Here is a 227473-nt window from a genome sequence, read left to right as displayed (position 1 = left end):
AATGCGTAGAACTTTCGCGATGTCATGCTTGCGTCAGCGTCCAAAGGCAGCTGTACGCCCTTGAAGGGATGCTGTTCAAGCAGGAAATGAAATCGCCCCTGGTCCGCCAGCACGGCCCGCGATTTCACCAGCTTGTAGAACAGGTCGCCGCCCGCGAGTGATCCAAGCCCACCAACAATCCCGATCTTGTATGCGTGGGGTAGCTCCCCTGCTGCCTTCTTCGACTTCATCAGCAAATTCCTTAAACAAGCGATACAGGGCGGTCGAGGGTGGGCGCTTGAGCGACTATCTCATTGGCCTCTTCTGGCTCGGACTGTGGCTCGGACTTGGCAACTACCGCCGTGGCGATGCTGTTGCCAACGACATTGGTAGCCGTACGGGCCATGTCGAGGAACTGATCGATGCCGATGATCAGTAGCAGGCCAGCCTCTGGCAGGTTGAACATCGGCAAGGTCGCAGCGACCACTACCACCGAAGCACGCGCAACACCTGCCATGCCCTTGCTGGTGATCATCAACGTCAAGAGGATCAACACCTGCTGGGTAAAACTGAGATCGATGTTGTAGGCCTGGGCGATGAACATGATGGCGAATGCCTGGTACATCATCGAACCATCGAGGTTGAACGAGTAGCCCAATGGCAAGACGAAGCTGGACACTCGTTTGGGCGCGCCGAATTTTTCCAGCGCCTCCATTGTTTTCGGGTAGGCCGCCTCGCTGCTGGCGGTAGAGAACGCCAACAGGACCGGCTCGCGAATCAGTTTGCCAAGCGTGATGACCGACTTACCCAGAAACAGGTAGCCCACACCGAACAACACCGCCCACAGAAGCAGAATACCCAGGTAGAACTCGACAATCAGCTTACCGTAGTCAACCAACAAACCGAGGCCTTGGGTGGTGACGGCCGAGGCGATGGCCGCGAATACCCCGATGGGTGCAAAAGCCATCACATAGTCAGTGATGCGGAACATGACTTTCGACAATTCATCGATGCAGTCAACAATCTTTGTGTAGCCAGCACGGTTGACACCAGCCAGGGCGAATCCGAAGAACAATGAGAAGACCACGATCTGAAGTATTTCATTATTCGCCATCGCCTCTGCAATACTGCGCGGGAACACATGACTTATAAATACTTTCAGGCTGAAGTCACCCGTATTCACCGGAATTGCAGCGGCACCCGCATGCGGTGCGACTTGCATGTTTATACCCGCACCTGGCTCGAACAGGTTCACCAGCGCCATCCCGATGGCCAATGAAATGGCCGAAGCACAGACAAACCAGGCCATGGCACGGAAACCGATGCGACCGACCGAGCGCGAATTGCCCATGCTGGCAATCCCGCCCACCAGCGTGGCGAACACCAGCGGCGCAATAATCATTTTAATCAGGCGCAGAAAGATGTCCGTCACCATGCTGAAGTACGCAGCCATTTCCTTCGCGGCTTGCTCGCTGCCTGCGAAATGATGACATGCCCAACCGACCAATACGCCCAAGGCAATACCCATGGCGATGCGGCGCGGAAGCTTATTATTTTTCACGACAGTTTCCTCAAGTGATGTTCTATTTTTTCTACTTGGCAGGATTGAAATAGGGACAGGCACACCCACTTACCGAGTGGGTGTTGGGCAAGTTTATCGCCAGGCGAAAAGCAAGTTGATGAGTAATAGGGCTGACCCTATGCGTTTTCGGAATAGTTTTTCGTCATTGCTATCAGCGTTCGCGCGAACACGCTTACACTGTGCGCCTGGTGAAGGAGATTCGCGATGCAGATCAAGTGGCTGGACGACCTCCTGGCGATCGCCGAGTGGAAGAATTTCTCGCGCGCCGCCGAGGTGCGGTGCGTGACGCAGTCCGCGCTGTCCAGGCGAATTCGCTCTCTTGAAGAATGGGTGGGTGTCGAGCTGGTTGACCGTGCTACGTACCCGGTACAGCTCACCCCCGCTGGCCAGACCTTTTGCGATGAATCTCGCCAGGCACTCGCCGCACTGATGGCCTTACGGGCCAACCTTCGGGACGTCAAGCGCATGCCGGGGCGGTCTATCCAGATCACCGCAGCCCACAGCCTGTCCATGACCTTCCTGCCTAAATGGCTCAGCCAGTTCCAGCAGCACAACGAGCGCTTCAATGCCCGGGTTGTGGCAGCCAATATCAATGACGCCGTTATCGCCCTCGAAGAAGGCAGCTGTGACCTGATGATTGTCTACCATCACCCGCTGACACCCATCTCGCTGGACCCTGAACGCTTCGCCAGCCTGGCCTTGGGGCATGACGCGTTTATCCCCGTGTGCGCCCCCAATGCGCATGGCAAGCCGCTGTTCGCGCTTGCTGCAAACAACAAACCCATTCCACACCTGGCTTACACAGCCACCACATTCCTTGGCAAAGTCGCAGACGTGGTCATTCGCAACGCCCCTGAGCGTGCACCGCTGGAACGGTGCTATGAGGCAGATATGGCGATGCTGCTGGTGCGCATGGCGGTAGAGGGCTACGGGGTAGCCTGGCTGCCTTACAGCGCTGTGCAGGATGAACTGGAAAGAGGGTTGCTGGTGCAAGCCGGTGGCGCCGAATGGAGCACTCGGCTGGAAATCCGCTCGTACTGCTCGCTGTTGAACCAGAACCCCACCATGAGAAGCCTGTGGAATACCCTGGACAACGCTGCACACGCATCCGCCCAGGCTTGAGCACAGTTTTCACCTGACAAGCAGTTGCGATTTTACCTACAGTGAAATACTGTATGCGCATACAGCAAAAACAAGGAAATGCCTGTGCCCAGCACCGCCTCCGCCACTCCGAGCAGCTATGAACAGTTGGGTGTACGCATCCAGAAGATCATCAACGGGCCCACCGCTCAGCGCAGCCGTGCGGCGCTGATTTTCCGGCTGGAACAGGAAAGCCCCGAAGACTGGGAAAGCTTGCTGGAGGAAATCGCCGAAAACGACAACGTCACCGTCGCCCACCGCGACGATGGCGGTGTGCAGATTTTCTGGACTGTGCCCAAGGAAGACTGATCGCGTATGAGCGTTTCGTTTTTGGCGGCTGCCTGCCTGTCAACGCGTTTGTCGGGCCGGTCAACCTCAAGCCGTGCGGCTGAGCATCAGGCCAGCGCTTGCAAGTAGGCGCTGGCTTCCCGATAACGGACCAGCCGCGCCAGGTCAGCGGGGCCTGGGCAAGCAATGCGTGAAAGGTCACTGTTGTCGGCCAGGTCGGCCAACTTCACGGTGCGTGCCAACGGGTCATCGCCCAGGCGCACCACAAAGTCCTGGTAAGGCTCGCCCTCACGGCGGCTGAGCGCCAGCAAGGCGGCAAGAATTTTTAGCGCAAACCCCTCACGCGCCAGGTCGGACAGCGTCATCGGGGTGTCCTCGATCACATCGTGAAGCACAGCGACAATCCGTTGCTCGGGTGTGGACACCCGCATCATCACGCGGAGCGGGTGGAGAATGTACGCCACCCCACCCTTGTCGAATTGCCCTTCATGCGCCCTGGCGGCCACGGCAATGGCCCGCTCCAGTGTAGACATGAGGCCCCTCCCCGTTCGGCATCTTCCTCCCAAGCATAGCCAAACTTGTGTGAACAATGTCTAACACACGCCTGACAAAGCTTGCGCTACCCCTGCAGGAGAGGGTTTAGCGGGTTGCCCCGTGCTGGATGACCACCGAGTCGGTGCCCAGCTTGGCCATCACGTCGTCCTTGCGCGCCTGCGCTTCTTCACGGGTAGGGAACGGGCCCATCAGCACCACCGGCTTGCCGTTGCGGTATTCCACCGAAGACGGGATGCCCTTTTCGATCAGCCGTGCGGTCATGTCGCTCAGCGCGCCCATGTTGGCACCCTGGATCACTTCCACATCCCAGCCCTCGGGTGCCGGCTGGCCAGCCAGTGCATCGGCACGGCGCTGCAGGTCGGCGCCGCCGCACACCTCGCGGATGCGCAGGTTGTTGCCGCTGTCGTCGACGATGATGTCGTACTGGCCGTCGCGCTTGATCGCCACGTAGCTGCGGTAGGCTTCGTACTGCCCGGCATCGTCCTTGCCGCGGACCTGGCCGCAGATGGTGCCCTGGGTGTCGATCCGCACGTTGCCGAACTTGGCGGTCTTGGGGTTGTGCAGGTGTTCGGCCACCTGTTTGTGCACGCCTTCGACCTCGTTCTCACAGCCCGCCAGGGCGAGCACTGCCATTACCACAGCCAGTTTGCGCACGCGTGTACCTCCAGATTCGAAGGCGCGGATTCTAGCACGCCGGGGTATGCCCCGAACCGCGACCAAACGTTACACGCTGCTTCACGCGCACATGAAAAAAGGGCGATCATTTCTGATCGCCCTTTTTCGATTTGGTAGGCACAATTGGACTCGAACCAACGACCCCCACCATGTCAAGGTGGTGCTCTAACCAACTGAGCTATGTGCCTGTCGTGTGGTGCGCATATTAGTGATCCGATGCGTACCTGTAAAGCTTTTTTTTGAGAAAAATCAAAAACTTTCGGATGTAAGCCCTGTGTGCCCATGGCGCGGTTTGCGGCGCCCATGGAAAGGGACAATGAAAAAAGGGGTGACCCTTTCGGATCACCCCTTCTTCGATTTGGTAGGCACAATTGGACTCGAACCAACGACCCCCACCATGTCAAGGTGGTGCTCTAACCAACTGAGCTATGTGCCTGTCGTGTGGTGCGCATTCTACGCATTACAAAAACCCTGTCAACACTTTTTTTCGAGCTAACCTACTGAATCTTAAACTCTTTATATAGAGGCTGGCTGGCGGTTAGCCGTAAAGGATTTTCACCAGACGACTAGCGGGTGTTTATTATTATTGATAGCATCGGTACATTCGTTAAAAATATAAAACACGAGGTTCCCGCAGCATGGCTAACACCCCCTACCCCCAGTCCTACTACGCCGCCTCGGCCAACCCGGTGCCGCCACGTCCGGCGCTGCAGGGTGAGGTGGAAACCGATGTGTGCATCATCGGCGCCGGCTACACCGGCCTGTCCAGCGCCCTGTTCCTGCTGGAAAACGGCTTCAAGGTGAGCATCGTCGAAGCGGCCAAGGTCGGTTTCGGCGCGTCGGGCCGCAACGGCGGCCAGATCGTCAACAGCTACAGCCGCGACATCGACGTGATCGAACGCACCGTCGGCCCCCAGCAGGCGCAACTGCTGGGCCACATGGCCTTCGAAGGCGGCCGCATCATTCGTGAGCGCGTGGCCAAATACAACATCCAGTGCGACCTGAAAGACGGTGGCGTATTCGCTGCCATCACCAGCAAGCAGATGGGCCACCTGGAGTCGCAAAAGCGCCTGTGGGAACGCTATGGCCATAATCAGCTGGAGCTGATGGACCAGAAGCGCATACGCGAAGTGGTCGCGTGCGACAGCTACATTGGCGGCATGCTCGACATGAGTGGCGGCCACATTCACCCGCTGAACCTGGCCCTGGGCGAAGCGGCTGCGGTCGAGTCGCTGGGTGGCATCATTTATGAACAAACCCCGGCGGTACGCATCGAGCGCGGTGCCAACCCGGTCGTGCATACCCCACGAGGGAAGATCCGCGCCAAGTTCATCATCGTTGCCGGCAACGCCTACCTGGGCAACCTGGTGCCGGAACTGGCCTCCAAGTCCATGCCTTGCGGCACCCAGGTGATCACCACCGAGCCTTTGGGCGAAGAACTGGCACGCACCCTGCTGCCGCAGGATTACTGCGTCGAGGACTGCAACTACCTGCTCGACTACTACCGCCTGACCAGCGACAAGCGCCTGATCTTCGGCGGCGGCGTGGTGTACGGCGCGCGTGACCCGGCCAACATCGAGGCGATCATCCGTCCGAAGATGATCAAAGCCTTCCCGCAACTGAAGAATGTGAAGATCGACTACGCCTGGACCGGCAACTTCCTGCTGACCCTGTCGCGTCTGCCGCAGGTTGGCCGTATCGGCGACAACATCTACTATTCCCAGGGGTGCTCGGGCCACGGCGTGACCTACACCCACCTGGCGGGCAAAGTGCTGGCCGAGGCCCTGCGCGGCCAGGCTGAGCGTTTCGACGCCTTCGCCGGCCTGCCGCACTACCCGTTCCCGGGTGGCCAGATGCTGCGCGTACCGTTCAGCGCCCTCGGCGCCTGGTACTACAGCCTGCGCGATCGCCTGGGCTTCTGATGTAAACAGGCCTGACCTCTTCGCGGGCACGCCCGCTCCCACAGAATTTGTGCAGGTTGCACGGTTTTCTGTGGGAGCGGGCGTGCCCGCGAAAGGGCCAGTACAGGCAATATTATTTATTCAGGCTATTTACAGCCTGCTTCGCTGCTATCTCCTGCCCCGCCCGCGCCAACTCATCCGCTGCCTTCAACCAGCGCTGGCGATCCACCTGGGCCGGCAGTTGCCGCGGTGGCTGCACCAGTACCGCCCAACTCCCCTGCTTCGCCCACGCCGACGCAAAGTCATCAAATGCCATGACCTGCCGTCGATGCATGCCCGCGCGCAGCAGCACACGCTGCTTGTAGCGGTCGTAGCCGATCAGCACCGCATAACGCGGCTCACCCCACCAGGCCGAACCGTCCTCGTAACGCAGCAGCACCGGGTTGCCCGCCGCCACCTGGGCCAGCAGCGCGTCCAGTTGTTTGTCCAGCGGGTACACCACCATGCCATAGTCCCGCGCAACGCGAGGAATGCCGGTGTCCAGCGCTTCGGCGCCCTCGGGCAGGTTCAACGGTTTGTCCAGCAGCCCCGGAGTGATGGGCGCGCCCTGTTGCGAAAGCACCGCTGCCAGCGCCATGGCCCCGCTGTGGTTGGCGTTGCCACGGTAGAACGGCACGCTACTGATTTCGACCCGCTGCGGCAGGCCCTTGAGGTTGGCAGGCGGCGTGCCGGCACAACCGGCAAGGCTTGCTGCAACCAGGCAGGCAGCCAGCAGCCGACGGGGGGCGGTTTTGAAGGAATGTTGCTGCATGGACACTCGCTTGCTTCAACGCCAGGCAGGCAGCGCCCGGCTCTGGCCACCGATCATAGGTCTCACAGCGGCGCGGGTATAGTCCGACGGCGGCTTGGAGCGAATCGGACTCAGAGATAGACCTTTGTTCGATGGAACGTCACAGGCAAAAGGCTAGACTAAAGCAGTGTCTGGAAGGCAAGCGCTGACCAATCAAGCGTAGGCCGTAGAGATGGAGGCACAGATGAGCCTGACCATGGCAATTCTCTTGCTAGTAGGCATGTGGCTAAGCGTTGCGGCCGCCATGCTGTGGGGTGTAATGCGAATTGTGCGGCGTCATGCCCACCACCACCTGCCACCGCAGGCCGCTGCCAAGCCGCACCCTGTGCGCAGGGCACGGCGGCCAGCCGGGGCGCACTAAGGCTTCAGAACCCGCGAACGGGGCGCAATGCGCCCCGTCTGTTTACAGCTTACATCAGCCTTCAGCCGCCTCACGCTTCACCCGTGCCCGACGGGTCAGGATGTTGAGGATCTCGATCACCGTCGAGAACGCCATGGCCGCATACACATACCCTTTCGGCACATGAGCGCCAAAGCCTTCGGCGATCAGCGTCATGCCGATCATGATCAGGAAGCCCAAAGCCAGCATGACCACCGTCGGGTTGTCATTGATGAAGTTGGCCAGCGGGTCGGCGGCCACCATCATGACGATTACTGCGGCGATCACGGCGATGATCATGATCGGCAAGTGCTCGGTCATGCCCACTGCGGTGATGATGCTGTCGACCGAGAAGACGATGTCCAGCAGCAGGATCTGGAAGATTGCCGCCGCAAAGCCCAGGGTAACGGTAGAACCGACTTTGGCTTCTTCCTTGGCACCGTGCGGGTCGACGCTTTCGTGGATTTCCTTGGTCGCCTTCCACAGCAGGAACAGGCCACCGGCGATCAGGATCACATCCTTCCAGGAGAAGGCGTTTCCGAACACTTCGAACACCGGGTCGGTCAGCTGTACGATCCAGGCCACCGTGCTGAGCAAGGCCAGGCGCATCACCAACGCCATGCTGATACCGATACGGCGTGCCTTGGAGCGGTACTCCACAGGCAGTTTGTTGGTCAGGATGGAGATGAAGATCAGGTTGTCGATGCCCAGCACAACTTCCATGGCCACCAATGTAGCCAAGGCAACCCAGGCGGTAGGGCTAGCGGCGAGTTCCAGCAAGTATTCCATTGTTCAAATCCTGCAGCGGCGGTTTAGGGTCAGATTTCCTGAGTGTCTTTTTTCTTGTCGGCATCCTCAGGCTTTTGCCCTTCACTGCCGATGGCTTCGTTCAATGCCTGCTGGGCGGCCTTGTTGGTGTCGTCGATGGCCTGCTTGGCCGACTGCGCGGCCTGATCGAGCATCTGCTGGGCGGACTTCTCGGCCTGGTCGCAGCCTGCCAGGGTAAACAGGGCCAACGCCAGCACCAATGGGGTACCGATGGATTTGAGTTGCAGCATGGTGTCCTCGCTTGAAATATCCCGTCGGCGCATGGCGCCTGATGCGGTGCATTCTAGAGACGCCGATAGTTCAGGAAAATTCGTATTTTCATGGCGTATACTTCGGTTTTTACGAATCGGGACGACCGACGGTGCTCAACTATCGCCAGCTTCATTACTTCTGGGCCGTGGCCAAGACTGGCAGCATCACCCGCGCCAGCGAACAACTGAACCTCACACCGCAGACCATCAGCGGGCAGATTAGCCTGTTCGAGCAAACCTACGCCCTGGAACTGTTCCAGCGCGCCGGCCGGCAGTTGGAGCTGACCGAGACCGGCCGCCAGGCGCTGGTGTATGCAGAGCAGATGTTCCAGATCGGCGGCGAACTGGAAGCCATGCTCCGCGCCGGCCCGCAGGAGCAGATCCTGTTCCGCGTGGGGGTGGCCGACGTGGTGCCCAAATCCATCGTCTACCGCCTGCTGGCACCGACCATGGAGCTGGACGAAGTGCTGCGCATAAATTGCCGCGAAGACAAGCTTGAGCGGTTGCTGGCCGACCTGGCCATCCAGCGCCTGGACCTGGTGATTTCCGACAGCCCGATGCCCGGCAACCTGGACATCAAGGGCTATAGCCAGAAGCTGGGTGAATGCGGCCTGAGCTTCTTCGCCACGCCGGCGCTGGCACAACGCCTGGACGGCCCCTTCCCCGCCTGCCTGCAGGATGCTCCACTGCTGGTGCCTGGCCAGGAAACGGTGGTGCGCAGCCGCCTGCTGCGGTGGCTGGGTGAGCAACAGGTGCAGCCACGCATCGTCGGCGAGTTCGATGACAGCGCCCTGATGCAGGCGTTCGGCCAGTCGGGCAGCGGCATTTTCGTCGCCCCCAGCGTGATCGCCGAAGAAGTGTGCCGCCAGTATGGCGTGACGCTGATCGGCCAGACCGAGGCCGTGCACGAATCGTTCTATGCCATTTCGGTAGAGCGCAAGGTCAAGCACCCGGGGATCGTGGCGATTACCGAAGGCGCGCGGCGGGAGTTGTTTCATTGGTGATTGTGGTGGCTTCTTCGCGGGTGAACCCGCTCCCACAGCTACTCCGCAGGTTTTGAAACCCATGCAGTACCGTGGGAGCGGGTTTACCCGCGAAGAGGCCGGAACAGCCTTACAAGTGCCTTATGGTAAAGTCTCGCCCTTTCCAGATTCCGAGATACCGCAGCACATGACCCCTGTCTTCCGCCTCCTCAACCGCACCAGCCTGGTGACGCAGATCGTCATTGGCCTGCTCGCCGGCATTGCCCTCGCCCTGCTCGCCCCCGCCATCGCCCGTGACCTGGCCTTCCTCGGCAAGGTGTTCGTCAGTGCCCTCAAGGCAGTCGCGCCCGTGCTGGTGTTCGTGCTGGTCATGGCCTCTATCGCCAACCACCGGCACGGCCAGGAAACCCATATTCGCCCGATCCTGTGGCTGTACCTGCTGGGCACCTTCGCCGCAGCGGTTGTGGCCGTGGGCGCCAGCATGCTGTTCCCGTCCACACTGGTGCTGAGCACTGACGAGGCAACGTTGAGCGCGCCAGGCGGCATCACCGAGGTGATGCAGAACCTGCTGCTGAGTGCGGTCGACAACCCGGTCAATGCCCTGCTCAATGCCAACTTCATCGGCGTACTGACCTGGGCCATCGGCCTGGGCGTAGCCCTGCGCCATGCGGGCGAGACTACCCGCACTGTGGTCGACGATCTGTCCAATGGCGTGACATTGATCGTGCGTGTGGTCATCCGTTTCGCCCCACTGGGCATCTTTGGCCTGGTCAGCTCCACCCTGGCCCAGTCGGGCTTGCAGGCCCTGCTCGGCTACCTGCACCTGCTGGCAGTGCTGATCGGCTGCATGCTGTTCGTGGCGCTGGTGATGAACCCGCTGATCGTGTTCTGGAAAACCCGCCGCAACCCCTACCCGCTGACCCTGCTGTGCCTTCGCGAAAGCGGCATCACAGCGTTCTTCACCCGTAGTTCGGCGGCCAATATCCCGGTCAACCTGGCGCTGTCGGAGCGCCTTGGCCTGCATGAAGACACCTACTCGGTGTCGATCCCGCTGGGCGCAACCATCAACATGGCCGGGGCGGCCATCACCATTACCGTGCTCACGCTGGCCGCAGTGCATACCCTGGGTATCCCGGTGGACCTGCCGACGGCCGTGCTGCTCAGCGTGGTGGCGGCAGTGTGCGCCTGCGGCGCCTCGGGTGTGGCCGGGGGTTCGCTGCTGCTGATTCCGCTGGCGTGCAGCCTGTTTGGCATCCCCAGTGAAATTGCCATGCAGGTGGTGGCGGTGGGCTTCATCATCGGTGTGCTGCAGGATTCGGCCGAGACAGCGCTGAATTCGTCGACCGATGTACTGTTCACTGCGGCAGCATGCCAGGCTGAAGAGCGGCGTAACGCTTGAGGGCCAAGGGGCCGCTTTGCGGCCCATCGCCGGCAAGCCAGCTCCCACAAGGATCACACCGACCTGTCGGCTTGCGCAGTACCTGTGGAAGCTGGCTTGCCGGCGATGATGCCAGTGATTGCTTAAGCCAGGCGCATTACCTAGGCTAGTGGCCTTTCCCCAGTAATGAGACAGGGCCATGTCAGAACACGAAACCGCAGATGAAGGCCGCTTCAACAGCGTTGAGATCCGCATTCTCGGTTCGCTGATCGAAAAGCAGGCCACCAGCCCGGAAAGCTACCCGTTGACCCTCAATGCCCTGGTCCTGGCCTGCAACCAGAAGACCAGCCGCGAGCCGGTGATGAACCTTACCCAAGGCCAGGTTGGCCAGGCCTTGCGCGCCCTTGAGGGGCAGGACATGACCCGCCTGCAGATGGGCAGCCGTGCCGACCGCTGGGAGCAACGGGTAGACAAGGCACTGGAGCTGGTGCCAGCGCAGCTGATATTGATGGGCCTGATGTTCCTGCGGGGCCCGCAAACCCTCAACGAACTGCTGAGCCGCAGCAACCGCCTGCACGACTTCGACGACACCGACCAGATCCAGCATCAGCTCGAACGCCTGATTTCGCGCAACCTGGCCCTGCACCTGCCACGCCAGGCCGGCCAGCGTGAGGACCGTTACACCCACGCCTTGGGCGACCCGGCTGAAATCGAGGTAATCCTCGCTGCACGCCAGCAAGAAGGTGGCGCGCGCAGCAGTGGCGGCAGCATCTCGGAAGACCGCATCGAAGCCCTCGAAGCCCGCATTGCGGCGCTGGAGGCGCGCCTGGCCGAGCTGGAAGGCTGAGCCGTCACGGCTCGCGGTCGGGGAAGTTGCGGCAGCTTTTGCGTTCGGCCAGCTCCCGGTCACTGGGGCGCTGGTCGACGAACACAGTGCGGCCGTCGGCGTAGATTTCCAGGTAGCCCCAGTGCAGGTCCTGCTCTTTCTGCCCGGGCTTTGGGGGAACTAGCCACCAGGGTTCGCGGCTGATCAGGGTCATGGGTGTGATTCCTGAGGGGATCTGCAGTAATCATAGACACCCTCAGGTTCATCTCTGTCAGTTCTGACGCATTCGCGGGCTTGCCCGCTCCCACCAGGATCTTCGCAGTCAACAAGACCTGTGCAGTACCTGTGGGAGCGGGCAAGCCCGCGAATAGGCCGGTACAGGCTTACGCCGGTGCCGAAGTCCGGATCAGGTGGTCAAAGGCTGCCAGCGAAGCCTTGGCCCCCTCACCCACCGCAATCACGATCTGCTTGTACGGCACGGTCGTCACGTCACCGGCAGCAAACACACCCGGGATGCTGGTCTGGCCCTTGGCATCGACGATGATCTCGCCACGCGGCGACAGCTCGACAGTGCCCTTCAGCCAATCGGTGTTCGGCAGCAAGCCGATCTGCACAAAGATACCTTCCAACGCCACGTCGTGCTGCTGGTCGGTGGTACGGTCCTTGTAGCGCAGGCCGCTCACTTTCTCACCATTGCCCAACACTTCGGTGGTCAGCGCGCTGGTGATCACTTTCACGTTCGGCAGGCTGTGCAACTTGCGCTGCAATACCGCATCGGCGCGCAGCTGGCTGTCGAACTCGATCAGCGTCACCTGGGCGACAATACCGGCCAGGTCGATGGCGGCCTCCACGCCCGAGTTGCCACCGCCGATCACTGCCACGCGCTTGCCTTTGAACAGCGGGCCGTCACAGTGCGGGCAGTAGGCGACGCCACGGCCGCGGTATTCCTGCTCGCCCGGCACGTTCATTTCGCGCCAGCGGGCACCCGTGGCCAGGATCACGGCCTTGGCCTTGAGCGAAGCGCCGCCGGCCAGGCGTACTTTATGCAGGCCGCCATCGGTGGCCGGGATCAGCGCTTCGCCGCGTTGCAGGTTCATGATGTCCACGTCGTATTGTTTGACGTGTTCTTCCAGTGCCGTGGCCAGCTTCGGCCCTTCGGTTTCCTGCACTGAGATGAAGTTTTCGATGGCCAGGGTATCGAGCACCTGGCCGCCGAAACGTTCAGCGGCAACACCGGTGCGGATGCCTTTACGTGCAGCGTAGATAGCCGCTGCAGCGCCGGCGGGGCCACCGCCGACGACCAGCACATCGAAAGCGTCCTTGGCGTTGATCTTCTCGGCCTGGCGAGCGCCGGCATTGGTGTCGATCTTGCCGAGGATTTCTTCCAGGCCCATGCGGCCCTGGCCGAACACTTCGCCGTTCAGGTAAACGCTTGGCACCGCCATGATCTTGCGCGCTTCCACTTCTTCCTGGAACAGCGCACCGTCAATGGCCACATGGCGCACATTGGGGTTGAGTACCGCCATCAGGTTCAGCGCCTGGACCACGTCCGGGCAGTTCTGGCACGACAGCGAGAAGTAGGTTTCGAAGGTGAACTCGCCTTCCAGCGCCTGAATCTGCTCGATCACTTCGGCACTGGCCTTGGACGGGTGGCCGCCGACTTGCAGCAGCGCCAGCACCAGCGAGGTAAATTCGTGGCCCATGGGTATGCCGGCGAAGCGCAGGCTTATATCGCTACCCGGGCGGTTCAGCGAGAACGATGGGCGACGGGCATCGGTACCGTCCGCGCTGAAGGTAATCAGGTTCGACAAGCCGGCAATTTCCGCCAGCAGGTCGTGCAATTCGCGGGACTTCGCGCCGTCGTCAAGGGAGGCAACGATCTCGATCGGCTGGGTGACCCGCTCCAGGTAGGTTTTCAGTTGCGATTTAAGCGTGGCGTCCAACATACGGGCGATTCCTTTTTCAAAACTCGGATACAAAAACGCCCAGGCGAGGTCGCCCGGGCGTTTGACGGGGCGGTAACAACTTCAGCTTTGGCGGCTGCTTACCGCCCGCGTTAAGCGCATGACCTTAGATCTTGCCTACGAGGTCGAGCGATGGCGCCAGAGTGGCTTCGCCTTCTTTCCACTTGGCTGGGCAAACTTCGCCCGGGTGAGCGGCAACGTACTGGGCAGCTTTCACCTTACGCAGCAGCTCGGAAGCATCGCGGCCTACACCACCGTCGTTCAGTTCGACGATCTTGATCTGGCCTTCCGGGTTGATCACGAAGGTACCGCGATCGGCCAGGCCGGCTTCTTCGATCAGCACGTCGAAGTTGCGCGAAATGACGTGGGTCGGGTCACCGATCAGCGGGTATTCGATCTTGCCGATGGTGTCCGAGGTGTCGTGCCAGGCTTTGTGGGTGAAGTGGGTGTCGGTGGACACGCCGTAGATTTCCACGCCCAGCTTCTGGAACTCGGCGTAGTTATCGGCAAGGTCACCCAGCTCGGTCGGGCAAACGAAGGTGAAGTCGGCCGGGTAGAAGAACACGACAGACCACTTGCCTTTCAGGTCGGCTTCGCTGACCTGAACGAACTCGCCTTTGTGGTAGGCGGTGGCGTTGAACGGTTTGACCTGGCTGTTGATGATTGGCATGAGAGACGCTCCTTCATGGGGTTGGAATCAGTTGATGGATAGAATCCTAACTAATCATTGCGCGGAAGGCTCATTGGCAAAGCTCATGCTTGCGATTGGTTTTGGCTATAACCGGGGTTTATTAATAGAAGGGAATGGGCTGAGCAAAGGATTGCGCAGCATTTACGGGCCTCATCGCCGGCAAGCCGGCTCCCACAGGTACAGCACAGGCCCGTAGACATGTGCAATACCTGTGGGAGCTGGCTTGCCGGCGATGAGGCCAGTGGCGTCAGCGGGTGACGGTGCGCATCGTCACGAATTCTTCGGCTGCCGTCGGGTGCACGCCAATGGTTTCGTCGAACTGCTGCTTGGTCGCCCCGGCCTTCAGGGCAACGCCCAGGCCCTGGATGATCTCGCCAGCGTCAGGGCCAACCATGTGGCAACCCAGTACCTTGTCGGTCTCGGCATCCACCACCAGCTTCATCAGGGTCTTTTCCTGAATGTCGGTGAGGGTCAGCTTCATGGCGCGGAAGCGGCTTTCGAACACCTGCACCTTGTGCCCCGCTTCCAGCGCCTGCTCCTCGGTCAGGCCCACAGTCCCGATAGGTGGCTGGCTGAACACCGCTGTCGGGATGTTCTGGTAGTCCACCGGGCGGTACTGCTCCGGCTTGAACAGGCGCCGCGCCACGGCCATGCCTTCGGCCAGGGCCACTGGGGTCAGTTGCACACGGCCGATCACATCGCCAATGGCCAGGATCGATGGCGCGGTCGTCTGGTACTGCTCATCGACACGAATGTAGCCGCGTGCGTCCAGCTCGACGCCGGTGTTTTCCAGGCCCAGGTTGTCCAGCATCGGCCGGCGCCCTGTGGCGTAGAAGACACAGTCCGCAACCAGCTCGCGGCCGTCCTTCAGGGTGGCTTTGAGGCTGCCATCTTCCAGCTTGTCGATACGCTGGATGTCGGCATTGAACTGCAGGTCGAGGCCGCGCTTTTCCAGTTCTTCCTTCAGGTGGGTGCGCACCGAGCCATCGAAGCCGCGCAGGAACAGATCGCCACGGTACAGCAGCGTGGTTTGCGCCCCCAGCCCCTGGAAAATACCGGCGAACTCGACGGCAATGTAACCACCGCCCACCACCAGCACCCGGCGTGGCAGGTCCTTGAGGTAAAAGGCTTCGTTGGAGGTGATGGCCAGTTCCTTGCCCGGGATGTCCGGGACCTGCGGCCAGCCACCGGTAGCGATGAGGATGTGCTCGGCGGTGTAGCGCTGGCCTTCCACCTCCACCTCATTGGCACCGGTCAGGCGCGCGTGGCCCTGCAGCAGGGTGACGCCGCTGTTGAGCAGCAGGTTGCGGTAGATGCCGTTGAGGCGCTCGATCTCGCGGTTCTTGTTGGCAATCAGGGTGCCCCAGTCGAAATGCCCTTCTTCCAGGGTCCAGCCGAAACCTGCGGCCTGTTCCAGTTCGTCCGCGACATGCGCGCCGTACACCAGCAGTTTTTTTGGCACGCAGCCGACGTTGACGCAGGTACCACCCAGGTAGCGGCTTTCGGCCACTGCCACTTTCGCACCAAAGCCCGCGGCAAAGCGCGCTGCGCGCACACCGCCGGACCCGGCACCAATCACGAACAGATCAAAATCGTAGGCCATGTATTCAGTCTCCTAGGCAGGCGCCCAGCATAACGCCGTTGGCTGGCGCACACAAAAAAGCCACCCCGAAGGGTGGCTCCATGGAACCCGCGCTGGCGTATCAGTACGCCTTGCCGGCCTTGTAGAAGTTCTCGAAGCAGAAGTTGGTCGCCTCGATGTAGCCTTCGGCACCACCGCAGTCGAAACGCTTGCCCTTGAACTTGTAGGCGATCACGTTGCCTTCGGCAGCCTGTTTCATCAGCGCGTCGGTGATCTGGATCTCGCCACCTTTGCCCGGCTCGGTCTGTTCGATCTTTTCGAAGATGTCCGGGGTCAGGATGTAGCGACCGATGATCGCCAGGTTCGACGGAGCATCTTCCGGCTTCGGCTTCTCGACCATGGAGTCGACACGGAAGATGCCGTCCTTGATTTCCTCACCGGCGATGACGCCGTACTTGTTGGTTTCCTGCGGGTCGACTTCCTGGATGGCGACGATCGAGCAACGGTACTTCTTGTACAAAGCGACCATCTGCGCGAGCACGCCGTCGCCGTCGAGGTTGACGCACAGGTCGTCGGCCAGTACTACGGCGAATGGTTCGTCACCGATCAGCGGGCGGCCGGTCAGGATGGCGTGGCCCAAGCCTTTCATTTCGGTCTGGCGGGTGTAGGAGAACGAGCACTCGTCAAGCAGGCGACGGATACCGACCAGGTATTTTTCCTTGTCGGTGCCCTTAATCTGGTTTTCCAGCTCGTAACTGATGTCGAAGTGGTCTTCCAGTGCGCGCTTGCCACGACCGGTAACGATGGAGATCTCGCTCAGCCCAGCATCCAATGCTTCTTCAACGCCATACTGGATCAGTGGCTTGTTGACCACCGGCAGCATTTCCTTGGGCATGGCTTTGGTAGCAGGCAGGAAGCGAGTGCCGTAGCCGGCTGCCGGGAACAAGCATTTTTTGATCATATACATCCTTACAAAAAGGCTAGGCCTGTGGAATTCGGCGCAGTCTAATCAGGCGGCAGTCACCTTACAATGCCCCACCTGTGCCGGCCGATTGGAAGATAGAGATAACCCAGTGTAGATAGTTCCGGCGGAAGGTAAATATTACCGTCATACATGACAGCGAAATGACAGGCGGCCCGTACCCGCGAAAGGGCCGGCACGGGCCCGCCATCAGCTACCGGTACCCTGCCCGATCAGCACCCCATCCACTTTCTGACCATACAGGTTCACGCCGTCATTGGCATGGAACTTCACCCGCGTCTTCTCGATGGAGCCCTCCACCAACCGCGGGTCCTGCGGCCGTTCATGGCGGTTGATCCACGCCGCCACGTCCCAGGCCTGCTGATCGCTGAGGCTGCCCGGTTTGCCCAGCGGCATGTTGTACTTGATGAATGACGCCGCCGTGTTGATCCGGTGCATACCGGCGCCCCAGTTGTAGGAGTCCTTGCCCCACAGCGGCGGCATCACGTAGTCATCGGCCACCTTCTGCCCTTCGCCGTTGTCGCCATGGCAAATCGCGCATTGCTCGCGGTACACCTGCTGGCCGCGCTTGAAGTCATAGCCGCCCTCGGGCTGCGGCACCTCCGGGTAACCACGACCGGCAATCTCCACGCCAGTGGGCGCCTTGGTCGACAGCCAGTACGCGTAGGTCGCCAGCGCCGTCATCTGCGGGCTATCGGCGGCAGGTGGCTTGCCATTCATGCTGAACTGGAAGCACCCCTGGATACGCTCTGCGTAGGTATTCACCTTGTCGTTCTTTTTGCGGTACGCAGGGTACATCGGATAGGCGCCCCACATCGGTGCCGAGTGCGCCAGGCGCCCCTGGTCGAGGTGGCAATTACTGCAGTTCATGCCGTTGCCCACGGCTTCGGGCATCAGCCGGCGGGTATCGACGAACAGGGCATGGCCCTCGCGCACCATTTTGCCAAAAGCATTGTCGGGAAGTTCGGTTTCAGCGGGCGGCACAAACTGCGGCGCGGCCTGTACGCCAGGTACTTTCAACTGCGACTGGTCTTCCATGGCGACCGGGGCGGCCTGGGCATTACTGATGGCCAGCAGCAACATGGCTGGAATCAACGGTTTCATGGCGTGACCTCCTGGCTGGCGGAGCGGGAGAAGAACTCGGCAACAGCCTTGATCTCGTCATCGGTCATGGCCTTGGCCACGCCGACCATCAGCTGGTTTGGATCATTGCTGCGGCTGCCGTCGCGCCAGGCATTGAGTTGCGCCACCAGGTAACTGGCAGGCTGGCCGGCCAAAGGCGGAAAGTGTTCGCCAACCCCGCCGCCGCCTGGGCCATGGCACTGCACACAGCCGGGTATCTGCCGACTCCAGTCGCCGTACAGGGCCATGCGGGTGGTGGGGTCATCGGCAATCTGCTGGCGCCACAGGTTGCTGGCGGGGTCTGCCGGCAGGCTGGCCAGGTAGGCACTTACCGCCTTGATTTCATCCTCGGTCAGGGCCTTGGCCAACGGTTCCATCACCGGCTGCTTGCGGCTACCGCTGCGCCAGTCGTGCAATTGCTTGCTGAGGTAACCGGCCGGTAGCCCGGCTAAACGCGGAAAACCGGCGGCAGCTATGCCCTTGCCGTCTGGGCCATGGCACCCGAGGCAAGCCATGGCAGCGGGGTTGGCCCCGCCCTGGGTGAAAACTTTCTGGCCATCGGCGGCATGCGCCACGGGCCAGGCAAGGATCAGCAGGCTGCCGATCACGACGCGTCTCAACGGTGTCATCACGAATCTCCTTTTCTTTTGTTATATGTTTAGGCTTAAAACATATAAGCAAAGAGAAGTAGACCCGTTGCCTCAGATCAACTTCCGGAGATGCATTTCGTGGCTGCCGTGCGCACATCGCCCAGGCGCAGGGGGAAATTGTTCAGCCGCTCGTGCAGCTTGATGCTGCTGCCGCTGCCACGCTTGTCGATGTCCACCAGAGCCGCCGGGCCCACCCCCGAGCTGATCTTCTGCGGCACGATCAAACGCAGGCCGTCGCCACGCGCCTCTTCCACCAGTGGATCGCGGGTATCAGCCAGCTGCTGCTTGATGCAGTCGGCATATTCACGCGGGGTCTTGCCAGAGATCACATCCAGCGTTTCGTGCGATTGCTCCAGCTCCGAAACACTGACACACCCTCCCAGTGCCACAGCCACCACCGCTACCATCCACTTCATTTAGAGCACCTCAGCCTTCAAGAATCCTGTTCGACCGCAGCCAGGCGGTTTTGCTCCCTGCACTGGCAGATTTATCGGGGCCTGGCCATCGAGCGCGCCAGTGTAACGGCACATCGTGGTATCGTTTGCCATTACAGATCCAAACCTTGCGGAGCATCACATGAAATACGTACACCAGCGCGAGCACCTCAACGAGGACGACATCGTCGTCATCGAATGCTCCCAGCGCTGCAATATCCGCCTGATGAACGACGCCAACTTCCGCAGCTTCAAGAACGGCGGCCGTCACACCTACCATGGCGGCCAGTTCGTTGACTTCCCGGCCAAAATCACGGTACCCAGCACCGGTTTCTGGAACATCACCATCGACACCGTGACCACCCGCCCGATCTCGGTAACGCGCAAGCCAACCTTGAGCCACAAGATCAAGATCATCCGTCGCTCGTCGTCGAAACTCAGATAAGACTGCCATGACCCAGACCATCAAGTACGTCATCAAATACAAACTCGACGGCGAGCGCCGCTGGGATTTCGCGCTGATGCCCGATGCCTCCCAAGAGCAAGCACTGGAAGCGCTGCGCAAGATCCACGGCGACGACGCGGAGAAAATCAGCGACATCCAGGTCAGCAAGGCCCTGTAAAACCCGCAGCACCGCCCGCCCCGCGCAAGGAGAGTCGCATGAGTCACTGGCCCGACCGCCGCATCCTCGACCTGCTGGGCATCGGATTGCCCATCCTGCAGGCACCCATGGCGGGGGCAAGCGGTTCGCCCATGGCCATTGCCGTGGGCCTGGCAGGCGGGCTGGGTGCCCTGCCCTGCGCCATGCTCACTGCTGAGCAAGTGCGCGCCGAGATCGCCGCCTTTCGTGCTGGCTGCCCGGGCCGCCCGCTGAACCTGAACTTCTTCTGCCACCAGCCGCCAGCGCCCGATGCCGAGCGCGATGCACACTGGAAGCAGGCCTTGGCGCCTTATTACAGCGAAACGGGTGCCGATTTCACCGCCCCCACGCCAGTGTCCAACCGTGCGCCGTTCGACGAACAGATCTGCCAGTTGGTGGAGCAACTGCGCCCGGAGGTGGTGAGCTTCCACTTCGGCCTGCCCCCGGCTGACCTGCTGCAACGGGTGAAGGCCAGCGGTGCCAAGGTGCTGTCCAGCGCCACCACCGTCGAAGAGGCGGTCTGGCTGGAGCGCAATGGCTGCGATGCGATCATCGCCATGGGTTATGAAGCTGGCGGGCATCGGGGCATGTTCCTCAGCGCAGACATCACCAGCCAGATCGGCACGTTTGCCCTGGTGCCGCAGGTGGCAGACGCCGTCAGCGTGCCGGTGATTGCCGCAGGCGGTATCGGCGACCACCGCGGCCTGGTGGCAGCGCTGGCGCTGGGCGCTTCGGCAGTGCAGATCGGCACGGCTTACCTGTTCTGCCCCGAGGCCAAGGTGTCGCCGGCCCACCGCCAGGCGCTGGACAGCGCGCCCGCCAGCGACACGGCGTTGACCAACCTGTTTACCGGCCGCCCAGCGCGTGGCATCAACAACCGCATCATGCGCGAGCTTGGGCCGATGAGCGACCTTGCACCGCGCTTCCCGCTGGCGGGTGGGGCATTGATGCCTTTGCGGGCGATCACTGAGCCGCAAGGCAATAGTGACTTCAGTAACCTGTGGTCGGGGCAGGCTCTGCGGCTGGGGCGACACATGCCGGCAGGGGATTTGACCCGGGAGATTGCCGCCAAGGCGCTGACCCTGGTTAAGCGTTAGACATCTTCATATACGAGGCCGCCCTCTTCCCGGCAAATGGCCTATCGCTATATAGTTCAGGATATAACGATAACCCCAAGGAGCTGTCTTCATGCGTATCCGCCCATCCCACCTGGCCGTCACCGCTCTGGCCACCCTGTTCGCCTTCAACACTGCCTGGGCCGACGAAGTCCAGGTCGCGGTCGCAGCCAACTTCACAGCCCCTATCCAGGCCATCGCCAAAGACTTCGAAAAAGACACCGGCCACAAACTGGTCGCGGCCTACGGCGCCACTGGGCAGTTCTACGCACAGATCAAGAACGGCGCACCGTTTGAAGTGTTCCTCGCCGCAGACGACAGCACCCCGAAGAAGCTGGAAGAAGAAAAGGAAATCGTCCCTGGATCGCGCTTCACCTACGCCATCGGCACCCTGGCCCTGTGGTCGGCGAAAGAAGGCTACGTGGATGCCAAGGGGGACGTACTGAAGAAGAACGAATACAAGCACTTGTCCATCGCCAACCCGAAAGCGGCACCCTATGGCCTGGCCGCGACCCAGGTGCTGGACAAGCTGAAGCTCACCGACGCCACCAAAGGCAAGATTGTCGAAGGCCAGAACATCACCCAGGCCTTCCAGTTCGTCTCCACCGGCAATGCCGAGCTGGGCTTCGTTGCCCTGTCGCAGATCTACAAGGACGGTAAAGTAACCAATGGCTCGGCCTGGATCGTACCATCGAGCCTGCACGACCCGATCCGCCAGGACGCCGTGATCCTCAACAAAGGCAAGGACAATGCGGCCGCCAAGGCGCTGGTCGAATACCTGAAAGGCCCGAAAGCCGCTGCAGTGATCAAGTCCTACGGCTATGAACTCTGATGCCACTGGACGCCAGTGACCTGGGTGCAATCTGGCTGACCGTCAAACTGGCCAGCCTGACCACCCTGATCCTGCTGGTTATCGGCACCCCCATCGCCTGGTGGCTTGCGCGTACGCGCTCATGGCTGCGCGGGCCGGTGGGTGCGGTGGTGGCACTGCCACTGGTACTGCCACCGACGGTGATCGGCTTTTACCTGCTGATCGCCCTCGGGCCGCACGGCTGGCTCGGCCAGGCGACCCAGGCGCTGGGCCTGGGCAGCGTGGTGTTCAGCTTCACCGGGCTGGTGATCGGCTCGGTGATCTACTCCATGCCGTTTGTGGTCCAACCGCTGCAAAACGCCTTCGGCGCGATTGGCCAGCGCCCGCTGGAAGTGGCGGCTACGCTGCGCGCCAGCCCCTGGGACACCTTCGTCCACGTGGTGCTGCCACTGGCCCGCCCCGGTTTCGTCACTGCCAGCATCCTCGGCTTTGCCCATACCGTAGGTGAATTTGGCGTGGTGCTGATGATCGGTGGCAACATCCCCGACAAGACCCGCGTGGTCTCCGTGCAGATTTTCGATCACGTCGAGGCCATGGAATATTCGCAAGCCCACTGGCTGGCCGGTGCCATGCTGGTGTTCTCTTTCCTGGTGCTGCTCCTGCTGTATGCCGGGCGCCGCGGCAAAGCTGGCTGGAGCTGAAATGACCGCATCGATAGTGGCGCGCCTTAAATTGGCGCGCGACGACTTTACCCTGGACGTTGACCTGCACCTGCCCGGGCGCGGTATCAGCGCACTGTTCGGCCACTCGGGCTCGGGCAAGACCAGCTGCCTTCGCTGCCTGGCTGGCCTGGAACGGGCCGCCAGCGCCTACATAGAGGTTAATGGCGAAGTCTGGGAAGACAGCGCACGCGGCTACTTCCAGGCCCCGCATCTGCGCCCGGTGGGCTACGTGTTCCAGGAAGCCAGCCTGTTCCCGCACTTGTCGGTGCGCGGCAACCTGGAGTTCGGCTGGCGCCGGGTGGCGGCCGCTGAACGCAAGGTCAGTCTCGACCAGGCCTGCGAGCTGCTGGGCATCGGCCACTTGCTGGAACGCCGCCCCGCGACCTTGTCGGGTGGCGAGGCGCAGCGGGTGGGTATTGCCCGTGCCCTGCTCAGCAGCCCACGCCTGCTGCTGATGGACGAGCCGCTGGCGGCCCTCGATGGGCCGCGCAAACGTGAAATCCTGCCTTACCTGGAGCGCTTGCACGACGAGCTGGACATCCCGCTGGTGTATGTCAGCCACGCCCAGGATGAAGTGGCTCGGCTGGCAGACCATCTGGTGCTACTGGAGCAAGGCCAGGCGGTGGCCAGTGGCCCGATCGGCGACACCCTGGCGCGCCTCGACCTCTCACTGGCCCAGGGCGAGGATGCCGGCGTGGTGTTCGAGGGCATGGTAGTGGGGCATGACCCGCAGTACGACCTGCTCGACCTGCGCCTGTCCGGCAGCAGCGGCCCGCTGCTGCGCATCGCTCACCCGGCGCATGTGATGGGCAGCACCCTGCGGGTCAAGGTGCAGGCCCGGGATGTCAGCCTGGCGCTGACGGCCGACAGCACGTCGAGCATCCTCAACCGCGTGCCGGTGCGCGTGCGCGAAAGCCGCCCGGCCGACAACCCGGCGCATGTGCTGGTCAGCCTGGATGCCGGCGGCAATGCCCTGCTGGCGCGCATCACCCGTTTCTCGGCCGACCAGCTCGGCCTGCACGCGGGCCAGCTACTGTTCGCCCAGATCAAGTCGGTGGCCTTACTGGGCTGAGCATCCTTCGCGTGGGCGTTGTCCATTGATCAGTAACCTGATCGAGGCCAGCCAACCATGCTCGACTGCCCCCTGCCGCGCTCCCTGCACTACGTTGACGACAATCAGCCGGGCCTGACCCGGCGACGCTGGCGCGACCGTTTCATCTACCTGGATGCCGATGGCCAGCGGGTGCGTGACAGTGACACCCTTGCGCGCATCGCTTCACTGGTGATCCCGCCGGCCTACACCGATGTGTGGATCTGCGCCGACCCGCAGGGCCACCTGCAGGCTACCGGCCGTGATGCCCGTGGCCGCAAACAGTATCGCTACCACGCGCAATGGCGTGAATCGCGCGACGAGCACAAGTACGGGCGCATGCTCGCCTTCGCCCAAGCCCTGCCCAAGCTGCGCATGCAACTGGAGGCCCACCTGAGCCGGCCAGGCCTGGACCGGGAAAAGGTGATGGCACTGGTAGTGAGCCTGCTGGACCACACCTTGATTCGCATTGGCAACCAGCGCTACCTGCGGGATAACCAGTCGTATGGCCTGACCACCCTGCGCAACCGCCATGTCGAGGTGAAAGGCAGCACCATTCGCTTCCAGTTCCGCGGCAAGCGCGGCGTGGAGCACAACGTCACCCTCAACGACCGGCGCCTGGCCAACCTGCTCAAGCGCTGCATGGAGCTGCCTGGCCAGGCACTGTTCCAGTATCTGGATGCAGACGGCCAGCGGCACAGCATCGGCTCCAGCGAGGTCAACCAGTTCCTGCAGCAACTGACCGGTGCCGATTTCACGGCCAAGGACTACCGTACCTGGGCCGGCAGCAGCCTGGCACTGGACCTGCTCAGGCCCTTGGCCTGGGAGCCCGAAACCGAGGCCAAACGCCAGCTCGCCGCCATCGTTCGTCAGGTGGCTGCGCGCCTGGGCAACACACCGGCGGTGTGCAGGCGCTGCTACATCCACCCGGCGGTGCTTGAACATTATGCTCTGGGGCGCCTTGGCGAACTGCCAAAGCGCCGTGTGCGCAAGGGCCTGGACCCCGAGGAAGTGGCACTTCTGCTATTTCTTCAGGCACTTGAGGAACAGGATGCCCATTAAGCCTGTCTATTCAGGCCATGATACGAAGAAATTTCCCATTCGCCGCCAACCCCCCTATTCTTGCCATCGAGCACCTTTGCCGACAAACCGCTGACGGTTTGCAACGGCTCCTGTAACTGAAGACACGTAACAGAATTTGTTTGTCGGGGAATTACTATCCGCCGAAAGCGTCTTTAATGAGAAGGAAGAGGGACACGCTCCCGCCGCCGCGGCAACTGGCCCAGCGGTCATTTACATCACCAAGGAGAACTACATGCTGATACTCACCCGTAAGGTTGGCGAAAGCATCGTCATCAACGATGACATCAAAGTCACCATTCTGGGCGTCAAAGGGATGCAGGTGAGGATCGGTATCGATGCACCGAAAGATGTTCAGGTTCATCGCGAAGAGATCTTCAAACGTATCCAGGCCGGCAGCCCGGCCCCGGAAAAGCAGCACGACGACTCGCACTGAACCTACCCTCCCAGGGTGCATGGATGCGCTCAACCGCCAACTTCAGGTGCTCAGCAACTGATGCACCTTGGCGATCATCTCGTCCATGTCGAATGGCTTGTCGAATATGGCGGCGAATAGCGCCGGGCAGCCTTGGCTGGCCTGCGCGCCGCTCATCAAAATGACCGGCAACTCGCACAGCGTCGGGTCTTCGCGAATCGCACGTGCCAGCTCCTCACCGTTGAGCAGCGGCATCATGTAGTCGGTGATGACCAACTGAACGCGCTTCTCTTTCAATGCCTCCAGTGCCTTGCAGCCGTTGCTCGCCTTTTCCACCAGATAGCCTTCGTCCTCCAGCGCAAAACCGAGGATATCGGCAATCAGGTATTCGTCATCGACGATCAGGATGGTGTTCATCGGCACTCCGTCACCCGCTTCCTTGCGGCACCGGCGTCCCCGAGAGCACACCACAGGCGCCTTCGAACGCCTTGCGCAAGGTAATGCCCTGCGGCCCGATCAGCAGCTCGTGCAAGGCAGGATCATGGTGACTGTCACGCACCTTGAGAATCGACAGCATGCGCCGCAGCTGTGAATCCAGCTCGACGAAGCGCATCAGCATCAGGTTGTCGACAATGCTCGACAGGTCCGGGGCCGGGGCGCTGATTTCCGCGCCGAAGATGTCGCGCATTTCCCAGGTCAGCATCACGCTCACATCACGCGCACGCAGTTCGCCAGCGATGGCGCGGAAAAACGCATTGAGCCGCGCCGGGTCGACAGCCAGGCGGCTGAACGCCCCGAGGCTGTCAATCAGCACGCGCTTGCTGCCCTGCGCCTCGACACGTTCGAGCATGCGCGCGCCGATCTGGTCCAGCAGGCCCTCGGTAGTCGGTTGCCAGCACAGCTGCAGGCTACCGTCCTGTTCCATCGCTGCAAAGTCGTAACCCAGCGAGGCAGCCTTGCTGCGCAGGCGTTCGGGCGTTTCGTAGAAGCCGAAATGCAGCCCCGGCGCCTGCACGGTACTGGCGCCAAGGAAGGCCAGCCCCAATGACGTTTTGCCAATACCCGATGGCCCGATCAACAGGCTGACCGAGCCCATCGACAGGCCGCCATCGAGCATCTCGTCCAGGGTCGGCACACCGCTGCTGATCCGCGCAGGGGTAGCACTGCCCATCTGGCTGGGATAACTGAACAACGCCTCCAGGCGCGGGTAGACATGCATACCGCCTTCATCGATAACGCATTCGTGTCGGCCCGACAACGCTGCACTGCCGCGGGTCTTGCGCAACTGGATATGGCGCACGGCGCGGCTGCCCACCAGTTGCTCACCCAACTCGATCACCCCATCGACCATGGTGTGCTCCGGGCTGCCCTCGTCCAGCCGCGCGCTGGTGAGCAGCAGCACGGTGCAGCCGGCGAAGGCCGCATGGCCCTGTAGTTCGGAGACAAACTTTTTGGTGTCCAGCGCGGTTTCGGCACGCACCCGGGCATTGAGCACACCGTCGACGATCAGCAGGCTGGCCTGCTGCCGGGCGATTTCCTGGCGCAGCAGCCGCACCACGGCATCCAGCCCTTCCTGCTCAAGGGTGTCGAAGGCGCTGACAAACTGGATCTGATCGCCGACCAGCGTCGGGTCAAAAAAGTCCAGGGTGCCCAGGTACTGGAACAGCCGCTCATGCGACTCGCTCAGCAACGTGGCCACCAGTACCCGACCACCCGAGCGCACGTGTCCGCAGGCCAGTTGATTGGCCAAAATAGTCTTGCCGGCACCCGGCGGGCCTTGAATGATGTACGAGGCTCCAGCTACCAACCCACCCTTGAGCAGTGCATCGAGCCCTTCGATACCTGTCACCAACCGCCTGAGTGCCTGCGCCATGATGCTTACCTGTCGTGTGGGCTGTTGGTCTTGTCCTGATACGTTGGCAAGTAAAGCTGCATGGAAGTTCCATGACCGGGCTCACTGTCGACGTGAATGGCGCCACCGCTCTGCCTGGCAAAACCATACACCTGACTAAGGCCCAGACCAGTACCCTTGCCGAACGGCTTGGTGGTGAAGAATGGCTCGAAGATGCGCGGCAAGACGTCTGGCCCCATCCCTTCGCCGGTGTCTTGTACCACGAAGCGCACAAAGCTGCCGTGCAGCCCTTCCACCTCACCGGCCAAGTCGACCACCTCGGCCGTAAGGCCTATCCGGCCCTCCCCTGCGATGGCATCGCGGGCATTGAACAGCAGGTTCAGCAGCACCATCTGCAACTGCCCCGCATCCACCTCGATCAACGGCAAACCCGCTTGCAGCTGCACCTGTAGCTCAATCGAGCTGGGCAGTGCGTGCTCCAACAGACCGCGGGTAGCGGCTACAAGGTCTGCCGGTGCGACGCAAGCCACATCGAGCTGGCGGTGGCGGGCAAAGGTGAGCAACTGCTGGGTCAGTTCGGTGCCCCGCTGCCCGGCATCGAGAATGTGCTGCAGCATGCGCTGGATGCGTGTCGGGTCCTGACTGGCCTGCGCCAGGCGCGCCGAGCTGAGGATGATGGTCAGCATGTTGTTGAAGTCATGCGCCAACCCGCCAGTCAACTGACCGAGGGCTTCCAGCTTCTGCGCCTGGAACAGTTGGGCACGCACTGCATCCAGCTGCATTGCCGACTCGCGGCGGTCAGTGATGTCCCGCGTGACCTTGGCCAGGCCGATGATCTGGCCCTGGTCATCGCGGATCACGTCCAGCGCCGCCAAGGCCCAGAACTGTGTGCCATCCTTGCGCACGCGCCAGCCCTCATCCTGCGCCACACCCTGCTCCAGCGCCTGGCGCAGCAAGCGCTCGGGGCGGCCGTCGGCACAATCTTGCGGGGTGAAAAACAGCGAGAAATGCTGGCCGATCACTTCATCGGCGCGGTAGCCCTTGATCCGTTGCGCCCCGGCATTCCACGACACCACATGGCCGGACGGGTCGAGCATATAGATGGCGTAATCCACCACCGACTGAACCAGCTGTTCATAGCGGTGGGCAGGCATGACGGGGTGATCGAGGCAGTCTGCCAAAACCATGAAGACTCCACTGGCACAGCAGGAGGGACGATATGAGCTTAGCCGAGGGCGCCTGCCCGCGGCTACCGGTGGTCAGCGCTCAGGCTCGACCAGCACCGGGCTGATGCGCCGTGGCATGGCCACTTTCAGCAGCCACAGGCCAACCAGCATGATAACCCCGCCGCCAGCCAGCGCCATCCACCGCTGCGGCTGAGGGTGCTCGGCATCAAAACCCAGCATCAGCAAGTAACCACCCAGGCTGATCAGGCTGAGATACAGAAAAGCGCCCAGCACAATCACTTGCGCAAACAACAGCCGCCAGAACAGCCGTGGCCGCACGACACGCTCGCTGGCGTCGGACTGGGTCATCGCCGCATACTCTTGGATCCAATAAAGGGGGCAACAGTGGCTTAATGACAGCAAGGTGTCAATTGCCCAGTGGTTCGACCCTTCATTCTGTTGATCATAGGTGCTGCAGTTGACTCAACTATAACAATGGGTTATAAAGCGCGCTTGATTGCAAAGCCCTTCTGCTTAGAAGCGAGCTGGTCGTTGCGACCCTTTCAAGCGTGCGAGTGTGGTGGAATTGGTATACACAGCAGACTTAAAATCTGTCGGCGTGAGCCTTGCGGGTTCGAGTCCCGCCACTCGCACCAAACTCCCTCGAAAAGGCGCCCTTGCGGCGCCTTTTTGCTGCCTGCCAGCAATCCTTGGCGCAACTGCTAAAGTGGAGCTTGTCCCCGTCCACTGGAACGCCGCCATGCGCTACTCCCTGTTCGATGGCCAACGCGACATCATTATCCTGATTGCTCGCGTACTGCTGATGATCCTGTTCGTCTTGTCTGGCTGGGCCAAGCTCACCGGCTTTGATGGCACGGTTGGCTACATGACGTCGCTCGGCGCCCCTGCGCCCATGCTGGCGGCAGCCATTGCCGTGCTCATGGAGTTCGTCGTCGGCATCCTGCTGATCCTGGGTTTCTACACCCGGCCGCTGGCGTTTCTGTTCGCACTGTTCGTGCTGGGTACGGCGCTGCTGGGCCACCCGTTCTGGAACATGGTCGACCCCGAGCGCAGCGCCAACATGACCCAGTTCCTGAAAAACATGAGCATCATGGGTGGCCTGCTGTTGCTGGCCGTGAGCGGCCCAGGGCGTTTCTCGGTGGACGGGCGCTGAGTCAGTCGTCTTCGCAATCATCGAACCAGGCTGGGTGATCACGCTCCTCATCATCAAGGTCATCCAGCGTTTCCTCGTCTTCTTCCACTTCATCCTCGGCGCCTTGGGCATCCGCCTCGGGCTCCATGCCGTCGTAGAGAAATTCATGGTCAAGCAGGTGATCGTGCTCGGGCTCGTGCAGGTCGTCTTCGTCGTGCATGCTGGCTCCTGGGTTGATGGCAGGCCTATATAGGCTGATCAGGTTCCGAGGTCAATGCGTTGCGGTTAATCCTGGGTTAACCGGCCGGGTACAACCTACAGGCTCTCCCTTCAAACGTTTTTGCCCGCCGGTAATGGCGGGCTTTTTTATGGCCCGGGAAACATGACAGCGTCATGACTTGCGCTTCACGAAATACTGACAAACGGATTGGCACACTGGCCCCGCTCCGTACGTTCTTGCAGCCCGCCGCATCATTGCCGCGGGCTTTTCTTTTTCTGCCGTGTTCTTGAAACCCGTAGGCGCTACTGCTAACGCGTTGAAGCATGACCTGTAGCAGTTTTGCCTGCCGAGGTACGGGCTATGCTAACCCAGCGATAACCCAAGCTCACTCGGATAGACACGGAGGCTCTTATGAAAGCTGCTGTTGTTGCACCAGGCCGTCGCGTGGACGTGGTAGAGAAAACCCTGCGCCCCCTCGAACACGGCGAAGCGCTGCTGAAGATGCAATGCTGCGGTGTTTGCCACACCGACCTGCACGTGAAGAATGGCGACTTCGGTGACAAGACCGGAGTCGTGCTGGGCCACGAAGGTATCGGCGTGGTTCAGGAAGTCGGGCCGGGCGTTACCTCGCTCAAGCCGGGCGACCGCGCCAGCGTTGCCTGGTTCTACCAGGGTTGCGGCCATTGTGAGTATTGCAACAGCGGCAACGAAACCCTGTGCCGCGAAGTGAAAAACTCTGGCTACACCGTAGACGGCGGCATGGCCGAGGCGTGCATCGTCAAGGCCGACTACTCGGTCAAAGTACCCGACGGCCTCGACTCCGCTGCCGCCAGCAGCATTACCTGCGCCGGCGTGACCACCTACAAGGCGGTAAAAATCTCCAACATCCGCCCTGGCCAATGGATCGCCATCTACGGGCTCGGCGGTCTGGGCAACCTGGCCTTGCAATATGCCAAGAACGTCTTCAACGCCAAAGTGATCGCCATCGATGTCAATGAAGAGCAACTGCGCTTCGCCAACGAGATGGGCGCAGATTTGCTCGTCAACCCGCTCAAGGAAGACGCTGCGAAGGTCATCCAGGCCAAAACCGGTGGCGCCCACGCGGCCGTGGTGACTGCCGTCGCCAAAGGCGCGTTCAACTCCGCCGTCGATGCCCTGCGCGCTGGCGGACGACTGGTTGCTGTCGGGCTTCCGTCAGAGTCCATGGACCTGAATATTCCCCGCCTGGTGCTGGACGGGATCGAAGTGGTGGGCTCACTGGTAGGTACACGCCAGGACCTGCAGGAAGCCTTCCAGTTTGCCGCTGAAGGCAAAGTAGTGCCCAAGGTGACCCTGCGACCGATCGAAGATATCAATCAGATCTTTGACGAGATGCTGGAAGGCAAGATCAAAGGCCGCATGGTGATCCAGTTCGAAGGTTGATAGCCTGAAAGCACATCAATCAGAACGACCTCAAAGCCCGTAGATGATCGTCTACGGGCTTTGTGCCTTCTCACAGCCAAGGAACAGACCATGAACGTCGACTGGCACGCAGGGCCGATTACCCGCACGACTGCGCTGGACAAGCACTACCGCAACACGCCGAAGGTTCGTCAGTTTCTTCTCAGCGAGTGTGGCGCATCATTCAAGTTCGACCGTGCATTCATGGCATGGATCAAAAGCGGGGCACCACTCACCATGGGCGACATTGCGGATGAATGGCTGCGTATGCATCGGTGACCACCCGCATCGGGTATGAGCAAACAGGCTCGACCAGCCCAGCGGTCGCGCTCGATAGCCGCTTCTTTCAGCATCTTGTCCAATGATTCAACCATGCTGGAGTAATCCATTTCCTGACTCCTTCGTTGGTTAATTTCACTTACCTTCAACGATAGCCGGGAAACGTTGCAAAATTGCTTTAGGAAATGCCCAGGTACAAAGTGCAATACAAAGCTGGCCGTGACTGGCTCCGTAGAACTAGCGATTGGCCGTTGACCTTTCCAACCAGTCAGCACGCGTCATCTCCCAGATTTCGACCTCCATCAGCCCAGATACGAAATCGCCTGCCCGCACGTCTATCAGGCGCATCTCTTCATGTTCCGAGACCCTGCGAGAGGCCTCGTTGGCAACAGCTTTGGGAACCTGCATGACCGGACGCGACAGTGTCTCGAACCAATAGGCGTTGATAACCCGGCATGCCTCACGCATATAGCCCTTGCCCCACCATTGCGGTGCGAGCCAGAAGCCTCTGTTGTTTCCGGGCTGATCATACAAACTGATGCTGCCCAGGGTGCAACCGGCATCGTTGCGCATGCGGATCATCCAGTGCCATTCACGCCCCACTGCCATGGCGGGCAGGGCGATATCCCGGACATAGGTCAGCGCCCCGTCTTCCGGGTACGGCCAAGGGACACGACTATCCAGGTAGCGAACCACCTCCCAGCATGGGAACAGCTCCTGGATGATGGTTGAATCCTCCAACTGGAGGGGCGTGAGCACCAGCCGATCGGTGATCAGCGTCGGAAGACGATCCATGGCATTCGTTCCTGGGCATCCCTGTGAAGCATTGATTATCTGTACCGGGCTTGTTTGTGTCGACCATGCCTGGCAGTTCGAAGCTGGATAATCGCCAGTCCTTGCCCCTGCATCGTCTCTTGTGGGGCCTGGTTGTCGCAGCTAACGACCCAAAGCCGCCTGTCACGGTCCTGTTGGTCAGGAGGCTTGGCCGGAGTTCCGGCCAAGCAGGGTGGCACATCACAGCCGGGGATCGTTTTCCCACGTTGTGCCGTAGTAATCGTGGATACCTCTGCCCCAAGTCGGATCGCTCATGTTTGGCCAGTTATCCTTATCGAAGCCTGGTGCATTCTTCAGTCGGTCCTTGTCGGCATCAAGGACGAAGCGCTTGTTCACCGTATCCAGGCGCAAAGCACCCCACGGCACGGCGAACAGCTTTTCACCCATCCCCAGGAAGCCGCCGAACGACAGTACAGCGTACGCAACCTTGCCGCTGGCGGTGTCCAACATGATTTCCTTGATGTCACCCAGGTCTTCGTCTTGCGTGTTATACACGTCGTTGCCGATGAGGGTATCCGCCCCCATCAGCCGCGGCCCCGGGCCGCGGTCTCCCTCGGCAGTGAAATCGGTCCGTCCCTTGTACATACCGTACTTGTCGCGTTCTTCGAAGTTCATAGTGCACTCCTGGCCAGAGGCCACAGGCAGTAGAGCTGCTCGGATGACGCCGCATTTCTGCGGTGCTCAGAACAGGAGAGTGGTCAGCATAACCAGCCGTTCGTTATCTGCGACCAGCGGTGGGACTGGTAACCCGCTTTGGCGGCCAGCATCACGGGTATTTCTTGCCGGCTTAAGGGGCCAATATCGCCAGCTGAGCAAGTACTGCAGCCAAGCCGATAGCAGCCTCAACATTTGACTGTCCACAGCTGATCGATCCGCGTCGTATAGGACTGGCTCATCATTTCCCTCCTCATACCCCAGTCCGGTGCCGCCGGTACGCTAGCGGCCCGCATTGCCCCCTCCCCCAGCGTTCGTTGATGTCATCCATCACCTGCATCAGTCGGTCACATGCCACCGACTGCTTGAGCGCAAACAAGTCCTCTGAAAACTCACTTGGTTGCCGCAGGTCCATCAGCAACACCTCGGCTTTGCTGTATCTAAATCCAGGCCTGAAGATCCTACAAACCGCATCATTAGCCAACCGGGTCATAAGCAACGTGTCGCAGGTCGGGTAAGGCAGCTCTAGCAAAGCGCCCTGAGCATGGTGCGCCTCGTCCGGGTTGAATATCCCGGTACGGATGCTGACGCGTATGCGCTTGCAAACCGATCCCTGGGCACGAAGCTTCTCCGCAGCGCGCCCCACATACGTGGCCACTGCCTGCTTGATAGGCGCCAGCTCGGTAAGGCGCTTACCGAACATTCGGCTGCAACAGATCTCCTGCTTCGCAGGCTCGGCCTCGTCCAGCTCCAGGCATGGCGTGCCAGCCAGTTCCCGCGCAGTCTTTTCCACCACCACACTGAATTTTTGCCGAAGCGTTCGCGCGTCAGCTTTGGCCAGGTCCATCGCCGTGTGGATGCCCATCGCCTCCAGGTGGGCGGTCATGCGCCGGCCAACGCCCCACACCTCTTTCACCTTGGTGTTGCGCAGCACCCAATCGCGCTTGAACGGATCGGTGATGTCGATCACACCGCCAGTCTGGGATTGCAGACGCTTGGCCATGTGATTGGCCAGCTTGGCGAGGGTCTTTGTCCCGGCGATGCCAACTCCCACGGGTATACCGGTGCATTGGAAAACCCTGGATCGCAGCTTTCGCCCGAACTGCGTCAGGTTTTCCTGAATGCCGGAGAAATCAGCGAAGCATTCGTCGATGCTGTAGACCTCTGTCGCAGGCACCATCGACTCGATCAGCGTCATGACACGCTCGCTCATGTCGCCATACAGCGCGTAGTTACTGCTGAAGGCCATGATGCCGTGCCGGCGCAACGTGTCTTTCGCCTGAAAATACGGCTCGCCCATCTTCACGTATGGCTTCGCATCGTACGACCTGGCGATCACGCAGCCGTCGTTGTTGCTCAGCACAACGATCGGGGTCCTGGCCAGGTCGGGCCGGAATACCCGCTCGCAGCTCGCGTAGAACGCGTTGCAATCGATCAGCGCAAATACCGGGTCACTGCGCATGGTCGCGAACGCTGTATCGAACCACGCCCCAGATGACGAGCTCATCACCTTCCATGATGTACCGGGGTGGGTAGGCGGGATTTTCAGATTTCAGGATCACCACGCCGTCGCGACGATGCAGGCGCTTACAGACCGGCTCAGTGTTGACTGCTGCAATCACCACATCGCCGTGCTCGGCCTCGCGGCCGCGGTCTACGATGACGATATCACCCGAATAGATCCCTGCACCTTGCATGCTGTCGCCCTCCACTTTCACCAGATACACATGGGGCGCACGGAGGTCGAATAACTCATCGAGGGAAATATGGCCTTCCAGGTGGTCCGCTGCCGGGGATGGAAACCCGGCCGGAACGTGAAACGAATACAGCGGTAGTGGTTCGGTTCCGCCGGTTGGCGTACCCAGGATTGTGATGGTCATGACGGAAGGTCCAATGCAGGCTGTATGCATATACAGTAGATATGGCATCGGGCGCCCGGTCAATGCGGGGTGGTGATATTTCTGACAGACGAGAGGTGGGAGATGTGCGGACGGTACTCGATCTACGAGTCGATGGATCACTACCTGCGTCAGTTATCGCTGGACCTGGTTGTGATCAATGGCTACGACCATGAGCCGATCAACCGATTCAATGTAGCGCCTTCAACTCGCGTGGAAATCATCCGGCAGATCGGGGATGGGCTGAGCGTCGACAGGGTGAAGTGGGGATGGTCGCCATTCTGGGCGAAGGGGAAACGCCCGGACCCGATCAATGCCCGGGCCGAGACGGTGATGACAGGAAAGTTCTTCAAGGGCCTCTGGCCGAACGGCAGAGCCCTGGCACCTGCAAATGGCTGGTTTGAATGGCTTGTCGATCCTGCGGACCCAAAACGAAAGCAGCCCTACTACATCACGAGTGCCGACGGCGCCCCACTGTTCTTTGCGGCGCTGGCCGAGGTGCACCACAGCGTCGAGCCGGATGAGCGCGATGGGTTCGTAATCATCACTGCAGCGGCCGATCAAGGGCTGGTCGACATTCACGACAGAAAGCCCCTGGTGCTATCGCCGCAGATTGCCAGGGAATGGGTGGACCCGGCCACAACGCCCCGTCGCGCGGCGGAGATTGCCGAAGCGGGATGCCGGCCTGCTGAGGATTTCCGCTGGTTCCCGGTAGCAAGAGCAGTCGGCAACGTACGCAACCAAGGCCCGGAACTGATTGAACCTGTGAATGATGGGTGTCGCCAGGGCGACCTGGAGCTATGAGTTGGCTGACCTTGCCGACAGGGCCAGACGGGAAGTCAGGGTCTGTGGTGGTCCTCAACAGATATCGAGCGCTCAATCAATTTAATGATATCGATTCGCATTATCATATAGTGTAGACTTCGAGCATTCACGGAGGAGCAGCACTATGAAGACCACCCAGACCAGATCGGCAGCATTCATTACATGGCTGTCGCGGCACATGCGCAGACCCGTTCTCGATGAGGCTGGTTACGATCGGGCACTACTTGAGGCGGCGAACCTGGAGCATCGGAAGCAGGTCTCACATCTCGAGTGGGTCGAGATGGTTCGTACGGCGAACAGGGCTTTGATCCAGTGGTCCGTGTAGGTTCACGCGAGCAGCAAGATCGGGTAGGCGGCGGATTCACATCCGCCATCCACTCACACCACCGTGAATTCGGTTCCGTACACCCACGAAACAGGATGGATTGCGGAACACATGCTAGAAGTTTCGGAACTCATGATTTTTTGGGGCCCACAAAGAAAAACCCCGCAGACGTTAATCTGCGGGGCTTTCGAATGATGGAGGCCGAGCTCGGAATCGAACCGGCGTGGACGGGTTTGCAATCCGATACAAGAATTGCTGTCTCACGCGGGCTTGGATAGGAATCAACAATCCAGACAGGAAGTCCTCATGCCGCTTTATACCTATGTAGTTTCGTACAAAGGGTCGACACACGTGACCCAAGGTAGTCATAGCAATTTCAAAGGTTTCATTGATGCCTGGTGCACCAACCTCCCTGCTGGTGCGCTACCCGCGCTCACGCCCGCTCTGCACCGAGATCTAGCGAGAAAGGCGCATTTGGCAGAGTTCCCCGCCATTGCGAACATCAAGCACGCCTGGAGAAAGGCCATAGAACTAGAGGGAAGCGAGTTTGTTGTGGTTGCCGTGCAAACCCAGCCGTAACTGCCTTTCATAACCGCATCTCTGGGGCGGTCGTCAGTTGCTAGGCTCTGTACGAAAAGAGATGTCGCAAACACCGCATGGAACAAGCCAACGAGACCATGGCGGCATAACTTTTCGCGAGCTTGTCGAAGCGTGTCACGATTCTGCGGTTCTCTTTCAGCCAGCCAAACATGCGCTCGATGATGTTGCGCTGTCGGTACTTACGCCGATCGAACAGCCTGGGTAAGCCAGGCCTAGGTTTGCGCTTCATTGAGCGCAGGGGGATGACGGGCTGCATTCGATATTGATCGCAGTAGCGGCGTAGCGCTTCGGCGTCGTAGCCCTTGTCGGCCAGCAGCCATTTACAGCGTTTGCGCGGGCGACCACGTTGGCTTGAAGGAATGCTGACTTCGTCCAGGAGAGGCTGGGCGTAGCTTATATCACTGCCTTGACCACCAGAGAGAAGGAAGCGCAACAGTGTCCCGTTGGCGTCGCAGAGCATGTGGATTTTGATGGTCAGGCCACCGCGACTGCTAGCTAGAGCGTGATCGGCAGGTTCGTCAGGCACCCTTTTTCCCCGGCGCCAGATGAGGCTCGGGTTGCGCGTACTGCGGTTGAGTCGAGCATCCAGGTTTGCAGATCAATTAAGCCCAGCTCATTCAGTCTCAGGTGCAGACGTTTGAGCATCTGCTCGAAAATCCCTGGTTTCGCCAGCCTCGAAACCGTTGATACACCGTTGACCATGGGCCGAAGCGCTCAGGCAAATCTCGCCATGCAGCCCCCGAGCAGAGTACCCACAGCACGCCATCGAGCATCAGTCGGTCGCTCAGTCGCGGCCGGCCCCGGCCATGGGTTTCGATGAAGAGATCAGAGACCACATCCCAGTCCTCGTCCGTGAGTTCGTAGCGCCTTGCCATCACAGAATTCCTTTCCGTTAATGGCGCGGGACTCTACAAAATCTCAGCGCTGGAGGAGCGGCGATTAGGTTTCTCGGGATTTCGTACAGAGCCTAAAACAGCCCCTCGCCCGGAAACTCAGGCGGGGGCTAGTAAAGCTTAGCGAAGGATCCCGACACCACTGGCGAGATTCAAAAGCCGATGCAAAGGCCTCACGTAGTCCGAAAGTTTCTCAGCAAGTTCAGCCTGAGCTCTTGGATCGCTGTGCTCGCTGAGCTCAGTAAGGAGCAACCCCACCTCCTCGAAACTCAAGCGGACCGCATGATCATACACTCCAACCTGACTCGGATCTGAGGTGGACTTGAGCACGATTTCAACAACGCTGCCCGCCTTAGCACCTTCCTCGATAGAGAAAATCGGTGCTTTCTTCGATCGAATTATGCTCCAACCAGTCTTTCGGTTCGCACCCTGACGCCAAATTTCCATTGCATTCCCCTTGAGCGCGACCACGTGCCGCGTCAGCATCATGGACTCAGCAAAACGTAATTGCAACAACAACAAATCCATGTTGATTTCCATTAATACGGAATTAATTACGTTTTACGGATATTTCAGCATGAGATCTGCCCCTCCGGCGCTGCCCGCCAGCGCCTTCCCCTATTCAACGATAACGCCTCCCCCGCGAGGATCCACCATGTCCAATCGAATCGTCTGCCAGTTCAGTTGTGGCGCCGCTTCGGCAGTGGCCACCAAGCTGGCCTTGGCCGAGCACGGCAGCACGCACGACGTGCAGATAATTAACGCTTTCCTTGCCAACGAGGAAGCCGACAACCGCCAGTTCGCCCAGGACTGCGAGGCCTGATTCGGCCAGCCGATCACCGTCCTGCGCGATGAGAAGGACGGCGCCGACGCCCATGAGGTGTTCCGCCGGGAGCGCTACATGAAGGGTCGAACTGGTGCCCCGTGCACCAAGATCCTGAAACGCCGCTTGCTGAACACGTGGAAGCAGCCAGGCGATGTGATGATGTTCGGCTACACCGCCGAGAAAGCCGACCGCCTGGAAGACTTCAGGGAGCGAAATCCCGACCGCACAGTGATCGCCCCTCTGATCGACCGAGGCCTGGGCAAGGACGACCGCAAGGCAATCCTTTTGAGCACAGGCATCGAACTGCCGCTGATGTACTGGATGAACTGCGACAACACCAACTGCATCGGCTGCGTCAAGGGCGGCGAAGGCTACTTCTGGGCGATCCGCCAGGACTTCCCCGAGCAATTTGAAGCGCTGTGCGTGATCCAAGACGACTTGGGCGAAGGTTCCTACCTGTTCCGCAACCGGTCCGCCAACGTGCGCTTCTCTCTATGCGGACTTGGCGCTGGCCCGGTTCGCCGCAACGAAAAGCTACCAGCCTGCTCATTCTTCTGCGAGATGGCGGAAGCGGATCTCGTGGCGTCCTCGCCAGGCCGAAATCATTCCTGACTACTTTCTCGTAAACGACGATGCTCAATTCGATGACAATTTGCACACAGACACTGCAAATCCTCTAAAGCAGTTTTATGTCCTCCGCCCATATTCGCAATGTGTGTCGATGAGTGATGAACCTCTATGCAGGATGCACCGATTTCACCATAGACCTTGATGGGGTCGAGCTTGCAGATCTCACAGTAAAGTCGCCCAAAATTACGGACGAACCAGCTTTTCTTCGCTTTGGACAAACCTGGTGCACGCTCCCTGCGAAGGTGAGTAACGAGCTTTGGACTACCCTCGGACCACCGGAATTCTTCTGAACCCCCTACCTCCAATTGGGTGACTTCGCCTTTTTCGATAATTTTATAGCCGCACTCCTCCAACAGCTCGAAACAAAATGTTCCCAGGCCTCCAGCAAAGTGCGCCGGGGTAACTTCGAACCCAAAAGCAGATGTGGCAGCAATGCCAAAAACGTGCCTTGGTGCGAGACGGATACCCTCATCAACGATCAAGTCATAGTCGGTGGATGGGGCGAAACCCTCCGCTTTTACACCATTAAGTAAAGCCTGAACCGCCATCCAAACATGCTCAGGTGTCACGTTGCGAAGCTCACCTACAGGGATGCGACGAACAGCATTTGTTCCAGAGCGCTGGAAGACAGCGACTCCCAGCCGCCTCTTCGCCGAAACACACTTCCAGCCTGCCGCCGCCCATTGATGTGCCCAGGTGTGCGAATCACCAGGACTTGAGTTTGCCCACCAAGCATCATGATTCCATGCGCTAGCAGGAAGCCCTCCAACGAGGCTTCCCAACTGGTCGAACGAGATTTCAATGGTGTCGGCGGTCTGGCTCCGCAGAAAGTCTGCAAACGGTGAGTACTTACTCATCAGGCATCTCCGTATGATGGCCGTATGATGCCATACACAGAGCCCCCGGAGCTTAGTTTTCCCTAAACCGGACCACGGTGTCACTTCCAGCAGACACCATGCACCCGGACAACCACCGACTGACCATGCACATTGCTGGCAATGCGTCACCGCCGCTGGCTGGCCAACGGGCTATCGAAGCCCTCACCGAGGCCGCATGAAAATCATCAGAAGGCAAAAAGGTATCGAGCTGCAACGGTCAGCGAAATTAGACCAAGAATTATTGGCAATGCAACCTCGACTACCACCACTCTGAAACCTTGCAGACTCATCAAGCCTTTGTACCAAGAGTCGAAGCGTTCTAAAGACACTTCAATTCTTGGACTCAAAACAACCTCTCTGGCAGTCTGAATTTCGTTTCGAAGATTCATTAAATTAGTATTTACCTGCCCCATCAACTGAGAGGTGGCGATATCGTCCGGCGCGCCCTTGATTTCATCTGGGCTACCCAGTCTATGTTTAATCTCATCTAAATCGCTACTAAGTCTGTCTGTCAGCTCGTCTACTGAGTGGAGCCTGCGCGCGTACGACTTCCACCAATTTGCTAAGCTAGACTGCTTCGGATCATCCGGATAATCCACATGCGCGCTGCCTGCGCGCGCACCAGTCTGAAACGCAACCCTGGCGCCAGTCATACGTACCCGATACTCACCCAGAAGCTCCACAACATAAAAGACAAAGTGCGCGAGCGAATACGTTAGAACAATCATCCCGCCTATCACTATCTTCTCGGCAGTAACACCTTTGAAAGCCACCCCGAAAATAGTGAAAGTGTCACTTGGTTCAATCTTGGCTATTACCAAACACAACAGTGCGACCGACGCCGCCATGAGGCTTTTACGAACCCTTACGGCTGGCTCAGAGATATCAAATCCAGCAGGCTTTCCAAGCGCCTCCGCGACGGCAGCAATCTCCTTCTCTCGTTGATCCACCTTGCGCCCTCTTTTACTAGTAGCTCAAAACTTGTCATGCATTGGCTCCTTGCACTGATACCACGACCACTCACCAGCTGTAACCCCTCCCCCTCTATTCACTGCCGCGATATGGCGGCCAAGGAATCCATATGCCCAGCGCACAAATGGCGGCACGGTGGTGCCCGGACGAATGCCCGATAACAGGCCGCAAGTTCTTCATGTGGATTGAGCACCCCGACGGCGGGATGGTGCCGACATATGGCGGTCCTTTCGACAACTACACGATCCCGGCCCGCGACGGAGACGAAGGCTTCTGCTGCGAGCGGTACGACCACGATTACGGTGGTTAGCGCGACGACGAAATGGTGGGCCTCAAGCTGATCGGCTACCGCATGCAGGTGGCGTCATGATCCCGCCCCTGATGTACATCAACCACGCCAGTCGGCTGCCTGGGCACTCAAAAGAGGAAATCACCAAGCGCGTTTATCGCCGAGTCGGTGAGGTGGTTTCCCCCACCAAGTAAATCGCTGATGCGGAAACGATGCCTCAGGATGCGGAAACGATCCGGTTTTTCTACGCCCAAAGAAAAACCCCGCAGACGTTAATCTGCGGGGCTTTCGAATGATGGAGGCCGAGGTCGGAATCGAACCGGCGTAGACGGATTTGCAATCCGATACAAGAATTCCTATCTCATGCGGTCTTGGCGTGAAAACCAGTTCCAAAACGAAGCGGGATTTATCGAGCTGTAACCCGCATTCTACAAGGGTCATCGATTGAGTTTTGGAACCGAATTTTGCTGAAGGAAAGGCCGAGGGTACCTACAGTCGGTCCTCGCCTAACCTGCCGGAAGCTCGCTATGGAGCTGGACGATGAAGGTGGTGCCATAGACTGGGTTAGAGGTCATGGTTATACGTCCGTCGTGGGCTTCGGCAATCTGTTTGACGATGAACAAACCAAGTCCGATAGACCTCAGCGCGTCCTGCCGATCGCTGCCCCGAGTCATCGGCTCGAATAAGGTCGGAACCAGCTCTTCGGCGATGGAAGGACCATGATTGTGGACTCCGATGATCACGCCATCCACGCAGAACTCAGTTGTCACCGTGATTGGGTAACGCAGGTCTCCGTAGACGACGCTGTTTGCTACCAAGTTTCCGATCATCTGCTGCAGTCTGTCTTGGTCTACTTCAAACGCGCCCTGCCCGCGGGACAGATGACGGATGTTGGCGTTGCCGAAGGCGATCTTGAGCTCGTTCACACATTGATCCACCGCCCTCAACAGGTCGACCTGCTGGCGCCTTATGTTGATGCCTTGGCCTAGCCTGACCGAGGCGAAGTCCAGCAGGTCGACGATCATACGCTGCGCCCTCTCGGCCGACATACTGATGCTGCACAGTAGGCGACGCGCCCGTTCGCTTTGATCGTCACGATCGAGCAGCTCGGTCGCCATCCTGATAGCCGTCATGGGGTTTTTCAGGTCATGGCTGGCGACGGCGACCATCTGCTCGGCCAGTGCCGCACGCCGCTGGGCCTCGGCATATGCCGTGGCTAGCTCATCCTGGGCCCGCTGCAAGGCATGCTCAGCACTGATTTTCTGCGCCAGAAGCTCCTCAGCACGCTGCATTGCCTGAAACACCAACTGCTCGTTGCGATCGCGCTCGGTAGTGCTGAAAAGTGCTAGGTGATAACGCACCCCTTCGTCGGTTTCACGCCGAACGGCATTGAGCAGCATCGCAACCACATGGCCATCGCGGTGCCGCAGAGCGACTTTCACCTCTGACACGGAGCCCTGCATGTTCAGCAACGGGCCCCAGTGGGTAAGCTGAAACGTCCGTCCAACTACGGTCAGGAGCTGATCGAAACTACGTTGCTTCAAATGCTCAGTGTCATACCCCAGCCAGTTGCCAAGCGTTGCGTTGCAGCGAAGTAAGGTGCCATCTGCCTCCATGACTACCAACCCGCAGGGCGCGTGCTCGAAATATGATTCAGTGAACTGCAAGATCGGATCCTTCATGGCCAAGCCTCAAACTGGCTAAAAATCCGTCTATCGCCGCAGAGCAGGCGCTAGGCGCGCTAAGCTGCGGGTAATGGCCCATGTTGTCGACCAGCACAAGCCGGCTGTTGGGCAGCACACTGTGAAGGTATTCCCCCACGGCCACCGGGACCACTGGGTCTTCCGTGCATTGCAGGATCAGCGTCGGCAAGCGCAGGCCTACGACATCTTGCCGATGGTCAGACAAAAAGATGACCCGTGCGAAATGTCGGGCGATCTGAGCATCGGTACGACATAAACTGCTGAGTAGCTCCCCCTGTAGAGCTGGCTCCCCCGAACTCCCCATTAACACGGGCGCCATGGTACTGGACCAGCCAAGGTAGTTTTCATCAATGACGGATAGAAGTGTCAGCACTTCATCGCGCGAAAAGCCGCCGGTATAAGTGCTTGAGTCGACATAGCAAGGCGACCCACCGATCATGACCAGACCCGTAATTCGGCCGGGCCGCTGACGCTCGGCCAGCACCCCAATCATGGCGCTGACCGAATGACCAGCGATGATGACTGGGCCTTGGCCAAATTCGTCTATGATCTCGTTTAGATCCGCCGCATAGCCCCAAAGCGATGAGTACTTTTCCCGATCATAGGCAGCAAGGGCGGACTGTCCTGCGCCGACCAGGTCATAGGTAATGACTCGGATCTGCTTGGCGAAATGCGGCAGCAACAACTTCCACATCGACTGATCGCAGCCAAAGCCATGAGAGAGAATCAAGGTAGCATTGCCGCTTCCAGCGATATGTACGTTGCTTCGTTTCTGCAGAGTCATACATATCCTGATTTCGTTCGAAATTGTGCTGAAATTGCCAGCCCGTTTAATCTGTCAGAAAGAATAGTGGACCCCAGATAAAGCTGCTGTATTGGTTCCTGGGCGCGGTTGAACACGAGTCCGACGCCCATTTGATGCCTCAGCTCAGTACCATACCCTATGCAGATGGCTGAATATATAAACGGGTTTGCACAGCGAGCCGAGATTATCCGACAGGATCTGTTCGACGTGCGCAACTACCGGCAACGCACCAGCAGCGAAAAAGCGACGTCATGCCATGCCGTTCGCGACCAAAGCCTCCTCGGCAACCACGACAGCTCGGTCATCAGGATCAGCTCGTCTTTGACTCCACCCATTTCCGAACCTGAGAACAGCACCCCGAGCCAGGCAGCGACGGTCTGAACCCGACCGTCGCAATTCGGCATACCTATTTCGGCATCAGCACTGTATCAATCACGTGGATTACTCCATTGGATTGCATCACATCGACGATTGTAACCATTGCCTTGCCACCACTGGCATCCATCAACCAAAGCTTGCCGTCGTGTGCCATAACGGTTAAAGACTCTCCCTGGACAGTAGTCAACACTGTTTTGCCGCCATGCATCTTGGCGCCGTCCATGAGCTGTTTGGCAGTGTGAGTACCGGGAACTACGTGATAGGTCAGGATCTTCGTGAGATCAGCTTTGTGTTCAGGTTTCACCAGGTTGTCCACCGTGCCGGCCGGAAGCTTGGCAAAAGCTTCGTTGGTAGGGGCAAAGACGGTGAAGGGCCCCTTCCCATTGAGGGTGTCCACAAGCCCCGCGGCTTTGACTGCTGCTACCAGCGTCGTGTGGTCCTTAGAGTTAACGGCATTCTCCACAATGGTCTTATCGGGATACATCGGCGCTCCACCGACCATGGGTAAGCTAGCGGCGGAGCCATTCGATGCAACAAGGCAGAGGCCGACAAAGCAGGTTGCTGCGATGCGTTGAACAAAGGTAAGCATGATGCATCTCCTCAATTCTTCGATCCTTCAAATGAAGGTGAGGAATATACGGAGCAGCCCGGAAAACGGATGCATTACAACGACGATATTTTTCCTTGAGCAATAACTGGCCCAGTCGGCAGACCAGTAGGAGAGCCATTTTCCGGCTCCAGCGATACAGCTAGCACCGCACCATCGCTGAGTGACGCAGCCAATTCGGTGGGGATTGCAAGGGCCGCGGCCGCATTCGTTGGCAGCAGACCCAGTGAGTGGGGTCTGCCATCTTTTCCTATCAGCCACGCCTGAGCGCTCTGGTCTGTCCAGAACGAGGTACGTGTGGGAACGAACAACACCTCGCGACTTTCAGGCTGGACCGTAGCGGTGAACAGTACATTGCCGTCATTTTGTTCAAGGCGGGCAAGCATTGGTGTCGTGATAGTACGTTCAGGCACGGAGAGGATGAGAATGGCGGCAATCAGGGCGGCAGCTAGTCCTGCGCTGGACCAGCGCCAGAAACCGACTGAACTCCACCAATGCCAGCGCGGTTGGTCTACGGGGCGCGCATTGGAAAACAACTGCTGCTCGATCAATTGCCATACTGACGCTGGTGGTTGTACCTGAGGCATCTGAGCAAGCCATCCGGCAAACTGTCGCTGCCAAGCGGCCACTGCGCCTTGAACGGCAGCATCTCGAGCTGCTAGTGCCTCAACGTGAGCGTTCTCTTCGCGGGTCAGAACTCCCAACACATACTCTGCAATCAGGAGATCGCGATCATCGTTCGGAGGAAGTCCATACTCGTTCATAGGCCAAGGCACACCCGAAGTCTAAGTAGTCCACGGCGAATCCAACTCTTTACCGTACCCAGAGGGACGCTGTGGCGTTCAGCCAGTTCAGCGTATGAATAACCTTCGAAAAAAGCGACTCTGATATAGCGTTGCTGTTCTTCTTCCAGCGTGGAGAGACACCGCTCGAGCGCACTGCCTTGATGGTCACGCTCGACACTGTCCAACACCGACTCTTGCTCGGGCCATTGCGCGACAGTGTCGAGCGGCTCATGTGCATGTCGGGCGCGGCGCCTATCGATTGCCTTGTGGCGGGCTATCGAAGCCATCCAGGTGCCGGCACTGGAAAGGGCTGGGTCGAAGGTAGATGCCTTGAGCCAAACGCTGGTGTAGATCTCCTGAAGCACCTCCTCCGCCTCGGCATGATTGCTGAGGTAGTACAGGCATATGCCAAACAGCCTAGCTGACGTGGTGCGGTAAAGCGCTTCGAAAGCCAACCGATTACCTGTTCCGCAGGCCTGCAGAAGCACGTTCTGCACCGCAGAGTCGGGCTGCTCTGCGTGATCGCCTGCGACCTTCGCGCTAATGGCCAATGTGCAGTCTCCTGTAGTCGCTCCACAACCTTAGTCTGGATTCTCGACATTGAGGGCTCAGCAAGCGAAATGATTCTTGGCCCTTTGTATCCAGAGCCGCACTTAGAAGAGAAATTAGTCAGGCAGACTGTAGGGCGTCGAGGCGGGCCAATGCTATGGCCACGCTTTCTCGCGACTATGGCGATGGCCAGGAGAGCTGCAGTGCTAAAATTCCTGATGGGTGGCCTAGTGAAGAGGTGGTAGATCTTTCCCGCGAGCTTTAGCTATCACCCGAAGCTGGTAGTCGGACACCACCTGAAACAGCGACTCCGCCAGCAGGCGAAGACGCTCGACTTCTTCAGGGGACGCGCCGAAGTCTTGAGCTTCATGATAATCCCGAAAGGCATCAACGGCCTGCTGGATTAGCGGCTCGCCGGCCTCGACCATACCAATGAAGGTTCGCTTGTCCAAGTTACTGCTCCAGTTATTCAATTGACGCATTATAGGACGTTTCGAAAGCAAGCCTCGTTATTTGAGCGGTATTCATTCGCCGATAAACGTCCTGAAAGAGGACATACATGCGTTAATGGGACGACTTGCCGGCTTCTGCAGCGAGCAACATGCGATAACCGATTACGGAGCGGTAGAGATCGTCCGCGAGCACTTGAAGCCGCTGGATTTCCTCACCCGGTGCCTGTCCCGCTTCGGCATCCCTATGAGCTCTAATAGCCTCAAGTGCCTCTCGCAAATCTGGTACGCTACCTCGGTCTTCCTTCTTGAAATCTGGCTTCACCGCTTCCCCAACCTTTCAACATCGATGGCATTCAATTCACAGTTTCAGACGTCTTTTCACCAAGACAGTGCCGCAATAATGCTCTAGATCGTCGAGTCGCTGTATGGCTTCCTCACGTAGACCTGCCAAGCGTTCAAGTCGCTCACCACACTCAATAGCCGACAGGTAGCTCTCAATCGCATCGAGACACCTCTCCATGCTCTTCATAGCTTCCTCCACGCTGCTGGCACGTAACCGATGAAGTAAGGTTCTCATAGAGAGTCTCACGTGAACACGAGAAAATATGATGCGAGAAGCTTAGAATATTTCTAGCGGCAAGCATCTATCTCCGCTTCCAGTAGCTTCTCATACCCAATCCTCTGCCGGCGTTCGGCCAGAAGCGCCCTCACCTTCACCTCTAAGCTATCACTCTTTCGTAGGCCGGCGGCGGCCCATGGCGGCACCCCTACCTCCGGCGCGCGGCACGGAACCTGCACCGGCACCTCAACGCGCACGTACTGCACCTGCGGCGGCTTGGTCGCGCATCCCACCAGCGACATGCAAGTCAGCAGGAATAATTTGTAGCCGATCTTGTCGTTCACAGGCCCAGCTCCTTGTCGATGATCGATGTGGCAGCAGCGCACTGGTCTCCGCCGATACGCTCCTGCTGAAGCCGGCTCGCTGCGGCGTAGTCGACATCCGCGCTGGTCTTCGCTTCGGCAACTGCTTTCTCGGCGCCGGCTTGGCGCGTGTTTGCCGCCAGCACCAAGTCGCCGAGTGCCTTACCCTGCTCGGCGGCCAGGCCGGCGAGGTTGTCGCGAGCCGCCTCGCAGCTGGCCACCAGACCCTGCTCTGCGTCCAGCAACGGCCGGAAGTGCCGGGTGGTTGCCCAGCTCCCCAGGAGCACGCCCAGAATGACCAGCAGCCCGGCGCCAGCAGCACGCAGCGCCAAGGCTCTCATGCCAGCGCCCTCCGCACGCCCTCATCAATGATCACCTCCGGATACGGATTGCCGCCGTTCTCGTGGATGATTATGCTCAGCACCATCCCGCGCAGCGTCGCCGGGTCCTTGATGTTGATCGGGTCGGTGGTGCGCACACTCAGGCGCTTGGCCGCGGTCGAGGCGTAGGCCTGGGTGTCGTTCTCGCTGCTCGGCGCCCAGCGGTTGATGGTCTCAAGCACGGTATCGATGCCCTTCCCGCCCACGCCGGGCATGCCGTCCTTGCCGCGGTAGTTGATCAGCAGCTTGCCTAGGGCGCGAATGCCGTTTTCAGGATGGTCAAAGCGCGCGAAGCGCGGCTTGGATACACCCTCTTCCAGTCCGAGCTGGCCCTGCCAGGCGTTGCGGGGGTTGTAATCGATGTTGCCAGGGTTCTTGTTGCGGACTCCACGCGGTGTGGTCATTGGTTTCCTCCAGGCACAAAAAAGCCCGCACTGGGCGGGCAATGAGAAGCAAGAGCGCGGTCAGGCAGCGCACTCGAAAGAGTCGATCCAGTTACGAGCCATCAGTCCGTAACCGAACGGATCAGGGTGAAGGCCGTCATTGGCGGTCGCCCGTGGATTCAGGCGACACATGGCGGTGTAGTTGTCGATCATGTCCAAGTTTCGTGCTTTCGCCGCACGATAGATCACCCCCCTCACGTCCTGCATGGTGAAGCTGTATTTGGTCGGGGACTCATCCGACGATGGATTGGCAGCCATCAGGATTACATCGGCCAGCGGCTGAATGGCTGCCACCAGCAGGTCGTAGTTGGCAACGAATTCATTCACACCTGGTGGCCGGTTATTAGGGATGATCCGGTCATTGGTCCCGAGCTGGCAGAACACGTAATTGTCATCGGCACCCACGGCCACCCCGTCGCCGAAGTTGTTGCCCGCCAGGTTGTACAGCCGGTAGCTGATAGAAGTCGCACCGTTGATGCCCTGGTTCATGATGCGAACTTTCTTGTCGATAAGGATGGCTTCTGGCCGGAACGACAGCGTGCTGACCTGGCCGACGCGGCGCTTGGTTTTAAGCTCGATCTTCTTGTTACGCACGTACGGGAATGTGTGCAGGCGGCGCCGGTCATTGCCGTAGGTCAAACCATCCTCACCCACCGACGTTGTGAAGACGCCCCGGGAGACGCCATCCACGATCAATTCGTAATCCAGCCCCGCTTCAGGCGCTACACCAAACGAAAGCGTGAACGAGGTCCCAGTGAAATTGAACGACAAGGTATGACTACTGGTACCTGCCTGGTTGCCGTCTGCCAGATTCATCTGGTAGCCCAGCAGCGCCCCGCTCGTTGCCGACCGCGTTACGGTAACAGCGGCACCGGATGAGGTCGTGGTGAAGAAGCCATTTTGCGGGAACAGGATGTGCTGCCGGGTGTACTGGACGATAGATTCGCCACTGGGGCTTGCCGGCCAGTTCGATAGCTCGGGGGCAGCCCCAAAGAAATATTTTTCCCCGATATAGCGCTTGATGATGTTCACATAGGAAGACGTGCCGAAGTAATCGCGAGGGTCGGAAAGCGTACCGTCGCGCGGATCAGTGGGCGCCTGCTCCCCGGTATTGCCGCTTCCCCAGGTGATGGAGTCACCGAGGAATACGATACCGGTGAACTGCTCCAACGGATTGGTCAGCGATGCCTTGAGCCTGGACAACTGACCGCCAAAGGCATGAAAGCTGGGCGGCTTGGCGGCAAACGTGTCATTCCACGAGGCCGAGCGCTTGAAACCGTTAACCTTGAAAAAGCCATTGATGTAGGCGTTTCGGGTCGGGATGGTGCTGACCACGAACGTAGCCCCCAACAGATCGACCACTCGGCACTTGTAGGCGTTATCGAAGGCCGTCACTGCAACTTCATCGTTCGTGACCCCATCACCCACGGCCAAGTACGGGGCCATCTTTGGGCTGATCAAGGCGGCCTCCAAGGTCAGCCCATGTAAGCCAATTTCCTTGGTGCCAGCGGCAGCGGCAAGTTTACCGGCCAAACCGGACGTTGCCTCTTGGGAGATCCGCGCCTGCTTGGCAATACAGGGCACTGGGCCTGACTCAGTGGACACATCAGCCTGGCTGTTCCCATGGATGTATTGATGCTGCTTTTCCGCTGCGGCGCTGGAGCGCGCGGCCGCCTCCGACATCTGGCCGGCGTATGCCTCCAGCGCTGAAATATCGGTCATTCACTTTTCTCCGGGCACAAAAAAACCTGCCGAGGCAGGTTCATGAAAGGGGTAAGGTAGTAGCCCGAGGATTTACTCGGGGGATGGGGCAGTTTCGGTCTCATCCTCGGTATCTGGTAACGCTGGCCAGTTGATGCTCGCTGGATATCCGGCCTGCTCTGGAACTCGCGACAGCAGCACGCGGTAGGCGCACCAGGCATCGTATTCAGCCTGCTTGAGCGGCAAGGCGGCCTCTTCGGCATCGTTGGCCATGCCCAGGCGCTCGGCGTCCTGAAGAGTGGCCAGTACCGGCTGCAAAGCGCTGATAGTAGAAGTCGCTTCACCTGTAAGGCGGGTCAACATGAGTGCCGCAGCGCGCGCCATTACTGCATCGGAAGGCTCCAACACATCGCCAAAATCCAAGGCCACAGCCCTTTCGAACAGCTCGCGGCCGTAGGACTCACAGTCAACCGGTGAGGCGGTAAAGGGCATTTCGCCCAAGGTGTCAGCGGTTTCCGCGAAGGTCACCCATAGGTTCAGCGAAGTGTGCCCGGCATCATTCCACTGAGGGTCACGGGCATCGAGTACGGTCAACATCAGGACACCCTCAGACATAACGTGGCCGAGTCGGGTTGATTCCCGTCCCGATTGTACAGCGCCCCCATCACCTTCCAAGTGCCAGCAGGAGCCCCGGCGCTGGTTGATGCACCGCAGTTGGTATACAGACAGTTGCCACCCGCCACCAATGTGCCAGCCGCCACAGGCGCATAGTCTCCCGAGGCGCTGCCGCCAACTAGCAACAGCGCATAGGTACCGATTCCCCCGACTTCAGCCGACGCCTGCGCCACGATGGCTTTAGGGGTAGCGTTCAAGTCAGTCCAGATAGGATCCGTGATGCCGTAGCCTGCCAGCGTGGTGGCCTTGTTCGCTTTGGCAGCCAGCAGCCCGTCAACAGCGGTTTTGGTGTAGGCATCGCCGATGCCATATGAGCCCAAGGTAATGCCCCAATTCGCCTTGCTGGAGAGCAGCGAGTCTATCTGCGGCTTGGTGTAGGCATCGGTAATGCCGTAGGCCGCAAGAGTGGTGCCCCAGTTGGCCTTGGCTTGCAGCAGAGTATCGGCCTGCGACTTAGTGTAGGCGTCCCCGATCCCGTAGTCGGCCAGGGTGATACCCCAATTCGCCTTGCGCGACAGGAAGTCATCCACTCGGGGCTTGGTGTAAGCGTCGGTGATACCGTACCCGGCCAGCGTTGTCGCCTTTCCCGCCAAGTTGGAGATCATCTGCTGAGCCGCTTTCAGCAGCTGCTCATTGTCGTTGGCGTTGAGCGCGGGCAAGTAGGCCAGAATGAAGTTGGCCAATTCGGCCTGGATGACGTTCAGCCACTCGGCTTTGATCGGGGTCGGTGGCTTGCCACCCACCGCCGAGCCGTAGCGAAACCCGCCCTCCGGTGTTGTGTACGGGGTCCATTGGGAAATGAGCTGCATAGTTAGCCTTCCCCCGATATCGCGGCGGGGATCACGTAATGGACAGCGTTGAACAGCTGGTCCACCTTATTGAAAATGTCGGTCACTACCTCTTGACCAAATCCAAGCACCACATCGGTGTACTCTGGGGACTCTGTCTGGAGGCGGCAATTGAGCGTGTTGGCCGCCACTGTTCCGTAGGCTGCGACAGGCAAGTCTGCGAGCCAGGACCAAGGCCAGCCGTCGCCATAGAGAAATGAGCCTACGAGACCGTTGCTTACGGTAAGGGTCTCGTACTCATTAATTGTCATGCTCAGGCGTAACCGAGCGGCGATTTGGATGAAATAGGGTCGCTGGGGCCCGCCGGACGCCGATATCTTGTCGGCCACCGCCTCCTGACGCTCTACAAAGGTCTGCGAACCGGGTGCGGTACAAGCATCCGGCAGTCCCAAGGTCGCCTCCCACTCGGTCAGCAAGTCCGTGGTCGTACCCGGGAACGCATCGACGAGCAAGGCGACGGCAGTATCGCTGATGCGTTCAAAGGTGGGCGCATAACACCCTGAAGCCTGCGCCTGTACGCTGGTCAGCTCTTTGGGCCAGACCCGGCCACGCGGTAGCAGGCTAAGCAGCGCAGCGGTGAAATCGTCGCGAGCATACTTAGCCATATTCCACCGTACCCAGCACCGGCAGCTCGCCCAGCACGTTGACGATATTCTGCATCGGTGAAGTCATCACGAAACCGGCTGTACCGGTCACAGCCGCTATCGCTGAATCTATCGCCGACAGCTCAACAATCGATCCATTTTTGGGCGCCCCCTGTTCCGCCAGTACTTCGCGGATCGCGGCCTCGACCGCGGCGCGAGTTGTCGTCGATGCGGCTGCCAGGCCGGTGAACGTGAACGACTCGGCACGAGGTACCGGGCTGCACACGTACACCATGGCAGTGACCGGCTGGAGGTCGAACAAGTGATTGGCGATGATCAGTTGATCGCCTGTGGCAGTGTTGTCGGGCGTAGCGCGAGGGTCCGCAGCCGATACCCCGCTAGCACCTTGCGGGAACCCATCGTGCTCAGCGTTGGCATCATCGAGCATGGCGTACACAATTACCGTCCCGGCACCATATCCACCCGGAGCGCACCAGGCACGAGTAACACCGCTAACTTCCATTGCCCAGGATACGTAGTCGGCGCCAGCCCCCCCTCTAGGAGTGTTCTGGAATGCATCGAGCATCCGAGCAAACAGTGAGTCGTCTTTTTCTTGATCTGCACCACCGGTGATTACGCCACTGACCGCGCCGGTTGACTGTACGCCGGTGATAGACGAGCCCAAAGTCATGGCGCTCCCGACGGCCGTATTGCCATCGTCGCCCGCGCTGGCCGCCTGAACGGTGATGACGGCTTGACCGTTACCACTCACCGGTACCGTAACGCTGCTGATGAAAGCCGCACCATCGCTCCGCACGACCTCGGTGCCCGCATCGATCAATACGCCAGGAGTGCCGAACAGCGTGACCCGCCCTTGGGCTGCGGTCGCTTTTTTGCGGTAGATCTTTTTCAGGGCTGCCCACGACTCAAGGTATTCCGCCGAGGCGGTGAAGGGCACTGCTTGCTTGGCAATCCAATCCAGATAGCCATAGTTCAAATGGCCGAGGCCAGCGACGGCCGTGCCGAGAATGCCGAGGTTCGAAAAACGCAGGAGGCCATCCGCGGTGGGCAGTCCTGCAGTGATGTCGGCGGAAACCTGCGCTCGCAGGTCCGAGAGTGTCGGGCGCATGAAAGGCATATCGTTGCTCCAATAACGAAAAAACCCGCCAAGGCGGGTCTTCACTTAACTGTGCAGGGCGGAGCTATCGACATCCGCGCATTGCAAACTGAAAAATAGTCGCCTGTGCTGACGTAGAGTCCTTGGGGGCCACATAAACCCTGTCGCGCACTATTTCAGCCGTGTACCGGATCTGGCGCAGTTGATTCCGGCAGGTCCGGCGCTGAGATAACAGGCTTGGGCACGGACAGGCCGATCAACGCATTGACGTCCTCGGCCCGCTTGTTCAGCTTGAGTCCCATATGGAGCAACCCGCAGAGGGCTGCATAGGCATACACACGGCAGTCAAGCGCCTCGTTGGCGCGGCCGTTTGGAAGCTCCCACACGCGGTAATGCTGTCCACCTGAGGTCTTACGCACCGAGCGCTCAGCCGTCATCTGAGCGAAGTAGTTGATATCCCGCTCTACGGGGAAGTGCATGTAGCCAGCGCCCGGCGTCGTCAGGTGCAGCCTCGACCGAACCGAGTCCTTTGCAGCGTTCACCCCAATAATTACAGGTCTGAACGCTGACTTATTGCGCTTGCTCGGGACTTTGGTAGGCCACACAGGTGAACGCTTACCGCCCACTGCTGACTCGCCCTTGATCGCCCAGACACGCCTACCGATCCGGGATTTGGCAAACTCGTAGACCTTCTGGGTGTGGTGACCACCGGAGTCATGGCACACCGCCATGACTTCAAATCCGCGACCGTCGGATCGGTACCATATGCGCTGCAAATAGGCATCTAGGCGATTCCAAGGATCGGGTGTTTCCATGTCGCCATGGATGACCTCGAAGTCGATGGACCAACTTTCCTCGTTCATCCCCCAACCTACAACTTCGCATTCAAAACGATCATCCTGGGTGTCGACGCCTACAGTGATGACTGCAACGCCATCCGGCACCTCGGAGGGCCATACTTCACATCGCGCGACCAGGCGGTCTTCCTGCAGCGCATGTTCGCCGCGATCCTCATAGGTTTCGCCCAGCACAAGGTTGATGAAGGTCTGTCGCATCAGCGGATCGTCCTTCACCTCCAGCCATTCCTTCACCAGCAGGGCCCAGGCCGCGTTGACGAAAAGACTGTAGCCGGCCCAGATATGGAATCCGGCATGCCCATCGAATGGCTTGGTCGCTCGCCACTCTCCGCGACCGACCATGTCGTCCTTATGCTCTTCCTGGATCACGCAGCCGTTTGCCCGGCAGACATAAAACGCGCTGCTGGCTATGCCCACCCCGTTTTCGTCCTTGTCCCACTTGATCCCGTAAGGCGTATCAGGTCCGCCCCATTCAAGTACCTGGTACTCGCCGCAATGCGGGCAGGGCACGTAATACTTGCGCTGATCGCTATTGGCATAGCTTTTCTCGATCCGGCTGTCGCCTTTGACCGTGGGTGTGCTACCCAAGACGATTTTGCGGTTCCAGAAGCTCTCGGTTCGCTTGATGCCCAGCTTAATCTGATCGCCTTCCTTGCCGGCCCCCATGATGGGATAGCCGTCCACTTCGTCGAACAACACCACGCGAGCGGTGATCCGGCGAAAGCCACCAGGGCTGTTGGCACCGACAAAGCTGACTGATGAGCCATTACGAAAAACGCGCTTGGCGATCTTCTGCTTGGAGTCCTTACGCTTGAGGTCGCCTGCGATCTCCGCCAGTTCCGGCGTGTCGCGCAGCATCGGCTCGATCTCGGTGACGCTGTAGTCCTCGGCGTCTTCAACCCGGGGCTGGACCACCAACAAGGGCGACGGATCCTGGTGAATGAAGAATCCGACGACGTGATCGAGAATCTTGGTGTAGCCGACACGGGCCGACTTCTGCACAGTGATCATATTCACGGCCGGATCTGTGATCGCGTCCATGATGCCGTTCTGATAAGGGAATGCATGAAACTTGCCGGTCTGCGCACTTGTTTCTCGGGACAGTACCGCGTATCTCGCCGCCCACTGACTCAAGCTCAGCTTGGGCGGGGGCTGGATATTACGGCGCCGCGCTTCCAGCAGGCCTGCCTGCAGGGCCAAGAACCCCTCGGCATAGCGGCGCTCAGGCGCTAATCCCACCTCCATCACGGGTCAACTCCTCCAGCGCTTCAACAATGACACCGTGCAAGGCGTCTTGGACCTCCAGAACTGACCTGAAGCGAAAAATCCTAGGGGCATGCTCGGCAGGGATCGACAGCAAGCGACAACGCACCTTGGCGTATTCATCGCCGACGGCCCTCGCCACATCCTCGACAGCGACCACCAAGCGAGCATCCTGGTCGTACTCAAGCTGAGCCCGGAGGGCCAGGTAGTTCTCCTTGACCCGGCGCGCCTCATCAATATTCATGTCGGCGCCGGTCGCGATCATGATCCTGGCGACAGCCTGGTCAGGGGTCTCACCTGACTCGATTGTTACCCGCGCAGCAGCTCGGGTAACGCCGGTTTTCTGGAGGGAGGACTTGTTACCCGACCCCTGATGGGTAACAACATCGACCCCGTCGCGGCGGTACTTCGCGATCAGGGCATTTGAGGCGTCGACGTCCAAGGCACCATCGGCCGCAAACTCAAGCCAGCCGCGCTCTTTCCACTTGGTGACCGTCTTGCGACTGACGCCGTGGAGTGCTGCGAATTCGCTCTGATTCATGCGCCTCTGCCCTGTTACCTGTTACCCAAATTTGAAAACTGTTCAGCTAGGGACGCACCGAGCCGCGCAATGCCCTCGGTGCACAGGGTCTCAGGAGGGACCCGCGATAGGGGGCCTAAGAGGGTATTTATGCCCTTCCCTGCGCCCGCTGACGGCGAATCGACCCAAGGCCCGTCATTTTCAGGTCGACCTGTCGGCTATCTGGCTGTTGCCTGGGCTTTTGCCAGACCCTCCCTGAACGCAGAGGCTTGATGCCTGGCGATTTCTTCCTGAGCTGTGCGGCGGTAGTTGAGCGGTACCACAAGTCGATCGAGATCGTGCCGCAGGGCAACTATCGCGCCGATCACCTGACCGACGTGATCGAGACTACCTACATGGATCTGCGGGCCACCGCCAACCCCAACCACCTGGTGGCGGCCGGCTGGATCGCAATTCCCACTGACACAGCGCTGGACGAATCTGAGGCCGCAAAGGTCTTTGCCGCCGTCGGCGCCTGGAATCAGCAGAAAGCAGCATGAATCGAGTCAAGAGCCGAGCGCGACAAGGCCGGCGCCAGCAGCACATAAATTTGCCGCCCAGCGGCTTGGGAGGTTTCAGCAATGGCGAAGACACCAACCCAGCGCAAGAAAGAACAGCGCGAGCGGGACAAGCTGACGAATGAGGAGCGCGAAGCCCTTTTGCTGTCACGCCGCATTGTCACGGACCTATATCACAACACGGACAACGCGCTTAAACGCTCGATGGCCCGCGGCGGGATCGAGGAAGAGCAGGACCTGATTTCGCGCCTCATCCACGGCGCCGATCGCCTCACGGACAAGCAGCTCGAAAAGCTGATTCGCATAACGTGACATGTCGCCGTGACAGGCGATCCCGACAAAACAGACCCATTGCCACCATGCCGCATGCCGGCCACGGAGAATCACCCATGCCCATTCGCCACGCAGTGATGCACTTCATCGACAAGAAACCGGACGGCAGCCCAGCGGTTTTGCACATGGCCAGTGCCAGCCTTCCGGAAGGCGGCGCCATCGAAAACCTGGTGCACGATGTCAACGACGGCTACAACGCCAAGACCGGCAAAGCCTGGGGTTTCTTCCACGGCGAATCCGGCGCCTACCCCCTCAGCGGCTGGCTGGCTAAGGTCGTCAGCGGCGACATGCAGTTCATCGACTTCACGCGAACCGCGGTCGAACACCTGACCCGGCTCATGGAGGAGTCCAATCTGGCCGTTGGCGGCCATGTTCTGTTCGCCCTGTACCAGCAAGGTATGACCGACTACCTGACCATCGCAATCCTGCGCCAGGCTGAAACGATCTCGGTTGGGGATGACCTCACCGTGTCCGTGTCGCGCCACCTGGACACCAGCGCCCTGCACCTCGCAGCCCGGATCAACCTGAGCGAGTGGAAGAACAACCCGGCATCGCGGCAGTACATCTCGTTCATCAAGAGCAAGAACGGCAAGCGGATTTCCCATTACTTCCAGGACTTCATCGGCTGCCAGGAAGGGATCGACAGCCCAGGCGAAACGCGCACCCTGCTCAAGGCCTTCACCGACTTCGTGAATGCTGAAGAATTGCCGAGCGACACCGCCAGCGAGAAAAGCCAGAACTTGGTGGCATACGCCCAGGCGCAGGGCAAGCTGGGCGAGCCGATTAGCCTGGACGATCTTTCCGAAGCGCTGGATGAGGACAGGCCGAAGACCTTCGCCGACTTCATCAGGTCTGGCGACTACGGGATCGCCGAGAGCTTCGCCGCCGACAAGCGAACCCTCACGCAGTACCGGCGCTTCACCGGGCGCGCTGAGGGAATGTCGATCAGCTTTGAGGCCCATCTGCTGGGCGACAAGGTCGAGTTTGACCGAGAGGCCGGCACCCTGATGATCAAGGGGGTTCCGACCCAGTTGGTCGATCAACTGAAGCGCGCTTCGGACGCTTGATGCTCTGGCACTTAGCACCGGCCTAGCGAATGTCGAAGTACCGGCCGTTCTTGCTTCGCGCCTTCAACTGCTCCTGGATCTCCACGGCACGCTCCCGCGTGATCGGGGTGCTTGAGACCAGCAGAAGCTTGGCAAAGTCTTCGTCGGACGGCCCGTTCTGACGGTCGCTAATCGCCGCCCAAATCGGCAGTTCAATCCCGTCCTCCAGTGCCACCGCAATCACGTCGTAGAAGCCGAGCCATTGCTTATCCAGCAGCTCTATTTCGCATTCTTGTGTAGCCATAAGCCAACCCCTTACGCGCTTGCCAACCGTGGCCCGTACGCCATAACCCAACCAGTTTAACACGATGCCGCATCCGGCCACGGAGGGCGGCGCATGCATGGAGAAAGCCATGAACGACGAACAACGCCACCAAGAATGGATCGCCCATCGCAAAGCGGAAGAGGCCAAGCGCCGCGAACGTGCCGCCGAGTGCTTGAAGGACCACGAATACATAGTCCTGGCTGACACTGATCAGCTGAAGGCTTGGCGCTGTAAAGCCCCGCGCACCACCTGCTACGCCTTCGACATCCTGATCACCCGATTCGGCATCGCCACTGTCGGCGACATCGACGGCCTGACCTTCAACGTAGGTCTCTCCTACGGAATCGAGTTCCTGGCCGGGGACGACATCGGCTACTACATCCATTCGAAGCTCGAAGAGCATTGCCGCGAACGCGAGTTTGATGAGGATGCCTTCCGCGCCGCGATCGTGACCGGCGTCTGCAGCCAAATCTGCGAAAACACCAATGACGAAGAGCAGTACGGCTTATTACCAGAGTGGGCGCGAAACGACGGTGGCGTCGGTGAGGCCGGCCGGTGGGAGGAGCTGATCGACCTGGTGGATAGCAAATTCGCCGCAATCGCGTACGGCGAAGACGGCCACGACTTCTGGGAAAAGCTGGACGAGCTACTGAGCGAGGCGAGCGACATCAGCTATGTCGAGCAGGCCCATCTGTTCATGAGCGCCTACTACGAAAAGCTGGGGTTGGGCTGCGACTACTGGGAAATCAGCATCGATAAGCCGCGGGACAGCCTGATCAACCGGCTGTACCTGATCAACCATGCAGCCAAGGCCATTGTCGCCCAGCAGACAGAAGCGAAAGCCGCCTGACCAAGGAGTACTTCATGAGCAACTACAACCGCGACTACGTTCGCCGCACCTACGATGTGCCGGCCGAGGTTGGGCGACGCGTGATCGCCAATGGTGAGCCCGGCATCATCATGGCCGACCGCGGGAACTACATCGGCGTCATCCTCGACAGCGACCCCAAGAAGCGCATCCGCAACTACCACCCCACCTGGGAGATGCAGTACGGCGAAATGGCCGATAAGCTGCCGCTCAAGGAGTGGGAAGTGCTCACCAACTGCATGTACGACTGGGATGACGTCCGGTACATGCTGGGTGACGCCCGCCATTACGTGCAGCGCGTGTGGGCCGCTACTCGCAGCCAGGCAAAGTACCGGGTGTATCAAGAACTGGCTGAGTGCTTCAACGACGACGCCACCGCCATGCTGAGCTTCAAAGTTCGCGCTGCCTGACACGGCCCGAGGCGCTCTCTGAACTCATGCGACATATCCTCCGCTAAGAATTTGCTGAATAAGAACGGCGATGTGGTAGAGGGCCTCGAGGATATCGAGGATCAAGCGAAGGTATTTCATCGGGCGGATCTCCAAAAAGTGGACAGCTAGTTCTGTCACGGTATGCACCTTTAAAGATCCGCCTCTTCTGACCGCCCTTCCTCTTGTGGGCTTTCCGCCGCGCTGCCCGCCAGCGCCTTCCCCTATTCAACGATAACGCCTCCCCGGCGAGGGCGGCGCCTGCAATGGAGATTGCCATGAACCCCTACCAGATCACTGGGCCGGCGCAGATCGGCTTCAGTGGCGGACGCAGTTCCGGGTACATGCTGTACCACATACTCGAAGCGCACGGCGGCCAGTTGCCCGAAGGGGTTCACGTCACCTTCCAGAACACCGGAAAAGAGCGGGAGGAGACGCTCGACTTCATTCGGGAGTGCCAGCGCCACTGGAACGTGCCCATCACCTGGCTGGAGTTTGACGGGGTGTATGGCCAGGGCCTCAGCTGGAAAGTAGTCAGCCACGAGGCGGCCAGCCGAAACGGCGAGCCGTTCGACCTGATGCTGCAGTACTACACCGACTACCGGCGTGAAGAAAAGGGTGAGCCGCCCATCCTGCCGAACCCAGTGAACCGGATGTGCACGGATCGAATGAAGATCAAGGCCAGCACCTGGTACATGCGAGATGTGGTCGGCCTGACCTCATGGGACGCGATCATTGGTATCCGGGCGGATGAGCCTCGGCGTTACCACCGCATGATGGCGGCGAACGAGAAAGGCGGTAACCGGTGGGAGAACGTGACACCCATGTATCACGCGGGCGTGCTCAAGGCCGACGTGAACAGCTTCTGGGCGCGACAACTCTTCGACCTTGGCATCGACTCTGACCTGGGCAACTGCGATCTCTGCTTCCTCAAGTCACCCGAGAAGATCATCCGGGCAATCATCGAGAACCCTAAAACGGCCCGCTGGTGGATCGAGGCGGAAGAGCGCACCGGCCAGGTTTTCCGCCGCGACCGTCCCAACTACAAAGCGCTGGCCTGGATGGCTGACCAGCTCGGCCGCCAGATGCCGCTAGACCTGGACTTCGCCGAAAACGACGACCTCATCGACTGCATGTGCGGAGATTGAGTTTCGTACCAGGCCCAACGCTCTGCCACCGGTAACTATTTGAACCTCCGTAGATCCTGCAGCGTTCTCCCTACACCTAGACGGTCATCTATGCCAAAAATCGGCTCACCGTGCTCTCCTTGAACAACCGTTAGATAGCCAGCCAGCGCTGAGCCAGAGCCCGTGTTTATCAACGTATCAAACTTCGCCCCATTCAGAACTTTCTCAGCGACCCACGATGCGAGCTCGAACCGGTTGCCGCCTTCAATTGGGCTAGCCCCATATCCCGAGTAACTTGCGAGCTCGAAGTTCAACGGCCGGCCTGTGTCGTCGAACTGTACTGCCACTATCACGTCAGTTGCCATAGAGACCCCCTACCCAATAAGCATTTCAGGATAGCTGACAATGCGAGGTCCCCCATGCCCACAGAAAACCGATCCAGCAACACAGGGAAGGCTTCAACCCGAGGGCCTACCAGATCGTTACGCTACCAAGATCTCCCGAACTGCCAGCCATCCAGCCTTCAGGATTGGTCTGGCAGCGCATACTCAAATTTATAAGAGTGCTGCCCATCGGTGATCGTGATGACCATGCTACCGGTCAGCCCCGACAGCGCGTCAGTTCCGGAATCAGGTACCACAGTGATGGACTGGAAGGGTGTTCCTCGATTCATAGACGAACTGTGTTGAAGTACGAAGCTCCCGCTGCGACCGTGCAAGGTTCCATGCACAACTTCCATGGCAACGTAGCCGGCCGAATTTTGAACGCTGCTGCGGAAAGACAACATCTCTACTTGGCTGGTCGCTTCTAGATCACCTTGGAACTGCTTGTCCAAAGCCAATCGGCGGAGGCCAGGTTGTTCAGCGACGCTACTCAAAGGTTCCGGATTGAGCGTGATGTCGAACGGACCTATGGCGGTGTAATGCATTTCGAAAGCCTTTTGATAGCTGCTAGAAAATGACTACTCAATGTCAAAGAACCAGCCAATCTCGGTTCGAGCTTTGAGCTGTGCTTGGGCTTCCAGGGCGCACTGCCTGGTGATCGGCTTGGCTGACACTAAAAGCAGCTTGGCAGAATCAGCTTTCGTGTACTCAGCAGGCTGGTCGCGATCAACCGCCCAGATCGGCAATTCGCTTCCGTCTTCAAGAGCCACTGAAATAACGTCATAGAAACCAAGCCAGAGCTTCTCGAGCCGCTCGATTTCGCACTCCTGAGTGTTCATCAGTCAAACCCTAACGCGGCTTTGAGCCGCCAGTAATTAATGTACCACTGCCACGTAGCCGTCCGCTGCAAGCCGGCCACTCTGGACGAAAGGCTTGATCATACGCTCATGCGAAGAGTTGCTGTCGGAGCAGGTCAATCGGCACATCATGATCCTGCACACTCACCTCAGCCTCCCATCCTTTGGTGGCATTCCAGTAGGTGCAAGGCCCCATTGAGAAGCGATCCTGCCAGCAAATTACGTCGCCCTGCTCTATTAGCGCGGACGACTGGACTCTCACAACGGTGTAGCCGGCCTGCGCTTCAACCCAGATCGCAATACGATCTTGATTCATCTTTTCGACCACGCCAACGGTGAGCATTTCAGTTCTCTCCATAGAACGCCAGAACGGATCAAGCAGCTCCAACATCACAAAGCTACCACTCGAAAGGGCTCACCTAGTGGCCCTTTGATGGCTCAAGCACCACGATTCCAGTGGAATGCGACAGCTAGCACGGTGAACGCTATCACTGCTTCGGCCACCAGAAGCGCGCCGTGAAAATCTTCCGAAAACATTTCAGTTATTCCGCAGGAGGTCTTGAGGTCAGTGCGCAGTGTGTCTAGAACGCTTCACCAATCTCAGAGCCTCTACTGCTCCCTGAAGTTCAGAATCTGCTGAGAATCTAGGCATACCAGCAGTGAAGCCTCTAGGCCCAGTGCGGTGCGATAGTGGCACGCCTCACCGCTTAGTCCAGCGACCTCTCGTCAATTGCATCAAGAGGCTCCGCGACTATTGCCGTGAAGCTTCCGGTGAAGCTGTGCCGAAGCTCGCGCGGCATATCGAAGGAGAAGTGGACAAGCCAGGAGCCATCGCCGAGTTGCAGAGCTGAGTCGCGGTACTGCTTGACTTGGTCTACCTCGATTCCAACAACGTCTGCGACTTCCTGGTTGGTGGGTTCGCGATCCATCGGGCTTCAACTCGCTGAGTTAGAACCACAACAAATAGCTCAAATGACATCAAATTGCCACTACTGCGAACCTCGGCAGGATCTGCGCCTGCACGCATGGACCTGCGGCGTGCGCTAATGCTTCGTCCGCCGAGGCCGGCAATTTGGGTGTCACGGCTTGCGTCTCAAATAAAGAAACAAGGCCACCACATCAATTACCACCACGACTGCAATCGCAAGGAGCATCAAGTAGTGATCGCGCGGAAGCATGTCGGCATCCTCCAATTTTTGCAGTCAGCAATTTCTATTCCACCCGAGCAGAGTCTAAACACGCACTTGATACCGACGGACACGTACCGTTGGAGGCCCGGCGACAAAAAGCGGCATTGCACCATCACTCTCGGCTGAAATTTTTGGGATCAATCGGTATGGGCTTGAACTCTTCACCCTGTCCGGAAACCCACCACCGGACATCGGTTATTCCGTGGCTCTCTGCTATGGGCCTGCTGACCTTCTTGATTTTCTGCTGCCCAAATCGTGGAATCACACCAAGGCCCGCATCGCAACTCGCCCAATGCCAAGCCTCAGCGTTATCCATTCGCTCCAGACGAATTATGAAGGTCTTATAGATGCCATGCAGGCGGTACTCTACTACGTAAAGCTGCGGTCCATTCATCAGTGCCACTCCATGAACAAGTGCGGAATGGACAGCGGGGGCTCTTTGAAAATTCCGCAAGTGCCTACGCGGGGTTCGCCCGCGAAGAGTGCGCCTTCACGATCCCTCTTCTTACAGGCAAACAAGGTAATCAAGACCGAGTAGCCTCGGTTTCGACAAATTGCTGAGCCAGCGCCTTGCCGGCCAGAACGGCTTCCTCCGAAGAGGCGAACCCACTGCGCACCCTTAGCGCGCGCGTGATCCCACCAGGGCGACCGACTTCCACCAGCATCCCCGTGGGGCAATTGAAGTCTGGCTCCCAGAGAACATAGATGGATGCCTGGTATCCGAGATACGAGTGCACCTATAGGTCATGACTTGAAGACTGAAGGCTCATCACTCTCTCCGACTGGGCGCCTCAAATGCTCTGACTGAGATACGACTGATGCGTTCTTACGAGCGTTCCGTTGACCAGGATCGTTATCGGTTAAAACGCGAGCCTCTGCGAGGAAGCGGTTTGGGCAGTGGGGTGGTGGGCGCAGGCAGCATCTCACTAATCCAGTCGCAGGCACGCTGAAGGCCCCAGGCCATTGCGGTGGTCATGGTCTGGCCTTGGCAATCTGGATGGTTTTCCTCAAGCAGCAACAGGCCCTTCGCGCCGTAGATGCCGAAGAAAAGCTGAGTGACGTTGAGGGTGGATGTACGCACCTGGACGTTGATCAGGGTGCCGCAGGACAAGCGCTCATCGTAGTTGCGGAAATGCAACTCCGGGTTGGCCCAATCCCAGTAAACCTTACCGCGATTACGCATGGATGGGCCCAGAAGTGATGAATTGTCATTACAGGCTACAGCATGCCCACCCAATAGCTATCTATTTCCTAACCACTGAATCAATTAACTGCCGCGATATGGCGGCCAAGGAACGACCGTGCCTGTAGAAAAAACTGCTCTCGATTCCATCGATCTGGACGCTCTGCATGTCGCCGCCAAAGCTGCCGCCGAGGATGTGATCCGCTCCCACGGCTGGAAGGGAATGGTCGAAGATGCCGACCTGCTGGGAACCGATGAGCGTTACCTGGTCCTGCCCGACCCGGCCGTAGCTCTGGCCCTGATCGAAGAAGTACGACACTTGCGCCAAACGCTGCAGCAGCCCCGCGTGCCGGACGGCTTCGCTTTGGTGCCGCAAAGCATGCTGCTCAGCAAGGATGTCATCGGCGTCATCAACTTCCACTGCGGCGACACCGACCAGGAAGAAGGTGGCCAGTTCGGGCAGTACACCGATGGCCGGCTGTGGGTCGGCTACGTGCTGGACGATGATGGGAACAAAGTCCACGGGCTGCACATCGCGACCGATGAATACCCGGAGGAAGGAAGTACGACGCTGGTTGAGTTTCCGGAGGCCGGCGCTCAGCAGGAAGCCAAGAAATGCGGCGCCTGTGGTGGCTGCACCAACGGCTGCCAGCTGGACAACGACAGCCCGGTGGTTCAGCCATGACCCGCCTCGCCCTCTGCCTCCTGCTGCTGGCCACCGGCGCCAGCGCAGACCCACGCGAAACCCGGCCACTGCCTTACAGCGCCAAGGTCTATCACGACGATCAGCGCGCCGTGACCTGCTGGCAGTTCTCGAATGGGCTGAGCTGCATCCCGGACAGCCAGCTGCAGGCCGGCAACCAGCGCCAGCTCTCCCCGCACGAACAGCAGGGCAACGGACCTACACCCGCACTGGCGCCTGGGCGCTGGATTGATGAGAGGTATCAGCTGTGAGATTTCTGACCACCGAGGAAAAGAAGGACCTTTACGGCAAGGGCATCTGGACCGGAAAGCCTGGCTGGGATGAGCACGCTTGGCCGCAGGTTGTGCAGTCCGCCGATGGCCACTGGTATGGAGTGAAGGCCGGCTGGAAGATGAACATTCACCAGGACTTCAAGGAGGGCGACACCTTCTCTCTGCTGTCGAGCGACTGCGATTGGCTTGCCCGGGGGCCAACTGGTGACTGGCGAAACTCGCTCGAGGGTCGCCCACTGGACGTTCAGGCCAAGGTAAAGACATCGGTCGATTTCCTGCAGGCCGCCATCGACGTGCAGGCCGAGCGCGGCAAGCAGTACGACTCACCGGGCGGCGAGCGCCGCATGGGCCGCACTGTCCAGGCATTCAACGCCATAACCGGCCGCGACCTCACCGAGGCCGAAGGGTGGTTGCTGCTCCAGGTGCTGAAGGATGTGCGGCAGTGGCAGAATCCGGACAAGTTCCACGAGGACAGCGCGCTGGATGGCGTCGCGTATTCGTCTCTGAAGGCTGAAGCCCTGGCTGCCGGGGGTGCTGCATGATCCTGCCCCTGATGTACATGGCCTACCTGATCTACAGGGGGCCGCGATGAGCAAGCCGCACGCACGAACCAGCACCGGCGCAAAGGTCACTATCACCATCGAGATGACGAATCTCGGATCGTGGGGCCCCGACTGCACCCTGGACCAGGTCTACCGCCAAGCACGCGAAGCGGCGGTTGGGCGACTGAATAAGGTCCTCAAGGATCACGTCGCCACCACCCGCATCATGGGCTCGGTGATCGTCGAGGCCATCACCACCGACCTCCAAAAGCGTTAACCCCTCCCTCTACAACTCAAGCCCGCCGCCATGCGCGGGCATGGAGAGCTTTTTCCATGATCATCGACGACGTGATGACCGACAAAATCACGCTCCACGGCCTCGGCTTCGTCCAGGTTCAGTTGCAGGGCGATCAGCGCCTGCATGTTTGGCACCCCGAGCTGCCTCGCCGCGCCTGCTTCGAGCACTCGGCGATCCACGATCACCGCTTCAACTTCATCTCCCGGGTGCTGGTCGGCACGCAGATCAATCACTGCTACTGGCTGATGCATAACCCCGAAGGCGAATTCGTGCTGTACCTCCACGAAGGCAAGCGCACCGCCAACGGCGGCCGGCCCTGGACGCCAGACGGGCGCGCCGACCTGGTGCACGAAACCACCTTCAAGATCGAGGCCGGGAACGACTACAACACCCAGGCCTATGCGTACCACCGCACAGAGCCAGGCGGTGACGGCCGCGTGGCCACCATCATGCAGAAGCGCGGCGAGTACCCGGCCGGCGCTCATTCCACCTGCCGCCACGGCATCCAGCCAGACACGGACTTCGACCGCTACCAGTGGCCCGCCGCCCGACTCTGGGAAGTCGTGCGCGAAGTCCTGCTGGCCTGACCACCAACCTGCCGCCACGGGCGGCGTGGAGACCATCCCATGGAAACCGAGATCCTTTCGGACGAAGAGCTGGTGGCGATCACCGGCTACAAACCCCGGGCGTGGCAGCGCCGCTGGCTGACAGATAAAGGCTGGCACTTCGTAGAGAGTCGCGGCGGCCGTCCTCTTGTGGGCCGCCAGTACGCCCGCCAGAAGCTCAGCGGGGTAGTGATTGATACCGTGCCGGTCGCTGCGGCCCCTCCACCAGCACCCGCCTGGACCCCTGATTTTTCCCGAGTGAAGTAAAATGCGCCCAAGGAAGACCGAGAATCGCGACCTGCCACCAGGCATGTATCGACGTAAAAGAGCAAAAGCGAATGGCAAGGTGTGGGAGGCCCTGTACTACCGGGACAAGTCAGGAAAAGACATCTTCCTCGGTAATGACCTGGTGAAGGCCAAGCTGAAGTGGGCGGAACTCGAAGCAAAATCAGTTCCGAAGGAACTGACCATGATGAAGGGTATCTTCGACGAATACCTGCTGAAGATCATCCCAGGCAAAGCCGCCAGAACGCAGAAGGACAACATCTACGAGCTCAAGCAGCTGCGTACGGTGTTCGATTCGGCGCCGATCGACGCCATCACGCCCGCCATGATTGCTCAGTACCGCGACTCGCGATCGGCGAAGACGAGGGCGAACAGGGAGATCGCCCTTCTCTCCCACGTTTTTAACACGGCGAGGGAATGGGGACTGACCACCCGGGACAACCCGTGCCTGGGTGTGAGGAAGAACAAGGAGAAACCGCGCGACTTCTACGCCAACGAAGCGGTGTGGCAGGCGGTGTATGAGGAGGCTCCACCGGAGCTGAAGGACGCGATGGACCTGGCGTACCTGACAGGCCAACGGCCGTCGGACGTTCTGTCCATGCGGAAGGACGATATGGAAGGGATCTACCTGATGGTCAGCCAGGGCAAGACCGGCAAGCGACTGAGGATCATCTTGGAAGCGAATGGCGTGAAGAACAGCCTGGGCCTACTGCTCGATCGGATCATGCGATACACCAGCCAGCACCTTTCGCCGTTCTTCATCGTCAACGAGCACGGCAAGCGCATGAGCTGGCCAATGTTGCGAAACCGGTGGGCCGATGCTCGCGAGGCTGCGAGGGTGAAAGCTGAGCTGGAGAAGAAGCCGGACCTGGCCAATCGAATCGCCCAATTCCAGTTCCGAGATATTCGTCCGAAGGCCGCTTCGGAGATCACCGATCTGAGCGAGGCAAGCGTGCTTCTTGGTCACTCGAAAGAGGGTATCACCGAGCGCGTTTACCGGCGCGTCGGGGCCATTGCCAAGCCCTCCAAATGAGGAAGTTTTGGGACTGCCTGCAAATAGTTTTGGGACTTCGGTATTTTCTATCGCCCAAAGAAAAACCCCGCAGACGTTAATCTGCGGGGCTTTCGAATGATGGAGGCCGAGGTCGGAATCGAACCGGCGTAGACGGATTTGCAATCCGGAGCATAACCACTTTGCTACTCGGCCTCAAAGGTCGGATCTAGCTGCTTGCGCTTTGCTATCTCCTTGAAACGCTGAACCTTTTTCAAAGTTTGCTGCGTTTCGATGGGCGCCATTATGTCTTCATTCGTTTAACCTTGCAACCCCCTGAACGAAAAAAAATTCCAACGGGCTCAAGGTGTTAGCGCAGGCGGCTGAGTTTACTCCACAAGCCCACCACCGTGTTCTCCACCGTGCCGCTGGCGGCCATGCCGATTCGCTCTTGCAGGCTCTTGCGTTCGGCATAGTGCAGGTGGAACAGGTTGGCGTTGCGCGCGCGTTCGCTGAGGTATTCGTCGCTGGTCTGCAGTTCGTCCACCAGTTGGTGGTTGAGTGCGGCAACGCCCAGCCAGACTTCGCCAGTGGCCACTTCGTCCATGTGCAGCTGCGGGCGATAGCGGGCGACAAAATCCTTGAACAGCTGGTGGGTGATGTCCAGGTCTTCCTGGAACTTCTCCCGGCCCTTGTCGGTGTTCTCGCCAAACACGGTCAGGGTGCGCTTGTACTCGCCGGCAGTCAGCACTTCGAAGTCGATATCGTGCTTCTTCAACAGGCGGTTGACGTTGGGCAGCTGTGCCACCACGCCGATCGAACCCAGTACGGCGAATGGCGCACTGATGATCTTCTCGCCGATGCAGGCCATCATGTAACCACCGCTGGCGGCCACTTTGTCGATGCACACGGTCAGCGGGATACCCGCCTGGCGAATGCGCGCCAGTTGCGACGCCGCCAGGCCGTAGCTGTGCACCAGGCCGCCACCGCTTTCCAGGCGCAGCACCACTTCGTCACGCGGGGTGGCGAGGGTCAGTAGCGCAGTGATTTCGTTACGCAGGCTTTCGGTGGCAGACGCTTTGATATCGCCATCGAAGTCCAGCACGAAGACCCGGCCCTTTTCCTCGGCCTTGCCTTTCTTCTGCTGTTTTTGGGCCTTGGCCTGCTGCTTGCGCAAGGCCTTGAGCTGGGCCTTGTCGAACAGGCCGGACTCCAGGCGTTCGCGCAGGTCCTTGTAGAACTCGTTCAGGCGGGTGACTTGCAGCTGCCCACCCGGTTTGCGGCGCCCTTTGCTGCGCAACCCGGCGATGGCCGACAGCACCACGAGGATGGCGATGACCAGGGTGGCGGTTTTGGCGAGAAAGCTTGCGTATTCGGCAAGAAACTCCACGTTGACTCCTTAAATACCTGCGCCAAAGCGGCGCGTAACTGATGCAAGCATACCGCTGCGCCTTGGGTGCTGCCAGCCGGTGTAAACGCTGGCAACACCTTTCAAACAACCTTTTCAAACGCTTGTATGTTTTTTCGTTGACAGCCCGTGTGCTGCATCCTAACCTCGCAGCAACCTCCAAACAGGCCGGAACCTTTCGTGGGCAACCTCTACCTGATCCGACATGGCCAAGCCTCCTTCGGCGCCGAGGACTACGACGTCCTTTCGCCCGTGGGCGTACGCCAGAGCCAGGCCTTGGGTGAGCATCTGGCCCAGTTGGGTTTGCGGCTGGACCGCTGCGTGGCAGGTGACCTGCGCCGCCAGCAGGATACCGCGCGCCTGGCCCTGGAGGCTTTGCATGCCAGTGGTTGCCCGGTACCGGCTGTTGAGACCGACGCGGCGTTCAATGAGTTCGATGCCGATGGGGTGATACGCGCGCTGCTGCCCGGTTTGCTGCCAGAAGAGCCCGATGCCCTGCATATCCTGCGCAATGCTACGCAACACCGCAGCGAGTTCCAGCGCCTGTTCGCATTGATGGTGCAACGCTGGCACGCAGGCGAGCATGCAGACGACGGGCTGGAAAGCTGGCAGGCTTTCACCCGCCGTGTGCAAGGTGGCCTGCAGCGCGTGCTCGATGCCGCCGGCAGCGGCGACAATGTCGCCATCTTCACCTCGGGCGGCACCATTGCCGCCCTGCTCCACCTGGTTACCCGTATTACCCCCAGCCAGGCGTTCGCGCTGAACTGGCAAATCATCAACACGTCGCTCAGCCAACTGAAGTTTCGCGGCCGCGACGTGGCACTGGCCTCCTTCAACAGCCAGGCCCATGTGCAGCTGTTGAGGGTACCGGAGCTTGTCACCTATCGATGAGCCCGGTTTGTTGTGTCCCTGCGGGGACGTGTAAATAACTCTATAAGGAATGCGCCATGACCTCCGTAGCTGATGCCGTCAAAAAGATGCAAGAGAAGTTCAACCCATCCGCTGCCGCCGGCCTGGACCTGGTGTTCGGCTTCAACATCACCGACGAAGGCAAGCAATACGCGCTGATCGTCAAAGACGGCACCTGCGAACTGCAGGAAGGCGAAAACCCGGACGCCAACTGCACCCTGGTGATGGACAGCGAAACCCTGAAGGGCATCGTGAGTGGTGAAACCGACGGCATGCAGGCCTTCATGGGCGGCAAGCTGCGCGTTGAAGGCGACATGATGCTGTCGATGAAACTCAGCGAGCTGTTCCCGTCCTGAGGGCTGGGTACACCGGATGATCGAAAAACCGAAGCCTTGGCGGCTTCGGTTTTTTTTTGCCCTGCATTCGGTGCAGTGATCTACCAGCAACACCCTCACCTATAGGGTACCTGGCACGCTTGTTCCAGCGCCGGCAGGCCATTAGATTAGCCAATAGTCCTTGAGATCGAGAATAAGGAAAACGCATGACGCTCACCGACCAGTCCACCCAGGTACGCCCCGGCGAAGAACTCGACGCGGCCGTCATCGACCCTTACCTCAAGGCCAGTATTCCCGGGCTGGACGGCCTGCCGAGCATCAGCCAGTTCCCTGGGGGTGCCTCCAACCTCACCTACCTGGTCAGCTACCCGGGCCGGGACTTTGTGCTGCGCCGCCCGCCATTCGGGCACAAGGCCAAGTCGGCCCACGACATGGGCCGCGAGTTCCGCATCCTCAACCAGTTGAACAGCGGATTTCCCTTCTGCCCCAAAGCGTATGTGCACTGCACCGACAGCAGCCTGATCGGCGGCGAGTTCTACGTCATGGAACGGGTCAAGGGCATCATCCTGCGCTCGGACATCCCTGCCGAGCTGAACCTTGACGACGGCCGCACCGAGGCCCTGTGCAAAAGCTTTATCGACCGCCTGGTCGAGTTGCACCAGGTGGACTACAACGCCTGCGGCCTGGCCGACCTGGGCAAGCCGGAAGGCTACGTGCAGCGCCAGATCGAGGGCTGGACCAGCCGCTACGAAAAAGCCCTGACCCCGGACGCCCCGCGCTGGGAAAAGGTAACCGCCTGGTTGCACGATAAAATGCCCGCCGACCACCCGAAGCCCGCCATCGTGCACAACGATTACCGCTTCGACAACGTGATCCTCGACGCAGACAACCCCATGCGCATCATCGGTGTGCTTGACTGGGAAATGGCCACCCTGGGCGACCCGTTGATGGACCTGGGCAACAGCCTGGCCTACTGGATCGAGGCCGACGACCCGGCGCCGGTGCAACTGATGCGCCGCCAACCGAGCAACGCGCCGGGCATGCTCACCCGCCGCCAGTTCGTGGATTACTACGCCGAACGCGCGGGCATCCAGCTGGACAACTTCGATTACTACTACTGCTATGGCCTGTTCCGCCTGGCCGGCATCGTCCAGCAGATCTACTTCCGCTACTACCACGGCCAGACCCAGGACAAGCGTTTCGCCCAGTTCATCCACATGAACCGCTTGCTGGAGCAGATGACCTTGCAGGTCATTGCCAAGTCCAGCCTCTAACGCCCACGACGACGGATAACAAGGAAAACAGCATGTCCAAGACCCACCTGTTCGACCTCGACGGCAAGATTGCCTTCGTTTCCGGCGCCAGCCGTGGCATCGGCGAGGCCATCGCCCACCTGCTGGCCCAGCAAGGTGCGCATGTGATCGTTTCCAGCCGCAAGCTTGACGGTTGCCAGCAGGTGGCCGAGGCGATCATCGCGGCGGGTGGCAAGGCGACGGCGGTGGCCTGCCACATCGGTGAGCTGGAGCAGATCCAGCAGGTGTTTGCCGGTATCCGCGAACAATTCGGGCGCCTGGACATCCTGGTCAACAACGCCGCCACCAACCCGCAGTTCTGCAACGTGCTGGACACCGACCCGAATGCCTTCCAGAAAACCGTGGACGTGAACATCCGCGGTTACTTCTTCATGTCGGTGGAAGCCGGCAAGCTGATGCGCGAACAAGGTAGCGGTAGCATCATCAACGTGGCATCCATCAATGGCGTGTCCCCCGGCCACTTCCAGGGGATCTATTCGGTGACCAAGGCGGCAGTCATCAACATGACCAAAGTCTTCGCCAAGGAGTGCGCCCAATTCGGCATTCGCTGCAACGCCTTGCTACCGGGCCTGACCGACACCAAATTTGCCTCTGCACTGGTGAAGAACGACGCCATCCTCAACGCTGCCTTGCAGCAGATCCCGCTAAAGCGCGTAGCCGATCCCAAGGAAATGGCCGGCGCGGTGCTGTACTTGGCCAGCGATGCCTCCAGCTACACCACCGGCACGGCACTCAACGTCGACGGCGGCTACCTGTCGTGATCAGGCTTTGACCGCTACCAAGGTGTAGCTCAGGGGCAGGCGTGCAGGCTGCTCGCGCAAGCGATACTCACCGTCGCCGCCCTTGACCATCTGACCCGGCAGCGCCTCCCAGGGGATGCTCTGGTGCTCGACCAGGGCCGTCAGCTGCAGCCCATGGGCCAGCAAGGCCGTAACGACTTCACCCAGGCTGTGGTTCCATTCGTGGGTTTCGGTGTGGGCAAGGCGCTGGTCGGTCTCGACGTAGGTCTGGTCGTTGTGCCACACCGTCGGCGCTTCGTGCTCGAAATACGAGTATTCGAGCTGCAGGCGGTCCTGGTGGTCTTCATTGACAGCCATCAGCATCGGGTGCCCATCGCGCAGGAACAGCCGGCCGCCCGGCTTCAGAAGCGCTGCGACCGCACGTGCCCACGGCTCGATGCGGGGCAACCAGCAGAGTGCGCCGATACCGGTGTAGACCAGGTCGAACGTGCCTGCCGGCAGTACCTTGTCGGCGGCATGGACATCGGACTCGACATACTCGATGGGCGTCGCGCAACGCTCGGCCAGTGCCCGCGCCTCAGCCAGCGAAGCCGCGGAGTAATCCAGGCCGCAGACATGGGCGCCAAGGCGCGCCAGCGAGAGGGTGTCGGTGCCGATGTGGCACTGCAGGTGCACGGTGTTCAGCCCGGTGATATCGCCGAGCAAAGGCAGGTCGAAGCGGACGGTTTCAGAAAGGTGCCCGGGGCGTTGGACCAGAATCTCGACTTCGTAGTCCTTCGAGGCAGCGTGCAGCGGGGCGCGTTCGTCCCAACTGCTGCGGTTGAGTTGCAGTGAACGGTCCATGGTGTCTTCCTTGAGTGGTAACGGCTCATGCTAGCCGCCACCTGCCCAGCTACGACACCACTGCCTTGCTAAAAATTGTAAAGGCCGCTGCCGCAGGGTCAACTGCAGCCGTTACAAACAGGTCGCCGCCGCTGCCCGGCGCTGCAGCGCCACGCCATCATTCTTCTGCGCGTAGTAATCGACCCGCGCCCCGCCTGCCTGTGGGTATACATCCACAAACGCCTCGGCCTCACGGGTGTACACCGTAAACCCGCCCTGCTTGCGCGGCTCAAGGTAGCCGCTGGCATCGTCGCCAAACACCTTCTCTTCCTGCCAGCTGAACTGGATGCACTGCGCCACCAGCTCCGGCGCCTTGTGCGAATCAAGCTGCGCAGTGGGCTTGCCGCCGCGGGCCGTCTCCATGGTCGCAGAAGCACAACCGACCAGCATCAGCGCTGCGGCCATCGGCAGAATCGCACGCATGTTCCATCCTCAGGATTTTGAAAAAGAACGCGACTCTAGCACCAGCAGGTATCGCGAGTGAATTGTCGCGCACAAGTCGCTGTCGCAGTTAAGGCATGAGTCACAAGGAGACCGTCATGAAACTGCACTATCTGCTATTCGCCGCCATGTCCTGCCTCCCTCTGGCTGCAACCGCAGCCCCTTCGTCAGAAGAAAGCGTCACTGCGCCGGAAACGCACAACCGTGAGCTCAAGGTCGGCGACAAGGCGCCGGATCAGTACAAACGCGACGACGCGGCAATCCAGAACTGGAAAGCGAAGGGCCTGCCCGCCCCGGAAAAGGAAAGCCATTGGGTACGCATGGGCGATCACTACGTGCTGGTGCAGATCACCAATGGTGTGGTGCTGGCGATCCAGCCGGCGTCATGACTCAAACTGCCTGGACCAATGCCGCCATGTGCACCGTGTTGCGCCCGGCGGCCTTGGCCTGGTAAAGCGCAGCATCCGCCTGGGCCAGCAGGTTGGCGGTGCTGTCTTTGGGGCCCGGCACGCCACACCACAGGCCGACGCTGAAGCGCAGTTCTATCTGGTCACCGGCAAAACGCGCCGGGCTGCGCGCAATGGCCTCGCGCAGGCCTTGCAGCGCAGCCATCGCCCCGCTGCGGTCATTGCCCGGCAGTAACAGTAAAAACTCCTCTCCGCCATAACGGCCCAGACTGTCACCCTGGCGTAGGCGCTGCTGCAACTGGCGCACGCAATGGCACAACACCTCGTCACCGGCCAGGTGCCCATACAGGTCGTTGATACGCTTGAAATGGTCGATGTCGATCATTGCCACGGCCAGGCTGGCCTGCTGCTGGCGAGCACGGTCCAGCTCCACGGCAAACCGTTCGAGGATCGCCCTGCGGTTGAATGTGCCGGTCAGCACATCGTGCAGGGCCAGGTGCTGCAAGCGGGACTCACTGCGCTCCTTGGCCATCAGCACCAGCCCGATCGAGTACATCATGACCGTGGCCGTACCGATTGCCACGGAAATACTCTGCTTGAGGTTGCTGGTGTCATAACGCATTTCCACTGCGGTGCCATTCGCCACCGCCACCACCCGCATACCCAGGCCGACCAGGCTGATCAACGCACCGATTTGCAACAGCAAGTGGGCCCTGCCCGGCCGCTCGGCATGGCGCCAGGCCCAGTAAAGAATCATCGAGCACTGAAGCATCAATACCAGCGTCGCCAGCAGCATGCGCGGCTCCAGCGTATCGAGCAGCAGCATCAGCCCTACCAGCATGCAGGCGGGAATGACGAAAATGACACGCCAAGGCACCACCTGCTCACGCACCCGGAACAGGCTGGCGGTGTAGAACGCCAAGGCCAGCGACAGCAAACTGTTGCCCAGACCATAACTGACCCACAGCGGGGCCTGGGCGTAGACGGTGTAGCAGACATAAGCCAAGGCATGCACCAGCAGCCCGCAACCCGTGAGCAGCAGGTTGTCACGGCGATTGCTGCGCCCGACCAGCAACAGGCAGAAGGCCAGAATGGTAGCGACCAACGCAACGGCGGCGAACAACGTGGGGGTATGGGCGATCATCGTGATTCACCGTGTGGCAGATTGCCGTCTTGGCTGCGGCTTACCCCACAGTTTAGAGGGACATTGCGCACTCGACCATGACCGAATGGGACAGAACAACAGCCTGCAAGCACGCCGCTCACCACAGGCGCGACAAATTTTTGCCCGCCCGGGAAACCAAATGGATCATTCCCAGTCTCAGCAAGTGTCCCGTAAACCATTGCGGATCAAGGACCTATACCGTGAGAACGCGCTTTGCAAACCTTTCGCTGATTGCTGCAGTCCTGCTGACCGCAGGCTGCCACAGCCATCGCTACCATGACGACGACGATGGTTGGCGCGACCGCGACCGTGGCCATCGCCACCACGATCGGCATGACCGTGATGACGATGACAATCGTCAGTACCGCGGTGACCGCGAATACCGCTGAAGCGTCTTTGCACCCCTGACCTGCCGCCCATTATGCGGCAACTTAACCTGATGATTCCTTTGAGGTTCGTATCATGCGTCTGACTCTGCCTTCCCTTGCCTTTGGCCTGCTGCTGTGCCAGGGCGCTTTCGCCGGTGACGGTACTGCCGCCATTGGCGGTGGCCTGGGTGGTGTTCTGGGTAACGTTGTCGGCCAGCAACTCGGCGGCAAGACCGGCGCGGCCATCGGTGCCGGCGTAGGCGGCGCAGCCGGCAGTGCGGTAGGCGCACGCAAGGGCAACCGTACCGAAGCCGCCATCGGCGGTGGCCTGGGTTCGGCTGGCGGCTCGCTGCTGGGCGGCGCGGTGGGCGGCAAGACCGGCTCCACTGTGGGTGCCGGCCTGGGCGGCGCTGCCGGTGGCGCCATCGGCAACCACTTGGGCGACAACAACGGCAGCAGCAAGAAGCACCGCCGCCACCGTCACTGATCCGGTAACCCAAGGGGCCGCATTGCGGCCCCTTTTGATTTGCAAACCCTGCAGCACATCAACACCCCCTTCATCACAAGCTGGCACACTGACTGCTACTGTCTATCGTGCCCCCGTGTGAAGGAACACCCCCTCCCCATGAACCAAGAGCTGCTCTGGGTCATCGGCCTGCTGGCCATCGTCGTCGTTCTGTTCATCATCAATCGCCCACGCATGGACGTGGTCGCGCTGTTGGTGATTCTGGCCCTGCCGCTACTCGGCATCCTTAGCGTGGAGCAGGCCCTGGCCGGCTTCAGCGACCCCAACGTGGTCCTGATCGCCGCCTTGTTCGTGATCGGCGAAGGCCTGGTGCGTACCGGTATTGCCTACCGCATCGGCGAATGGATGAGCGAGCGGGCCGGCAATAGCGAGACACGCCTGCTGGTGCTGTTGATGGTGGCCGTAGCCGGGCTGGGCTCGATCATGAGCTCCACTGGCGTGGTGGCCATTTTCATTCCGGTGGTGCTGAGCATTGCCGCGCGCCTGAAGCTTTCGCCCAGCCGCCTGATGATGCCACTGGCGTTCGCCGGCCTGATCAGCGGCATGCTCAGCCTGGTGGCCACACCGCCCAACGTGGTGGTGCACAGCGAGTTGGTGCGCAACGGCGAGGCGGGGTTCAGCTTCTTCAGCTTCACCCCGTTCGGCCTGGTGGTACTGGTGCTTGGCATCGGCTACATGCTGCTGACGCGGCACTGGCTCAACGGCGAAGTCCGCAAGGACGGCCGCGTGGAAACCCGCCGCACACTGCTTGACCTGGTGCTGGACTACAAGCTCAACGGCCGTGAGCGGCGCTTGCGCATCCGCCCTCAGTCGCCGCTGATCGGCCACACCCTCGGTGAGCTGGAGCTGCGCACCCGGCACGGCGCCAACGTGATCGGCATCGAGCGCCAGCACAAGTTCACCACGCGGGTGATCGCCGCCGACTCCAACACCGTGCTGCACCAGGGCGACGTGCTGCTACTCGACCTGTTCGCCAACCGGGACGACCTGCGCAGCCTGTGCCAGACCATGCAACTGGAGCCGCTGCACTTCAAGGCAGCCTACTTCATTGACCAGTCCCAGGAACTGGGCATGGCCGAGGTGTCGCTGCCGCCAGGCTCGCAGCTGATCGGCAAGAGCATTCTCGAAATGGCGTTCCGAACCCGCTATGGCCTCAACGTGGTCGGCCTGCGCCGCGAGCAGGCGGCGATCGAAGCGCAACTGGTGGAAGAAAACCTGCGCCTTGGCGATACCTTGCTGGTGGTCGGCCCGTGGAAGGCCGTGCGCCAGCTGCAAAGCCAGCCCCGAGACTTTCTGGTATTGAGCCTGCCCGCCGAGATCGACCAGGTCGCGCCAGCCCGCACCCGCGCGCCCCAGGCGTTGCTTAGCCTGGCGGTGATGGTCGGGCTGATGGTCAGCGGTGCCGTACCCAATGTGATGGCGGCGCTGATCGGTTGCCTGCTGATGGGCGCCGGCCGCTGCATCGACATGAACAGCGCCTATCGGGCCATTCATTGGCAAAGCCTGGTGCTGATCGTCGGTATGCTGCCGTTCGCCCAGGCCCTGCAGAAAACCGGTGGTATCGACCTGGCGGTGGGCGGGCTGGTCAGCGTGCTGGGCGGGGCCGGCCCCAGTGCCATTCTCGCCTGCCTGTTCGCCGTCACGGCGGTGATTGGCCTGTTCATTTCCAATACGGCTACTGCGGTGCTGATGGCGCCGGTGGCTGTCAGTACCGCAGCACAATTGGGTATGTCACCCTACCCGTTTGCCATGACCGTCGCACTGGCCGCGTCGGCGGCGTTCATGACGCCAGTGTCATCGCCGGTCAACACACTGGTGCTGGGCCCGGGGCAATACCGCTTCGCAGACTTCGTCAAAATTGGCGTGCCGTTTACCTTGCTGGTGATGGTAGTCACTGTCGTGATGGTGCCGTGGTTCTTCGGGTTGTAGGAAAAAGCGGCAGAGAGTAGAAGCAATTTGACATTATCTCGACCGATCGCGGCAGATTGACATCAACTGGCCTGACGAAACACACTGCGGGTTATTGCCCCAGGTGCTTCAAGGCGTTTTCCTGGATTTCGTCTCCGCTTGCCGGTCGAGTTCATGGTTTTTCCAGCCCAATCGCGCTTGTTGCCTTACGTCGTTCTGCTTTGCCTGACCTTTGCCCTCACCTTGGCCGGCATCCTGGCACGCCCAATCGAATCGCTGTCGCTGTTCTGGCCGGTGAATGCTGTGCTGGCCGGGGTGCTTCTGCGTTACCCGCGCCAGGCCACGCTTACCGGCTTCAGCCTGGTCTGGTTGGCTATGGTCGGCGCCGACCTGTTGTGCGGCAGCGCCTGGGTGCCGGCCCTGTGGTTCAACCTGTGTAACCTGGGGGTGGTGGTTACCCTCTGGCAATTGCTGTCGCGCTTGCCGCGCCTGCACCGGCGCATGCGTACCCCGCACGGCGTACTCAGTGTATTCGGCGCCTGTGCCGTCGGTGCCATGGTGGCGGCCAGCATGGCTGCAGCCATGGCCGCACCGTGGTTCGAGCAATCCTTGCGTGCCACTTGGCTGGCCTGGTTCAGCGAACAGTTTTCGACCAGCGTGCTGGTGCTGCCGGTGCTGCTTACAGCCCCCTCAGCTCGGGCCTTGGTGCGTGGTGGAGCCCAGGCCATCCGCCTGGCGCCACTGTTGGTGCTGCTGGCCTCGCTGGCGTTCAGCATCGCCTTTGGCGGCCCGGGTGCCATTGCCTTCCCGATTGCCGCCTTGTTGTGGTGCGCCTGGACCTACTCGCCGTTCATGGTGGCGCTGCTGACACTCACCGCCGGCAGTACCTTGATTGTGGCGGTGGCGCAAAACCTCATGCACTTCAGCGTGCCGCAAAGCGAGCCCGGTGTGACCACGCTGATGTCGGCACGCCTGGGCATTGCCATGCTGGTGCTCGGCCCGCTGGTGGTGGCCTGCGTCAGCCAGGCCAACCGCAGCCTGATGGCTCGCCTGGCGCATCAGGCCACCATCGACCACCTGACCGGCGTGCTCACCCGCAGCGCCTTCACCCGCCGCGCCAACGCGCTGCTGGACAGCCGCCAACAGCATGCCCAGGCGCTGCCGCTGACCCTGATGATGCTGGACATCGACCACTTCAAGTCGATCAACGATGCCCACGGCCACGGGGTCGGTGACCAGGTGCTGCGCCAGTTCGCCAGCACCCTGCAAGACCAGTTGCACAACGATGAACTACTCGCCCGCCTGGGCGGCGAGGAATTCGTCGTCATCCTCCCGGGCCTTGCGCCAGAACGTGCCAAGTTCACCGCCGAGCGCCTGCGCCGCGCCGTACAAGACCTGCACGTGACGCAGGGCGACCAGCACCTGCAAATTACCGTGAGTATTGGGGTTGCCGGCTGCGACGCCAATATCCCGGCCCCGGGCCTTGACGCGTTGCTGGCAAGTGCCGACCAAGCGCTGTACCGGGCCAAGGCCCAGGGCCGCAACCGCGTCGAGCAGGCCGAAGCACAGCGCCAGGTGATCTGAGTCAGCCGGCCAGCAGGTCCCACGACAGCTTGGCGATCAGCACGCACAGCAGTATCAGGAACAGCCCGCGCACAAAGCCTGCGCCCTTGCGTACCGCCAGCCAGGTGCCGGTAAGCGCCCCGAGCACGTTGCACGCGGCCATGGGCAAAGCGATCGCGTACAGCACGTTGCCCGAGGGCACGAAGAACACCAGCGCCGCCAGATTGGTGGCAATGTTCACCACCTTGGCCGAGGCCGAGGCGTGCAGGAAATCCAGGGCGAAGAAGCGGATGAACAGGAAGATCAGGAAGCTGCCGGTGCCCGGGCCAAACAGGCCATCGTAAAAGCCGATTGCGCCACCAATCAGCACCGCCAGGCATTGCTCCTTGCGGCCGATCCGCGCAGGTTTGTGCAGGGTGCCGAAGTCTTTCTTGCAGAAGGTGTAGATGGCCATCAGCACGATCATCACCAGCACTGCCGGGCGCATCACACTGGGCGGCACCAGTGACACCGTGGCAGCGCCAGCGAACGACATGACGAAGGCGCTGAGCGCCGCCGGCACGATCAGCCCCCAGTCCAGCGTCACCTTGCGAATGAACGAGCGCGCCGCGAAGGCCGTGCCACACACCGATGCCAGCTTGTTGGTGCCGAGCAAAGCCGCTGGTTGCGCGGTGGGCAGCACGTTGAACAAGGCCGGGATCTGGATTAGCCCGCCGCCCCCCACTGCGGCGTCGATCAACCCAGCAGCAAAGGCAAACACAGAAAGCACAGCAATATCCATCATGACGCGGTTCCAGGCAGTGAATACCCTGCAAGGCTAATCAAAGTGCCGCGCTTGTGGTGAAATGCCATATTGCGAAAACTGCAACAAGGAGCAGGCAATGGCATTGGACATGCTGCGGGAAATCCAGGCGTTCGTCAGCGTGGCGCACAAGCGCAGCTTCGTCGCCGCTGCACGCGCGCTGGGGCGTTCGCCTAGTGCGGTAACCCGCGCGGTACAAACCCTGGAGGACAACGCCGGCAGCAAGCTGCTCAACCGCAACGCCAACGCAGTAACCCTTACCGAAGCCGGTGAGCGCCTGCTGCCCCATGCCGAACGCTTGCTTGATGTGCAACGTGATGCGGCCGACGAGTTGGCCGCACTAAGCGGCAGCGCCCAAGGCTGGATACGCTTTGCCGTGCCGCAACTGCTGGGTGAGCATGTGCTGCCACAGGTGCTCGCCGAGTTCTCCCGCTGCCACCCCAAGGTGACCCTGGACGTGCAGTACAGCGACGAACCCCTCGACCCGCTGCAGGGTAAATTCGATTTCGTAGTGCGTGGCGCTTTCCCGCAATCAAGCGAGCTGATCGGCTACCCGCTGTGGGCCTACCAGCGCCACCTGTATGCCAGCCCGGCTTACCTGGCCTGGGCCGGCACGCCACAGCAACCTGAAGACCTCGATGGGCATGCGCTGATCCTGCACACCGCTCCGCGCATTCTTAAAGCCTGGCATTTTTGCCGCGACGACCAGATCACCAGCCTGCGCCCCAGGCCCAGGCTGCGCCTGGACTCGGGTGACGCGGTGTACCACGGCACCCTGGCAGGCGCAGGCATCGCCCGCCTGGCGGCCTGGGTTGGCGAACCGCAGGTCAAGGCAGGGCGGCTGGTGCGGGTATGCCCGCACTACCGCCTGACTTCCAGCAGCGGCCAGGACCCGCAAATGCATGCCGTGTACCCTGCTGGCGAGCTGCCGGCGCGAGTCCGCGACTTGCTGGCGGCATTGCGCCGTGCCGGCCTCAGCTGATGAAACAGCCCCCTGAAATGGCTGTTCAATTTCTGCTCAATCTAACAGAGCCCGCAACCGGCCTGGCTTGCAGCACTTTATCCACAGACCTACCCACGTTTTTTGTGGACAGATTTCCCAACGCAAAGAATGACTTATCGCACAACCAGCAAGGCCGTATTGGCCAGCTTGACCAGCTCGATCCACTCCGACGTACTGATCACGCCAGCCTGCTCCAGCACCAAGGCATCGCGCAATGCCTGGTCATAAACCTGCTCATCAAGTATGCCTTCGGCAAGAAAACGGCTACGCCACTCCAGCATGGCTGAAGTGCCTTTCTTGTATTCCATTGATGTATCGACTCCAAGGCAAAAGGACCGGCCCGAATGAGCGGCGGCGGGAGACTACACGAGGCTTTTGCACTTGAGAATGACTTGCACCTACCGCTGGTCCAGCAGTGCAAGAGGGGAAATACTGGCCATATGGTCAGGGATTGGGCCCGTCAGTTGAAATAGACGGGCCGCGTAGGAAAAACACAGTTGAAGTCAGCTTGGCGGAATCGTGCCAAGAATACCAATCAGAATGGTCAGCAGCAGAAAACCACCCAGGAACAGCGCCAGCTTGCCCATTGGAACCTCTACAGTTGTGATGCGGGAATGGGCATATTGTCGGGCCTGGGCTGATACGGTTACAGATGCAGGTTTGTGGAAAAAAAGCGGATCAGATCAGCGTTTTCGAATTTTCAGCAACTTTTTCCAGCTACTCACGCTGTGCTAGTGTCAATCGCTCGAACCTGCCAAGGAATGCCGCCCCGCCATGACTGCCTTCGCCGCGAACGCCACCTTGCTGCTGATCGACCTTCAGGCCGGTATCCACCACCCGCGCCTAGGTCGACGCAATAACCCCGAAGCCGAACTGCGCATGGGCGAGCTGCTGGCTGTGTGGCGCAAGGAACGGCGCCCGGTGGTTCATGTGCGGCATTTGTCCCGCTCGGTGGACTCCGTGTTCTGGCCGGGGCAGTCCGGTTGCGAGTTCCAACCCGCGTTCACCCCGCTGGCAAGCGAAGCAGTATTCGACAAACATGTGCCCGATGCCTTCACCGATTCGGGCCTGGAGCGCTGGCTGCATGCGCGCGGCATCACCGAACTGGTGATCGCCGGGGTGTTACCAACAATTCCGTGGAATCCAGCGCACGCTCGGCGGGCAACCTCGGCTTCGAGGTAGTGGTCGTGGAAGACGCTTGTTTCACCTTTGACCAGCGCGACCTGCAAGGGCGCCTATGGCCCGCAGAGGACGTGCACGCGCTGTCGTTGAGCAACCTGGCAATGGATTACGCGCGCATCCTGCGCACGCAGCAAGTGCTCGCGGGCTGCGTACCTCAGGCCAGTTGCTGAAGTTTTTCCGCCGGTAACCAGCCTAGCCCGCCCTCGTAGCGCGGGCCGATTACCAACACCCTTGGCAGAGCGGATGGGCCGCAGGTATTCGCTGCGGTGGGGTTCAATGACAACGTAATGCATGGGCCTCTCCCTGGCCGGAAAACCTTCGATCGTAGCAGAGGTGGGCAAACCCGCCGCCGCGCTGTGTTTATATCGATATGTGTATAAATTGAGGTCTGCGGGGCGGCAATTGCTACATAAGGTTTCGAACAGCACGGCAGGCCTTGGGTGGGACCGCGTGGAGGGCCGGCATTGCCGAAAACCGATTGTGGCCCGCTATCACGCGGGGTTGAGCTTGATTTGAATGACACGATTTGAAATGCGGGATGTAGGATCTTTTACCGCACGATGTCGGAATCATCGAACCGAAAGGATTTTCCTGTATGAAACATCAGTTTCTACAGGAAATTCGAGCTGCTACGGTCCGCTTTTCCTACAACGGCACGGAAGCCCACAGCGTGAGAAAAGCATGGACCCGTACAATGCCTCGGCCCTGCAACTGCAGAAAAATTTGCTCAACCTGCGCCTTGAGCGTGATCGCCTGAATAGTGAGGGCAAAGACAAGGAGGCTGACCAGCTTGCCGGGCTGATCGAGCGGTTGGAAACAGCCATTGGGCAGTTGCCGGAAAGCATGAAGCCCGTGACCTTGCAGTGACGATCACGGCCTGCACGGGGCTACGCTGTCGTGCTGAAGCCCATCACTGACTGGCACCGGGCTTTATCCGCGTCCCCCGATAAAGCCGATGCCAGGCACCACGTTATTTCGTCCCGCTCAGGCTGCCTGTATCTGTAACCCCAGCAACTGCCGCGCTTGCTTCAGGTCATCCTGCAGGCTGTGGTTCCACAGCCAGTCGAACCGCTCTGCCAGCACCTTGCCCAACTGTTGGGCGTCATCCCGCACAGCCGGATCACGAAACTCATAAAGGTCACCCGCCTCCCGCGATGTGCACTGCACCCGGCATGCACGCGGGCGCCGTACAGCGTCATACGCCTGCAGTAGCGCTTGCGGGCTGCGTTGCAGCACTTGCGGGTCCGCCAACAGCCGCGCCAGCAGCCAGGCGTCCTCCAACCCCTGCCCGGCCCCCGCGCCCTGGTGCGGCAGCATGGCGTGGGCAGCGTCACCCATCAGCCCTACCCGGCCATGGGCATACCCCGGCAACTCGGCAAGGTCATGCAGCGCCCACAACGATGGCGTTGCGATACACGCCAGCAGTACCTGCGCCGCTTCCCCCCACCCATCAAACGCCTTGAGCATTTCGGCCTGCGTTGCCTGCCGCACCCAAGGCGCATCGGTTGGCCATACCGGGTTCGGCCGGGTACGATCCGACACAAACGCCACCACGTTGATCAGCCGCCCTTGTTTGACCGGGAAGGTCAGAATATGCCCGTCGAGCCCCAGGTACATCTGCGGCACATCTATCAGATGCTCGCCGAGGCCACGTGCCCAATAAGCCTCGCGCAACCGCTCGCTATCGATCAGCCCACGGTAGGCGCACGTGCCACTGAACCGCGGCGCAACCCGGGGCACGCCCAGCCCATCAAGCACATGGTCGCGGATGGTCGACTTGATGCCGTCGGCACCAATCAACAAGTCGCAGTGGTGTTCCGTACCATCGGTAAAGCACACCTGCACGCGGTCCCCCACTTGATCGACCCGCTGAGCACGCTTGCCGAACTTTGCGATGCCCGCCGGCAACTGGCTGGCGAGCGCATCGAGGAAGTCGGCCCGATGCACAGATGACTGCCCCACCCCTTGCGCCACACTGCTGCCCAGGTACTGCGCATCGCGCCCGTCACGCCACTCGAACCACACATCCTGCCAAGGTGCGGGCGTACTGTCGGCAATCCTGGCGTAGGGCTCGGCCATGCCCAGGCCGGCAATGGCCCGCACGGCATTGGCCCCAAAAGACACGCCTGCACCCACTTCACCCAATGCGGCGGCCGATTCGAACAGTTGAACCTTCAGGTGCGCATGCCGGCAAAGGTCGAGTGCAAGTGCAACACCTGCAATCCCACCACCAATAATCGAAACTTCAAGCGCTGTCGTTTTGTGCATTGCAAGGTACCTCGGGGCTGATTGTTATTGGAATACGCCAATCATTACGGCTGGCCAGCCATTGATAAATACTGCCAAACCCATAAACGGCATCACCGCCCTGAATATCGCTCAGCCGGTTACTTGCCGAGCGCGGCGAATGCCGGAGCAATAACCTGACGCCGGATAAAAAGCAGAATGGCCACTGCGCCAATGGCACCGGGTACGGCAAACGCCAGGAAACTGCTCTGATAAGGCAAGTTCGCGCCATGCAGTATCCCGCCCAACACCGGCCCCACAATTGCGCCAAGCCGCCCGATGCCCATCGCCCAGCCAAGGCCGGTGGCACGTATGTGCGGCGGGTAGTACTGCACCGCGCAGGCATTGGCCAGAATCTGTGTGCCGATGGTAGAGGCACCTGCCACTGCAATAAGCAGGTACAGCACCGCCACCGGCGCTTTGAACGCAAGCAGGCTGAGCGATAACGCCCCGCAGGCAAAAAAGCACAACAACACGTTGGCGATACCGATCCGGTCGCCCAACCAGCCACCCGCTACCGCACCCAGAATAGCGCCCGAGTTAAGCACCAATAAAAACGCCAGGCTTGAGTTCAGCCCGTAGCCGGCACTGCCCATCAACTTGGGCAACCAGGAACTCAATGCATACACCATCAGCAGGCAACAGAAGAATGCGACCCACAAAGCGAGCGTATGGAACGTCCGGCCTTCATTGAATATTTCGCGGACCGATACTTTTGCCCCACCGGCCGAGGCCTGGCTTAGTTGATCGGCGTTGTCCGGCAAATAACCCGGCGTTGCCTGAGCCAGCAACGCCCTGGCCCGTTCGGTTTGCCCGCTGCGCAATAAAAAGTCCATGGACTCTGGTAACTGGTTTATCAGCCAAGGCAACAGCAACAGCGGGATCACCGCCACGTAGAACACCGCTTGCCACCCCCACTGCGGGATGACCAGCATGCCCAGCCCCGCCGACAACATGCCACCCAGCGAGTACCCGCTGAACATGATTGCCACCAAGGTACTGCGCAACTTGCCGGGTGCGTATTCATTCATCAACGCGACCACGTTGGGCATGACGCCACCAATGCCAAGCCCGGCAATGAAGCGGCACAGTGCAAAGGTTTCAGGGGAAGTGGCCAGCCCGTTCAGCGCGGTAACCCCGCTGAACAGCAGCACGCAGGCCATGATGGTCTTGCGCCGCCCTATACGGTCCGAGAGCGAACCGAAAAACAGCGCCCCCACCAGCATCCCGACCAGCGCACAACTGCCCAAGGCACCGGCCTGCAGGGCGCTCAGGCCCCATTCGGCCATCAGCGAAGGCAACACCACGCCATAGATAACCAGGTCATAGCCGTCGAAGATGATGATGAGCGCGCACCAGAACAGTAAACGCGCGTGAAAGGTATTGAACCGGGCCCCGTCCAGCAGGGCCGCTGCATTGATGTTTCGCATGGCATCGCTCGTTCTTGTAGTTGTTATGGGTTGGGGGTATGCCCCAATGGGCTAGCGCGAACCATCATGAACAAGGCGCAACAGGCCTCACATGCAGCCACTCGCATAGTGGTTATTTCGGGTGTGAATAGTGTTCAGGCATACCCAGTGAGTCTGGTTTCGGGTAGCGTTGTATGCGGACGCCGATAAAGCCTGAAAACAATACCCATCGCGTCTCGATTAATACCTGAGAGGTATCATGGAATTACGCGATTTAGACCTGAACCTGCTATTGGTTTTCAACCAGTTACTGATCGACCGCAAAGTCTCGACCGCCGCCGAGAACCTGGACCTGACCCAACCGGCAATGAGCAATGCCCTGAAGCGCCTGCGCACCGTGCTACAGGACGCGTTGTTCGTGCGCACTTACCAGGGCATGGAGCCGACGCCTTACGCACTGCAATTGGCAGAGCCGATAACCACAGCCATCCAGACGCTACGCGATGCACTCGCCAGGCAAAACACCTTCGACCCGGCCACCAGCAACCGTCGCTTCACAATGGCCATGACCGACATTGGCGAAATCTACTTCATGCCCAAGTTGATGGACGCCTTCGCCGCGCTGGCACCCGGCTGCACGATCAGCACGTTGCGCAACTCGACCGACACACTCGCCGAAGGCTTGCAGAACGGCACTATCGATCTGGCGGTTGGCTTGTTACCGCACTTGCAGGCGGGGTTCTTCCAGCGACGACTGTTTCACCATCGCTATGTGTGCCTGTGCCGCAACGGGCACCCCGCTACGCTACAGCCGCTTACCGTGGAAGCGTTCATGGGCTTCGATCATGTAAATGTGGTGGCGGCCAATACCGGGCACGGCGAGGTCGACACGTATTACGCGCGGGCGGGCGTCGTGCGCAACATTCGCCTGGAAGTGCCGCACTTTGTGGCGGTGGGGCATATCTTGCAGCGCACGAATTTACTGGCGACGGTGCCGGAGCGGTTTGCCGCCAGTTGTGAAGTGCCGTTCGGGTTGAGCGCTCTGCCGCCGCCGGTGGATTTACCAAACATCGAGATCAACCTGTTCTGGCATGGGCGCTACAACAAGGACCCGGCTAACCGCTGGCTTCGGCAGTTGATGTTCGAACTGTTCTCGGACACTCCGGGCATTCTTCCGGCGTTGTAGCAGGCGGGCTGTGCTCAGCCAGAACGCGGGGCCGGTTGAAGATTAAGTAGAGCAAACCCGCCAAGACCAGCCCCGCAATCCAGCTGACATCCGCGCCGATCAACCGGGCGAAAAAACCCTCGAAAAACGAGAGCTTCATGAACGGCACAGTGCCGATGATCGAAACGCCATACACGATCATGGTCTTGCGATTCCATCGGCCATAGCGACCTTGCGCATCGTACAGGTCTCCAATGCTGTAGCTACCGCGCCGCACCACGTAATAATCCACCAGATTGATCGCGCTCCATGGAATCAACAGATACAGCTGCCCGATCAGGATGTCGGCAAAGAATGTGTCGAAGTGGTACTGGGTCTGGATGGCAATCACGCAGGCCAGCAGCGACAACACCGCCATCAGCAAAGCCTTGGTGCCGTGCCGCACCTGCTGCAGCCTGGCAAAGCCGCTGAAAATGGTGGTGGTGGACATGTAAGCGCTGTACAGGCACAACACGTTGTACTGGATAACACCCAATGCCACCACGATCAGCGCAGCCTTGGCCCAGGGCCCGAACAGGCTGGCGATAGCAGTGCCAGGGTCGACACCCAGGGCCGATGGCACGAAAGCGGCCAGCACTGCGCCTAGCGCCATCATGCCCAACGAACCCAGCGCGCAACCCGAATAGGTGGTCCAGAAGGTTCGCCGGGTGCTCACATCGGCCGGCAGGTAACGGGAGTAATCCGCCACATAAGGGCCATAGCCAAGCGTCCACGAAGCCGCCTGTGCGATCACCAGGTTGAAGATCGGCATCGAAAAACCACCTGCATCACCGTGCAGGCCTCCCGCTGCGCTCGCCCGCATCAGGATCAACACCAGGGCGGTACCGAACACCACGGCAGAAAGCCAACTCATCCACGCCCCCATACGGTGGATAAGCTCATACCCGACCACACCGATCAGGAAGGTGGTGATACCGACAATCAGGATCGCCTGATCGTCGCTGATGGCAAGCAGCGCCTTCAAGGGAGCGCGCATCAACACGCCACTGGCGGCCATGAACAGCACCGCGGCAGTCACCATTACCAGCAAGGGGATGGCTGCACCGAACACGCCGAATTGCGCGCGGCTCTGGATCATCTGCGGCACCCCCAGGTGCGGCCCCTGCGCCGAGTGCGCGGCCATGAAAATGGTGCCCAACAGGCAGCCGATGAGCAGCCCGGCCAGCGTCCACATCAGGCTCAGCCCCGAGGCCACGCCAAGGGTTCCGACCATCAAAGCGGTGACCTGCAAGTTTGAACTGAACCACACAGAGAACAGCCGCCGTGGCCTGCCATAGCGCTCGCTGTGAGGTACGAACTCGATACTGCGCTTCTCGACTTTCATATTATTGTCCTTGTCACCAAACGCGCGTTTGCACAGACAGGCATGAAGCACTTCACCGTTCCACCTCCGCTTTGACGCTATCCAGCCCAGGCTGGCCATCCCAGGTCGTCACGCCGGCCAACCAGCCATCAAGTACCTGAGGGTTCTGCTTCAACCAGGCCCTGGCGGCAGCTTCCGGCTCCATTTTCTGGTACAGGATGGCGCCCATGATGTGGTTCTCCATGTCCAGGCTAAAGCTCAGGTTCTTCAACAGCAGACCCACGTTCGGGCACTCATCCGCATAGCCTTTGCGGGTACTGGTGTAGACCGTGGCATCGCCGAAATCAGGGCCAAAATAGTTGTCGCCGCCGGTAAGGAACTTCATCTTGAATCGGGTATTCATAGGGTGCGGCTCCCACCCCAGGTACACGATCGCCTGATCGCGCCGCTGCGCCCGCTCTACCTGCGCCAGCATGCCCGACTCGCTCGATGCCACCACCGAGAAGCCGGCATCTTTCAGGCCAAACGCATTGTCGCCGATGGCTTTGAGCACGGCGTTGTTGCCGCCATCGCCGGGCTCCAGGCCATAAATCTTGCCGCCCAGTTCGGTTTTGAATTTCGTGATGTCGGCGAAGTCCTTCAGCCCGCGATCCCAGAGGGCCTGCGGTACTGCCAGCGTGTACTTGGCATGCTGCAGGTTGACCCGCACGATATCGATGCTGCCGGCATCACGGTGGGGTTTGAGATCCGGCTCCATGGTAGGTAACCAGGTACCCAGGAACACATCCATGTTCTTGCCATCGGACAAGGCCTTGAAGGTCAGAGGGACACCCACCAGTGTGGACTTGGTTTGATAGCCAAGGCTTTTCAGCAGCGTGGTGGCAATAGCGGTGGTGGTCTGGATATCGGTCCAGCCAGGGTCGGACATCCGTACCAGGCGACACTGAGGTGGCTCTGCTGCATATGTGTTTGCAGACAGCACCAAGGCGGAGCAGAACATAACGCGCAGTGCATGTTTCATGACGCAAATCCTCTCTGTGGCAGCTATGGGAAGCGGCAGTTTTTTTGTTATTCAGAGGCAACGCAGTCTTGTTGTTATCTATGCAAGGGCACGGCAAGTACTAGCGACGAATCCCGATCACCCGGCCGCAATAGCCGGAGCGCGGCAGTGAGCGCTGTTCGGCAAAGATCGCGCCGATCTTCGCTTCAACCGGCGCGGCAAATTTCGCCGCACGGCCCGCTTCAGCGGCGATGTTCATGAGCATCTGCTCGCTGGCAGCCAGCAGTTCTCCATTCTTGGGGCGATACAGGTGATGGACGATGTGCAGGCGTTTGCTGTCATGGTCGATCAGCTGGGTAAAGACCTGTACGTGTTCGCCCAGGCGGGTTTCGCTGAGGTAGTTGATGTGCGCTTCCAGGGTATAGAGCGTATGGCCGTATATGGCCCGGCCATCAGCGTCCAGGCCAATGTGATTCATCAAGGCATCGGTGGCGTGGCTGAACAGCAGGAAGTAGAAGGCATCGCGCAGGTGCCCGTTGTAGTCGATCCAGTCTTCGACGATGGTGGCCTGGTGAATCAGCAGCAGGTTATTCACGAGTAAGTCCTTCCAGAAGTCGGGGTTGCGGCTTAAAGATCGAGCACGAGGCTTGCTGACAATGACCGGGAAACGCAGATCATCATCACCTCGTTGCTCTTGCGTTCGGCCGCTGTCAGCACGCTGTCGCGATGGTCCGGGGTGCCTTCCAGCACGCAGATTTCGCATGAGGCGCATGTACCCTCCCGGCAAGAGCTCTCTACCCGCAGGCCGTTCGCCTCAAGCACCTGAAGAATGCTTTTGTCTGCAGGCACGTCGAATGACTTGCCGCTTCTGGCCAGCTGAACGGTGAAGGCTTTGTCGGTTACCGACGTTTGCGGCGCTTTCGGCGTGAACCATTCGAAATGCACCTGTTCTTCGGGAAAGCCACTTGCTGCGGCTTCAACGGCCAGCATCAATGGCGTGGGCCCACAGGTGTAGAAGTGGACATTGGGTGCCTGCCGGCTGATCGCGCCCGCAACATCGAACAAGCCCCCGGCCTCGTCGTCGGCGTGCAAGGTCACCCGATCGCCAAAGGCTCGGAGTTCCTCCAGAAAGGCCGCCCGCTGCCGGCTGCGCACCAGGTAGAACAGCTGCCAGGGACGCTTGTTGCTTTCACACCACTGGATCATCGACCACACCGGCGTAATGCCGATGCCACCGGCGAAAAACACAAAACCCGATGCGTCTTCTTCCAGCGGAAAATGATTGCGCGGCGGGCTGACCTTCAGCGTATCGCCCACGCGCAGGGCCTGGTGCACGTGCCGGGAACCACCGCGGCTGGTTGGCGACAGGCCGACCCCGACGCAATAACGGTGCTGCTCGCGCGCGTCGTTGCACAGGGAATACTGGCGCACGATATCCCCGGGCAGGTGCAACTCGATATGGGCGCCGGGTTTGAATGGCGGCAGCGCTTCGCCCGTGGGCGAGCGCAGCTCGATGACCATGACGCCTTTGGCTTCGGCAATCAGGTCGGTTATCTGCAGGGTCAGGGCTTCATCAGGCATGGCACACCTCACGCAACGGCAAACTGGCCCGGGGCGCCGTGCGCCACGGGCCCACACTCAACGGCGCCGCAGTGGCGCGGTTGCCTTCAACATGTGAGTGATCAATTGATCCCGGTTGGTCGCCAGTGATGCCCAGCTGTGGTCCCCGGCCTCTTGATGAACGCCTTCTACCAGCAACGAGGCCGTTTCAGCGTCCAGGCGCGGATCGCCCAGGTCATCCCACCAGCCGTGGAAGCTTTCGGTGTATTTTTGGCAGAACGAACCCAGGCCTTGCGAACCGCCGCCAAGGTGGAACAGCATGGTTGGCCCCATCGCCGCCCAGCGCAGGCCCGGCCCGGCCCATACCGCCTTGTCGACGTCTTCCACACTGGCCACGCCGCTCTTGACCAGGTGAATGGCTTCCCGCCACAGCGCGGCCTGCAGGCGGTTGGCGACATGCCCCTTCACTTCACGGTTGACCCGGATGGTCACTTTCCCGACCAGGTCATAAAACCGCTCGGCCTTCTCGACCACGCCAGCAGCGGTCTTTTCGTTGCCCATGACCTCGACCAGCGGGATCAGGTGGGGCGGGTTAAACGGATGGCCAAGGATAAAGTGTGACGGGTTTTGCCAGCCGGCCTGCATCTCACCCAGGCGCAAGCCGGAGGCAGAGGAAGCCACGATGGCACCGGGCTTGAGCGCTGCTTCCAGCTTGGCGAACAGATCGTGCTTGATGGCGATGCGCTCTGGCACGCTTTCCTGCACGAAGTCGGCCTGCTGAACAGCACTGGCCACATCGCCGTGAAAACTCAGTTGACCCGGCTGTGCGTCAGCCAGGCCCAGCTCGCGCAGCGTCGGCCAGGCATTGTCGATGTAACTGCGAACGTCGGCCTCCATGGTCGGTGACGGGTCGTAGACCGCAACGTTGCGCCCGGAAGCGAGGAACAGTGCGGCCCAGCTGGCACCGATCACACCTGCGCCAATTACCGCGACATTTTCGAATTCAGTCATCAGAAACAACCTCGATTGTAAGGAGAATGCTGCTCACTCATGTGCCAGCATGACGTGGCGAACACTGGTGTAGGCGTCCAGTGCAAACACCGACATGTCGCAACCGTGCCCCGAGCCTTTCATGGCCGCCCAGGGCATTTCCGGCGTGGCAATACCGTGCGTGTTGACCCAGGTGAAGCCGTAGCGAAGCCGGCTGCTGGCCGCCATTGCGCGGCCGCTGTCCCGCGTCCACAGCGAAGACGCCAGGCCATAGCGGGTAGCGTTGGCGATAGCGATAGGGTCCTGGTCCTCGGTGAACCGCGACACCGTGATGACTGGCCCGAACATTTCCTGTGTCGCGATCTCGGCATGGTGGTCGACATCTGCAACCACGGTAGGGCTGTAAAAGAAGCCGCCACCCGTTTCCACCCGCCCCCCGGTGACCACTTCGGCATAGGCCCGAGCGCGATCAACGAAGCCGGCCACGCGCTGACGATGCAGCTCAGTGACCAATGGGCCCATTTCTGTGCCATGCGCCCTGGGTGCGCCTACCTTGATGGACGAGGCGGCTTGCGCCAGGGCACTGACGACGCGGTCGTAGACCTTGCTGGCAACCAGCACCCGGCAAGGCTGGGCACAATCCTGCCCGGCGTTGAAGAAGGCCGTGGCGCGCAGGGTCGCCACCAGCTTTTCGAGGTCGGCATCCTCGTACACGATGACCGGCGCCTTCCCACCCAGCTCGACATGCACCTGGCGCATCTGCTGTGCTGCCGCACGCATGGCCGCACTGCCCGTGGCCGGCGAACCGGTGATGCTGACGGCTTCGATGCCATCTGCATTGATCAGCCGAGCCCCGATCGACGTGCCAACTCCATGCACAATATTGATGACGCCTTTGGGAACCACATCGGCCAACAGCTGCCCCAGGCGCAGGGTCGACAGCGGCGTCACTTCTGATGGTTTGAGCACCACGCTGCAACCGGCCGCCAGCGGCGCCGCCAGCTTCCAGGCGGCCATCATCAGCGGGTAGTTCCAGGGGGCGATGGCGGCCACCGGGCCGATCGGGTCGCGCCGGATCAGGCTGGTATGCCCCGTCACGTATTCGCCTGCGGCCACGCCTGCCAAGGTGCGAGCGGCCCCGGCAAAAAAGCGGAAGGTATCGAGGGTCAACGGCATTTCATCGTCGAGTGCCGATGGCCATGGCTTGCCCACATTCTGGCTTTCCAGCGCGGCCAGTTCTTCAGCGTGTTGTTCAATAACCCCGGCGATGTCCTGCAACAGCGCGGCACGCTGCGCCGGGGTCGTTCTGGAGTACGACTCGAACGCCTCATGCGCGCTTCGCACAGCGCTGTCGAGCTGGGCATCATCAGCCTGACCAACGCTGACGATCTCCTCACCCGTGGCGGGATCGATCACAGCCAGGGGCGCAGCGGCGCCTTCAACGAGTTCGCCGTTGATCAACATCTTGGTATGCATGGCATATCCCCAATCACGAATCACAGGGTGATCTTTTCGCGCCCTTTCAAACCAAGGCGTGCTCGTGCTTCTTCAGGCGTGGCCACCTTGAGCCCGAGGCTTTCGACAATCGAACGAATCTTCAGCACTTGCTCGGCATTGCTCTTGGCCTTTTCGCCGGCACCGATGAACAGGCTGTCTTCAAGGCCAACGCGCACGTTGCCGCCGAGCATCGCCGCCTGGGTGGCGAAGCTCATCTGGTTTTTGCCTGCGGCCAGTACCGACCACTCGTAATCCTTGCCGAACAGCTTCTGGGCCACGGTATGCATGTGCATCAGGTTGTCCAGGTCTGCCCCTACCCCGCCCAGCACGCCGAATACGATCTGAATCAGGAACGGTGGTTTGACCCAGCCCTGGTCGATCACCCAGGCCAGGTTGTACAGGTGGCCCAGGTCATAGCATTCGAATTCGAAGCGAGTGCCGTGGCCGTCGCCCAGTTCTTTGACGATGTATTCGATGTCGGCAAAGGTGTTGCGGAAAATGAAATCGCGGGTGCTGTCGAGGAAAGCCGGCTCCCAGTCATGCTTCCAGTTCGAATACTTGGCCTTCATCGGGAAGATGCCGAAGTTCATCGAGCCGACGTTCAGCGAGGCCATTTCCGGGCTTACCGCCAAGGCGGCGCGCAGGCGCTCTTCGCGGGACATGCCCAGGCCACCGCCAGTGGAAACGTTCAGCACGGCATCGCTCTGGCGATGGATCTGGCCCATGAAGTCCTGGAACAGTTCCGGGCGTGGGTCGGGCTTGCCGGTCTCGGGGTTGCGGGCATGCAGGTGGATGATCGAGGCGCCGGCATTGGCGGCGTCGATGGAGGAATCGGCAATTTCCTGCGGGGTGATTGGCAGGTATTGCGACATGGTCGGGGTGTGTACGCCACCGGTGGTGGCGCAAGTAATGATCACGGATTTTGGCATGGCAAGGCTCACAGTTTCATGTGTTGGGCTTGTAGCAGTCGGGGGCCTATCGCTTCACGCCGCGTGCGTAGGCGTCGAGCACCAGGCCGTGGAAATGGTGCAATGCATGCTCGGATTTGCCCGACCCGTCAGGGTCGGTGACGATACGGCCTTGCTGGAATGCCGGGGTCTGCATGCCGCGCTGGACGTTTTCCACCAGCGAGATGTCTTCCACCTGCAGCACCTCATCGAGGTAGCGGATGGCCTCTTTTTCCATGTCGTCCGGCTCGGGCGTTTCGAGGAAAAAGTCGTAGGTTTCCAGCGTGCGGTCAGGGCCCACCGGCACGATATTGAGCACGATCATCGAGCTACGGCCGGGGTAGCGCATCAGGCAGGTGGTCGGCCATAGCCACCACACTGCATGGGTCCGCACACTGGCCTTGGAGGTGTCGTAGGCCGAGTTCTGGCCGTTGCCGGCTTCGGCCATGTGGCTGGAGTAGATGCCGTGGGTCTGCACCTTGTAGGTGTCCATGTCGACCAGGGTGCAGAAGTCCTTGTGCGCGGTCGGGCAGTGGTAGCACTCAAGGAAGTTGTCGACCACGTTCTTCCAGTTCGACTTGATCTCGTAGGTCAGGCGATGGCCGAAGGTGAGCTTGTCGATGTCGGGCGCCCACTTCAGCACTTCCTTGGCCAGGTCACCTGACTGCTCGCGCAGTGGCGCCGCGTGCGGGTCGAGGTTGACGTAGATGAAGCCGCAGAATTCCTCGACCTGCACCGGGGTCAGGTGAATCTCTTCCTTGTTGAATTCTTTCAACCCGCCCACGTGCGGCGCAGCCACCAGGCCACCGTTGAGGCCATAACACCAGGAGTGGTACGGGCAAACGATACGGCGGGTCTTGCCTTCCCCTTGCAGCACCGGATGCGCGCGGTGTTTGCACACGTTATAGAAGGCCCGCAACACACCCTCCTGGTCACGCACCACTGCAATCGGGCGCCCGGCGATGTCTACGGTGGTGTAGCTACCCGGCTCGCGCACCTTCTCCACATGGCACACCCACTGCCAGCTTTTGGCGATGATTTCCTCCTGGTCTACGCGAAACCATTCAGGTTCCACATAGGCGTCAGCGCGCAGCGACTGGGAAATCAGCGGATCCGGATCATAGCCCTGCTTGATCGATTCGAATTGGCGAGGATGCAGCAACTCAGACATATCAACGGCCCTTTTATTGTCACGAGCATGGAGTTCTGCTCGTTCTGTGGGGCTGATAGTGGTCTGCCTGAAGCCTGGAAAATGTGCAGTATTCGCCGAGTTTTTTGCTTATCTCGCCAAGGTCGTTTTTAGGTATGTGCATGCAATGCGCGACAACGCTCAGCGCTCTCTACCCGCCTGATGCATGGGCCAGGCGCGGTAATCGAACGGCACGCGCCCTTCCTGGCGGTCCTGCCGAGGCGTAAGGCCAAAGCGCTCGCGGTAGATCCTGCAGAAGTGCGACTGGTTGGGAAAGCCCGAGGCCACGCCCACCTTTGTCAGCGCCAGGTTGGTCTGGGTCACTAGCCCACGCGCCCGGTCCAGACGGATATCGCGGTAGTAAAGCGCCGGGGTCTTGTGGGTGACCTGACGGAACAGGCGGTCGAGTTGACGCTGTGAAATACCCACCCGCTCACTGATGTCAGGAATGCTGATGACCTCTTCAAGGTGGGTTTCCATCAACTTGATCGCCTGCATGATTGCTGGCGCAATCGTGTGGCCCAACGGTTGATGGTCTTGCGGGTTCTGCTGCGTGCTACCCGGCCTGAACTGCTGATGAAACACGTACCGCGCGGCTTCGTTGGAGAGTGTTTCGCCGTGCATGTTGCGGATCAGCTGCAGCGCGGTATCGGTCGCCGCTGCACCACCACAACAGGTGATGCGGTTGTCGTCGAATACATACAGGTCTTCGACGATGTTAACGTCCGGGTACAGCTCGATCAGCGCGTCGATATGTTCGTAATGCCCGGTCGCCCGCCGCCCCGCCAGCAAGCCCGCCTCCGCCAGCAGGAACGTGCCGGTGTCGATCGCACCCAGCATGCAGCCTTTGCTGGCCCATGTTCTGAGCAGGCCTTGCAGGTGGGGGCTGTGGAACTTTTCGGGCGTCCAGCTGCAAGAAACCAACACCAGATCCCAGCTCTGGTCGCGCACGCTGGCGACGGATTGAGTGAACAGGTCCATGCCATTCGATGCCCGGATGCCACCGCCTTCGAGTGAGGCGAACTCCCAGTGGTAACGGGACTCGCCGCTCAGGTAATTGGCGGCCCGGAACGGGTCGACAAAGGCAGAGGTGGCGGCCGCATTGAAGTACGGGAACACAATGACCAGAAACCTGAACACGCTTGTCTCCAATGCAGCGGCTGTACTGCATCATACCCAGCCACTGCTCACCAGGCAGCCTTTCTGCGCACCCCCTTGCCTTGTGCGCCCAGGCAGGTGATGGCAAAGGCAATCACCAGTGCCCCCGTACCCAGCAGGAAGATCAACTGCGGGTTGGAGCCCTCCACCAACATGGCAATCAACGCTGGCGTGACCGCAGCAGCCCCCATCAAGGTGATGCTGACCAGCGGCGTGAGCTTGCCGGTCGGGTCGTTGGTAGTAATCAGCGCCATGTAATACGACAACGACAGCACCCAACCGAAGTTGATCAGCAGCAGCGCGACGAACAGCTGCATCGGCGTGCGGGTATGGCCGGTGAGCATGGCAATGGAGATGAACACCGCCACCAGCCCCACGCCGATCATCAACTGGCGATTGACCCGTGCGCCCAGCAGGCTCGGCAGCCCCGCTCCCGGCAGGCCGCCTAACGCGGACAAGCCGAACGCCCAGCCGATATCGACGCCGCCGATGCCTTGGTCGCGGGCCAACTGATCGATAAAGCCCCATACGCAATAAATCGCAATCTGCATGAACAGCATGCCCACCAGCGCAGTGCGCCCGGTGCGCGCCGACCCGCCCTGGGCGGGCGAGCCTTCGCCACTGGCCAGCGTTGCCGCCGGGCGCCGCGGCAGCACCAGGCTGGCGCCGCAGATCAGCAGGTACCACAGGCCGAACGCGCTCAAGGCAGTCACCGTGCCACTTTGCGCGGCAAGCAACGGCAATGCCGCGGAAAACAGCGAGTACTCGGGTGTTTGCAGCAACAGCATCAACCCGAACGAACGGTCCTGGTTGGGCAGGCGGCCCAGCGTGGACACCGCGTAGGCGTACACCAGCCCCGCACAGGTACCGGCCGCCAGGCGCACGATCAGCAGCAGGGTGTTGGTGGTGGCATAGGCGGTCGCGATGCTCAATGCCACGCACAGCGCACCTACCAACAGGCACAGGCTGCGCCCGCCATGTCGTTTCATCAGCGCCGGGCACAGCAACGTGCCCAGGGTCATGCCGATCATCTCGACCGACACCACCCAGCCCTGCTGGTCGAGTGACAGGTTCAGTTGTTCGGTGACCAACCCCATGAAGATGGGTTGTACGCCACAGACAATGAAGGAAGTACAGGCAATGAAAATCAGCGCGGCACGCAGCAGCTTGGAATCTTGCGTCATGGGGACTCCGACACGGCATTTGTTTTTATTGTGTGTTTGATGACCAGCGCTGGAGCGCGCTGTAGCCGGCGGCCGGGCTGGTCTCGTGGGCAATGCTGGGGCGAGATCGGAGGCTTGGAAAGTTAATTATCGGAATCGGGATCAGTGGAGTTTTTAATGCAGGCCAAGTGCCCGCGACTGTATCCAGAAATGCACTGAAGGCGATCCTGATAATTAATTGGAGACATACCCGCATCCCCCCTACCGTGGTACGTCACCCAAGCCTCAGTAGAAAAGGCCCGATCATGAACGACCGTGAGTTCATCAACGCCATCGACGCCGATGGCCTGCCGCTGCACATTGCCGTCAGCAACGGCCGCATCAGCCACATCGGCCCGCAACGCGCCAGCGCCCCGGCCCGCGAAACCATCGACCTTGAAGGCCTGCTGGCGCTGCCAGGCTTTGTCGACGGCCACATTCACCTGGACAAAAGCTTCGTCGGCGACCGCTGGCGACCGCACCAGCCTGTCGCCAGCCTGCGCGAGCGACTGGCCGTGGAAAAGCGCGAACTCGCCAGCGCCCCGCCCATCGTCGAACGCGCCGACGCGCTGATCCGGCAGGCTGCTTCCTACGGCACCCTGGCCATGCGCTGCCACGTGGACGTGGACGCCACCACCGGCCTCAGCAACCTGCACGCCATTCTCGAAGCCCGGGAGAAGTGGAAAGGCCTGCTCGACATCGAGCTGGTGGCCTTCCCTCAGGCCGGCGTGGTGAGCTGCCCCGGTACCGCTGAAGTAATGGATGCTGCCATCCGCGAAGGCGTGCAAGTGGTCGGCGGCATCGACCCGACCACCTTGGACGGCGACGCCGACGGCCAGCTGGACATCGTGTTTGGCATTGCCGAGCGATATGGTGTGAAGGTCGACATCCACCTGCACGAACCCGGTGATATCTGCATCGCCCAACTCGAACGCATCGCCGCGAGGACTCAGGCACTGGGCATGCAAGGCCTGGTCGCGGTCAGCCACGCCTACGGCCTGGGCGACGTCTCCGATGCCGTGGTCGACCGCACCGCTGAAGTGCTGGCCGGTGCTGGCATATCGATCATGACCAACGCCCCGGGCGAGCACGCCTTCCCGCCCGTGCTGCGCCTGCGGGCCGGTGGCGTGCGGGTGTTTACCGGCAACGACAACATCCAGGATGCATGGTGGCCTTATGGCAATGGCGACATGCTGCAGCGGGCGATGCTGATCAGCTACCGCTCGGGGTTCAATACTGACGAGGAACTGCGGGTGGCGCTGGAGATGGCGACCGAGGCCGGTGCCGGCGTAATGGGCAAGCAGGACTATGGCTTGAAGGTGGGTAACGAGGCCAGCTTCGTACTGTTCAAGGCGCCCAATGCGGCGGCAGCGGTGGCAGCGGCGATCCACGAACGGGTGATCGTGCGCCACGGCGCGTTCTGGGGCGGGCCTGCGCAGTTGCAGCTGCAGGCTGCGCAGTTTGCTGCCGAGCTGCGCCGCTGAGTTACCAACACGATCACCTTGTGTGGGCCTTGTGTCGCGATAGGGTCGCGAAGCGGCCCCAGTGTCTGTGCCCAAACCTGAAATTGCCGGGGCTGCTTCGCAGCCCTTTCGCGACACAAGGCCGCTCCCACATCTACGGCGTCAATTCAGAGTAAGCGCAATACCTGTGAGAGCGGGCAAGCCCGCGAAAAAGCAGCGCAGCAGATGTCACTGCGCGTCAGCCCGAAGAATGCCAATCAGAATTTCAGCCAGCTCCATGACCATCGGGTCTGCCGTAGGCCGATGGAAAATCGCCGCCTCAAACACCCTGATCGGTTTGAACCCCTCCTCCGCTCCCAGCACCCGATGCCCTGCCGCCACCACCCGCGACGGCAGCAGGCTGACACCCAACCCATTGGCCACCGCCTCCTGGATCCCTGCCAGGCTTGAACTGGTAAATGCAATCCGCCAGCTGCGCCCCATCGCCTCGACCGCGCTGATCATGTCATCCCGGTACAACCCGCGTGGCGGAAAGGTAACCAGCGCAATGGGGTCCTGGGCGAAACACGGGTACTGCGCACTGTCGATCCACTCGATACGCTCTGGCTGGCAGGCATTCGCCTCGCGGCTGTTCCGGCGCTGCTTGATCAATACCAGGTCCAGCTCGCCACGGTCGTAGGTACCCATCAAATCGCGGCTCAACCCACCGGTAATCTCCAGCTTTACCGTCGGGTTGCGCCGGTTGAACGCCGCCAACGCCTGCATCGTCTTGCCCGCCACAAAATCGTCCGGCAAGCCGATGCGTACGGTCACCGTCACCCCGCCAGACATGGCCTCGGTCAGTTGGCTGCTCACCGCCAGCAGGTGACGTGCGTAACCCAACAGGGTTTCACCGGCATCGGTCGGGTGCACCTCGCGGTTGCTGCGGTCGAGCAACTGCTGGCCGATCATTTCCTCCAGCCTGCGCACCTTCTGGCTGACCGTGGACTGGGTGGAATGCAGGCGTGCAGCGGCGGTGGTGAAGCTGCCGCAGTCGGCCACCATGACCACGGTGCGGAGCATGTCCAGGTCGTAGATGGCTCGGTTGGGGTTGGTGGATTCGGGCATTTACGGGGTCAGCTGTCTGGAGGGGCTGGATACATGATGCCTGAAGCTCAAGGGGATGCAGCATTGCCCTTGTGCGGGAAGGTCTTTGTACGCGTGCAAAGGTTCATTGCGCGCTAAATCCGAAGTGCGACAAATAGCGACCACAACTGCTCGCACATCGCACAACAGTTCGATAATCGCACAAATTCCGCTAAACCCCCTCTACTGTTGCCCTATCTTGCGGCACGCTATAGCGAAAGTCAGCAAGCAATTTCAAATGCTGACAGGCCCCTTCGCTTCACGCGCTCCGGCCAACCCGACAACCATAACTCCAGGAACAACCAGGAGCTCGCCTTGATCAATAAAACGTACGAGTCCATCGCCAGCGCGGTGGAAGGGATCACCGACGGTTCGACCATCATGGTCGGTGGCTTCGGCACTGCCGGCATGCCGTCCGAGCTGATCGATGGCCTGATCGCAACCGGTGCCCGCGACCTGACCATTATCAGCAACAATGCCGGCAACGGCGAAATCGGCCTGGCCGCCCTGCTCATGGCCGGCAGCGTGCGCAAGGTGGTCTGCTCGTTCCCGCGCCAGTCCGACTCCTACGTGTTCGACGAACTGTACCGCGCCGGCAAGATCGAGCTGGAAGTCGTACCGCAAGGCAACCTGGCCGAGCGTATCCGCGCAGCGGGTTCGGGCATCGGTGCGTTCTTTTCGCCAACCGGCTACGGCACCCTGCTGGCCGAAGGCAAGGAAACCCGTGAAATTGACGGCCGCATGTACGTGCTGGAAATGCCGCTGCACGCCGACTTCGCACTGATCAAGGCGCACAAGGGTGACCGTTGGGGCAACCTGACCTACCGCAAGGCCGCCCGCAACTTCGGCCCGATCATGGCCATGGCCGCCAAGACCGCCATCGCCCAGGTCGACCAGGTTGTCGAACTCGGTGAACTGGACCCGGAACACATCATCACCCCGGGTATCTTCGTCCAGCGCGTGGTCGCCGTTACCGGCGCTGCCGCTTCTTCGATCGCCAAAGCTGTCTGAGGCCTGCCATGACCATCACCAAAAAGCTCTCCCGTACCGAGATGGCCCAGCGCGTGGCCGCAGACATCCAGGAAGGCGCCTACGTAAACCTGGGCATCGGCGCACCGACCCTGGTGGCCAACTACCTGGGCGACAAGGAAGTGTTCCTGCACAGCGAAAACGGCCTGCTGGGCATGGGCCCAAGCCCGGCGCCGGGCGAGGAAGACGATGACCTGATCAACGCCGGCAAGCAGCACGTCACCCTGCTGACCGGTGGTGCCTTCTTCCACCATGCCGACTCGTTCTCGATGATGCGTGGCGGCCACCTGGACATCGCCGTACTGGGCGCCTTCCAGGTATCGGTCAAGGGTGACCTGGCCAACTGGCACACCGGCGCCGAAGGTTCGATCCCGGCCGTAGGCGGCGCGATGGACCTGGCCACCGGCGCCCGCCAGGTGTTCGTGATGATGGACCACCTGACCAAGACCGGTGAAAGCAAGCTGGTGCCCGAGTGCACCTACCCGCTGACTGGCATCGCTTGCGTCAGCCGCATCTACACCGATCTGGCGGTGCTGGAAGTGACGCCTGAAGGGTTGAAAGTGGTCGAGATCTGCGCGGATATCGACTTTGAGGAGTTGCAGAAGCTCAGTGGTGTGCCGCTGATCAAGTGATCCCCGGGCTTACGCTCTTACAGGTTGGATGCACCACTCGAAAGCGATGCAAATACCTGTGGGAGCTGGCTCGCCTGAGATGGGCTGCGTAGCAGCCCCATGGCCCCAACCAACAGCCGAAATCCCAAGCCCCACCCCATCCAAAATGATGTCCATTTGATTCGAAAAATCAGAATTTTTCGCTTGATTGGCGCACGCACTACCGTGTGCCGTGACCAGGACCTCGCCCGGCTTGCTGATGGGCTTCGCCTGGCCGGCCTGCCGGAATAGCACGTTGAGCTAGCCGACGAGCGGGTACCTAGAGTACGGCCATAGTTACTTGCATAATGAAAGTTACAGGCAGATAGTAACGCCATACGCAAATGACACCCAAGGCCAATGCCATGAAAAAAGCCAGCTTCCAACCCATGCCCTGCCCGGTGGCCCGTGCGCTCGAACACATTGGTGATGGCTGGAGCCTGTTGATTCTGCGCGACGCTTTCTACGGCTTGCGCCGCTTCGATGAGTTCCAGCACAGCCTGGGTATCGCCACCAACACCCTCACCCGCCGCTTGAGCGACCTGGTCACCACAGGCCTGCTGGAACGCCGCCCGTACCAGAACAACCCGCCGCGCTTTGAGTACCTGCTCAGCGAGGCCGGGCGCGACCTGCGCCCGGTGATCCTGACCTTGATGGCGTGGGGCGCCAAGCACGCCGAAGGCTCGCAAAAGGTCTACCTCGCCGACGAGCACACCGGCGAGCCGGTGGCGCTGGCACTTATGGACAGCAATACCGGAAAGCGCATCACCGTGGACGATCACCGGGTGCGTATCACCCCCGATGCCGACCCGCTGACCCATTGGCGCGCCGAAACCGGCAAGGCCTACCGCCAAGGCAATGCCTTGGTGAGCCCCTTCCCCACCCAAGCCTCATCAGAGGACTGATTGCCATGAACGCTCACGTTGGCGTAGCACCCGGCCTGGCCGACAGCACCGAAGCCACTGCAAAGAAACCGGCAGGAAAAAAAGCAGTGCTACGCATGGCGGCGTTGGCGATCGCGGTAATTGCCGGCGCGGGCTATGCCAGCCACTGGTGGTCTAGCGCTCGCTTCATCGAGGACACCGACGATGCCTACGTGGGCGCAGATACCACTGTGATCAGCGCAAAGGTGCCGGGCTACATCAGCGAAGTCGCAGTGGTGGACAACCAGTTCGTCAAAGCCGGTGACCTGCTGGCGCGCATTGATGTGCGCGACTACCAAGCAGCCTTGGCAAAAACCGACGGGGCCGTTGCAGCACAGCGTGCCCGCCTTGCCAACCTGGACGCGGTCGAGCTGCTGCAGCAGGCCATCATCAACCAGGCAAAAGCACAGATCGATGCGCGCAGCGCCGAAGCACAACGCGCCCTGAACGACCGGGTTCGCTACCAGACCCTGGTAAGCAGCCAGGCCGTTTCCGTGCAGAGCGCCCAGCGTGTCGAAGCCACCTGGAAAACAGCCCAGGCCGACCGCGCCCACGCCGAGGCAGGCCTGCTTGCGGCCCGCCAGCAATTGGCGGTGATCGGCACCCAGCGTGAACAAACACGCGCGGCGCTGGCCCAGGCCGAAGCCGACCGGCAACAGGCGCAACTCAATATCGCGTACACCGAGCTGCGCGCCCCTGTGGACGGCTACGTAGGCAATCGCCGGGCCAAAGTCGGCGCTTATGCCGCCGCCGGCAGCCAGTTGCTCTCGGTGGTGCCGGCTCACGGTCTGTGGGTGGATGCCAACTTCAAGGAAGACCAGCTGGCGCGCATGCAAACCGGTCAGGCGGTGAGCATCACAGCTGATATCCTGCCAGGGCGTACCCTCCATGGCCGCATCGAGAGCATTGCGCCAGCCACTGGCGCGCAGTTCAGCGTGTTACCACCCGAGAACGCCACGGGCAACTTCACCAAGATTGTGCAGCGCGTGCCGGTGCGGGTAAGGCTGGAAGGCCGCGACGCCGACTTCGGCGCCCTGCGGCCCGGCCTCTCGGTATTTGCCGAGATTGATACCAGGGAGCCACTCCAGCCACAGCCCCAGGCACAACCCGACGTTGCCTCGGCAGGCAGGCCGTGAACGCCGAGCTGCCAGCCCTCACACCTGCTCAAAAGGTCACGGCCTTCGCCTGCATGTGCGTGGGGATGTTCATTGCTTTGATCGACATCCAGATAGTCTCGGCATCGCTCAAGGACATAGGCGGCGGGCTTAGCGCCGGCGCGGATGATACGGCCTGGGTGCAGACGGCTTACCTGATCGCCGAAATCATTGTCATTCCCCTGTCCGGGTGGCTGTCGCGGGTGATGAGCACCCGCTGGCTGTTCGCCGCATCAGCCGCGGGCTTCACCCTCACCAGCCTGCTTTGCGCACTGGCCTGGAACATCCAGAGCATGATCGCCTTTCGCGCGCTGCAGGGCTTTCTGGGCGGGTCGATGATCCCGCTGGTGTTCACCACGGCGTTCATCTACTTCACCGGCAAGCAACGCGTAATCGCGGCCTCGGTGATCGGTGCCATCGCGTCGCTTGCGCCAACACTGGGCCCGGCGGTGGGCGGCTGGATTACCGACATATCGTCGTGGCACTGGTTGTTCTACATCAACCTGGTGCCAGGCCTGTTCGTTACGGTCGCCGTACCGCTGCTGGTCAAGGTCGACCGCCCAGACCTGGCCTTGCTCAAGGGTGCCGACTACCTGGGCATGGGGCTGATGGCCGTGTTCCTGGGGTGCCTGGAATACACACTGGAGGAAGGGCCGCGCTGGAACTGGTTCAGCGATGCCACGATTTCCACCACCGCCTGGATGGCAGGGCTGACCGGCATGCTGTTCATCTGGCGCTGCCTGACAATCGCCGAGCCCATCGTTGACTTGCGCGCCCTGCGTGATCGCAACTTTGCCTTGGGCTGCCTGTTTTCCTTCATCACCGGCATCGGTATTTTCGCCACGATTTATCTCACTCCCCTGTTCCTGGGCCGCGTGCGTGGCTATGGCGCACTGGATATCGGCCTGGCGGTCTTCTCCACCGGCGTGTTCCAGTTACTGGCCATCCCGGTGTACGCCTTCCTCGCCAATCGGGTAGATCTGCGCTGGATCCTGATGCTGGGGTTGGCCTTGTTTGGCATTTCGATGTGGGACTTCTCGCCCATCACCCACGACTGGGGCGCCAAGGAACTGCTCGTGCCCCAAGCCATCCGAGGGTTTGCCCAGCAGATGGCGGTTCCACCGACGGTAACCCTCACCCTGGGCGCACTCTCACCCGCACGTTTGAAGCACGCCTCTGGCCTGTTCAACCTGATGCGCAACCTGGGCGGCGCGCTAGGAATCGCCGCGTGTGCCACGGTACTCAACGACCGTACCAACTTGCACTTTCTGCGTTTGGCCGAGCACCTGAACGTGCGCAACGAAACCATGAATACCTGGCTGGTTCAATGGAGCAGCAATGCTCAGGCACTGGGCCAGGACAGCCTGGGCGCCAGTCAAACCGCCCTTCACCAACTCTGGGCGCTGACGTGGCGCGAAGCACAGACCATGACCTTTGCCGACGCCTTCCTGGTGATCATGGTGTGCTTTATGGTCGCAACGGCACTGGTGCCTTTGATGCGCAAAATCCAGCCACCTCAGCAACCCTCCGCCGACGCTCATTGATTGGCCAGGCCCAGTGTGGCGCGCACAAACTAGGCGAGGTCGCCCTCAATGATGACCATTTCGCGGCGAGAGGCGCGTGTTGCGAATTGCTTGGCATCCGCGTAAGCGGGATCGTTGTAGCAAGCTCTGGCCTGTTCGTAACTTGGGAATTCCACGATCAGTACCCTGGTGCTGGAGTGGAATTCGACCAGCGCACCGGGCTCTAGAACCTTTATTTTGGCCATGTACTTATCACTGATCGGAGCCCAAAGCCGGCTGTATTCCTGCTGTGCATCCGCATCAACTACGTCTGCCCCGAAAATGATCCAGTAACCTTTCATCATGTCGTTCTCTTACTCGTAAGACGTTGAAGGAAGGGCCCGTGATGGCCATTGCGTCAGGCGTTGCGTCGGGCGTAATTTTCAGCCGACGCTTCGAAGGTTTGACCTGCGCGCGGATTCCACTGCACGCCAGAGCGAGCGATTACTCCAGCCTTGAGTTGCTGATGCTCGTCGTAGTCTTGCCGGGGGTGAAAAAACAGCGGCTGAACATCATCGATTGTCGATAAGCGCTCAGCGTAGTCTTCAAGGTAGTGCGTACGTTGTTCTTGCGTAACCTGTGCCGGCATCCAGGCCGCGAACGGCGGCAGCACGGTGAAGCCCGTGTACGCAAGCACGCCATTATGAATGGGCCACAGAATGTGATGCAGGTCGCCATCAATGCCGTTCGGTGTATAAAGGGTGTCCGCTGTGCCTGTGGTCAAGCTCAACATTGCTCGCTTACCCTTCAGATGCCCCGTGCCGTATTTGCGTCCTGCTGAATAAGCGAAACCACGGCTCAGCACGCGATCGACCCATCCTTTCAGGATTGCGGGCATGGAAAACCACCACATCGGGAACTGGAATATCACCAGATCTGCCCATTCCACTCTGGCCTGTTCACGCAGGACATCCGCACATACTGTTGCAGTGGCCTGAGCGTGCTCCTGCTCCTTTGATGCGTCGAAATACTCCGCATTCACGCGTTGGGTAAAATCGTCAGCCTGGAGGACGGCCGACCAGCCCTGCGCATAGAGGTCGCTCACCTGTACCTCGTGCCCTGATGCAGTAAGCGTTTGCACGGCAGTCAGGGTCATCGCGCCGTTGAAAGAGCGTGGTTCTGGATGGGCATGGATAATCAGAATGTTCATGTCACAAACCCTCTATAGGCAAGATCGCGTAATGATCTGATTGTCGCGAGAACGCCGACGCGCTACAAATCATCAGTATTGAGGCTATGGAAGAGAAAAACTGCACCATGCAAGCCAATACCCCACTCAAGGCCATCGTCTGCTTCGACGCGGTCATGCAAACGGGCAGTGCATTACTGGCGGCGCGACAGCTGTTTGTCACACCCGGTGCTATCGGACAGCAGATTCGCAAACTGGAGGATTGGCTGGGCACTCCTTTGTTCCTGCGTAGCGTGCGCAAGCTGCAGCCTACCGAGGAGGCGTTTCGCTATTGGGAGCAAATCAGGCCAGCGCTACAGCAGATCGACCAAGCCAATGCCACGCTGCAGGGTAAAGGCGCATCTCTGGTACGACTGAGCATGCCCCCCGCTTTCGCAAATACATGGTTTGCAAGGCGCATGCCTGACCTGACATGCAACTATCCCGGGTTGAAGCTCCACCTGAGTTCGTCGGTCGAGCCCGTCGATTTCAATACCTCTACGTTTGATCTGGCCGTACGTCATTTTGACGGTCAGGATGACAGCCTCCACGTCCGTCTACTGTTGCGTGACGAGGTGAAGGTTTATTGCAGCCCTGAATACCGAGAGCGCCAGCTATCGAGGGGTAGGGTCGAGGTCAGGGGAGCGACCCTGCTGTACACCACCTCTCATGCCAATTGGTCGAGGTGGCTTACACGAGCCGGTATGTCCTTTGATGGCACGTTAGCTGACTTGCATTTTGACCATTCGGAAATGGCTATCGATGCTGCCCGACGAAGCCAGGGACTGGTGTTGACAAGCCCTTGGCTTGTAGAAGATGACCTGGAGCGCGGGAGCCTTGTGGAACTGTTTCCGCACACGCTGCGAACCGGGAAAAACTATTTCCTCGTACACAAAAAAGACAGGCAACTCAGTACGGCGGCCCAGCAGGTAGGCGATTGGTTGCTTAAGGCGGCCCAGAGGAATGGTAGCGACGTAATAGAATGAGACTGTCGGCATTTGGCCGTTAACTGCCCTCCACCCAAACAGCAAATGTCTTCACCCTCTTTCTCCTCCAGAAGCAACGAGGGTGGTGTACCCAGGATAAGTGCCAAGCACTACACCCTGCGCTTTGAGACCTAGCAGCAAAGCAATTCCCTGGGTCTCGAGGGCAGCCAGTTCGATACCCGCAATTTCTGCCAGCGCTTCAAGGTGTTCACGTCCGGTGAGTTGCTGGTCAAGCACCGACACCAGTAGCGCATAGGCCAGCGGCGTAAGCCGCGAAAAGTGTATTTTGTTATCCGCTGCGCGGCGGGCCAATAGCAACGTGGGCTCGGCCGGTGCCTCTTGCGGAACGTGATCGGGGCCTATATGGCTGACCGGCCAGGCATACGCCAGTGGCACGGCAAGGCTGGACAATAAAGGCACGCCGTCAAGCAGATCGCCCTCCGGGTCATGGGCCGGTTCAACGCTGTCGCTGAGCAGCAACACAGTCTCGATCCATTCGTAGTGGGCCAATTCGGCAACCCAGCCGGGCAGCTCCACACGGTTTTCCAGATAGTCGACCCACTCACCGGCTACTTCCGTGAACAGTGGTGTGTGGCATCGGTGGTGGGCATAGAAGTCTTCGATGAGTGCCTGCCATCGCTCAGCCGGCAAGCTGGAACGCAGCACAGGGAAGCTGCCGGCCAGCAGCGACTGCACATTGCCGATAAACAGTTGCCGGTACATTGCCATCCGCCTTGCTTGCACGCCGGGCGGCGGCTCGTTGGCTTGCGGATCGCGAATGAAGCGGGTCATGCGCAATTGCTGTTCCCGCAACATCTCATCCATGGCGCACCGCCAGCGGTCGTGCGGCAGCCTGCAGGTCGCGAATGCAGTCCACCTCGCCGAGCAGTTCGGCCAGTGGCGGGAAATTGAAGTCTCGTTCCAGCAAGGTCGGTACCGCGCCCACGTGCTGGTAGACACTGCCCAACAGGTGCCAGACATCATCTTGAACAGGAGCACCGTGCGTATCGATCTTCAGGTCCGGCGCCTCGTCGTAATGACCGGCCACATGCAGGCAGGCCACACGCTCGGCCGGGACCCGAGCAAGGAAAGCTGCCGGGTCATAGCCGTGGTTGCAGGCGTTGACAATCAGGTTGTTGACATCCAGCAGCAGGTCACAGTCCGCCTCTTCCAGCACCGCACGCAGGTAATCGATCTCGCTCATCGCCTGGTAAGGCGCCGCATAATAGGAGATGTTTTCTACGGCGATGCGCCTCCCCAGGGCGTCCTGCACTTCGCGAATACGCCCGGCGATGTGGTGCACGGCTTCGTCGGTAAATGGCATGGGAATCAGGTCGTACAAGTGACCGTCATCGGAGCAGTAGCTCAGGTGTTCGCTGAACAACGGCACATGGTAGCGGTTGAGAAAACTGCGGATGCGCCGCAGAAAATCATGGTCCAGCGGCGCGGGGCCGCCAAGGGAAAGCGACAGGCCATGACAGGCCAGCGGATAGCGCTCGGCCAGCCGAGCCAGGTTTTCGCCGTAGGCGCCGCCGACGCTGATCCAGTTGTCCGGCGCACACTCCAGGAAGTCCACCGCGCCAGCGCCCATGCCCAGCAATTCAGGCAGCATCGACCGACGCAGGCCCAGCCCCGCACCCTGCAGGGCAAGTGAAGTACTCATAGGTGTTCTCCTCAAGGCCAGGTTCACTCCCCGGCCAAAGGCTCGGGGAGGACATCAGCGGGCTCAGTTGCTGGCCTGGTTCAGCTTGCTGTAAAGGTCAGCAGGGAACGGGTTGCCGTTGGCGTCGAACTGGTTCTTGCGGAACTGGTAAACCTCGCCTTCAGAGAGGAAGCCGTCGTGGTTGGCGTCGATAGCGTCGAACTCGGCATTGGCCTTGGGGGCTACGGCCAGCAATTCGGCCCGGGAAACGCGGCCATCGTGGTCGGCGTCGGTGCGGGCAAAGGAAGCGTCGCCGCATTTGCCTTCACCGCACTTGCCTTCTGCCTGGGTGGCTTTCGCCTGGGCGCCGCTGGCACCACACTTGCCCTCACCACACTTGCCCTCCCCGGCCTTTTCTGCGGCGGCAAGCTGGTAGCCTTGCGGCAGTGCTTCCACGGCAAAAGCGGCAGAGGTCATGTTGATACCACCGACCAGGGCGACAGTGAGCAGGCCGAGACGGGTTTTGTTGGGGAACTGGATACGGGACATGGTGCTTCTCCGGGTGTCTATTCGAATGGAGCCTCAAGGGCGAAAGCGCGAGCGAATGTAGCTCGGGGGCTGGTTCGTTCGGGCAGGGCCATTTGACCGGAGGCATGTATCCGGGACGTATCCGGGAGCAGAGGCGTTTGTAAGCGAAGTACCGTGAGCGTAGGGCGAGATACACAGGGATACAGTGGGGAACTGCCAGATCATGGACGGACCCAAAGATCGTCCCACGGACGCCGCCGTGCTCTTTTCAGCGCACGTCGAGTTTTGCCTCGCCGACAACTGCGGTGAACCACATAAATGAAAACCCCGCATCTGCGGGGTTTGAATTCAGACTCGCTTGACTGCGGCCTCGTAGACTTCGTCATCTCGTCGCGCCCCAACACACAGGACCACAACGACTTCTGTGCCCTGGATCCGGTAGACAATGCGCACATCACCCGTCCGAAGCCTGCGGCATCCAGCCAGCACACCCCGAAGGGTCTTGCCCAGCTTGTCGGGCTCCCCTTCAGCAATGCGCTCGCGCACCACCTTCAGGATCCTCCTCGCCTCAGCAGTACCGAGCTGCTTGAGGTCACCTTCCACTTCGGGATGAAACTTAACGCTCCAGCTCATAGATTAGCTACCTGAAGCGAGCCTCCATGTCTTCGAGACTCACTGTGTTTTCATCGTTCAGGCTGAGCAAACGCTCGGATGCCAAGCGGTCGGCGCGCAAATCTTCGAGCTCATCCTGCATTGCCTGGAAGGCATCAACGCCTATCAGCACTGCTGCGGGCTCATTGTCTTTGAAAATCACCAGATGGATTGCCTCCCCACTCGTGACTTGCTTCAACCTCGCACCGAACGTCCGAGCCATCGTCGTAGCAGACACCGCCTGCTCAGACCTGCTCATTAAGGACGCCATTGGGATACTCCGTCATGGACTGAAAAAGCTGCATTTCTCCATAGTGTACACGGGTAGATGAGATGCAGCCCTAATCACCCGCACTGTTACACGATCTATTTTACGTAAAATAATACACAGTGCAACCCATCTTCAATGTTCAGCGGCGACTGCATGCACCCACTCAAGCTGGCGATCGGCAAACACCGCCTGTCGTGCACTTCTCCACCACACGGGTACTTCTTCGCCAGCACTGTTCTTACTATTCTTGCCTCACGATCAGACAAAAAAGCTTCGACAGTAACGTCTGTGCGTCGGATTGGTACTCTTCGCGCCACCGGTTGAGCCAGTCACAAGGGAACCCTTGTTCCTCCCACTCAGCTAATGCAAGTGCGTTGACGATTTCCATCTCAAACCAGATCGCCTGCCACCGACGAGCATTTGAGACCACGCCTGAGTCTTGCCAGACAAACTCAGTCAGCGCCACGAAGCTCGACCAGGATTTGAGATCCTCGTGCGCGCGATGGGCCAATGACGTCAACTCCGACGCTGTGGGCATGGATGGCTTCCTTCGGCAAAAAATGGTTGTTCAGCATTCTGCCAGAGGGACGGCAGAAAACGGACTCCAAGCTCAAGCGACGAGCCGCCCAATGAACCGATATCACCTTCCGTAGTCGAAACCGTCACGCTCAAACTGGATGGAGCCGCGACATTGATGATCCGATTGGCCACCCTGTCGATAGCTGTGCTGCTGGCTGGCTGCACGCAATACCGATACATCGCCCCGCAGACGCCCGAAGGCCTGGACTGCCTGCACAAGCTACAAGCACGAGTGAATGCGTGCGAATCCGAAGTCAAAGCGCAGCAGGATGGTTTCGACTCTCTTCACGAGACCATGGCGCGTTCGACGCAGCAATGCGAGCACTTCAACACGCTTAACATGCCCAATGCTTGCCCACCGCCACCGCCCCCCGCCAAGGTCGCCAATTACTGCCGCTCTGGGTACAAAGAAAAATATGTAGCGTGCGGCGGCAGGATCGAAAAGGTTGAAAAATAGCTGCCGAGATCTGCTTGAGGATCGGCCATGGAAAGCCATGGACCAAAAAGATGGGCTGAAAAATCCAAGACACAAAAAAGCCCCGATAAATCAGGGCTTTAATGAAAATAATGGCGGAAGCGTAGAGATTCGAACTCTAGGATAGTTGCCCATCGACGGTTTTCAAGACCGTTGCCTTAAACCACTCGGCCACGCTTCCAGCTCGTTTTGCGGTCGCCATAATACCGTAATGAAACACGCTGTCAAACTCTCTGTGTCGCGGGTTGCAGGAGCTCTGATAGACTCCTAGCATCTGAACGTTCGAAACCACAGGTTTTACCAAGGAGTGTCGCCATGCGCGAACAGGATTATGCCGTACACCACGGCCAGCAGGTCGAGCAGCAGGAGATCAGCAAGGTCCTGCGCAACACGTACAGCCTGCTGGCGCTTACCCTCGCCTTCAGCGGCGTCATGGCCTTTGTGGCCCAGCAGATGCACGTCGGCTACCCGAACGTGTTCGTGGTGCTGATCGGCTTCTACGGGCTGTTCTTCCTTACCAACAAACTGCGTGATTCGGCGTGGGGCCTGGTGTCCACCTTCGCCCTTACCGGCTTCATGGGCTTCATCCTCGGCCCGATCCTCAACCGTTATCTGGGCATGGCCGGTGGCGCTGAAGTGGTCAGCTCGGCGTTTGCCATGACTGCGCTGGTCTTTGGTGGTCTGTCGGCTTACGTGCTGATTACCCGCAAGGACATGAGCTTCCTCAGTGGCTTCATCACTGCAGGCTTCTTTGTTCTGCTGGGCGCGGTAGTGGCCAGCTTCTTCTTCCAGATCAGCGGCCTGCAACTGGCGATCAGCGCTGGCTTCGTGCTGTTCTCGTCGGTGTGCATCCTGTTCCAGACCAGCGCGATCATTCAGGGTGGCGAGCGTAACTACATCATGGCGACCATCAGCCTGTATGTGTCGATTTACAACCTGTTTGTCAGCCTGCTGCAGCTGTTTGGCATCATGGGTCGTGATGACTGATTGATTGGTGTATGAGAAAGCCCGCTTCGGCGGGCTTTTTTGCACCCGCAGGACTGACTTAAAAGTCAGCTTATTGGATGCATACCCGCCGATCATGCCGCTATCGTGCTTTTTCCTACCGTAATCCGTCATCAGCCCGTAGAATGCGCTCCTTTTTTCTTCTGGGGCAGCTTTCAGCAATGAGCTCACACGAACACAGCCCAGGCGCAGCGGCGCCTGCCAATGAACTGGTGCTTGGCCTTGAGGACAAGCCACGGCTGTTGATCGGCCTGCTGGCAGCCCTGCAGCACCTGCTTGCGATCATCGTGCCGATTGTCACCCCTGGCCTGCTGATCTGCCAGGCTCTGGGCGTTTCTGCGCGGGATACCAACCTGATCGTTTCCATGTCGCTGGTGATTTCGGGTATCGCCACCTTCGTCCAGTGCAAGCGCTTCGGGCCATTCGGCGCCGGGCTGCTGATCGTTCAGGGCACCAGCTTCAACTTCGTCGGCCCGCTGATTGCGGGCGGTGCGCTGATGGTCAAGCAGGGCACGCCGGTTGAAGGTGTGATGGCGGCCATCTTCGGCGTGGTGATCGCGGGCTCGTTCGTAGAGATGGGCGTGTCGCGCATTCTGCCGTTCGTCAAACGCCTGATCACCCCGCTGGTGACCGGTATCGTAGTGCTGATGATCGGCCTGACCCTGATCAAGGTCGGCCTGATCAGCATGGGTGGCGGTTTCGGCGCCATGGCCAATGGCACCTTCGCCAATGGCGAAAACCTGCTGCTGTCGGGCGCGGTGCTGGCGATCATCGTGATCCTCAACCGCGTCCCGGTGGTGTGGATGCGCAGTTGCGCCATCGTAATCGCCCTGGCCGTTGGCTATGCGCTGGCCGGCTACCTGGGCCGCCTGGATTTCACCGGCATGCACGAGGCTGCGCTGTTCCAGGTGCCTACCCCGCTGCACTTCGGCCTGGGCTTCTCGTGGGCGCTGTTCATTCCGATGCTGGTGATTTACCTGGTGACTTCACTGGAAGCCATCGGTGACGTCACCGCCACCAGCAAGGTGTCGCGCCAGCCGGTTGAAGGGCCGGTGTGGATGCAACGCATCAAGGGTGGCGTGCTGGTCAACGGCGCCAACTCGCTGCTGGCCGGGTTGTTCAACACCTTCCCAAGCTCGATCTTTGCCCAGAACAACGGTGTGATTCAGCTGACCGGTATCGCCAGCCGCCATATCGGTATCTGGATTGCCGTGATGCTGGTGGTGCTGGGGTTGTTCCCTAGCGTTGCCGGGGTGATCCAGGCAGTGCCGGAACCGGTGCTGGGTGGCGCGGCCATGGTGATGTTCGGTGCAGTTGCAGCTTCGGGTATCAATATTCTGGCCAGCACCCGGCTGGACCGCCGTGCGCTGTTGATCATTGCCGTGTCGTTGGCGTTGGGCCTGGGTGTTGCGCAGGTGCCGGAATTCCTGGCGCACATGCCGGCGGCGATCCGCAATGTGCTGGAATCGGGTGTAGCCACGGGCGGTATCTGTGCCTTGGTGTTGAATTGGTTTTTGCCGGATAGCAAGGAACAGGCTTGAGTTCTGTTTCCTTCTGATAGGGCCATGGGGCTGCTTTGCAGCCCATCGCAGGCAAGCCAGCTCCTACAGGGATGGCGCAAAAAGCCCGCCCCGCCATGCACAAGCGGGCGCGGGCTTTTTTGCTTTATCATGGCAGCATTCCTTTGCATGAGTTATCCATGAAATTCGCTATCGCGGTGTTCTCCCCGGCCCATGCGCCCTCCTCGCGGCGCGCCTTGCGCTATGCCGAGGCGGTGCTGGCTGGCGGGCATGAGATTGCCCGGCTGTTCTTCTATCAGGACGGGGTGCACAGTGCCTCGGCCAACGTGGTCGCGCCCCAGGATGAAGTGGACGTGGCTCGCGAGTGGCGTTCCTTTATCGAGACCCACCAACTGGACGCCGTGGTGTGCATTGCCGCCGCCCTTCGTCGCGGGGTACTCGACGACGCTGAGGCCAACCGTTACCAGCGCCAGGCTGTGAACCTACCCAAACCCTGGGAGCTGTCCGGCCTGGGCCAACTGCATGAGGCCGCGCAAGTTGCCGATCGCCTTGTGAGCTTCGGAGGCGACTGACTATGGCCAAATCCATGTTGATCATCAGCCGCCAGGCACCGTGGAACGGGCCATCGGCTCGCGAGGCACTGGACATCGCCTTGGCCGGCGGCGCCTTCGACCTGCCCCTGGGCATGCTGTTCCTGGACGATGGCGTGTTCCAACTCGCCCCAGACCAGCAACCCACCGCCGTGCAGCAGAAGAACCTGGCCGCCAACCTGCAGGCGCTGCCGATGTTCGGCGTCGAGGACCTGTTCGCCTGTAGCTACAGCCTCACCCGGCGCGGTATGGCAGCCAATGCCCTGGCGCTGCCGGTGCAAGTGCTCGATGACGCAGCCCTTGCCGCGCTGATCGCCCGTTTCGACCAGGTGGTAACGCTCTGATGACGACCCTGCATGTAATTGCCCACTCCCCGTTCGGCGACGAGCGCTTGGCTAGCTGCCTGCGCCTGCTGGGTGCCGACGACGCCGTGCTGCTGTGCGGCGATGCAGTGTATGCCCTGCGCAGCGGCAGCGAGCCGCACCGCCTGCTACAAGCGGCCGGCCTGGCCCAGCGGCTGTTCGCGCTGGACGAAGACGTACAGGCCCGCGCAGTCGGCAACGATCTGGCCAAGGCCGTGGACTACGCCGGGTTCGTCGAACTGTCGCTGCATTACGACAAGGTCAACAGCTGGCTATGAATACGCTTAACGTGAGCGATCAGGCCATCGCACTGGACAAGGACGGCTTCCTGGTCGACCTGCAAGACTGGTCCCATGCCGCCGCCGAGGCTTTGGCCGAGCGCGAGGGCATTGCGCTGACTGCGGACCATTGGGAAATCCTCGAACTGCTGCGCCAGTTCTACCAGGAGTACCAACTGTCTCCGGCCACGCGCCCGCTGATCAAGTACACAGCCCTGAAGCTGGGCCCTGAAAAGGGCAACAGCCCGCACCTGAACCGCCTGTTCAATGGCACTCCCGCCAAACTCGCCGCCAAGCTGGCGGGCCTGCCCAAGCCGACTAACTGCATATGACTGAACCACGCCCGCTCACCCTGGAAACACCGGCCGAACACCCGTTCGCCGAATTCGTGCGCATTCTCGGCAAAGGCAAGCGCGGCGCGCGCGGCCTGACCCGCGAAGAAGCGCGGGCCGCGATGACCCTGCTGCTCGAAGGCAAGGTCGAAGACACCCAGCTGGGTGCCTTCCTGATGCTGCTGCGCCACAAGGAAGAAAGCGCCGAAGAGCTGGCCGGCTTCACCGAGGCCCTGCGCGCCCACCTGCAGGCGCCGAGCATCGCGGTGGACCTGGACTGGCCTACTTACGCTGGCAAGAAGCGTCACCTGCCCTGGTACCTGCTGGCGGCCAAGTGCCTGGCCGGCAATCGCGTGCGTATCTTGATGCACGGCGGCGGCGCACACACCGCCGGGCGCATGTACAGCGAGCAATTGCTCGACCTGCTGCAGATACCGCTGTGCCGCGACTGGGCCGCCGTCGACAACGCCCTCGACCAGCACCAGCTGGCGTTCTTCCCGCTGCACGACTGGGCGCCGCAGTTGCAGCGCATGATCGACCTGCGCAACACCCTGGGCTTGCGCTCGCCCATTCACTCGCTGGCCCGGGTGCTTAACCCGCTGGGCGCACGCTGTGGCCTGCAAAGCATCTTCCACCCTGGCTACCAGGCCGTGCACCGTGAGGCCAGCCGCCTGCTGGGCGACCATGCCGTGGTGATCAAGGGCGATGGCGGCGAGATCGAGGTCAACCCCGATGTTATCAGCCACCTCTACGGCACCACGGCAGGCGAAGCGTGGGACGAAGAGTGGCCCGCGCTGAGCGAGCGCCGCCATGTCAAACCGCCCAGCCTGCAAGCCGAACAGTTGCTGGAGTTCTGGCGCGGCGAGGTTGAAGACAGCTACGGCGAGAAGGCCGTCATCGCCACCATGGCCCTGGCATTGCGTGGCTTGGGGCAAGACCGCGAGCAGGCATTTGCGACAGCCCAAAGCTATTGGAACGCACGAAATAGATCGATTTAACCGATCATACCACCCCGATCTTTGCGCTATTTGTTCGAACGATTTGGCCTAGACTGGGCTCCAACGACAAACAACTTTGTTCCGAGGAGCTCACTCATGGGCCTTTTGATCGACGGCCGCTGGCATGACCAGTGGTACGAAAACGGCAAGGACGGCACGTTCAAACGCGAAAACGCCCAGCGCCGCAATCAACTCCCCGCCCCTGAAGCCGGCCGTTACCACCTGTACGTCTCGCTGGCCTGCCCATGGGCCCACCGCACCCTGATACTCCGCGCCCTTAAAGGCCTTGAGCCCTTGATCGATGTGTCGGTGGTCAGCTGGCTGATGCAGGACCGTGGCTGGACCTTCGACCAGCAGCAGGGCTCCAGCGGTGACCACCTCGACGCCCTGCAGTATATGCACCAGCGCTATACCCAGGATGACCCGCATTACACCGGCCGTGTGACTGTGCCTGTGCTGTGGGACAAGAAAGAGAAACGCATCGTAAACAACGAATCGTCGGAGATCATCCGTATCTTCAACAGCGCGTTCAACCAGCTGACCGGCAATACGCTAGACCTCTATCCCGAGCCACTGCGCCCGGCCATCGAGGCACTGAACGGGCGTATTTACCCGGCGGTGAACAACGGCGTATACCGCGCAGGCTTTGCCACCACGCAAGACGCCTACGAGGCGGCGTTCGACGATGTGTTCAACGAGCTGGATTATCTGGAAGACCTGCTAAGCCGCAATCGCTACCTGGCGGGTGAGTACCTGACCGAAGCCGATGTACGCCTGTTTACAACGCTGGTGCGCTTCGATGCGGTGTACCACGGGCACTTTAAATGCAACCTGCGGCGCTTGAGCGATTACCACAATTTGTCGAACTGGTTGCGTGAGCTGTATCAGTGGCCAGGAGTGGCGGGGACCGTGGATATGGAGCATATCCAGAAGCATTATTACATGAGCCACAAGACCATCAACCCGACCGGGATCGTGCCTAAAGGGCCGTTGCAGGACTTTGGTCTGCCGCATGATCGGGAGAGGTTGGTGGGTAAAGGGATCTGGCAGGCTTGAGATAGCCGGGGCTGCAAAGCGGCCCCGGCGATTTCAGCTGTGCTGCGAACCTTCGAACCAGGCCAGCTTGTCGCGCAACTGCACCACTTCCCCGACAATCACCAGGGTTGGCGCATGCACTTCATGCCGTGCCACCAAGTCTGGCAAGTCTGCCAGCGTGCCAGTAAACACCCGCTGGTTACGCGTAGTACCCTGCTGCACCAATGCCGCCGGGGTACTCGCCGCACGCCCATGGCGAATCAGCTCGGCACAGATGGTCGGCAAACCGACCAACCCCATGTAGAACACCAAGGTCTGCGCCGGCGCCACCAGGTCATCCCACGGCAGGTTGCTGGTGCCATCCTTCAAATGCCCGGTAACGAAGCGCACCGATTGGGCGTAGTCGCGGTGAGTCAGTGGAATCCCGCCATACGCAGAGCACCCGCTGGCCGCCGTAATGCCCGGCACCACCTGAAACGGAATGCCATGCTCGGCCAGTTCTTCGATTTCTTCGCCACCCCGGCCGAAGATGAATGGATCGCCGCCCTTCAGGCGTAGCACACGCTTGCCCTGCTGGGCCAGATCGACCAGCAGGCGGTTGATCTGGTCCTGCGGTACGGAATGATCAGCGCGGCGCTTGCCTACGTAAATACGCTCGGCATCACGCCGGCACATCTCGATAATCGCGGGCGCCACCAAACGGTCGTACAGCACCACATCGGCCTGCTGCATCAGGCGCAAGGCGCGGAAGGTGAGCAAATCCGGATCACCCGGACCCGCGCCTACCAGGTACACCTCACCGCCCTGCTGCACCGGTGCACCCTCAACCATCGCCTGCAACAGGCGTTCGGCTTCAGCACCCTGCCCGGCCAACTGGCGCTCGGCAATCGGCCCTTGGAACACGGTTTCCCAGAAGCCGCGGCGCTGGTTGACGTCCGGGTACAAGGATTTGACCTTGTGCCGAAAACGCGCAGCCAACCCGGCAAGTTCACCATAGGCCGACGGGATCCACGCCTCCAGTTTGGCGCGAATCAAACGCGCCAGAACCGGGGCATCACCGCCACTGGATACCGCAATCACCAGCGGTGAGCGGTCGACAATCGCCGGGAAGATCACCGTGCACAGGGCCGGTGCATCCACCACGTTGACCGGCAGGCTGAGGGCCTGCGCATCCGCCGACACCTGGGCGTTCAGCCCAGGGTCGTCGGTGGCCGCGATTACCAGCCGGCAACCGACCAGGTCGGCGGCCTGATAGCCACGCACCAGCACCTCTCCGCCACCTTCCCGGGTCAACGCAGCCAACTGGCCGTCGACATCCGGCGCCACCACGCGCAGCACGCTGCCGGCATCCGCCAGCAGGCGCGCCTTGCGCAAGGCGATCTCACCGCCACCGACGACCAGCACGCGGCCGCCCTGCAGCTTGTGGAACAGCGGCAGGTAATCCATTTAGCGGATGACCTCGACGCCAGCCATGTACGGCTTGAGTACTTCCGGCACGCGGATCGAGCCATCGGCCTGCTGGTAGTTTTCCAGCACGGCAACCAAGGTACGGCCTACGGCCAGGCCGGAACCATTGAGGGTGTGCACCAACTCTGGCTTGCCGGTTTCCGGGTTGCGCCAGCGAGCTTGCATGCGGCGCGCCTGGAAGTCGCCACAGTTGGAGCACGAGCTGATTTCGCGGTACTTGTCCTGGCTTGGCACCCACACTTCCAGGTCGTAGGTTTTCACCGCACCAAAGCCCATGTCGCCGGTGCACAGAGCCAGCACGCGGTACGGCAGCTCCAGCAGTTGCAGTACGCGCTCGGCGTTGCCGGTCAGGCCTTCCAGGGCTTCCATCGACTTGGCTGGCTCCACCACCTGCACCATCTCGACTTTGTCGAACTGGTGCTGACGGATCATGCCGCGGGTGTCACGGCCGGAAGCGCCGGCTTCACTGCGGAAGCATGGGGTGTGGGCAACGAGTTTCAGTGGCAGCTGCTTGGCGTCGAGGATTTCACCGGCCACCAGGTTGGTCAGCGACACTTCGGCAGTCGGGATCAGGTAGAAGTCGGCTTCACCTTCGCGGGTGATCTTGAACAGGTCTTCCTCGAACTTCGGCAGCTGGCCAGTGCCCTGCAATGCAGGCGCCTGCACCAGGTACGGGGTGTAGTGCTCCTCGTAGCCATGCTCGCCGGTGTGCAGGTTGATCATGAACTGCGCCAGAGCGCGGTGCAGGCGGGCGATCGGGCCACGCAGCACAGCAAAGCGGGCGCCGGACAGCTTGGCTGCGGCCTCGAAGTCCAGGCCACCGCTGACTTCACCGAGGGCGACGTGGTCTTTGATTTCGAAGTCAAAGGCCGTCGGTGTACCCCAGCGGCGCACTTCGACGTTGTCATCTTCGCTGGCACCGACCGGCACGCTGGCGTCCGGCAGGTTGGGGATGGTCAGCAGGATGCCGTCCAGCTCGGCCTGAATGCCGTCCAGTTCGGTCTTGCCGGCTGCCAGTTCATTGGCCATGCGCTCTACGTCGGCCATCAGTGGCGCGATGTCTTCGCCTTTGGCCTTGGCCTGGCCGATGGACTTGGAGCGGGCGTTACGCTCGGCCTGCAGTTGCTCGGTGCGGGTCTGCACCGCCTTGCGGCGCTCTTCCAGTGATTCGATGCGCGCGACATCCAGGCTGAAGCCACGGGAGGCCAGGCGTTCCGCCACTTCCTGAAGTTGGCCGCGTAACAGTTTGGAATCGAGCATATCGTTCTCTCGTTATAGGTAGGTGTTGGTTCAGAATCGGGTCAGGGACAGGCCGGCCCAGGTTGCGAGCAGCCCGCCGACAACGCTGATAGTGGTATAGCCCAAGGCAAGGGGCACCTGCCCGCTTTCCATCAGGCGCACGGTATCGAGCGAGAAAGAGGAAAAGGTTGTCAGGCCACCGAGAAAGCCGACAATCAGGCCGGCGCGCAATTCGACCGGCACCAGCGGCTTGTGCAAGAAAAAGCCGTAGAGCAGGCCGATCAGCAGGCAGCCAACCAGGTTGACCGCCAGCGTACCGGCATAGAAGTGCCGTGGCCAGTGGGCCGTTACCCAGTTGGCAGTGGCAAAGCGCAACAAGGTACCGGCAATACCACCCGCGCTGACCGCGGCAATCAGTGCAATCACGGTTTTCTCCGCTGGCGGGGGCTGTTGCGGTCGAGGTCGGCAAGGTGGCGCAGCTTCTCGCCAATCTTCAGCTCCAGGCCACGGGGCACCGGCTGGTAATACTGGCGGGGTTCCAGCTCATCGGGGAAGTAATCCTCACCGGCGGCGTAGGCATCGGGCTCATCATGGGCATAGCGATACTCGTCGCCATAGCCCAGTTGTTTCATCAGTTTGGTCGGGGCGTTGCGCAGGTGCAACGGCACTTCCAGCGAACCATGCTCGGCCGCTTCGCGCAGGGCGGTCTTGAAGCCCATGTACACCGCGTTGCTCTTCGGCGCACAGGCCAGGTAGGTGATGGCCTGGGCCACCGCCAGTTCGCCCTCGGGGCTGCCGAGGCGTTCCTGCACATCCCACGCCGCCAGGCACAGGCTGAGCGCACGAGGGTCGGCGTTGCCGATGTCCTCGCTGGCCATGCGCACCACGCGGCGGGCGATGTACAGCGGGTCACAGCCGCCGTCGAGCATGCGGGCAAACCAGTACAAGGCGCCATCGGGGTTGGAACCACGCACCGACTTGTGCAACGCGGAAATCTGGTCGTAGAACGCCTCGCCGCCTTTGTCGAAGCGGCGGCGGCTGTCACCCAGCAGGCTCTGCAGCATCTCGACGTCGATTTCGCTGCCGTCTTCGGCCAGGTCCGAGGCGTTTTCAAGGAAGTTGAGCATGCGCCGGCCATCGCCGTCGGCGGCGGCCATCAGCATCTTGAATGCTTCGTCGCCCACCCGCAGGTTGTGCTTGCCCAGGCCGCGCTCTTCCGTCAGGGCGCGGTTGACCAGCTTGCGCAACGCCGCCTCGTCCAGGCTCTTGAGCACGTACACCCGCGCCCGCGACAGCAGCGCGTTGTTCAGCTCGAATGACGGGTTTTCGGTGGTGGCGCCTATGAACAGCAGGGTGCCGTCTTCCACATAGGGCAAAAAGGCATCTTGCTGCGACTTGTTGAAACGGTGGACCTCGTCAACGAACAGGATGGTGCGCCGGCCATACTGGCCAGCCTGCTGCTTGGCCACCTCGACCGCCTGGCGAATCTCTTTGACCCCGGCCAGCACTGCCGACACCGTCTCGAAGTGCGCGTCGCAGAACTGCGCCAGCAGCCGCGCGAGCGTGGTTTTGCCAACGCCCGGCGGCCCCCAGAAGATCATCGAGTGCAGTGCACCCTGCTCCAGCGCCTCGCGCAGCGGCTTACCGCGCGCCAGCAGGTGCTCCTGGCCGACGTATTCGTCCAGGTTGGACGGGCGCAGGCGGGCAGCCAGGGGCTGGGCAACAGGTTCGCTTCGAAACAGGTCCATGGTGAGCTCTGCTTACTCTTTGATGACGTCCGCGCCTTTGGGGACGTCGAACTTGAACTTGCTGTCCGGCACCGCCTGGTTGGCCTTGACGCCATTGAACAGGATGTTGGTGCGCTGGCCGACGCTGTCGATCAGCTGCATGTCATTGATCAGGCCCTTGCGGAACGACACGCGCAGCGAGTCGAACAGGGTGTCCTTGGTTTTCGGCTTGAGGGTGAAGTCCATCACTTCGCCCTGCTCCTTGGAGGTGATATCGAAGCTCTGGCTGATCTTCGACACGTCACCGGACAGCAGCAACGCCGGGGTCTGGTTCAGGCGTACATCAAGCTTCTTGATAGTGGCCTGTTCCAGGTCCGGGTCCCACAGGGTCACCATCTTGCCATCCGACACCACCAACTGCTCCTGCGGCGCATCGGTGTGCCAGTAGAACAGGCCCGGGCGCTTGACGGTCATCTGGCCAGCGGTTTCCTGCAGGCTGGCGCCGTCGGCACCCAAGGTCAACTGCGAGAAATTGGCCTCGATGGTCTGCGACTTTTCCAGCAGCTGGGTCAGGCGTTGTACATCTTGCTCACCGGCAAAAGCCGAAACGCTGCCCAGAGCAAGGGCAGAAACCAACAGCATGCGAATCGCGCGCATGGTAATCCTCATTGAGCGTTGAAAAGGCCGGGCGCCAACGTTGGCGCCCGGCAGAGTGTTAATCAGTCGCGCGGGCCGCCCGGTGCAATCACTTCCCGCGAGCCGTTGCTGTTCATCGGGGTGACAACGCCTGCCATTTCCATCGACTCGATCATGCGCGCAGCACGGTTGTAGCCGATCTTCAGCTTGCGTTGTACGGCAGAAATGGAAGCACGGCGGCTTTCAAGCACGAATTGCACTGCTTCATCATACAGCGCATCGGTTTCGGCATCGTCACCATCGCCACCACCGCCGCCATCAAAGCCGCTGCCGGCTTCTTCGACGCCGTTGAGGATGTCATCGTTGTAGTCCGGCGCGCCGCGCAACTTCCACGCCTCGACCGTGCGGTGCACTTCGTCGTCGGAGACGAACGCGCCGTGCACACGGATTGGCAGGCTGGTGCCTGGCGGCATGTACAGCATGTCACCATGGCCCAGCAGCTGCTCGGCACCACCTTGGTCGATGATGGTCCGCGAGTCGATCTTGCTGGATACCTGGAACGCCATGCGGGTCGGGATGTTGGCCTTGATCAGGCCGGTGATCACGTCCACCGACGGGCGCTGGGTAGCAAGAATCAGGTGGATACCGGCCGCCCGCGCCTTCTGGGCGATACGGGCGATCAGCTCTTCGACCTTCTTGCCGACGATCATCATCATGTCGGCGAATTCGTCGACCACCACCACGATGGTCGGCAGGGTTTTCAGCGCAGGCGGCTCATCGTCCATGCTCTCACGGCGGTACAGCGGGTCGTGAATGACTTCACCGGCTTCCTGGGCGTCCTTGACCTTGCGGTTGAAGCCGGCCAGGTTACGCACGCCCATGGCCGCCATCAGCTTGTAGCGCCGCTCCATTTCGGCCACGCTCCAGCGCAGGGCGTTGGCGGCGTCCTTCATGTCGGTAACCACCGGGCAAAGCAGGTGCGGGATGCCTTCGTAGATCGACAGTTCGAGCATTTTCGGGTCGATCATGATCAACCGCGCGTCTTCCGGGCCGGACTTGAACAGGATCGACAGGATCATCGCGTTCACACCCACCGACTTACCGGAACCGGTGGTACCGGCCACCAGCAGGTGCGGCATCTTGGCCAGGTCGGTGATCACCGGTTTGCCACCGATGTCATGGCCCAGGGCCAGGGTAACCGGCGACTTCTGCTCGTCGAACTGCGGCGTGGCCAGCACTTCGGAGAAGCGCACCATCTGCCGATTTTCGTTGGGGATCTCGATACCCACGGTGGTCTTGCCCGGGATGACCTCTACCACCCGCACGCTGGTCACGGCCAGCGAACGCGCCAGGTCCTTGGCCAGGTTGGCGATGCGGCTGACCTTGACGCCAGCAGCCGGCTGGATTTCATAACGGGTAATCACCGGGCCAGGGTGGATCGAGTCCACCGTCACTTCCACGCCAAACTCCTTGAGCTTGATTTCCAGCAACTGGCCGACACTGGCCAGGGATTCTGGCGAGTACTCGATCTTTTTCTGCTCAGCCGGGTCGAGGATGGAAATCGGCGGCAAGGTGCCTTCCACGGCGCTGTCGATGAACAGCGGCGTCTGCTTTTCCTTCATCACCCGCTTGCTTGGCTCTGGCGCCTTGTCGGCTGCCGGCGGCACGATCGTCGGGGTAGCCGGCTGCACACGGGGCACCACCGGCTCGCGTGGCACGACAGGCTCACGGGCCAGGGTTGGCTCACGCGGCGGCACGACAGGCTCGCGGCCGAGGGTCGGCTCACGGGGTTCAACCACCGGGGCGGGCGCCTCTTCACGTTTGAAGATGCGCTCACGCAGTGCCGGTTTGGCCGGTTCACGCTTCTCGGCGGCCATCGGCGCAGCCTTGAATACTGGCTCATCCTCACGCAGCTGCGCTTCGAGGCGCTTGCGCTCGTTGCGCGCCTCCCACCAGCGGTTGGCGGCGCCCTGCACCAGTTCGAACAGGTCGAGGGTGATTTTGCCGGTCAGGTCCATCACCTTGAACCACGACAGGTCGGTAAACACGGTCAGGCCGAACAGGAACAGGGCAATGAACATCAGCGTGCTGCCCTGCACGTTCAGCAAGCTGCGCGCCAGTTCGCCCAGGCTCTCGCCCAATGCGCCACCGGCAGAGAACGGCAAGCTGGCTGGCGGGTGGAAGTGGATATGCGCCAGCGCCGCACCGGACAACACCAGGAACACCAGGCCGATCAGCCGCCAGGAGAACAGCCAGCCGCTCCAGTCCCAGGGCTGGTGGCGCTGCCGGAAAATCTGCCAGGTCTTGACCGCCAGCAGCAGCGGGAAGATATAGGCGAAATAACCCAGCACCATGAACAGGATGTCGGCGAAGTAGGCACCGGCACGCCCGGCAGCGTTCTGCACCTGGTCAATGTTGCTGGTGTGGCTGAAACCAGGGTCCGAGGTGTCGTAGGTCAGCAGCGCCATCCACAGGTACAGGCACAGGGCGCCGACAGCGATCAACGCACCTTCCTTGAGGCGATAATGCAGCTGCTGCCGCCACAGGGGCACAGGCAAGGGAGCTGGGGTTGCGGTGGATTTCTTCAAAACGCGTCTATTCCTGCGCGTGGTGCGCGTCCAATAGTGATCGGCCGGCTGTGCGGCCAATGAACCACTACTTTTAACATTACTGCCCGCCAGCCGCCATGGCGGCACGCCGCATGGGGCGTTTGCCGGGGGCGACTTTCACATAGCTGCAATTTGAGCATGCATTTTCTTTTGTGACAAAGGCTTATGCTGTGTTTTTGCACAGGTGTGACAGCAAATGTAGCGGATGGTGCCTGCGGTTTCATGAATGCGTAGGAAATTGCCTGAATTGCCAAACAGATTGACCCTGCTTTTCACGCGCGCCATGCTTCCCGCTCCCCTCCCCCACCGCACGATAGACCATGCTCACCTGGCTAACCCGCGACTCGCTGACCTTCCCACCCCTGGAAAAGGCCCTGCACGACCCCAACGGCCTGCTGGCTGCTGGCGGCGACCTGAGCCCCGAGCGCCTGGTGCAGGCCTATCGCCACGGCTGCTTCCCGTGGTACCAGGACGGCCAACCAATCCTGTGGTGGTCACCCGACCCGCGCACGGTACTGCTGCCCGACCAACTGCACGTTTCGCGCTCGCTGGCCAAGCTGATGCGCCAAGGCCGCTATCAGGTCAGCTTCGACACCGACTTCGCCGCAGTCATTGCCGCTTGCGCCGCACCACGCGACTACGCCGACGGCACCTGGATCACCGAGACCATGCGCAACGCCTACTGCGAATTGCACCGCCGTGGCATCGCACATTCGGTGGAAGTACGCCAAGAGGGTGAGTTGGTGGGCGGCCTGTATGGCCTGGCCATGGGCCAGCTGTTCTTCGGCGAATCGATGTTCAGCCGCGCCGACAACGCCTCCAAGGTCGGTTTCGTGACCTTGGTCCAGCACCTGCGCCAAGCCGGCTTCGCCCTCATCGACTGCCAGATGCCGACCAACCACCTGCACAGCCTTGGCGCCCACGCCATCAGCCGCGCCGAGTTCGCCGGCTACCTGGCGCGCCACCTCGACCAGCCCAACAGCGCCACATGGGTTCCCTAGGCGAGTTCCCATAGCTGGCTTACACTTAAGACAAAGTCTCACCGAGGGGTCGATCATGACAGAGTTGGCGCGGTTGAAGTTCTATGCCACTCAACCCCACTCCTGCAGCTACCTGCCAGACGAGCAGGCGACCACGCTGTTCCTCGACCCTAGCCAGCCGATGGACGTAGACGTGTACGCCGACTTGTCGGAAATAGGTTTTCGCCGCAGCGGCGACCACCTGTACCGCCCGCATTGCCAGAACTGCAACGCCTGCGTGCCAGCGCGCATCCCGGCGGCGCGGTTCATCCCCAATCGCCAGCAACGGCGCATTCTCAAGCGCAATGCCGACCTGACCGTGACGGCAGCGCGCCCGGCCTTCAAGGAAGAGTACTTCGAGCTCTACCGGCGCTATATCGAAACGCGCCACGCCGACGGTGACATGTACCCGCCCAGCCGCGACCAGTTTTCCACCTTCCTGGTGCGCGACCTGCCGTTCTGCTGGTTCTACGAGTTCCGCCTGGCAGGCCGCTTGCTGGCAGTGGCGGTGTGCGACCTGCTGCCCAATGGCTTGTCGGCGGTATACACGTTCTACGAGCCAGACGAAGAACGCCGCAGCCTGGGCCGCTTCGCCATCCTCTGGCAGATCACCGAAGCCCTGCGCCAGAACCTGGAGGCGGTGTACCTGGGTTACTGGATCAAGAACTGCAAAAAAATGAACTACAAGACGCAGTATCGGCCCATTGAACTGCTGATAAACCAGCGCTGGGTCAGCCTCAACTGAAAGCATTGGCTTGACACACAGTTTTCGGGCATAATCCACGCCACTTTTTTGCCCGGTGCGGTTATGCGTCGGGCTAACACTGGATCCGAGGGTTCTACTGCATGTCGAAAGAAGACAGCTTCGAAATGGAAGGCACTGTCGTCGACACCCTGCCCAACACCATGTTCCGCGTGGAGTTGGAAAACGGGCACGTCGTAACCGCGCATATCTCCGGAAAGATGCGCAAAAACTACATCCGTATTCTCACTGGCGACAAGGTCCGCGTCGAGCTGACGCCGTACGACCTGAGCAAGGGCCGCATCACTTACCGTGCGCGCTAAGCTCAAGCCATGAAAAAGCCCGGCTATGTGCCGGGCTTTTTTGTGCCTGCCTGATAGATGGGGCTGCTTTGCAGCCCTTCGCGGGCGCGCCCGCGAAGGGCCGCAACGCGGCCCCATCTATCAGGCAACCTCGGCCGTGGTCTCGTAGTCGAACACCAGTTCGCCATCGCGCAGGTCGATGTGCACCACACCACCATGCTCGGCCAACTCGCCAAACAGGATCTCCTCGGCCAGCGGCCGCTTGATCTTGTCCTGGATCAGCCGCGCCATCGGCCGCGCACCCATCTGCACGTCGTAGCCCGAAACCGCCAGCCAGCCGCGAGCCTCATCACTGACTTCCAGCAGCACACGCTTGTCTTCCAGCTGCGCCTGCAGTTCGATAAGGAACTTGTCGACGATGCTTTTGATCGTCTCCGTGCTCAGGCGGCCGAACTGGATGATGGTGTCCAGGCGGTTGCGGAACTCTGGCGTGAAGCTCTTGCGGATCACTTCCATGGCATCGGACGCATGGTCCTGATGGGTGAAGCCGATCGAGGCCCGTGCCGCGGTTTCCGCGCCAGCGTTAGTGGTCATGATCAGGATCACGTTACGGAAGTCGGCCTTGCGCCCGTTGTTGTCGGTCAGGGTACCGTGGTCCATCACCTGCAGCAGCAGGTTGAAGACTTCCGGGTGGGCCTTCTCGATTTCATCGAGCAGCAGCACGCAGTGCGGTTGCTTGGTGATCGCCTCAGTCAGTAAACCGCCCTGGTCAAAGCCAACATAGCCAGGCGGGGCACCGATCAGGCGCGACACGGTGTGGCGCTCCATGTACTCGGACATGTCGAAACGCACCAACTCCACGCCCAATGCCTTGGCGAGCTGGCGCGCCGCTTCGGTCTTGCCGACGCCGGTAGGGCCGGCGAACAGGAACGAACCGACTGGCTTGTCTGGCGACTTGAGGCCGGCACGGGACAGCTTGATGGCCGTGGACAGCGAGTCGATCGCCTGGTCCTGACCGAACACGGTCAGCTTCAGGTCACGCTCCAGGTTACGCAGCAGCTCTTTGTCGGAACTGCTGACATGTTTTGGCGGAATCCGCGCGATCTTGGCGACAATGTCCTCGACCTGTGGCACCTCGATGCGCTTGACGCGGTTAGCTTCCGGTTGCAGGCGCTGGTAGGCGCCGGCTTCGTCGATCACGTCAATGGCCTTGTCGGGCATGTGGCGATCGTTGATGTACCGTGAAGCCAGCTCGGCGGCGGCGCGCAAGGCTTCGTCGCTGTACTCGATGTTGTGGTGGCTCTCGAAGCGACCCTTGAGGCCGCGCAGGATACCCACGGTGTCTTCCACCGACGGCTCGCTGACATCCACTTTCTGGAAGCGCCGCGCCAAGGCACGATCCTTCTCGAAAATGCCGCGAAACTCCTGGAACGTGGTCGAACCGATGCAACGAATTTCGCCAGACGAGAGCAACGGCTTGAGCAGGTTGGACGCATCCATGACCCCGCCCGATGCCGCCCCGGCACCGATGATGGTGTGGATCTCATCAATGAACAGGATTGCCTGCGGGCGCTTCTTCAGCTCGCCAAGCAACGCTTTGAAGCGTTTCTCGAAGTCACCGCGGTACTTGGTACCGGCCAGCAACGCACCGAGATCAAGGGAGTACACCACGCTTTGCGCCAGCAGGTCGGGCACCTGGCCATCGACAATGCGCTTGGCCAGGCCTTCGGCGATGGCCGTCTTGCCCACACCCGCTTCACCCACCAGCAGCGGGTTGTTCTTGCGCCGACGGGCAAGGATTTGCGCAACGCGCTCAACCTCCTGCTCGCGACCTACCAGCGGGTCGATACGGCCGGCACGGGCCAGTTCGTTCAGGTTGCTGGCATAGGCATCCAGCGGGTTGCTCGAAGAGGACGTTTCACCGCCCTCTTCGTCTTGCATTTCCTGTTCGCTCTCGGCGCTCGAACCATGGCCAGGCACCTTGGAGATGCCATGAGCGATGTAGTTGACCACGTCGATGCGGGCCACGCTCTGCTGCTTGAGCAGGAACACGGCCTGGCTTTCCTGTTCGCTGAAGATCGCCACCAGCACATTGGCGCCGGTCACTTCGCGCTTGCCAGAGCTTTGCACGTGGAACACGGCACGCTGCAGCACCCGCTGGAAGCCCAGCGTCGGCTGGGTTTCACGGTCTTCATCGTTGACAGGGATCAGCGGCGTGGTGGAATCGATGAACTCTTGCAGGTCATGCTTGAGCTTGTCGAGATTGGCGCCACAGGCGCGCAGAACGGTCGCAGCAGCCTCATTGTCAAGGAGTGCCAGCAGCAGATGTTCGACGGTCATGAACTCATGACGTTTCGAACGGGCCTCCTTGAAGGCCAGATTGAGGGTGACTTCGAGCTCGCGGTTTAACATAGCTTCACCTCATACCCAAGTGGTCGGCGATTAACCGTCCTTCTCGATTTCACAGAGTAGCGGATGCTGGCTTTCCCTGGCGTATTGGTTGACCTGCATAGCCTTTGTTTCGGCGATGTCACGGGTAAACAATCCGCACACTGCCCGCCCTTCTGTATGGACGGTCAGCATGATCTTGGTCGCCAGCTCGCGGTTCAGACTGAAGAACGTCTCGAGCACTTCGACGACGAAATCCATTGGTGTGTAGTCATCGTTGAATAAAACCACCTTGTACATCGGTGGCGCCTGCAGGATCGGCTTGGCTTCCTGGACTGCAAGACCCGAGCCGTCGTCCTCATTCGTTTGCGGGCGATCCTGATTGAATGTTAGTCGAATCTCACTAGGTGCATGCATGGAAAGAATTTCATCATGAGCGTCAGGTTAAAGTTGTGGGTTGACGGCACAGGCCACGGCCAGCGCAGGCGCCGGGCGACCTTGACTATCGGCAAAACGGTGTTACAACCAATAAGAACCCACCGTGGGCGATAAAGATCCGCGCAGTCAACCAGATTTTTCGCAAGGTTCGTATGCGGATGAAGTGGATGATACTCCAGTGATGGAGTCCTTTGCAGAGGGACATAGGGATGGCAAGCGGTAAAGTCAAGTGGTTCAACAATGCCAAGGGCTATGGATTCATCAATGAGGACGGCGGAACCGAAGATCTTTTCGCCCATTACTCGGCGATCGAGATGGACGGTTACAAGACGCTGAAAGCCGGACAAGCCGTGACTTTCAACATCATCCAGGGCCCGAAAGGCCTGCATGCGGTTGAAATCAAGGGCGCCAATGTCAGCGCTTCGACGGGAGTACCGAACTCGCCCACTACCGTTAATGCGTGATCCCTGCTTTCTGCCGGTATACGAAAAAACCGGCCGCTTCTTTAACAGGAAGCGGCCGGTTTTGTATCGCCTTACATATGCTTGATCATTGCATCACCAAAACCTGAGCTGCCCACCAGCGTGGCGCCGTCCATCAGGCGCTCGAAGTCGTAGGTCACGGTCTTGGCCCCGATCGCACCGTTGGTGCCTTTGATGATCAGGTCGGCCGCCTCGGCCCAGCCCATGTGCCGCAGCATCATTTCTGCCGAGAGGATCACCGAGCCCGGGTTGACCTTGTCCTGCCCGGCATACTTGGGCGCGGTGCCGTGGGTAGCCTCGAACATGGCCACCGTGTCGGACAGGTTGGCGCCCGGCGCAATGCCGATACCGCCCACTTCTGCCGCCAGGGCGTCGGACAGGTAATCACCGTTGAGGTTGAGGGTGGCGATCACGTCATACTCGGCCGGGCGCAGCAGGATCTGCTGGAGCATGGCGTCGGCGATGGCATCCTTGACGATGACTTCGCGGCCGCTCTTGGGGTTCTTGAACTTCATCCACGGGCCACCGTCGAGCAGTTCGGCACCGAACTCGTCTCGCGCCACCTCGTAGCCCCAGTCCTTGAAGGCACCTTCGGTGAACTTCATGATGTTGCCCTTGTGCACCAGGGTCAGCGACTCGCGGTCGTTGTCCACCACATATTGCAGGGCCTTGCGCACCAGGCGCTTGGTGCCCTCGCGGGACACCGGCTTGACGCCAATGCCGCAGTCCTGGTCGAAACGGATCTTGGTAACGCCCATTTCCTCTTTCAGGAACTTGATCACCTTGTTCGCCTCGGGCGAGCCGGCCTTCCACTCGATGCCCGCGTAGATGTCCTCGGAGTTCTCGCGGAAGATCACCATGTCGACGTCGCCGGGCTTTTTCACCGGACTCGGCACACCCTGGAACCACAGCACCGGGCGCAGGCACACGTACAGGTCCAGCTGCTGGCGCAGGGCCACGTTCAGCGAGCGGATGCCGCCACCGACTGGCGTGGTCAGCGGGCCCTTGATCGACACCACGTAATCACGCACGGCATCGAGGGTTTCCTGCGGCAACCAGGTGTCCTGGTCGTACACCTGGGTGGCCTTTTCGCCGGCGTACACTTCCATCCAGGCGATTTTGCGCTTGCCGCCGTAAGCTTTCTGCACGGCGGCATCGACCACTTTGATCATTACCGGCGAAACATCGACGCCAATCCCGTCGCCTTCGATATAGGGAATGATGGGGTTGTCAGGAACGTTGAGCGAATGGTCTGCATTGACGGTGATCTTGGCGCCGTCGGTCGGAACCTTGATTTTCTGGTATCCCATGCTTGCACTACTCCGCTGTCGGGTGTGATTGGACATCGTGCGATCCACTGAGCCTAAACCACATCTGCCGACCTGCAAGGCATGCGGCATTACGCCACATTGCCGCTTAGTCTTTGGTCTTATAAATGGGCCGATATCACTTGGCCTTGCTGATTAGCCCAAATGGTTTGGTATACTCCGCCGCGACCGAAGGGTCATCGGGGCGAATCCCAGGAAAATGCGGACCGCCCTTGGCCATGAATGGCCTGAAAGCCTGGGTTGTTACCGCAGCTCAGCACTTGACGCTCGACTGATGCATCCACCATCACCGCTCGCAGCCTCTCGACTTTCCGCTCATGGCGTTGCCAGGGCGATGCGCCTACCCTGCGCACCACGAGACTCGAGCACGCTCAGCACACAGAGAGTTAACCCGCATGCCCACCCGTTCCAAGATCATCTATACCTTCACCGACGAAGCCCCTGCCCTCGCCACCTACTCGCTGCTGCCGATCGTCGAAGCGTTCACCGCCTCGGCTGACATCGCCGTCGAAACTCGCGACATCTCCCTGGCCGGCCGCATCCTCGCAGCCTTCCCGGAGCAACTGGGCGCAGAGAAGCAAGTAGGCGATCACCTGGCGGAACTGGGCCAGCTGGCTACCACTCCTGAAGCCAACATCATCAAGTTGCCGAACATCAGCGCCTCGGTCCCGCAGCTCAAAGCCGCGATCAAGGAACTGCAAGGCAAGGGCTACAACATCCCTGACTACGCCGACGAGCCGGCCACCGCGGACGAGAAAGAGTCCCGTGCCCGCTACGACCGCATCAAGGGCTCCGCCGTGAACCCGGTGCTGCGCGAAGGCAACTCCGACCGCCGCGCGCCGCTGTCGGTCAAGAACTACGCCCGCAAGCACCCGCACAAGATGGGCGCCTGGGCCGCCGACTCCCAGTCGCACGTTGCCCACATGACCCAGGGCGACTTCTACGGCAGCGAAAAAGCCGCACTGATCGAAGCTGACGACAGCCTGCGCATCGAGCTGGTCAGCAAAGACGGCAACACCACCGTTCTGAAAGAAAAGACCGCCGTCAAGGCCGCCGAAATCATCGACTGCGCCACCATGAGCCGCAAGGCCCTGAAAGCCTTCATCGCCGAGCAGATCGCCGATGCCAAGGCGTCCGGCGTACTGCTGTCGGTGCACCTGAAAGCCACCATGATGAAGGTTTCCGACCCGATCATGTTCGGCGTGATCGTCGAAGAGTTCTACAACGACGTGCTGGCCAAGCACGCCGCAGTCCTGGCCGAAGTGGGCTTCAACGCCAACAACGGTATCGGCGACCTTTATGCCCGCATCAAGGACCTGCCAGCTGACAAGCAGGCCGAGATCGAAGCCGACATCCAGGCCCTGTACGCACAGCGCCCGGCCCTGGCCATGGTCAACTCCGACAAAGGCATCACCAACCTGCACGTGCCAAGCGACGTGATCGTCGACGCCTCGATGCCGGCCATGATCCGTGACTCGGGCAAGATGTGGAACACCGCTGGCGAACTGCAAGACGCCAAGGCCGTGATCCCGGACCGTTGCTACGCCGGCATCTACCAGGCCACCATCGAAGACTGCAAAGTCAACGGCGCCTTCGACCCGACCACCATGGGCAGCGTGCCGAACGTTGGCCTGATGGCGCAGAAAGCCGAAGAGTACGGTTCCCACGACAAGACCTTCCAGATCAAGGCCGACGGCGTGGTTCGCGTGGTCGATGGCAAGGGCAACGTCGTACTGGAGCAGAACGTCGAAGCCGGTGACATCTTCCGCATGTGCCAGACCAAAGACGCGCCGATCCAGGACTGGGTCAAGCTGGCTGTCAACCGTGCCCGCCTGAGCAGCACCCCTGCGGTGTTCTGGCTGGACCCGGCCCGCGCTCACGACGGCGTGATGATCGAGAAGGTGCAGGCGTACCTGAAAGACCACGACACCACTGGCCTGGATATCCGTGTGCTGGCCCCGGTCGACGCCATCAAGTTCTCCCTGGCGCGTATCCGCGAAGGCAAGGACACCATCTCGGTGACCGGCAACGTGCTGCGCGACTACCTGACCGACCTGTTCCCGATCATGGAGCTGGGCACCAGCGCCAAGATGCTGTCGATCGTGCCGCTGATGAACGGCGGTGGCCTGTTCGAAACCGGCGCCGGTGGTTCGGCACCGAAGCACGTGCAGCAGCTGGTTGAAGAGAACTTCCTGCGTTGGGACTCGCTGGGTGAATTCCTGGCCCTGGCCGCTTCCCTGGAGCACCTGGGCAACACCTACGACAACCCGCGCGCCAAGGTTCTGGCCAACACCCTGGACCAGGCTACCGGCAAGTTCCTCGACACCAACAAGTCGCCTTCGCGCAAAGTTGGCGGTATCGACAACCGCGGCAGCCACTTCTACCTGACCCTGTACTGGGCCGAAGCCCTGGCAGCCCAGGCTGACGACGCTGCCCTGCAGGCACGCTTCGCACCGCTGGCAAAAACCCTGGCCGAGAACGAGGAGACCATCGTCGCCGAACTCAACGCCGTTCAGGGCAAGCCAGCTGACATCGGTGGCTACTACGCCCCGGATGCCGAGCTGACCGCCAAGGTGATGCGCCCAAGCCAGACCCTGAACAGCGCCATTGCTGCCCTGTAAGGTTCGCTTGAAGTAACAGCCCAAACCCCGGCCACGCACCGGGGTTTGTGCTTTCTGGGAAACGGGGCCGCTTTGCAGCCCATCGCAGGCAAGCCAGCTCCTACAAGGGATCGCGGTCTCCTGTAGGAGCTGGCTTGCCTGCGATGGGCCGCACAGCGGCCCCAGCAATTCAAAGGGAAACACCAATGACCTGGCAACCCCACATCACCGTCGCCACCATCGTCGAACACGACGGCAAGTTCCTCTTCGTCGAAGAATTCAAGGCAGGCCAGCACGTCTTCAACCAACCCGCCGGCCACCTCGAACCGAACGAAACCCTACCCCAGGCCGCCCTGCGCGAAACCCTCGAAGAAACCGCCTGGGAAGTCGAGCTCACCGGCGTGGTCGGCATCTACCTGTACACCGCCCCCAGCAACGGCGTGACCTATCAGCGTATCTGCTTCGCCGCCCGCCCCGTGCGCCACCACGCAGACCTCGCCCTGGACAGCGACATCGTCCGCGCCGTGTGGCTGACCCGCGACGAGCTGCTGGCCGACCCGGCCCGCTGGCGCAGCGAGCTGGTGCCACGTTGCCTCGACGACTACCTCGAAGGCCCGCTGCACAGCCTTACGCTGCTACGCGACTGACGCGTCGCCACGGGTTTGATAGAATCGGCGTTTTTCCCTTGATACACACCGGTACCCATGACCAGCCCAGCACTCAAAGACCCCGCCAAGACCCGCGTCATCGTCGGCATGTCCGGCGGCGTGGACTCTTCCGTCTCCGCCCTTCTGCTCATCGAGCAGGGCTACCAGGTGGAAGGGCTGTTCATGAAGAACTGGGAAGAAGACGACGGCACCGAATACTGCACCGCCCGTGAAGACCTGGCAGACGCCCAGGCCGTGTGCGACCGCATCGGCATCAAGCTGCACACCGCCAACTTCGCCGCCGAATACTGGGACAACGTGTTCGAGCACTTCCTCGAAGAATACAAGGCCGGCCGCACGCCCAACCCGGACATCCTCTGCAACCGCGAAATCAAGTTCAAGGCGTTCCTCGACTACGCCCTGTCGCTGGGTGCCGACCTGATCGCTACCGGCCACTACGTACGCCGCCGCGACACGGGCGAACTGACCGAACTGCTCAAGGGCCTGGACCCGAACAAGGACCAGAGCTACTTCCTGCACGCCGTCGGCGGCAAGGAAATTGCCCGCACGCTGTTCCCGGTCGGTGAGCTGGAAAAACCCGAAGTACGCGCCATCGCCGAAAAACACGGCCTGGCCACCGCCAAGAAGAAGGACTCCACCGGTATCTGCTTCATTGGCGAGCGCCGCTTCAGCGACTTCCTCAAGCAGTACCTGCCGGCCCAGCCGGGCGAAATCCAGACCACTGACGGTGAAGTCATCGGCAGCCACCATGGTTTGATGTACCACACCATCGGCCAGCGCCAGGGCCTTGGCATCGGCGGCCTGAAAGACGCCAGCGACGAGCCGTGGTACGTGCTGCACAAGGACCTGACCCGCAACGTGCTGGTGGTCGGCCAGGGCAATGAACACCCTTGGCTGTTCTCCCGCGCCCTGCTCGCCTCGGAAATTTTCTGGGTCAACCCGATCGACCTCAGCAGCCCGCGCCGGCTCACCGCCAAGGTACGCTACCGCCAAAGCGACCAGCAGTGCACCCTGGAGCTTACTGCCAGCGGCTACCGCGCAGTGTTCGACGAACCGCAGCGCGCCGTCACCCCAGGCCAGTCGGTGGTGTTCTACGACGGTGAAGTGTGCCTGGGCGGCGGTGTGATCGAAGCGGCCGAGCCGTGGAGCCCGCGCGCATGAGCAACCTGCAGGAGCAGCTGATTGCGTTGGGCGGTGTGTTTCAGGCCGCTGTACTGGTAGACCGCATTGCCCGCACCGGCCAGGCCAGTGAGGCCAACATCGGCTGCATGCTCGGCAGCCTGCTGGTCCGCGACCCCAAGGACACCCTGGAGGTGTTCGGCGGTGACGACCTGAACCTGCGCGACGGCTACCGCGCGCTGGTCGGTGCCCTGGAGCGCGACCCCAACAGCCTGCAGCGCGAGCCACTGCGCTACGCCCTGTCGATGCTGGGCCTGGAGCGTCAGCTGAACAAGCGTGGCGACCTGCTCGAAACCATCGGCAACCGCCTGCCGCAAATCCAGTCCCAGGCTGACCATTTTGGCCTGGTTCATGAAAACGTCATTGCTTCCAGTGGAGCCTTGTACCAGGACACCCTGAGCACCTTGCGCCAGCGTATTCAGGTGCATGGCGACATGCGCTTCCTGCAGCAGCCCAACAACGCCTCGAAGATTCGCGCCCTGCTGCTGGCCGGCATCCGCGCCGCACGCCTGTGGCGCCAGCTGGGCGGGCACCGCTGGCAGCTGGTGTTCAGCCGGCGCAAACTGCTCAACGAACTGTACGACATGATGCGCACACCTTCCTGATAGGCGACACCGACCCCTGTAGGAGCGGCCTTGCGTCGCGATGGGCCGCAAAGCGGCCCCGGCAATTTGTGCTGTGACTGAGATTTTTGGGCTGCTGCGCAGCCCTTTCGCGACAGAAGGCCGCTCCTGCAAAAGGCACCGCGTCATGCGTTTTAGGGCCGACCTTTGGTCAGCCACCCGACCCGGGCGCAAATTTCATGTATGATATGCGCCCTCCAAAAGCCTGACTGTCCGAGAACACCCCATGCAGCTTTCTTCGCTCACTGCGGTTTCCCCTGTAGACGGCCGTTATGCCGGCAAAACCCAGGCCTTGCGCCCCATCTTCAGCGAATTCGGCCTGATCCGTTTCCGCGCCCTGGTCGAAGTACGCTGGCTGCAGCGCCTGGCCGCCCACCCGCAGATCGGCGAAGTGCCGGCGTTCTCCGCCGAAGCCAACGCCCTGCTGGACAACCTGGCCACCGATTTCAAACTTGAGCACGCCGAGCGCGTCAAGGAAATCGAGCGCACCACCAACCACGACGTCAAGGCGATCGAATACCTCCTGAAGGAGCAGGCTGCCAAGCTGCCTGAGCTGGCCAAGGTCAGCGAGTTCATCCACTTCGCCTGCACCAGCGAGGACATCAACAACCTGTCCCACGCCCTGATGCTGCGCGCCGGCCGTGACGACGTGCTGCTGCCGCTGATGCGCCAGATCGCCGACGCCATCCGCGCCCTGGCCCACGCCCACGCCGACGTGCCGATGCTGTCGCGCACCCACGGCCAGCCGGCTTCGCCGACTACCTTGGGTAAAGAGCTGGCCAACGTCGTGTACCGCCTGGAGCGCCAGATCGCCCAGGTTGCCGCCGTACCGCTGCTGGGCAAGATCAATGGCGCCGTGGGCAACTACAACGCCCACCTGTCGGCCTACTCGCAGATCGACTGGGAAGAAAACGCCCGCGCCTTCATCGAAGACGAACTGGGCCTGCAGTTCAACCCGTACACCACCCAGATCGAGCCGCACGACTACATCGCCGAGCTGTTTGACGCCATCGCCCGCTTCAACACCATCCTGATCGACTTCGACCGTGATGTGTGGGGCTACATCTCGCTGGGCTACTTCAAGCAGAAGACCGTTGCCGGCGAAATCGGCTCGTCGACCATGCCGCACAAGGTCAACCCGATCGACTTCGAAAACTCCGAAGGCAACCTGGGTATCGCCAACGCGCTGTTCCAGCACCTGGCCAGCAAGCTGCCGATCTCGCGCTGGCAGCGCGACCTGACCGACTCCACCGTGCTGCGCAACCTGGGCGTGGGCTTTGCCCACAGCATCATCGCCTACGAAGCCAGCCTGAAAGGCATCGGCAAGCTGCAAGTCAACGAAGCCCGCATCGCCGCCGACCTGGACGCCTGCTGGGAAGTGCTGGCCGAGCCGATCCAGACCGTAATGCGCCGCTTCAATATCGAAAACCCCTACGAGAAGCTCAAAGAGCTGACCCGTGGCAAGGGCATCACCCCGGACGCGCTGCTCACCTTCATCGACGGCCTGGACATGCCAGCCGACGCCAAAGCCGAGCTGAAGCTGCTGACCCCCGCTACCTACATCGGTAACGCGGCAGCCCAGGCCAAACGCATCTAAGCTGACCGTCGCGTACAACGCCCGGCCTGGCCGGGCGTTTTTATTCCCGGACGAAAATTACGTTTTTTCAATAGGTTGAACATGAATCCTGATACTCCACTGCAGCTGCTCGGCGGCATCTCGGCCCGCGAATTCATGCGCGACTACTGGCAGAAGAAGCCCCTGCTGGTGCGCCAGGCCTTCCCGGACTTCATCAGCCCGATCGACCCCGACGAACTGGCTGGCCTGGCCCTGGAAGAGGAAGTCGAGTCGCGTATCGTGCTTGAGCACGGCGCCCACCCGTGGGAGCTGCGCCGCGGCCCGTTCAACGAAGACACCTTCGCCGAACTGCCAGAAAAGGACTGGACCCTGCTGGTGCAAGCAGTGGATCAGTTTGTCCCGGAAGTGGCCGAGCTGCTGGAGAATTTCCGCTTCCTGCCGAGCTGGCGTATCGATGACGTGATGATCAGCTTTGCCGCCCCGGGTGGCAGCGTTGGCCCGCACTTCGACAACTACGACGTGTTCCTGCTGCAAGGCCACGGCGAGCGCAACTGGAAGATCGGCCAGATGTGCAACAGCGACAGCCCACTGCTGGAGCACGCCGACCTGCGCATTCTTGCCGAATTCGAGCAGAGTGAAGAGTGGACCCTGGAGCCAGGCGACATGCTTTACCTGCCACCGCGCCTGGCCCACTACGGCGTGGCCGTGGACGACTGCCTGACCTACTCGGTGGGCTTCCGCGCACCAAGCGCCGCCGAAGTGCTGACCCACTTCACCGATTTCCTGGGCCAGTTCCTGCCGGACGAAGAGCGCTACAGCGACGCCGACGCCCAGCCGGTCAGCGACCCGCACCAGATCCAGCACGACGCCCTCGACCGCCTCAAGGCACTGCTCGACAAGCACATGGGCGACAAAGACCTGCTGCTGACCTGGTTCGGCCAGTTCATGACCGAGCCGCGCTACCCGGAGCAGGTTGCAGGCGAAGAGCTGAGCGAAGACGAGCTGGTCAAAGCCCTCAAGGATGGCGCCATCCTGATTCGTAACCCAAGCGCGCGTATGGCCTGGTCCGAGCTCAACGACGACCTGATGCTGTTCGCCAGCGGCCGCAGCTGCCCGCTGCCGGCCAAACTGCGCGAGCTGCTGAAGCTGGTGTGCGCGGCCGATGCCCTGCACATCGACAACCTGGCAGAGTGGCTGGAAGACGAAGATGGCCTTATGCTAGTGCAGCAGCTGGTCCAACAAGGAAGCCTGGGATTCGCCGATGAATAAAATTCGTGTGCGCCTCGCCGACTGGCACAAGGACAACGCCGACATCCGCCGTATCCGCGAAGCGGTGTTCATTGCCGAACAGCACGTGCCACCAGAGCTGGAGTGGGACTCGGACGACCCGAGCGCCGTGCACTTCCTGGCCCTGGAAGGCGACTACCCGATCGGCACTGCCCGCCTGCTGCCTGACGGCACCATTGGCCGGGTGTCGGTGTTGAAGGACTGGCGTGGGCTGAAGGTGGGTGACGCGCTGATGAACGCCGTGATCATCGAGGCGCAGAACCGCGACCTGAAGCAACAGATGCTCAGCGCCCAGGTGCACGCCACCCCGTTCTACGAGCGACTGGGCTTTCGCGTAGTCAGCGAAGAGTTCCTCGAAGCCGGCATCCCGCACGTGGACATGGTGCGCGACTCGCGCGCCTGATCCGTAACCTGCACCGGCCTCTTCGCGGGCTCGCCCGCTCCCACAGGGACCCCACAGCATCTGGAATCTGTGGAGATCCTTTGGGAGCGGGCAAGCCCGCGAAGAGGCCGGCACAGGCCACGCAAATCCTTGCTGACAAAAACCTGTACATCCATCCAGATAAACCTTGCCTCCGCGCCCCTGCTTGCGCATCCTAGTGCCCATCACCCCCGATGAAGCGTTCCCGGCCATGCGCCTGTTCCTCTGCGAAAAACCCTCCCAGGCAAAAGACATCGCCAAAGTGCTCGGCGCCACCCGCAAGGGCGACGGCTGCTGGCAAGGCACCGACGTCTGCGTAACCTGGTGCATCGGCCACTTGCTGGAAACCGCCCCGCCCGACAGCTACGACGAACGCTACAAGCGCTGGAACCTGGCTGACCTGCCAATCATCCCGGACAAGTGGAAGATGCTGGTCAAGCCCAAGACCGCCAGCCAGTTCAAGGCAGTGAAGCGCCTGCTCGGCGAAGCGCGGGAACTGGTGATTGCCACCGACGCCGACCGCGAAGGCGAAATGATTGCCCGCGAGCTGGTCGAGCATTGCCGGTATCGCGGCCCGGTCCAGCGCCTTTGGCTGTCGGCGCTGGATGACACCTCCATCCGCAAGGCCCTGGCACGCCTGCTGCCAGGCCACGAAACGTTCAACCTTTACCACTCGGCGCTGGGCCGTTCGCGCGCCGACTGGCTGATCGGCATGAACATGAGCCGGCTGTTCACCCTGCTGGGCCGCCAATCCGGCTACCAGGGCGTGCTGCCGGTGGGCCGGGTACAAACGCCCACCCTGCGCCTGGTGGTCGACCGCGACCGCAGCATCGCCGACTTCGTGCCGGTGCCGTTCTGGGCCATCGACGTGCAACTGGAACACGCCGGCCAGCGCTTTAACGCCCAATGGCGTGCGCCCGAAGACGCCTGTGATGACCAGGGCCGCTGCCTGAAACAGGATCTGGCGCAACAAGCCTCTGCCGCCATGGGCCAGGCGGGCACTGCACGGGCTGTAAAGGTCGCCACCGAGCGCGTGCGCGAAGCGGCGCCGCTGCTCTTCGACCTCGGCACGCTGCAGGAGCTGTGCTCGAAAAAGTTCGGCCTGGGCGCCCAGGAAACCCTCGACATCGCGCAGGCCCTGTACGAAACCCACAAGCTGATCACCTACCCGCGTAGCGATTGCGGCTATCTGCCGCAAAGCCAGCACGCCGAGGCCCCGGGCATTCTCGCCGCCCTGCAACGGGCCGATGCCAGCCTAGCGCCACTGCAACCTTACCTGGAGCCGCAGCGCCGTTCGCGGGCCTGGAACGACGCCAAGGTCAGCGCCCACCACGGCATCATTCCCACCGCCGCTGCCAGCGACCCGTCGCGCCTGCCCGCCAAGCACAAGGCGGTGTATACCCTGATCCGCGCCCGTTACCTGGCGCAGTTCCTGCCCAATCATGAGTACGACCGCACCCAGGCCGACTTCGACTGTGCCGGCCATGCACTGCGCGCGGTGGGCAAGCAGATCGTCGAACCGGGCTGGCGCCGCGCCCTGCCCGAGGCACTGACCCCGGCCAAGGGCCGCGAAGCACCACCGGCCCAGGTGCTGCCAGTGCTGCGCGAAGGCCAGGACTGCAACGTGCAAGGCCTGCAACTGAAAGACCTGTGGACCCAGCCGCCCAAGCCGTTTACTGAAGGCGACCTGATCAAGGCAATGAAGAACGTCGCCAAGCTGGTGGACGACCCACGCCTGAAGCAGAAGCTCAAGGAAACCACCGGCATCGGCACCGAGGCCACCCGCGCCAGCATCATCCAGGGCCTGCTTGACCGCGGCTACCTGGTAAAGAACGGCAAGGCTCTTGCGGCCACGCCTGCGGCTTTCAGCCTGATCGATGCCGTACCCCGCGCCATTGCCGACCCCGGTACCACGGCGATCTGGGAGCAGGCGCTGGACATGGTGCAGAGTGGCGAGATGACCTTGGAAGAGTTCGTCGCCCGGCAGTCGGCGTGGATAGGCAAGCTGGTGGAGCGCTGCAGCGGCATGCGCATGACCATCAGCGGTTCGGCAGCAGGGGCAGCGCCGCCGTGGAAGAAAAAGCGGCGCGGTGGAGGGAAAAGTAAAACAGCTGGCAGCAAGTCGGCCGCCAGCAAGCCGCGTCAGCCCCGAAAAAAAGCGACAACCTGAAAATTCTGCATCGCCTTTACTGGCCTCTTCGCGGGCGTGCCCGCGAAGAGGCCGGCACTGGCAATACATCACGACCAGATAAACCACAAATCCTGCCCGACACATTGGCGCCATGAAATTAAACTGCTAAGTTTTCATGAAAATAATCACAATAATTTTCATGAGGCTTTTGCATGTTCAAACAGTCCGCCCAACACGTCGCCAGCTATTACGCCCAGACCTACCCCGCCAACATCCCGCTACGCCCCACTCTTCAAGGCACCCACCACACCGATGTCCTGATCATCGGCGCCGGCTTTAGTGGCCTACATACCGCCCTGCGCCTGACCCTGGCCGGCAAGCGCGTAACACTGCTGGAGGCCAGTCGCGTGGCCTGGGCTGCGTCCGGGCGCAACGGTGGCCAGGCCTTGCTGGGCTGGTCATGCGACATGCCACCGCTGGAAAAGGCCTTGGGCGTCGAGCGTACCCAACGGCTGTGGGCAAGCATGTGCTGGGCCGCCGACGAGATGCGTGAGCTGCCCCAGCGCCACGGCTTCGACATCGACTACCGGCTGGGCAGCCTGTGGACCGCAGTCATGCCGCGTCGGGTGAAAATGCTTGAAGAAGCCCTGCACGAGGCTGAATACAAGTGGGGCTATGACGCCCTGCGCCTGATCGGCCGTGACGAGTTGCCACAATGGATCGACAGCCCGCGCTACCAGGCTGCGCTGTACGACGCCAAGGGCGCCCACCTCAACCCACTGAAGCTGGCCCAAGGCCTGGCCAGCGCCATTGAGGCTGGCGGCGGGCGCATTTTCGAGCAAAGCCAGGTACTCGACTACCAGGCAAGCGGCAACGGCTATGTCGCCCGCACAAACTGCGGCGAGGTACACTGCGACGTGTTGGTGCTGGCCTGCAATGCCTACATCGACCGCCTCGACCGCAGCCTGTCGCGCCGCCTGCTGCCGGTCGGCTCCTACCAGGTGGCCACTGAGCCACTGGATGCCGACTTCGCCCGTTCGCTGCTACCGCGCAACAGTTGCGTGATCGACAATCAGTTCGTGCCCGACTACTTCCGCCTTACCCCGGACCATCGCCTGCTGTTCGGCGGCGGCTGCACCTACCTGGGCGGCATTCCCAAGGACGTCGCCAGCGCCACCCGCCCCTACCTGGAGCGGGTGTTCCCGCAACTGGCCGGCGTGGCCATCGACTATGCCTGGGGTGGTCATATCGATTGCAGCATCCAGCGCACCCCGGACGTCGGCCATGAGGGCCAGCGCTATTGGCTGCAGGGCTTCTCCGGGCATGGCGTACTGCCGACCCTGGCCGCAGCGCGGGCGGTGAGCGATGCCATTCTCGGCGACGACGATCTGTTGGCGCTGTACCAAGGCATCGACAACGGCCGCTTCCCCGGCGGTGATCTGCTCGCGGCGCCACTGGAAGCCGCCGCCAAGGCCTGGTACAGGATGCGCGACAACATCTGAAGACGGCCGGCGCTTGCTACGCCGAAATCTCCCCTATGCTCATTAGCTCCCTTCGGTGCCTGCAGACAGGAGACACGACCATGAGCCATGTAACCACGAAGGACGGGGTGCAGATTTTCTACAAGGACTGGGGCCCGCGCGATGCGCCCGTTATTCACTTCCACCACGGCTGGCCGCTCAGCGCAGACGACTGGGACACGCAGATGCTGTTCTTCCTCGCCCACGGTTACCGGGTGGTGGCCCACGACCGGCGTGGCCATGGCCGCTCCAGCCAAGTATGGGACGGCCACGACATGGATCACTACGCCGACGACACCGCAGCCGTGGTCGCCCACCTGGGCACCCAGGGCGCCGTGCATGTCGGCCACTCGACCGGCGGTGGCGAGGTGGTGCGCTACATGGCCCGCTACCCCGAGGATAAAGTGGCCAAGGCGGTGCTGATCGCGGCCGTGCCGCCACTGATGGTGCAAACGCCCGACAACCCCGGTGGCCTGCCCAAGTCGGTGTTCGACGGCTTCCAGGCCCAGGTCGCCAACAACCGCGCGCAATTCTACCGGGATGTACCGACCGGGCCGTTCTATGGCTACAACCGCCCCGGTGTCGAAGCCAGCGAAGGCATCATCGGCAACTGGTGGCGGCAAGGCATGATCGGCAGCGCCAAGGCCCATTACGATGGCATCGTGGCGTTTTCGCAGACGGACTTTACCGAGGACTTGAAGGGCATCCAGCAGCCGGTGCTGGTGATGCATGGTGACGATGACCAGATCGTGCCGTATGAGAACTCGGGGCCGCGGTCGGCCGAACTGCTGCCCAATGGCACATTGAAGACCTACAAGGGCTACCCGCATGGCATGCCGACTACCCACGCCGATGTGATCAACGCGGATTTGCTGGCGTTTATCCGCAGCTGATGTGATCGCCAGTGCCCGCGAAAGGGCCGGCACTGGCAACACACCCCTCTCAGGATTACCATGTCTCCCCTCTAGCGCGGCCCCTTTGTCGCCCCATTGCCTCCCTGCCTGCCAGATCCCATGCCCTTCGAACTCACCGTAGAACCCCTCACCCTGCTGATTCTGGCGCTGGTCGCCTTTGTTGCCGGTTTCATCGATGCCATCGCCGGTGGCGGCGGCCTGCTAACCACTCCGGCGCTGCTTACCGCCGGCATGCCGCCGCACCTGGTACTGGGCACCAACAAGCTCAGCTCCACCTTCGGTTCGGCCACCGCAGGCTTCACCTACTACAGGCGCAAACTGTTCCACCCGGCTCAGTGGCGCCCGGCGTTGTTCGCCACCTTGACCGGGGCGTTGCTCGGCGCAGTCATCGCTCACTACATGCCCGCTGAATGGCTGAACAAGATGCTGCCGGTGATCGTCTTCGCCTGTGGCATCTACCTGCTGTTCGGCGGCACGCCCAAGGCGCCGCTGGATGCCGATGCGCCGATCAGGAAAAAGTGGCAAGTACCGCAAGGTTTCACCCTGGGCTTCTACGATGGCGTCGCCGGCCCGGGCACGGGGGCGTTCTGGACGGTCAGCACCTTGCTGCTGTACCCCATCGACCTGGTCCGCGCCAGCGGCGTGGCGCGCAGCATGAACTTCGTCAGCAACATCGCGGCGCTGACGGTGTTCATCATTTCCGGGCAGGTGGACTACGTGGTCGGCCTTTGCATGGGCCTGTCGGTGATGGTCGGCGCCTTCTTCGGCGCACGCACGGCGATCAGCGGCGGCAGCAAGTTCATCCGCCCGGTGTTCATCACCGTGGTGCTGGCACTGACTGTACGCTTAGCGTGGCAGCACTGGTTCGGGCAAGCCTAAGCGTCGCGCAACGTACAGGTCGATCAGATAACGGGCGATGGAGCGCCCCGCTGGTAGCGGCGGCAGGTCGTGGACGCTGAACCACTGGGCGTCTTCGATCTCGTCCGGCTGCATGACGATATCGCCACCCGCATATTCGGCATGGAAACCGAGCATCATCGAATGCGGGAACGGCCAGCATTGGCTGCCGACGTACTGGATGTTCTGCACCTCGACCGCCACTTCTTCACGCACTTCGCGCACCAGGCAGTCCTCGGCCGACTCGCCCGGTTCGGCGAAGCCTGCCAGTGTGCTGTACACCCCTGTGACGAAACGCGGCGAGCGTGCCAGCAGGATTTCATCGCCACGGGTGACCAGCACGATCATGCTCGGCGAAATACGCGGGTAACTGCGCAGGTCGCACGGCTGGCAGTACATCGCCCGCTCCCAGCGGATTTGCGTCATCGCCTGGCCACAGCTGCCGCAGAAACGGTGCTCGCGGGCCCACGTGCCGATTTGCGCGGCGTAGCCCAACACCTTGTAGATATCGAAGTCACCTTCGAGCATGAACGCACGCAGGCCACGCCAGCTGCAGCCTGGCACATCGCTGGCGCTGCGTAACTCCAGCAGGAACACCGGCTGGCCGTCAAAATGGCCAATACCGTGTTCGCACAGTACATCGAGATCCTGGCGCTTGAGCCAGTCGCGGGGGAACAGCGCGCCGTTGTCATCCACCAGAAACCCTTCCGGGCTGCGGGCCACGGCCACGCCCCCGGTAATCTGCGGGTCGAGTACTGCAGTAGTCCAGCGTGCTGACATGTCGGGGGGTTCCTTGACTGCGCGTCCCCCGGCCCGATCAGTCGGCGAACGTCGGTTTCTGTTTGCTCATGTGCGCCGCCACGGCCACGCGCAGGTCTTCGGACTGCAGCATCGCGGCGTTCCAGGTGGCGATGTAGTCCAGGCCATCGTCGATACGATGGTCACGCATGTAGCTGAGCATTTCCTTGGTGCCGGCCACGGCGATCGGCGATTTTGCAGCAATCTCACGGGCGATGGCAAAGACGCCGTCCATCAAAGCCGCCTGATCATCATAGACCCGGTTGACCAGGCCAATGCGCAGCGCCTCGTCGGCCGCGACGTTGCGCCCGGTGAAGGCCAGCTCACGCATCATGCCGTCGCCAATGATACGTGGCAAACGTTGCAGTGTGCCGACGTCGGCGGCCATGCCCATGTCGATTTCCTTGATCGAGAACTGCGCGTCACTGCTGCAGTAGCGCATGTCGCACGCCGAGATGAGGTCGATGGCGCCACCGATGCAATAGCCTTGCACGGCCGCCAGTACCGGCTTGCGGCATTTGTCCACCGCGGTGAACGAGGCCTGCAGCCGCTGGATGGTGCTCCGTAGAAAGCGTGCATTGCGGCCCACATCCTTGCCCATTTGCCCGGCCAGCGAAGCCAGCATCATCAGGTCGATGCCCGCAGAAAAATGCTTGCCGGCTCCACTGATCACCACCGCCCGCACGGCATCGGTGTCGTCGATCCACTGGAAGATGGCGATGATCTCTTCCCAGAAGGCCGCGTTCATCGCGTTGACCTTCTCCGGGCGGTTGATCTGAACGTGGGCGATGTTGTCGGTCAGTTCAACCTTGAACGCACTGTACTCGGTCACGGGCGGCACTCCTGCGGGTGAAGGATTCATAGCGCGGATGGTAACCCAGCCCGGCGACCGCACTTGTGCCAAAAACGGGACTGCGCGCCTTGCCTAAGACGCGTTGATCCGGCACCGTGCGCCATCGCCGAATTATAAGGATACATATTCATGTCGCGCTCCCTGACCGGCGCCCTCGCCCACGGTTTTCTGGGCCAGTCGCCGCTTTGGTACAAGGCGGTCATCTGCCTGTTCCTGGTGCTCAACCCGCTGCTACTGGTCACCGTTGGCCCGGTTGCAGCCGGCTGGGCGCTGGTAATCGAGTTCATCTTCACCCTGGGCATGGCGCTGAAGTGCTACCCGCTGATGCCCGGTGGGCTGTTGCTGATTGAGGCCCTGCTGTTGCAGCTGACCACGCCGCAGGCGCTGTATGAAGAGCTGCAGCACAATTTCCCGGTGATCCTGCTGCTGATGTTCATGGTCGCCGGCATCCACTTCATGAAGGAGCTGCTGCTGTTTCTGTTCTCGCGCATCCTGTTGGGGGTGCGCTCGAAAGCCATGCTGGCGTTGTTGTTCTGCGTGCTTTCGGCGTTTCTGTCGGCGTTTCTCGACGCGCTGACCGTGACGGCCGTGATCATCAGCGCGGCGGTCGGCTTCTATGCGGTGTACCACCGCGTGGCGTCCGGGGCCAACCCGCGTGAAGACACCGCGCTGGACAGCGACCAGCAGATCGCCCAACTGCACCGCAAAGACCTCGACCAGTTCCGTGACTTCCTGCGCAGCCTACTGATGCATGGCGCCGTGGGTACCGCCCTGGGCGGCGTGTGTACGCTGGTGGGTGAGCCGCAGAACCTGCTGATCGGCCACGAGATGGGTTGGCACTTCGCCGACTTCTTCTTCAAGGTGGCGCCGGTGTCGTTGCCGGTGCTGGGTGCCGGCCTGCTGACCTGCGTGCTGCTGGAAAAGCTGCGCCTGTTTGGCTACGGCACGCTGATGCCTGAGCCCGTGCGCCAGGTACTGGCTGCCTATGCTGACGAGGATGACGCCTCACGCACCCAGGCCCAGCGCCTGGCACTGTGGGTACAGGGGATCGCTGCGCTGATCCTGATCGTGTGCCTGGGGCTGCATGTGGCCGAGGTTGGCCTGATCGGCCTGATGGTGATCGTGCTGATCACCGCCTTTACCGGGATCACCGACGAGCACCGGCTGGGCCGCGCCTTCCAGGACGCCATGCCGTTCACCTCGTTGCTGGTGGTGTTCTTCGCCGTGGTCGCGGTGATTCACCAGCAGCAACTGTTCAGCCCACTGATCAGCTGGGTGCTGACCCTGCCGGCCGAACAGCAACCGGGCATGCTGTACCTGGCTAACGGCTTGCTGTCGGCAATCAGCGACAACGTGTTTGTCGCCACCATCTATATCACCGAGGTGAAGCAGGCGTTTCTCAATGGCGGCATGAGCCGCGAGCATTTCGAAACGCTGGCGGTGGCGATCAATACCGGCACCAACCTGCCCAGCGTGGCGACACCGAATGGGCAGGCAGCCTTCCTGTTCCTGCTTACCTCGGCGATTGCGCCGCTGATCCGGCTATCGTACGGGCGAATGGTATGGATGGCCTTGCCCTACACCGTGGTGATGGGTGGGCTGGGGTGGTGGGCGGTGACCTACTGGTTGTGATGATGCGATCGCGCACACTCATACAACTTTTGCCACGCGCCGGCATCGAATCCCAGGTAAGCCCCTAACCGCTCCAAGGAGGTCAACCATGGTGCTGCGCACTACGCTGCTGCTTTCCTGCATGACCCTGGCCCTGCTCGGCTGCGCCGGCAACGATCATCCGGCACCGCCGCGCACCCAGCAGGTCGACCTGCAACGCTACCAGGGCACCTGGTACGAACTGGCGCGATTGCCAATGTTCTTCCAGCGCAACTGCGTCCAGTCCGAAGCGCACTATGGTTTGCGCACAGACGGCCGGATCGACGTGACCAACCGCTGTAAGGAAAAGGACGGCCAGTGGAACGAAGCCAAGGGCGTCGCCGAGGCTCAGCAACCGGGCAGCACCGACAAGCTGTGGGTGCGCTTTGATAACTGGTTCAGCCGCCTGGCACCGGGCCTGACCAAGGGCGAGTACTGGGTGCTGTACCACGACAAAGACTACCGCGTGGCACTGGTCGGCCACCCCAACCGCGAGTACCTGTGGCTGCTTTCGCGCACGCCTGTGGTCACCGACCAGCAGCGCGAGCAACTGCTGACCATCGCCCGGGAACAAGGTTATGACACCAGCAAGCTCATCTGGCGGCAGGGAGACTAGCAGGCCGTCGACGGCGGGCGGCAATCCGGCTATGGTGTGCGCCCTTTCTCGCCTCGAAGGAACGCGCCCGCTGGTGCGACAGCGCCGATTTCGAGCACACTTGCCCGCTGGTGCCACAAGGACTGCAGGCACTGCTGCGCGACCTGTGGCTGTTGGGCTGAACCAAGGAGCCGGAGCATGGACCTGCTGTTCCTCGGCACTAGCGCCGGGGTGCCAACCAAGGCACGCAATGTCAGCGCCACGGCCGTTATCGAGGCCAGTGGCAGCCACTGGTACCTGGTCGATTGCGGTGAAGGCACCCAGCATCAGTTGCTGCACACCCCGCTGTCGCTGCGCGACCTGCGCGCCATTTTCATCACCCACGTACATGGCGATCATTGCTTTGGCCTGCCCGGCCTGCTGGCCAGCGCCGGCATGAGCGGGCGCACCCAGCCGCTTGAGCTGATCCTGCCCGCCGCACTGCATGACTGGGTACGCCTGGGTCTGGCGGCCAGCGACACCTTTCTACCGTTCGAACTGCGCCTGCTGGCCGTGGAGGACGTGGCCGAATGGCGCAGCGAGACCCTGCAGGTAACCACCGTGCAGCTGTCGCACCGCGTGCCAAGCGTCGGGTTCGTGTTCACCGAACTCAATCCCGAACCGCGCCTGGACATCCCGCGCCTGGAAGCCGAAGGCATACCGCGTGGTCCGCTGTGGGGCGAGTTGGCCAAGGGTTTGACCGTGCAGCATGACGGGCAGTGGCTGAACGGCAATGACTACCTGCGCCCTTCACGCCCGCCGCGGCGGGTGGTGGTATGTGGGGACAACGACAACCCCGAGCTGCTGGCCGAAGCTACCAAAGGTGCGGATGTGCTGGTGCACGAAGCCACGTTCACCCAGGCAGTGGTCGAACGCACCGGGGTCACCTTCGGCCACAGCACGGCAGCGGCGGTGGCACGCTTTGCCGAAGCTGCGGGCGTGCGCAACCTGGTGCTGACGCACTTCAGCGCCCGCTACCAGTACGACCCGCGGCGCAGCCCGAATATCGACAACGTACGTGACGAAGCCCTTGCTCATTACAGCGGGCAACTGACCTTGGCGCGGGACCTGAAGCGCTATCGTATTGGTCGTGATGGCTGTTTGGAGCTGGTCGGATGAATTGAGGCGCTTCGCGGGTGTCCGTCATTACAGCTTCAGCGCCTGCGAGATCGAGCGCCGCCCGCGCGGCGCATCGCGAGCTGCGCTCGCTCCCACGTTTGTTTCGGGCCAATCACTCCTGTGTGATTTGCGCGCGAACGCTTTTGCGCATGGCTCGAAATCGCGTCGTACGAATAAGGCGGTCGCGCGCGCCTGTGACAGGCGTTACTGGCCAGAAACAAACGTGGGAGCGAGCGCAGCTCGCGATGCGCCGCGCGGGCGGCGCTCGATCTCGCAGGCGCCGAAATACTCACGTCAACCTAAGCCGCCAACCGTCCGCTGGCAATCGCTTCAGACGCCGCCAGCATCGCCCGCAGCAACACCGCGCACCCTGCCGCCAGGTCGTCAGGCGTGGCGTTTTCGATCTCGTTATGACTGATGCCGTTCTCGCACGGCACGAAAATCATCCCCGCCGGCCCCAGCTCGGCCAGGAAGATCGCGTCATGCCCCGCGCCGCTGACAATGTCCATGTGCGGCAAACCCAGCGCCTGCGCCGATGCGCGCACGGCATCAACACAGCCTTTGTCGAAGTACAACGCCGGGAAGTCGGCCGTAGGCACCAGTTCGTGGTTCAAGCCATGCTTGGCGCAGGTCGCCTCGATCACCCCACGCACTTCGGCAATCATCGCGTTCAGTTGCTCGCCTTCCAGGTGGCGGAAGTCCAGGGTCATGCGCACCTCACCCGGGATCACGTTACGCGAGCCTGGATACGCCTGTAGACAACCCACAGTGCCGCAGGCATGGGGCTGGTGGCCAAGGGCGGTGCGGTTGACCGCCTCCACCACGGCGGCAGCGCCGACCAGAGCATCTTTGCGCAGGTGCATGGGCGTCGGGCCGGCGTGGGCTTCAACGCCACGCAAGGTCAGGTCGAACCATTTCTGGCCCAGTGCCCCGAGCACGACACCGATGGTCTTGGCCTGGTCCTCAAGGATCGGGCCCTGTTCGATATGGGCTTCGAAATAGGCCCCGACCGGATGGCCAAGCACCGCACGCGCGCCCGCATAGCCGATAGCATTCAAGGCCTCGCCAACGCTAACGCCCTGGGCATCACGCTTGGCCAGGGTTTCCTCCAGGGTGAACTTGCCGGCGAACACCCCCGATCCCATCATGCACGGTGCAAAACGCGAGCCTTCTTCATTGGTCCACACCACCACTTCCAGCGGCGCCTCGGTTTCCACGCCCAGGTCGTTGAGGGTGCGGATCACCTCCAGCCCGGCCATCACCCCGAAGCAGCCATCGAACTTGCCGCCGGTAGGCTGTGTGTCGATATGGCTGCCGGTCATCACCGGGGGCAGCTTGGGGTTACGCCCCGGGCGGCGGGCGAAGATGTTGCCGACGGCGTCGATGCTGACCGTACAACCGGCGGCCTCGCACCACTGCACGAACAGGTCGCGGGCCTGACGGTCAAGGTCGGTCAGGGCCAGGCGGCACACACCACCCTTGGCAGTGGCACCGAGGCGGGCCAGGTCCATCAGCGATTGCCACAGGCGGTTGCCGTCGACATGGTGGGCGGTGGTCTTCAGAATCTCTTTGACTGGGGTCACGGGTTTCTCCTTCAGGCTTTTTTTTTCTGTTCTGGCCCCTTCGCGGGCGAGCCCGCGAAGAAGCAGACTCGGTCTCAGGGCAAGGGCTTGGCCAGCCGCGCCGGGTTGCGCGCAGCCAGGCCGGCGAACACGTAGTACAGCCCGCCGCCCAGCAGCGAGCCGGTAAACCAGCCGTAGTCGTAAAACCAGCTGAAACTGCTGTTACCAATCGCCATCATGGTCAGCGCCACCGGCAAGGCGAAGGCGGCAAAACCCGCCCAGTTCCACGCCGGGTACACATCGTCCCGGTACAACCCGGCCAGGTCCAGCTGCTGCCGACGGATCAGGAAATAGTCCACCACCATGATCCCGGCAATCGGCCCGAGCAGGCTGGAATAACCGAGCAGCCAGTTGGAGTACACACTCTCCAGGCTCAGGTCGGAGACAATCAGCCCCAGCTTCTTCAGCAGCTCATGACCCATCAGCGCCAGGCCGATAAAGCCGGTCAGCCATACCGCACGGCTGCGCCCGATCAGGCGTGGAGCGATGTTCTGGAAGTCGTTGGTCGGCGACACAATGTTCGCCGCGGTGTTGGTCGACAGCGTGGCAATCACGATCAACGCCATGGCCAGGGCCACCCAGAACGGGCTGTGGATCCTGCCGATCAGGCTGACCGGGTCGGACACCGTCTCGCCTACCAACGACGCCGAGGCAGCGGTCAGTATCACGCCCAGCGAAGCGAACAGGAACATGGTCAGCGGCAGGCCGAAGATCTGCCCGAGAATCTGATCTTTCTGGCTGCGGGCGTAGCGGCTGAAGTCGGGAATATTCAGTGACAATGTGGCCCAGAAGCCGACCATTGCCGTAAGCCCGGCGCAGAAGTAACTGACCACGCTCGCCCCTTCCGGGCGCTTGGGCGGTTGCGCCAGCAGTTCGGTCATCGACATGTGCGGCAAGGCCCAGAACAGCAGGCCGACGCCCACCGCCACCAACAGCGGCGCAGACAGCGTTTCCAGCCACTTGATCGACTCGGCGCCGCGCAGCACCACCCACAGGTTCAGGCACCAGAAAATCATGAAGCCAATCACCTCACCGGTGCCGCCCAGGGCCTTCCAGCCATCGAACACCGAGCCAAGGAACAGGTGAATGGCCAACCCGCCGAACATGGTCTGAATGCCAAACCAGCCACAGGCGACCACTGCGCGAATCAGGCAGGGCACGTTGGAACCGAGGATGCCGAACGACGAGCGCAGAAGTACCGGAAAAGGGATGCCGTACTTGGTGCCAGGGAAGGCGTTGAGGGTTAGCGGGATCAGCACGATCACGTTGGCCAGCAGAATCGCCAGCAGCGCTTCGCCGACACTGAGGCCGAAGTAGGCGGTGAGCACACCGCCCAGGGTGTAGGTGGGTACACAGATGGACATGCCCACCCACAGGGCGGTGATGTGCCACTTGTTCCAGGTGCGCTGATGCACCTTGGTCGGTGCGATGTCGTGGTTGTAGCGCGGGCTGTCGAGGACATCACTGCCCTCGGCCAGCTCGAACAGGCCATCCTGCTCGACCACTTCCGATCTGCTCTGTTGCATGGGCCTTTCTCCAGACTTTTTTTTGTAGTTGTTTGCTCATCGGGCTAATTCGATGGCCGGAGTACACACGCTTAGCGGTGCTTAGAAATCTTGACCAAATTTCTATCTTGTCAAGTTAGTCAAAAATCTTGAAAGCCCCGTAGTTAACGGGCCTATAAAAATTAATCATTTAAAATCAATACGTTAAAAATCCACAAAATTAATAGGAAATTTTCTTGCTGAATTCCAGATCAGCATCTAGCCTCGAATCTTGTCAGGCCTGACAGGATTAACCGCCCTGCCCGCCCTGACATCAGACAATTCCAAGAACCGGCCATGAGACCGGTCAGCCTGCGAGGAAAACGGCATGTCCCTGTTGATCCGTGGCGCCACCGTGGTTACCCACGAAGAGAGTTACCCCGCCGATGTCCTGTGTGTCGATGGCCTGATCCGTGCCATCGGGCCAAACCTCGAACCACCCACCGACTGCGAGATCCTCGACGGCAGCGGCCAGTACCTGATGCCCGGCGGCATCGACCCGCATACCCATATGCAGTTGCCATTCATGGGTACCGTGGCCAGCGAGGATTTCTTCAGCGGCACCGCTGCGGGCCTGGCCGGCGGCACCACGTCGATCATCGACTTCGTCATCCCCAACCCGCAGCAGTCATTGCTGGAGGCCTACCATACCTGGCGCGGCTGGGCACAGAAGAGCGCCAGCGACTACGGCTTCCACGTTGCAATCACCTGGTGGAGCGAGCAGGTAGCTGAAGAGATGGGCGAACTGGTAGCCAAGCATGGAGTGAACAGCTTCAAGCACTTCATGGCCTACAAGAATGCGATCATGGCCGCCGACGACACCCTGGTGGCCAGCTTCGAGCGTTGCCTGCAACTGGGTGCGGTGCCCACCGTGCATGCCGAGAACGGCGAGCTGGTGTACCACCTGCAGAAGAAACTGCTGGCCCAGGGCATGACCGGGCCAGAGGCACACCCCCTTTCGCGCCCTTCGCAAGTGGAAGGTGAAGCGGCCAGCCGCGCCATTCGCATTGCCGAAACGATTGGTACCCCGCTGTATGTGGTGCACATTTCCAGCCGTGAGGCACTGGATGAAATCACCTACGCGCGCGCAAAGGGCCAGCCGGTATACGGCGAAGTCCTGCCGGGCCACCTGCTGCTTGACGACAGCGTCTACCGCGACCCGGACTGGGCCACTGCCGCCGGTTATGTAATGAGCCCGCCGTTCCGCCCGCGCGAACACCAAGAGGCGCTGTGGCGCGGCCTGCAGTCGGGCAACCTGCACACCACCGCCACCGACCATTGCTGCTTCTGCGCCGAGCAGAAAGCCATGGGGCGCGACGACTTCAGCCGCATCCCCAATGGTACTGCTGGCATCGAAGACCGCATGGCGGTGCTGTGGGATGCCGGGGTCAACAGCGGGCGCCTGTCGATGCATGAGTTCGTTGCGCTGACGTCGACCAATACGGCGAAAATCTTCAACCTGTTCCCGCGCAAGGGCGCCATCCGCGTGGGTGCCGACGCCGACCTGGTGCTGTGGGACCCGCAGGGCACGCGCACCATCTCAGCCCAGACCCACCACCAGCGGGTGGACTTCAACATCTTTGAAGGCCGCACGGTGCGCGGCATCCCCAGCCACACCATCAGCCAGGGCAAGGTGCTCTGGGCCAATGGCGATCTGCGCGCCGAACCGGGCGCGGGACGGTATGTGGAGCGGCCGGCGTATCCGTCGGTGTACGAGGTGCTGGGGCGACGCGCCGAACAACAGCGCCCGACGCCCGTCCAGCGCTGAAGCCATTGGGGCTGCTGCGCAGCCCATCGCCGGCAAGCCAGCTCCCACAGGGATAGCACCACTTTCAAGGACATCACCGTACTTGTGGGAGCTGGCTTGCCGGCGATTGGGGCGCATAGCGCCCCCATTCCAAGCCAAATATAAGAAAGAGAGGCTACAACCGTGATCGACGCCCTGAACCACTTGCCGCGCCCCCGGGCCGGTGCCGACCAGTTGGCCGAGCGCTTCAGCGACCTGGCCCCACCCCTCACCGCCCGCCAGGCCGCCGTCGAAAGCGCGCGCTGCCTGTATTGCTACGACGCCCCCTGCGTCACCGCGTGCCCAAGCGACATCGACATCCCGTCATTCATCCACCGCATCAGCGACGAAAACCTGCAAGGCGCCGCCGAGCGCATCCTCTCGGCCAACATCCTGGGTGGCAGTTGCGCCCGCGTCTGCCCCACCGAAATCCTTTGCCAGCAAGCTTGTGTGCGCAACAACGCGCAGGAATGTGCGCCGGTACTGATCGGCCAATTGCAGCGCTACGCCCTGGACAACGCCCACTTCACCGAACACCCGTTCAAGCGCTCACCGGCCAGCGGCAAACGCATCGCCGTAGTGGGTGCCGGCCCTGCCGGTCTTTCCTGCGCCCACCGGCTGGCCATGCACGGGCATGACGTGGTGGTGTTCGAGGCCTGCGACAAGGCCGGTGGCCTCAACGAGTACGGCATTGCCCGCTACAAGCTGGTCGACGACTACGCCCAGCGTGAAGTGGAGTTCCTGCTGGGCATTGGCGGCATCGAAGTGCGCCATGGCCAGCGCTTGGGCGGCAACCTCAGCCTGGGCGAGCTGCGCGACCAGTACGACGCTGTGTTCCTCGGCCTCGGCCTGAACGCCGTGCGCCAGCTCGGCCTGCCCGAAGAGGAAGCACCCGGCCTGCTCGCTGCCACTCAGTACATCCGTGAACTGCGCCAGGCCGACGACCTGAGCCTGCTGCCCCTGGCCGACCGTTGCCTGGTGATCGGCGCTGGCAACACGGCCATCGACATGGCGGTGCAGATGAGCCGCCTGGGTGCCCGCGACGTCAACCTGGTGTATCGCCGTGGCCATGCCGACATGGGCGCCACCGGCCACGAGCAAGACATCGCCAAGGCCAACCAGGTGCGCCTGCACACCTGGGCGCGCCCCGACGCCGTGCTGCTGGATGACACCGGCAAGGTGCGCGGTATGCGCTTTGCCCGCACCGAACGGGCGGACGGCCGCCTGCGCGATACGGGTGAAACTTTCGAGCTGGCCGCCGATGCCATCTTCAAGGCCATCGGCCAGCGCTTCGATGATGCCAGCCTCGCCGACCCGGTGGCCGCGCAGCTGGCCCGCGAGGGTGAGCGCATCCGCGTTGACGAAACCCTGCAGACCAGCCTGCCGGGCGTTTATGCCGGCGGCGACTGCACCGCCCTGGGCCAGGACCTCACTGTCCAGGCCGTGCAGCACGGCAAACTGGCCGCCGAAGCCATCCATGCCCAACTCATGCTCAACGTGGAGGCAGCGTAAATGGCCGACTTGTCTATCGTATTTGCCGGCATCAAGGCACCCAACCCGTTCTGGCTGGCCTCTGCACCACCCACCGACAAGGCCTATAACGTGGTCCGCGCCTTCGAGGCCGGCTGGGGCGGCGTGGTCTGGAAAACCCTGGGCGAGGACCCGGCAGCAGTCAACGTGTCGTCGCGCTATTCGGCGCATTACGGCGCCAACCGCCTGGTGCAGGGCATCAACAATATCGAGCTGATTACCGACCGCTCACTGGAAATCAACCTGCGCGAAATCACCCAGGTGAAGAAGGACTGGCCCGACCGCGCATTGATCGTGTCGCTGATGGTGCCGTGCCTGGAGGACTCGTGGAAGTTCATCCTGCCACTGGTCGAAGCCACCGGGGCCGATGGCATCGAGCTGAACTTCGGCTGCCCGCACGGCATGCCGGAACGCGGTATGGGTGCGGCAGTCGGCCAGGTGCCGGAATACGTGGAACTGGTCACCCGCTGGTGCAAGACCTACTGCTCGCTGCCGGTGATCGTGAAGCTTACGCCGAACATCACCGACATCCGCCAGTCGGCTCGCGCCGCGCACCGTGGCGGTGCCGATGCGGTGTCGTTGATCAACACCATCAACTCCATCACCAGCGTCGACCTGGACCGCATGGTGGCCCACCCCATCGTCGGAGACCAAAGCACCCATGGCGGTTACTGCGGTTCGGCAGTGAAGCCGATTGCGCTGAATATGGTGGCGGAAATCGCCCGCGACCCGGAAACCCACGGTTTGCCGATCTGCGGCATTGGCGGCATCAGCAACTGGCGTGATGCAGCAGAGTTCATGGCCCTGGGTAGTGGTGCCGTACAAGTGTGCACGGCGGCGATGCTGCACGGCTTTCGCATTGTCGAGGACATGCAGGATGGCCTGGCACGCTGGATGGACCAGCATGGGCATCGCAACATCGAGGCATTCCGTGGTCAGGCGGTGGGGCATACCACCGACTGGAAGTACCTGGATATCAACTACAAGTCGGTAGCGCACATCGACGAGGCGGCATGCATTGGCTGCGGCCGCTGCCACATTGCCTGTGAGGACACCTCGCACCAGGCGATTGCCAGCACGCTGAAGGCAGATGGCACGCATGCCTACAGCGTGATCGAGGAGGAATGCGTGGGCTGCAATCTGTGCCAGATCACCTGCCCGGTTGAAAACTGCATCGAGATGGAGGCGCAGGATACCGGCAAGCCGTACCTGAACTGGACGCAGGATCCGCGCAACCCCTACCGCGAGGCCAGCTGAGCCATTGGGGCTGCTGCGCAGCCCTTCGCGGGCACGCCCGCTCCCACAGGTTCTGCGTTGCCCTCATGAACGGCGCGGTCCACCCTGTGGGAGCGGGCGTGCCCGCGAAGGGCCGCGCAGCGGCCCCTATCGCCAGTTCAAGGCTCTAGCCCGATCCCCCGCAAGATCACGCTGGTCACCGTCTGCAGCGCACTCTCGAACGCCATGTCCGACAGCATCTCGCCGCCGTTGAGCAACTGCACCTGGTAACCGAAGTCGGCATAGTGCTGGGTAGACGCCCAGATCATGTAAAGCAACGCCGACGGCTCGACCGGCCGAATACGCCCCTCCTCCACCCAACGGCGAATCTTGGCTTCCTTCAGTTTCGCCCAGGGCACCAGGCTTTCATCAAGGTTCACCCCCAGCACCGGCGCCCCGTGCAGCATCTCTTCGGCCCAGATCTTCGAGCCCAGCGGCCGCGAGCGCGAATGGCCCATCTTCGCCCGGATGTAGCTGGTCAGCACGACGCGCGGGTCGTCGAAGTTCTCGAAGCACAGTGCGTCCTGCTTCCAAACATCCAGCAGGTCCTGCAGCACCGCGCGGAACAGTTCGTCCTTGGTGCTGAAGTAGTAATGCAGGTTGGAGCGCGGCAATTCGGCCTGTTCGGCAATATCACCCATCGAGGTGGCGCCATAGCCCTTATCGGCGAATACCTTTTCTGCCGCCTGCAAAATTTTCTCGATATTGCGGCGGCGGATTTCGATCTTGTGGTTGGCCATCAGGCTTGGGCCGTCCACACCGCCAGTTCATAACCGTCCGGGTCGATGAAATGGAAGCGCCGCCCGCCGGGGAAGGCAAAGGTCGCCCGGCTGATTTTCGCCCCGGCCGCCTCGATTCGCTGCTGTGTGGCCTCAAGGTCGTCGGCGTACAAAATGACCAGCGGCCCACCTGGGCGCACCGGCTCACCCGTGGTGAAGCCCCCGGTCAGGCGACCATCGCTGAACTCGGTGTACGTGGGCCCGTAATCGGTGAACGCCCAGCCGAACACGCTGCCATAGAAGGCCTTGCTCCGTGGGATGTCGCTGACATTGAACTCGATGTTGTCGATTTGCCGATCACTACCGCGAATGCCCATGTGTGCTCCGTGCCGAAGGGTGTTTGACCTAGTCTACTCCGCTTGCTCGAAGCGGATGCAATCCCTGTGGGAGCGGGCGTGTCGAGGCGTCGAACCGCCGCGCACACCGGCGCAGCCGGTGCCATGCACCGCGTTGGATTCTTCGCGGGCACGCCCGCTCCCACAGGGTACTCGGAGCGCTTGTCCTATCCACAGCTGGCCCGGTCACGCACCGGGCACTGTGCGCGGTGCAGGTTCAGTGCGGTGTTGATGATGCCGATATGGCTGAACGCCTGGGGGAAATTGCCAAGCATGCGCTGGCCGGCCGGGTCGTATTGCTCGGCCAGCAAGCCGAGGTCGTTGCTCAGGCCGGTCAGATGCTGGTACAGCGCTTCGGCTTCGGCCTGGCGCCCCAGCAATACATACACGTCAGCCAGCCAGAACGAACACACCAGGAAGGTGCCCTCCCCCGGCGTCAGGCCGTCGCTGCAGCTGTCACTGTCGTAGCGCATCAGCAGGCCATTCTTCAGCAGGCGCTGTTCGATCTGCTCCAGCGTGCGCAAGAAGCGTGGGTCATCCGCCGGCAGAAAGCCGGTCAGGGCGATCTGCAGCAGGCTGGCGTCCATTTCGGTCGAGCCATATGCCTGGACGAAAAACCGGCCGCTGGCGTCCAGGCCGTGCTCGCACACTTCGCGATGGATCTCGTCAGCCACCTGGCGGTAATGGTGCCCGCGTTCGCGGCCTTCTTCTGTGGTGTCGGCCAGCCCCGCGGCACGGTCGAAGGCGACCCAGGCCATGACCTTGGAATGCACGAACTGCTGCCGGCCGCCGCGCACTTCCCAGATGCCTTCGTCCGGCTCGCGCCAGATGCGTTCGACATAAGGCAAGATCAGGCGGGAGATGGCGGCGCTGCGCGGGTGGCGGGGCAAGCCGCCTTTGATCGCCTGGGTCATGGCATCGGCCAGTTCGCCATAGATGTCCAGCTGCACCTGCTGCGACGCGGCGTTGCCTACCCGCACGGGTTGCGAATGTTCGTAACCGGCCAGCCACGGCAAGGTGTATTCCTGCAGGTCGCGCTCACCGGCCAGGCCATACATGATCTGCATCTGTTCGGGGTTGCCGGCCACCGAGCGCAGCAGCCATTCGCGCCAGGCCTGGGCTTCGTCGAAGTAGCCGAGGTTCATGAAGGCAAGCAACGTCATGGTGGCATCGCGCAGCCAGCAGAAGCGATAGTCCCAGTTGCGCTCGCCACCTACACGCTCGGGCAGCGAGGTGGTGACGGCGGCGACAATACCGCCAGTAGGGGCGTAGGTCATGGCCTTGAGCGTGAGCAACGAGCGGCGTACCAAGGGGGTATAGGGGCCTACCTGCGGACACCGGGCGGCGAAGGCCTGCCATTGCTCGACGGTTTGGGCAAAGGCCTGGTCGATATCACAATCGGGCTGCAGCGGCAGGTGCGAGGGCTGATGACGCAGGCTGAAGACTTGGCGCTCGCCCGTGCCGACGCGAAAGCGCGCAACGGTATGGTGGTCGACGGCATGCGGGGGCACCGTGGTGCACAGGATCAGCCGGTCGGGGCCGGCAACGGCGCTGAGGGTCAGTGGGTCGAGGCGCTCCACCCAGGGCACACTGCGGCCGTAGTCGAAGCGCATGACCAGGTCCATTTCGAAATTGGTTTCGCCACTGAGACCCTCGACGATCCGCACCACCGAATTGACTTCGCCCAGTGGCATGAAATCAAGCACCCGGGCACGACCCGTGGCGGTGACCCAGGTGGTTTCCAGTACAAGGGTGTCGTCCAGGTATTGGCGGCTGCTGTGCTCGACCGGGTCGCACGGGGCCAGGCGCCAACGGCCGTTTTCTTCGTTACCCAGCAGGGCGGCGAAGACTGCGGGGGAGTCGAAGCGGGGCAGGCATAGCCAGTCGAGTGAGCCGTCGCGGCTGACCAGGGCTGCGCTACGGCAGTTGCCCAGCAGGGCGTAGTCTTCGATATGGGCGGGCATTGGGTCTCCTTTGTGTGATTGCCTGTACTGGCCTCTTCGCGGGCTTGCCCGCTCCCACAGGATCGCCACAAGCCGTGAAGGTGGTGGTGTCCCTGTGGGAGCGGGCAAGCCCGCGAAGAGGCCAGTACAGGCTTACAAACATCTCAGCCCAACCGGTGCCACTCGCGCTTGTCCCGGGTCAGCAGTTCATTGCCAGCCTCGGGCCCATCCTCACCAGCCGGGTACTCATGCACCTCGCCGCCCTGGGCCCAGGCATCCAGAAACGGCTGTACCGCTCGCCAGCCGTTCTCGATGTTGTCGGCCCGCTGGAACAGGGTCTGGTCACCGGTCAGGCAGTCGTAGATCAGCGTTTCGTAGCCGGTCGCCGGGGTCATCTTGAAGAAGTCTTTGTAGGCAAAGCCCAGCTCTACATTTTCCATCACCAGCTCCGGCCCTGGCCGTTTGGCCTGCAGGTCGAACCACATGCCCTCGTTGGGCTGGATCTGGATTTTCAGGTAGTTGGGCTTGGGCCGCTCCAGCTCCGACTCGCGGAACTGCGCATACGGCGCGGGCTTGAAGCAGATGGCAATTTCGGTGTCGCGCACGCTCATGCGTTTGCCGGTGCGCAGGTAGAACGGCACGCCGGCCCAGCGCCAGTTGTCGATCATCACCTTCAGCGCCACGTAGGTTTCGGTCTGGCTGTCCGGCGCGACATTGGCCTCCTGGCGATAGCCGGGCAACTGCTTGCGCCCCTGCTTGCCGGCGCTGTACTGGCCACGCACGGAATTTTTCAATGCCATTTTCGCCGACCACGGGCGGATGGCACCGACCACCTTGGCCTTCTCACCACGCACGGCATCAGCACCGAACGCAGCCGGCGGCTCCATGGCCACCATCGCCAGCAACTGGAACAGGTGGTTGGGCACCATGTCGCGCAGGGCCCCGGTGCTGTCATAGAACGCACCGCGGGTTTCTACGCCAACCGTTTCCGCAGCGGTGATCTGCACATGGTCGATGTAGTGGTTGTTCCAGAAAGACTCGAACAGGCCGTTGGAAAAACGACTGACCAGAATGTTCTGCACAGTCTCTTTGCCCAGGTAATGGTCGATGCGGTAGATCTGCCGCTCGCCCATCACTTTCAGCAGGCAGGCGTTGAGCGCCTCGGCGCTGGCCAGGTCGGTGCCGAACGGCTTTTCCACCACTACCCGGCGAAAACCGCCGGCAGACTCGTCGAGCAAGCCAGCCTGCCCCAGGCGCTGCGCAACCTCGGGGAAGAAGCGCGGCGAGGTGGCCAGGTAGAAGATGGCATTGCCGTGGCTGGTTTTATCGATGCGCTTGGCGAGGGCCTGGTAAGTGGCCGGGTCGAGGAAATCGCCGGTCTGGTAATCCAGGCGCTTGGCCAGGCGAGCCCAGAGCTTTTCGTCCAGGCACTTGGCGCTGCCCTCGCCGCCCTGGTCACGCTCGACCATGAACGCGTGCAAGCGTTCGGCAAAGTCTCCGGCGCTGGCCGGGTTGTGGTCGACGCCAACAATGCGCAGGTTGCGGTCCAGCAACCCGTCGCGGCTGAGGTTGTACAGCGCCGGCATCAGCAGGCGCTTGACCAGGTCGCCATTGGCGCCAAACAGGAACAGGGTACAAGGGGGTGCGGCTGGAATGGTCTGTTTAGTCATTCGCCTTTCTTCTCGACGTGGCCACCGAAGCCCAGGCGCATGGCCGAGAGGATTTTGTCACCATAAGTGCCCTGCTGTTGGCGCGAGCGGAAGCGCGCGAACAGTGCGCTGGACAGCACCGGCACCGGCACCGCCTGTTCGACAGCGGCGTCGATGGTCCAGCGGCCTTCGCCACTGTCGGACACCGAGCCACTGAATTGCGACAGTTGCGGGTCGGCTACCAGCGCATCGGCGGTGAGGTCGAGCAGCCATGAGGTGACCACGCTGCCACGCCGCCACACTTCGGCGATTTCGGCCACGTTCAGGTCAAAGCGCTGGTCTTCAGGTATCTCGTTGCCGCCTTTGCTGCGCAGCAGGTCGAAGCCTTCGGCATAGGCCTGCATCAGGCCGTACTCGATGCCGTTGTGCACCATTTTCACGTAGTGCCCGGCACCGGGTGGGCCGGCGTGGATATAGCCATGCTCGGCGCGCTGGTGCTCACCGCTGCGGCCATGGGTCCGCGGGATGTCACCCACGCCCGGCGCCAGCGCCTTGAACAGCGGTTCCAGGCGCTCGAACACGTCCTTTTCGCCACCGATCATCATGCAGTAGCCACGGTCCAGGCCCCATACGCCGCCAGAGGTGCCGACGTCCAGGTAATGCAGGCCACGTTTTGCCAGCTCGGCAGCGCGGCGCATGTCGTCCTTGTAGAAGGTGTTGCCGCCGTCAATGATCGCATCGCCCGGCTCCAGCAAGTCGGCCAGCTGCGCGATGGTCTGCTCGGTGGGCTCGCCAGCCGGCAGCATTACCCACACGGCGCGCGGCGCTTTCAGCTTTTGCACCAGTGCACCGAGGTCGTGCGCGCCCTGGGCGCCCTCGCCCTCAAGGCCGGTGATGGCTTCACGGTTGCGATCATGCACCACAGTGCGGTGGCCGGCGCGCATCAGGCGCCTTGCGATATTGCCGCCCATGCGGCCCAGCCCGACGATTCCCAGTTGCATGAGCCGATGCTCCCCTTTCGAAATGGATGACAACACAGTCCAGCTTTTCAGATTAGTCCAGCATGCCGTCCGAGGGTTCAGCGACGAACGGCAAGACCACGATAAACAAAAAAGTTCCCACAGACTCCGAAAGAATTCAGAATGCGCCCCGCGTGAAGCGTCTACGCTTTGACTTGTCACCAGCCAAAACCGCGAGGTGTGCTCATGGGTACCCTGATGCCTGCAACCCCAACCCAGACCCTCTATGTCTCCGTGCGCCGTGATGAGCTGCGCAAACTGAAGGACGAACGCGACCAACTGCGCCAGCAGGTCGCCCAGTTGAATATGCTGCTGGCGCAACAGCGCGCTGGCGACAAGGCCGCAAGCCTCTAGTTTCTCTTCCTTTTGTGGGGGCTGCCTGGCTCCCACCTCTCACCTGTGAACCCTACCCGCTCGAAACTGCCGCGCACCACAAATGTGCAATACAGGTAGCGAGCTGCATTTTGGCGCACCCTCGCAACACCCCCGCACTGCCTTCGCCCAACCCGTTTCACATCCGGTCACAAACGCCAACGTTTGCGTCTATCTCGCACATAACAATAGTGACCAGCGGGTCACCTTTTTATCACTTTCTCTCCTACACTCGGTTTTCGGCCCGCCATTTGCTCAACGGAAGAGTGACCTAAAAAAGTCGAACTTTCAGGAAAGCGGGCGGGTCAGGAACTAAGTAGGCCAAACGCCGGGGATACACCCAGGCACGGCCCACGCACCCCAACCAGTCCAATCGCCTGCGGCCGGAACGCCGACAGCGCTGTGCCTGCGCGCACGACTCAGGGGCAAGGAACGCACTACGCAGTATTCAGAACTAGAGAGAACCAACACGAAACATCGCCACGGGTGCCAGCACCCGGCCAAGCATAGGGACGGAGAGAAGTATGATCAGTGCCGCTGTCGAGCCTCACGTAGATTCATTCAAACCGGACAACCGCGAGCCGCTCACCCCGGATTTCGCCACGACAGGCAAGGCACCCGGCGCCCAGCGCCAACACAACCCGAACATGCGCAAGATTCTGTTCGTGACCTCGGAAATCGCAGACCTGGTGAAAACCGGCGGCCTGGGTGACGTGTCCGCAGCCCTGCCCCGTGCCCTGGCCCACCTGCACGATGTGCGGGTGCTGATCCCTGGTTACCCGCAGGTGATGGAAAGCGACAACCCGATCCACATCGTCGGTGAACTGGGCGGTCACGCAGCCCTGCCGCCGTGCAAGATCGGGCGCATGGACATGGCCGACGGCCTGGTCATCTATGTGCTGATCTGCCCCGAGCTGTATCAGCGCGACGGCACACCCTATGGTGCCAACAACGGCCGCGACTGGCCCGACAACCACATCCGCTTCGCCCGCCTGGGCCTGGCTGCCGCCGAAATCGCTGCGGGCGAAGGCAAGATCCACTGGACACCGGAAGTGGTCCACGCGCATGACTGGCCCGCCGGCCTGGCGCCGGCCTACATGCATTGGCGCGGGCTGAACACGCCTACCCTGTTCACCATCCACAACTTGGCCTACCAAGGGGTGTACAGCCGTGGTTGCAGCCCGGAGCTGGCGATTCCCGACCACGCCATGCAGCAAGAGGGCATGGAGTTCTACGGCAAACTGTCGTTCCTCAAGGCTGGCCTGGCTTACTCCAGTCACATCACCACGGTCAGCGCCACCTATGCCCGGGAAATCACCACCCCGGAATTCGGCTGCGGCCTGGATGGCTTCCTGGCCAGCAAAGCCCAGCAAGGCCTGCTTGGCGGCATCCCCAACGGCATCGATGAAAGCTGGGACTCGGCCACCGACAAGCACCTGCAGCACAACTTCAGCATCAACGACTGGGAAGGCAAGGCGCGCAACACCCATGCAGTACGCGAGCTATTCGGCCTGGAGGCTTCTGAAGGCCCGTTGTTCGCCGTGGTTTCGCGGCTGGTTTACCAAAAAGGCCTGGACCTGACCTTGGGCGTGGCCGACTACATCGTCGAACAAGGCGGGCAGATTGCGATCATCGGCCGTGGCGAGCCGGAAGAGGAACAGGCCATGCGCGAGCTGGCGCTGCGCCACCCGGGCCGCATTGGCGTGCGTATCGGCTTCAACGAGACCGATGCACGGCGCATGTTCGCCGGCAGCGACTTCCTGCTGATGCCGTCGCGTTACGAGCCCTGCGGCCTCAGCCAGATGTACGCGCAACGCTTCGGCTCGCTGCCGGTGGCGCGCAACACCGGCGGCCTGGCCGACACCATCGAGTGCGGGGTTACGGGCTTCCTGTTCAACGAGTCGACCGTCGAGAGCTACCGCGAAGCACTCCGCCGCGCCTTTTATGTGTACGGCAAGAAAGACTTGCTGAACGCCATGCGCTGCCTGTCGATGACCCAGCCGTTCAACTGGTGCCAAGCGGTGGAACCCTACGCCCGCCTCTACGAGGACCTGGTCAAGCAGGCGCAACTGAGCCACTACTGAGCGGGGGCTGGAAGATGCACAGGCATGGCGCACACTTGCTGGACGCCACGTCGGCGCGCTTCGCCCTCTGGGCACCCGATGCGCGCAGCGTGAGCGTAGAACTGGAGCAGCAGCCGGCCATCGCGCTACTGCCCGAAGACGATGGCTGGTACACCGGCGTGGCGCCGTGCCAGGCCGGTGACCGTTACCACTACCGCATCGACGGTGAACTGCAGGTGGCTGACCCGGCGTCGCGCTACCAGCCTGACGGCGTACAGGGGCCAAGCCAGGTAGTGGATGTGGCCGCTTACCCCTGGCAACACCCTTGGCAAGGCCGGCCGTGGCACGAAGCCGTGATCCAGGAGCTACATGTCGGGTTGCTCGATGGCTACGCCGGGGTTGCCCGGCAGCTGCCACGCCTGGCCGAACTGGGCATCAGTGCCATCGAGCTGATGCCGCTGGGGCAGTTCCCGGGCGACCGCAACTGGGGCTATGACGGCGTGCTGCCCTACGCACCGCAAAACACCTACGGCAGCCCCGAACAGTTGTGCGCACTGGTCGACCAAGCCCACGGCCACGGACTGATGGTGCTGGTGGATGTGGTGTACAACCACTTCGGCCCCGACGGCAATTACCTTCACCAGTACGCCAGCCCGTTCTTTCGCGAGGACCGGCAGACGCCCTGGGGCGCAGCCATCGATTTCCGCCGCCCGCAGGTGCGCGAATACTTCATCCAGAATGCGCTGATGTGGTTGTGCGACTACCGCTGCGACGGCTTGCGCCTGGATGCCGTGCATGCCATCGACCAGCCAGACTTCCTGATCGAACTGGCGCAGCGGATACGCGCCGCCGTCGAGCCGGGCCGCCAGGTGTGGCTGGTGCTGGAGAACGAGCACAACCAGGCCGGCCTGCTGGAGCAAGGCTTCGATGCCCAGTGGAACGACGACGGCCACAATGCCTTGCACGTGCTGCTGACCGGCGAAACCGAAGGTTACTACGCCGACTACCAGCAACGCCCCATCGACCAGTTGGCGCGTTGCCTGGCCGAAGGCTTTGTATTCCAGGGCCAGGCGAACCGCCATGGCACGCCCCGCGGGGAGCCCAGCGGGCACCTGGCGCCCAGCGCCTTTGTGTTGTTCTTGCAGAACCACGACCAGGTCGGCAACCGCGCCCTGGGCGAACGCCTGACCCGCCTGTGCCCGCCGCCAGCCCTGCGTGCGGCCACCGGCCTGCTACTGCTGGCGCCGATGATTCCGCTGCTGTTCATGGGCGACGACGATGGCAGTTGCCGGCCGTTCCTGTTCTTTACCGACTTCCATGACGAATTGGCCGACGCCGTGCGCGAAGGGCGCCGGGGTGAGTTCGCCCACTTCACCGCGTTCGCCGACCCCGAGCAACGCGAGCACATTCCCGACCCCAACGCCGAACACACCTTTGAGGCTTCACGGCCGCAAAGCCGCGAAGTAATTGCCGGCTGCCACGGCCTGTACCAGCAATTGCTCGATCTGCGCCGTCGCCACGTCATCCCGCACCTGCCCGGCAGCCGTTCACTGGGTGCCGAAGTGCACGGCGACAAAGCGCTGACCGCACGCTGGCGACTGGGCGATGGCAATACCCTGCGCATCGACCTGAACCTCGCAGCTACTGCGCAAGCGGTAGAGCTGCCCGCTGCCGCCACCCGGCTGTTCGACAGCAGCGACACCCAACACCCTGATAGCCAACTGGCCGCCTATAGCTGTGTGGTCAGCCTGCTTCCCCCTGCCCTGGAGCGCCCATGAGCGAAACCGCCCTGCACCGCTTGGCAAACCGCGTCGGGTTGAGCCGCGACTGGATCGACGCCAATGCACGGCCCCAGCGCGTCGGTGACGAGGTGCTGCGCGCTGTGCTCGAAGGCCTGGGCCACGCCGCCGCCGATGAGGCCGCCATCGCCGCCAGCCTGCGCGCGGTGGAAACTGCCGAAGACAGCGAACACCTGCCGCCACTGCTGACCGCCGACCTGGGCCAGCCACTGGCGCTGGCGCGCTACTTCAGCGCTGCCAGCGTCGCGCGCTGCACCCTGGAAGACCACGCCTCACTCACCCTGAGCCTGGACGATCAGGCACGCTTGCCCGGTGAACTGCCAATTGGCTACCACCAGGTAGAAATCGACAGCCGCCACTTTACCGTGGCTGTGGCCCCGCCCCGCTGCCACAGCCTGGAAGACAACGTGCAGCAGCCGCCACCACGCTGCTGGGGCCTGGCCGTGCAGCTGTACAGCCTGCGCCGCCCCGGCGACGGCGGCTATGGCGACTGCCTGGCCTTGGAGCAACTGGCCCGCTTGGCTGCCGAGCGCGGTGCCGATGCCCTGGCCATCAGCCCGATCCACGCGCTGTCGGCCGTCGACCAGGAACACTACAGCCCCTACTCCCCCTCCAGCCGCCTGCTGCTCAACACCCTGTACGCCAGCCCCGCTGCCCTGCTGGGCGAACGGGAAGTGCGCATGGCGATTGAAGCCTGCGGCCTGGCGCAACAGCTGGACGACCTGGAGCAACACACGCTGGTTGACTGGCCGCGCGCCGCCCGCGCCCGCCTGCGCTTGCTTGAAGCGCTGTACCAGGGCTTCAGCCAAGGTAACCACCCATTACGCAGGGACTTCGACAGCTTCCGCGAAGCCGGTGGGCAGGCGCTGGAGCACCACTGCCGCTTCGAGGTGCTGCAGGCACACGCTGTGGAGCACGGCCTGGGCGCCGACTGGCGCAACTGGCCCAAGGCCTGGCACGACCCGTACCACCCGGAAGTTGAAGCCTTTGCCAACGCCTACCCGGCCAAAGTCGAGTTCCATGCTTTTTGCCAATGGCTGACCGAACGGGGCCTGCAGCGTGCCCAGCAAGCGGCCCGCGGCAACGGCATGGCTGTCGGCCTGATCGCCGACCTGGCAGTGGGTGCCGACGGCGCCGGCAGCCAGGCCTGGAGCCGCCAGGACGAACTGCTGGCGGGCCTGAAGGTAGGCGCACCACCCGACATCCTCAACCGCGCCGGGCAGGACTGGGGCATCTGTGCGTTCTCGCCCGAAGGCCTCAAGCGCAACGGCTACCGCGCCTTCATCGAGATGCTGCGGGCCAACCTTGCCCACGCCGGCGGCCTGCGCATCGACCATGTGATGGGCCTGCGCCGGTTGTGGCTGATCCCGCAGGGCGCAAAAGCCAGCGACGGCGCCTACCTCAATTACCCGCTGGACGACTTGCTGCGCCTGCTGGCGTTGGAGTCGGTGCGCCACCAGGCGATCATTCTCGGTGAAGACTTGGGTACCGTGCCCGACGGCCTGCGTGAACAGCTGGCGGCCAAGGCGGTGCTGGGCATGCGCGTGCTGCCCTTCGAACAGACCAAGCCGGGCCAGTTCAAGCCGATTCTCGACTGGCCGGACAATGCCCTGGCCACCACGGGCACCCACGATCTGGCACCACTGGCCGGCTGGCTGGAAAACCGCGACATCGACTGGAGCCACCGTTTGCAACTGATCGATGCGGCAACCGAGTTGCACTGGCGCCACGACCGCCAGAAAGAACACGATGGCTTGCGCCGCACCCTGGAGGCCAACTACGGCGAGCTGAAGGACAACGACGCGGTGATCGATGCGGCCATCCGCTACGTTGGCCATACCCGTGCACCGCTGGTACTGGTGCCGCTGGAAGACCTGCTGGGCTGCGACGAGCAGCCCAACCTGCCGGGTACCACCAGCGGCCACCCCAACTGGCGGCGGCGCTTTGCCCGGCCGGTGGCAGAACTGCTGGATGACGAAGATGCAGCACGACGCATGGAGCTGCTGGCCCAGGCCCGCGAACAGGCCTGGGAGCGTGACCGATGAAGCCACTGACCGCGACCCTGCGCCTGCAGTTTCACAGTGATTTCACCCTCGATCACGCCGTGCCGCTGGTGCCGTACTTCGCCCAGCTGGGCATCAGCCACCTGTATGCCTCGCCCATTCTCAAGGCCCGCGCCGGCTCGCGCCACGGCTACGATGTGGTCGACCCGACCTGCGTCAACCCCGAGCTGGGCGGCGAGGCGGCACTGGAGCGGCTGGTCGCCGCCCTGCGCCAGCACGGCATGGGGCTGATTCTCGACACGGTGTCCAACCACATGGCCGTGGGCGGTGCCGACAACCCCTGGTGGCAGTGCCTGCTGGCCTGGGGCCGGCGCAGCCCGTATGCAGAGTTCTTCGATATCCAATGGCACTCCAGCGACCCGCTGCTGGCCGGGCAACTGCTGTTGCCGTTTCTTGGCTGCGACTACGGCGTGGCCCTGAAGAAGGGCGAGATACCGCTTGAATTCGACAAGCAGCACGGCACGCTGCAAATCTCACATTACGATCATCGCTTCCCGGTTTGCCCGGTCGACTATGGCTGGATTCTCGCCCTCAGCCCGGAGCCGGCACTCAAGGCCCTGGCCGAGCACTTCACGGCATTGGCCGAATCGACCACCCCGCTGGTCGATGCCCTGCCGCTGCATACCGAACTGGCACGCCTGGTACGCGAAGGTGCCGACCTGGAATCGGCGCTGGTGGCATTCGACAGCCGCGCCGAAAATGGCTTCAAGCGCCTGCACCTGCTCCTGGAGCGCCAGACCTACCGCCTGGCCAGCTGGCGCACCGCTGCCGACGACATCAACTGGCGGCGCTTTTTCGACATCAACGAACTCGGTGGCCTGAGGGTGGAGCGCGCTGTCGTGTTCGAGGCCACCCACGCCAAGCTGTTCGAGCTGATCGAACGCGGCCTGGTGGACGGCCTGCGCATCGACCATATCGACGGCCTGGCCGACCCGCGCGGTTACTGCCGCAAGCTGCGCCGTCGGGTCGATGGCCTGTTGGCGCAGCGGCCCTTGCAGGCGGCCCTGGAGCATTTCCCGATCTACGTGGAAAAGATTCTGGGCGCAGGCGAACACCTGCACCGCGACTGGCTCACCGATGGCACCACCGGCTACGAATTCATGAACCAGGTCTCGCTGCTGCAGCACGACCCGGCCGGCGAAGCGCCGCTGACCGAGTTGTGGGCGAGCGTTACCGAACGGCCGGACTTCCCTGAAGAAGTGCGCCAGGCGCGTCATCTTGTGCTCAATGCCAGCCTTGCCGGTGACTGCGAATCGGTGGCCCAGGCGCTGCTGCAGGTCGCGCGCAACGACCTGATGACCCGGGATCTGACCTTGGGCGCGATCCGCCGGGCCTTGCAGGCACTGGTGGCGCATTACCCGGTGTATCGCACCTACTTCAACGCTTGCGGGCGCCCAGCTGAAGACGAAGGGTTTTTCCAGCAGGCGCTGGCCGACGCCCGGCACGACCTCGGTGAAGCCGACTGGCCGTTACTGGAGCAGCTTGAGCAATGGCTGGGGGGGCAAGCCTGGCGACAGATGCCGCCGGGCCGGGCCCGCAAACAATTGCGCCACGCCTGCGTGCGCTTCCAGCAGCTGACTGCACCCAGCGCGGCCAAAGCCGTGGAAGACACCGCCTTCTACCGCAGTGCCCGGCTGCTGTCGCGCAACGACGTGGGCTTCGAGGCCGAGCGTTTCAGCGCCTCGCCCATGCACTTCCATAACGAAGCCCAGCGGCGCCTGCGCGACTTCCCTGACAACCTGCTGGCTACCGCCACCCATGATCACAAACGCGGCGAAGACACCCGTGCGCGCCTGGCTGTGATCAGCGAACGCGGCCCGTGGCTGGCCAGCCGGGTGGAGCATTGGCGTGAGCTGGCGCAGCCGCTACGCGCCCAGCTGGATGATGGCCTGGCACCCAGCCCCGGCGACGAACTGATGCTGCTGCAAACCCTGCTGGGCAGTTGGCCGCTGGCACTGGACCTGCACGACGACAACGCCCTGCGCCAGTACGCCGAGCGTGTCCGCCAGTGGCAGCAAAAGGCCCTGCGCGAAGCCAAGTTGCGCAGCAGCTGGAGCGCACCCAACGAGGCCTACGAAAGCGCCTGTGCCCGCTATATCGATGGGCTGCTGCTGGACAGCGAGAACCAGCAACTGCGCAAATCCGTGGCGGATGCCGCGCAGCTGCTGGCCTGCCCCGGTGCCCTCAATGGCCTGGTGCAGGCCCTGCTGCGCATGACCACACCCGGTGTGCCCGACCTGTATCAAGGCAACGAGTACTGGGACTTAAGCCTGGTCGACCCGGACAACCGCCGCGCTGTGGACTACGCTTGCAGGCGTCGCACCCTGGACGATGCCACGCCGGTAGCCGAACTGCTGGCGCACTGGCGCGACGGTCGCCTCAAGCAGGCCTTGATCGGCCGGGTGCTGGACTGCCGCCAGGCGCACGCCGAACTGTTCCGCCGTGGCGCGTACCTGCCACTGACCGTGCAGGGCAAACACGCTGACAAGGTGATCGCATTTGCCCGGTTGGGCGAAGGCGAGCGGGCCGTCATCGTCGCGCCACGCCTGGCCAGTAACCTGCTTGGCGGCAACCCTACACCGTTGATCCCGGCACAGAACTGGGACGACACCCGGCTGGTACTGCCGTTTGCCTTGTCGCCTGCCAACTCGACGGGACTTTTCCCCTGCACGGCGGTCAGCTCTTCCAAGGAGTTGATGTTGAGCGCCTTGCTGGCGGAGTTTCCGGTCAACGTGTTGATACAACAATCTTGAGCATCAGGAGCGTCATGATGAGTGTCGATGAAAAGCGTATTCGCGAATTTGCCTACCAGATCTGGGAGTCCGAAGGTAAACCCGCCGGCGAGGAAGAGCGTCACTGGGACATGGCCCGCAAGCTGGCCGAGGCAGAGGCTCTGGCACCTAAAGCCGCGCCACGCAAACGGGCGCCGGCCAAGCCTAAGGCAGCCGCTGAGTCCAAGGCACCTGCCGAGCCCAAGGTGGCTGCCCTGCCGGGGGTTAAACCCGCTGCGGCGAAAAAGCCTCGGGCGGTGAAAAAGCCCACTGCTGGTTAAGCCTGTTCCGGCCTCTTCGCGGGCTTGCCCGCTCCCACAGGATCTCCACAAGGCTGGAGGTTGATGCTGCACCTGTGGGAGCGGGCAAGCCCGAGAAGAGGCCAGAACAGCACTGCACCACTCCCTCCCCTTCCACCACGGCCACCAGAGGATTGCCATGAGCCCCCGCACCCCAAAGAAAACCCGCTCAGTCGCCCCATCGCGCATCCGCGAAGGCCTGCCCTTCCCCCTCGGCGCCACCTGGGACGGCCTTGGCGTCAATTTCGCCCTGTTCTCGGCCAACGCCACCAAGGTCGAGCTGTGCCTGTTCGACTCCACCGGCGAGCAGGAAATCGAGCGCATCGAGCTGCCCGAATACACCGACGAGATCTACCATGGCTACCTGCCCGACGCGCACCCCGGCCTGGTCTATGGCTACCGGGTATACGGCCCGTATGAGCCGGAAAACGGCCACCGCTTCAACCCCAACAAACTGCTGATCGACCCGTATGCCAAGCAACTGGTCGGCAGCCTGAAGTGGTCCGAAGCCCTGTTCGGCTACACCATCGGCCACCCCGACGGCGACCTGTCGTTCGACGAACGCGACAGCGCGCCCTTCGTGCCCAAATGCAAGGTGATCGACCCGGCCTTCACCTGGGGCCGCGACCAGCGCGTGCTGATCCCGTGGGAGCGCACGATCATCTACGAGGCGCACACCCGCGGCATCAGCATGCGCCACCCGGCTGTACCGGAAGCGCTGCGTGGCACCTTCGCTGGCCTGGCCAATGACGAGTTGCTCAAGCACATCAAGGAACTGGGGGTTTCCAGCATCGAGCTGCTGCCCATCCACGCTTTCGTCAACGACCAGCACCTGCTGGACAAGGGCCTGAACAACTACTGGGGCTACAACAGCATCGCCTTTTTCGCCCCACACCCACGCTACCTGGCCAGCGGCAAGATCGCCGAGTTCAAGGAAATGGTCGCGCACCTGCACGACGCCGGGCTGGAGGTGATCCTCGACGTGGTCTACAACCACACCGCCGAAGGCAACGAACGCGGCCCGACCCTGTCGATGCGCGGCATCGACAACGCCTCGTACTACCGGCTCATGCCGGACGACAAGCGCTATTACATCAACGATTCCGGCACCGGCAACACCCTGGACTTGAGCCACCCCTGCGTGCTGCAACTGGTCACCGACTCGCTGCGCTACTGGGCCGGCGAAATGCACGTGGACGGCTTTCGCTTCGACCTGGCGACCATCCTTGGCCGCTACCACGACGGTTACAGCGAGCGCCACGGCTTCCTCGTCGCCTGTCGCCAGGACCCGATGCTGAGCCAGGTCAAGCTGATTGCCGAGCCTTGGGACTGCGGGCCAGGTGGTTACCAGGTAGGCAACTTCGCCCCGGGCTGGGCCGAGTGGAACGACCGCTTCCGCGACACCGCGCGCGCTTTCTGGAAAGGCGACGAAGGCCAGCTGGCCGACTTTGCCGCACGCATGGCCGCATCAGGCGACATGTTCAACAACCGAGGACGCCGGCCGTACTCCTCGGTCAACTTCATCACCGCCCACGACGGTTTCACCCTGCGCGACCTGGTGTCGTACAACCACAAGCACAATGAAGACAACGACGAGAACAACCAGGACGGCACCGACAACAACCTGTCGTGGAACTGCGGTGCCGAAGGGCCAACCGACGACCCGGACATCAACGCACTGCGCATGCGCCAGATGCGCAACTACTTCGCCACCCTATTGCTGGCCCAGGGTACGCCGATGATCGTCGCCGGCGACGAGTTCAGCCGTACCCAGCATGGCAACAACAATGCCTACTGCCAGGACAGCGAAATCGGCTGGGTGAACTGGGACCTGGACCAGGACGGCGAGGAACTGCTGGCCTTCGTCAAGCGCCTGACCCGCCTGCGCCTGGCCTACCCGGTGCTGCGCCGTTCACGCTTCCTGGTGGGTGACTACAATGAGGCGATCGGAGTCAAGGACGTGACCTGGCTGGCGCCAGACGGCAGCGAAATGAGCGTGGCGCAGTGGGAAGACCCGCATGGGCGCTGCCTGGGCATGCTGATCGACGGCCGTGCGCAAGTCAGTGGTATTGCCCGGCCGGGTGCCGAGGCCACTGTGCTGCTGATCGTCAATGCCCACCATGACGTTGTGCCATTCAAGTTGCCGACGGTACCCGACGGCGATTACTGGAGCTGCCTGGTCGACACCGACAGGCCAGAGTTGCGCAAAGGGCAGCATCTGCAGTTCGACAGTACCTTTGAAGTCAAAGGGCGGTCGATGTTGCTGATGGTGTTGCAGCACGACGAGGAATAACCCCGAACGCTGGCCAGGGTCGTCGCACAAGCGACCCTGCTGCTGGCGCCGAAAGCGTCGCGCTAGCAATCATTCTTCATAGCGACGGCGCGGCAAATAGCGAACCCCGCTATGCCGGTTCTTTTTCCCGAGAAAAACAATGGCTTGAGTCTAACCACGGAAGATGAACAGATTCTTCACGCTTTCTTGACGCAAGCGGTCACCTCTCCTTAGCTGAACATTATCTAGCAGTAAAGATCTCGCGCCGGGCCTCTAGCTCGCGCCTTCGTGCGCGCTGGCGAAGGCTGGCGCGCTGGTTTGGGTCGCCCACTGTTTTTGCCGTACAGCTCGTGACAACAGGCCAGGTCCTCGGGCTGTACCCCACAAAAACAAAGGAGATCCGCCATGAAAAGCACCTCGAACCCCTTGCGCTTCGACAGCATTTTCTACGCGGTTTCCACGTCGCTGCTTCTGGCAACCCCGGTGGAAACTTTCGCGTATGAACTGCAGGGTGACCCCACCTCGCCCGGTTTTCTACAACAACCCGCGATGCCGCTGATGTCGCTCGACCCGATCAGCGCCAGTGGCTTGAGCATCGGCACCCTGAATGCGTTTTCGCAAAACATGAGCGCACGCCATGGTCAGGCGGCACCCGACCTGATCGCCAGCCAGTGGGCACAGTTTTTCCCCACCACCGCGCGCAGTGGCGCGCAACCCCCAGACCAGCTGGAGGCACCCAGCCAGCAACTGATGATCGGCCCGGACCTGTTCGTGCGTGAAACTGCAGCGGGCAATGTGCACCGCGCGGGGATTTTCGTGGGGCACAACAACCTGCAGAGCAGCTTCAACGGCATGCGCCCGCTGCTGGGCGACAAGCAGCGCAATGCGGTGAACCTGAGCGGGGAAAGCCTGGGCGTGTACTGGAGCATGACCCACGAACAGGGTTGGCACCTGGATGCCGTGGCCATGGGTTCGCGGATCGATGTAATGGGCCGGGGCGAGAACGGCCAGCGCCTTGACGAAAGCGGCCATGCGATGACCTTCTCGGTGGAAGGCGGCTACCCGATCCGCCTGGGCGGCAACTGGGTAATCGAACCGCAGGCACAATTGATAAACCAGCAGTTCTTCCCCGGCAACCAGGTGCAGGAAGACACCCTGCAGGCCTTCGATAGCCAGCCGAGCTGGAGCGGCCGGGTCGGTGCCAGATTGTCCGGGCGCTACGAAGTGCGCGGCATGCCTATCGAACCCTATGTACGGACCAACGTGTGGTACGACTTCAGCAATGCCGACGAGGTGAAGCTGGACCAGGTCGACAAGATCTCAAGCTCGCGTTACTCGACCACGGTGGAACTGGGCTTGGGGCTGGTGGCGCGGGTGACGCCTTCTGTGGCCTTGTTTGTCAGCGCCGATTACAGCAGCGATGTGGATGACAATGACCTGAATGGGCTGATTGGCAGCCTTGGGGTGCGGATGCGGTGGTAGGCAGGCTCGGCCCTTTCGCGGGCACGCCCGCTCCCACAGGGACCGCACAAGAAATGAACATTGCGCAATCTCTGTGGGAGCGGGCATGCCCGCGAAGAGGACGGTACAGGCAACGAATCAGGCCGGCTTCATTATCAGAACCCCAAGCGGCGGCAGATTCAGCGCCAGCGACAATGGCTGCCCATGGCTGGCAATTTCATCACTGGCCACCGCCCCCAGGTTGCCGACATTTGAGCCGGCATACAGCCCCGCATCGCTGTTCAACAACTCCTGCCAGCGCTCGCCAAACGGCACGCCAATGCGGTAGCCCTCGCGCGGCACCGGGGTGAAGTTGGCCACCACCAGCACCGGCTCGCCGCTGCTGCTCCAGCGCAGCCAGGCATACACGCTGTTCTGTGCGTCGTCACCGATCAGCCATTGGAAGCCCTGCGGCTGGCAATCCTGTTCGTGGAGTGCTGGCACTTCGCGATACAGGCGATTGAGGTCGCTCACCAGGCGTTGCACGCCTTTGTGCTCAGGGTATTGCAACAAGTACCAGTCCAGTTCGCTGTCATGGTTCCACTCACGCCACTGGCCGAACTCACAGCCCATGAACAGCAACTTCTTGCCCGGATGCGCCCACATGAAGGTGAGGTAGGCGCGCAGGTTGGCGAACTTCTGCCAGCGGTCGCCGGGCATCTTGTCGATCAGCGAGTGCTTGCCATGCACCACTTCGTCGTGGGAAATGGGCAGGATGAAGTGCTCGGAGTAGGCATAGATCAGCCCGAAGCTCATCTCGTTGTGGTGGTGGTTGCGGTGCACCGGATCGTTCTGGATGTAATGCAGGGTGTCGTGCATCCAGCCCATGTTCCACTTGTAGGCAAAGCCCAGGCCTCCCTGCTCGGTCGGCTGGCTGACGCCAGGCCAGGCGGTGGACTCCTCGGCGATGATCAAGGCCCCCGGGGCCTCGTGGGCAGCCACGCCGTTGAGGTGACGGATGAAGTCGATGGCCTCCAGGTTCTCACGCCCGCCGTGGCGGTTGGGCACCCATTCGCCGGCCTTGCGCGAATAGTCGCGGTACAGCATCGAGGCCACCGCATCGACGCGCAGGCCGTCGATGTGGAAGTGTTTCAGCCAATGCAGCGCCGAGGCCATCATGAATCCACGCACTTCGTTACGGCCAAGGTTGTAGATCAGCGTGTTCCAGTCCTGGTGGTAGCCCTCAAGGGGGTTGTCATATTCGTACAGGGCGGTGCCGTCGAAACGCGCCAGGCCGTGTTCGTCGGTGGGGAAATGCGCCGGCACCCAGTCCAGAAGCACGCCAATGCCGCCTTGGTGGCAGGCGTCGATGAACGCGGCAAAGTCCTCGGCACTGCCGTAGCGCGAGGTGGGCGCGAACATCGACAGTGGCTGATAGCCCCATGAGCCGCCGAACGGGTGCTCCATGATCGGGAGCAACTCGATATGGGTAAAGCCCAGTTCCTGCACATAGGGCACCAGCCGCTCGGCCAGTTCACGCCAGTTGTAGTAGCGCCCGACTTCGCCTGCCTCGTCCAGTTCGCAGCGCCATGAGCCCGGGTGCAGTTCGTAGATCGACAGGGGTGCGTTGTAGGCATGGCGCTGCGCGCGTTGTGCCATCCAGTCGTGGTCCTGCCACGCATGGCTGAGCTCACCGGCCACCTTGGACGCGGTGCTTGGCGGCAATTCGGTAGCACGGGCCAGCGGGTCTGCTTTCAGTGGCAGTATGCCGTCCTTGCCCAGCACCTCGAACTTGTAGGTTTCGCCCACGCCCAGGCGCGGTACGAACAGTTCCCATACCCCGGCGCTGTGGCGCAGGCGCATGGGGTGGCGGCGGCCGTCCCAGTTGTTGAAGTCACCCACCACCGACACCCGCCGGGCATTCGGCGCCCACACCGAGAAACACACACCCTCGATGCCCTCGACCTGCATCGGTTGGGCCCCGAAGCGCCCGGACAAGTCGCGGTGGTTGCCTTCGGCGAACAGGTGCAAGTCCATGTCGCCCAGTTGCGGGCCGAAGCTGTAGGGGTCTTCGGTGACTTGCTCGCCACCGGCCCAACCGATTTGCAGCAGATAGGCTTGTGCATCATCCAGGTGCGCAGTGAACAAGCCCGGCACTGCGCCTTGCACCATTTCGGCCAGGACGCGCCCATCATGGCGCGCCAGCACCCTCGCATTCAGAGCACCGGGCAGGAAGGCGCGGATAAACGCCCCGCCCTTGCCATCGCCGTGGGGGCCTAGCACTGCAAAGGGATCGGCGTGTTCGGCGCGGGCCAGGGCATCCAGGTCCCGTTGCCGAAGGCCGCCGTTTTCACGCGTGGTTGCATTCATCTATGACTCTCCCCAGGTACTGATCAGTCCATGGAGGCCATGCAAAGGCACGGCCAGCCAGCTCGGACGGTTTTCGGCTTCATACGTGATCTCGTAGGCGGCTTTTTCCAGGCAGAACAGTTCCAGTGCAGCGCGCTCGCCCTCGGCCAGTTTCCAGGTATGGGGCATGGCGGCGGTGGCCAGGCCGTAGGCTTCGACGAAGGCGTGGCGCGACTGATGCAGGTACTGCCGGGCAACCCGCTGACGAGCCTGCTGCGCCGGGCCGGAAAGGTCGACCGCAGAGGCGCTGCGCAGGATCATCGCAGCAGCATAGTCGAAGGATCGCAACACGCCGCTGACATCCTTGTACGGGCTGTGTTTCGCCCGGCGCTCTTGCAGTGGGCGAGACGGTTCGCCTTCGAAATCAATCAGGTAGGCATCGCCCTGCACGACCAGCACCTGGCCCAGATGCAAGTCGCCGTGCACCCTCATCAACAGGCCACCCTCGGCCTGGCTGGCCAGGTTGCAGACGTGCTGCGCCAGGCCGTCGCGTTGTTGCTGCAGGTCGTCGATCAGGGCCTGGCTGTCGCGGTCGACGGTGTCACGGTGCTGGGCCAGCAGGTCAAGGGCGTGGGTCAGTTCGGCACTGATCTGCGCAGCCCAGCGCTGGCTGTCGTCAGTATCACTGGGGCGTGGACGGAAGGCTTCATCGTCGGTCGGCGCGGCCAGCAACTGGTGCATTTCGCCCAGGCGCTGGCCGAGCAAGGCGGCAAAGCCGGTGAGTTCCACCAAGGCATCGGTGTGCGACTCGGCATCGCGCCCAGCGGGCTCCATCTGGTCGCGGATGGCCCGCTCCAGGGTATTCTGGGTCCATGCCCAGGCATCGCCCTGATTGCTCAGGTAGCCTTGGGCGATCATCAGCAGGTGGGGGGCGTTCTGCTCGTCCACCCGACTGACCCAGGCCAGCAACGGCGAGATATTGGCAAAGCCGGCGGCGGTCAGGTAGGCGCTCATTTCCAGTTCTGGGTGAATGCCAGGGTTGACCCGCCGGATCAGCTTGAGCACAACGCTGTCGCCGATCACCACCGAGCTGTTTGATTGTTCGGCGCTGAGGTAGCGCACTGCACTTTCATCGTTCAACGCCAGGCCTGGCAGCAGGTCGGTGCATTCGAAACGCAGCTCGCCAGCACCACTGCCACAAGGCAGGCGCAAGCCATCCTGACAGGCGCGCAGCACCGCGCGGATGAACGGTTCGAGAACGAAGGCATCGGTAATAAGGCCCACCTGATGGGCACGGCGCACCCGCGACAAGGCCAGCTGCTGCGGCAGTGCGGTGTTTATCTGGTCCTCGGGCAGCAGGCCAAATGGCAGCTGGTAGTGGTTGGCCACCTCACCGCTGACCACTTCGAGTTCGCCGAGCAGGACGGGCGTGGTGGCGGTGGCGAAACGCACGCCGTAGCACAGCCGCACCTGGTCGATGGGCGCTTCTTTGCCGGCGAACCAGCGCCGCTTGGGCAGGTATTGCGGCAGGATGGTGGTTTGCAGGGTGTCGCGGGCGGGTGCGTCCAGCAGTTCTTCCATGCGCTTGCGCAATACCAGTGTGGTCAATTCGGGTAACCCCTCGGTGGCCTGGATGTGCCAGCTGGGCATGCGGTCGTGGGCCGCCAGCAGGAACCAGTAGAAAGCATAAGGTGGCAAGGTCAACAGGAACGGCAACTGCCCGATTGGCGGGAAGGCGCTGCCGCCAAGCATCTCCACCGGTACTTTGTCGGCGTATTGTGACAGTTCAAGTTCAGCTGCCTGGGCGGCGCGCGAAACGTTGGCTACGCACAGGATCACTTCGGTGTTGCCATCGGCATCGGTGTACTCGCGGATATACGCAAGGATGCGCCGATTGCTGGGCGTGAGGGTGCGCAGGCTGCCGCGGCCAAATGCCTTCTGCTGCTTGCGCACGGCCAGCATGCGACGGGTCCAGTTGAGCAGCGAGTGCGGGTCGTGGCTCTGGGCTTCGACGTTGACCGTCTGGTAGCCGTATAGCGGATCCATGATCGGCGGTAGCACCAGGCGCTGCGGGTCGGCGCGGGAAAAGCCGCCGTTGCGGTCGGGCGACCACTGCATGGGTGTGCGCACGCCATCGCGGTCGCCCAGGTAAATGTTGTCTCCCATGCCCAGTTCGTCACCGTAGTACAGGGTCGGGGTGCCGGGCATCGACAGCAGCAGGCTGGTGAGCAACTCGATGCGCCTCCGGTCACGCTGCAGCAGCGGCGCCAGGCGCCGGCGGATACCCAGGTTGATGCGTGCGCGGCGGTCTTCGGCGTAGTAGTTCCACAGGTAGTCACGCTCGCGGTCGGTGACCATTTCCAGGGTCAGCTCATCATGGTTGCGCAAAAAGATTGCCCATTGGCAATTGGCCGGGATCTCCGGGGTCTGGCGCAGGATGTCGGTGATCGGGAAGCGGTCCTCCATGGCCAGGGCCATGTACATGCGCGGCATCAGCGGAAAGTGGAAGGCCATGTGGCACTCATCGCCCTCGCCTTCGCCGAAATACGGGCGGGTATCTTCGGGCCACTGGTTGGCCTCGGCCAGCAGCATCCGGTCGGGATAGTTGGCGTCGATTTCGGCGCGAATGGCCTTGAGCACCGTGTGGGTCTCGGGCAGGTTTTCGTTGTTGGTGCCGTCACGCTCGATCAGGTAGGGAATGGCGTCCAGGCGCAGGCCGTCGACGCCCAGGTCAAGCCAGTAGCGCATGACATCGATCACCGCCTTGAGCACCTGCGGGTTGTCGAAGTTCAGGTCGGGCTGGTGGGAATAGAAGCGGTGCCAGAAGTACTGGCCAGCGACCGGGTCCCAGGTCCAGTTGGACTTTTCGGTGTCGATGAAGATGATGCGCGTGCCGTCGTACTTCTGTTCGTCATCCGACCAGACGTAAAAGTCCCGCGCCTTGCTGCCACGCTTGGCATGGCGGGCGCGCTGGAACCACGGGTGCTGGTCGCTGGTGTGGTTGATGACCAGCTCGGTGATGACCCTCAGGCCCCGTTTGTGTGCCTCGGCGATGAAGCGGCGGGCGTCGGCCAGGCTGCCGTAATCGGGATGCACGGCTTTGTACTCGGCAATGTCGTAACCGTCGTCGCGGCGTGGCGAGGGGTAGAACGGCAGCAACCACAGGGTGTTGACGCCCAGCTCGGCGATGTAATCGAGCTTGCTGATAAGGCCGGCGAAATCGCCGATTCCATCGTTGTTCGCGTCGAAGAACGACTTGATGTGCAGCTGGTAGATGACCGCGTCCTTGTACCACAGCGGGTCGTCGATGAAGGCTGCCGGGCGGGAACGCTTGGCCATGGGTGACTCCTTTCATTTCTGTGGGACGGTGTTGCCTGGTTTAGGGCTGCTTTGCAGCCCATCGCCGGCAAGCCAGCTCCCACAGGGTCTGTGCAGATCTCACCGCCATCTCCAGGCTTGAGGATTTCTTGAAAACTCAAAGCTGGGATTGCGCCAGAGGTTTTGTACAAGAAGCACAGCCGGCACCGACCCTGTGGGAGCTGGCTTGCCGGCGATGGGCCGCAAAGCGGCCCTGAATACTCAAGCCCTAGCGGGCCTTTTCGATACGCCAGATACCAAACGGCAAGTGCCAGGGTTCGATGCGCATGAACTGGGTTTTGCCGTACCACGACCAGCGGTGGCCGTTCATCAGGTCTTCACCGTGGGTTTCGGCGTTGTCGTCCAGACCAAGCTCCCACAGCGGCAACTCGAAATGCGCCTCCTGGGCGTTGTGCGGGTCTAGGCTGATCGCTACCAATATGAAGTTGTCGCGCTCGGGCGTGCGCTTGGCGAAGTACAGGATGTTGTCGTTCCAGCAGTTGAAGAACGCCACACCCAAGTGGGTTTGCAAAGAAGGGTTCTGGCGGCGGATGCGGTTGAGCTGGGCGATCTCGGCGATGATGTTGCCGGGTTGGGTGAAATCGCGCGGGCGGATTTCGTATTTCTCCGAATCCATGTACTCCTCCTTGCCCGGCAGCGGCGTGCCTTCGCACAGCTCGAAGCCCGAATACATGCCCCACAGGCCCGAGCCCATGGTGGCCAGCGCGGCGCGGATGAGAAAGCCGGCGCGGCCAGAGGTGTGCAGGAAGTACGGGTTGATATCCGGTGTGTTGACGAAGAAGTTGGGGCGGTAGCACTGGCTCCACGGCGGCTGGTTGAGTTGCTCGTAGAATTCGCGCAGTTCCTGCTTGGTGTTCCGCCAGGTGAAGTAGGTATAGCTTTGGGCGTAGCCGACCTTGCCCAGGCGCGCCATCATCGCGGGCTTGGTGAATGCCTCTGCGAGGAAAATCACGTCCGGATAGCGGGCGCGCACATCGGCGATCATCCATTGCCAGAACGGCAGTGGCTTGGTGTGCGGGTTGTCGACACGGAAGGTTTTCACGCCCTCCTCCACCCAGCCAATGATCACATCCCGCAGCGCCAGCCACAGGCTGGGTACCGCGTCGGGGGCATAGAAGTCGACGTTGACGATGTCCTGGTACTTCTTCGGCGGGTTTTCGGCGTAGCGGATCGTGCCGTCCGGGCGCCAGCTGAACCAGCCCGGGTGCTCCTTGAGCCAAGGGTGGTCCTGCGAGCACTGGATGGCGAAATCGAGGGCGATCTCCAGGCCGTGATCGGCGGCGGCGGCGACCAGCCGGCGGAAGTCTTCGCGGGTGCCCAGTTCAGGGTGGATTGCATCGTGCCCACCGTCGGCACTGCCGATGGCGTAAGGGCTGCCGGGGTCGCCAGGTTCTGCACGCAGGGCATTGTTGCGGCCCTTGCGGTGCTGCATGCCAATGGGGTGGATGGGCGGGAAGTACAGCACGTCAAAGCCCATGTCGCGGATCATCGGCAGCCGTTCATGCACATCGTTGAACGTGCCGTGGCGCTCGGGGCTGTCGGTGATCGAACGTGGGAACAACTCGTACCAACTGGCAAACTGCGCTGCCGGGCGGTCGACATCGACCGGGAATTCGCCACTGCGGGCCAGGTAACTGCGATGCCCCGCTTCGCCCATCAGGCGTGCGGTAGCGGGGTCGAGAAACAGCGCCACCTGATCGTCGGCATTCAGCGTGGCCAGGCGTTGCTGCGTGGCCTCAAGTTCCTCGCGCAGGGCGCCATTGCAAAGCTCGATGCCCTTGCCCAGCATCAACCGGCCCTCTTCCAGCTCCAGCTTTACCTCGACACCGGCGTGGTACTTTTTCTCCAGGTCGTGGCAATAGGTGGCAAACGGGTCGATCCAGGCCTCGATGCTGAACACGTGCGGGCCCAACTCGGTGGGGGTGAACTCAGCCAGCCACAGGTCATTGCCCGGTGAGTGCATCGGCGCGCAATGCCAGCGCCGGCTATTGGCCTGGCGCCAGTTCAGGTTCACCACCAGGCGATCGTGGCCATCGCAATAGACCTTGCTGCTGACGGCCACCGGCTGGCCACTGACTGCCTTGGCCGCAAAGGTGCCGGCTTCGAGCACGGGTTGGGTATCTTCGACCACGATGCGCGGCGCCAGCAGCGCTTGAGACAGGCTGATAGCCTGGCCCGGGTGATCTTTCGCCGTGGGCACACTTTCAAAGGGCTCGTTACGTGACATCGACCTTGCTCCCTCAGGCTGGTGGCGGTAAGGGTTCAGAGCCGGGCACAGGCGTGGGGTTCAAAAAAATTGAGCGAACGGCAACTGCCAGCGGTCACAGCCTGCAGCACCTCTTCAATCCACCCACGCGAGGTCAGGCAATGAACATTCCCATTCCACCGGAAACCCCCGATCCGAATATCGACGACCCCAGCTTGCCGCCGCCCGTGCCGGAAGAAAAGCCGGACGAACTGCCGATCAAGCCGACCGTGCCACCGACAGTGGGCGACCCGCCGAGCCAGGAGCCACCGGTGAAGGCTTAAGGGTAGACCAGGATTCCGAGCTGTCAGGACCGACCCCATTCGCGGGCGTGCCCGCGAAAGGGCCGGTTGAACCCATGCATCAACCAGCAGTTGCAGCCGATATCTCCGCCACACTGATCTCCCGCATGCGGAACTTCTGCACCTTGCCGGTCACCGTCATCGGGTACTCATCGACAAAGCGGATATGCCGCGGCACCTTGAAGTGCGCGATGCGCGCTTTGCACCAGCCTTGCAACTCCTCGACCGTGGCGCTGTGCCCGGGGTGCAGCTTGATCCAGGCGACGATCTCCTCACCGTAACGGCTGCATGGAATGCCAATCACCTGCGCATCGGCCACCGCCGGGTGGGTGTAGAAGAACTCTTCCAGTTCACGCGGGTAGATGTTCTCGCCGCCGCGAATGATCATGTCTTTGTTGCGCCCGACGATACGCACGTGACCTTGTTCATCCATCACCGCCAGGTCGCCAGAATGCATCCACCCCGCCGGGTCGATGGCATCTGCCGTGGCCTGCGGGTTGTCCCAATAGCCAAGCATCACGCTGTAGCCGCGGGTGCACAACTCGCCAATCTCGCCGCGCGGAACGATGCAGCCGTCGGCGTCCACCAGCTTGTTCTCCAACTGCGGCTGGGTGCGGCCGACGGTGGTCACGCGCAATTCCAGGTCATCATCCGGGCCGGTTTGCAGCGACACCGGGCTGGTTTCGGTCATGCCGTAGGCGATTTGCACTTCGGCCATGTGCATCTGGTCGATGACCCGGCGCATCACCTCGATCGGGCAAGTGGCACCGGCCATGATGCCGCTGCGCAGGGTTGACAGGTCCATGCTTTGCCGGGCCGGGTGATCGAGCATGGCGATGAACATGGTCGGTACACCATAGAGGATGCTGGCGCGTTCTTCCGCCACGGCGCGCAGGGTGAGTTCCGCGTCGAAAGAATCGTTGGGGTAGATCATGGTGCTGCCGTGGGTGATGCAGCCGAGGTTGGCCATGACCATGCCGAAGCAGTGGTACAGCGGCACAGGAATCACCATACGGTCGTGCGCAGTCAGGCCCAGGCTTTCGCCAACCATGAAGCCGTTGTTGAGGATGTTGTAATGGCTGAGCGTGGCGCCCTTGGGTGCGCCAGTGGTGCCAGAGGTGTACTGGATGTTCACCGGCTGGTCGAACTGCAAGCTGCTCTGGCGGGCAACGTAGGCCTCGATGGTGGTCTGCCCTGCCCGCTCGGCCAGTACTTGCCAAGGCAGGAAGCCGGCAGGCGGGTTGGCGGCCAGGCTGATCACGCCGCGCAAATCCGGCAGGCGTTCGCAGGCGAGTTCACCAGGCGTGGTGCAGGCCAGCTCGGGCACCAGTTCCTGGACCATGGCTTGGTAATCAGAGGCCTTGAACGCATCGGCACACACCAGCCAGCGGCAGCCGGACTGACGCAGCACGTACTCCAACTCAGCCACGCGATACGCAGGATTGATGTTGACCAGAATGGCACCGACCTTGGCGCTGGCCAGTTGCAGGATGCACCACTGAGCGCAATTGGGCGCCCAGATGCCGACACGGTCGCCGGTGTTCACGCCCAGGGCCATGAGCGCGCGGGCATGCACTTCGACCTGTTCGGCCAGCTGGCGCCAGCTGTAGCGCAAGCCTTGATGGCGCGACACCAGCGCCTCGCCGTCGGCACAGCGGGCCACGGTGGCGTCGAAAGCCTGGCCGATGGTCTGGGTCAGCAAGGGTTGGTCCTGGCGACCGCGGGTATAGCTGGGTTGACTCATGAGTGTCCCTTCTTGTGGTTGTTCTGGGCACGGCTGAAGCAAGCGGGAATACTCTGGCGCAGATTTACGTTTACGTAAAGGTGATGAGGCAATTGACAGTGACTCACGGCAGGTTTACGTTAACGTAAAGGTGATCGAAGACACCGGCGCCAGATCCGCGAGCTACGGTGTTACCCATATTTCAAGAACAACAGGTACCCCAGCATGCATTACCCCTCCCTGAACTTCGCCCTGGGCGAAACCATCGACATGCTCCGCGACCAGGTGCGCACGTTCGTTGCCGCCGAACTGGCGCCACGCGCAGCGCAGATCGACCACGACAACCTGTTCCCCGCCGACATGTGGCGCAAGTTCGGCGACATGGGCCTACTGGGTGTCACAGTGTCGGAAGAGTACGGCGGCGCTGGCTTGGGCTACCTGGCCCACGTGGTGTCGATGGAAGAAATCAGCCGTGCCTCGGCCTCGGTGGCACTGTCGTACGGCGCCCACTCCAACCTGTGCGTCAACCAGATCAACCGCAACGGCACTCACGAGCAGAAGCTCAAGTACCTGCCCAAGCTGATCAGCGGCGAGCATATCGGCGCCCTGGCCATGAGCGAGCCCAACGCCGGCTCCGATGTGGTGTCAATGAAACTGCGCGCTGAAAAGCGTGGCGACCACTACGTACTCAACGGTAGTAAAACCTGGATCACCAACGGCCCTGACGCCAACACCTACGTGATCTACGCCAAGACCGACCTGGACAAGGGCGCGCACGGCATCACCGCGTTCATCGTCGAGCGTGACTGGAAAGGCTTCAGCCGCAGCAACAAGTTCGACAAGCTGGGCATGCGCGGCTCCAACACCTGCGAGCTGTTCTTCGATGACGTCGAAGTGCCGCAAGAAAACATCCTCGGCCAGCTCAACGGCGGCGTGCGGGTACTGATGAGCGGCCTGGACTACGAGCGCGTGGTGCTGTCCGGTGGCCCGACCGGCATCATGCAAAGCTGCATGGACCTGGTGGTGCCTTACATTCATGACCGCAAGCAGTTTGGCCAGAGCATCGGCGAGTTCCAGCTGATCCAGGGCAAGATTGCCGACATGTACACCCAGCTCAACGCTAGCCGCGCCTACCTGTATGCCGTGGCCCAGGCCTGCGACCGTGGCGAAACCACCCGCAAGGACGCTGCCGGGGTGATCCTGTACACCGCCGAACGCGCCACGCAGATGGCCCTGGAGGCTATCCAGATTCTCGGTGGCAACGGCTATATCAACGAATTCCCGGCAGGCCGCCTGTTGCGCGACGCCAAGCTGTACGAAATCGGTGCCGGCACCAGCGAAATCCGCCGGATGCTGATTGGCCGCGAGCTGTTCAACGAAACCCGCTGAGCATAAAGGACGGGCGCACATGGCTACCTTGCACACCCAGATCAACCCGCGTTCGGCGGAGTTCGCCGGCAACAGCGCGGCCATGCTCGAACAGGTCCAGGCCCTGCGTGGCCTGCTCGCCCAGGTGGCCCAGGGCGGTGGCCCCAAAGCCCAGGAACGGCACACCTCGCGGGGCAAGCTGCTGCCGCGCGAGCGCATCGACCGCCTGCTGGACCCAGGCTCGCCATTTCTCGAAATTGGCCAACTGGCTGCCCATGAGGTATACGGCGAAGACGTGCCCGCCGCTGGCGTGATTGCCGGCATCGGCCGCGTCGAAGGCGTGGAATGCATGATTGTGGCCAACGATGCCACAGTCAAAGGCGGTTCGTACTACCCGCTGACGGTCAAGAAGCACCTGCGTGCGCAGACCATCGCCCTGCAAAACCGCTTGCCGTGCATCTACCTGGTGGACTCGGGCGGCGCCAACCTGCCGCGCCAGGACGAGGTGTTCCCCGACCGCGAGAATTTCGGGCGGATCTTCTTCAACCAGGCCAACATGAGCGCCCAAGGCATCCCACAGATTGCCGTGGTGATGGGGTCGTGCACGGCTGGCGGCGCCTACGTACCGGCCATGGCGGACGAAGCGATCATGGTGCGCCAGCAGGCGACCATCTTCCTGGCTGGCCCGCCCTTGGTAAAGGCCGCGACCGGTGAAGTGGTCAGCGCCGAGGACTTGGGCGGCGCCGATGTGCACTGCCGTACCAGCGGCGTGGCCGACCATTATGCCGACAACGACGAGCATGCCCTGGCCATCGCCCGGCGCAGCGTGGCCAACCTCAACTGGCACAAGCTGGGCAAGCTGCAACGCCTGGCACCGGTGGCACCGCTGTACGCCACTGAAGAGCTGTATGGCGTGGTGCCGGCAGATGCCAAGCAACCGTTCGACGTGCGCGAAGTGATCGCGCGCCTGGTCGACGGCTCGGTGTTCGATGAATTCAAGGCACTGTTCGGCACCACCCTGGTGTGCGGCTTCGCTCACCTGCAGGGTTACCCGGTGGCAATATTGGCCAACAACGGCATCCTGTTCGCCGAAGCCGCGCAAAAAGGCGCGCACTTCATAGAGCTGGCCTGCCAGCGCGGTATCCCGTTGCTGTTCCTGCAGAACATCACCGGTTTCATGGTCGGTAAAAAGTACGAAGAAGGCGGCATCGCCAAGCACGGCGCCAAGCTGGTCACCGCCGTGGCCTGCGCCCGGGTGCCGAAGTTCACGGTGATCATCGGCGGCAGCTTTGGTGCCGGCAACTACGGCATGTGCGGCCGCGCATACGACCCGCGCTTTCTGTGGATGTGGCCCAACGCGCGCATTGGCGTGATGGGCGCCGAACAGGCCGCTGGCGTGCTGGCGCAGGTCAAGCGCGAGCAAAGCGAGCGCAGCGGCCAGTCCTTCAGTGCCGAGGACGAGGCCAGGCTCAAGCAACCGATCCTCGATCAGTACGAGCACCAGGGCCACCCCTACTATTCCAGCGCCCGCCTGTGGGATGACGGCGTCATCGACCCGGCACAGACTCGCGACGTGCTCGGCCTGGCGTTGTCTGCCGCGCTGAACGCACCGATCGAACAGAGCCGCTTCGGCATTTTCCGGATGTGACCCATGAGCGATTTCAGCACCCTTGAAGTGACTCGCGACCCACGCGGCTTCGCCACCCTGTGGCTGAGCCGCGAGGACAAGAACAACGCCTTCAACGCGCAGATGATCCGCGAACTGATCGTGGCCATCGAGCGGCTGGGCGAAGATGCCAGCCTGCGCTTTGTGCTGCTGCGCGGCCGTGGTCGGCACTTCAGTGCCGGCGCCGACCTGGCCTGGATGCAGCAGTCGGCGCAGCTGGACTTCAACACCAATCTGGATGACGCCCACGAACTGGGCGAGCTGATGTACGCCCTGCACCGGCTGAAGGCGCCAACCCTGGCCGTGGTGCAAGGTGCAGCGTTTGGCGGCGCGCTCGGCCTGATCAGTTGCTGCGATATGGCGATCGGCGCCGAAGACGCCCAGTTGTGCCTGTCGGAGGTGCGCATAGGCTTGGCCCCGGCGGTCATCAGTCCGTTTGTGGTCAAGGCCATCGGCGAACGTGCAGCGCGCCGCTACGCCCTTACCGCCGAGCGTTTCAGCGGCCTACGGGCCCGCGAACTGGGCCTGCTGGCCGAGGTGTACCCGGCCAGTGAGCTGGACGCCCAGGTCGAAGCGTGGGTGAATAACTTGCTACAGAACAGCCCGCAAGCGTTGCGCGCCACCAAGGACTTGCTGCGCGAAGTGGACGACGGCGAACTCAGCCCGGCCCTTCGTCGCTATTGCGAGAACACCATTGCCCGCATCCGCGTCAGCGCTGAAGGCCAGGAGGGCTTGCGCGCTTTCCTGGAAAAACGCCGCCCCGCCTGGCAAACCGATGACAAGAAGGAACCGCGCCCATGAGCCGCCCCGCTTTGACTACTCTGCTGGTCGCCAACCGTGGCGAAATCGCCTGCCGGATAATGCGCACCGCCAAGGCCATGGGCCTGACCACTGTCGCCGTGCACAGCGCCACCGACCGTGACGCCCGACACAGCCGCGAAGCCGATATTCGCGTCGACCTGGGCGGCAGCAAGGCCGCCGAAAGCTACCTGCTGGTCGACAAGCTGCTGGCCGCTGCCAAGGCCAGCGGTGCCCAGGCCATTCACCCGGGCTATGGCTTCCTGTCCGAGAACGCAGGCTTCGCCCGCGCCATCGAACAGGCCGGGTTGATCTTCCTCGGCCCACCGGCCAGCGCTATCGACGCCATGGGCAGTAAATCGGCGGCCAAGGCACTGATGGAAACCGCTGGCGTGCCGCTGGTGCCGGGCTACCACGGCGAAGCCCAGGACCTGGACACCTTCCGCGCCGCCGCCGAACGCATCGGCTACCCGGTGCTGCTCAAGGCCAGCGCCGGCGGCGGCGGCAAGGGCATGAAAGTGGTCGAAGAAGAGAGCCAGCTGGCCGACGCCCTGGCCTCGGCCCAGCGTGAGGCGCAGTCGTCATTCGGCGATGCGCGCATGCTGGTGGAGAAGTACGTACTCAAGCCGCGCCACGTGGAAATTCAGGTATTTGCCGACCAGCACGGTAATTGCCTGTACCTCAACGAACGCGACTGTTCCATTCAGCGCCGCCACCAGAAAGTGGTTGAAGAAGCCCCAGCCCCCGGCCTCTCGCCTGAACTGCGCCGGGCCATGGGCGAGGCGGCGGTGCGCGCGGCCCAGGCCATCGGCTATGTGGGTGCGGGCACTGTAGAGTTCTTGCTGGATGCCCGCGGCGAGTTCTTCTTCATGGAGATGAACACCCGCCTGCAGGTGGAGCATCCGGTCACCGAGGCCATCACCGGCCTGGACCTGGTAGCCTGGCAGATACGCGCGGCCTGCGGCGAGCACCTGCCGATCACCCAGGAGCAGGTGCCGCTGATCGGCCACGCCATCGAAGTACGGCTGTATGCCGAAGACCCGGCCAACGAGTTCTTGCCCGCGACCGGCACGCTGGCGCTGTACCGTGAGTCGGCGCCAGGTGAAGGGCGGCGCGTGGACAGTGGCGTCAGCGAAGGCGACGTGGTGTCACCGTTCTACGACCCGATGCTGGGCAAGCTGATTGCCTGGGGTGAAAACCGCGAACAGGCGCGCCTGCGCTTGCTGGCCATGCTCGACGAATTCGCCATTGGCGGGCTGAAGACCAACATCGCCTTCCTGCGGCGCATTCTGGCGCACCCGGCGTTTGCGGCGGCGGAGCTGGATACGGGCTTCATTCCACGCCACCAGGACGTGTTGCTGCCGGCGCCACAGGCGCTGCCGGCCGGTTTCTGGGAAGCGGCAGCCGAAGCCTGGCTGCAGGGCCAGGAAGGGCATCAGCGCGAGGACGACCGCATATCGCCGTGGGGTGAGCGCAACGGGCTGCGTTTGGGCCTGCCTGCACGCAGCAGTTTGCATCTGGTGAGTGGCGGGCAGGACCAGGCGGTGGCCCTGGAGCGCAACTCTGCGTCCACCTGGCAGTTAGAGGGCGAGCAGCTGGTGCACGACCAGGCAGGCGTGCGTCGCCAGCACCTGGCGATCTGCCGCGGTGGCACGCTATACCTGCACTGGGATGGCGAGATTCACGCCGTTCAGGCCTTCGACCCGATTGCTCAGGCCGAGGCCAGCCATAGCCATCAGGGCGGTTTGGGTGCGCCCATGAACGGCAGCATCGTGCGCGTGCTGGTGGAGCCGGGGCAGGTGGTTGAAGCGGGTACGGCGCTGGTGGTGCTGGAGGCCATGAAGATGGAACACAGCATTCGTGCGCCCCATGGCGGCACGGTGAAAGCGCTGTTCTGCCAGGAAGGGGATATGGTCAGCGAAGGGACGGTGCTGGTCGAACTGGCGGATTGAGGTAAGCGGGGGCCGCTGCGCGGCCCCGGCGATCTAGAAGGCCCCGTGCACCCGCACAACCACCCCTAGAAACTCGCAGCCCTCATCGCACAACAGCGCCGGGTAGTTACTGTTCAGTGCCTTCAGGTAACGCTGCCCGCCTTCCTCGGCCAGCTCGCGGAATATCGCCGGTTTGCCGGGCTGACGAGCGATAACCAAACGACCCGCCTCAACCTCAACCCCAGGGTCGACCAGCATTCGCATGCCCTGCGGCACACTGCGGCCACTGACGGCGCTCATCGCGTCGTTTTCAACGGTCAACCAGAAAGCCTTGCCCCGTGCCAGATAATCGGTCTGCTCAAACAGACCAGGCTCCGCACGCTCTGCACCCCCTAGCTCATTCCAGGCCAACACCGGGTAGCGAAAACACACGATGTATTGCATGAGGTCCAGATCGTCATCGACGTCATCCATCTCGTAAACGCCACGCTCCTCGCCAACCTGCCCCTGAATGCGCAGTTGTAAGCTGACATTGTAGTGGGGCATGCCAATCTCGACGAACGTACGGTTCATCGACTCGATCTTCGGCTGACGCCGCTTGTTCACCCAATGCCCCACGCTGCCTTGCGACACACCTACGCGCTCGGCAAGTTGCTCTTGAGTGAGCCCAAGCTCCTCCATCCGGTCACGGACGAGGGCAATCCATTTATCCATATTCATCGCTGGCACGATACGGACTGCCTTTAACCGCTCAATAAACATTCAGTATTATTTATCGAAGAGCACAAAAATACTGTAGGTATTAACATCGACCTGACCCCTTCCCCTACTGGCTCTAGCAGGTATCAGGATGAAACCACCGAAAAACGACGAAACAGATCTCGACAGCGAAGCCGCCCGCCGCGCCCTCGACTACTACCTCAACCCCAAGCCGCAGCGCCCCACCCTGGACAACAAGATCTGGACCCTGCACGAGAGTGTGACCAGCGACCAGGCCCAGGAACACGCCATCGCCCTGCTGCGCTGTGCCGCCGCCACAGCACAGGAAACCGCCAGCCACCAGCACGGCAGCCAGCGCGAGCTGACCTATGCCTTGATGCACATGATGGACATGGCCCGCGCCCTGCTGGAGCACAAGCGCGCCGCAGATCCGGATTTCTGAATAGAAAGAAGGGAGAGAACGTGATGGCCGGGTAACGGCAGAGGCCCCGATTGCCGGGACAAGGAAGCGCATCGGTAAAACTTTTTTACCGAATTCGCGAAAAATCATTTGACTGGCAAATGATAACGATTATTATTGCACTCAGCTGATCGCGAGATCAGCTGGATAACCTGGAGCTTAGGTCGCTCTCAGATTATCTCCTCATCAGGCTAATCACGGTTTTTGACCCGGCTTTTTGCCGGGTCTTTTTTTTGCTCTTCAGGCTAATGAAGATCGTGATGGCGCGCATGATAGCAAAGGTGTTTCAGGGCGTGAACGCTCATTACAAAACTTTGCGGAATCAGCACTTGAGAATCAATCTCGTTTCGCCTACGCTGATGACGCGTCAAGGAAGATGCCCCCTCCCCCCCCTTATAGAGCAAGGAGCTGTCAATGAGCCGTCTGCTGCTGCCCCTTGAGCACCCAACGCCTGCTGCCGGACACGATGCCGAACACGCTCTGTTGCATGCCCTGAAGCGGCTGCCCCGGCGCGTGCAGCAAGTGTTCCTGCTCAACCGCCTCGACCAGATGGACTTCGCCAGCATCGCTGCGCGCCTGGACCTGCCATTGGCGAGTATCGAGCGGAACATGGACCAGGCATTGCAGGTCGGCCGCTCGCGCCGTGATGTACTGGCGAGCGTCGCCGGGCAATGGTATGTGCGCTTGCAGAGCCCGCAAGTGTCGGCGTGCGAACGGATCGACTTTCGTCGCTGGCTGGATGCGGACACGGCGAACCTGCAGGCGTTTCATGAAACGGAACTACGCTGGCGTAGCCTGTTGGCGCCAGCACAGCAACTGGGCCATGACGGTTGGTACCGGCAAGGCCGGGCCGCACTGTCGCTGGGCGGCTGCTCGGTTGCGCTCGGGCTGGGTGTGGCGGCGTTGGTGGTGTTTGGGTTGTGGGCTTGATCACCGCCTTAGTCGCTGCACACCTGGTCATGTCGTAATCACCGCCGCCACCAACCTCAGAGCAACGTCTGTCAGTGACGCAGCACCTTCAGCCATGCCCAAAAGCGCTCCGGGAAGGCTCGCACCTTGCTCACCAGACTTCGCAAGGGCACACCAGTGACTCAGGGTTACAGCGCAGCCCGGTCTTTCGCCCGCCCCACACCAGCCACCCCCCGCATAGTCACCCGAAATGCATTCCCAGCCACTATGACGAAGCCCATCGAACCATCTTGATGGGAAGCTGATGGCAACCGCATTGGACCTGTATTACCTGAATTAGCCTGGCGACCTTGCGGAGGTCCGGCACGGGCGGCTGCGCGTGGCGGATTGACGCACCTCGCATCATCAATATACCATTTGTATACACACTGTATTTAATGGTCAGAATGATGCTGTACGTTGGTTTGCCTTAAGCGGTCCTGCCGGTTTTGCTGATCCTCGATGTACGTTTTCAGGCTTGGCCATTTCATCTGTAATCCTTGAACGAGATGAATTGAAATGGCAGTTTCACGAAGAAATGTCCTTATCGGTGCCGGGGTTGGTGCCGGTGTAATAGCCGCCGGTGGCTCGGCCGCCCTGCTCAGCGACGGCCTGCCGAAAGACCCTGATTCGCTGGTGCGCGTCGATGCTTTGCCACGTGACGACTCGTCCCCGGGCTGGTTCCACACCAGCCGGGTGCGCCAGCCGAAAGCGCCGCTGATCGGTGATGACCAGGCGCCATGGGTAGTGATCGGCGCCGGTTTCACCGGCCTGGCCGCAGCCCGCCAACTGGCCCTGAACTTCCCGCAGGACCGTGTGATTCTGGTCGAAGCCCAGCAAGTCGGCTTCGGCACCTCCGGCCGTAACGCGGGCTTTCTGATCGACGTCCCCCACGACATCGGCGCACCGGACTACATCGGCGACAAGGCGAATGCCAGGAACATCCTGCAACTGAACCAGCGCGGCCAGGGCATCCTTCGCGACCTGGTGGCCGAGCACAACATTGTCGACGCCCACCTGCGCCACTCCGGCAAATACCAGGCAGCCATCGAAGACAAGGGCATCGCAGTGCTCAATGCCTACCGTGGCGGCCTTGAAGCCTTGGGCGAAAAGGTCGAGCTGATCGAAGGCAACGAGCTGAAAGACCACATCGGCACCTCGTACTACCGCAAGGCGCTGTTCACCCCGGGCACCATGCTGGTTCAACCGTCGGCACTGGTGAAAGGCCTGGCCGACAGCCTGCCGGAAAACGTCGTGCTGTACGAAGACACGGTGATTACCGCAGTCGACTACGGCCAGAAGACCGTGTTGCACCACCCGACCGGCCGTATCACCGCTGACAAGCTGATCCTCGGCAACAACCACTTCGGCCAGCACTTCGGCTTCCTGGAAAACCGCATGCTGCCGATCTTCACCTACGGCAGCCTGACACGTCCGCTGACCCCGGCCGAACAGGCCAGCATCGGTGGCCACGCGTTCTGGGGCGTGATTCCGGCCGACCCGTTCGGCTCGACCCTGCGCCGTACCCACGACAACCGCATCCTGGTGCGCAACAGCTTCAGCTTCAACCCAGACGGCCGCTCCAAGGACGGTTACACCGACAAGGTCCGTGTCGCCCATCGCCAGTCGTTCGAGCGCCGCTTCCCGACCCTCACCGACGTGCAGTTCGAGCACACTTGGGGTGGTGGCCTGGGCATGACCCGCAACGGCGCCGGTTTCTTCGGCGAACTGCGCCCGAACGTGTACGGTGCCCTGGCCTGCAACGGCCTGGGCACCGTACGAGGCACTGCCACCGGCACCCTGCTGGCAAACATGCTGGCGGGCAAGACCGAGCAACTGACCGAGTTCCTGCTCTCTGCACCAAAGCCAAACTGGAACCCGCCACAGCCGGCCCTGTCGATCGGTGTCAACTTCACCCTGCGCACCGGCCAGGCGAAAGCGGGTCTCGAAGCCTGATCCCGCCCGGGCTGGCGCCAGCGCGCCAGCCCGGACCCTGCATTTCACCCAAGGAGAACACCATGGGCATTTTTGACTGGAAACACTGGATCGTCCTGCTGGCCGTCGTGGTCCTGGTCTTCGGCACCAAGAAGCTGAAGAACCTCGGCAGCGATCTGGGCGAATCGATCAAGGGCTTTCGCAAAGCCATGAACGACGAAGACAACAAACCGCTGGAACAGGCCACGCCACTGGCCCAGCAGGCAAACGCTCAGCAGGGCAAAGACTGACCCATGTTCGGAATCAGCTTCAGTGAACTGTTACTGGTCGGCCTGATCGCCCTGCTGGTACTTGGCCCTGAGCGGCTGCCCGGTGCTGCGCGCACGGCGGGCCTGTGGGTCGGGCGGCTCAAGCGCAGCCTCAATAGCATCAAGCTGGAAGTGGAACGTGAAATCGACGCAGGCGACATCCGCCGCCCGCCTGCTGCCGCCACGCCGGCGCGCCCTCTCGAATCCTCCGAACCGCCTCAACCGCCGCGAGCCCCATGAGCGAATACCTCCAACACGACCAGCCGATGCCGCTGGTTTCGCACCTGACCGAGCTGCGCACCCGCCTGCTGCGCTGCGTTGCTGTCATATTCATGATCTTTGCCGGGTTGTTCTCCTTTGCCCAGCAGATCTACACCCTGGTCTCGGCGCCGCTGCGTGACCACTTGCCGGCCAACGCCACGATGATCGCCACCGACGTGGCCTCACCGTTCCTCACGCCGTTCAAGCTGACCATGATCGTGTCGCTGTTCCTGGCGATCCCGTTCATCCTCCAGCAGGTCTGGGGCTTCATCGCGCCGGGGCTGTACCGCCATGAAAAGCGCATTGCCATCCCGCTGCTGATTTCGAGCATCCTGCTGTTCTACGCCGGTATGGCCTTCGCCTATTTCCTGGTGTTCCCGCTGATGTTTAGCTTCTTTGCCGCCGCCACCCCGGCAGGCGTGGCAATGATGACCGACATCGCCAACTACCTCGACTTCGTGATGACGTTGTTCTTCGCCTTTGGCGTAGCCTTCGAAATCCCGGTGGCCGTGGTGCTGCTGGTGTGGATCGGCGTGGTCGACGTGCGGTACCTGAAGAAGGTCCGCCCTTACGTGGTCATCGGCTGCTTCGTGGTCGGCATGGTGCTGACGCCGCCTGATATCTTCTCGCAAACACTGCTGGCCGTGCCCATGTGGTTGCTGTTCGAGGCTGGCGTACTGTGCAGCGGCTTTATCCGCAAGCGTGGTCAGGAGCCATGAAAGGAGGGTGTCGATAAAACGCAGGCATAAAAAAGAGGCCTAAAGGCCTCTTCTTTTTTGATCCCGGCGACGCACCGAGGATCGAATTTGGAGCGGGAAACGAGACTCGCATCGGGCTTGCGAGCCGTTGAAATCAAAGGGTTTTCACACATCCCTGAAACAGGGATAGCCTTGATTTTGGACTCATTGCTGCCTGACGGCAAGATAGGCACAGCCGCAAGATGTGCATCAGGGCAACAGCCCTACCTATTGAGCCCAACGCTCCTCGAATGCTTGCTGGTCAGCATTCGCTGAACCGCATAATCAGAACAGATCGACCGGATAATCCACAATCACACGATATTCGTCGGTATCACGCTGCATGTCGGTGCGAAATACGCCATAACGCAGCTGCACACTCAAGTCCTTGGCCGGCCCGCTCTGCACGACATAGCCAAGGGTCATGTCGCGGGCCCATTCCTGCTTGTCGCCGCTGGCTGTCTGGATGTTGCCGCCTTTGTAGAAATTGGTCTTGAAGGTCCCGCCGGGGACGCCGAGAGCAGCGAGGTTGTACTGGTAGCGCAACTGCCAGGTGCGTTCACCCGAACGCTGGAACTTGCCCGACATGGTCTCGGTGAAGAAATAGCTCGTTGTGCCGGCCCCTTCGTTGACCCACACAGCATCACTGTCGCCATCTACCTGCTGGTAGCCGGTGGCAATCGTATGTGCGCCTACGGCATAGGTGAACAGCACACTGCTCAGGCGACTGTCGACTTTGCCGCGGGTGCGGCCATCACCGTAGTAGCCGCTGCTGAAGTAGTCAGGATCGTGGCTGTTGCGCCCGTCCGAGCGGTTGTCCCAGAAACGGACGTCGGTGGTCAGCCGGCCGGGGCCGAGATTTACGCCGTACACCCCGCCCAGGAAGTGCTGTTTGTAGAAGTCCGTAAGGTTGGCGTAGTAGTACTGCAGCATCAGGTCATCGGAAACCTTGTAGCGGCCACCGCCAAACCAGAACTCGTTCACGTGGGTGCTGCGCGTAATGTTGACGGTCGGGTTGACCGGGTCGACCGTGGCGTTGGCGCCAGCGATGGACAAGCCTTCCCAATCAGTCGACCCACGCTCCTTGACGCGGTCGATGCGCCCCGCAGTGAGGGTCAGGTTTTCGATGTCCTTGGACTCGACCTGAGCACCACGGAAGGTCTGGAACACCAGACGATCGCTGGCGAACAGTACAGGCAACTGCGGCTGCAAGGTCCCATAGCGCAACACGGTATTGCCCACCCGCGCCTTCAGCGTCGGCCCCAGGCTGGAAAACTCGCTGACAGCGCGCCCATCGCTGTCGGTGGGGAAGATGTTGCCGTTGCTGGCGGTACTGGTGGGGTTGTAATGCCGGCCCTTACCTGAATCCAGGCGAACGCCAAGCATACCCACCGCATCGACGCCCACGCCCACCGGTCCTTCGGTAAAACCGGAGCTGTAGTTGAGCACGAACCCCTGGCCCCATTCCTGGGTGTAGTTCGGGTCGGCGGCGCCGTCGCGGTTGTCCGCCTGGCTGAAGAAGTTGCGCAGCAGCAACGTCGCGTGACTGTCGTCGATAAAACCGGCGGCATAGCCGCCTTGGGCCACAACCAGCCCGAGTACGCCCAACGGGTACTTCATCATCAGCAAATTCCCCAAGCCCAAAATGATCGGATGTCGGCAGGCAGAAGCGAAGCAAAGGTGCCGTCCCGTTCTAATCGAGGCCCGGGCGTTGTTGTCAGACGGCCAATACACGCTACGCAATCGGGAATCGGCGCCGCCAAGACAACTTCGTTCTGGCTGGATAACTTTCCCTTATGACCGGGGCGTCATAAGTCGCCCTTATTACCCCACTCACAAACCCTCTTGGTGCAGTGCCACGGCCTGCTTTTACAGTTTGCCCAGACGCAATCGACGCCCTGCCGTGAGAGGCCCTGCGAATGGAACAACAGCGCATCAAATCCCTGATCGACCTGCTTCAGGCCAGCGACCTGAGTGAGCTCACCCTGAGCGAAGCAGGCTGCACCCTGACCCTGGCGCGCCAGGCGGAACTGCCCCAGCGCAGTCCGTCGCCGGTACTCGCTGGGCCAGACCTGGCCGCGACCCTGACCCTGGCCGAACCGCCAGCACCGGCTGCCGCACTCAGCCAGGACATCCCCTCGCCGCTGTACGGCATCTTGCACCTGACTCCAGCCCCCGGTGAGGCCCCCTTCGTCACGGTCGGCCAACGGGTCGAAGCCGGCGCTGTGCTGTGCATCGTCGAGGCAATGAAAATGTTCCATCAGGTCCAGGCTCCCCACGCAGGGGTGGTCGAGGCCCTGCTGGCCGAAGCTGGCAGCGAAGTCGACGCGGGCCAGCCCGTCGTGCGCATTGGAGGCTGAAGGTATGTTCAAACGCGTATTGATCGCCAACCGCGGCGAAATCGCGCTGCGTATACAGCGCGCCTGTCATCAACTGGGCCTTGAGACGGTCATGGTCTACTCCCAGGGTGATGCTGGCGCAGCGTACCTGGAGCAGGCCGACCTGGCGCTGTGTATCGGCCCTGCCGCACCTGCGCAAAGCTATCTGGACGCCACGGCGCTGCTGCAAGCTGCGCAGGCGTCGGGCGCACAGGCAGTGCATCCAGGCTATGGCTTTCTTTCGGAAAACGCCGCCTTCAGCGAGGCCGTCAGCGCCGCCGGCCTGACCTTTATCGGGCCCGATGCCGAATGCATCCGCAGCATGGGCGACAAGGTTGCCGCCAAGCGCGCCATGCGTGAAGCAGGCGTCCCTTGCGTGCCGGGGCCAGATGGCGCCTTGCCCGCGGAGCTCGATACGGTTTGCAGCATTGCCGCCGAAATCGGCTACCCGGTCATCATCAAGGCTGCCGGCGGTGGCGGCGGGCGCGGCATGCGCGTGGTGCACAGCGAGCAGGAACTGGGCCAGGCCGTCAGCGTCACCCGCGAGGAGGCCCGCCGCGCCTTTGGCAACCCCGAGTTGTACATGGAGAAGTTTCTCGGCCACCCGCGCCACGTGGAAATCCAGGTGCTGTGCGACCGCCACGGCAATGGCGTGTGGCTGGGCAGCCGCGACTGCTCGCTGCAGCGCCGCCACCAAAAGGTGCTGGAAGAAGCCCCCGCGCCGGGGATACACCCTGACGCCTTGGCGCGAGTGGGTGAACGCTGCGTCGAAGCTTGCCGGCAGATTGGCTATCAGGGCGTGGGCACCTTCGAATTCCTGTACGAGGATGACGAGTTCTACTTCATCGAAATGAATACCCGCCTGCAGGTCGAGCACCCCGTCACCGAGCTGACCACTGGTATCGACATCGTCGAACAGCAGTTGCGCGTGGCCCGTGGCGAAACCCTCGAACTGCGCCAGGAACAGATCATCACCCAAGGCCACTCACTGGAGTGCCGGATCAACGCCGAAGACCCGCACACCTTCATCCCGACACCCGGCACCGTCACCCGCTGGGACGTGCCTGGCGGCATCGGTGTACGGGTCGATACCCACGTCACCACCGGCTACCGCGTGCCCCCCTATTACGACTCGATGATCGCCAAGCTGATCACCCACGGCACCACCCGCGAGCAGGCGATGGCCCGAATGCGCACGGCGCTTGCACAGTTCCGCATCGAGGGCATCGCCAGCAACCTGCCGCTGCACCGCGACATTTTGCAGGACCCGGCCTTTACCGAGGGCACCGTGGACATCCATCACCTGGAACACTGGCTCAAGCAACGTCAGGCAGGGAACTGAATATGCACATCGACAAACTTCGCCAGTTGATCGGCTGGATGAGCAACGCCGGGCTCGCCCGGATCGAACTGAAGACCGCGCAATTCGAGCTCCGCCTGCAGCGCAGCGCCGGCACAAACGCCGGTGCACCGGTAAACGCCACCACGGCTGCGCCGCCGGCACCCTTGCCGCCCGCCAGTATCAGCGCCAAGGGCTGCGGCCATTTCCATGCCCGCCACCCGACACGCGACACACCTCAGGTAAACCCGGGCCAGGCAATACGGGCAGGTGATGTGGTCGGCGTAATCGCCGTGGGCGAGCAACTGCTCGCGGTCACTGCGGATATGGAAGGCACCGCTGGGGATTACCTGGTGGCCGACGGGCAGCTGGTGGATTACGGAAAACCCGTGCTGGCACTGACAAGAACAGGAGCTTGAACCGATGCGCATCGACCTGAACGCAGACCTGGGCGAGGGCTTCGGCCCCTGGAAAATGGGCGAAGACGAAGCCCTGATGGATATCATTTCTTCGGCCAACGTGGCCTGCGGCTTCCATGCCGGCGACCCACTGATCATGGACACCATCACCCGCCTGGCACTGGCCAAGGGCATCGACCTGGGTGGCCACGTGGGCTATCCCGACCTGCTCGGTTTCGGCCGCCGGCCCATGCAGGTGGATATTCGCGAATTGCAGGCCTATGTCACCTACCAGCTCGGCGCGCTGGCCGGCATGGCCAAGGTCAACGGTCACCAGCTGACCCACATGAGCTTCCACGGCGCCCTGGGCAACCGGGTGGCCGCCGACGCGGAGCTGGCCGATGCCCTGCTGCTGGCGGTGAAGGCCTTCGACCCGCAACTGATCGTCAGTTCCTCCACCAGCCAAGCGATGGAGCGAGCCGCCGAGAAGCACGGCTTGCGTATCGCCACCACCTTCCTTGCCGACCGGGCCTACGACAAACACGGCCTGCTTGTGCCCCGCGCGCTGCCGGACTCGGTGATCAAGGACCCGGCGCTAGTGCGCGAGCGCGTGCGGCAGTTCCTCGATAGCGGCACCGTGACCTGCTACACCGGCGAGGTAATTGCAGTACCTGCATGTTCGATCCTGCTGCATGGCGACAATGCCAATGCGCTGGAGCTGGCCTGGGATATCCGCCACGAAATCGAGCACGGTGGTGGGCAAATCGTGCCCCTTTCCAGACTGTTCGATTGAGCAGCGCACCACAATCGTGCACGGATAAGAAACACTTATTACCCGAGAGCCAAACCGTCTTGTTCGACAATCGGCCCAGGGCTTTAGAGTCAATTCAACGCCCTCCTGCTGCAGGGTGAACCATTCGATGAGGGACGGCCACATGCCATTTTCCGATTACAAAACCGCGCTGGTCACCGGCGCTTCCTCCGGCATCGGCGCTGCCACAGTCGAACGCCTGAGCCGTGAAGGCATTACCGTCCATGCCCTGGCCCGCAGCGCCGACAAGCTAGGCGAGTTGGCCGAGCGCACTGGCTGCATCGTGCATGCAGTGGACGTAGCCGACCTGGCCGCAGTCACCCAGGTGGTCGAAGGCCTGGACATCGACATCCTGGTCAACAACGCCGGTGTCGACCGGCCCGGCTCGATCCTCAACGCCACCGCCGACGGCATCGATGCGCTGATCGACGTCAACCTGCGCGCTGTGCTGCACCTCACCCGCCTGCTGGTGCCAGGCATGGTGGCCCGCGACCGCGGGCACGTGATCAACATCAGCTCCATCGCCGGCGCCTACAACTTCGGCGGCAACAGCACCTACCACGCTACCAAGGCGGCGGTGAGCATGCTGTCGCGCAACCTGCGCATCGACGTGTTCGGCAAGCGTGTGCGGGTTACCGAGGTCTGCCCGGGCCGCGTGGCCACCGACATCTTTGAACACGTGCATGGCAACGCTGCCGAAACCCGCGCCAGATTCATCGACGGTTTCGAACTGCCCGTTGCCGGCGACATCGCCGAGGCGATTGCTTTCGCCATTGCCGCACCGGTGGCGATGAACGTCGGCCACATGGAAATCACCCCCACCCTGCAGGTACCCGGCGGGCTGCAGACCACCCGCCCGCAAGCCGACTGACCCTGTACCGGACAAGAGCGGCGGGCCATGACCCAGCCGCCCCCCACACCGGTTGCGAACGACTGCTGCCCCTTGACCCGATAGGGTGATTCCCATGTTCAAAGACTTCGATCTGGGGCCGATCCTGAGCGGCGAATACGCCGACCTTTTGCTGCGTGGCGCTGGCCTGACCGCGCAACTGATGCTGTACGCCTGGAGCCTGGCCATGGCTCTGGCGCTGTTGCTGGTGGTAATCCGTTTGACCGGCAAGCCGCTGGCCGAGCGCCTGGTGGCGGGCTATGTGTCCTACCACCGCAACGTACCGACCCTGGTGCAACTGATGCTCTGGTACTTCGGCGTGCCCACCTTGTTGCCGGAAAGCACTCAACTGTGGCTGGCCAATTTCAGTACCGAGTTCATCTTCGCGGTGATCGCGCTGGGTCTTTGCCAAGCGGCGTACTTCTGCGAAGACCTGCGGGCAGGCCTGCGCGCCATTCCCACCGGCCAGACCGAAGCGGCGCGGGCACTTGGGCTGGGCTACATCCGCTCGATGCGCTACGTGATCCTGCCACAGGGGGTGCGCAACGCCCTGCCCTCGCTGATCAACCACACCGTGCTGCTGTTCAAGAACACCAGCCTGGCCATGGCCATCGGCGTGGTCGAGCTGACCTACGCGGCCCGCGAACTTGAGAACTACACCTTCCGCACCTTCGAGTGCTACCTGGTGGCAACCTTGGGTTACCTGGTGGTGTCGTTGCTGCTCATGGGGGCCGGTGCACTGCTGGCGCGTCATTTCAACCAGGCCCAGGCGAGGTAGACGGCAATGATCGATGTATTCCTGATTCTGCGCGACAACTGGGAGCTGTTCCTGCTCGGGCAGTACCCACACGGCCCTCTGGGCGGACTGGTCAACACCTTGATCCTGTCGGCGCTGGCGCTGCTGATTGCCTTCCCACTGTCACTGCTGGTGGTCATGGCGCGCATCTCACCGTTCGCCTGGGTACGCTGGCCGGCCACCGTTTGGGTTTATGTCTTGCGGGGTGTGCCGCTGATCATGGTGATCTTCTGGACCTACTTCCTGGTGCCGCTGCTCATCGGCCGCAATATCAGTGGGTTCACCACCATGCTCTGCACCCTGGTGATCTACCAGAGCGCCTACCTGTCGGAGATCGTGCGTGCAGGTATCCAAGGCTTGCCCGCTGGCCAGGCCGAAGCCGCCCGCGCCCTTGGGTTGGGCTACTTCCGCACCTTTGGTTGGGTAATCCTGCCCCAGGCGCTGTTCAATGCCCTGCCGAGCCTGATCAGTCAGTTCATCTCCATCATCAAGGAAACCACCCTGGGCTACATGATCAACGTTCAGGAAATGACCTTTGCAGCCAACCAGGTCAACAACCAGTTGCTGACTCAGCCGTTCCAGGTCTACGCAATCCTTGCGATCACTTACTACCTGCTGTGCTACGGCCTCACCCGCGTGGCTACCACCGTGGAGCAGCGTATCGAGCGCAAGCGCCAGGGTGATCGCGCCAGTACGCCTGGCGCACCCAAAGGCGCAGCCCTTACTACTTCCGAACCTTCGAGATGATCGCCATGAAACCCATGATCATGTTTGCCAATGTCGACAAGTGGTATGGCGAGTATCGCGCCTTGACCACCATCAACGCAGAAATTCGCCAGGGTGAAGTGGTGGTCGTATGCGGGCCCTCGGGCTCAGGTAAATCCACCCTGATCCGCACGGTCAACCGCCTCGAAGCAATCCAGGGCGGCCAGATCCTGTTCGAGGGCCACGACATCCACGGCACCGACGCCAACCTCAACCGCCTGCGCTCGCGCATCGGTTTCGTGTTCCAGAGTTTCAACCTGTTCCCGCACATGTCGGTGCTGGACAACATCATCCTGTCGCCCACCAAGCTGCGTGGCCTGCGCCAGGGCGCAGCAAAGAAGCAAGCCATGGAGTTGCTCGACCGGGTTGGCATGGCCCACAAAGCCGGCGCCTACCCAGGCCAGCTTTCCGGCGGCCAGCAGCAACGCGTGGCAATTGCCCGGGCGTTGGCGATGGAGCCGCCTGTGATGCTGTTCGATGAACCGACCAGCGCCCTGGACCCGGAAATGGTCGGCGAGGTGCTGCAGGTGATGCGCAGCCTGGCGCGCGACGGCATGACCATGATGTGCGTGACCCACGAGATGAACTTCGCCCGTGAAGTGGCCGACACGATCTGGTTCATGGATGCCGGCGAAATTCTAGAACGTGCCACCCCCGAGCAGTTTTTCAGCGCGCCGCAGCACCCGCGTGCGCAGCGGTTCATCAGCGACCTACGGGCCCATTGAGGCCGGCAGGTCACCCTTTTTTGCCCAAGCCGTCCATTTTTCGAGGATCACTCCCATGCGTACTCCGCACGCCACCGTGGCACTGATGCTGTTCCCCCTGATGGCCGCCACGGCCCAGGCCGACCAATGGGCCGACATCCAGGGCCGGCAGACCCTGGGTTGCGGCGTCTACTCCGACGTGCCGCCGTTCTCCTCTCCCAACCCGCAGACGCGCCAGCTCGAGGGCATGGACGTCGACCTGTGCACCGCGCTGGCGCAGCAGTTGGGGGTAAAGCTTGAGCTCAAACCGTTGTCCGGCGAAGCGCGCATCGCTGAGGTGAAGATGGGCCGGGTCGACGTGGTGGTGGCCAACCTGGCCTACACCAAGACCCGTGCCCAGCAGATCCAGTTCTCCGACCCCTACTACGTGGCCAAGGAAGTGCTGGTGGTGAAAAAGCCGCTGGCCGACAAGCCGCGCGCGTTCTTCGAAGGCAAGCGCATCAGCGCCACCAAGGGCTCGACCTCCGAGCAGTCGATCCGACTGGCCAAGGCCACCCCGGTGACCTTCCAGGACACCGGTTCCGCCTACCTGGCGGTGCAGCAGAACAAGGTGCTGGGTGTGGTGACCAATACCATGTCTGCCACCAAGCTGGTCAGCCAGGCCAAGGCCGGCGGCGTCGACCTGGGCATTACCGCCGAGCCGATGGCGCTGGAGCCGATCGGCGTGGGCATGAAGCTGGACCAGCCGGCATTGCTCGACAAGGTCAACCAGGCGCTGTACGCAATGGACCAGGCTGGGGAAATCGACCGGATCTGGGACAAGTGGATCGGGCCGCAGACCGAGTACAAGCTGGTGCGCGAAGAGCGGGTGCAGAAGCTGGCCGAGATGAAGTTCGAAGCCCTCGAATAAACCTTTTGCTCCCTGGCCCGGCTGCCCGTCAGCCGGGCATTTTTTTGCCTCGGGCCTATCCATCCGATTCCCTTATGACTCCACAGCAAAGCGCTATTTGGGCAGCCGGCAGGCACACTTTTAAGCTGTGCACAGTGTTCCCTACCGTGAAGCCAACGCCATGCCCAGTATCGCCGAACGCCTGAACAATGTGTCCGTCTCTGCCTCCGTCGCCATGACCCAGAAAGCCCGCGAGCTCACCGCACAGGGCATTCAGGTGATCAGCCTGTCTACAGGCGAACCGGACTTCCCGACCCCCTCCCATGCCATCGAAGCAGCCCATGCCGCCGCGCTGGCCGGTGATACCAAGTACCCGGCCATCGAAGGTACACCCGCCCTGAAACTGGCCATCCAGCGCAAGTTCAAGCGCGACAACAACCTCGACTACGAGCCCTCGCAGATTCTCGTGGCCGGCGGTGGCAAGCAAGTGATCTTCAACGCCATGCTCGCCACCCTCAACCCCGGGGACGAAGTGCTCATCCCCACCCCGGCCTGGATCAGCTATGCCGACATCGTCAAGTTCGCCGGTGGCGTGCCGGTCCCCGTGCCCTGCAGCCAAGCCAACAATTTCAAACTCAATGCCCAGGACCTCGACGCCGCGATCACCCCAAAGACCAAATGGCTGCTGCTGAACTACCCCAGCAACCCCACAGGTTCCGCCTGCTCGCGCCAGGAAATGGCCGCCATCGCCGAAGTGATGCTGCACCATCCGCACGTGTGGATCATGACCGATGACATGTACGAGCACCTGATCTACGACGGGTTCGAATTCTGCACCATCGCCGAAGTAGAGCCGCGCCTGTATGACCGTGTGCTGACCGTCAACGGCGTCTCCAAGGCGTACGCCATGACGGGCTGGCGCATGGGTTACTGCGGCGGCCCCAAGGACCTGATCAAGGCCGTGAGCAACGTCAACACGCAGAACAGCGGTGGCGTCTGCACGCTGACCCAGGCCGCTGCAACGGCGGTGCTCGATGGCCCCCAGCAATTGCTCGGCGAGCGCGCGGCGATTTACCAGGAGCGGCGCGACTTCGTGCTCGGCCGCCTGGCCGATATCCAGGGGCTGACCTGCCACAAGCCGGAAGGTGCGTTCTACCTGTTCCCGAATGTGGCCGCCTTTATCGGCCGCACCACAGCCAAGGGCCGCAAGATCAACAACGACACTGATTTCTGCATGGCGCTGATGGAAGAGCATCACGTCGCGACCGTACAGGGTGCTGCCTATGGCCTGAGCCCGTTCGTGCGCCTTTCCTATGCCACCAGCCTTGCGACGCTGGAGCAAGGATGTGATCGCATCGCTGAATTCTGCGCGACGATGCGCTGATTGCCAGACAGCAAAATGGGCTGCAATTGCAGCCCATTTTTTTGTCTATCCCCTGCTGTAATTCAACCGCGCATCTCGATCACGCGCCTAACCCCCGCCAGGTAGCAGTCGATCGCTGTTTCGGCGGCAATCGCCTCACGCGGCGACGCTTCAACGAAGCGTATGCGGCTACCAATCGCCGCCTGCCCCAGGCGCCACAAATCGGCCTCGATCACCCCGGCAACCTTGGGGTAACCACCGGCGGTATTGGCATCGCTCAGCTGCACGATCGGCTCGCCACCCGGCGGCACCTGCACCACCCCCGGCACCAGGCCATAAGAGCGCATCTCGCGGCTTTGCTCGGCCTGGATCGGTTCGCCTGCCAGGCGGTAGCCGGTACGGTTGCTCTGCGCCGAGATCTTCCAGGACTGCGCCCAGAACCGCGGTAGGTCATTGCCGAACCAGTGCGCCTCGCCCGCCGGGATCGCGCGTAGCGCAAGGGCACCGTCCGCTTGCACCGGCAAGCCCTGGGCCATGGCGCAGGACGGTGGGCGAACACCGAAGCCTTCGGCGCCAATCGACAAGGCGTTGGCTTGCCCGACCGCCAGTTCATCCCCTACCAGCAACGCCCGCCCTTCGAGGCCACCGAAACCGCCGCGCAATGCCGTGCTGCGCGAACCCATCAGCTGCGGCACGTCGATGCCACCGGCCACGCATAGATACACTCTGGCGCCTTGGCGCGGGTGGCGTATTTCCAGCACCTGGCCGGCCTTGACCGGCAATGCCCACCACGGCAGCAACGATCTGCCATCGAGGGTGGCACGCCCATCGGCGCCGGTCAGGGCAATCACCCCGTCAGCGCTGAAGCGCACCTTCAACGGGAAGGTCTGCACTTCCACGGCGGCGCTGCCAGGGGCGTTGGCCAGCATCAAGTTGCCGGTCCGCAAAGCCAGGCTGTCCATGGCCCCGGCGGTGGCCACGCCAATGTGCCGATGGCCGTCGCGGCCCAGGTCCTGAATGGTGTTCTGCGGGCCGGTGGCGATGACTTCAATCACAATTCGATCCTCTCAGGCAGGAAACAGACAGTATCGCCAGGGGCAAGCAAGGCAGGTTGCGAGGCGCTGGCATCGAACATCACGGTGTCGGCAAAGCCGATCGAGTTCCAGCCGTTCGGCCCGTCGAGCACGGCGATGCCCGACTGCATGCCGCCAATGGTGACCATGCCCTTGAGCATGTGCAGCGACGGCACCTGCTTGCGCGGCATGTACAAGGCGGGGTCGAGGCCACCCAGGTAGCCGAAGCCAGGCGCACTGGCCACGGCAAACACGCTGTAGCGCGCCTGGTGATGACGGCGCACCACTTCCTGGTCGCTGAGCCCGGCGTAGTCACACAGCGCTGGCAGGTCGATGGCGTGCTCGCCGCCGTAGTGCACGGCGATCTCGTGGGTGCGCCCAGCCCGATGCAGCGGGTCGGCCGTACCCCACAACTGTTGCAATGCCTCGATGACCGGCGCGGGTTCTGGCGGAGTCTGGCGGTACAACACCAGCAGGTTGGTCATGCCCGGCACGGTGCTTTCCACCTCGGGTAGCGCAAGCAGGGTCTGCGACAGCGCCCAGATCCGCCGCTGGGCCTCAAGGGTGAGATCGCCCGGGGCTTCAAGCAGATAGGCGCGGGCGCCGATCAGCGAGACACGGGCCACCGGCTCGGCAAGGTGAACGGTGAAAGGCCCCGGTGCTTGCAAGGGTTGGTTCATTGGCAATTCCTGTCACGGAGGGTGTAAGGGTCAGCGGCGGGCATGCAGGTCGACCCGCGGCAGGCGCCAGGTCAGCCAGATCGCCAACAGCGCGGCCAGCGCACACAGCAGCAGCCCCGCGCCGATGGCTTGGGCCAGGGCAGTGCGAGCCAGCAAGAGCCATTCGGCCGGCAATGAAGCGGCACCACTCATCAACACTTGCGGGTCGCGCAGGCGCTCGAAGGCGGCGGACTCGCCAATGGTGTCCAGTGCAAGACGCATCCGCTCGGCGTAAAGCAGGTTGACCAGCGAACCCATCGACGCAGTGCCAATCAATCCGCCCACCAATCGCAACGACTGCTGCAAGGCGGTCGCGATGCCCAGATGTTGGCGTTCGGCGAGGGTCTGGGTGAATACACTCAGGTTCAGCAAGACGAAGCCCAGTCCCAGCCCCGCCAGTAAGATAAGTGCCGCCAGCACATGCATGTGGCTGCCCAACCCCACTGCGGCCAATCCGGCGCAGGCGCAGCACAAGCTGGTGAAGCCGGCCAACGGCAGCCAGTTGGGGTTGGCCAGGCGAGTCATCAGCCGGCTGTTGACCATCGCCCCCAGGGTGATGCTCAGCGCCAGTGGCGTGATCAACATGCCGGCCTGTTCCGGCGAAAAGCCGTAGCCGCCCTGCAGCAGCAGTGGCAGGTAGAACAGCAGGGTGAACATCACCCCGCCGGCCAGCAGCGCCAGGCTGAACAACAGGCGCATGCTGCGCTGGGTGAACAGCGCCCCCGGCAGCAACGGTGCGCTGCAGCGGCGCTCCTGGTAGACCAACGCCAGCAATGCCAGCAGTGACAACAGGCCAAGCGCCAGGCTCACGCCCGTGGCGCTGCGTCCCAGGCCCTCGACGAACAGTTGCAGGCCGCCCAGGGCCAGCACGATCAGCGCCGCGCCGAGCCAGTCCAGGCGCGCGGGCGCATGCACTTGCGGCCGGTACCACGGCAGGTAGCGCCACGCGAAGAACAGCGCCAGCAGCCCCAACGGCAGGTTGAGCCAGAACACAGAGCGCCAGCCAAACTGGCCAGTCAGGTAGCCGCCCAGGCCTGGGCCGATGGCATTGACCACGCTGAACATCGCGCTCAGCAGCAACTGCCAGCGCAGGCGTTGCCGGGTGTCGGGAAACAGCTCCGGTACACAGGCGAACGCGGTGCCGATCAGCATGCCGCCGCCAAAGCCTTGCAACACCCGCCCGGCGACCAGCCAAGGCATGCTCTGGGCCAGCGCGCAGATCAGCGATGCGAGCATGAAGATCACCGTGGCCATCAGCACGAAGGGCTTGCGCCCGTAATAGTCGCCCAGCCGCCCGAAAACCGGGATGGTGACGATGGACGAAAGCAGGTAGCCGGTGGCCACCCAGGCGTACAGTTCGAAGCCGTGCAACTGCGCGACAATGCTTGGAAGTGCGTTGCCAATCACCGTCTGGTCCAGCGCCGACAACATCAATACCAGCGAAATACCCAGCATGGCCAACAGGGCCTGGCGGAAGCTCAATGCAGCGGGTTCGGCGATCATCGGGGCACTCACGGTTGACGGGAAGGCTGAGTGTCAAGGTACGGGCGCGGTCCAGCCGTTACCAAGACGACTTCGCTCTGTACGAATAAGTCCGCCTTATGACCCCCGCACCAGAATGGCGCAGGCGCCCGCTTCGAGTGCTGCCGCGCAGCTGCGGGATCGGCGAAACCCCCGTCATAGGCTTGCCTTATGGCCACTCACGTACCTGGCGCGCCGCTTGCAAAGTTCCGTCCACACAGACAGCCCGAGCAACGCCCATGAACCTGCGCCGCCTCAAGTACTTCGTGAAGATCGTCGATATTGGCAGCCTGACCCAGGCCGCCGATGTACTGCACATCGCCCAGCCGGCACTGAGCCAGCAGTTGGTGACGCTGGAAGCGGAAATGCAGCAGCAGCTGTTGATTCGTACCAAGCGCGGAGTGACGCCCACCGAGGCCGGCAAGGTACTCTATGCCCACGCCCAGTTGATCCTGCGCCAGTGCGAACAGGCGCTGAGCGATGTCACGTCCAGCAGCCAGGCACTGACCGGCAACGTCTCGGTGGGGCTTGCACCCGGCACAGCCGCCGCCAGCCTGGGAGTTCCCTTGCTCAAGCGTGTGCGCGAGCTACACCCTGGCATTACCCTCTACCTGAATGAAAACTACGGCGTCACGCTCAGTGAGCTGATCATGAGCGGGCGCATGGACATGGCAGTGCTGTACGGCGGGCGCGAAATCCACGGACTGAACTTTGTACCTTTGCTACGAGAAACCCTGTACCTGGTGAGCGCCGACGACGAACTGGCCAACCATCCGCAGCTTCCACTGGCGCGGGTTGCACAAATGAACCTGCTGTTGCCGCGGCAATACAACGTAGTACGGCAACTGGTGGATGAGGCCTTTGCTCGTCAGGCCTTACACCCGAGAGTAATCGCTGAAGTGGAGTCGGCCAGCACCCTGCGCAACGCGGTGGCCGAGCGTTTTGCCGCGACCATCCTGCCTGAATCGGCGGCAAAAGCGGTGGGTACAGAGCACGGCGTGCACATGTGCCGCATTGTTGAGCCAGTGATTGAGGCACCGCTGACACTGTGTCTGTCTGCGCACTTGCCCTTGTCGGTACCGGCGCAAGCGGTGAAAGCGATCCTGTTGGAGTTGGTGGCGCAGATGCGGGGGACGCTCTCTTCGGCTGCCTAGGCGTTCAACACCCGCTTCAGCTGATAGCTGCGAGATTGCCATCTCGACCTTATGAACCTATCGGAGGGATAAGCCGTTAGTCATCCAGCCTCTGAGGCGATATTCGGAGTGTAAGCCCCCTACCCCGATGTGTCTCAATTTCAACAGCACAGCCGAGAGCGACGAGAACGCGGCGAAGGTAGCTCAACTGCACCTCCAGCACTTTCGTGCCGGGATCAAAGTTGTAGCCCCAGACGTTCAGGAAAATCGATCGTCGACTGACAAGCTGGCCAGCGTGACGAAACAGATATTCCAGGATTCTATACGACGTCGCCTTCATTGTTATCCGACGCGCTCCGCATACCGCTTCCCTGCTCGTGGGGTCCACCGCGAGATCCGCGAAAAACCACACACCTTTCAACTGGGATGATCTGGCCATATCTACAGGACCTGGCGGCTGCAGGTATACCTGCAGCCTGGTTCAGGGTTTAGTGGCTGGCGTCCGGCAAGGCGTAGGCAATCACGTAATCGCCGCGATTGTCGTTGGTACCCGTCCGGGTTGCTCCCCCCACAGTGACGACGATGTATTGCTTGCCATCACGGCCGACGTAGGACATCGGCGCGCCCTGGCCACCGACCGGCAGGCGGCCACGCCACAGCTCTTCACCGGTGTCGTTGTCCAGCGCTCGGAGGTAGTAGTCCAGCGTACCGTGGAAGAAAGTCAGCCCACCCTTGGTCACCAGCGGCCCCCCCATGGTCGGCATGCCCAGCGGGATGTGCACGCCTGGCACGATGCCCTTGACCGGCGCATCCTCGATCGAGCCCATCGGCACTTGCCATTTGGTCTTGCCGCTGTTCAGGTCGATGGCGGTCATGGTGCCGAACGGCGGCTTGAAGCACGGCACGCCCAGTGGCGAGACGAACATCGAACGCTCCACGCCCCACGGCGTACCCAACTGCTCGGAGTACTCACCCTCGGTGCTTGGCTTGAGGCCGGTACGCTTGGCGTCTTCACGCTTGATGAAGCGGCCCCACTGCGCCATGCGGATATCGTTGACGATCAGCGTGCCGGTGGATGCATCCAGCGCACCGCCACCCCAGTTGAAACCACCGTAGTAGCCCGGATAGATCAGCGTGGCCTGGCCTTCGACCAGCGGGGTGAACTCGCCTTCCCAGCGCATGGCCTTGAAGTCGATCCGGCACATCAACTGGTCGAAGACCGTGCCGCCCCACATGTCCGATTCCTTGAAGCGCTCGGCACCGACCGACAGCTGCGAGTACGGTTGGGTCGGCGAGATGCGCATGCCCGGCATGCCATCGGTGGCGACCTTGCGTTGCTCTACCGGGAAAACCGGGGTGCCAGTGCGGCGATCAAGTACGAAGATCTGGCCACGCTTGGTCAGGGCAATCACCACCGGGGTCTTGCCGCCTTCCTTGTTGGGCAGGTCATAGAGGATCGGCTGCGCGGACACGTCGTAGTCGAACATGTCGTTGTTGGCAGTGCGGAAGTGCCACTTGTCAACGCCGGTATTGACGTCGATGGCCACGATCGAGTCGTTGTACTCATCGGAGCCAGGGTTGCGGTCACCATTCCAGAAGTCTGGGGTCTGGTTACCGGTCGGGATGTAGGCCAGGCCCAATTGCGGATCGTACGAGGCAGTGCCCCAGAAGTTGGGCGAGTCGCTCGGGTAGTTCTCGCCTTCCGGCAGCGGCACACCGCGTTTGGGGTTCAGCGCATCCCAGGCCCACAGCAGTTTGCCGGTGCGTACGTCGAAGCCGCGGGTCACACCTGAGGGTTCGCCGGTCTTGAGGTTGTCGTTGATCTTGCCGCCGACGATCACTACGTTGCCGGCCACCAGTGGCGCCGAGGTCAGGTAGTAGGAGCCGTCGGTGTTCGGGCCGATGCCCTTGAGCAGGTCAACCTGGCCATGTTCGCCGAAGCCTTCGCACGGCTTGCCGGTGGCGGCATCCAGCGCGATAAGGCGGGCATCCACAGTGGTAGTGATGATGCGGCGACGGCATTCGGCTGGCTGCGCGGCGGCAACCTCTGCCGCCTGGTCAGCCGGCGAGGAAGCGTTCTGCGGTGCCTTGTCGGCATCGTAGTAACCGACACCGCGGCAGCGCTTCCAGCTCTTGTTGGACGGCGTTTCCTTGATCTGTGGATCGTACTTCCACTTCTCGGCACCGCTGACCGGGTCGAGGGCGAACACCTTGTTGAGCGGCGTGCACAGGTACACCGTGTCATCGACCTTCAGCGGGGTGCCCTGATACTCGGCGCCGTTGATTGCCATGTCACCGGTGCGGAAGGTCCAGGCGACCTGCAAGTCCTTGACGTTGGATTGGTTGATCTGGTCGAACTGGGCGAAGCGGTCCCCGTGAGTGCCTCGACCGTAGGCGGTCCAGTCGTTACCATCCGCTTCACCGGCATCCGCCACCAGCACCGGTGCCTTAGTGCCTTTCTCGGCAACCACGGTCGGGTGCGGCTTGAACATGCCGACGCCAAAGCCGACCAGGCTGGCAATCAGCGCCAGACTGATGCCGGCTCGCGGCGCGACGCCAAGAAACTTGCGGTTGCCTTCCAACAGCGGAACCAGCAATGTCAGCACCAGTGCGATGACGATGAAGGTCATCAGGCGAGGTACCAACTGCCAGAAATCGGCACCGACCTCCCAGAACGCCCATAGCGCGGTGATGACCAGCAACAGCAAGGCGATCCAGGTCGCGGCTACCTTTCGGCGCACCAGGCTGATGCCACTGGCAGCCGTCATCACCCCAGCCAGCAGGTAATACCAGCTGCCGCCCAGCATGATCAGCTTGATGCCTCCTAGTGCCAGGCCGGCCCCCAGCAAAGCCAATATGGCACCGATCGCAATCGGTATGACGACCTTCAATTTCATATTTCTTCCTACACGCCTAACGGCCTTGGCCGTACATTCAGATTCACGCCCGGCAATGCCCGCCGCCGGGCGTCCGCAAAAAGCCTCTGCCTTGAAGACATCAGTTCCATCCATGGTGCGCCACGCAATGAGATCGCTCTCATTTGACGGCATTATTGGAGCGAACGCACCCGTAATGGCCGGCACAATGAGAGCGCTCTCATGGAGCGCGCACAAAAAAGCGGCCGTCGATGGGCCGCTAATCAACTGCGCGGAATGTTATGGATTGTTACATTGTGAGTCAATCTGACGCAGCCAATAAAATGAGAATAATTATTGACTGGCCGGAACAGTCGTAGAGGCACGTTCGATCAGCGTCACGGCCATTTCGACACGCCGCTTGCATCGTGGGTTGCCCGACAGGATGGTCTGCAAGGCGTCGACCGCCGCCTGGGCCTGAGCATCATCCCGCAGCTTTGGCGACGTCGTCCAGGGTGGTAAAGGGCTTGGGGATTCCGAACCTCACCCCAGAACGCGCGGCTATCCCAGCACTGCCAAATAACTAAAAAAGTCATATTTATCAATCTGTTAGGAAAAACTATATCTCTTGATATATAGACATCTTTCAAATGCAGCCATAGCCTAGAAAAGTGACAATGCAGGGGGTTGTTGGAGCGAGAGGAGATTCAACAGAAATCCGTTAGCCAGACGATTCATCCAAGGACTCGAAGATCACAACATGCCCCTTTCCATGGGCAACACCACCCAATAAAAATAATCAAGCATTTAAGAATTCAGTTCTGCCAATAAACAACTCTTACAAAAAGAGGCAGTGAATGGAAAACATCGGTACTTACGTAATCTACGTCATCATGGCGTGCGCTGTCATAGGTGCGGTCGCATCCATCTATAATGCTGAATGTGAACTAGGCAAAGAGTTTGTCGCCGGGCTTCATAGCATTGGGCCTATTTTTATCCCCGTCGCAGGGATCATGGCCTCCATCCCCTATATCGCCAGCTTCATCAACCATTTCATCGCCCCGTTCTTCGAAGCGGTGGGCGCCGATCCCGGAATTGCTGGAGCGCTCTTCATTGCGGCTGACATGGGTGGCTACCACCTGGCTCATACTCTGGCGCAAAGCCCTGAGGGCTGGATCCTGGGCCTCATCACAGGCTTTCAGTCCGGTGCAACGATCATCTTTGTGATCCCTGTTGGCTTGGCAATGTTGCGCAAGGTAGATCACAAGTACATGGCGCTGGGCGTTATGGCAGGCCTTCTGACTGTCCCGCTAAGCATTCTGATCATCGCGATGACCATGCAGTTCACCGGAGTAAGTGTGCGCCCCGAAATCACCACCACGGGCGACGCTACCCTCCCTCTGAATTTTACCTGGCCGATGCTCGTACAGAACCTGATGCCACTTATCCTGTTCTGCGCCTCGCTCGCGGCAGCACTGCGCTACTTCCCTAAGCTTATGATCAGCGTGTTCCTCAGCCTTGGGAAGCTGATGTACGCGGCAGTGACGCTGGTTTTAGTGGCGTCCATCGTCGAATACTTCACCTCTTTCTTCAGCACTGTGTTTGGAAGCTGGGGCTTTGCGCCAGTCATCGCTGACGCACAAGATCAGTTCCGTGCACTTGAGACTGCCGGCTATATCGGCATCATGCTGTGCGGCGCGTTCCCAATGGTGTACCTGATCAAGCGGTTCCTCTCAAAACCGATCGAGGTAGTCGCAGCTCGTTTCGGGATGTCGGCAGTGGGTGCAGCCGGCGTGCTGGCGGCTTCTGCCAACGTGCTGGCAATGTTCCGCCTGGTTGAGGAAATGCCTCCTAAAGACAAAGTGATGGTCATCGCGTTCGCGGTTTGCGCAGCATTCACGTTCGGCGACCACCTGGCCTACTCCGCTAACTTCCAGCCCTCGATCATCCTCCCGCTGATCATCGGCAAGCTCAGCGGCGGCCTCCTCGGCATGCTCATGGCCTATTGGCTGGCAGTTCCCAAAGCACATGACATGGGCCTTGAAGACCAGGTCGACAGCATCGCTCCCATGCCTCAACTGACTTGAACAACGCCTTGATTCCAAGTGTCCGGAATGCCGCCAGGTGTTCCGGATTTTTGCATTTCCAGGGTGCGTCGGTGGGGCAGGAATACGCGTGAGTTAAAGCCTGCTTCGACGTATCGTGGATCGTGTCCCGGGAAGAGCGTTTGCAAGATTTTAGATTGCACATCTGAATGTGTAGTTGCGCGATTTAGAAAGAGCGTTGGTGGACGGACTTCAATGACGAATGCATTAGGAGATCTTTCAGGCGCCTATAAATTTGCTGTGCAAGTTACTGCCGGCAACTGAGTGGCGTCGAAGATAGGTGGCGGCTGTGCCGCGCGCTCTAACTTGGACTTCCAAGTGCTAACCTATCGCAAGGCTTCAATCAGCAGCGTCATCGCGCGGGAGGTGTGACGTCGGCTGAATACAAGAGCTACTCATTGCCCGCCCAACCCACTGAATACTCGCACACGCTAAACATGGAAAAGAACTCGCCTTAACCTTGGATTAATTTCATCAAAACCATTGCGCAAGTAAAACACATAGGACTCAACAGGAAATCGAGTGGGGGAACCAATTTCAACGCAGCGCCATTGACGATTTATTGCATATTCATTCACAGCACTCAACAATGCCTTAGCCAGCCCATCGCCACGACGCTCCGGGAGGATATACAGCTCCGATATCAGCCCATTACTTCCAGAGCACAAGCTTCCTACTTCGCTAACGACAGCAAAACCCACCACCCTAACGGGCTCTCGTATCACCAACACGACCTTACTGGAATCAGACAGGCAACGGCGTACACTAGAATTTATCGCTGATAATTTTACCCTCTCGAAATGCCCACACTCTTCGTTCAACCTTGATGCCAGTTCCACCAAAACCTCGAAGTCTTGCAAATTCGCTTGAGAAATTACCATCCGCCCCTCCTGCCTGCCAGGGCGCGACCCCGAACGCGAGTCGTCCTGTATGGGCGCATTCAATGGCAGAAAAATTCAACTACCTCACCCATCTTGGCATGCATCGCACGACAAATGAGAGCGCTCTCAATAGTTTCTAAAAAAAAGCGGCCTGCAGGAGGCCGCCTATGTCTCGATGATATGGATAGCGCAAGCCAGAGTCAACTCAAGTGATCGGCACTCGGCTGGCTACGTAGCCTACCTTGCTGGGGCCTGACATACGCTGATCATGCAACAGCCTTGACCATATCCTCAATGACCTTCTTCGCATCACCGAATACCATCATGGTCTTGTCCAGGTAGAACAGTTCGTTGTCCAGGCCGGCATAGCCGCTGGCCATCGAGCGCTTGTTGACGATGATGGTCTTGGCCTTGAAGGCTTCAAGGATCGGCATGCCGGCGATTGGCGATTTGGGGTCGTTCTTCGCCGCCGGGTTGACCACGTCGTTGGCACCCAGCACCAGCACCACGTCAGCCTGGCCGAACTCGGCGTTGATGTCGTCCATCTCGAACACCTGGTCGTACGGTACTTCGGCTTCGGCCAGCAGTACGTTCATGTGCCCAGGCATACGGCCCGCCACCGGGTGAATCGCGTACTTCACAGTCACGCCATTGTGCGTCAGCTTCTCGGTCAGCTCCTTCAGCGCGTGCTGGGCACGCGCCACCGCCAGGCCGTAACCCGGGACGATGATCACGCTGTCGGCGTTGCTCAGCAGGAAGGTGGCATCGTCAGCCGAACCGGCCTTCACCGGGCGCTGCTCTTTCGAGCCCTGCGCCGCCCCGACGTCGGTATCGCCGCCAAAGCCACCGAGGATGACGTTGAAGAAGGACCGGTTCATCGCCTTGCACATGATGTACGAGAGGATGGCACCGGACGAGCCCACCAAAGAGCCCGCGATGATCAGCATCGAGTTGTTGAGGGAGAAGCCGATACCGGCCGCCGCCCAGCCCGAATAGCTGTTGAGCATCGACACCACCACCGGCATGTCGGCGCCGCCGATCGGGATGATGATCAGCACGCCCATGACGAAGGCCAGGGCCAGCATCAGGATAAAGGCGCTGTAATGACCGGTGAAGGTGAACAGCAGGCCCAGGGCGAGGGTGGTCAGGCCGAGAATCAGGTTCAGCTTGTGCTGGCCGGGGAACTGTACCGGTGCGCCCTGGAACAGGCGGAACTTGTACTTGCCCGACAGCTTGCCGAAGGCGATCACCGAACCTGAGAAGGTAATGGCACCGATGGCAGCGCCAAGGAACAGCTCCAGGCGGTTGCCGGTGGGGATCGGGTCGCTGATCGCGGCAACGATGCCCATCGACTGCGGTTCGAGTACCGCGGCAATAGCAATGAACACCGCAGCCAGGCCGATCATGCTGTGCATGAAGGCGACCAATTCCGGCATCTTGGTCATCTCGACCCGCTTGGCCATGATCGAACCGGCAGTACCACCGGCCAACAGGCCGACGAGTACGTAACCGATGCCGGCGGTTGCAAGCTCGGCGCCCAGTTTGTAAATCAGGCCGACCGTGGTCAGCATGGCGATGCCCATGCCGATCATGCCGAACAGGTTGCCGCGCCGCGACGTGGTCGGGTGCGACAGGCCCTTGAGCGCCTGGATGAAGCACACCGAAGCGACCAGGTACAGAAGTGTTACCAGATTCATGCTCATGCTTACTTCTGCCCCTCGTTCTTGGCTTTCTTCTTGAACATCTCAAGCATGCGACGGGTGACCAGGAAGCCACCGAACACATTGACTGCAGCCAGGGCAACGGCGAGAGTGCCCATCAGCTTGCCGGCAGGGGTCACGGTAAGGGCGGCGGCCAGCATGGCGCCGACGATAACGATTGCAGAGATGGCATTGGTCACGGCCATCAGCGGCGTGTGCAGCGCCGGGGTGACATTCCACACCACGTGGTAGCCCACATAGATGGCCAGCACGAAGATGATCAGGTTATAGATGCCATGGGAAATCAGCATGTCTTCCATTGTCGTGCTCCTTAGCCGTTCTTGCGGACGACTTGACCATCACGGCACATGAGGCAGGCCGCGACGATGTCGTCTTCGAGGTTGATGACCAGCGCGCCGTCTTTGTCGAACAGCAGCTTCATGAAGTCCAGCAGGTTACGTGCGTACAGCGCCGAGGCATCGGCACCCAGCTGGGCCGGCAGGTTGGTCGGGCCGACGATGGTCACGCCGTTCTCCCTTACCACCTGGTCAGCAACGGTGAGCGGGCAGTTGCCACCTTGGGCTGCAGCGAGGTCGATGACCACCGAACCGGGCTTCATCTGCGCAACGGTTTCGGCACTGAGCAGGGTCGGGGCCTTGCGGCCGGGGATCAGTGCGGTGGTGATGACGATATCGGCCTGCTTGGCGCGCTCGTGCACAGCCTGGGCCTGGCGTTGCATCCAGCTGGCCGGCATCGGACGGGCGTAACCGCCAACGCCTTCGGCGCACTCGCGTTCTTCATCGGTCTCGTATGGCACATCGATGAACTTGGCACCCAGCGACTCGATTTGCTCTTTCACTGCCGGGCGAACGTCGGACGCCTCGATCACCGCGCCCAGGCGCTTGGCCGTGGCAATCGCCTGCAGGCCAGCAACGCCTGCACCCAGGATCAACACGCGCGCGGCCTTAACGGTACCGGCGGCGGTCATCAACATGGGCATGAAGCGTGGGTAGTGATGGGCAGCCAGCAACACGGCCTTGTAACCGGCGATGTTGGCCTGCGACGACAGCACGTCGAGGCTCTGCGCCCGCGAGGTGCGTGGTGCGGCTTCCAGGGCGAAAGCGGTGATGCCGCGTTCGGCCATCTTGCCGATCAGCTCGCTGTTGAAGGGGTTGAGCATGCCCAACAGCAGGCTGCCACTATTAATTTCGGCAAGTTCCAGATCACTGGGAGCGACCACTTTAAGTACTAATTGAGCCCCCAACGCATCGGCGGCACTTCCCAAAAAAGCGCCTACGGCCTCATAGGCACTGTCGGGAATGCTAGCCTTCAGCCCCGCCTCCCTCTGGACGATGACTTTATGACCTTGAGCTATCAGCTTTTTAATAGTTTCAGGCGTAGCAGAAACTCTCGTCTCTCCAACTGATGTCTCCTTCACAATCCCGATATTCAAGAAACCTTCCCCTTCTAATATTAATTTAGAATACGTAACGCAGCCTTAGAAAACCCTCAAAATGAGAGCGCTCTCATTTCGATGCGAAAATCTCACCTAACCTCTGAAGATCCGGACAAAATTGTGCTTTCAGGTTTCCACTAAGAGCGCGGTGCAGCGGTAGACGATCTAATGACCAGAGACACGGGCATGCTTAATCGCTCCCCAACTGCTCCTTCGTTTCTCAGCATCTTCTTAAGGCATGTGACAGCCGAGAGGGCTTGCTCATCGACATCTTGTTTCAATGTTGTCAAAGAGAACAGCTGATTCGAAGCATCAGGGATATCGTCAAAACCTACAACGGAGACATCACCGGGAACGTCGACACCCATACCTTTTAATCGATCAAGCGCCCCCACGGCGATCAAGTCATTCGAAGCAATAATGGCAGTAGGACGATAGGCACTATTGAAAAGCGCATCTATACCATTCCGCCCGAAGACAGAGCTATGCTCACCGCGAATGATGACCGATTCAAGATGCTCCTCGGACATAACTTTCAGGTAGGCTTGAGCACGTTCATTTGCAGATGACTCTGTACCACCAGCCAGTAATGCTATATCCGAATGCCCCAGCGATATTAAATGCTTGATGGCTTTTCGAATACCAGACTCATCATCAACTACGATCTCACTTACCCGAGGGTGGTCAATCTTTTTACTACCAATATAAATACACGGTAACTTCTGAGCAATCTTACCTACCGCACTTGGATTTCTAGGGGTGGCGATGAGAATCAGTCCTGCAGCTCGCAGCCGGAGCCAACGGTCAGCTTCAGTATCAACGGAATCATCAACAATTTCACGAAGGGATGCGACAGGATCAAAACCTTCCGCCAGTAAGCGTCGATCTACCGCCCTCGCCAATTGGATATGAAACGGGTTATCAGGGTCTCCCAGCACTACTCCAACAATCGATGACTTTGCAGATACTAAACTTCGCGCAGCCAGATTAGGCTGATATGCAAGCTCAGCAGCGGCCTTGTCTATTAGCTTACGGGTGTCAGGGTGCACGCCTGGATCACCGCGTAATGCACGGGATACCTGAGCTCTGGACATACCAACCGCCTTTGCCACATCGTCAAGGGTACTGAAGCGCTTTGTCATATCTACTCGATGCTAGTGCTCTGTGTGAAAGGAAGCCGCCACATGGATGGGGACGAGCCTCGACGGCTCCCTTTGCGAGACGGCATGATATCAGAGGCGATCTTCCGCTGAGTTAAATCGCATGGAGTCACCCGGCCAGCCTATCAAAGGCTGGTTCGCTATGCACTTGTCCATACGCCTGAGGTAGGCATTCATGCACAGAACGAAACCTGGAACAGTCAGAAAATGTAGTATTTTCAATTTGATTGCCATCCTCGCTACCTGGCTTGCCCCTAAAACCCAAAAAGCAGATTCTGATTTTCAAACCGTCACGAGATCTTCTTGGGGCGCTGGCTTATGCCGTACAGCAAGATGACCAGGAAGCACACCATCGGAACAGAAAAGGCGACCTCGGTGCCATGTCTATCGCCCAATGCGCCCATGATTAATGGCAAAATAGCACCACCTACTAACGTCATTACCAAGATTGATCCAGCGCGTTTGGTCTGCTTACCCATGCCACGAACACCCATTGCAAATATCGTTGGGTACAACGTGGACATAAACAAGTAGATGCCTGCCACTGCAATCACAGAAACTTTAGGAATGCCGATTACAGCTACAGCGCACAACAGACTTGCCATTGCGGCATTGAAAATAAGAAGATACCTGGCCGAGACGTACCGCATGATCCAAGTACCCGAAAAACGTCCAATCATATACGCAAGCATGCCCCCGGACAACAAATAGGCCGCGTTACGAGGCGTCATCTCCGGCCAGTGATCTAAAGCATAGTTGATGAAAAAAGCACCCACACCTACGTAACACCCCACAAAACAAAATTGTGCGATCAGTGCTCCGCGAAAATTACTTTTCCGCCAGATGCTCATACTACTATCACAGGTGCTGTCAGCGTTCGCCTCCACATTGGCTTCCGGGAGGCGAATGCGTGCAAAAACCAACATCATGAGGACAACTACTGCCGCCAAGGCGACATAGGTAAGGGAAACCGGCTCTACTGAACTTCCACCCATTTCGAATTTTGGCAGAAAGAAAACTGACCCGCCTATGATAGGGCCGATAAATGCGCCCAGGCCGTTGAAGGACTGTGCAAAAGTCAATCGCTGCTCAGCCTTCGCGGGATCACCTAAAGTTGCCGCATACAGATTCGCAGCAGTTTCCAAGCATGCGAGGCCACTAGCCAGCACAAAGAGCGCAATGAGAAATGGCAATAAGCTACTCCCCCAGGATGCAGGCAAGAATAGTAATGATCCGATCGCGAACAGTCCGAGACCTGAGAGAATTCCGGCTCGATAGCCACATCGCTCAATCAGAAAACCGACAGGAAGGGCAACAAAAAAATAAGCACTAAAATATGCAGTTTGGATCAATGCTGACTGCGCATGAGAGATGCCAAGGGAATCCTGAAAATGCTTGTTCAAAACATCTAGCAGTCCGTGCGAGAGACCCCACATGAAAAACAAAGTTGTAATCAGTACGAAAGCCAGCTGGTGGGTGGCAACTGGTCGTCGGGCATAGGCAGAAGCACTTATTTTCAATGAATCAGTGGAAGTTGACATGACCGGAACCTTTATCTGTTTTATTCGTCGTTCAGTACTAACTCAGCAGCTGAATCTGCCGCCTCACCGAACCAAAACCATCGAGACCGCCATTGCTGAAGTTTCCAGCAATGGTCGGGATCCGATGCCGTATTGGCGTTTACCGCATGCTACTTGGAGACGGGCATTGTGAACTCAGCCCCCTTCTCGATACTCTCCGGCCAGCGCTGCATGATTGATTTTTGCTTGGTGTAGAAACGGACCCCTTCAGAGCCATAGGCATGCATGTCGCCGAACAAGCTCTTTTTCCAACCGCCGAAGCCATGCCATGCCATAGGCACAGGAATCGGTACGTTGATACCCACCATTCCAACCTCGACCCTGCGTCCAAACTCACGGGCGACGTTCCCGTCACGGGTGAAGCAACTGACTCCGTTACCAAATTCGTGATCGTTCACCAGTTTCAGCGCTTCTGTAAAATCCCGAACACGGACACAGGCCAGAACCGGGCCAAAAATTTCCTCACGATAAATGCTCATGTCAGGCGTGACATGGTCGAACAGGGTAGCGCCCAGCCAGAAACCATCACGCAGCTCTGCTTCTTGAGGAGTGAAGTCTCGACCATCCACAAGCAAATGAGCACCGGCTTCCTGACCTTGCTGGATGTAACCATTGATACGCTCCAACGCAGCGCGACTCACGATAGGCCCCATCTCAGCCTTCAAATCACGACCATCAGTGATGCGCAATTCTCGTGCCCTTGCAGCCAGCGCTGTGACTACTTTGTCGGCTACATCACCGACAAGTACCGCCACCGAGATCGCCATGCACCGCTCGCCAGCACTACCATATGCTGCCCCAATCAACGCGTCCACTGTCCGATCGATGTCTGCATCAGGCATAACAACCATGTGGTTTTTTGCACCACCCAAACCCTGCACTCGCTTACCGTTGCGCGCGCCTGCCTCATAAATGTACTGAGCGATTGGCGTTGAGCCGACAAAGCTGACTGCCTTGACATCAGGGTGTTCAATCAAGGCATCAACCGATTCCTTATCGCCCTGGACAACGTTAAATACGCCCTTCGGCAGACCTGCTTCCCTCAGCAGGTCTGCCATGAACAGCGAGGCCGTCGGGTCGGTTGGGCTCGGCTTCAGGATGAAGGTGTTACCCGCAGCAATCGCAACAGGGTACATCCACATAGGAACCATGACTGGGAAGTTGAATGGGGTAACGCCTGCGACAACGCCCAGAGGTTGGCGGAGCGTCCAGTTGTCCATCCCTCGGGAGACTTGATCCGAGTGATCACCCGTCAACAGATTAGGTATGCCGCAAGCAAACTCGAGAATGTCGATGCCTCGCTCAACTTCGCCTTGAGCGTCGGTAAATACCTTCCCGTGCTCAGCGGTGATGATGCGAGCCAGATCGTCTTTGCGCTCCTGCAGCAGATGCAGATAGCGGAACAGCACGCGAGCGCGACGAATGGGGGGCGTTTCACTCCAAGAGGTAAATGCCGCCTTGGCGGCAGCTACGGCTTCCGACACTGTGCCAGCGCTGGCCAAAACCACACGCCCGGTTACCTCGCCCGTCGCCGGGTTGTAGACATCCTGGTAACGGTCGTCACGAGAAACCCGCTCATCGTTGATGTAATGCTCGATAGTATTTTGCACAGCCCTAATCCTCCGCTAGATCAGCTGATTGCTCATCGGTTGTCACTGCAAACCAGCTTTGAAAAACACAATATGCTTTGAATTTGTTCAAATCCAGAGCAATATAAAAAACTCATTGTCCTGATTTTTGAACAATTA

225 protein-coding genes, 5 tRNA genes and 7 pseudogenes (1 of these 237 running past the window's edge) are annotated in these 227473 nt (G+C 61.3%); 118 read left to right on the top strand and 119 right to left on the bottom strand.

Annotation, left to right across the window (positions count from 1 at the left end):
- Together P0Y58_12645 and P0Y58_12640 are read right to left on the bottom strand one after the other, a co-directional pair.
- Positions 1-230: the 5' end (the start) of an amino acid racemase gene (locus P0Y58_12645; GenBank protein WEK32991.1), read on the bottom strand. It extends 1249 nt beyond the left edge of the window; the window shows 230 of its 1479 coding nt (coding positions 1-230); it begins with the start codon at positions 228-230; its stop codon lies off the left edge, out of view.
- Between the two features lie 11 nt (positions 231-241).
- On the bottom strand, positions 242-1540 hold the full coding sequence (locus P0Y58_12640) for a dicarboxylate/amino acid:cation symporter (protein WEK32990.1): 1299 nt from the start codon (positions 1538-1540) through the stop codon (positions 242-244).
- 225 nt (positions 1541-1765) lie between these two features.
- On the opposite strand from P0Y58_12640, the gene P0Y58_12635 reads away from it, so the two are divergent.
- Both P0Y58_12635 and P0Y58_12630 read left to right on the top strand, forming a co-directional pair.
- A complete protein-coding gene (locus tag P0Y58_12635) occupies positions 1766-2683 on the top strand; it encodes a LysR substrate-binding domain-containing protein (GenBank protein WEK32989.1) in 918 nt (305 codons plus the stop codon).
- 84 nt (positions 2684-2767) lie between these two features.
- Positions 2768-3010, top strand: coding sequence for a DUF1654 domain-containing protein (locus P0Y58_12630; GenBank protein ID WEK32988.1), 243 nt, complete (start codon positions 2768-2770; stop codon positions 3008-3010).
- Positions 3011-3096: 86 nt separating this feature from the next.
- Here the strand turns inward: P0Y58_12630 and P0Y58_12625 are convergent, their stop codons facing one another.
- The 4 genes from P0Y58_12625 to P0Y58_12610 form a co-directional block, all read right to left on the bottom strand.
- Positions 3097-3522 carry a GTP pyrophosphokinase gene (locus tag P0Y58_12625; protein WEK32987.1) on the bottom strand — a complete coding sequence of 142 codons (426 nt, stop codon included), beginning with the start codon at positions 3520-3522 and terminating at the stop codon, positions 3097-3099.
- A 106-nt stretch (positions 3523-3628) separates the two neighbouring features.
- Positions 3629-4198 (bottom strand): SPOR domain-containing protein, encoded by a 570-nt coding sequence (locus P0Y58_12620; GenBank protein ID WEK32986.1) that lies wholly within the window; start codon positions 4196-4198, stop codon positions 3629-3631.
- Between the two features lie 132 nt (positions 4199-4330).
- A tRNA-Val gene (locus P0Y58_12615) sits at positions 4331-4407 on the bottom strand.
- Positions 4408-4578: 171 nt separating this feature from the next.
- Positions 4579-4655: transfer RNA gene (locus tag P0Y58_12610), tRNA-Val, on the bottom strand.
- A 202-nt stretch (positions 4656-4857) separates the two neighbouring features.
- Between P0Y58_12610 and P0Y58_12605 the strand changes: the two genes are divergently transcribed.
- Positions 4858-6141: an FAD-binding oxidoreductase gene (locus P0Y58_12605; protein WEK32985.1), complete on the top strand. Its 1284-nt coding sequence runs from the start codon at positions 4858-4860 to the stop codon at positions 6139-6141.
- A 112-nt stretch (positions 6142-6253) separates the two neighbouring features.
- Here P0Y58_12605 and P0Y58_12600 read toward each other — a convergent pair whose 3' ends face one another.
- The 3 genes from P0Y58_12600 to P0Y58_12590 all read right to left on the bottom strand — a co-directional run bounded on the left by P0Y58_12600 (position 6254) and on the right by P0Y58_12590 (position 8407).
- Positions 6254-6931 carry a peptidase C39 family protein gene (locus P0Y58_12600; GenBank protein ID WEK32984.1) on the bottom strand — a complete coding sequence of 226 codons (678 nt, stop codon included), beginning with the start codon at positions 6929-6931 and terminating at the stop codon, positions 6254-6256.
- A 454-nt stretch (positions 6932-7385) separates the two neighbouring features.
- The gene (locus P0Y58_12595; GenBank protein ID WEK32983.1) at positions 7386-8138 is read right to left on the bottom strand and encodes a TerC family protein; all 753 of its coding nucleotides are present in this window, start codon (positions 8136-8138) and stop codon (positions 7386-7388) included.
- Between the two features lie 29 nt (positions 8139-8167).
- Positions 8168-8407 (bottom strand): hypothetical protein, encoded by a 240-nt coding sequence (locus tag P0Y58_12590; protein WEK32982.1) that lies wholly within the window; start codon positions 8405-8407, stop codon positions 8168-8170.
- A gap of 131 nt (positions 8408-8538) precedes the next feature.
- On the opposite strand from P0Y58_12590, the gene nhaR reads away from it, so the two are divergent.
- The 3 genes from nhaR to P0Y58_12575 all read left to right on the top strand — a co-directional run bounded on the left by nhaR (position 8539) and on the right by P0Y58_12575 (position 11636).
- Positions 8539-9432 carry a transcriptional activator NhaR gene (gene nhaR, locus P0Y58_12585; GenBank protein WEK32981.1) on the top strand — a complete coding sequence of 298 codons (894 nt, stop codon included), beginning with the start codon at positions 8539-8541 and terminating at the stop codon, positions 9430-9432.
- 166 nt (positions 9433-9598) lie between these two features.
- Positions 9599-10810 carry a serine/threonine transporter SstT gene (sstT, locus tag P0Y58_12580; GenBank protein WEK32980.1) on the top strand — a complete coding sequence of 404 codons (1212 nt, stop codon included), beginning with the start codon at positions 9599-9601 and terminating at the stop codon, positions 10808-10810.
- A gap of 178 nt (positions 10811-10988) precedes the next feature.
- Positions 10989-11636, top strand: a complete 648-nt coding sequence (locus P0Y58_12575) for a DUF480 domain-containing protein (GenBank protein WEK32979.1) — start codon at positions 10989-10991, stop codon at positions 11634-11636.
- A 4-nt stretch (positions 11637-11640) separates the two neighbouring features.
- On the opposite strand, the gene P0Y58_12570 is transcribed toward P0Y58_12575, so the two are convergent.
- The 8 genes from P0Y58_12570 to P0Y58_12535 all read right to left on the bottom strand — a co-directional run bounded on the left by P0Y58_12570 (position 11641) and on the right by P0Y58_12535 (position 19022).
- On the bottom strand, positions 11641-11829 hold the full coding sequence (locus P0Y58_12570) for a hypothetical protein (protein WEK32978.1): 189 nt from the start codon (positions 11827-11829) through the stop codon (positions 11641-11643).
- 169 nt (positions 11830-11998) lie between these two features.
- Entirely contained in the window at positions 11999-13561 is a 1563-nt protein-coding gene (gene ahpF / locus P0Y58_12565; protein WEK32977.1) for an alkyl hydroperoxide reductase subunit F, read from the bottom strand.
- A 124-nt stretch (positions 13562-13685) separates the two neighbouring features.
- Entirely contained in the window at positions 13686-14249 is a 564-nt protein-coding gene (gene ahpC, locus P0Y58_12560; GenBank protein WEK32976.1) for an alkyl hydroperoxide reductase subunit C, read from the bottom strand.
- A 268-nt stretch (positions 14250-14517) separates the two neighbouring features.
- Positions 14518-15873, bottom strand: coding sequence for a glutathione-disulfide reductase (gorA, locus tag P0Y58_12555; protein ID WEK32975.1), 1356 nt, complete (start codon positions 15871-15873; stop codon positions 14518-14520).
- A 100-nt stretch (positions 15874-15973) separates the two neighbouring features.
- Positions 15974-16813, bottom strand: coding sequence for a UTP--glucose-1-phosphate uridylyltransferase GalU (gene galU, locus P0Y58_12550; GenBank protein ID WEK32974.1), 840 nt, complete (start codon positions 16811-16813; stop codon positions 15974-15976).
- 210 nt (positions 16814-17023) lie between these two features.
- Positions 17024-17938 (bottom strand): c-type cytochrome, encoded by a 915-nt coding sequence (locus P0Y58_12545; GenBank protein ID WEK32973.1) that lies wholly within the window; start codon positions 17936-17938, stop codon positions 17024-17026.
- Positions 17935-18585 (bottom strand): c-type cytochrome, encoded by a 651-nt coding sequence (locus P0Y58_12540; GenBank protein WEK32972.1) that lies wholly within the window; start codon positions 18583-18585, stop codon positions 17935-17937. Before P0Y58_12540 ends, P0Y58_12545 begins: the two co-directional genes overlap by 4 nt.
- Before the next feature lie 77 nt (positions 18586-18662).
- Positions 18663-19022 carry a hypothetical protein gene (locus tag P0Y58_12535; GenBank protein ID WEK32971.1) on the bottom strand — a complete coding sequence of 120 codons (360 nt, stop codon included), beginning with the start codon at positions 19020-19022 and terminating at the stop codon, positions 18663-18665.
- Positions 19023-19182: 160 nt separating this feature from the next.
- Between P0Y58_12535 and P0Y58_12530 the strand changes: the two genes are divergently transcribed.
- The 8 genes from P0Y58_12530 to csrA all read left to right on the top strand — a co-directional run bounded on the left by P0Y58_12530 (position 19183) and on the right by csrA (position 24935).
- Positions 19183-19485 carry a DUF1883 domain-containing protein gene (locus P0Y58_12530; GenBank protein ID WEK32970.1) on the top strand — a complete coding sequence of 101 codons (303 nt, stop codon included), beginning with the start codon at positions 19183-19185 and terminating at the stop codon, positions 19483-19485.
- Between the two features lie 7 nt (positions 19486-19492).
- Positions 19493-19663: a hypothetical protein gene (locus P0Y58_12525; GenBank protein WEK32969.1), complete on the top strand. Its 171-nt coding sequence runs from the start codon at positions 19493-19495 to the stop codon at positions 19661-19663.
- A 38-nt stretch (positions 19664-19701) separates the two neighbouring features.
- Entirely contained in the window at positions 19702-20778 is a 1077-nt protein-coding gene (locus P0Y58_12520) for a nitronate monooxygenase family protein (protein WEK32968.1), read from the top strand.
- A gap of 91 nt (positions 20779-20869) precedes the next feature.
- Entirely contained in the window at positions 20870-21628 is a 759-nt protein-coding gene (modA, locus tag P0Y58_12515) for a molybdate ABC transporter substrate-binding protein (protein ID WEK32967.1), read from the top strand.
- On the top strand, positions 21628-22308 hold the full coding sequence (gene modB / locus P0Y58_12510; protein ID WEK32966.1) for a molybdate ABC transporter permease subunit: 681 nt from the start codon (positions 21628-21630) through the stop codon (positions 22306-22308). Before modA ends, modB begins: the two co-directional genes overlap by 1 nt.
- 1 nt (position 22309) lies before the next feature.
- Complete coding sequence (gene modC / locus P0Y58_12505; GenBank protein WEK32965.1) at positions 22310-23401, top strand: molybdenum ABC transporter ATP-binding protein; 1092 nt, start codon at positions 22310-22312, stop codon at positions 23399-23401.
- A 57-nt stretch (positions 23402-23458) separates the two neighbouring features.
- A complete protein-coding gene (locus P0Y58_12500) occupies positions 23459-24481 on the top strand; it encodes a DNA topoisomerase IB (protein ID WEK32964.1) in 1023 nt (340 codons plus the stop codon).
- 253 nt (positions 24482-24734) lie between these two features.
- Positions 24735-24935 (top strand): carbon storage regulator CsrA, encoded by a 201-nt coding sequence (gene csrA / locus P0Y58_12495; GenBank protein WEK32963.1) that lies wholly within the window; start codon positions 24735-24737, stop codon positions 24933-24935.
- Positions 24936-24977: 42 nt separating this feature from the next.
- On the opposite strand, the gene P0Y58_12490 is transcribed toward csrA, so the two are convergent.
- The 4 genes from P0Y58_12490 to P0Y58_12475 form a co-directional block, all read right to left on the bottom strand.
- Positions 24978-25331 carry a response regulator gene (locus P0Y58_12490; protein WEK32962.1) on the bottom strand — a complete coding sequence of 118 codons (354 nt, stop codon included), beginning with the start codon at positions 25329-25331 and terminating at the stop codon, positions 24978-24980.
- Positions 25332-25341: 10 nt separating this feature from the next.
- Positions 25342-26787: an ATPase domain-containing protein gene (locus tag P0Y58_12485; protein ID WEK32961.1), complete on the bottom strand. Its 1446-nt coding sequence runs from the start codon at positions 26785-26787 to the stop codon at positions 25342-25344.
- A gap of 5 nt (positions 26788-26792) precedes the next feature.
- Positions 26793-27953, bottom strand: coding sequence for a PAS domain S-box protein (locus P0Y58_12480; protein ID WEK32960.1), 1161 nt, complete (start codon positions 27951-27953; stop codon positions 26793-26795).
- 72 nt (positions 27954-28025) lie between these two features.
- Positions 28026-28301 carry a hypothetical protein gene (locus tag P0Y58_12475; protein WEK32959.1) on the bottom strand — a complete coding sequence of 92 codons (276 nt, stop codon included), beginning with the start codon at positions 28299-28301 and terminating at the stop codon, positions 28026-28028.
- Positions 28302-28503: 202 nt separating this feature from the next.
- Here P0Y58_12475 and P0Y58_12470 point away from each other — a divergent pair.
- A tRNA-Leu gene (locus P0Y58_12470) sits at positions 28504-28588 on the top strand.
- Positions 28589-28692: 104 nt separating this feature from the next.
- Positions 28693-29106: a DoxX family protein gene (locus P0Y58_12465; GenBank protein ID WEK32958.1), complete on the top strand. Its 414-nt coding sequence runs from the start codon at positions 28693-28695 to the stop codon at positions 29104-29106.
- 1 nt (position 29107) lies between these two features.
- Here P0Y58_12465 and P0Y58_12460 read toward each other — a convergent pair whose 3' ends face one another.
- Positions 29108-29305: a hypothetical protein gene (locus tag P0Y58_12460; protein ID WEK32957.1), complete on the bottom strand. Its 198-nt coding sequence runs from the start codon at positions 29303-29305 to the stop codon at positions 29108-29110.
- A 411-nt stretch (positions 29306-29716) separates the two neighbouring features.
- Here P0Y58_12460 and adhP point away from each other — a divergent pair, with 411 nt between their 5' ends.
- Together adhP and P0Y58_12450 are read left to right on the top strand one after the other, a co-directional pair.
- Entirely contained in the window at positions 29717-30727 is a 1011-nt protein-coding gene (gene adhP, locus P0Y58_12455) for an alcohol dehydrogenase AdhP (GenBank protein WEK32956.1), read from the top strand.
- A gap of 90 nt (positions 30728-30817) precedes the next feature.
- The gene (locus P0Y58_12450) at positions 30818-31024 is read left to right on the top strand and encodes a DUF6434 domain-containing protein (GenBank protein ID WEK32955.1); all 207 of its coding nucleotides are present in this window, start codon (positions 30818-30820) and stop codon (positions 31022-31024) included.
- Positions 31025-31261: 237 nt separating this feature from the next.
- Here P0Y58_12450 and P0Y58_12445 read toward each other — a convergent pair whose 3' ends face one another.
- From P0Y58_12445 to P0Y58_12430, 4 genes and pseudogenes are all read right to left on the bottom strand, one after another.
- On the bottom strand, positions 31262-31819 hold the full coding sequence (locus tag P0Y58_12445; protein ID WEK32954.1) for a GNAT family N-acetyltransferase: 558 nt from the start codon (positions 31817-31819) through the stop codon (positions 31262-31264).
- 219 nt (positions 31820-32038) lie between these two features.
- Positions 32039-32473 carry a PRC-barrel domain-containing protein gene (locus P0Y58_12440; protein ID WEK32953.1) on the bottom strand — a complete coding sequence of 145 codons (435 nt, stop codon included), beginning with the start codon at positions 32471-32473 and terminating at the stop codon, positions 32039-32041.
- Positions 32474-32700: 227 nt separating this feature from the next.
- Positions 32701-33974 (bottom strand): annotated as a pseudogene (locus P0Y58_12435) (Y-family DNA polymerase).
- Positions 33964-34392, bottom strand: coding sequence for a S24 family peptidase (locus P0Y58_12430; protein ID WEK32952.1), 429 nt, complete (start codon positions 34390-34392; stop codon positions 33964-33966). Before P0Y58_12430 ends, P0Y58_12435 begins: the two are co-directional and overlap by 11 nt.
- A gap of 102 nt (positions 34393-34494) precedes the next feature.
- Here P0Y58_12430 and P0Y58_12425 point away from each other — a divergent pair, with 102 nt between their 5' ends.
- Positions 34495-35214, top strand: coding sequence for an SOS response-associated peptidase family protein (locus P0Y58_12425; GenBank protein WEK32951.1), 720 nt, complete (start codon positions 34495-34497; stop codon positions 35212-35214).
- A 965-nt stretch (positions 35215-36179) separates the two neighbouring features.
- On the opposite strand, the pseudogene P0Y58_12420 reads toward P0Y58_12425, so the two are convergent.
- Positions 36180-37035 (bottom strand): annotated as a pseudogene (locus tag P0Y58_12420) (IS5 family transposase).
- Between the two features lie 138 nt (positions 37036-37173).
- Positions 37174-37581 (bottom strand): hypothetical protein, encoded by a 408-nt coding sequence (locus tag P0Y58_12415; GenBank protein WEK32950.1) that lies wholly within the window; start codon positions 37579-37581, stop codon positions 37174-37176.
- Positions 37582-37708: 127 nt separating this feature from the next.
- On the opposite strand from P0Y58_12415, the gene P0Y58_12410 reads away from it, so the two are divergent.
- Positions 37709-37876 carry a hypothetical protein gene (locus P0Y58_12410; protein ID WEK32949.1) on the top strand — a complete coding sequence of 56 codons (168 nt, stop codon included), beginning with the start codon at positions 37709-37711 and terminating at the stop codon, positions 37874-37876.
- A gap of 78 nt (positions 37877-37954) precedes the next feature.
- On the top strand, positions 37955-38491 hold the full coding sequence (locus tag P0Y58_12405) for a hypothetical protein (protein ID WEK32948.1): 537 nt from the start codon (positions 37955-37957) through the stop codon (positions 38489-38491).
- Here the strand turns inward: P0Y58_12405 and P0Y58_12400 are convergent.
- The gene (locus tag P0Y58_12400; protein WEK32947.1) at positions 38482-39366 is read right to left on the bottom strand and encodes a hypothetical protein; all 885 of its coding nucleotides are present in this window, start codon (positions 39364-39366) and stop codon (positions 38482-38484) included. The two genes, P0Y58_12405 and P0Y58_12400, sit on opposite strands and share 10 nt — an antisense overlap.
- Before the next feature lie 77 nt (positions 39367-39443).
- Here P0Y58_12400 and P0Y58_12395 point away from each other — a divergent pair.
- Positions 39444-39566: pseudogene (locus tag P0Y58_12395) on the top strand (DNA cytosine methyltransferase).
- Positions 39567-39572: 6 nt separating this feature from the next.
- Here P0Y58_12395 and P0Y58_12390 read toward each other — a convergent pair.
- Positions 39573-40337 carry a hypothetical protein gene (locus P0Y58_12390; GenBank protein WEK32946.1) on the bottom strand — a complete coding sequence of 255 codons (765 nt, stop codon included), beginning with the start codon at positions 40335-40337 and terminating at the stop codon, positions 39573-39575.
- Between the two features lie 131 nt (positions 40338-40468).
- On the opposite strand from P0Y58_12390, the gene P0Y58_12385 reads away from it, so the two are divergent.
- Entirely contained in the window at positions 40469-40669 is a 201-nt protein-coding gene (locus tag P0Y58_12385) for a hypothetical protein (GenBank protein WEK32945.1), read from the top strand.
- Positions 40670-40746: 77 nt separating this feature from the next.
- Positions 40747-40842, top strand: a pseudogene (locus P0Y58_12380) (integrase).
- A 312-nt stretch (positions 40843-41154) separates the two neighbouring features.
- Here P0Y58_12380 and P0Y58_12375 read toward each other — a convergent pair.
- From P0Y58_12375 to P0Y58_12295, 17 genes are all read right to left on the bottom strand, one after another.
- Positions 41155-42330 carry a HAMP domain-containing sensor histidine kinase gene (locus tag P0Y58_12375; GenBank protein ID WEK32944.1) on the bottom strand — a complete coding sequence of 392 codons (1176 nt, stop codon included), beginning with the start codon at positions 42328-42330 and terminating at the stop codon, positions 41155-41157.
- Positions 42302-43135, bottom strand: a complete 834-nt coding sequence (locus P0Y58_12370) for an alpha/beta hydrolase (GenBank protein WEK32943.1) — start codon at positions 43133-43135, stop codon at positions 42302-42304. The genes P0Y58_12375 and P0Y58_12370 overlap by 29 nt, the downstream gene beginning before the upstream one ends.
- Before the next feature lie 427 nt (positions 43136-43562).
- A complete protein-coding gene (locus P0Y58_12365; protein WEK33322.1) occupies positions 43563-44036 on the bottom strand; it encodes a fasciclin domain-containing protein in 474 nt (157 codons plus the stop codon).
- A 161-nt stretch (positions 44037-44197) separates the two neighbouring features.
- Positions 44198-44905 carry an anti-sigma factor gene (locus tag P0Y58_12360; GenBank protein ID WEK32942.1) on the bottom strand — a complete coding sequence of 236 codons (708 nt, stop codon included), beginning with the start codon at positions 44903-44905 and terminating at the stop codon, positions 44198-44200.
- Positions 44902-45477 (bottom strand): sigma-70 family RNA polymerase sigma factor, encoded by a 576-nt coding sequence (locus P0Y58_12355; GenBank protein ID WEK32941.1) that lies wholly within the window; start codon positions 45475-45477, stop codon positions 44902-44904. The genes P0Y58_12360 and P0Y58_12355 overlap by 4 nt, the downstream gene beginning before the upstream one ends.
- A 225-nt stretch (positions 45478-45702) precedes the next feature.
- Positions 45703-45927 carry a hypothetical protein gene (locus P0Y58_12350; protein ID WEK32940.1) on the bottom strand — a complete coding sequence of 75 codons (225 nt, stop codon included), beginning with the start codon at positions 45925-45927 and terminating at the stop codon, positions 45703-45705.
- 112 nt (positions 45928-46039) lie between these two features.
- The gene (locus tag P0Y58_12345) at positions 46040-46249 is read right to left on the bottom strand and encodes a hypothetical protein (GenBank protein WEK32939.1); all 210 of its coding nucleotides are present in this window, start codon (positions 46247-46249) and stop codon (positions 46040-46042) included.
- Between the two features lie 308 nt (positions 46250-46557).
- Positions 46558-46830, bottom strand: a complete 273-nt coding sequence (locus P0Y58_12340) for a hypothetical protein (GenBank protein ID WEK32938.1) — start codon at positions 46828-46830, stop codon at positions 46558-46560.
- Positions 46827-47189 (bottom strand): hypothetical protein, encoded by a 363-nt coding sequence (locus tag P0Y58_12335; GenBank protein ID WEK32937.1) that lies wholly within the window; start codon positions 47187-47189, stop codon positions 46827-46829. Before P0Y58_12335 ends, P0Y58_12340 begins: the two co-directional genes overlap by 4 nt.
- Positions 47186-47632: a structural protein P5 gene (locus P0Y58_12330; GenBank protein WEK32936.1), complete on the bottom strand. Its 447-nt coding sequence runs from the start codon at positions 47630-47632 to the stop codon at positions 47186-47188. Before P0Y58_12330 ends, P0Y58_12335 begins: the two co-directional genes overlap by 4 nt.
- A gap of 60 nt (positions 47633-47692) precedes the next feature.
- Positions 47693-49393 (bottom strand): GDSL-type esterase/lipase family protein, encoded by a 1701-nt coding sequence (locus P0Y58_12325; GenBank protein WEK32935.1) that lies wholly within the window; start codon positions 49391-49393, stop codon positions 47693-47695.
- Positions 49394-49465: 72 nt separating this feature from the next.
- On the bottom strand, positions 49466-49969 hold the full coding sequence (locus P0Y58_12320) for a phage tail assembly chaperone (GenBank protein ID WEK32934.1): 504 nt from the start codon (positions 49967-49969) through the stop codon (positions 49466-49468).
- Entirely contained in the window at positions 49969-50856 is an 888-nt protein-coding gene (locus tag P0Y58_12315) for a hypothetical protein (GenBank protein WEK32933.1), read from the bottom strand. Before P0Y58_12315 ends, P0Y58_12320 begins: the two co-directional genes overlap by 1 nt.
- Before the next feature lie 2 nt (positions 50857-50858).
- Positions 50859-51500, bottom strand: a complete 642-nt coding sequence (locus P0Y58_12310) for a DUF2313 domain-containing protein (GenBank protein WEK32932.1) — start codon at positions 51498-51500, stop codon at positions 50859-50861.
- Positions 51493-52662, bottom strand: coding sequence for a baseplate J/gp47 family protein (locus P0Y58_12305; protein WEK32931.1), 1170 nt, complete (start codon positions 52660-52662; stop codon positions 51493-51495). Before P0Y58_12305 ends, P0Y58_12310 begins: the two co-directional genes overlap by 8 nt.
- 110 nt (positions 52663-52772) lie before the next feature.
- Positions 52773-54698 (bottom strand): phage terminase large subunit family protein, encoded by a 1926-nt coding sequence (locus P0Y58_12300; GenBank protein WEK33321.1) that lies wholly within the window; start codon positions 54696-54698, stop codon positions 52773-52775.
- Positions 54676-55257: a hypothetical protein gene (locus P0Y58_12295; protein ID WEK32930.1), complete on the bottom strand. Its 582-nt coding sequence runs from the start codon at positions 55255-55257 to the stop codon at positions 54676-54678. The genes P0Y58_12300 and P0Y58_12295 overlap by 23 nt, the downstream gene beginning before the upstream one ends.
- Before the next feature lie 290 nt (positions 55258-55547).
- Here P0Y58_12295 and P0Y58_12290 point away from each other — a divergent pair.
- The 3 genes and pseudogenes from P0Y58_12290 (at position 55548) to yejK (ending at position 57193) form a co-directional block, all read left to right on the top strand.
- A pseudogene (locus P0Y58_12290) lies at positions 55548-55775 on the top strand (hypothetical protein).
- Between the two features lie 81 nt (positions 55776-55856).
- The gene (locus P0Y58_12285; protein ID WEK32929.1) at positions 55857-56105 is read left to right on the top strand and encodes a hypothetical protein; all 249 of its coding nucleotides are present in this window, start codon (positions 55857-55859) and stop codon (positions 56103-56105) included.
- A 77-nt stretch (positions 56106-56182) separates the two neighbouring features.
- Positions 56183-57193: a nucleoid-associated protein YejK gene (gene yejK / locus P0Y58_12280; GenBank protein WEK32928.1), complete on the top strand. Its 1011-nt coding sequence runs from the start codon at positions 56183-56185 to the stop codon at positions 57191-57193.
- A gap of 22 nt (positions 57194-57215) precedes the next feature.
- Here the strand turns inward: yejK and P0Y58_12275 are convergent, their stop codons facing one another.
- A complete protein-coding gene (locus P0Y58_12275; protein ID WEK32927.1) occupies positions 57216-57476 on the bottom strand; it encodes a hypothetical protein in 261 nt (86 codons plus the stop codon).
- A gap of 109 nt (positions 57477-57585) precedes the next feature.
- On the opposite strand from P0Y58_12275, the gene P0Y58_12270 reads away from it, so the two are divergent.
- From P0Y58_12270 to P0Y58_12260, 3 genes are all read left to right on the top strand, one after another.
- A complete protein-coding gene (locus P0Y58_12270; GenBank protein ID WEK32926.1) occupies positions 57586-58347 on the top strand; it encodes a hypothetical protein in 762 nt (253 codons plus the stop codon).
- A gap of 14 nt (positions 58348-58361) precedes the next feature.
- Positions 58362-58775, top strand: coding sequence for a hypothetical protein (locus tag P0Y58_12265; protein WEK32925.1), 414 nt, complete (start codon positions 58362-58364; stop codon positions 58773-58775).
- 296 nt (positions 58776-59071) lie between these two features.
- Positions 59072-59941 carry a hypothetical protein gene (locus P0Y58_12260; GenBank protein WEK32924.1) on the top strand — a complete coding sequence of 290 codons (870 nt, stop codon included), beginning with the start codon at positions 59072-59074 and terminating at the stop codon, positions 59939-59941.
- Positions 59942-60443: 502 nt separating this feature from the next.
- Here P0Y58_12260 and P0Y58_12255 read toward each other — a convergent pair.
- From P0Y58_12255 to P0Y58_12230, 6 genes are all read right to left on the bottom strand, one after another.
- On the bottom strand, positions 60444-60848 hold the full coding sequence (locus tag P0Y58_12255) for a DUF3224 domain-containing protein (protein WEK32923.1): 405 nt from the start codon (positions 60846-60848) through the stop codon (positions 60444-60446).
- Between the two features lie 33 nt (positions 60849-60881).
- Positions 60882-61142, bottom strand: a complete 261-nt coding sequence (locus P0Y58_12250) for a hypothetical protein (protein ID WEK32922.1) — start codon at positions 61140-61142, stop codon at positions 60882-60884.
- Positions 61143-61248: 106 nt separating this feature from the next.
- A complete protein-coding gene (locus tag P0Y58_12245; GenBank protein ID WEK32921.1) occupies positions 61249-61551 on the bottom strand; it encodes a hypothetical protein in 303 nt (100 codons plus the stop codon).
- A 316-nt stretch (positions 61552-61867) separates the two neighbouring features.
- Positions 61868-62089, bottom strand: a complete 222-nt coding sequence (locus P0Y58_12240; GenBank protein ID WEK32920.1) for a hypothetical protein — start codon at positions 62087-62089, stop codon at positions 61868-61870.
- Between the two features lie 373 nt (positions 62090-62462).
- Positions 62463-62744, bottom strand: coding sequence for a hypothetical protein (locus P0Y58_12235; GenBank protein ID WEK32919.1), 282 nt, complete (start codon positions 62742-62744; stop codon positions 62463-62465).
- A gap of 459 nt (positions 62745-63203) precedes the next feature.
- Positions 63204-63533 (bottom strand): hypothetical protein, encoded by a 330-nt coding sequence (locus P0Y58_12230; protein ID WEK32918.1) that lies wholly within the window; start codon positions 63531-63533, stop codon positions 63204-63206.
- A gap of 118 nt (positions 63534-63651) precedes the next feature.
- Here P0Y58_12230 and P0Y58_12225 point away from each other — a divergent pair, with 118 nt between their 5' ends.
- From P0Y58_12225 to P0Y58_12195, 7 genes are read left to right on the top strand one after another with little or no spacing between them, the layout of a single operon-like run.
- Entirely contained in the window at positions 63652-64218 is a 567-nt protein-coding gene (locus P0Y58_12225) for a hypothetical protein (protein ID WEK32917.1), read from the top strand.
- Positions 64215-64487, top strand: a complete 273-nt coding sequence (locus P0Y58_12220; protein WEK32916.1) for a hypothetical protein — start codon at positions 64215-64217, stop codon at positions 64485-64487. Before P0Y58_12225 ends, P0Y58_12220 begins: the two co-directional genes overlap by 4 nt.
- A complete protein-coding gene (locus P0Y58_12215) occupies positions 64484-65050 on the top strand; it encodes a hypothetical protein (protein WEK32915.1) in 567 nt (188 codons plus the stop codon). The genes P0Y58_12220 and P0Y58_12215 overlap by 4 nt, the downstream gene beginning before the upstream one ends.
- 46 nt (positions 65051-65096) lie before the next feature.
- Entirely contained in the window at positions 65097-65327 is a 231-nt protein-coding gene (locus tag P0Y58_12210; GenBank protein ID WEK32914.1) for a hypothetical protein, read from the top strand.
- 56 nt (positions 65328-65383) lie between these two features.
- Complete coding sequence (locus P0Y58_12205) at positions 65384-65935, top strand: hypothetical protein (GenBank protein ID WEK32913.1); 552 nt, start codon at positions 65384-65386, stop codon at positions 65933-65935.
- Between the two features lie 39 nt (positions 65936-65974).
- Entirely contained in the window at positions 65975-66220 is a 246-nt protein-coding gene (locus tag P0Y58_12200; GenBank protein ID WEK32912.1) for a DUF4224 domain-containing protein, read from the top strand.
- A 1-nt stretch (position 66221) separates the two neighbouring features.
- Complete coding sequence (locus P0Y58_12195; protein ID WEK32911.1) at positions 66222-67271, top strand: tyrosine-type recombinase/integrase; 1050 nt, start codon at positions 66222-66224, stop codon at positions 67269-67271.
- Between the two features lie 100 nt (positions 67272-67371).
- Here P0Y58_12195 and P0Y58_12190 read toward each other — a convergent pair.
- Both P0Y58_12190 and sohB read right to left on the bottom strand, forming a co-directional pair.
- A tRNA-Cys gene (locus P0Y58_12190) sits at positions 67372-67445 on the bottom strand.
- Between the two features lie 154 nt (positions 67446-67599).
- On the bottom strand, positions 67600-68619 hold the full coding sequence (sohB, locus tag P0Y58_12185) for a protease SohB (GenBank protein WEK32910.1): 1020 nt from the start codon (positions 68617-68619) through the stop codon (positions 67600-67602).
- Positions 68620-68817: 198 nt separating this feature from the next.
- On the opposite strand from sohB, the gene P0Y58_12180 reads away from it, so the two are divergent.
- The 4 genes from P0Y58_12180 to P0Y58_12165 all read left to right on the top strand — a co-directional run bounded on the left by P0Y58_12180 (position 68818) and on the right by P0Y58_12165 (position 71955).
- Positions 68818-69528 carry a histidine phosphatase family protein gene (locus P0Y58_12180; GenBank protein ID WEK32909.1) on the top strand — a complete coding sequence of 237 codons (711 nt, stop codon included), beginning with the start codon at positions 68818-68820 and terminating at the stop codon, positions 69526-69528.
- A gap of 56 nt (positions 69529-69584) precedes the next feature.
- Entirely contained in the window at positions 69585-69902 is a 318-nt protein-coding gene (locus tag P0Y58_12175; GenBank protein ID WEK32908.1) for an SCP2 sterol-binding domain-containing protein, read from the top strand.
- Between the two features lie 185 nt (positions 69903-70087).
- On the top strand, positions 70088-71155 hold the full coding sequence (locus tag P0Y58_12170) for a phosphotransferase family protein (GenBank protein WEK32907.1): 1068 nt from the start codon (positions 70088-70090) through the stop codon (positions 71153-71155).
- Positions 71156-71187: 32 nt separating this feature from the next.
- Entirely contained in the window at positions 71188-71955 is a 768-nt protein-coding gene (locus P0Y58_12165) for an SDR family oxidoreductase (GenBank protein ID WEK32906.1), read from the top strand.
- Here P0Y58_12165 and P0Y58_12160 read toward each other — a convergent pair whose 3' ends face one another.
- Together P0Y58_12160 and P0Y58_12155 are read right to left on the bottom strand one after the other, a co-directional pair.
- The gene (locus P0Y58_12160) at positions 71956-72777 is read right to left on the bottom strand and encodes a class I SAM-dependent methyltransferase (protein WEK32905.1); all 822 of its coding nucleotides are present in this window, start codon (positions 72775-72777) and stop codon (positions 71956-71958) included.
- Positions 72778-72888: 111 nt separating this feature from the next.
- Entirely contained in the window at positions 72889-73239 is a 351-nt protein-coding gene (locus P0Y58_12155; protein WEK32904.1) for a hypothetical protein, read from the bottom strand.
- Between the two features lie 116 nt (positions 73240-73355).
- Here P0Y58_12155 and P0Y58_12150 point away from each other — a divergent pair, with 116 nt between their 5' ends.
- Positions 73356-73646 (top strand): RcnB family protein, encoded by a 291-nt coding sequence (locus P0Y58_12150; GenBank protein WEK32903.1) that lies wholly within the window; start codon positions 73356-73358, stop codon positions 73644-73646.
- 1 nt (position 73647) lies between these two features.
- On the opposite strand, the gene P0Y58_12145 is transcribed toward P0Y58_12150, so the two are convergent.
- The gene (locus tag P0Y58_12145) at positions 73648-74808 is read right to left on the bottom strand and encodes a GGDEF domain-containing protein (protein ID WEK32902.1); all 1161 of its coding nucleotides are present in this window, start codon (positions 74806-74808) and stop codon (positions 73648-73650) included.
- A 221-nt stretch (positions 74809-75029) separates the two neighbouring features.
- Between P0Y58_12145 and P0Y58_12140 the strand changes: the two genes are divergently transcribed.
- The 4 genes from P0Y58_12140 (at position 75030) to P0Y58_12125 (ending at position 79215) form a co-directional block, all read left to right on the top strand.
- Entirely contained in the window at positions 75030-75218 is a 189-nt protein-coding gene (locus P0Y58_12140) for a hypothetical protein (GenBank protein WEK32901.1), read from the top strand.
- 73 nt (positions 75219-75291) lie between these two features.
- The gene (locus P0Y58_12135) at positions 75292-75684 is read left to right on the top strand and encodes a bacteriocin (GenBank protein ID WEK32900.1); all 393 of its coding nucleotides are present in this window, start codon (positions 75292-75294) and stop codon (positions 75682-75684) included.
- A 138-nt stretch (positions 75685-75822) separates the two neighbouring features.
- Complete coding sequence (locus P0Y58_12130; GenBank protein WEK32899.1) at positions 75823-77652, top strand: SLC13 family permease; 1830 nt, start codon at positions 75823-75825, stop codon at positions 77650-77652.
- 138 nt (positions 77653-77790) lie between these two features.
- Entirely contained in the window at positions 77791-79215 is a 1425-nt protein-coding gene (locus tag P0Y58_12125; GenBank protein ID WEK32898.1) for a diguanylate cyclase, read from the top strand.
- A 1-nt stretch (position 79216) separates the two neighbouring features.
- Here P0Y58_12125 and P0Y58_12120 read toward each other — a convergent pair whose 3' ends face one another.
- Entirely contained in the window at positions 79217-79978 is a 762-nt protein-coding gene (locus P0Y58_12120; protein WEK32897.1) for a TSUP family transporter, read from the bottom strand.
- Positions 79979-80075: 97 nt separating this feature from the next.
- Between P0Y58_12120 and P0Y58_12115 the strand changes: the two genes are divergently transcribed.
- Entirely contained in the window at positions 80076-80978 is a 903-nt protein-coding gene (locus P0Y58_12115; GenBank protein ID WEK32896.1) for a LysR substrate-binding domain-containing protein, read from the top strand.
- A 134-nt stretch (positions 80979-81112) separates the two neighbouring features.
- On the opposite strand, the gene P0Y58_12110 is transcribed toward P0Y58_12115, so the two are convergent.
- Positions 81113-81307, bottom strand: coding sequence for a hypothetical protein (locus tag P0Y58_12110; protein WEK32895.1), 195 nt, complete (start codon positions 81305-81307; stop codon positions 81113-81115).
- 466 nt (positions 81308-81773) lie between these two features.
- On the opposite strand from P0Y58_12110, the pseudogene P0Y58_12105 reads away from it, so the two are divergent.
- Together P0Y58_12105 and P0Y58_12100 are read left to right on the top strand one after the other, a co-directional pair.
- Positions 81774-82351, top strand: a pseudogene (locus P0Y58_12105) (cysteine hydrolase family protein).
- A gap of 511 nt (positions 82352-82862) precedes the next feature.
- The gene (locus P0Y58_12100) at positions 82863-83048 is read left to right on the top strand and encodes a hypothetical protein (protein WEK32894.1); all 186 of its coding nucleotides are present in this window, start codon (positions 82863-82865) and stop codon (positions 83046-83048) included.
- 117 nt (positions 83049-83165) lie between these two features.
- Here P0Y58_12100 and salA read toward each other — a convergent pair whose 3' ends face one another.
- Entirely contained in the window at positions 83166-84449 is a 1284-nt protein-coding gene (gene salA / locus P0Y58_12095; GenBank protein ID WEK32893.1) for a salicylate 1-monooxygenase, read from the bottom strand.
- Between the two features lie 119 nt (positions 84450-84568).
- On the bottom strand, positions 84569-85897 hold the full coding sequence (locus P0Y58_12090) for an aromatic acid/H+ symport family MFS transporter (GenBank protein WEK32892.1): 1329 nt from the start codon (positions 85895-85897) through the stop codon (positions 84569-84571).
- A 238-nt stretch (positions 85898-86135) separates the two neighbouring features.
- Here P0Y58_12090 and P0Y58_12085 point away from each other — a divergent pair, with 238 nt between their 5' ends.
- A complete protein-coding gene (locus P0Y58_12085) occupies positions 86136-87062 on the top strand; it encodes a LysR family transcriptional regulator (GenBank protein WEK32891.1) in 927 nt (308 codons plus the stop codon).
- Here P0Y58_12085 and P0Y58_12080 read toward each other — a convergent pair.
- The 10 genes from P0Y58_12080 to P0Y58_12035 form a co-directional block, all read right to left on the bottom strand.
- Complete coding sequence (locus P0Y58_12080; GenBank protein WEK32890.1) at positions 86992-88425, bottom strand: cytosine permease; 1434 nt, start codon at positions 88423-88425, stop codon at positions 86992-86994. The genes P0Y58_12085 and P0Y58_12080 overlap by 71 nt on opposite strands.
- A gap of 52 nt (positions 88426-88477) precedes the next feature.
- Positions 88478-89425 carry a choline ABC transporter substrate-binding protein gene (gene choX, locus P0Y58_12075; protein ID WEK32889.1) on the bottom strand — a complete coding sequence of 316 codons (948 nt, stop codon included), beginning with the start codon at positions 89423-89425 and terminating at the stop codon, positions 88478-88480.
- A gap of 100 nt (positions 89426-89525) precedes the next feature.
- On the bottom strand, positions 89526-89999 hold the full coding sequence (locus tag P0Y58_12070; protein ID WEK32888.1) for a thioesterase family protein: 474 nt from the start codon (positions 89997-89999) through the stop codon (positions 89526-89528).
- A 32-nt stretch (positions 90000-90031) separates the two neighbouring features.
- Entirely contained in the window at positions 90032-90925 is an 894-nt protein-coding gene (locus tag P0Y58_12065) for a PDR/VanB family oxidoreductase (protein ID WEK32887.1), read from the bottom strand.
- Positions 90926-91042: 117 nt separating this feature from the next.
- Entirely contained in the window at positions 91043-91975 is a 933-nt protein-coding gene (locus tag P0Y58_12060; protein ID WEK32886.1) for a 3-hydroxyacyl-CoA dehydrogenase NAD-binding domain-containing protein, read from the bottom strand.
- Between the two features lie 33 nt (positions 91976-92008).
- A complete protein-coding gene (locus tag P0Y58_12055) occupies positions 92009-93430 on the bottom strand; it encodes an aminobutyraldehyde dehydrogenase (protein WEK32885.1) in 1422 nt (473 codons plus the stop codon).
- 20 nt (positions 93431-93450) lie between these two features.
- Positions 93451-94380, bottom strand: coding sequence for a 3-keto-5-aminohexanoate cleavage protein (locus tag P0Y58_12050; protein WEK32884.1), 930 nt, complete (start codon positions 94378-94380; stop codon positions 93451-93453).
- Positions 94381-94426: 46 nt separating this feature from the next.
- Positions 94427-95569, bottom strand: a complete 1143-nt coding sequence (locus P0Y58_12045; GenBank protein WEK32883.1) for a ring-hydroxylating oxygenase subunit alpha — start codon at positions 95567-95569, stop codon at positions 94427-94429.
- 159 nt (positions 95570-95728) lie between these two features.
- Positions 95729-96727, bottom strand: a complete 999-nt coding sequence (locus tag P0Y58_12040) for a GlxA family transcriptional regulator (GenBank protein WEK32882.1) — start codon at positions 96725-96727, stop codon at positions 95729-95731.
- 47 nt (positions 96728-96774) lie between these two features.
- On the bottom strand, positions 96775-97929 hold the full coding sequence (locus P0Y58_12035) for an MFS transporter (protein WEK32881.1): 1155 nt from the start codon (positions 97927-97929) through the stop codon (positions 96775-96777).
- A 284-nt stretch (positions 97930-98213) separates the two neighbouring features.
- Here P0Y58_12035 and P0Y58_12030 point away from each other — a divergent pair, with 284 nt between their 5' ends.
- The gene (locus P0Y58_12030; protein ID WEK32880.1) at positions 98214-99431 is read left to right on the top strand and encodes an amidohydrolase family protein; all 1218 of its coding nucleotides are present in this window, start codon (positions 98214-98216) and stop codon (positions 99429-99431) included.
- Positions 99432-99638: 207 nt separating this feature from the next.
- On the opposite strand, the gene P0Y58_12025 is transcribed toward P0Y58_12030, so the two are convergent.
- The gene (locus tag P0Y58_12025) at positions 99639-100517 is read right to left on the bottom strand and encodes a LysR substrate-binding domain-containing protein (GenBank protein ID WEK32879.1); all 879 of its coding nucleotides are present in this window, start codon (positions 100515-100517) and stop codon (positions 99639-99641) included.
- 333 nt (positions 100518-100850) lie between these two features.
- On the opposite strand from P0Y58_12025, the gene P0Y58_12020 reads away from it, so the two are divergent.
- The 5 genes from P0Y58_12020 (at position 100851) to P0Y58_12000 (ending at position 105835) form a co-directional block, all read left to right on the top strand.
- A complete protein-coding gene (locus P0Y58_12020) occupies positions 100851-101546 on the top strand; it encodes a 3-oxoacid CoA-transferase subunit A (protein ID WEK32878.1) in 696 nt (231 codons plus the stop codon).
- A gap of 8 nt (positions 101547-101554) precedes the next feature.
- The gene (locus P0Y58_12015; protein WEK32877.1) at positions 101555-102196 is read left to right on the top strand and encodes a 3-oxoacid CoA-transferase subunit B; all 642 of its coding nucleotides are present in this window, start codon (positions 101555-101557) and stop codon (positions 102194-102196) included.
- A gap of 383 nt (positions 102197-102579) precedes the next feature.
- Positions 102580-103119 carry a helix-turn-helix domain-containing protein gene (locus tag P0Y58_12010; GenBank protein ID WEK32876.1) on the top strand — a complete coding sequence of 180 codons (540 nt, stop codon included), beginning with the start codon at positions 102580-102582 and terminating at the stop codon, positions 103117-103119.
- Between the two features lie 95 nt (positions 103120-103214).
- Complete coding sequence (locus P0Y58_12005) at positions 103215-104273, top strand: HlyD family secretion protein (GenBank protein ID WEK33320.1); 1059 nt, start codon at positions 103215-103217, stop codon at positions 104271-104273.
- Positions 104274-104326: 53 nt separating this feature from the next.
- Complete coding sequence (locus P0Y58_12000) at positions 104327-105835, top strand: DHA2 family efflux MFS transporter permease subunit (protein ID WEK33319.1); 1509 nt, start codon at positions 104327-104329, stop codon at positions 105833-105835.
- Positions 105836-105864: 29 nt separating this feature from the next.
- On the opposite strand, the gene P0Y58_11995 is transcribed toward P0Y58_12000, so the two are convergent.
- Both P0Y58_11995 and P0Y58_11990 read right to left on the bottom strand, forming a co-directional pair.
- The gene (locus tag P0Y58_11995) at positions 105865-106158 is read right to left on the bottom strand and encodes a DUF1330 domain-containing protein (GenBank protein ID WEK32875.1); all 294 of its coding nucleotides are present in this window, start codon (positions 106156-106158) and stop codon (positions 105865-105867) included.
- Positions 106159-106211: 53 nt separating this feature from the next.
- Positions 106212-107003 (bottom strand): NAD(P)H-dependent oxidoreductase, encoded by a 792-nt coding sequence (locus P0Y58_11990; GenBank protein ID WEK32874.1) that lies wholly within the window; start codon positions 107001-107003, stop codon positions 106212-106214.
- Positions 107004-107089: 86 nt separating this feature from the next.
- On the opposite strand from P0Y58_11990, the gene P0Y58_11985 reads away from it, so the two are divergent.
- The gene (locus P0Y58_11985; GenBank protein WEK32873.1) at positions 107090-108007 is read left to right on the top strand and encodes a LysR substrate-binding domain-containing protein; all 918 of its coding nucleotides are present in this window, start codon (positions 107090-107092) and stop codon (positions 108005-108007) included.
- Positions 108008-108058: 51 nt separating this feature from the next.
- Here P0Y58_11985 and P0Y58_11980 read toward each other — a convergent pair whose 3' ends face one another.
- The 6 genes from P0Y58_11980 to P0Y58_11955 all read right to left on the bottom strand — a co-directional run bounded on the left by P0Y58_11980 (position 108059) and on the right by P0Y58_11955 (position 111637).
- Positions 108059-108832 carry a putative DNA-binding domain-containing protein gene (locus P0Y58_11980; protein WEK32872.1) on the bottom strand — a complete coding sequence of 258 codons (774 nt, stop codon included), beginning with the start codon at positions 108830-108832 and terminating at the stop codon, positions 108059-108061.
- Complete coding sequence (locus P0Y58_11975; protein WEK32871.1) at positions 108825-109670, bottom strand: DUF692 domain-containing protein; 846 nt, start codon at positions 109668-109670, stop codon at positions 108825-108827. The genes P0Y58_11980 and P0Y58_11975 overlap by 8 nt, the downstream gene beginning before the upstream one ends.
- Before the next feature lie 63 nt (positions 109671-109733).
- Positions 109734-110198, bottom strand: a complete 465-nt coding sequence (locus tag P0Y58_11970; GenBank protein WEK32870.1) for a hypothetical protein — start codon at positions 110196-110198, stop codon at positions 109734-109736.
- A 327-nt stretch (positions 110199-110525) separates the two neighbouring features.
- On the bottom strand, positions 110526-110810 hold the full coding sequence (locus P0Y58_11965) for a type II toxin-antitoxin system RelE/ParE family toxin (GenBank protein ID WEK32869.1): 285 nt from the start codon (positions 110808-110810) through the stop codon (positions 110526-110528).
- A 7-nt stretch (positions 110811-110817) separates the two neighbouring features.
- The gene (locus P0Y58_11960; GenBank protein WEK32868.1) at positions 110818-111087 is read right to left on the bottom strand and encodes a type II toxin-antitoxin system Phd/YefM family antitoxin; all 270 of its coding nucleotides are present in this window, start codon (positions 111085-111087) and stop codon (positions 110818-110820) included.
- A gap of 253 nt (positions 111088-111340) precedes the next feature.
- Positions 111341-111637: a hypothetical protein gene (locus P0Y58_11955; protein WEK32867.1), complete on the bottom strand. Its 297-nt coding sequence runs from the start codon at positions 111635-111637 to the stop codon at positions 111341-111343.
- Positions 111638-111793: 156 nt separating this feature from the next.
- Here P0Y58_11955 and P0Y58_11950 point away from each other — a divergent pair, with 156 nt between their 5' ends.
- Entirely contained in the window at positions 111794-112135 is a 342-nt protein-coding gene (locus P0Y58_11950; protein ID WEK32866.1) for a hypothetical protein, read from the top strand.
- A 111-nt stretch (positions 112136-112246) separates the two neighbouring features.
- Here the strand turns inward: P0Y58_11950 and P0Y58_11945 are convergent.
- Positions 112247-112334 (bottom strand) — tRNA-Ser (locus P0Y58_11945).
- A 134-nt stretch (positions 112335-112468) separates the two neighbouring features.
- Here P0Y58_11945 and P0Y58_11940 point away from each other — a divergent pair.
- From P0Y58_11940 to P0Y58_11905, 8 genes are all read left to right on the top strand, one after another.
- The gene (locus P0Y58_11940) at positions 112469-113140 is read left to right on the top strand and encodes a Bax inhibitor-1/YccA family protein (protein WEK32865.1); all 672 of its coding nucleotides are present in this window, start codon (positions 112469-112471) and stop codon (positions 113138-113140) included.
- Between the two features lie 179 nt (positions 113141-113319).
- On the top strand, positions 113320-114699 hold the full coding sequence (locus P0Y58_11935) for a uracil-xanthine permease family protein (GenBank protein WEK32864.1): 1380 nt from the start codon (positions 113320-113322) through the stop codon (positions 114697-114699).
- A 158-nt stretch (positions 114700-114857) separates the two neighbouring features.
- On the top strand, positions 114858-115250 hold the full coding sequence (gene tusD / locus P0Y58_11930; GenBank protein WEK32863.1) for a sulfurtransferase complex subunit TusD: 393 nt from the start codon (positions 114858-114860) through the stop codon (positions 115248-115250).
- Between the two features lie 2 nt (positions 115251-115252).
- Positions 115253-115612 carry a sulfurtransferase complex subunit TusC gene (gene tusC, locus P0Y58_11925; GenBank protein WEK32862.1) on the top strand — a complete coding sequence of 120 codons (360 nt, stop codon included), beginning with the start codon at positions 115253-115255 and terminating at the stop codon, positions 115610-115612.
- Positions 115612-115908 carry a sulfurtransferase complex subunit TusB gene (gene tusB, locus P0Y58_11920; protein ID WEK32861.1) on the top strand — a complete coding sequence of 99 codons (297 nt, stop codon included), beginning with the start codon at positions 115612-115614 and terminating at the stop codon, positions 115906-115908. The genes tusC and tusB overlap by 1 nt, the downstream gene beginning before the upstream one ends.
- Positions 115905-116240: a TusE/DsrC/DsvC family sulfur relay protein gene (locus tag P0Y58_11915; protein WEK32860.1), complete on the top strand. Its 336-nt coding sequence runs from the start codon at positions 115905-115907 to the stop codon at positions 116238-116240. The genes tusB and P0Y58_11915 overlap by 4 nt, the downstream gene beginning before the upstream one ends.
- On the top strand, positions 116237-117238 hold the full coding sequence (locus tag P0Y58_11910) for a glycosyl transferase family protein (GenBank protein WEK32859.1): 1002 nt from the start codon (positions 116237-116239) through the stop codon (positions 117236-117238). The genes P0Y58_11915 and P0Y58_11910 overlap by 4 nt, the downstream gene beginning before the upstream one ends.
- A 96-nt stretch (positions 117239-117334) precedes the next feature.
- Positions 117335-118294, top strand: a complete 960-nt coding sequence (locus P0Y58_11905) for a glutathione S-transferase family protein (GenBank protein WEK32858.1) — start codon at positions 117335-117337, stop codon at positions 118292-118294.
- Positions 118295-118327: 33 nt separating this feature from the next.
- Here the strand turns inward: P0Y58_11905 and cysG are convergent, their stop codons facing one another.
- From cysG to P0Y58_11870, 7 genes are all read right to left on the bottom strand, one after another.
- On the bottom strand, positions 118328-119719 hold the full coding sequence (gene cysG / locus P0Y58_11900; GenBank protein WEK32857.1) for a siroheme synthase CysG: 1392 nt from the start codon (positions 119717-119719) through the stop codon (positions 118328-118330).
- Entirely contained in the window at positions 119720-121000 is a 1281-nt protein-coding gene (gene serS / locus P0Y58_11895) for a serine--tRNA ligase (GenBank protein WEK32856.1), read from the bottom strand.
- Between the two features lie 30 nt (positions 121001-121030).
- Positions 121031-121405, bottom strand: a complete 375-nt coding sequence (gene crcB / locus P0Y58_11890) for a fluoride efflux transporter CrcB (protein ID WEK32855.1) — start codon at positions 121403-121405, stop codon at positions 121031-121033.
- On the bottom strand, positions 121402-122727 hold the full coding sequence (locus P0Y58_11885; GenBank protein WEK32854.1) for a replication-associated recombination protein A: 1326 nt from the start codon (positions 122725-122727) through the stop codon (positions 121402-121404). The genes crcB and P0Y58_11885 overlap by 4 nt, the downstream gene beginning before the upstream one ends.
- Before the next feature lie 12 nt (positions 122728-122739).
- Positions 122740-123363 carry an outer membrane lipoprotein chaperone LolA gene (lolA, locus tag P0Y58_11880; GenBank protein WEK32853.1) on the bottom strand — a complete coding sequence of 208 codons (624 nt, stop codon included), beginning with the start codon at positions 123361-123363 and terminating at the stop codon, positions 122740-122742.
- A 62-nt stretch (positions 123364-123425) separates the two neighbouring features.
- The gene (locus P0Y58_11875; GenBank protein ID WEK32852.1) at positions 123426-125930 is read right to left on the bottom strand and encodes a DNA translocase FtsK 4TM domain-containing protein; all 2505 of its coding nucleotides are present in this window, start codon (positions 125928-125930) and stop codon (positions 123426-123428) included.
- Positions 125931-126068: 138 nt separating this feature from the next.
- Positions 126069-126236: a hypothetical protein gene (locus tag P0Y58_11870; GenBank protein WEK32851.1), complete on the bottom strand. Its 168-nt coding sequence runs from the start codon at positions 126234-126236 to the stop codon at positions 126069-126071.
- A 35-nt stretch (positions 126237-126271) separates the two neighbouring features.
- On the opposite strand from P0Y58_11870, the gene aat reads away from it, so the two are divergent.
- The 3 genes from aat to infA all read left to right on the top strand — a co-directional run bounded on the left by aat (position 126272) and on the right by infA (position 128035).
- Positions 126272-126952 carry a leucyl/phenylalanyl-tRNA--protein transferase gene (gene aat, locus P0Y58_11865; GenBank protein WEK32850.1) on the top strand — a complete coding sequence of 227 codons (681 nt, stop codon included), beginning with the start codon at positions 126272-126274 and terminating at the stop codon, positions 126950-126952.
- A 55-nt stretch (positions 126953-127007) separates the two neighbouring features.
- Positions 127008-127715 carry an arginyltransferase gene (locus tag P0Y58_11860; protein ID WEK32849.1) on the top strand — a complete coding sequence of 236 codons (708 nt, stop codon included), beginning with the start codon at positions 127008-127010 and terminating at the stop codon, positions 127713-127715.
- A gap of 101 nt (positions 127716-127816) precedes the next feature.
- A complete protein-coding gene (gene infA, locus P0Y58_11855) occupies positions 127817-128035 on the top strand; it encodes a translation initiation factor IF-1 (protein ID WEK32848.1) in 219 nt (72 codons plus the stop codon).
- 120 nt (positions 128036-128155) lie between these two features.
- Here infA and clpA read toward each other — a convergent pair whose 3' ends face one another.
- Both clpA and clpS read right to left on the bottom strand, forming a co-directional pair.
- Positions 128156-130426: an ATP-dependent Clp protease ATP-binding subunit ClpA gene (gene clpA, locus P0Y58_11850; GenBank protein ID WEK32847.1), complete on the bottom strand. Its 2271-nt coding sequence runs from the start codon at positions 130424-130426 to the stop codon at positions 128156-128158.
- Between the two features lie 30 nt (positions 130427-130456).
- Entirely contained in the window at positions 130457-130819 is a 363-nt protein-coding gene (clpS, locus tag P0Y58_11845) for an ATP-dependent Clp protease adapter ClpS (GenBank protein WEK32846.1), read from the bottom strand.
- 230 nt (positions 130820-131049) lie between these two features.
- Here clpS and cspD point away from each other — a divergent pair, with 230 nt between their 5' ends.
- Positions 131050-131304: a cold shock domain-containing protein CspD gene (cspD, locus tag P0Y58_11840; protein WEK32845.1), complete on the top strand. Its 255-nt coding sequence runs from the start codon at positions 131050-131052 to the stop codon at positions 131302-131304.
- 71 nt (positions 131305-131375) lie between these two features.
- Here the strand turns inward: cspD and icd are convergent, their stop codons facing one another.
- Complete coding sequence (gene icd / locus P0Y58_11835; protein ID WEK32844.1) at positions 131376-132632, bottom strand: NADP-dependent isocitrate dehydrogenase; 1257 nt, start codon at positions 132630-132632, stop codon at positions 131376-131378.
- Between the two features lie 413 nt (positions 132633-133045).
- Between icd and P0Y58_11830 the strand changes: the two genes are divergently transcribed.
- From P0Y58_11830 to P0Y58_11780, 11 genes are all read left to right on the top strand, one after another.
- Entirely contained in the window at positions 133046-135271 is a 2226-nt protein-coding gene (locus P0Y58_11830) for an NADP-dependent isocitrate dehydrogenase (protein ID WEK32843.1), read from the top strand.
- Positions 135272-135456: 185 nt separating this feature from the next.
- A complete protein-coding gene (locus tag P0Y58_11825; protein ID WEK32842.1) occupies positions 135457-135897 on the top strand; it encodes an NUDIX hydrolase in 441 nt (146 codons plus the stop codon).
- 57 nt (positions 135898-135954) lie between these two features.
- A complete protein-coding gene (gene mnmA / locus P0Y58_11820; protein ID WEK32841.1) occupies positions 135955-137079 on the top strand; it encodes a tRNA 2-thiouridine(34) synthase MnmA in 1125 nt (374 codons plus the stop codon).
- A complete protein-coding gene (gene hflD / locus P0Y58_11815) occupies positions 137076-137702 on the top strand; it encodes a high frequency lysogenization protein HflD (protein ID WEK32840.1) in 627 nt (208 codons plus the stop codon). Before mnmA ends, hflD begins: the two co-directional genes overlap by 4 nt.
- 244 nt (positions 137703-137946) lie before the next feature.
- Complete coding sequence (purB, locus tag P0Y58_11810) at positions 137947-139317, top strand: adenylosuccinate lyase (protein ID WEK32839.1); 1371 nt, start codon at positions 137947-137949, stop codon at positions 139315-139317.
- Between the two features lie 81 nt (positions 139318-139398).
- Positions 139399-140565, top strand: a complete 1167-nt coding sequence (locus P0Y58_11805) for a cupin domain-containing protein (GenBank protein WEK32838.1) — start codon at positions 139399-139401, stop codon at positions 140563-140565.
- Positions 140558-140986, top strand: a complete 429-nt coding sequence (locus tag P0Y58_11800; protein WEK32837.1) for a GNAT family N-acetyltransferase — start codon at positions 140558-140560, stop codon at positions 140984-140986. The genes P0Y58_11805 and P0Y58_11800 overlap by 8 nt, the downstream gene beginning before the upstream one ends.
- A gap of 229 nt (positions 140987-141215) precedes the next feature.
- A complete protein-coding gene (locus tag P0Y58_11795) occupies positions 141216-143174 on the top strand; it encodes a DNA topoisomerase III (GenBank protein WEK33318.1) in 1959 nt (652 codons plus the stop codon).
- A 173-nt stretch (positions 143175-143347) separates the two neighbouring features.
- Complete coding sequence (locus tag P0Y58_11790) at positions 143348-144637, top strand: FAD-binding oxidoreductase (protein ID WEK32836.1); 1290 nt, start codon at positions 143348-143350, stop codon at positions 144635-144637.
- A gap of 80 nt (positions 144638-144717) precedes the next feature.
- Positions 144718-145548, top strand: coding sequence for an alpha/beta hydrolase (locus P0Y58_11785; protein ID WEK32835.1), 831 nt, complete (start codon positions 144718-144720; stop codon positions 145546-145548).
- 120 nt (positions 145549-145668) lie between these two features.
- On the top strand, positions 145669-146448 hold the full coding sequence (locus P0Y58_11780) for a TSUP family transporter (protein WEK32834.1): 780 nt from the start codon (positions 145669-145671) through the stop codon (positions 146446-146448).
- Here the strand turns inward: P0Y58_11780 and nudC are convergent.
- Positions 146416-147246 (bottom strand): NAD(+) diphosphatase, encoded by an 831-nt coding sequence (nudC, locus tag P0Y58_11775; protein WEK32833.1) that lies wholly within the window; start codon positions 147244-147246, stop codon positions 146416-146418. The genes P0Y58_11780 and nudC overlap by 33 nt on opposite strands.
- A 37-nt stretch (positions 147247-147283) precedes the next feature.
- The gene (locus tag P0Y58_11770) at positions 147284-148096 is read right to left on the bottom strand and encodes a crotonase/enoyl-CoA hydratase family protein (protein ID WEK32832.1); all 813 of its coding nucleotides are present in this window, start codon (positions 148094-148096) and stop codon (positions 147284-147286) included.
- 150 nt (positions 148097-148246) lie between these two features.
- On the opposite strand from P0Y58_11770, the gene nhaB reads away from it, so the two are divergent.
- The 3 genes from nhaB (at position 148247) to P0Y58_11755 (ending at position 151520) form a co-directional block, all read left to right on the top strand.
- Entirely contained in the window at positions 148247-149749 is a 1503-nt protein-coding gene (nhaB, locus tag P0Y58_11765) for a sodium/proton antiporter NhaB (GenBank protein WEK32831.1), read from the top strand.
- 88 nt (positions 149750-149837) lie between these two features.
- On the top strand, positions 149838-150383 hold the full coding sequence (locus tag P0Y58_11760; protein WEK32830.1) for a lipocalin family protein: 546 nt from the start codon (positions 149838-149840) through the stop codon (positions 150381-150383).
- A 177-nt stretch (positions 150384-150560) separates the two neighbouring features.
- Positions 150561-151520, top strand: coding sequence for an MBL fold metallo-hydrolase (locus tag P0Y58_11755; GenBank protein WEK32829.1), 960 nt, complete (start codon positions 150561-150563; stop codon positions 151518-151520).
- Positions 151521-151819: 299 nt separating this feature from the next.
- Here the strand turns inward: P0Y58_11755 and P0Y58_11750 are convergent, their stop codons facing one another.
- A complete protein-coding gene (locus P0Y58_11750) occupies positions 151820-153103 on the bottom strand; it encodes a Zn-dependent hydrolase (protein ID WEK32828.1) in 1284 nt (427 codons plus the stop codon).
- Between the two features lie 74 nt (positions 153104-153177).
- Entirely contained in the window at positions 153178-154668 is a 1491-nt protein-coding gene (locus tag P0Y58_11745; GenBank protein ID WEK32827.1) for an NCS1 family nucleobase:cation symporter-1, read from the bottom strand.
- Positions 154669-155014: 346 nt separating this feature from the next.
- Here P0Y58_11745 and hydA point away from each other — a divergent pair, with 346 nt between their 5' ends.
- The 3 genes from hydA to preA all read left to right on the top strand — a co-directional run bounded on the left by hydA (position 155015) and on the right by preA (position 159259).
- Complete coding sequence (gene hydA / locus P0Y58_11740; protein ID WEK32826.1) at positions 155015-156454, top strand: dihydropyrimidinase; 1440 nt, start codon at positions 155015-155017, stop codon at positions 156452-156454.
- Positions 156455-156616: 162 nt separating this feature from the next.
- Positions 156617-157984: an NAD(P)-dependent oxidoreductase gene (locus P0Y58_11735; GenBank protein ID WEK32825.1), complete on the top strand. Its 1368-nt coding sequence runs from the start codon at positions 156617-156619 to the stop codon at positions 157982-157984.
- Positions 157985-159259: an NAD-dependent dihydropyrimidine dehydrogenase subunit PreA gene (gene preA, locus P0Y58_11730; protein WEK32824.1), complete on the top strand. Its 1275-nt coding sequence runs from the start codon at positions 157985-157987 to the stop codon at positions 159257-159259.
- 137 nt (positions 159260-159396) lie between these two features.
- On the opposite strand, the gene P0Y58_11725 is transcribed toward preA, so the two are convergent.
- The 5 genes from P0Y58_11725 to gnd all read right to left on the bottom strand — a co-directional run bounded on the left by P0Y58_11725 (position 159397) and on the right by gnd (position 165017).
- Entirely contained in the window at positions 159397-160017 is a 621-nt protein-coding gene (locus P0Y58_11725) for a TetR/AcrR family transcriptional regulator (GenBank protein WEK33317.1), read from the bottom strand.
- Positions 160017-160373: a VOC family protein gene (locus tag P0Y58_11720; protein ID WEK32823.1), complete on the bottom strand. Its 357-nt coding sequence runs from the start codon at positions 160371-160373 to the stop codon at positions 160017-160019. The genes P0Y58_11725 and P0Y58_11720 overlap by 1 nt, the downstream gene beginning before the upstream one ends.
- 185 nt (positions 160374-160558) lie before the next feature.
- Positions 160559-162355: a glycoside hydrolase family 15 protein gene (locus P0Y58_11715; protein WEK32822.1), complete on the bottom strand. Its 1797-nt coding sequence runs from the start codon at positions 162353-162355 to the stop codon at positions 160559-160561.
- Between the two features lie 143 nt (positions 162356-162498).
- Entirely contained in the window at positions 162499-164004 is a 1506-nt protein-coding gene (zwf, locus tag P0Y58_11710) for a glucose-6-phosphate dehydrogenase (GenBank protein WEK32821.1), read from the bottom strand.
- The gene (gene gnd, locus P0Y58_11705) at positions 164001-165017 is read right to left on the bottom strand and encodes a decarboxylating 6-phosphogluconate dehydrogenase (GenBank protein WEK33316.1); all 1017 of its coding nucleotides are present in this window, start codon (positions 165015-165017) and stop codon (positions 164001-164003) included. Before gnd ends, zwf begins: the two co-directional genes overlap by 4 nt.
- 171 nt (positions 165018-165188) lie before the next feature.
- Between gnd and P0Y58_11700 the strand changes: the two genes are divergently transcribed.
- The 8 genes from P0Y58_11700 to P0Y58_11665 all read left to right on the top strand — a co-directional run bounded on the left by P0Y58_11700 (position 165189) and on the right by P0Y58_11665 (position 178123).
- Entirely contained in the window at positions 165189-165356 is a 168-nt protein-coding gene (locus tag P0Y58_11700) for a DUF6026 family protein (GenBank protein ID WEK32820.1), read from the top strand.
- A 542-nt stretch (positions 165357-165898) separates the two neighbouring features.
- Positions 165899-167458 carry a glycogen synthase GlgA gene (glgA, locus tag P0Y58_11695; GenBank protein ID WEK32819.1) on the top strand — a complete coding sequence of 520 codons (1560 nt, stop codon included), beginning with the start codon at positions 165899-165901 and terminating at the stop codon, positions 167456-167458.
- 14 nt (positions 167459-167472) lie between these two features.
- Positions 167473-169215: a malto-oligosyltrehalose trehalohydrolase gene (gene treZ, locus P0Y58_11690; protein WEK32818.1), complete on the top strand. Its 1743-nt coding sequence runs from the start codon at positions 167473-167475 to the stop codon at positions 169213-169215.
- Complete coding sequence (gene malQ / locus P0Y58_11685; protein ID WEK32817.1) at positions 169212-171281, top strand: 4-alpha-glucanotransferase; 2070 nt, start codon at positions 169212-169214, stop codon at positions 171279-171281. The genes treZ and malQ overlap by 4 nt, the downstream gene beginning before the upstream one ends.
- Positions 171278-174052: a malto-oligosyltrehalose synthase gene (locus tag P0Y58_11680; GenBank protein ID WEK32816.1), complete on the top strand. Its 2775-nt coding sequence runs from the start codon at positions 171278-171280 to the stop codon at positions 174050-174052. Before malQ ends, P0Y58_11680 begins: the two co-directional genes overlap by 4 nt.
- A 14-nt stretch (positions 174053-174066) precedes the next feature.
- On the top strand, positions 174067-174351 hold the full coding sequence (locus tag P0Y58_11675) for a DUF2934 domain-containing protein (GenBank protein ID WEK32815.1): 285 nt from the start codon (positions 174067-174069) through the stop codon (positions 174349-174351).
- Between the two features lie 157 nt (positions 174352-174508).
- Entirely contained in the window at positions 174509-176662 is a 2154-nt protein-coding gene (gene glgX / locus P0Y58_11670) for a glycogen debranching protein GlgX (protein ID WEK32814.1), read from the top strand.
- A 384-nt stretch (positions 176663-177046) separates the two neighbouring features.
- Positions 177047-178123: an autotransporter outer membrane beta-barrel domain-containing protein gene (locus P0Y58_11665; GenBank protein ID WEK32813.1), complete on the top strand. Its 1077-nt coding sequence runs from the start codon at positions 177047-177049 to the stop codon at positions 178121-178123.
- Between the two features lie 117 nt (positions 178124-178240).
- Here the strand turns inward: P0Y58_11665 and glgB are convergent, their stop codons facing one another.
- From glgB to P0Y58_11650, 3 genes are all read right to left on the bottom strand, one after another.
- Positions 178241-180451: a 1,4-alpha-glucan branching protein GlgB gene (gene glgB, locus P0Y58_11660; GenBank protein ID WEK32812.1), complete on the bottom strand. Its 2211-nt coding sequence runs from the start codon at positions 180449-180451 to the stop codon at positions 178241-178243.
- Positions 180452-183769: a maltose alpha-D-glucosyltransferase gene (gene treS, locus P0Y58_11655; GenBank protein ID WEK32811.1), complete on the bottom strand. Its 3318-nt coding sequence runs from the start codon at positions 183767-183769 to the stop codon at positions 180452-180454.
- Between the two features lie 247 nt (positions 183770-184016).
- The gene (locus tag P0Y58_11650; GenBank protein WEK32810.1) at positions 184017-186035 is read right to left on the bottom strand and encodes an alpha-1,4-glucan--maltose-1-phosphate maltosyltransferase; all 2019 of its coding nucleotides are present in this window, start codon (positions 186033-186035) and stop codon (positions 184017-184019) included.
- Between the two features lie 140 nt (positions 186036-186175).
- Between P0Y58_11650 and P0Y58_11645 the strand changes: the two genes are divergently transcribed.
- Positions 186176-186337: a hypothetical protein gene (locus P0Y58_11645; protein WEK32809.1), complete on the top strand. Its 162-nt coding sequence runs from the start codon at positions 186176-186178 to the stop codon at positions 186335-186337.
- A 79-nt stretch (positions 186338-186416) separates the two neighbouring features.
- Here P0Y58_11645 and P0Y58_11640 read toward each other — a convergent pair whose 3' ends face one another.
- Positions 186417-188099, bottom strand: a complete 1683-nt coding sequence (locus P0Y58_11640; protein WEK32808.1) for an AMP-binding protein — start codon at positions 188097-188099, stop codon at positions 186417-186419.
- A 204-nt stretch (positions 188100-188303) separates the two neighbouring features.
- On the opposite strand from P0Y58_11640, the gene P0Y58_11635 reads away from it, so the two are divergent.
- From P0Y58_11635 to P0Y58_11620, 4 genes are read left to right on the top strand one after another with little or no spacing between them, the layout of a single operon-like run.
- Positions 188304-189467 (top strand): isovaleryl-CoA dehydrogenase, encoded by a 1164-nt coding sequence (locus P0Y58_11635; GenBank protein WEK32807.1) that lies wholly within the window; start codon positions 188304-188306, stop codon positions 189465-189467.
- A 19-nt stretch (positions 189468-189486) separates the two neighbouring features.
- Positions 189487-191094 (top strand): carboxyl transferase domain-containing protein, encoded by a 1608-nt coding sequence (locus P0Y58_11630; protein ID WEK32806.1) that lies wholly within the window; start codon positions 189487-189489, stop codon positions 191092-191094.
- A 3-nt stretch (positions 191095-191097) separates the two neighbouring features.
- Positions 191098-191913, top strand: a complete 816-nt coding sequence (locus tag P0Y58_11625) for a gamma-carboxygeranoyl-CoA hydratase (GenBank protein WEK32805.1) — start codon at positions 191098-191100, stop codon at positions 191911-191913.
- Positions 191910-193862 carry an acetyl/propionyl/methylcrotonyl-CoA carboxylase subunit alpha gene (locus tag P0Y58_11620; GenBank protein WEK32804.1) on the top strand — a complete coding sequence of 651 codons (1953 nt, stop codon included), beginning with the start codon at positions 191910-191912 and terminating at the stop codon, positions 193860-193862. The genes P0Y58_11625 and P0Y58_11620 overlap by 4 nt, the downstream gene beginning before the upstream one ends.
- A 33-nt stretch (positions 193863-193895) precedes the next feature.
- Here P0Y58_11620 and P0Y58_11615 read toward each other — a convergent pair whose 3' ends face one another.
- A complete protein-coding gene (locus tag P0Y58_11615) occupies positions 193896-194603 on the bottom strand; it encodes a LexA family transcriptional regulator (protein WEK32803.1) in 708 nt (235 codons plus the stop codon).
- An 88-nt stretch (positions 194604-194691) separates the two neighbouring features.
- Between P0Y58_11615 and P0Y58_11610 the strand changes: the two genes are divergently transcribed.
- The 6 genes and pseudogenes from P0Y58_11610 to tatC all read left to right on the top strand — a co-directional run bounded on the left by P0Y58_11610 (position 194692) and on the right by tatC (position 199192).
- Positions 194692-195003 (top strand): hypothetical protein, encoded by a 312-nt coding sequence (locus tag P0Y58_11610; protein WEK32802.1) that lies wholly within the window; start codon positions 194692-194694, stop codon positions 195001-195003.
- A 432-nt stretch (positions 195004-195435) separates the two neighbouring features.
- Positions 195436-195951, top strand: a complete 516-nt coding sequence (locus P0Y58_11605; GenBank protein ID WEK32801.1) for a DUF4880 domain-containing protein — start codon at positions 195436-195438, stop codon at positions 195949-195951.
- 651 nt (positions 195952-196602) lie between these two features.
- On the top strand, positions 196603-197925 hold the full coding sequence (locus P0Y58_11600) for an FAD-binding oxidoreductase (GenBank protein WEK33315.1): 1323 nt from the start codon (positions 196603-196605) through the stop codon (positions 197923-197925).
- 62 nt (positions 197926-197987) lie between these two features.
- Positions 197988-198194, top strand: a complete 207-nt coding sequence (locus P0Y58_11595) for a twin-arginine translocase TatA/TatE family subunit (GenBank protein ID WEK32800.1) — start codon at positions 197988-197990, stop codon at positions 198192-198194.
- A gap of 3 nt (positions 198195-198197) precedes the next feature.
- Positions 198198-198380 (top strand): annotated as a pseudogene (tatB, locus tag P0Y58_11590) (Sec-independent protein translocase protein TatB).
- 68 nt (positions 198381-198448) lie between these two features.
- The gene (tatC, locus tag P0Y58_11585; GenBank protein WEK32799.1) at positions 198449-199192 is read left to right on the top strand and encodes a twin-arginine translocase subunit TatC; all 744 of its coding nucleotides are present in this window, start codon (positions 198449-198451) and stop codon (positions 199190-199192) included.
- A 303-nt stretch (positions 199193-199495) separates the two neighbouring features.
- Here the strand turns inward: tatC and P0Y58_11580 are convergent, their stop codons facing one another.
- Positions 199496-200833, bottom strand: coding sequence for an OprD family porin (locus P0Y58_11580; GenBank protein WEK32798.1), 1338 nt, complete (start codon positions 200831-200833; stop codon positions 199496-199498).
- A gap of 296 nt (positions 200834-201129) precedes the next feature.
- Here P0Y58_11580 and P0Y58_11575 point away from each other — a divergent pair, with 296 nt between their 5' ends.
- From P0Y58_11575 to P0Y58_11530, 10 genes are all read left to right on the top strand, one after another.
- Entirely contained in the window at positions 201130-201570 is a 441-nt protein-coding gene (locus P0Y58_11575) for an acetyl-CoA carboxylase biotin carboxyl carrier protein subunit (GenBank protein ID WEK32797.1), read from the top strand.
- A gap of 4 nt (positions 201571-201574) precedes the next feature.
- Positions 201575-202930, top strand: coding sequence for an acetyl-CoA carboxylase biotin carboxylase subunit (gene accC / locus P0Y58_11570; protein ID WEK32796.1), 1356 nt, complete (start codon positions 201575-201577; stop codon positions 202928-202930).
- Positions 202931-202932: 2 nt separating this feature from the next.
- Positions 202933-203346 carry a hypothetical protein gene (locus P0Y58_11565; GenBank protein WEK32795.1) on the top strand — a complete coding sequence of 138 codons (414 nt, stop codon included), beginning with the start codon at positions 202933-202935 and terminating at the stop codon, positions 203344-203346.
- A gap of 4 nt (positions 203347-203350) precedes the next feature.
- Complete coding sequence (locus P0Y58_11560; GenBank protein WEK32794.1) at positions 203351-204118, top strand: 5-oxoprolinase subunit PxpA; 768 nt, start codon at positions 203351-203353, stop codon at positions 204116-204118.
- Positions 204119-204260: 142 nt separating this feature from the next.
- Positions 204261-205007: an SDR family oxidoreductase gene (locus P0Y58_11555; GenBank protein WEK32793.1), complete on the top strand. Its 747-nt coding sequence runs from the start codon at positions 204261-204263 to the stop codon at positions 205005-205007.
- Positions 205008-205101: 94 nt separating this feature from the next.
- Positions 205102-205803, top strand: coding sequence for an amino acid ABC transporter permease (locus P0Y58_11550; protein WEK32792.1), 702 nt, complete (start codon positions 205102-205104; stop codon positions 205801-205803).
- Positions 205804-205809: 6 nt separating this feature from the next.
- Positions 205810-206568 (top strand): amino acid ABC transporter permease, encoded by a 759-nt coding sequence (locus tag P0Y58_11545; GenBank protein ID WEK32791.1) that lies wholly within the window; start codon positions 205810-205812, stop codon positions 206566-206568.
- Positions 206569-206582: 14 nt separating this feature from the next.
- Positions 206583-207311 (top strand): amino acid ABC transporter ATP-binding protein, encoded by a 729-nt coding sequence (locus tag P0Y58_11540; protein ID WEK33314.1) that lies wholly within the window; start codon positions 206583-206585, stop codon positions 207309-207311.
- Between the two features lie 55 nt (positions 207312-207366).
- Entirely contained in the window at positions 207367-208200 is an 834-nt protein-coding gene (locus tag P0Y58_11535) for an ABC transporter substrate-binding protein (protein ID WEK32790.1), read from the top strand.
- 160 nt (positions 208201-208360) lie between these two features.
- Positions 208361-209563: a pyridoxal phosphate-dependent aminotransferase gene (locus P0Y58_11530; protein WEK32789.1), complete on the top strand. Its 1203-nt coding sequence runs from the start codon at positions 208361-208363 to the stop codon at positions 209561-209563.
- A 62-nt stretch (positions 209564-209625) separates the two neighbouring features.
- On the opposite strand, the gene P0Y58_11525 is transcribed toward P0Y58_11530, so the two are convergent.
- From P0Y58_11525 to P0Y58_11515, 3 genes are read right to left on the bottom strand one after another with little or no spacing between them, the layout of a single operon-like run.
- Complete coding sequence (locus tag P0Y58_11525) at positions 209626-210597, bottom strand: biotin-dependent carboxyltransferase family protein (protein WEK32788.1); 972 nt, start codon at positions 210595-210597, stop codon at positions 209626-209628.
- The gene (locus P0Y58_11520; GenBank protein ID WEK32787.1) at positions 210594-211295 is read right to left on the bottom strand and encodes an allophanate hydrolase subunit 1; all 702 of its coding nucleotides are present in this window, start codon (positions 211293-211295) and stop codon (positions 210594-210596) included. Before P0Y58_11520 ends, P0Y58_11525 begins: the two co-directional genes overlap by 4 nt.
- 30 nt (positions 211296-211325) lie before the next feature.
- Complete coding sequence (locus P0Y58_11515) at positions 211326-212837, bottom strand: MFS transporter (GenBank protein WEK32786.1); 1512 nt, start codon at positions 212835-212837, stop codon at positions 211326-211328.
- Positions 212838-213094: 257 nt separating this feature from the next.
- Here P0Y58_11515 and nac point away from each other — a divergent pair, with 257 nt between their 5' ends.
- Positions 213095-214009, top strand: coding sequence for a nitrogen assimilation transcriptional regulator NAC (gene nac / locus P0Y58_11510; GenBank protein WEK32785.1), 915 nt, complete (start codon positions 213095-213097; stop codon positions 214007-214009).
- Positions 214010-214476: 467 nt separating this feature from the next.
- Here the strand turns inward: nac and P0Y58_11505 are convergent, their stop codons facing one another.
- Complete coding sequence (locus tag P0Y58_11505; GenBank protein WEK32784.1) at positions 214477-216885, bottom strand: membrane-bound PQQ-dependent dehydrogenase, glucose/quinate/shikimate family; 2409 nt, start codon at positions 216883-216885, stop codon at positions 214477-214479.
- Between the two features lie 815 nt (positions 216886-217700).
- Here P0Y58_11505 and eutH point away from each other — a divergent pair.
- The gene (gene eutH, locus P0Y58_11500; protein WEK32783.1) at positions 217701-218930 is read left to right on the top strand and encodes an ethanolamine utilization protein EutH; all 1230 of its coding nucleotides are present in this window, start codon (positions 217701-217703) and stop codon (positions 218928-218930) included.
- A 449-nt stretch (positions 218931-219379) separates the two neighbouring features.
- On the opposite strand, the gene P0Y58_11495 is transcribed toward eutH, so the two are convergent.
- From P0Y58_11495 to P0Y58_11465, 7 genes are all read right to left on the bottom strand, one after another.
- The gene (locus tag P0Y58_11495; protein ID WEK32782.1) at positions 219380-219829 is read right to left on the bottom strand and encodes a GNAT family N-acetyltransferase; all 450 of its coding nucleotides are present in this window, start codon (positions 219827-219829) and stop codon (positions 219380-219382) included.
- Between the two features lie 266 nt (positions 219830-220095).
- Positions 220096-221532 (bottom strand): NAD(P)(+) transhydrogenase (Re/Si-specific) subunit beta, encoded by a 1437-nt coding sequence (locus tag P0Y58_11490; GenBank protein WEK32781.1) that lies wholly within the window; start codon positions 221530-221532, stop codon positions 220096-220098.
- Between the two features lie 2 nt (positions 221533-221534).
- On the bottom strand, positions 221535-221849 hold the full coding sequence (locus P0Y58_11485) for an NAD(P) transhydrogenase subunit alpha (GenBank protein WEK32780.1): 315 nt from the start codon (positions 221847-221849) through the stop codon (positions 221535-221537).
- Between the two features lie 11 nt (positions 221850-221860).
- The gene (locus tag P0Y58_11480) at positions 221861-222982 is read right to left on the bottom strand and encodes a Re/Si-specific NAD(P)(+) transhydrogenase subunit alpha (GenBank protein WEK32779.1); all 1122 of its coding nucleotides are present in this window, start codon (positions 222980-222982) and stop codon (positions 221861-221863) included.
- Between the two features lie 140 nt (positions 222983-223122).
- Complete coding sequence (locus tag P0Y58_11475) at positions 223123-224127, bottom strand: LacI family DNA-binding transcriptional regulator (GenBank protein ID WEK32778.1); 1005 nt, start codon at positions 224125-224127, stop codon at positions 223123-223125.
- 308 nt (positions 224128-224435) lie between these two features.
- Positions 224436-225686: a sugar MFS transporter gene (locus tag P0Y58_11470; protein ID WEK32777.1), complete on the bottom strand. Its 1251-nt coding sequence runs from the start codon at positions 225684-225686 to the stop codon at positions 224436-224438.
- 149 nt (positions 225687-225835) lie between these two features.
- Positions 225836-227335 carry a CoA-acylating methylmalonate-semialdehyde dehydrogenase gene (locus P0Y58_11465; protein ID WEK32776.1) on the bottom strand — a complete coding sequence of 500 codons (1500 nt, stop codon included), beginning with the start codon at positions 227333-227335 and terminating at the stop codon, positions 225836-225838.
- Positions 227336-227473 lie beyond the last annotated feature (138 nt).

It is taken from the genome of Candidatus Pseudomonas phytovorans, from assembly GCA_029202525.1.
In the GTDB taxonomy this organism is placed as follows: Bacteria; Pseudomonadota; Gammaproteobacteria; order Pseudomonadales; family Pseudomonadaceae; genus Aquipseudomonas; species Aquipseudomonas phytovorans.
Note: the sequence above shows the minus strand (reverse complement) of the source record. Positions and strands in the feature narration are given on the sequence as shown.

Excerpts from the sequence above, each read along its gene's own strand:
- P0Y58_12635 (WEK32989.1), top strand. The coding sequence starts at position 1,766 with ATGCAGATCAAGTGGCTGGACGACCTCCTGGCGATCGCCGAGTGGAAG.
- P0Y58_12625 (WEK32987.1), bottom strand. The coding sequence starts at position 3,522 with ATGTCTACACTGGAGCGGGCCATTGCCGTGGCCGCCAGGGCGCATGAA.
- P0Y58_12605 (WEK32985.1), top strand. The coding sequence starts at position 4,858 with ATGGCTAACACCCCCTACCCCCAGTCCTACTACGCCGCCTCGGCCAAC.
- P0Y58_12600 (WEK32984.1), bottom strand. The coding sequence starts at position 6,931 with ATGCAGCAACATTCCTTCAAAACCGCCCCCCGTCGGCTGCTGGCTGCC.
- P0Y58_12595 (WEK32983.1), bottom strand. The coding sequence starts at position 8,138 with ATGGAATACTTGCTGGAACTCGCCGCTAGCCCTACCGCCTGGGTTGCC.
- P0Y58_12590 (WEK32982.1), bottom strand. The coding sequence starts at position 8,407 with ATGCTGCAACTCAAATCCATCGGTACCCCATTGGTGCTGGCGTTGGCC.
- sstT (WEK32980.1), top strand. The coding sequence starts at position 9,599 with ATGACCCCTGTCTTCCGCCTCCTCAACCGCACCAGCCTGGTGACGCAG.
- P0Y58_12575 (WEK32979.1), top strand. The coding sequence starts at position 10,989 with ATGTCAGAACACGAAACCGCAGATGAAGGCCGCTTCAACAGCGTTGAG.
- P0Y58_12570 (WEK32978.1), bottom strand. The coding sequence starts at position 11,829 with ATGACCCTGATCAGCCGCGAACCCTGGTGGCTAGTTCCCCCAAAGCCC.
- ahpF (WEK32977.1), bottom strand. The coding sequence starts at position 13,561 with ATGTTGGACGCCACGCTTAAATCGCAACTGAAAACCTACCTGGAGCGG.
- ahpC (WEK32976.1), bottom strand. The coding sequence starts at position 14,249 with ATGCCAATCATCAACAGCCAGGTCAAACCGTTCAACGCCACCGCCTAC.
- gorA (WEK32975.1), bottom strand. The coding sequence starts at position 15,873 with ATGGCCTACGATTTTGATCTGTTCGTGATTGGTGCCGGGTCCGGCGGT.
- galU (WEK32974.1), bottom strand. The coding sequence starts at position 16,813 with ATGATCAAAAAATGCTTGTTCCCGGCAGCCGGCTACGGCACTCGCTTC.
- P0Y58_12545 (WEK32973.1), bottom strand. The coding sequence starts at position 17,938 with ATGAAACCGTTGATTCCAGCCATGTTGCTGCTGGCCATCAGTAATGCC.
- P0Y58_12540 (WEK32972.1), bottom strand. The coding sequence starts at position 18,585 with ATGACACCGTTGAGACGCGTCGTGATCGGCAGCCTGCTGATCCTTGCC.
- P0Y58_12535 (WEK32971.1), bottom strand. The coding sequence starts at position 19,022 with ATGAAGTGGATGGTAGCGGTGGTGGCTGTGGCACTGGGAGGGTGTGTC.
- P0Y58_12530 (WEK32970.1), top strand. The coding sequence starts at position 19,183 with ATGAAATACGTACACCAGCGCGAGCACCTCAACGAGGACGACATCGTC.
- P0Y58_12525 (WEK32969.1), top strand. The coding sequence starts at position 19,493 with ATGACCCAGACCATCAAGTACGTCATCAAATACAAACTCGACGGCGAG.
- P0Y58_12520 (WEK32968.1), top strand. The coding sequence starts at position 19,702 with ATGAGTCACTGGCCCGACCGCCGCATCCTCGACCTGCTGGGCATCGGA.
- modA (WEK32967.1), top strand. The coding sequence starts at position 20,870 with ATGCGTATCCGCCCATCCCACCTGGCCGTCACCGCTCTGGCCACCCTG.
- modB (WEK32966.1), top strand. The coding sequence starts at position 21,628 with ATGCCACTGGACGCCAGTGACCTGGGTGCAATCTGGCTGACCGTCAAA.
- modC (WEK32965.1), top strand. The coding sequence starts at position 22,310 with ATGACCGCATCGATAGTGGCGCGCCTTAAATTGGCGCGCGACGACTTT.
- P0Y58_12500 (WEK32964.1), top strand. The coding sequence starts at position 23,459 with ATGCTCGACTGCCCCCTGCCGCGCTCCCTGCACTACGTTGACGACAAT.
- csrA (WEK32963.1), top strand. The coding sequence starts at position 24,735 with ATGCTGATACTCACCCGTAAGGTTGGCGAAAGCATCGTCATCAACGAT.
- P0Y58_12490 (WEK32962.1), bottom strand. The coding sequence starts at position 25,331 with ATGAACACCATCCTGATCGTCGATGACGAATACCTGATTGCCGATATC.
- P0Y58_12485 (WEK32961.1), bottom strand. The coding sequence starts at position 26,787 with ATGGCGCAGGCACTCAGGCGGTTGGTGACAGGTATCGAAGGGCTCGAT.
- P0Y58_12480 (WEK32960.1), bottom strand. The coding sequence starts at position 27,953 with ATGGTTTTGGCAGACTGCCTCGATCACCCCGTCATGCCTGCCCACCGC.
- P0Y58_12475 (WEK32959.1), bottom strand. The coding sequence starts at position 28,301 with ATGACCCAGTCCGACGCCAGCGAGCGTGTCGTGCGGCCACGGCTGTTC.
- P0Y58_12465 (WEK32958.1), top strand. The coding sequence starts at position 28,693 with ATGCGCTACTCCCTGTTCGATGGCCAACGCGACATCATTATCCTGATT.
- P0Y58_12460 (WEK32957.1), bottom strand. The coding sequence starts at position 29,305 with ATGCACGACGAAGACGACCTGCACGAGCCCGAGCACGATCACCTGCTT.
- adhP (WEK32956.1), top strand. The coding sequence starts at position 29,717 with ATGAAAGCTGCTGTTGTTGCACCAGGCCGTCGCGTGGACGTGGTAGAG.
- P0Y58_12450 (WEK32955.1), top strand. The coding sequence starts at position 30,818 with ATGAACGTCGACTGGCACGCAGGGCCGATTACCCGCACGACTGCGCTG.
- P0Y58_12445 (WEK32954.1), bottom strand. The coding sequence starts at position 31,819 with ATGGATCGTCTTCCGACGCTGATCACCGATCGGCTGGTGCTCACGCCC.
- P0Y58_12440 (WEK32953.1), bottom strand. The coding sequence starts at position 32,473 with ATGAACTTCGAAGAACGCGACAAGTACGGTATGTACAAGGGACGGACC.
- P0Y58_12430 (WEK32952.1), bottom strand. The coding sequence starts at position 34,392 with ATGACCATCACAATCCTGGGTACGCCAACCGGCGGAACCGAACCACTA.
- P0Y58_12425 (WEK32951.1), top strand. The coding sequence starts at position 34,495 with ATGTGCGGACGGTACTCGATCTACGAGTCGATGGATCACTACCTGCGT.
- P0Y58_12415 (WEK32950.1), bottom strand. The coding sequence starts at position 37,581 with ATGGATTTGTTGTTGTTGCAATTACGTTTTGCTGAGTCCATGATGCTG.
- P0Y58_12410 (WEK32949.1), top strand. The coding sequence starts at position 37,709 with ATGTCCAATCGAATCGTCTGCCAGTTCAGTTGTGGCGCCGCTTCGGCA.
- P0Y58_12405 (WEK32948.1), top strand. The coding sequence starts at position 37,955 with ATGAAGGGTCGAACTGGTGCCCCGTGCACCAAGATCCTGAAACGCCGC.
- P0Y58_12400 (WEK32947.1), bottom strand. The coding sequence starts at position 39,366 with ATGAGTAAGTACTCACCGTTTGCAGACTTTCTGCGGAGCCAGACCGCC.
- P0Y58_12385 (WEK32945.1), top strand. The coding sequence starts at position 40,469 with ATGCCCAGCGCACAAATGGCGGCACGGTGGTGCCCGGACGAATGCCCG.
- P0Y58_12375 (WEK32944.1), bottom strand. The coding sequence starts at position 42,330 with ATGAAGGATCCGATCTTGCAGTTCACTGAATCATATTTCGAGCACGCG.
- P0Y58_12370 (WEK32943.1), bottom strand. The coding sequence starts at position 43,135 with ATGACTCTGCAGAAACGAAGCAACGTACATATCGCTGGAAGCGGCAAT.
- P0Y58_12365 (WEK33322.1), bottom strand. The coding sequence starts at position 44,036 with ATGGTCGGTGGAGCGCCGATGTATCCCGATAAGACCATTGTGGAGAAT.
- P0Y58_12360 (WEK32942.1), bottom strand. The coding sequence starts at position 44,905 with ATGAACGAGTATGGACTTCCTCCGAACGATGATCGCGATCTCCTGATT.
- P0Y58_12335 (WEK32937.1), bottom strand. The coding sequence starts at position 47,189 with ATGAGAGCCTTGGCGCTGCGTGCTGCTGGCGCCGGGCTGCTGGTCATT.
- P0Y58_12330 (WEK32936.1), bottom strand. The coding sequence starts at position 47,632 with ATGACCACACCGCGTGGAGTCCGCAACAAGAACCCTGGCAACATCGAT.
- P0Y58_12325 (WEK32935.1), bottom strand. The coding sequence starts at position 49,393 with ATGACCGATATTTCAGCGCTGGAGGCATACGCCGGCCAGATGTCGGAG.
- P0Y58_12320 (WEK32934.1), bottom strand. The coding sequence starts at position 49,969 with ATGTTGACCGTACTCGATGCCCGTGACCCTCAGTGGAATGATGCCGGG.
- P0Y58_12315 (WEK32933.1), bottom strand. The coding sequence starts at position 50,856 with ATGCAGCTCATTTCCCAATGGACCCCGTACACAACACCGGAGGGCGGG.
- P0Y58_12310 (WEK32932.1), bottom strand. The coding sequence starts at position 51,500 with ATGGCTAAGTATGCTCGCGACGATTTCACCGCTGCGCTGCTTAGCCTG.
- P0Y58_12300 (WEK33321.1), bottom strand. The coding sequence starts at position 54,698 with ATGGAGGTGGGATTAGCGCCTGAGCGCCGCTATGCCGAGGGGTTCTTG.
- P0Y58_12295 (WEK32930.1), bottom strand. The coding sequence starts at position 55,257 with ATGAATCAGAGCGAATTCGCAGCACTCCACGGCGTCAGTCGCAAGACG.
- P0Y58_12285 (WEK32929.1), top strand. The coding sequence starts at position 55,857 with ATGGCGAAGACACCAACCCAGCGCAAGAAAGAACAGCGCGAGCGGGAC.
- yejK (WEK32928.1), top strand. The coding sequence starts at position 56,183 with ATGCCCATTCGCCACGCAGTGATGCACTTCATCGACAAGAAACCGGAC.
- P0Y58_12275 (WEK32927.1), bottom strand. The coding sequence starts at position 57,476 with ATGGCTACACAAGAATGCGAAATAGAGCTGCTGGATAAGCAATGGCTC.
- P0Y58_12270 (WEK32926.1), top strand. The coding sequence starts at position 57,586 with ATGAACGACGAACAACGCCACCAAGAATGGATCGCCCATCGCAAAGCG.
- P0Y58_12265 (WEK32925.1), top strand. The coding sequence starts at position 58,362 with ATGAGCAACTACAACCGCGACTACGTTCGCCGCACCTACGATGTGCCG.
- P0Y58_12260 (WEK32924.1), top strand. The coding sequence starts at position 59,072 with ATGAACCCCTACCAGATCACTGGGCCGGCGCAGATCGGCTTCAGTGGC.
- P0Y58_12255 (WEK32923.1), bottom strand. The coding sequence starts at position 60,848 with ATGCATTACACCGCCATAGGTCCGTTCGACATCACGCTCAATCCGGAA.
- P0Y58_12250 (WEK32922.1), bottom strand. The coding sequence starts at position 61,142 with ATGAACACTCAGGAGTGCGAAATCGAGCGGCTCGAGAAGCTCTGGCTT.
- P0Y58_12245 (WEK32921.1), bottom strand. The coding sequence starts at position 61,551 with ATGTTGGAGCTGCTTGATCCGTTCTGGCGTTCTATGGAGAGAACTGAA.
- P0Y58_12240 (WEK32920.1), bottom strand. The coding sequence starts at position 62,089 with ATGGATCGCGAACCCACCAACCAGGAAGTCGCAGACGTTGTTGGAATC.
- P0Y58_12235 (WEK32919.1), bottom strand. The coding sequence starts at position 62,744 with ATGAATGGACCGCAGCTTTACGTAGTAGAGTACCGCCTGCATGGCATC.
- P0Y58_12230 (WEK32918.1), bottom strand. The coding sequence starts at position 63,533 with ATGCGTAATCGCGGTAAGGTTTACTGGGATTGGGCCAACCCGGAGTTG.
- P0Y58_12220 (WEK32916.1), top strand. The coding sequence starts at position 64,215 with ATGACCCGCCTCGCCCTCTGCCTCCTGCTGCTGGCCACCGGCGCCAGC.
- P0Y58_12210 (WEK32914.1), top strand. The coding sequence starts at position 65,097 with ATGAGCAAGCCGCACGCACGAACCAGCACCGGCGCAAAGGTCACTATC.
- P0Y58_12205 (WEK32913.1), top strand. The coding sequence starts at position 65,384 with ATGATCATCGACGACGTGATGACCGACAAAATCACGCTCCACGGCCTC.
- P0Y58_12200 (WEK32912.1), top strand. The coding sequence starts at position 65,975 with ATGGAAACCGAGATCCTTTCGGACGAAGAGCTGGTGGCGATCACCGGC.
- P0Y58_12195 (WEK32911.1), top strand. The coding sequence starts at position 66,222 with ATGCGCCCAAGGAAGACCGAGAATCGCGACCTGCCACCAGGCATGTAT.
- P0Y58_12175 (WEK32908.1), top strand. The coding sequence starts at position 69,585 with ATGACCTCCGTAGCTGATGCCGTCAAAAAGATGCAAGAGAAGTTCAAC.
- P0Y58_12170 (WEK32907.1), top strand. The coding sequence starts at position 70,088 with ATGACGCTCACCGACCAGTCCACCCAGGTACGCCCCGGCGAAGAACTC.
- P0Y58_12165 (WEK32906.1), top strand. The coding sequence starts at position 71,188 with ATGTCCAAGACCCACCTGTTCGACCTCGACGGCAAGATTGCCTTCGTT.
- P0Y58_12160 (WEK32905.1), bottom strand. The coding sequence starts at position 72,777 with ATGGACCGTTCACTGCAACTCAACCGCAGCAGTTGGGACGAACGCGCC.
- P0Y58_12155 (WEK32904.1), bottom strand. The coding sequence starts at position 73,239 with ATGCGTGCGATTCTGCCGATGGCCGCAGCGCTGATGCTGGTCGGTTGT.
- P0Y58_12150 (WEK32903.1), top strand. The coding sequence starts at position 73,356 with ATGAAACTGCACTATCTGCTATTCGCCGCCATGTCCTGCCTCCCTCTG.
- P0Y58_12145 (WEK32902.1), bottom strand. The coding sequence starts at position 74,808 with ATGATCGCCCATACCCCCACGTTGTTCGCCGCCGTTGCGTTGGTCGCT.
- P0Y58_12135 (WEK32900.1), top strand. The coding sequence starts at position 75,292 with ATGCGTCTGACTCTGCCTTCCCTTGCCTTTGGCCTGCTGCTGTGCCAG.
- P0Y58_12130 (WEK32899.1), top strand. The coding sequence starts at position 75,823 with ATGAACCAAGAGCTGCTCTGGGTCATCGGCCTGCTGGCCATCGTCGTC.
- P0Y58_12120 (WEK32897.1), bottom strand. The coding sequence starts at position 79,978 with ATGATGGATATTGCTGTGCTTTCTGTGTTTGCCTTTGCTGCTGGGTTG.
- P0Y58_12115 (WEK32896.1), top strand. The coding sequence starts at position 80,076 with ATGGCATTGGACATGCTGCGGGAAATCCAGGCGTTCGTCAGCGTGGCG.
- P0Y58_12110 (WEK32895.1), bottom strand. The coding sequence starts at position 81,307 with ATGGAATACAAGAAAGGCACTTCAGCCATGCTGGAGTGGCGTAGCCGT.
- P0Y58_12100 (WEK32894.1), top strand. The coding sequence starts at position 82,863 with ATGGACCCGTACAATGCCTCGGCCCTGCAACTGCAGAAAAATTTGCTC.
- salA (WEK32893.1), bottom strand. The coding sequence starts at position 84,449 with ATGCACAAAACGACAGCGCTTGAAGTTTCGATTATTGGTGGTGGGATT.
- P0Y58_12090 (WEK32892.1), bottom strand. The coding sequence starts at position 85,897 with ATGCGAAACATCAATGCAGCGGCCCTGCTGGACGGGGCCCGGTTCAAT.
- P0Y58_12085 (WEK32891.1), top strand. The coding sequence starts at position 86,136 with ATGGAATTACGCGATTTAGACCTGAACCTGCTATTGGTTTTCAACCAG.
- P0Y58_12080 (WEK32890.1), bottom strand. The coding sequence starts at position 88,425 with ATGAAAGTCGAGAAGCGCAGTATCGAGTTCGTACCTCACAGCGAGCGC.
- choX (WEK32889.1), bottom strand. The coding sequence starts at position 89,425 with ATGAAACATGCACTGCGCGTTATGTTCTGCTCCGCCTTGGTGCTGTCT.
- P0Y58_12065 (WEK32887.1), bottom strand. The coding sequence starts at position 90,925 with ATGGTCATCGAGCTGCGCTCGCCCACGGGCGAAGCGCTGCCGCCATTC.
- P0Y58_12060 (WEK32886.1), bottom strand. The coding sequence starts at position 91,975 with ATGACTGAATTCGAAAATGTCGCGGTAATTGGCGCAGGTGTGATCGGT.
- P0Y58_12055 (WEK32885.1), bottom strand. The coding sequence starts at position 93,430 with ATGCATACCAAGATGTTGATCAACGGCGAACTCGTTGAAGGCGCCGCT.
- P0Y58_12050 (WEK32884.1), bottom strand. The coding sequence starts at position 94,380 with ATGCCAAAATCCGTGATCATTACTTGCGCCACCACCGGTGGCGTACAC.
- P0Y58_12045 (WEK32883.1), bottom strand. The coding sequence starts at position 95,569 with ATGTCTGAGTTGCTGCATCCTCGCCAATTCGAATCGATCAAGCAGGGC.
- P0Y58_12035 (WEK32881.1), bottom strand. The coding sequence starts at position 97,929 with ATGACGCAAGATTCCAAGCTGCTGCGTGCCGCGCTGATTTTCATTGCC.
- P0Y58_12030 (WEK32880.1), top strand. The coding sequence starts at position 98,214 with ATGAACGACCGTGAGTTCATCAACGCCATCGACGCCGATGGCCTGCCG.
- P0Y58_12025 (WEK32879.1), bottom strand. The coding sequence starts at position 100,517 with ATGCCCGAATCCACCAACCCCAACCGAGCCATCTACGACCTGGACATG.
- P0Y58_12015 (WEK32877.1), top strand. The coding sequence starts at position 101,555 with ATGACCATCACCAAAAAGCTCTCCCGTACCGAGATGGCCCAGCGCGTG.
- P0Y58_12010 (WEK32876.1), top strand. The coding sequence starts at position 102,580 with ATGAAAAAAGCCAGCTTCCAACCCATGCCCTGCCCGGTGGCCCGTGCG.
- P0Y58_12005 (WEK33320.1), top strand. The coding sequence starts at position 103,215 with ATGGCGGCGTTGGCGATCGCGGTAATTGCCGGCGCGGGCTATGCCAGC.
- P0Y58_12000 (WEK33319.1), top strand. The coding sequence starts at position 104,327 with ATGTGCGTGGGGATGTTCATTGCTTTGATCGACATCCAGATAGTCTCG.
- P0Y58_11995 (WEK32875.1), bottom strand. The coding sequence starts at position 106,158 with ATGATGAAAGGTTACTGGATCATTTTCGGGGCAGACGTAGTTGATGCG.
- P0Y58_11990 (WEK32874.1), bottom strand. The coding sequence starts at position 107,003 with ATGAACATTCTGATTATCCATGCCCATCCAGAACCACGCTCTTTCAAC.
- P0Y58_11985 (WEK32873.1), top strand. The coding sequence starts at position 107,090 with ATGGAAGAGAAAAACTGCACCATGCAAGCCAATACCCCACTCAAGGCC.
- P0Y58_11980 (WEK32872.1), bottom strand. The coding sequence starts at position 108,832 with ATGGATGAGATGTTGCGGGAACAGCAATTGCGCATGACCCGCTTCATT.
- P0Y58_11975 (WEK32871.1), bottom strand. The coding sequence starts at position 109,670 with ATGAGTACTTCACTTGCCCTGCAGGGTGCGGGGCTGGGCCTGCGTCGG.
- P0Y58_11970 (WEK32870.1), bottom strand. The coding sequence starts at position 110,198 with ATGTCCCGTATCCAGTTCCCCAACAAAACCCGTCTCGGCCTGCTCACT.
- P0Y58_11965 (WEK32869.1), bottom strand. The coding sequence starts at position 110,810 with ATGAGCTGGAGCGTTAAGTTTCATCCCGAAGTGGAAGGTGACCTCAAG.
- P0Y58_11960 (WEK32868.1), bottom strand. The coding sequence starts at position 111,087 with ATGAGCAGGTCTGAGCAGGCGGTGTCTGCTACGACGATGGCTCGGACG.
- P0Y58_11955 (WEK32867.1), bottom strand. The coding sequence starts at position 111,637 with ATGCCCACAGCGTCGGAGTTGACGTCATTGGCCCATCGCGCGCACGAG.
- P0Y58_11950 (WEK32866.1), top strand. The coding sequence starts at position 111,794 with ATGATCCGATTGGCCACCCTGTCGATAGCTGTGCTGCTGGCTGGCTGC.
- P0Y58_11940 (WEK32865.1), top strand. The coding sequence starts at position 112,469 with ATGCGCGAACAGGATTATGCCGTACACCACGGCCAGCAGGTCGAGCAG.
- P0Y58_11935 (WEK32864.1), top strand. The coding sequence starts at position 113,320 with ATGAGCTCACACGAACACAGCCCAGGCGCAGCGGCGCCTGCCAATGAA.
- tusD (WEK32863.1), top strand. The coding sequence starts at position 114,858 with ATGAAATTCGCTATCGCGGTGTTCTCCCCGGCCCATGCGCCCTCCTCG.
- tusC (WEK32862.1), top strand. The coding sequence starts at position 115,253 with ATGGCCAAATCCATGTTGATCATCAGCCGCCAGGCACCGTGGAACGGG.
- tusB (WEK32861.1), top strand. The coding sequence starts at position 115,612 with ATGACGACCCTGCATGTAATTGCCCACTCCCCGTTCGGCGACGAGCGC.
- P0Y58_11915 (WEK32860.1), top strand. The coding sequence starts at position 115,905 with ATGAATACGCTTAACGTGAGCGATCAGGCCATCGCACTGGACAAGGAC.
- P0Y58_11910 (WEK32859.1), top strand. The coding sequence starts at position 116,237 with ATGACTGAACCACGCCCGCTCACCCTGGAAACACCGGCCGAACACCCG.
- P0Y58_11905 (WEK32858.1), top strand. The coding sequence starts at position 117,335 with ATGGGCCTTTTGATCGACGGCCGCTGGCATGACCAGTGGTACGAAAAC.
- cysG (WEK32857.1), bottom strand. The coding sequence starts at position 119,719 with ATGGATTACCTGCCGCTGTTCCACAAGCTGCAGGGCGGCCGCGTGCTG.
- serS (WEK32856.1), bottom strand. The coding sequence starts at position 121,000 with ATGCTCGATTCCAAACTGTTACGCGGCCAACTTCAGGAAGTGGCGGAA.
- P0Y58_11885 (WEK32854.1), bottom strand. The coding sequence starts at position 122,727 with ATGGACCTGTTTCGAAGCGAACCTGTTGCCCAGCCCCTGGCTGCCCGC.
- lolA (WEK32853.1), bottom strand. The coding sequence starts at position 123,363 with ATGCGCGCGATTCGCATGCTGTTGGTTTCTGCCCTTGCTCTGGGCAGC.
- P0Y58_11870 (WEK32851.1), bottom strand. The coding sequence starts at position 126,236 with ATGGCGCGCGTGAAAAGCAGGGTCAATCTGTTTGGCAATTCAGGCAAT.
- aat (WEK32850.1), top strand. The coding sequence starts at position 126,272 with ATGCTCACCTGGCTAACCCGCGACTCGCTGACCTTCCCACCCCTGGAA.
- P0Y58_11860 (WEK32849.1), top strand. The coding sequence starts at position 127,008 with ATGACAGAGTTGGCGCGGTTGAAGTTCTATGCCACTCAACCCCACTCC.
- infA (WEK32848.1), top strand. The coding sequence starts at position 127,817 with ATGTCGAAAGAAGACAGCTTCGAAATGGAAGGCACTGTCGTCGACACC.
- clpA (WEK32847.1), bottom strand. The coding sequence starts at position 130,426 with ATGTTAAACCGCGAGCTCGAAGTCACCCTCAATCTGGCCTTCAAGGAG.
- clpS (WEK32846.1), bottom strand. The coding sequence starts at position 130,819 with ATGCATGCACCTAGTGAGATTCGACTAACATTCAATCAGGATCGCCCG.
- cspD (WEK32845.1), top strand. The coding sequence starts at position 131,050 with ATGGCAAGCGGTAAAGTCAAGTGGTTCAACAATGCCAAGGGCTATGGA.
- icd (WEK32844.1), bottom strand. The coding sequence starts at position 132,632 with ATGGGATACCAGAAAATCAAGGTTCCGACCGACGGCGCCAAGATCACC.
- P0Y58_11830 (WEK32843.1), top strand. The coding sequence starts at position 133,046 with ATGCCCACCCGTTCCAAGATCATCTATACCTTCACCGACGAAGCCCCT.
- P0Y58_11825 (WEK32842.1), top strand. The coding sequence starts at position 135,457 with ATGACCTGGCAACCCCACATCACCGTCGCCACCATCGTCGAACACGAC.
- mnmA (WEK32841.1), top strand. The coding sequence starts at position 135,955 with ATGACCAGCCCAGCACTCAAAGACCCCGCCAAGACCCGCGTCATCGTC.
- hflD (WEK32840.1), top strand. The coding sequence starts at position 137,076 with ATGAGCAACCTGCAGGAGCAGCTGATTGCGTTGGGCGGTGTGTTTCAG.
- purB (WEK32839.1), top strand. The coding sequence starts at position 137,947 with ATGCAGCTTTCTTCGCTCACTGCGGTTTCCCCTGTAGACGGCCGTTAT.
- P0Y58_11805 (WEK32838.1), top strand. The coding sequence starts at position 139,399 with ATGAATCCTGATACTCCACTGCAGCTGCTCGGCGGCATCTCGGCCCGC.
- P0Y58_11800 (WEK32837.1), top strand. The coding sequence starts at position 140,558 with ATGAATAAAATTCGTGTGCGCCTCGCCGACTGGCACAAGGACAACGCC.
- P0Y58_11795 (WEK33318.1), top strand. The coding sequence starts at position 141,216 with ATGCGCCTGTTCCTCTGCGAAAAACCCTCCCAGGCAAAAGACATCGCC.
- P0Y58_11790 (WEK32836.1), top strand. The coding sequence starts at position 143,348 with ATGTTCAAACAGTCCGCCCAACACGTCGCCAGCTATTACGCCCAGACC.
- P0Y58_11785 (WEK32835.1), top strand. The coding sequence starts at position 144,718 with ATGAGCCATGTAACCACGAAGGACGGGGTGCAGATTTTCTACAAGGAC.
- P0Y58_11780 (WEK32834.1), top strand. The coding sequence starts at position 145,669 with ATGCCCTTCGAACTCACCGTAGAACCCCTCACCCTGCTGATTCTGGCG.
- nudC (WEK32833.1), bottom strand. The coding sequence starts at position 147,246 with ATGTCAGCACGCTGGACTACTGCAGTACTCGACCCGCAGATTACCGGG.
- nhaB (WEK32831.1), top strand. The coding sequence starts at position 148,247 with ATGTCGCGCTCCCTGACCGGCGCCCTCGCCCACGGTTTTCTGGGCCAG.
- P0Y58_11760 (WEK32830.1), top strand. The coding sequence starts at position 149,838 with ATGGTGCTGCGCACTACGCTGCTGCTTTCCTGCATGACCCTGGCCCTG.
- P0Y58_11755 (WEK32829.1), top strand. The coding sequence starts at position 150,561 with ATGGACCTGCTGTTCCTCGGCACTAGCGCCGGGGTGCCAACCAAGGCA.
- P0Y58_11745 (WEK32827.1), bottom strand. The coding sequence starts at position 154,668 with ATGCAACAGAGCAGATCGGAAGTGGTCGAGCAGGATGGCCTGTTCGAG.
- hydA (WEK32826.1), top strand. The coding sequence starts at position 155,015 with ATGTCCCTGTTGATCCGTGGCGCCACCGTGGTTACCCACGAAGAGAGT.
- preA (WEK32824.1), top strand. The coding sequence starts at position 157,985 with ATGGCCGACTTGTCTATCGTATTTGCCGGCATCAAGGCACCCAACCCG.
- P0Y58_11725 (WEK33317.1), bottom strand. The coding sequence starts at position 160,017 with ATGGCCAACCACAAGATCGAAATCCGCCGCCGCAATATCGAGAAAATT.
- P0Y58_11720 (WEK32823.1), bottom strand. The coding sequence starts at position 160,373 with ATGGGCATTCGCGGTAGTGATCGGCAAATCGACAACATCGAGTTCAAT.
- P0Y58_11715 (WEK32822.1), bottom strand. The coding sequence starts at position 162,355 with ATGCCCGCCCATATCGAAGACTACGCCCTGCTGGGCAACTGCCGTAGC.
- zwf (WEK32821.1), bottom strand. The coding sequence starts at position 164,004 with ATGACTAAACAGACCATTCCAGCCGCACCCCCTTGTACCCTGTTCCTG.
- P0Y58_11700 (WEK32820.1), top strand. The coding sequence starts at position 165,189 with ATGGGTACCCTGATGCCTGCAACCCCAACCCAGACCCTCTATGTCTCC.
- glgA (WEK32819.1), top strand. The coding sequence starts at position 165,899 with ATGATCAGTGCCGCTGTCGAGCCTCACGTAGATTCATTCAAACCGGAC.
- treZ (WEK32818.1), top strand. The coding sequence starts at position 167,473 with ATGCACAGGCATGGCGCACACTTGCTGGACGCCACGTCGGCGCGCTTC.
- malQ (WEK32817.1), top strand. The coding sequence starts at position 169,212 with ATGAGCGAAACCGCCCTGCACCGCTTGGCAAACCGCGTCGGGTTGAGC.
- P0Y58_11680 (WEK32816.1), top strand. The coding sequence starts at position 171,278 with ATGAAGCCACTGACCGCGACCCTGCGCCTGCAGTTTCACAGTGATTTC.
- P0Y58_11675 (WEK32815.1), top strand. The coding sequence starts at position 174,067 with ATGATGAGTGTCGATGAAAAGCGTATTCGCGAATTTGCCTACCAGATC.
- glgX (WEK32814.1), top strand. The coding sequence starts at position 174,509 with ATGAGCCCCCGCACCCCAAAGAAAACCCGCTCAGTCGCCCCATCGCGC.
- P0Y58_11665 (WEK32813.1), top strand. The coding sequence starts at position 177,047 with ATGAAAAGCACCTCGAACCCCTTGCGCTTCGACAGCATTTTCTACGCG.
- glgB (WEK32812.1), bottom strand. The coding sequence starts at position 180,451 with ATGAATGCAACCACGCGTGAAAACGGCGGCCTTCGGCAACGGGACCTG.
- treS (WEK32811.1), bottom strand. The coding sequence starts at position 183,769 with ATGGCCAAGCGTTCCCGCCCGGCAGCCTTCATCGACGACCCGCTGTGG.
- P0Y58_11650 (WEK32810.1), bottom strand. The coding sequence starts at position 186,035 with ATGTCACGTAACGAGCCCTTTGAAAGTGTGCCCACGGCGAAAGATCAC.
- P0Y58_11645 (WEK32809.1), top strand. The coding sequence starts at position 186,176 with ATGAACATTCCCATTCCACCGGAAACCCCCGATCCGAATATCGACGAC.
- P0Y58_11640 (WEK32808.1), bottom strand. The coding sequence starts at position 188,099 with ATGAGTCAACCCAGCTATACCCGCGGTCGCCAGGACCAACCCTTGCTG.
- P0Y58_11635 (WEK32807.1), top strand. The coding sequence starts at position 188,304 with ATGCATTACCCCTCCCTGAACTTCGCCCTGGGCGAAACCATCGACATG.
- P0Y58_11630 (WEK32806.1), top strand. The coding sequence starts at position 189,487 with ATGGCTACCTTGCACACCCAGATCAACCCGCGTTCGGCGGAGTTCGCC.
- P0Y58_11625 (WEK32805.1), top strand. The coding sequence starts at position 191,098 with ATGAGCGATTTCAGCACCCTTGAAGTGACTCGCGACCCACGCGGCTTC.
- P0Y58_11620 (WEK32804.1), top strand. The coding sequence starts at position 191,910 with ATGAGCCGCCCCGCTTTGACTACTCTGCTGGTCGCCAACCGTGGCGAA.
- P0Y58_11615 (WEK32803.1), bottom strand. The coding sequence starts at position 194,603 with ATGTTTATTGAGCGGTTAAAGGCAGTCCGTATCGTGCCAGCGATGAAT.
- P0Y58_11610 (WEK32802.1), top strand. The coding sequence starts at position 194,692 with ATGAAACCACCGAAAAACGACGAAACAGATCTCGACAGCGAAGCCGCC.
- P0Y58_11605 (WEK32801.1), top strand. The coding sequence starts at position 195,436 with ATGAGCCGTCTGCTGCTGCCCCTTGAGCACCCAACGCCTGCTGCCGGA.
- P0Y58_11595 (WEK32800.1), top strand. The coding sequence starts at position 197,988 with ATGGGCATTTTTGACTGGAAACACTGGATCGTCCTGCTGGCCGTCGTG.
- tatC (WEK32799.1), top strand. The coding sequence starts at position 198,449 with ATGAGCGAATACCTCCAACACGACCAGCCGATGCCGCTGGTTTCGCAC.
- P0Y58_11580 (WEK32798.1), bottom strand. The coding sequence starts at position 200,833 with ATGATGAAGTACCCGTTGGGCGTACTCGGGCTGGTTGTGGCCCAAGGC.
- P0Y58_11575 (WEK32797.1), top strand. The coding sequence starts at position 201,130 with ATGGAACAACAGCGCATCAAATCCCTGATCGACCTGCTTCAGGCCAGC.
- accC (WEK32796.1), top strand. The coding sequence starts at position 201,575 with ATGTTCAAACGCGTATTGATCGCCAACCGCGGCGAAATCGCGCTGCGT.
- P0Y58_11565 (WEK32795.1), top strand. The coding sequence starts at position 202,933 with ATGCACATCGACAAACTTCGCCAGTTGATCGGCTGGATGAGCAACGCC.
- P0Y58_11560 (WEK32794.1), top strand. The coding sequence starts at position 203,351 with ATGCGCATCGACCTGAACGCAGACCTGGGCGAGGGCTTCGGCCCCTGG.
- P0Y58_11555 (WEK32793.1), top strand. The coding sequence starts at position 204,261 with ATGCCATTTTCCGATTACAAAACCGCGCTGGTCACCGGCGCTTCCTCC.
- P0Y58_11550 (WEK32792.1), top strand. The coding sequence starts at position 205,102 with ATGTTCAAAGACTTCGATCTGGGGCCGATCCTGAGCGGCGAATACGCC.
- P0Y58_11545 (WEK32791.1), top strand. The coding sequence starts at position 205,810 with ATGATCGATGTATTCCTGATTCTGCGCGACAACTGGGAGCTGTTCCTG.
- P0Y58_11540 (WEK33314.1), top strand. The coding sequence starts at position 206,583 with ATGATCATGTTTGCCAATGTCGACAAGTGGTATGGCGAGTATCGCGCC.
- P0Y58_11535 (WEK32790.1), top strand. The coding sequence starts at position 207,367 with ATGCGTACTCCGCACGCCACCGTGGCACTGATGCTGTTCCCCCTGATG.
- P0Y58_11530 (WEK32789.1), top strand. The coding sequence starts at position 208,361 with ATGCCCAGTATCGCCGAACGCCTGAACAATGTGTCCGTCTCTGCCTCC.
- P0Y58_11520 (WEK32787.1), bottom strand. The coding sequence starts at position 211,295 with ATGAACCAACCCTTGCAAGCACCGGGGCCTTTCACCGTTCACCTTGCC.
- P0Y58_11515 (WEK32786.1), bottom strand. The coding sequence starts at position 212,837 with ATGATCGCCGAACCCGCTGCATTGAGCTTCCGCCAGGCCCTGTTGGCC.
- nac (WEK32785.1), top strand. The coding sequence starts at position 213,095 with ATGAACCTGCGCCGCCTCAAGTACTTCGTGAAGATCGTCGATATTGGC.
- P0Y58_11505 (WEK32784.1), bottom strand. The coding sequence starts at position 216,885 with ATGAAATTGAAGGTCGTCATACCGATTGCGATCGGTGCCATATTGGCT.
- eutH (WEK32783.1), top strand. The coding sequence starts at position 217,701 with ATGGAAAACATCGGTACTTACGTAATCTACGTCATCATGGCGTGCGCT.
- P0Y58_11495 (WEK32782.1), bottom strand. The coding sequence starts at position 219,829 with ATGGTAATTTCTCAAGCGAATTTGCAAGACTTCGAGGTTTTGGTGGAA.
- P0Y58_11490 (WEK32781.1), bottom strand. The coding sequence starts at position 221,532 with ATGAGCATGAATCTGGTAACACTTCTGTACCTGGTCGCTTCGGTGTGC.
- P0Y58_11485 (WEK32780.1), bottom strand. The coding sequence starts at position 221,849 with ATGGAAGACATGCTGATTTCCCATGGCATCTATAACCTGATCATCTTC.
- P0Y58_11475 (WEK32778.1), bottom strand. The coding sequence starts at position 224,127 with ATGACAAAGCGCTTCAGTACCCTTGACGATGTGGCAAAGGCGGTTGGT.
- P0Y58_11470 (WEK32777.1), bottom strand. The coding sequence starts at position 225,686 with ATGTCAACTTCCACTGATTCATTGAAAATAAGTGCTTCTGCCTATGCC.